This is a genomic window from Streptomyces sp. NPDC096205 (assembly GCF_044763135.1).
Classification (GTDB): domain Bacteria; phylum Actinomycetota; class Actinomycetes; order Streptomycetales; family Streptomycetaceae; genus Streptomyces.
The window spans coordinates 1-224,801 of the sequence record NZ_JBIWFS010000008.1 but is presented as its reverse complement, the minus strand read 5'-3'; the positions used below and the strand labels follow the sequence as shown (position 1 = coordinate 224,801).

General features: G+C 72.0%; 205 protein-coding genes, 1 tRNA gene, 1 rRNA gene and 1 pseudogene (1 of these 208 running past the window's edge). 79 read left to right on the top strand and 129 right to left on the bottom strand.

Annotation, left to right across the window (positions count from 1 at the left end; translation table 11 throughout):
• Positions 1-212, bottom strand: partial view of a hypothetical protein gene (locus ACIQ6Y_RS28340; RefSeq protein WP_404042932.1) — the 5' portion only. It extends 1,168 nt beyond the left edge of the window; 212 of the gene's 1,380 nt are visible here — the first part of the coding sequence; its start codon is at positions 210-212; its stop codon lies beyond the left edge, outside the window.
• A gap of 422 nt (positions 213-634) precedes the next feature.
• Here ACIQ6Y_RS28340 and ACIQ6Y_RS28335 point away from each other — a divergent pair, with 422 nt between their 5' ends.
• A complete protein-coding gene (locus ACIQ6Y_RS28335) occupies positions 635-1,837 on the top strand; it encodes an amino acid deaminase/aldolase (protein ID WP_404042930.1) in 1,203 nt (400 codons plus the stop codon).
• Positions 1,838-1,886: 49 nt separating this feature from the next.
• On the opposite strand, the gene ACIQ6Y_RS28330 is transcribed toward ACIQ6Y_RS28335, so the two are convergent.
• The 4 genes from ACIQ6Y_RS28330 to ACIQ6Y_RS28315 are packed head-to-tail and all read right to left on the bottom strand — an operon-like array spanning position 1,887 to position 6,343.
• Positions 1,887-2,801, bottom strand: coding sequence for a DUF2510 domain-containing protein (locus ACIQ6Y_RS28330; RefSeq protein WP_404043374.1), 915 nt, complete (start codon positions 2,799-2,801; stop codon positions 1,887-1,889).
• Between the two features lie 27 nt (positions 2,802-2,828).
• Positions 2,829-3,611, bottom strand: coding sequence for a 3-oxoacyl-ACP reductase (locus ACIQ6Y_RS28325; RefSeq protein ID WP_404042928.1), 783 nt, complete (start codon positions 3,609-3,611; stop codon positions 2,829-2,831).
• The gene (locus ACIQ6Y_RS28320) at positions 3,608-4,975 is read right to left on the bottom strand and encodes an aldehyde dehydrogenase family protein (RefSeq protein ID WP_404042926.1); all 1,368 of its coding nucleotides are present in this window, start codon (positions 4,973-4,975) and stop codon (positions 3,608-3,610) included. The genes ACIQ6Y_RS28325 and ACIQ6Y_RS28320 overlap by 4 nt, the downstream gene beginning before the upstream one ends.
• 9 nt (positions 4,976-4,984) lie before the next feature.
• A complete protein-coding gene (locus ACIQ6Y_RS28315) occupies positions 4,985-6,343 on the bottom strand; it encodes a glutamine synthetase family protein (protein WP_404042924.1) in 1,359 nt (452 codons plus the stop codon).
• An 86-nt stretch (positions 6,344-6,429) separates the two neighbouring features.
• On the opposite strand from ACIQ6Y_RS28315, the gene ACIQ6Y_RS28310 reads away from it, so the two are divergent.
• Both ACIQ6Y_RS28310 and ACIQ6Y_RS28305 read left to right on the top strand, forming a co-directional pair.
• Positions 6,430-7,161, top strand: coding sequence for a FadR/GntR family transcriptional regulator (locus ACIQ6Y_RS28310; RefSeq protein WP_404042922.1), 732 nt, complete (start codon positions 6,430-6,432; stop codon positions 7,159-7,161).
• Positions 7,162-7,212: 51 nt separating this feature from the next.
• Positions 7,213-7,902: a gamma-glutamyl-gamma-aminobutyrate hydrolase family protein gene (locus ACIQ6Y_RS28305; protein WP_404042920.1), complete on the top strand. Its 690-nt coding sequence runs from the start codon at positions 7,213-7,215 to the stop codon at positions 7,900-7,902.
• Here ACIQ6Y_RS28305 and ACIQ6Y_RS28300 read toward each other — a convergent pair.
• Together ACIQ6Y_RS28300 and ACIQ6Y_RS28295 are read right to left on the bottom strand one after the other, a co-directional pair.
• A complete protein-coding gene (locus ACIQ6Y_RS28300; protein ID WP_404042918.1) occupies positions 7,880-8,839 on the bottom strand; it encodes an aminoglycoside phosphotransferase family protein in 960 nt (319 codons plus the stop codon). The genes ACIQ6Y_RS28305 and ACIQ6Y_RS28300 overlap by 23 nt on opposite strands.
• A 59-nt stretch (positions 8,840-8,898) precedes the next feature.
• Positions 8,899-9,834, bottom strand: a complete 936-nt coding sequence (locus tag ACIQ6Y_RS28295; RefSeq protein WP_404042916.1) for a LysR family transcriptional regulator — start codon at positions 9,832-9,834, stop codon at positions 8,899-8,901.
• A 71-nt stretch (positions 9,835-9,905) separates the two neighbouring features.
• On the opposite strand from ACIQ6Y_RS28295, the gene ACIQ6Y_RS28290 reads away from it, so the two are divergent.
• A complete protein-coding gene (locus tag ACIQ6Y_RS28290) occupies positions 9,906-11,069 on the top strand; it encodes a TDT family transporter (RefSeq protein WP_404042914.1) in 1,164 nt (387 codons plus the stop codon).
• On the opposite strand, the gene ACIQ6Y_RS28285 is transcribed toward ACIQ6Y_RS28290, so the two are convergent.
• From ACIQ6Y_RS28285 to ACIQ6Y_RS28270, 4 genes are all read right to left on the bottom strand, one after another.
• On the bottom strand, positions 10,996-11,715 hold the full coding sequence (locus ACIQ6Y_RS28285; RefSeq protein WP_404042912.1) for a helical backbone metal receptor: 720 nt from the start codon (positions 11,713-11,715) through the stop codon (positions 10,996-10,998). The two genes, ACIQ6Y_RS28290 and ACIQ6Y_RS28285, sit on opposite strands and share 74 nt — an antisense overlap.
• Positions 11,712-12,284, bottom strand: a complete 573-nt coding sequence (locus ACIQ6Y_RS28280; RefSeq protein ID WP_404042910.1) for a helix-turn-helix domain-containing protein — start codon at positions 12,282-12,284, stop codon at positions 11,712-11,714. The genes ACIQ6Y_RS28285 and ACIQ6Y_RS28280 overlap by 4 nt, the downstream gene beginning before the upstream one ends.
• A gap of 470 nt (positions 12,285-12,754) precedes the next feature.
• Positions 12,755-14,563, bottom strand: coding sequence for an ABC transporter permease/substrate binding protein (locus ACIQ6Y_RS28275; protein ID WP_404042908.1), 1,809 nt, complete (start codon positions 14,561-14,563; stop codon positions 12,755-12,757).
• Entirely contained in the window at positions 14,556-15,632 is a 1,077-nt protein-coding gene (locus ACIQ6Y_RS28270) for a glycine betaine/L-proline ABC transporter ATP-binding protein (protein WP_404042906.1), read from the bottom strand. Before ACIQ6Y_RS28270 ends, ACIQ6Y_RS28275 begins: the two co-directional genes overlap by 8 nt.
• A 275-nt stretch (positions 15,633-15,907) precedes the next feature.
• On the opposite strand from ACIQ6Y_RS28270, the gene ACIQ6Y_RS28265 reads away from it, so the two are divergent.
• Both ACIQ6Y_RS28265 and ACIQ6Y_RS28260 read left to right on the top strand, forming a co-directional pair.
• Positions 15,908-16,837 carry a 5'-3' exonuclease H3TH domain-containing protein gene (locus tag ACIQ6Y_RS28265; RefSeq protein ID WP_404043372.1) on the top strand — a complete coding sequence of 310 codons (930 nt, stop codon included), beginning with the start codon at positions 15,908-15,910 and terminating at the stop codon, positions 16,835-16,837.
• A gap of 97 nt (positions 16,838-16,934) precedes the next feature.
• The gene (locus ACIQ6Y_RS28260; protein WP_404042904.1) at positions 16,935-17,783 is read left to right on the top strand and encodes a siderophore-interacting protein; all 849 of its coding nucleotides are present in this window, start codon (positions 16,935-16,937) and stop codon (positions 17,781-17,783) included.
• Between the two features lie 62 nt (positions 17,784-17,845).
• Here ACIQ6Y_RS28260 and ACIQ6Y_RS28255 read toward each other — a convergent pair whose 3' ends face one another.
• Positions 17,846-18,427, bottom strand: a complete 582-nt coding sequence (locus ACIQ6Y_RS28255) for a GNAT family N-acetyltransferase (protein ID WP_404042902.1) — start codon at positions 18,425-18,427, stop codon at positions 17,846-17,848.
• Positions 18,428-18,516: 89 nt separating this feature from the next.
• Between ACIQ6Y_RS28255 and ACIQ6Y_RS28250 the strand changes: the two genes are divergently transcribed.
• Complete coding sequence (locus tag ACIQ6Y_RS28250) at positions 18,517-19,494, top strand: pseudouridine synthase (protein WP_404042900.1); 978 nt, start codon at positions 18,517-18,519, stop codon at positions 19,492-19,494.
• Here ACIQ6Y_RS28250 and ACIQ6Y_RS28245 read toward each other — a convergent pair.
• The 16 genes from ACIQ6Y_RS28245 to ACIQ6Y_RS28170 form a co-directional block, all read right to left on the bottom strand.
• Positions 19,488-20,978, bottom strand: coding sequence for a cytochrome P450 (locus ACIQ6Y_RS28245; protein WP_404042898.1), 1,491 nt, complete (start codon positions 20,976-20,978; stop codon positions 19,488-19,490). The two genes, ACIQ6Y_RS28250 and ACIQ6Y_RS28245, sit on opposite strands and share 7 nt — an antisense overlap.
• A gap of 45 nt (positions 20,979-21,023) precedes the next feature.
• Complete coding sequence (locus ACIQ6Y_RS28240; protein WP_404042896.1) at positions 21,024-21,644, bottom strand: GTP-binding protein; 621 nt, start codon at positions 21,642-21,644, stop codon at positions 21,024-21,026.
• Positions 21,625-22,029 carry a DUF742 domain-containing protein gene (locus ACIQ6Y_RS28235; RefSeq protein WP_404042894.1) on the bottom strand — a complete coding sequence of 135 codons (405 nt, stop codon included), beginning with the start codon at positions 22,027-22,029 and terminating at the stop codon, positions 21,625-21,627. Before ACIQ6Y_RS28235 ends, ACIQ6Y_RS28240 begins: the two co-directional genes overlap by 20 nt.
• Positions 22,026-22,433, bottom strand: a complete 408-nt coding sequence (locus tag ACIQ6Y_RS28230) for a roadblock/LC7 domain-containing protein (RefSeq protein ID WP_402503034.1) — start codon at positions 22,431-22,433, stop codon at positions 22,026-22,028. Before ACIQ6Y_RS28230 ends, ACIQ6Y_RS28235 begins: the two co-directional genes overlap by 4 nt.
• The gene (locus tag ACIQ6Y_RS28225) at positions 22,430-24,067 is read right to left on the bottom strand and encodes a sensor histidine kinase (protein ID WP_404042892.1); all 1,638 of its coding nucleotides are present in this window, start codon (positions 24,065-24,067) and stop codon (positions 22,430-22,432) included. The genes ACIQ6Y_RS28230 and ACIQ6Y_RS28225 overlap by 4 nt, the downstream gene beginning before the upstream one ends.
• A gap of 350 nt (positions 24,068-24,417) precedes the next feature.
• Entirely contained in the window at positions 24,418-27,270 is a 2,853-nt protein-coding gene (locus tag ACIQ6Y_RS28220; RefSeq protein ID WP_404042890.1) for a DEAD/DEAH box helicase, read from the bottom strand.
• 161 nt (positions 27,271-27,431) lie between these two features.
• Positions 27,432-28,379 carry a twin-arginine translocase subunit TatC gene (gene tatC, locus ACIQ6Y_RS28215; RefSeq protein ID WP_404042888.1) on the bottom strand — a complete coding sequence of 316 codons (948 nt, stop codon included), beginning with the start codon at positions 28,377-28,379 and terminating at the stop codon, positions 27,432-27,434.
• Between the two features lie 47 nt (positions 28,380-28,426).
• Positions 28,427-28,717, bottom strand: a complete 291-nt coding sequence (tatA, locus tag ACIQ6Y_RS28210) for a Sec-independent protein translocase subunit TatA (protein WP_404042886.1) — start codon at positions 28,715-28,717, stop codon at positions 28,427-28,429.
• A 260-nt stretch (positions 28,718-28,977) separates the two neighbouring features.
• Entirely contained in the window at positions 28,978-29,172 is a 195-nt protein-coding gene (locus ACIQ6Y_RS28205; protein WP_404042884.1) for a hypothetical protein, read from the bottom strand.
• A 66-nt stretch (positions 29,173-29,238) separates the two neighbouring features.
• Entirely contained in the window at positions 29,239-29,499 is a 261-nt protein-coding gene (locus ACIQ6Y_RS28200) for a hypothetical protein (protein ID WP_404042882.1), read from the bottom strand.
• A 29-nt stretch (positions 29,500-29,528) separates the two neighbouring features.
• Complete coding sequence (locus ACIQ6Y_RS28195; RefSeq protein ID WP_404042880.1) at positions 29,529-30,626, bottom strand: helix-turn-helix transcriptional regulator; 1,098 nt, start codon at positions 30,624-30,626, stop codon at positions 29,529-29,531.
• Positions 30,627-30,644: 18 nt separating this feature from the next.
• A complete protein-coding gene (locus ACIQ6Y_RS28190) occupies positions 30,645-31,646 on the bottom strand; it encodes a helix-turn-helix transcriptional regulator (RefSeq protein ID WP_404042878.1) in 1,002 nt (333 codons plus the stop codon).
• Between the two features lie 160 nt (positions 31,647-31,806).
• Entirely contained in the window at positions 31,807-32,178 is a 372-nt protein-coding gene (locus ACIQ6Y_RS28185; RefSeq protein ID WP_404042876.1) for an FKBP-type peptidyl-prolyl cis-trans isomerase, read from the bottom strand.
• A gap of 89 nt (positions 32,179-32,267) precedes the next feature.
• Entirely contained in the window at positions 32,268-33,272 is a 1,005-nt protein-coding gene (locus ACIQ6Y_RS28180; protein ID WP_404042874.1) for an FKBP-type peptidyl-prolyl cis-trans isomerase, read from the bottom strand.
• Between the two features lie 130 nt (positions 33,273-33,402).
• Positions 33,403-34,764: a Pup--protein ligase gene (pafA, locus tag ACIQ6Y_RS28175; RefSeq protein WP_194048080.1), complete on the bottom strand. Its 1,362-nt coding sequence runs from the start codon at positions 34,762-34,764 to the stop codon at positions 33,403-33,405.
• A gap of 9 nt (positions 34,765-34,773) precedes the next feature.
• A complete protein-coding gene (locus tag ACIQ6Y_RS28170) occupies positions 34,774-36,033 on the bottom strand; it encodes an MFS transporter (RefSeq protein WP_404042872.1) in 1,260 nt (419 codons plus the stop codon).
• 53 nt (positions 36,034-36,086) lie between these two features.
• On the opposite strand from ACIQ6Y_RS28170, the gene ACIQ6Y_RS28165 reads away from it, so the two are divergent.
• Complete coding sequence (locus tag ACIQ6Y_RS28165; protein WP_404042870.1) at positions 36,087-37,145, top strand: LacI family DNA-binding transcriptional regulator; 1,059 nt, start codon at positions 36,087-36,089, stop codon at positions 37,143-37,145.
• A gap of 90 nt (positions 37,146-37,235) precedes the next feature.
• Here ACIQ6Y_RS28165 and prcA read toward each other — a convergent pair whose 3' ends face one another.
• The 6 genes from prcA to arc all read right to left on the bottom strand — a co-directional run bounded on the left by prcA (position 37,236) and on the right by arc (position 43,409).
• Complete coding sequence (gene prcA / locus ACIQ6Y_RS28160; protein WP_404042868.1) at positions 37,236-37,985, bottom strand: proteasome subunit alpha; 750 nt, start codon at positions 37,983-37,985, stop codon at positions 37,236-37,238.
• 59 nt (positions 37,986-38,044) lie between these two features.
• Complete coding sequence (prcB, locus tag ACIQ6Y_RS28155; protein WP_404042866.1) at positions 38,045-38,890, bottom strand: proteasome subunit beta; 846 nt, start codon at positions 38,888-38,890, stop codon at positions 38,045-38,047.
• On the bottom strand, positions 38,842-39,435 hold the full coding sequence (locus ACIQ6Y_RS28150) for an endonuclease VII domain-containing protein (protein ID WP_404042864.1): 594 nt from the start codon (positions 39,433-39,435) through the stop codon (positions 38,842-38,844). Before ACIQ6Y_RS28150 ends, prcB begins: the two co-directional genes overlap by 49 nt.
• 43 nt (positions 39,436-39,478) lie before the next feature.
• On the bottom strand, positions 39,479-39,697 hold the full coding sequence (locus tag ACIQ6Y_RS28145; RefSeq protein WP_062154959.1) for a ubiquitin-like protein Pup: 219 nt from the start codon (positions 39,695-39,697) through the stop codon (positions 39,479-39,481).
• A gap of 187 nt (positions 39,698-39,884) precedes the next feature.
• The gene (gene dop / locus ACIQ6Y_RS28140; protein ID WP_404042862.1) at positions 39,885-41,396 is read right to left on the bottom strand and encodes a depupylase/deamidase Dop; all 1,512 of its coding nucleotides are present in this window, start codon (positions 41,394-41,396) and stop codon (positions 39,885-39,887) included.
• A 246-nt stretch (positions 41,397-41,642) separates the two neighbouring features.
• Positions 41,643-43,409, bottom strand: coding sequence for a proteasome ATPase (gene arc, locus ACIQ6Y_RS28135; protein ID WP_404042860.1), 1,767 nt, complete (start codon positions 43,407-43,409; stop codon positions 41,643-41,645).
• Between the two features lie 246 nt (positions 43,410-43,655).
• Here arc and ACIQ6Y_RS28130 point away from each other — a divergent pair, with 246 nt between their 5' ends.
• Positions 43,656-43,961: a ferredoxin gene (locus tag ACIQ6Y_RS28130; protein WP_404042858.1), complete on the top strand. Its 306-nt coding sequence runs from the start codon at positions 43,656-43,658 to the stop codon at positions 43,959-43,961.
• A gap of 58 nt (positions 43,962-44,019) precedes the next feature.
• On the opposite strand, the gene ACIQ6Y_RS28125 is transcribed toward ACIQ6Y_RS28130, so the two are convergent.
• From ACIQ6Y_RS28125 to ACIQ6Y_RS28115, 3 genes are all read right to left on the bottom strand, one after another.
• Positions 44,020-44,598: a hypothetical protein gene (locus ACIQ6Y_RS28125; RefSeq protein WP_404042856.1), complete on the bottom strand. Its 579-nt coding sequence runs from the start codon at positions 44,596-44,598 to the stop codon at positions 44,020-44,022.
• 229 nt (positions 44,599-44,827) lie between these two features.
• On the bottom strand, positions 44,828-45,730 hold the full coding sequence (locus ACIQ6Y_RS28120; protein WP_404042854.1) for a tRNA (adenine-N1)-methyltransferase: 903 nt from the start codon (positions 45,728-45,730) through the stop codon (positions 44,828-44,830).
• A 228-nt stretch (positions 45,731-45,958) separates the two neighbouring features.
• Positions 45,959-47,701, bottom strand: coding sequence for a site-2 protease family protein (locus tag ACIQ6Y_RS28115; RefSeq protein ID WP_404042852.1), 1,743 nt, complete (start codon positions 47,699-47,701; stop codon positions 45,959-45,961).
• A 142-nt stretch (positions 47,702-47,843) separates the two neighbouring features.
• Here ACIQ6Y_RS28115 and ACIQ6Y_RS28110 point away from each other — a divergent pair, with 142 nt between their 5' ends.
• Both ACIQ6Y_RS28110 and ACIQ6Y_RS28105 read left to right on the top strand, forming a co-directional pair.
• Positions 47,844-48,806, top strand: coding sequence for a RecB family exonuclease (locus ACIQ6Y_RS28110; protein WP_404042850.1), 963 nt, complete (start codon positions 47,844-47,846; stop codon positions 48,804-48,806).
• A gap of 14 nt (positions 48,807-48,820) precedes the next feature.
• Positions 48,821-49,495, top strand: coding sequence for a response regulator transcription factor (locus ACIQ6Y_RS28105; protein WP_356689794.1), 675 nt, complete (start codon positions 48,821-48,823; stop codon positions 49,493-49,495).
• Between the two features lie 84 nt (positions 49,496-49,579).
• Here the strand turns inward: ACIQ6Y_RS28105 and ACIQ6Y_RS28100 are convergent, their stop codons facing one another.
• From ACIQ6Y_RS28100 to metH, 4 genes are all read right to left on the bottom strand, one after another.
• Positions 49,580-51,166, bottom strand: a complete 1,587-nt coding sequence (locus ACIQ6Y_RS28100; RefSeq protein ID WP_404042848.1) for an ABC transporter substrate-binding protein — start codon at positions 51,164-51,166, stop codon at positions 49,580-49,582.
• A gap of 77 nt (positions 51,167-51,243) precedes the next feature.
• Positions 51,244-52,848: an ABC transporter substrate-binding protein gene (locus ACIQ6Y_RS28095; protein WP_404042846.1), complete on the bottom strand. Its 1,605-nt coding sequence runs from the start codon at positions 52,846-52,848 to the stop codon at positions 51,244-51,246.
• Between the two features lie 435 nt (positions 52,849-53,283).
• Positions 53,284-53,985 carry an HAD family hydrolase gene (locus tag ACIQ6Y_RS28090; RefSeq protein ID WP_404042844.1) on the bottom strand — a complete coding sequence of 234 codons (702 nt, stop codon included), beginning with the start codon at positions 53,983-53,985 and terminating at the stop codon, positions 53,284-53,286.
• A gap of 153 nt (positions 53,986-54,138) precedes the next feature.
• Positions 54,139-57,654: a methionine synthase gene (gene metH / locus ACIQ6Y_RS28085; protein ID WP_404042842.1), complete on the bottom strand. Its 3,516-nt coding sequence runs from the start codon at positions 57,652-57,654 to the stop codon at positions 54,139-54,141.
• A 365-nt stretch (positions 57,655-58,019) separates the two neighbouring features.
• Between metH and ACIQ6Y_RS28080 the strand changes: the two genes are divergently transcribed.
• The 4 genes from ACIQ6Y_RS28080 to ACIQ6Y_RS28065 all read left to right on the top strand — a co-directional run bounded on the left by ACIQ6Y_RS28080 (position 58,020) and on the right by ACIQ6Y_RS28065 (position 63,151).
• Positions 58,020-58,784: an IclR family transcriptional regulator gene (locus tag ACIQ6Y_RS28080; protein WP_404042840.1), complete on the top strand. Its 765-nt coding sequence runs from the start codon at positions 58,020-58,022 to the stop codon at positions 58,782-58,784.
• A 348-nt stretch (positions 58,785-59,132) separates the two neighbouring features.
• Positions 59,133-59,927 (top strand): MIP/aquaporin family protein, encoded by a 795-nt coding sequence (locus ACIQ6Y_RS28075; RefSeq protein WP_404042838.1) that lies wholly within the window; start codon positions 59,133-59,135, stop codon positions 59,925-59,927.
• 63 nt (positions 59,928-59,990) lie between these two features.
• Positions 59,991-61,526: a glycerol kinase GlpK gene (gene glpK, locus ACIQ6Y_RS28070; protein ID WP_404042836.1), complete on the top strand. Its 1,536-nt coding sequence runs from the start codon at positions 59,991-59,993 to the stop codon at positions 61,524-61,526.
• A gap of 8 nt (positions 61,527-61,534) precedes the next feature.
• A complete protein-coding gene (locus ACIQ6Y_RS28065) occupies positions 61,535-63,151 on the top strand; it encodes an FAD-dependent oxidoreductase (RefSeq protein WP_404042834.1) in 1,617 nt (538 codons plus the stop codon).
• A gap of 111 nt (positions 63,152-63,262) precedes the next feature.
• Here the strand turns inward: ACIQ6Y_RS28065 and ACIQ6Y_RS28060 are convergent, their stop codons facing one another.
• Positions 63,263-64,147 carry a TIGR03620 family F420-dependent LLM class oxidoreductase gene (locus ACIQ6Y_RS28060; protein ID WP_404042832.1) on the bottom strand — a complete coding sequence of 295 codons (885 nt, stop codon included), beginning with the start codon at positions 64,145-64,147 and terminating at the stop codon, positions 63,263-63,265.
• Between the two features lie 180 nt (positions 64,148-64,327).
• On the opposite strand from ACIQ6Y_RS28060, the gene ACIQ6Y_RS28055 reads away from it, so the two are divergent.
• On the top strand, positions 64,328-65,302 hold the full coding sequence (locus ACIQ6Y_RS28055; RefSeq protein WP_404042830.1) for a PAC2 family protein: 975 nt from the start codon (positions 64,328-64,330) through the stop codon (positions 65,300-65,302).
• A gap of 49 nt (positions 65,303-65,351) precedes the next feature.
• On the opposite strand, the gene ACIQ6Y_RS28050 is transcribed toward ACIQ6Y_RS28055, so the two are convergent.
• The 5 genes from ACIQ6Y_RS28050 to ACIQ6Y_RS28030 all read right to left on the bottom strand — a co-directional run bounded on the left by ACIQ6Y_RS28050 (position 65,352) and on the right by ACIQ6Y_RS28030 (position 69,941).
• Positions 65,352-66,305 (bottom strand): superoxide dismutase, encoded by a 954-nt coding sequence (locus ACIQ6Y_RS28050; protein ID WP_404042828.1) that lies wholly within the window; start codon positions 66,303-66,305, stop codon positions 65,352-65,354.
• Between the two features lie 180 nt (positions 66,306-66,485).
• Complete coding sequence (gene mshC, locus ACIQ6Y_RS28045; protein ID WP_404042826.1) at positions 66,486-67,715, bottom strand: cysteine--1-D-myo-inosityl 2-amino-2-deoxy-alpha-D-glucopyranoside ligase; 1,230 nt, start codon at positions 67,713-67,715, stop codon at positions 66,486-66,488.
• A gap of 92 nt (positions 67,716-67,807) precedes the next feature.
• Positions 67,808-68,626, bottom strand: a complete 819-nt coding sequence (locus tag ACIQ6Y_RS28040) for an SCO1664 family protein (RefSeq protein ID WP_404042824.1) — start codon at positions 68,624-68,626, stop codon at positions 67,808-67,810.
• Positions 68,590-69,180 (bottom strand): DUF3090 domain-containing protein, encoded by a 591-nt coding sequence (locus ACIQ6Y_RS28035; protein WP_404042822.1) that lies wholly within the window; start codon positions 69,178-69,180, stop codon positions 68,590-68,592. Before ACIQ6Y_RS28035 ends, ACIQ6Y_RS28040 begins: the two co-directional genes overlap by 37 nt.
• A gap of 74 nt (positions 69,181-69,254) precedes the next feature.
• Positions 69,255-69,941: a histidine phosphatase family protein gene (locus ACIQ6Y_RS28030; RefSeq protein WP_404042820.1), complete on the bottom strand. Its 687-nt coding sequence runs from the start codon at positions 69,939-69,941 to the stop codon at positions 69,255-69,257.
• Positions 69,942-70,003: 62 nt separating this feature from the next.
• On the opposite strand from ACIQ6Y_RS28030, the gene ACIQ6Y_RS28025 reads away from it, so the two are divergent.
• Complete coding sequence (locus ACIQ6Y_RS28025) at positions 70,004-70,999, top strand: magnesium and cobalt transport protein CorA (RefSeq protein ID WP_404042818.1); 996 nt, start codon at positions 70,004-70,006, stop codon at positions 70,997-70,999.
• 13 nt (positions 71,000-71,012) lie between these two features.
• Here the strand turns inward: ACIQ6Y_RS28025 and ACIQ6Y_RS28020 are convergent, their stop codons facing one another.
• Together ACIQ6Y_RS28020 and ACIQ6Y_RS28015 are read right to left on the bottom strand one after the other, a co-directional pair.
• A complete protein-coding gene (locus tag ACIQ6Y_RS28020) occupies positions 71,013-71,801 on the bottom strand; it encodes a ferritin-like domain-containing protein (RefSeq protein WP_404042816.1) in 789 nt (262 codons plus the stop codon).
• Between the two features lie 242 nt (positions 71,802-72,043).
• Entirely contained in the window at positions 72,044-73,099 is a 1,056-nt protein-coding gene (locus ACIQ6Y_RS28015) for an LLM class F420-dependent oxidoreductase (protein WP_404042814.1), read from the bottom strand.
• A 169-nt stretch (positions 73,100-73,268) separates the two neighbouring features.
• Here ACIQ6Y_RS28015 and ACIQ6Y_RS28010 point away from each other — a divergent pair, with 169 nt between their 5' ends.
• Together ACIQ6Y_RS28010 and ACIQ6Y_RS28005 are read left to right on the top strand one after the other, a co-directional pair.
• A complete protein-coding gene (locus ACIQ6Y_RS28010; protein WP_404042812.1) occupies positions 73,269-74,255 on the top strand; it encodes an aldo/keto reductase in 987 nt (328 codons plus the stop codon).
• Positions 74,252-76,408 (top strand): helix-hairpin-helix domain-containing protein, encoded by a 2,157-nt coding sequence (locus tag ACIQ6Y_RS28005; protein ID WP_404042810.1) that lies wholly within the window; start codon positions 74,252-74,254, stop codon positions 76,406-76,408. The genes ACIQ6Y_RS28010 and ACIQ6Y_RS28005 overlap by 4 nt, the downstream gene beginning before the upstream one ends.
• An 89-nt stretch (positions 76,409-76,497) precedes the next feature.
• Here the strand turns inward: ACIQ6Y_RS28005 and ACIQ6Y_RS28000 are convergent, their stop codons facing one another.
• Positions 76,498-77,286, bottom strand: coding sequence for a hypothetical protein (locus tag ACIQ6Y_RS28000; protein WP_404042808.1), 789 nt, complete (start codon positions 77,284-77,286; stop codon positions 76,498-76,500).
• Between the two features lie 47 nt (positions 77,287-77,333).
• On the opposite strand from ACIQ6Y_RS28000, the gene ACIQ6Y_RS27995 reads away from it, so the two are divergent.
• Entirely contained in the window at positions 77,334-77,522 is a 189-nt protein-coding gene (locus tag ACIQ6Y_RS27995; RefSeq protein ID WP_028422893.1) for a DUF5703 family protein, read from the top strand.
• A gap of 75 nt (positions 77,523-77,597) precedes the next feature.
• Here the strand turns inward: ACIQ6Y_RS27995 and ACIQ6Y_RS27990 are convergent, their stop codons facing one another.
• From ACIQ6Y_RS27990 to ACIQ6Y_RS27980, 3 genes are all read right to left on the bottom strand, one after another.
• The gene (locus ACIQ6Y_RS27990) at positions 77,598-78,404 is read right to left on the bottom strand and encodes a chaplin (protein ID WP_404042805.1); all 807 of its coding nucleotides are present in this window, start codon (positions 78,402-78,404) and stop codon (positions 77,598-77,600) included.
• A gap of 126 nt (positions 78,405-78,530) precedes the next feature.
• Positions 78,531-78,764: a chaplin ChpH gene (gene chpH, locus ACIQ6Y_RS27985; protein WP_404042803.1), complete on the bottom strand. Its 234-nt coding sequence runs from the start codon at positions 78,762-78,764 to the stop codon at positions 78,531-78,533.
• A gap of 155 nt (positions 78,765-78,919) precedes the next feature.
• Positions 78,920-80,245 carry a M20/M25/M40 family metallo-hydrolase gene (locus ACIQ6Y_RS27980; protein WP_404042801.1) on the bottom strand — a complete coding sequence of 442 codons (1,326 nt, stop codon included), beginning with the start codon at positions 80,243-80,245 and terminating at the stop codon, positions 78,920-78,922.
• Between the two features lie 231 nt (positions 80,246-80,476).
• Between ACIQ6Y_RS27980 and ACIQ6Y_RS27975 the strand changes: the two genes are divergently transcribed.
• Together ACIQ6Y_RS27975 and ACIQ6Y_RS27970 are read left to right on the top strand one after the other, a co-directional pair.
• A tRNA-Leu gene (locus ACIQ6Y_RS27975) sits at positions 80,477-80,564 on the top strand.
• 64 nt (positions 80,565-80,628) lie between these two features.
• Positions 80,629-81,003, top strand: a complete 375-nt coding sequence (locus tag ACIQ6Y_RS27970) for a YchJ family protein (protein WP_404042799.1) — start codon at positions 80,629-80,631, stop codon at positions 81,001-81,003.
• A 17-nt stretch (positions 81,004-81,020) separates the two neighbouring features.
• On the opposite strand, the gene ACIQ6Y_RS27965 is transcribed toward ACIQ6Y_RS27970, so the two are convergent.
• Positions 81,021-81,722, bottom strand: coding sequence for a FadR/GntR family transcriptional regulator (locus ACIQ6Y_RS27965; RefSeq protein ID WP_404042797.1), 702 nt, complete (start codon positions 81,720-81,722; stop codon positions 81,021-81,023).
• A 149-nt stretch (positions 81,723-81,871) separates the two neighbouring features.
• Here ACIQ6Y_RS27965 and ACIQ6Y_RS27960 point away from each other — a divergent pair, with 149 nt between their 5' ends.
• On the top strand, positions 81,872-82,390 hold the full coding sequence (locus ACIQ6Y_RS27960; RefSeq protein ID WP_404042795.1) for a gluconokinase: 519 nt from the start codon (positions 81,872-81,874) through the stop codon (positions 82,388-82,390).
• A 48-nt stretch (positions 82,391-82,438) separates the two neighbouring features.
• Positions 82,439-83,836, top strand: coding sequence for a gluconate:H+ symporter (locus tag ACIQ6Y_RS27955; RefSeq protein WP_404042793.1), 1,398 nt, complete (start codon positions 82,439-82,441; stop codon positions 83,834-83,836).
• A 75-nt stretch (positions 83,837-83,911) separates the two neighbouring features.
• On the opposite strand, the gene ACIQ6Y_RS27950 is transcribed toward ACIQ6Y_RS27955, so the two are convergent.
• The 4 genes from ACIQ6Y_RS27950 to ACIQ6Y_RS27935 all read right to left on the bottom strand — a co-directional run bounded on the left by ACIQ6Y_RS27950 (position 83,912) and on the right by ACIQ6Y_RS27935 (position 88,139).
• Entirely contained in the window at positions 83,912-84,580 is a 669-nt protein-coding gene (locus tag ACIQ6Y_RS27950; RefSeq protein WP_404042791.1) for a cytochrome b/b6 domain-containing protein, read from the bottom strand.
• A complete protein-coding gene (locus ACIQ6Y_RS27945; RefSeq protein ID WP_404042789.1) occupies positions 84,564-85,307 on the bottom strand; it encodes a molybdopterin-dependent oxidoreductase in 744 nt (247 codons plus the stop codon). The genes ACIQ6Y_RS27950 and ACIQ6Y_RS27945 overlap by 17 nt, the downstream gene beginning before the upstream one ends.
• 268 nt (positions 85,308-85,575) lie before the next feature.
• Positions 85,576-87,120: an APC family permease gene (locus tag ACIQ6Y_RS27940; protein ID WP_404042787.1), complete on the bottom strand. Its 1,545-nt coding sequence runs from the start codon at positions 87,118-87,120 to the stop codon at positions 85,576-85,578.
• A gap of 68 nt (positions 87,121-87,188) precedes the next feature.
• Positions 87,189-88,139 carry a hypothetical protein gene (locus ACIQ6Y_RS27935; RefSeq protein WP_404042786.1) on the bottom strand — a complete coding sequence of 317 codons (951 nt, stop codon included), beginning with the start codon at positions 88,137-88,139 and terminating at the stop codon, positions 87,189-87,191.
• 366 nt (positions 88,140-88,505) lie between these two features.
• Here ACIQ6Y_RS27935 and ACIQ6Y_RS27930 point away from each other — a divergent pair, with 366 nt between their 5' ends.
• The 6 genes from ACIQ6Y_RS27930 to ACIQ6Y_RS27905 all read left to right on the top strand — a co-directional run bounded on the left by ACIQ6Y_RS27930 (position 88,506) and on the right by ACIQ6Y_RS27905 (position 93,396).
• On the top strand, positions 88,506-89,396 hold the full coding sequence (locus tag ACIQ6Y_RS27930; protein WP_404042785.1) for a DMT family transporter: 891 nt from the start codon (positions 88,506-88,508) through the stop codon (positions 89,394-89,396).
• Positions 89,397-89,477: 81 nt separating this feature from the next.
• Positions 89,478-89,987 (top strand): NUDIX domain-containing protein, encoded by a 510-nt coding sequence (locus tag ACIQ6Y_RS27925; protein ID WP_404042784.1) that lies wholly within the window; start codon positions 89,478-89,480, stop codon positions 89,985-89,987.
• Positions 89,988-89,997: 10 nt separating this feature from the next.
• Positions 89,998-90,390 (top strand): YidH family protein, encoded by a 393-nt coding sequence (locus ACIQ6Y_RS27920; protein WP_404042783.1) that lies wholly within the window; start codon positions 89,998-90,000, stop codon positions 90,388-90,390.
• A complete protein-coding gene (locus tag ACIQ6Y_RS27915) occupies positions 90,387-90,707 on the top strand; it encodes a DUF202 domain-containing protein (protein WP_404042782.1) in 321 nt (106 codons plus the stop codon). The genes ACIQ6Y_RS27920 and ACIQ6Y_RS27915 overlap by 4 nt, the downstream gene beginning before the upstream one ends.
• A 446-nt stretch (positions 90,708-91,153) precedes the next feature.
• On the top strand, positions 91,154-92,176 hold the full coding sequence (locus ACIQ6Y_RS27910; RefSeq protein ID WP_404042781.1) for a phosphotransferase family protein: 1,023 nt from the start codon (positions 91,154-91,156) through the stop codon (positions 92,174-92,176).
• A gap of 5 nt (positions 92,177-92,181) precedes the next feature.
• Positions 92,182-93,396, top strand: coding sequence for an acyl-CoA dehydrogenase family protein (locus ACIQ6Y_RS27905; RefSeq protein ID WP_404042780.1), 1,215 nt, complete (start codon positions 92,182-92,184; stop codon positions 93,394-93,396).
• Positions 93,397-93,445: 49 nt separating this feature from the next.
• Here the strand turns inward: ACIQ6Y_RS27905 and ACIQ6Y_RS27900 are convergent, their stop codons facing one another.
• Both ACIQ6Y_RS27900 and ACIQ6Y_RS27895 read right to left on the bottom strand, forming a co-directional pair.
• Positions 93,446-94,039 (bottom strand): TetR/AcrR family transcriptional regulator, encoded by a 594-nt coding sequence (locus tag ACIQ6Y_RS27900; protein WP_404042779.1) that lies wholly within the window; start codon positions 94,037-94,039, stop codon positions 93,446-93,448.
• An 85-nt stretch (positions 94,040-94,124) separates the two neighbouring features.
• The gene (locus ACIQ6Y_RS27895; protein WP_404042778.1) at positions 94,125-94,889 is read right to left on the bottom strand and encodes an SDR family oxidoreductase; all 765 of its coding nucleotides are present in this window, start codon (positions 94,887-94,889) and stop codon (positions 94,125-94,127) included.
• Between the two features lie 202 nt (positions 94,890-95,091).
• Here ACIQ6Y_RS27895 and ACIQ6Y_RS27890 point away from each other — a divergent pair, with 202 nt between their 5' ends.
• On the top strand, positions 95,092-96,351 hold the full coding sequence (locus ACIQ6Y_RS27890; protein WP_404042777.1) for an exo-beta-N-acetylmuramidase NamZ domain-containing protein: 1,260 nt from the start codon (positions 95,092-95,094) through the stop codon (positions 96,349-96,351).
• Positions 96,352-96,741: 390 nt separating this feature from the next.
• Here ACIQ6Y_RS27890 and ACIQ6Y_RS27885 read toward each other — a convergent pair whose 3' ends face one another.
• Positions 96,742-99,528: a penicillin acylase family protein gene (locus ACIQ6Y_RS27885; RefSeq protein ID WP_404042776.1), complete on the bottom strand. Its 2,787-nt coding sequence runs from the start codon at positions 99,526-99,528 to the stop codon at positions 96,742-96,744.
• A 268-nt stretch (positions 99,529-99,796) separates the two neighbouring features.
• On the opposite strand from ACIQ6Y_RS27885, the gene ACIQ6Y_RS27880 reads away from it, so the two are divergent.
• Positions 99,797-100,399 carry a hypothetical protein gene (locus ACIQ6Y_RS27880; protein ID WP_404042775.1) on the top strand — a complete coding sequence of 201 codons (603 nt, stop codon included), beginning with the start codon at positions 99,797-99,799 and terminating at the stop codon, positions 100,397-100,399.
• A gap of 336 nt (positions 100,400-100,735) precedes the next feature.
• Here ACIQ6Y_RS27880 and ACIQ6Y_RS27875 read toward each other — a convergent pair whose 3' ends face one another.
• Both ACIQ6Y_RS27875 and soxR read right to left on the bottom strand, forming a co-directional pair.
• Positions 100,736-101,470, bottom strand: coding sequence for a hypothetical protein (locus ACIQ6Y_RS27875; protein ID WP_404042774.1), 735 nt, complete (start codon positions 101,468-101,470; stop codon positions 100,736-100,738).
• A 179-nt stretch (positions 101,471-101,649) separates the two neighbouring features.
• Entirely contained in the window at positions 101,650-102,171 is a 522-nt protein-coding gene (soxR, locus tag ACIQ6Y_RS27870) for a redox-sensitive transcriptional activator SoxR (RefSeq protein WP_404042773.1), read from the bottom strand.
• Between the two features lie 131 nt (positions 102,172-102,302).
• Between soxR and ACIQ6Y_RS27865 the strand changes: the two genes are divergently transcribed.
• Positions 102,303-102,764 carry a MaoC family dehydratase gene (locus ACIQ6Y_RS27865; protein ID WP_404042772.1) on the top strand — a complete coding sequence of 154 codons (462 nt, stop codon included), beginning with the start codon at positions 102,303-102,305 and terminating at the stop codon, positions 102,762-102,764.
• A gap of 291 nt (positions 102,765-103,055) precedes the next feature.
• Here the strand turns inward: ACIQ6Y_RS27865 and ACIQ6Y_RS27860 are convergent, their stop codons facing one another.
• From ACIQ6Y_RS27860 to ACIQ6Y_RS27850, 3 genes are all read right to left on the bottom strand, one after another.
• Positions 103,056-103,682 carry a TetR/AcrR family transcriptional regulator gene (locus tag ACIQ6Y_RS27860; protein WP_404042771.1) on the bottom strand — a complete coding sequence of 209 codons (627 nt, stop codon included), beginning with the start codon at positions 103,680-103,682 and terminating at the stop codon, positions 103,056-103,058.
• A 94-nt stretch (positions 103,683-103,776) separates the two neighbouring features.
• Positions 103,777-104,022 (bottom strand): YiaA/YiaB family inner membrane protein, encoded by a 246-nt coding sequence (locus ACIQ6Y_RS27855; protein WP_404042770.1) that lies wholly within the window; start codon positions 104,020-104,022, stop codon positions 103,777-103,779.
• Positions 104,023-104,092: 70 nt separating this feature from the next.
• Complete coding sequence (locus tag ACIQ6Y_RS27850) at positions 104,093-105,244, bottom strand: acyl-CoA dehydrogenase family protein (RefSeq protein ID WP_404043370.1); 1,152 nt, start codon at positions 105,242-105,244, stop codon at positions 104,093-104,095.
• A 90-nt stretch (positions 105,245-105,334) separates the two neighbouring features.
• Here ACIQ6Y_RS27850 and ACIQ6Y_RS27845 point away from each other — a divergent pair, with 90 nt between their 5' ends.
• Genes ACIQ6Y_RS27845 through ACIQ6Y_RS27835 form a run of 3 tightly spaced genes read left to right on the top strand, consistent with a single transcriptional unit; the run spans position 105,335 to position 107,650 of the window.
• On the top strand, positions 105,335-105,976 hold the full coding sequence (locus ACIQ6Y_RS27845; protein WP_404042769.1) for a TetR/AcrR family transcriptional regulator: 642 nt from the start codon (positions 105,335-105,337) through the stop codon (positions 105,974-105,976).
• 43 nt (positions 105,977-106,019) lie between these two features.
• A complete protein-coding gene (locus tag ACIQ6Y_RS27840) occupies positions 106,020-106,730 on the top strand; it encodes an ArsR/SmtB family transcription factor (protein ID WP_404042768.1) in 711 nt (236 codons plus the stop codon).
• Complete coding sequence (locus ACIQ6Y_RS27835) at positions 106,727-107,650, top strand: DMT family transporter (protein ID WP_404042767.1); 924 nt, start codon at positions 106,727-106,729, stop codon at positions 107,648-107,650. The genes ACIQ6Y_RS27840 and ACIQ6Y_RS27835 overlap by 4 nt, the downstream gene beginning before the upstream one ends.
• 90 nt (positions 107,651-107,740) lie before the next feature.
• Here the strand turns inward: ACIQ6Y_RS27835 and ACIQ6Y_RS27830 are convergent, their stop codons facing one another.
• The 4 genes from ACIQ6Y_RS27830 to ACIQ6Y_RS27815 form a co-directional block, all read right to left on the bottom strand.
• The gene (locus tag ACIQ6Y_RS27830) at positions 107,741-108,823 is read right to left on the bottom strand and encodes a Zn-dependent alcohol dehydrogenase (protein ID WP_404042766.1); all 1,083 of its coding nucleotides are present in this window, start codon (positions 108,821-108,823) and stop codon (positions 107,741-107,743) included.
• Positions 108,824-108,837: 14 nt separating this feature from the next.
• The gene (locus ACIQ6Y_RS27825; protein ID WP_404042765.1) at positions 108,838-110,226 is read right to left on the bottom strand and encodes an aldehyde dehydrogenase family protein; all 1,389 of its coding nucleotides are present in this window, start codon (positions 110,224-110,226) and stop codon (positions 108,838-108,840) included.
• A 179-nt stretch (positions 110,227-110,405) separates the two neighbouring features.
• Positions 110,406-111,785: an ABC transporter ATP-binding protein gene (locus ACIQ6Y_RS27820; protein ID WP_404042764.1), complete on the bottom strand. Its 1,380-nt coding sequence runs from the start codon at positions 111,783-111,785 to the stop codon at positions 110,406-110,408.
• Between the two features lie 180 nt (positions 111,786-111,965).
• Positions 111,966-112,469 (bottom strand): class F sortase, encoded by a 504-nt coding sequence (locus tag ACIQ6Y_RS27815; RefSeq protein ID WP_404042763.1) that lies wholly within the window; start codon positions 112,467-112,469, stop codon positions 111,966-111,968.
• A gap of 1,003 nt (positions 112,470-113,472) precedes the next feature.
• On the opposite strand from ACIQ6Y_RS27815, the gene ACIQ6Y_RS27810 reads away from it, so the two are divergent.
• The gene (locus tag ACIQ6Y_RS27810) at positions 113,473-113,601 is read left to right on the top strand and encodes a hypothetical protein (RefSeq protein ID WP_404042762.1); all 129 of its coding nucleotides are present in this window, start codon (positions 113,473-113,475) and stop codon (positions 113,599-113,601) included.
• Between the two features lie 33 nt (positions 113,602-113,634).
• Here the strand turns inward: ACIQ6Y_RS27810 and ACIQ6Y_RS27805 are convergent, their stop codons facing one another.
• The 6 genes from ACIQ6Y_RS27805 to ACIQ6Y_RS27780 all read right to left on the bottom strand — a co-directional run bounded on the left by ACIQ6Y_RS27805 (position 113,635) and on the right by ACIQ6Y_RS27780 (position 120,827).
• A complete protein-coding gene (locus tag ACIQ6Y_RS27805; protein ID WP_404043369.1) occupies positions 113,635-114,258 on the bottom strand; it encodes a hypothetical protein in 624 nt (207 codons plus the stop codon).
• Positions 114,259-114,369: 111 nt separating this feature from the next.
• Complete coding sequence (locus ACIQ6Y_RS27800) at positions 114,370-115,608, bottom strand: MFS transporter (protein WP_404042761.1); 1,239 nt, start codon at positions 115,606-115,608, stop codon at positions 114,370-114,372.
• A gap of 24 nt (positions 115,609-115,632) precedes the next feature.
• Entirely contained in the window at positions 115,633-117,057 is a 1,425-nt protein-coding gene (locus ACIQ6Y_RS27795) for a CitMHS family transporter (protein ID WP_404042760.1), read from the bottom strand.
• Between the two features lie 104 nt (positions 117,058-117,161).
• Complete coding sequence (locus ACIQ6Y_RS27790) at positions 117,162-119,399, bottom strand: molybdopterin oxidoreductase family protein (RefSeq protein WP_404042759.1); 2,238 nt, start codon at positions 119,397-119,399, stop codon at positions 117,162-117,164.
• 178 nt (positions 119,400-119,577) lie between these two features.
• The gene (locus ACIQ6Y_RS27785) at positions 119,578-120,198 is read right to left on the bottom strand and encodes a TetR family transcriptional regulator (protein ID WP_404042758.1); all 621 of its coding nucleotides are present in this window, start codon (positions 120,196-120,198) and stop codon (positions 119,578-119,580) included.
• Positions 120,195-120,827: a hypothetical protein gene (locus ACIQ6Y_RS27780; protein ID WP_404042757.1), complete on the bottom strand. Its 633-nt coding sequence runs from the start codon at positions 120,825-120,827 to the stop codon at positions 120,195-120,197. Before ACIQ6Y_RS27780 ends, ACIQ6Y_RS27785 begins: the two co-directional genes overlap by 4 nt.
• Positions 120,828-121,006: 179 nt before the next feature.
• Between ACIQ6Y_RS27780 and hmgA the strand changes: the two genes are divergently transcribed.
• From hmgA to ACIQ6Y_RS27765, 3 genes are all read left to right on the top strand, one after another.
• Positions 121,007-122,320 (top strand): homogentisate 1,2-dioxygenase, encoded by a 1,314-nt coding sequence (gene hmgA, locus ACIQ6Y_RS27775; RefSeq protein ID WP_404042756.1) that lies wholly within the window; start codon positions 121,007-121,009, stop codon positions 122,318-122,320.
• 86 nt (positions 122,321-122,406) lie between these two features.
• Positions 122,407-123,156: a GntR family transcriptional regulator gene (locus ACIQ6Y_RS27770; protein ID WP_404042755.1), complete on the top strand. Its 750-nt coding sequence runs from the start codon at positions 122,407-122,409 to the stop codon at positions 123,154-123,156.
• 33 nt (positions 123,157-123,189) lie between these two features.
• A complete protein-coding gene (locus ACIQ6Y_RS27765) occupies positions 123,190-124,335 on the top strand; it encodes a type ISP restriction/modification enzyme (RefSeq protein ID WP_404042754.1) in 1,146 nt (381 codons plus the stop codon).
• Positions 124,336-124,398: 63 nt separating this feature from the next.
• Here the strand turns inward: ACIQ6Y_RS27765 and ACIQ6Y_RS27760 are convergent, their stop codons facing one another.
• Positions 124,399-125,115 (bottom strand): TetR/AcrR family transcriptional regulator, encoded by a 717-nt coding sequence (locus ACIQ6Y_RS27760; protein WP_404042753.1) that lies wholly within the window; start codon positions 125,113-125,115, stop codon positions 124,399-124,401.
• A gap of 63 nt (positions 125,116-125,178) precedes the next feature.
• On the opposite strand from ACIQ6Y_RS27760, the gene ACIQ6Y_RS27755 reads away from it, so the two are divergent.
• Genes ACIQ6Y_RS27755 through ACIQ6Y_RS27745 form a run of 3 tightly spaced genes read left to right on the top strand, consistent with a single transcriptional unit; the run spans position 125,179 to position 128,145 of the window.
• Positions 125,179-126,135: an ATP-binding cassette domain-containing protein gene (locus tag ACIQ6Y_RS27755; protein WP_404042752.1), complete on the top strand. Its 957-nt coding sequence runs from the start codon at positions 125,179-125,181 to the stop codon at positions 126,133-126,135.
• Positions 126,132-126,905, top strand: a complete 774-nt coding sequence (locus ACIQ6Y_RS27750; RefSeq protein WP_404042751.1) for an ABC transporter permease — start codon at positions 126,132-126,134, stop codon at positions 126,903-126,905. Before ACIQ6Y_RS27755 ends, ACIQ6Y_RS27750 begins: the two co-directional genes overlap by 4 nt.
• 43 nt (positions 126,906-126,948) lie before the next feature.
• A complete protein-coding gene (locus ACIQ6Y_RS27745; protein WP_404042750.1) occupies positions 126,949-128,145 on the top strand; it encodes a CaiB/BaiF CoA transferase family protein in 1,197 nt (398 codons plus the stop codon).
• A gap of 36 nt (positions 128,146-128,181) precedes the next feature.
• Here ACIQ6Y_RS27745 and ACIQ6Y_RS27740 read toward each other — a convergent pair whose 3' ends face one another.
• From ACIQ6Y_RS27740 to ACIQ6Y_RS27730, 3 genes are all read right to left on the bottom strand, one after another.
• A complete protein-coding gene (locus tag ACIQ6Y_RS27740) occupies positions 128,182-128,448 on the bottom strand; it encodes a hypothetical protein (protein ID WP_404042749.1) in 267 nt (88 codons plus the stop codon).
• A 128-nt stretch (positions 128,449-128,576) separates the two neighbouring features.
• Complete coding sequence (locus ACIQ6Y_RS27735) at positions 128,577-129,419, bottom strand: anti-sigma factor domain-containing protein (protein WP_404042748.1); 843 nt, start codon at positions 129,417-129,419, stop codon at positions 128,577-128,579.
• Positions 129,416-129,958, bottom strand: a complete 543-nt coding sequence (locus ACIQ6Y_RS27730) for a sigma-70 family RNA polymerase sigma factor (RefSeq protein ID WP_404042747.1) — start codon at positions 129,956-129,958, stop codon at positions 129,416-129,418. The genes ACIQ6Y_RS27735 and ACIQ6Y_RS27730 overlap by 4 nt, the downstream gene beginning before the upstream one ends.
• A 227-nt stretch (positions 129,959-130,185) precedes the next feature.
• On the opposite strand from ACIQ6Y_RS27730, the gene ACIQ6Y_RS27725 reads away from it, so the two are divergent.
• From ACIQ6Y_RS27725 to ACIQ6Y_RS27710, 4 genes are all read left to right on the top strand, one after another.
• A complete protein-coding gene (locus ACIQ6Y_RS27725) occupies positions 130,186-131,721 on the top strand; it encodes a DUF4331 domain-containing protein (protein WP_404042746.1) in 1,536 nt (511 codons plus the stop codon).
• A 46-nt stretch (positions 131,722-131,767) separates the two neighbouring features.
• Positions 131,768-133,114: a tetratricopeptide repeat protein gene (locus tag ACIQ6Y_RS27720; protein ID WP_404043367.1), complete on the top strand. Its 1,347-nt coding sequence runs from the start codon at positions 131,768-131,770 to the stop codon at positions 133,112-133,114.
• Entirely contained in the window at positions 133,111-134,721 is a 1,611-nt protein-coding gene (locus tag ACIQ6Y_RS27715) for a nickel transporter (protein ID WP_404042745.1), read from the top strand. The genes ACIQ6Y_RS27720 and ACIQ6Y_RS27715 overlap by 4 nt, the downstream gene beginning before the upstream one ends.
• A gap of 76 nt (positions 134,722-134,797) precedes the next feature.
• Positions 134,798-136,420 carry a serine/threonine-protein kinase gene (locus ACIQ6Y_RS27710; protein ID WP_404042743.1) on the top strand — a complete coding sequence of 541 codons (1,623 nt, stop codon included), beginning with the start codon at positions 134,798-134,800 and terminating at the stop codon, positions 136,418-136,420.
• A gap of 7 nt (positions 136,421-136,427) precedes the next feature.
• Here the strand turns inward: ACIQ6Y_RS27710 and ACIQ6Y_RS27705 are convergent, their stop codons facing one another.
• Complete coding sequence (locus ACIQ6Y_RS27705; protein ID WP_404042742.1) at positions 136,428-137,231, bottom strand: SGNH/GDSL hydrolase family protein; 804 nt, start codon at positions 137,229-137,231, stop codon at positions 136,428-136,430.
• 244 nt (positions 137,232-137,475) lie between these two features.
• Here ACIQ6Y_RS27705 and ACIQ6Y_RS27700 point away from each other — a divergent pair, with 244 nt between their 5' ends.
• From ACIQ6Y_RS27700 to ACIQ6Y_RS27685, 4 genes are all read left to right on the top strand, one after another.
• A complete protein-coding gene (locus ACIQ6Y_RS27700; RefSeq protein ID WP_404042740.1) occupies positions 137,476-138,684 on the top strand; it encodes a S8 family peptidase in 1,209 nt (402 codons plus the stop codon).
• Positions 138,685-138,857: 173 nt separating this feature from the next.
• Positions 138,858-139,307: a hypothetical protein gene (locus ACIQ6Y_RS27695; protein ID WP_404042739.1), complete on the top strand. Its 450-nt coding sequence runs from the start codon at positions 138,858-138,860 to the stop codon at positions 139,305-139,307.
• A gap of 198 nt (positions 139,308-139,505) precedes the next feature.
• Positions 139,506-140,600 carry a DUF5925 domain-containing protein gene (locus tag ACIQ6Y_RS27690; RefSeq protein WP_404042737.1) on the top strand — a complete coding sequence of 365 codons (1,095 nt, stop codon included), beginning with the start codon at positions 139,506-139,508 and terminating at the stop codon, positions 140,598-140,600.
• 16 nt (positions 140,601-140,616) lie between these two features.
• Entirely contained in the window at positions 140,617-141,369 is a 753-nt protein-coding gene (locus ACIQ6Y_RS27685) for a DUF72 domain-containing protein (RefSeq protein WP_404042735.1), read from the top strand.
• Positions 141,370-141,455: 86 nt separating this feature from the next.
• Here ACIQ6Y_RS27685 and ACIQ6Y_RS27680 read toward each other — a convergent pair whose 3' ends face one another.
• Positions 141,456-141,827, bottom strand: coding sequence for a GntR family transcriptional regulator (locus ACIQ6Y_RS27680; RefSeq protein ID WP_404042733.1), 372 nt, complete (start codon positions 141,825-141,827; stop codon positions 141,456-141,458).
• Between the two features lie 107 nt (positions 141,828-141,934).
• Between ACIQ6Y_RS27680 and ACIQ6Y_RS27675 the strand changes: the two genes are divergently transcribed.
• Entirely contained in the window at positions 141,935-142,867 is a 933-nt protein-coding gene (locus ACIQ6Y_RS27675) for a GNAT family N-acetyltransferase (RefSeq protein WP_404042732.1), read from the top strand.
• Positions 142,848-143,351: a DUF402 domain-containing protein gene (locus tag ACIQ6Y_RS27670; RefSeq protein WP_404042731.1), complete on the top strand. Its 504-nt coding sequence runs from the start codon at positions 142,848-142,850 to the stop codon at positions 143,349-143,351. Before ACIQ6Y_RS27675 ends, ACIQ6Y_RS27670 begins: the two co-directional genes overlap by 20 nt.
• A 152-nt stretch (positions 143,352-143,503) precedes the next feature.
• On the opposite strand, the gene ACIQ6Y_RS27665 is transcribed toward ACIQ6Y_RS27670, so the two are convergent.
• The gene (locus ACIQ6Y_RS27665) at positions 143,504-144,118 is read right to left on the bottom strand and encodes a class I SAM-dependent methyltransferase (RefSeq protein ID WP_404042730.1); all 615 of its coding nucleotides are present in this window, start codon (positions 144,116-144,118) and stop codon (positions 143,504-143,506) included.
• A 139-nt stretch (positions 144,119-144,257) separates the two neighbouring features.
• Between ACIQ6Y_RS27665 and ACIQ6Y_RS27660 the strand changes: the two genes are divergently transcribed.
• A complete protein-coding gene (locus tag ACIQ6Y_RS27660) occupies positions 144,258-144,395 on the top strand; it encodes a hypothetical protein (protein WP_404042729.1) in 138 nt (45 codons plus the stop codon).
• A 7-nt stretch (positions 144,396-144,402) separates the two neighbouring features.
• Here the strand turns inward: ACIQ6Y_RS27660 and ACIQ6Y_RS27655 are convergent, their stop codons facing one another.
• On the bottom strand, positions 144,403-144,852 hold the full coding sequence (locus ACIQ6Y_RS27655; RefSeq protein ID WP_404042728.1) for a GNAT family N-acetyltransferase: 450 nt from the start codon (positions 144,850-144,852) through the stop codon (positions 144,403-144,405).
• Positions 144,853-145,072: 220 nt separating this feature from the next.
• On the opposite strand from ACIQ6Y_RS27655, the gene ACIQ6Y_RS27650 reads away from it, so the two are divergent.
• Positions 145,073-146,089 (top strand): lytic polysaccharide monooxygenase, encoded by a 1,017-nt coding sequence (locus ACIQ6Y_RS27650; RefSeq protein WP_404043365.1) that lies wholly within the window; start codon positions 145,073-145,075, stop codon positions 146,087-146,089.
• A 57-nt stretch (positions 146,090-146,146) separates the two neighbouring features.
• On the opposite strand, the gene ACIQ6Y_RS27645 is transcribed toward ACIQ6Y_RS27650, so the two are convergent.
• Positions 146,147-147,013, bottom strand: a complete 867-nt coding sequence (locus tag ACIQ6Y_RS27645; RefSeq protein ID WP_404042727.1) for an esterase/lipase family protein — start codon at positions 147,011-147,013, stop codon at positions 146,147-146,149.
• A 152-nt stretch (positions 147,014-147,165) separates the two neighbouring features.
• Positions 147,166-147,612: a MarR family winged helix-turn-helix transcriptional regulator gene (locus tag ACIQ6Y_RS27640; protein ID WP_404042726.1), complete on the bottom strand. Its 447-nt coding sequence runs from the start codon at positions 147,610-147,612 to the stop codon at positions 147,166-147,168.
• 115 nt (positions 147,613-147,727) lie between these two features.
• On the opposite strand from ACIQ6Y_RS27640, the gene ACIQ6Y_RS27635 reads away from it, so the two are divergent.
• The gene (locus tag ACIQ6Y_RS27635; RefSeq protein ID WP_404042725.1) at positions 147,728-148,102 is read left to right on the top strand and encodes a cupin domain-containing protein; all 375 of its coding nucleotides are present in this window, start codon (positions 147,728-147,730) and stop codon (positions 148,100-148,102) included.
• 92 nt (positions 148,103-148,194) lie between these two features.
• On the opposite strand, the gene ACIQ6Y_RS27630 is transcribed toward ACIQ6Y_RS27635, so the two are convergent.
• Entirely contained in the window at positions 148,195-149,163 is a 969-nt protein-coding gene (locus tag ACIQ6Y_RS27630) for a DNA polymerase thumb domain-containing protein (protein ID WP_404042723.1), read from the bottom strand.
• On the bottom strand, positions 149,160-152,615 hold the full coding sequence (locus tag ACIQ6Y_RS27625; RefSeq protein ID WP_404042721.1) for a DNA polymerase III subunit alpha: 3,456 nt from the start codon (positions 152,613-152,615) through the stop codon (positions 149,160-149,162). Before ACIQ6Y_RS27625 ends, ACIQ6Y_RS27630 begins: the two co-directional genes overlap by 4 nt.
• A gap of 145 nt (positions 152,616-152,760) precedes the next feature.
• Here ACIQ6Y_RS27625 and ACIQ6Y_RS27620 point away from each other — a divergent pair, with 145 nt between their 5' ends.
• Entirely contained in the window at positions 152,761-153,828 is a 1,068-nt protein-coding gene (locus ACIQ6Y_RS27620; RefSeq protein ID WP_404042719.1) for a DUF3533 domain-containing protein, read from the top strand.
• 49 nt (positions 153,829-153,877) lie between these two features.
• Here the strand turns inward: ACIQ6Y_RS27620 and ACIQ6Y_RS27615 are convergent, their stop codons facing one another.
• The gene (locus tag ACIQ6Y_RS27615; RefSeq protein ID WP_404042718.1) at positions 153,878-154,807 is read right to left on the bottom strand and encodes an ABC transporter substrate-binding protein; all 930 of its coding nucleotides are present in this window, start codon (positions 154,805-154,807) and stop codon (positions 153,878-153,880) included.
• A gap of 390 nt (positions 154,808-155,197) precedes the next feature.
• Between ACIQ6Y_RS27615 and ACIQ6Y_RS27610 the strand changes: the two genes are divergently transcribed.
• From ACIQ6Y_RS27610 to ACIQ6Y_RS27575, 8 genes are all read left to right on the top strand, one after another.
• On the top strand, positions 155,198-156,046 hold the full coding sequence (locus ACIQ6Y_RS27610) for an amino acid ABC transporter permease (RefSeq protein ID WP_404042717.1): 849 nt from the start codon (positions 155,198-155,200) through the stop codon (positions 156,044-156,046).
• Positions 156,043-157,821, top strand: a complete 1,779-nt coding sequence (locus ACIQ6Y_RS27605) for an FAD/NAD(P)-binding protein (protein ID WP_404042715.1) — start codon at positions 156,043-156,045, stop codon at positions 157,819-157,821. Before ACIQ6Y_RS27610 ends, ACIQ6Y_RS27605 begins: the two co-directional genes overlap by 4 nt.
• 52 nt (positions 157,822-157,873) lie before the next feature.
• The gene (locus tag ACIQ6Y_RS27600) at positions 157,874-158,635 is read left to right on the top strand and encodes an amino acid ABC transporter ATP-binding protein (protein WP_404042714.1); all 762 of its coding nucleotides are present in this window, start codon (positions 157,874-157,876) and stop codon (positions 158,633-158,635) included.
• A 2-nt stretch (positions 158,636-158,637) separates the two neighbouring features.
• On the top strand, positions 158,638-159,390 hold the full coding sequence (locus ACIQ6Y_RS27595) for an FMNH2-dependent monooxygenase (protein ID WP_404042712.1): 753 nt from the start codon (positions 158,638-158,640) through the stop codon (positions 159,388-159,390).
• The gene (locus ACIQ6Y_RS27590) at positions 159,387-160,172 is read left to right on the top strand and encodes a DUF1684 domain-containing protein (protein ID WP_404042711.1); all 786 of its coding nucleotides are present in this window, start codon (positions 159,387-159,389) and stop codon (positions 160,170-160,172) included. Before ACIQ6Y_RS27595 ends, ACIQ6Y_RS27590 begins: the two co-directional genes overlap by 4 nt.
• Positions 160,173-160,397: 225 nt before the next feature.
• Complete coding sequence (locus ACIQ6Y_RS27585) at positions 160,398-161,234, top strand: S1 family peptidase (RefSeq protein WP_404042710.1); 837 nt, start codon at positions 160,398-160,400, stop codon at positions 161,232-161,234.
• Between the two features lie 337 nt (positions 161,235-161,571).
• Positions 161,572-162,474, top strand: a complete 903-nt coding sequence (locus ACIQ6Y_RS27580) for a S1 family peptidase (protein WP_404042709.1) — start codon at positions 161,572-161,574, stop codon at positions 162,472-162,474.
• Positions 162,475-162,832: 358 nt separating this feature from the next.
• Positions 162,833-163,915, top strand: coding sequence for a S1 family peptidase (locus ACIQ6Y_RS27575; RefSeq protein ID WP_404042708.1), 1,083 nt, complete (start codon positions 162,833-162,835; stop codon positions 163,913-163,915).
• Between the two features lie 91 nt (positions 163,916-164,006).
• On the opposite strand, the gene ACIQ6Y_RS27570 is transcribed toward ACIQ6Y_RS27575, so the two are convergent.
• Positions 164,007-165,197: a DUF5685 family protein gene (locus tag ACIQ6Y_RS27570; RefSeq protein WP_404042707.1), complete on the bottom strand. Its 1,191-nt coding sequence runs from the start codon at positions 165,195-165,197 to the stop codon at positions 164,007-164,009.
• Positions 165,198-165,546: 349 nt separating this feature from the next.
• On the opposite strand from ACIQ6Y_RS27570, the gene ACIQ6Y_RS27565 reads away from it, so the two are divergent.
• Entirely contained in the window at positions 165,547-165,984 is a 438-nt protein-coding gene (locus ACIQ6Y_RS27565; protein WP_404042706.1) for a cell division protein SepF, read from the top strand.
• Between the two features lie 54 nt (positions 165,985-166,038).
• Here the strand turns inward: ACIQ6Y_RS27565 and ACIQ6Y_RS27560 are convergent, their stop codons facing one another.
• Entirely contained in the window at positions 166,039-167,211 is a 1,173-nt protein-coding gene (locus ACIQ6Y_RS27560) for an acyl-CoA dehydrogenase family protein (RefSeq protein ID WP_404043363.1), read from the bottom strand.
• A 335-nt stretch (positions 167,212-167,546) separates the two neighbouring features.
• Positions 167,547-169,154 carry an MFS transporter gene (locus tag ACIQ6Y_RS27555; protein WP_404042705.1) on the bottom strand — a complete coding sequence of 536 codons (1,608 nt, stop codon included), beginning with the start codon at positions 169,152-169,154 and terminating at the stop codon, positions 167,547-167,549.
• 262 nt (positions 169,155-169,416) lie between these two features.
• On the opposite strand from ACIQ6Y_RS27555, the gene ACIQ6Y_RS27550 reads away from it, so the two are divergent.
• Positions 169,417-170,628 (top strand): hypothetical protein, encoded by a 1,212-nt coding sequence (locus ACIQ6Y_RS27550; protein ID WP_404042704.1) that lies wholly within the window; start codon positions 169,417-169,419, stop codon positions 170,626-170,628.
• A 226-nt stretch (positions 170,629-170,854) separates the two neighbouring features.
• Positions 170,855-171,889: a phosphatase PAP2 family protein gene (locus tag ACIQ6Y_RS27545; protein WP_404042703.1), complete on the top strand. Its 1,035-nt coding sequence runs from the start codon at positions 170,855-170,857 to the stop codon at positions 171,887-171,889.
• Between the two features lie 105 nt (positions 171,890-171,994).
• Here the strand turns inward: ACIQ6Y_RS27545 and ACIQ6Y_RS27540 are convergent, their stop codons facing one another.
• On the bottom strand, positions 171,995-172,210 hold the full coding sequence (locus ACIQ6Y_RS27540; RefSeq protein ID WP_404042702.1) for an I78 family peptidase inhibitor: 216 nt from the start codon (positions 172,208-172,210) through the stop codon (positions 171,995-171,997).
• 366 nt (positions 172,211-172,576) lie between these two features.
• Here ACIQ6Y_RS27540 and ctaD point away from each other — a divergent pair.
• Positions 172,577-174,259 (top strand): annotated as a pseudogene (gene ctaD, locus ACIQ6Y_RS27535) (cytochrome c oxidase subunit I); the annotation flags it as partial.
• Here the strand turns inward: ctaD and ACIQ6Y_RS27530 are convergent.
• The 3 genes from ACIQ6Y_RS27530 to ACIQ6Y_RS27520 are packed head-to-tail and all read right to left on the bottom strand — an operon-like array spanning position 174,147 to position 177,048.
• Entirely contained in the window at positions 174,147-175,190 is a 1,044-nt protein-coding gene (locus tag ACIQ6Y_RS27530; RefSeq protein ID WP_404042701.1) for a helix-turn-helix transcriptional regulator, read from the bottom strand. The pseudogene ctaD and the gene ACIQ6Y_RS27530 overlap by 113 nt on opposite strands.
• Positions 175,191-175,205: 15 nt before the next feature.
• Positions 175,206-176,498: an ABC transporter substrate-binding protein gene (locus ACIQ6Y_RS27525; RefSeq protein ID WP_404042700.1), complete on the bottom strand. Its 1,293-nt coding sequence runs from the start codon at positions 176,496-176,498 to the stop codon at positions 175,206-175,208.
• Positions 176,467-177,048: a hypothetical protein gene (locus ACIQ6Y_RS27520; protein ID WP_404042699.1), complete on the bottom strand. Its 582-nt coding sequence runs from the start codon at positions 177,046-177,048 to the stop codon at positions 176,467-176,469. The genes ACIQ6Y_RS27525 and ACIQ6Y_RS27520 overlap by 32 nt, the downstream gene beginning before the upstream one ends.
• Positions 177,049-177,177: 129 nt before the next feature.
• Between ACIQ6Y_RS27520 and ACIQ6Y_RS27515 the strand changes: the two genes are divergently transcribed.
• The 3 genes from ACIQ6Y_RS27515 to ACIQ6Y_RS27505 are packed head-to-tail and all read left to right on the top strand — an operon-like array spanning position 177,178 to position 181,273.
• A complete protein-coding gene (locus tag ACIQ6Y_RS27515; RefSeq protein ID WP_404042697.1) occupies positions 177,178-177,627 on the top strand; it encodes a hypothetical protein in 450 nt (149 codons plus the stop codon).
• A complete protein-coding gene (locus tag ACIQ6Y_RS27510; protein ID WP_404043361.1) occupies positions 177,627-180,566 on the top strand; it encodes an ATP-binding cassette domain-containing protein in 2,940 nt (979 codons plus the stop codon). Before ACIQ6Y_RS27515 ends, ACIQ6Y_RS27510 begins: the two co-directional genes overlap by 1 nt.
• Positions 180,563-181,273 carry an ABC transporter ATP-binding protein gene (locus tag ACIQ6Y_RS27505; RefSeq protein WP_404042695.1) on the top strand — a complete coding sequence of 237 codons (711 nt, stop codon included), beginning with the start codon at positions 180,563-180,565 and terminating at the stop codon, positions 181,271-181,273. The genes ACIQ6Y_RS27510 and ACIQ6Y_RS27505 overlap by 4 nt, the downstream gene beginning before the upstream one ends.
• Here the strand turns inward: ACIQ6Y_RS27505 and ACIQ6Y_RS27500 are convergent.
• Both ACIQ6Y_RS27500 and ACIQ6Y_RS27495 read right to left on the bottom strand, forming a co-directional pair.
• Complete coding sequence (locus ACIQ6Y_RS27500; protein WP_404042693.1) at positions 181,170-181,826, bottom strand: transglycosylase family protein; 657 nt, start codon at positions 181,824-181,826, stop codon at positions 181,170-181,172. The two genes, ACIQ6Y_RS27505 and ACIQ6Y_RS27500, sit on opposite strands and share 104 nt — an antisense overlap.
• 123 nt (positions 181,827-181,949) lie before the next feature.
• Positions 181,950-182,651, bottom strand: a complete 702-nt coding sequence (locus ACIQ6Y_RS27495) for a transglycosylase family protein (RefSeq protein WP_404042692.1) — start codon at positions 182,649-182,651, stop codon at positions 181,950-181,952.
• Positions 182,652-183,158: 507 nt separating this feature from the next.
• Here ACIQ6Y_RS27495 and ACIQ6Y_RS27490 point away from each other — a divergent pair.
• Both ACIQ6Y_RS27490 and ACIQ6Y_RS27485 read left to right on the top strand, forming a co-directional pair.
• A complete protein-coding gene (locus ACIQ6Y_RS27490) occupies positions 183,159-183,941 on the top strand; it encodes a hypothetical protein (protein WP_404042691.1) in 783 nt (260 codons plus the stop codon).
• A gap of 149 nt (positions 183,942-184,090) precedes the next feature.
• Positions 184,091-184,471 carry a hypothetical protein gene (locus tag ACIQ6Y_RS27485; RefSeq protein WP_404043359.1) on the top strand — a complete coding sequence of 127 codons (381 nt, stop codon included), beginning with the start codon at positions 184,091-184,093 and terminating at the stop codon, positions 184,469-184,471.
• Positions 184,472-184,522: 51 nt separating this feature from the next.
• Here ACIQ6Y_RS27485 and der read toward each other — a convergent pair whose 3' ends face one another.
• The 17 genes from der to ACIQ6Y_RS27400 form a co-directional block, all read right to left on the bottom strand.
• Positions 184,523-186,007 carry a ribosome biogenesis GTPase Der gene (gene der, locus ACIQ6Y_RS27480; RefSeq protein ID WP_404042690.1) on the bottom strand — a complete coding sequence of 495 codons (1,485 nt, stop codon included), beginning with the start codon at positions 186,005-186,007 and terminating at the stop codon, positions 184,523-184,525.
• 76 nt (positions 186,008-186,083) lie between these two features.
• Complete coding sequence (locus tag ACIQ6Y_RS27475; RefSeq protein WP_404042689.1) at positions 186,084-186,785, bottom strand: lysophospholipid acyltransferase family protein; 702 nt, start codon at positions 186,783-186,785, stop codon at positions 186,084-186,086.
• Positions 186,743-187,438, bottom strand: a complete 696-nt coding sequence (gene cmk, locus ACIQ6Y_RS27470; protein WP_404042688.1) for a (d)CMP kinase — start codon at positions 187,436-187,438, stop codon at positions 186,743-186,745. The genes ACIQ6Y_RS27475 and cmk overlap by 43 nt, the downstream gene beginning before the upstream one ends.
• A gap of 89 nt (positions 187,439-187,527) precedes the next feature.
• Positions 187,528-188,613, bottom strand: a complete 1,086-nt coding sequence (locus ACIQ6Y_RS27465; protein WP_404042687.1) for a prephenate dehydrogenase — start codon at positions 188,611-188,613, stop codon at positions 187,528-187,530.
• Positions 188,610-188,972: a chorismate mutase gene (gene aroH / locus ACIQ6Y_RS27460; RefSeq protein ID WP_404042686.1), complete on the bottom strand. Its 363-nt coding sequence runs from the start codon at positions 188,970-188,972 to the stop codon at positions 188,610-188,612. Before aroH ends, ACIQ6Y_RS27465 begins: the two co-directional genes overlap by 4 nt.
• A gap of 159 nt (positions 188,973-189,131) precedes the next feature.
• Positions 189,132-189,551 (bottom strand): YidB family protein, encoded by a 420-nt coding sequence (locus tag ACIQ6Y_RS27455; protein WP_404042685.1) that lies wholly within the window; start codon positions 189,549-189,551, stop codon positions 189,132-189,134.
• 67 nt (positions 189,552-189,618) lie between these two features.
• Positions 189,619-190,638 carry an ADP-ribosylglycohydrolase family protein gene (locus ACIQ6Y_RS27450; protein ID WP_404042684.1) on the bottom strand — a complete coding sequence of 340 codons (1,020 nt, stop codon included), beginning with the start codon at positions 190,636-190,638 and terminating at the stop codon, positions 189,619-189,621.
• Entirely contained in the window at positions 190,635-191,363 is a 729-nt protein-coding gene (locus ACIQ6Y_RS27445) for an NUDIX hydrolase (RefSeq protein ID WP_404042683.1), read from the bottom strand. Before ACIQ6Y_RS27445 ends, ACIQ6Y_RS27450 begins: the two co-directional genes overlap by 4 nt.
• 55 nt (positions 191,364-191,418) lie before the next feature.
• Positions 191,419-192,534, bottom strand: a complete 1,116-nt coding sequence (locus tag ACIQ6Y_RS27440) for a pseudouridine synthase (RefSeq protein ID WP_404042681.1) — start codon at positions 192,532-192,534, stop codon at positions 191,419-191,421.
• Positions 192,534-193,187 carry an SMC-Scp complex subunit ScpB gene (gene scpB, locus ACIQ6Y_RS27435; protein ID WP_404042680.1) on the bottom strand — a complete coding sequence of 218 codons (654 nt, stop codon included), beginning with the start codon at positions 193,185-193,187 and terminating at the stop codon, positions 192,534-192,536. Before scpB ends, ACIQ6Y_RS27440 begins: the two co-directional genes overlap by 1 nt.
• Positions 193,184-194,155 carry a segregation and condensation protein A gene (locus ACIQ6Y_RS27430; protein WP_404042679.1) on the bottom strand — a complete coding sequence of 324 codons (972 nt, stop codon included), beginning with the start codon at positions 194,153-194,155 and terminating at the stop codon, positions 193,184-193,186. Before ACIQ6Y_RS27430 ends, scpB begins: the two co-directional genes overlap by 4 nt.
• Positions 194,156-194,173: 18 nt before the next feature.
• Positions 194,174-194,752 carry a hypothetical protein gene (locus tag ACIQ6Y_RS27425; RefSeq protein WP_404042677.1) on the bottom strand — a complete coding sequence of 193 codons (579 nt, stop codon included), beginning with the start codon at positions 194,750-194,752 and terminating at the stop codon, positions 194,174-194,176.
• Positions 194,737-195,873, bottom strand: a complete 1,137-nt coding sequence (locus ACIQ6Y_RS27420) for a ParA family protein (RefSeq protein WP_404042676.1) — start codon at positions 195,871-195,873, stop codon at positions 194,737-194,739. Before ACIQ6Y_RS27420 ends, ACIQ6Y_RS27425 begins: the two co-directional genes overlap by 16 nt.
• Positions 195,874-196,286: 413 nt before the next feature.
• Positions 196,287-197,411 (bottom strand): alanine dehydrogenase, encoded by a 1,125-nt coding sequence (gene ald / locus ACIQ6Y_RS27415; protein WP_404042675.1) that lies wholly within the window; start codon positions 197,409-197,411, stop codon positions 196,287-196,289.
• Between the two features lie 130 nt (positions 197,412-197,541).
• Positions 197,542-199,599, bottom strand: a complete 2,058-nt coding sequence (locus tag ACIQ6Y_RS27410; protein WP_404042674.1) for a tetratricopeptide repeat protein — start codon at positions 199,597-199,599, stop codon at positions 197,542-197,544.
• A gap of 439 nt (positions 199,600-200,038) precedes the next feature.
• On the bottom strand, positions 200,039-200,665 hold the full coding sequence (locus ACIQ6Y_RS27405; protein ID WP_404042673.1) for an NUDIX domain-containing protein: 627 nt from the start codon (positions 200,663-200,665) through the stop codon (positions 200,039-200,041).
• Positions 200,666-200,770: 105 nt separating this feature from the next.
• Positions 200,771-202,417, bottom strand: a complete 1,647-nt coding sequence (locus ACIQ6Y_RS27400) for a CTP synthase (protein WP_404042672.1) — start codon at positions 202,415-202,417, stop codon at positions 200,771-200,773.
• Between the two features lie 519 nt (positions 202,418-202,936).
• Between ACIQ6Y_RS27400 and ACIQ6Y_RS27395 the strand changes: the two genes are divergently transcribed.
• Both ACIQ6Y_RS27395 and ACIQ6Y_RS27390 read left to right on the top strand, forming a co-directional pair.
• Complete coding sequence (locus ACIQ6Y_RS27395) at positions 202,937-204,742, top strand: glycoside hydrolase family 15 protein (RefSeq protein WP_404043357.1); 1,806 nt, start codon at positions 202,937-202,939, stop codon at positions 204,740-204,742.
• Positions 204,743-204,830: 88 nt separating this feature from the next.
• Positions 204,831-206,213 (top strand): FAD-binding protein, encoded by a 1,383-nt coding sequence (locus ACIQ6Y_RS27390; RefSeq protein ID WP_404042670.1) that lies wholly within the window; start codon positions 204,831-204,833, stop codon positions 206,211-206,213.
• Between the two features lie 6 nt (positions 206,214-206,219).
• Here the strand turns inward: ACIQ6Y_RS27390 and ACIQ6Y_RS27385 are convergent, their stop codons facing one another.
• Together ACIQ6Y_RS27385 and ACIQ6Y_RS27380 are read right to left on the bottom strand one after the other, a co-directional pair.
• The gene (locus tag ACIQ6Y_RS27385; protein WP_404042669.1) at positions 206,220-207,812 is read right to left on the bottom strand and encodes a flavin monoamine oxidase family protein; all 1,593 of its coding nucleotides are present in this window, start codon (positions 207,810-207,812) and stop codon (positions 206,220-206,222) included.
• Positions 207,813-207,879: 67 nt separating this feature from the next.
• Complete coding sequence (locus ACIQ6Y_RS27380) at positions 207,880-209,388, bottom strand: APC family permease (RefSeq protein WP_404042668.1); 1,509 nt, start codon at positions 209,386-209,388, stop codon at positions 207,880-207,882.
• Between the two features lie 232 nt (positions 209,389-209,620).
• Here ACIQ6Y_RS27380 and ACIQ6Y_RS27375 point away from each other — a divergent pair, with 232 nt between their 5' ends.
• Positions 209,621-211,264: a PucR family transcriptional regulator gene (locus ACIQ6Y_RS27375; protein ID WP_404042667.1), complete on the top strand. Its 1,644-nt coding sequence runs from the start codon at positions 209,621-209,623 to the stop codon at positions 211,262-211,264.
• Between the two features lie 40 nt (positions 211,265-211,304).
• Here the strand turns inward: ACIQ6Y_RS27375 and ACIQ6Y_RS27370 are convergent, their stop codons facing one another.
• The 5 genes from ACIQ6Y_RS27370 to ACIQ6Y_RS27350 form a co-directional block, all read right to left on the bottom strand.
• On the bottom strand, positions 211,305-212,435 hold the full coding sequence (locus ACIQ6Y_RS27370) for a glycosyltransferase family 4 protein (protein WP_404042666.1): 1,131 nt from the start codon (positions 212,433-212,435) through the stop codon (positions 211,305-211,307).
• 138 nt (positions 212,436-212,573) lie between these two features.
• Positions 212,574-214,295 (bottom strand): DNA repair protein RecN, encoded by a 1,722-nt coding sequence (gene recN, locus ACIQ6Y_RS27365; protein ID WP_404043355.1) that lies wholly within the window; start codon positions 214,293-214,295, stop codon positions 212,574-212,576.
• A 159-nt stretch (positions 214,296-214,454) separates the two neighbouring features.
• On the bottom strand, positions 214,455-215,360 hold the full coding sequence (locus tag ACIQ6Y_RS27360) for an NAD kinase (RefSeq protein WP_404042665.1): 906 nt from the start codon (positions 215,358-215,360) through the stop codon (positions 214,455-214,457).
• Positions 215,357-216,172, bottom strand: a complete 816-nt coding sequence (locus tag ACIQ6Y_RS27355) for a hemolysin (RefSeq protein ID WP_404042664.1) — start codon at positions 216,170-216,172, stop codon at positions 215,357-215,359. Before ACIQ6Y_RS27355 ends, ACIQ6Y_RS27360 begins: the two co-directional genes overlap by 4 nt.
• A gap of 7 nt (positions 216,173-216,179) precedes the next feature.
• Positions 216,180-216,506, bottom strand: coding sequence for a hypothetical protein (locus tag ACIQ6Y_RS27350; protein WP_404042663.1), 327 nt, complete (start codon positions 216,504-216,506; stop codon positions 216,180-216,182).
• A 42-nt stretch (positions 216,507-216,548) separates the two neighbouring features.
• Between ACIQ6Y_RS27350 and ACIQ6Y_RS27345 the strand changes: the two genes are divergently transcribed.
• A complete protein-coding gene (locus ACIQ6Y_RS27345; RefSeq protein WP_404042662.1) occupies positions 216,549-216,896 on the top strand; it encodes an SCP2 sterol-binding domain-containing protein in 348 nt (115 codons plus the stop codon).
• Here ACIQ6Y_RS27345 and ACIQ6Y_RS27340 read toward each other — a convergent pair.
• The 4 genes from ACIQ6Y_RS27340 to ACIQ6Y_RS27325 form a co-directional block, all read right to left on the bottom strand.
• On the bottom strand, positions 216,880-217,779 hold the full coding sequence (locus ACIQ6Y_RS27340) for an ABC transporter ATP-binding protein (protein ID WP_404042661.1): 900 nt from the start codon (positions 217,777-217,779) through the stop codon (positions 216,880-216,882). The genes ACIQ6Y_RS27345 and ACIQ6Y_RS27340 overlap by 17 nt on opposite strands.
• The gene (locus ACIQ6Y_RS27335) at positions 217,776-218,837 is read right to left on the bottom strand and encodes a FecCD family ABC transporter permease (RefSeq protein ID WP_404042660.1); all 1,062 of its coding nucleotides are present in this window, start codon (positions 218,835-218,837) and stop codon (positions 217,776-217,778) included. The genes ACIQ6Y_RS27340 and ACIQ6Y_RS27335 overlap by 4 nt, the downstream gene beginning before the upstream one ends.
• The gene (locus ACIQ6Y_RS27330) at positions 218,834-219,877 is read right to left on the bottom strand and encodes a FecCD family ABC transporter permease (protein ID WP_404042659.1); all 1,044 of its coding nucleotides are present in this window, start codon (positions 219,875-219,877) and stop codon (positions 218,834-218,836) included. Before ACIQ6Y_RS27330 ends, ACIQ6Y_RS27335 begins: the two co-directional genes overlap by 4 nt.
• A gap of 232 nt (positions 219,878-220,109) precedes the next feature.
• Positions 220,110-221,135, bottom strand: coding sequence for an HAD hydrolase-like protein (locus ACIQ6Y_RS27325; protein WP_404042658.1), 1,026 nt, complete (start codon positions 221,133-221,135; stop codon positions 220,110-220,112).
• 82 nt (positions 221,136-221,217) lie between these two features.
• On the opposite strand from ACIQ6Y_RS27325, the gene ACIQ6Y_RS27320 reads away from it, so the two are divergent.
• On the top strand, positions 221,218-222,501 hold the full coding sequence (locus ACIQ6Y_RS27320) for a DUF1015 domain-containing protein (RefSeq protein ID WP_404042657.1): 1,284 nt from the start codon (positions 221,218-221,220) through the stop codon (positions 222,499-222,501).
• A gap of 87 nt (positions 222,502-222,588) precedes the next feature.
• Here ACIQ6Y_RS27320 and ACIQ6Y_RS27315 read toward each other — a convergent pair whose 3' ends face one another.
• The 3 genes from ACIQ6Y_RS27315 to rrf form a co-directional block, all read right to left on the bottom strand.
• Positions 222,589-223,410, bottom strand: coding sequence for a hypothetical protein (locus ACIQ6Y_RS27315; RefSeq protein WP_404043353.1), 822 nt, complete (start codon positions 223,408-223,410; stop codon positions 222,589-222,591).
• Entirely contained in the window at positions 223,302-224,528 is a 1,227-nt protein-coding gene (locus ACIQ6Y_RS27310) for a hypothetical protein (RefSeq protein ID WP_404043351.1), read from the bottom strand. The genes ACIQ6Y_RS27315 and ACIQ6Y_RS27310 overlap by 109 nt, the downstream gene beginning before the upstream one ends.
• 182 nt (positions 224,529-224,710) lie before the next feature.
• Positions 224,711-224,801, bottom strand: a 5S ribosomal RNA gene (rrf, locus tag ACIQ6Y_RS27305); the annotation flags it as partial.

The following is a 224,801-nucleotide window of genomic DNA, read 5'->3' as shown; positions in this document are numbered from 1 at the left end:
CGGCTCTGGCGGTGCCCGGCGGAGGCATCCCCGGCCGGGGCACCCGGCGCCGTCCAGCCGCGGTTCGCGGCGGGGACACCGGATTCCGCGCGGGCGCGGTTCACCGGGGGGCGGCCGGGGGGCGGGGCGCTGCCGCGGTCCGCGACGGAGGATGCGGGGGCCGCCCCGCCCTGGCGGGGGCCGCCGAAGACGCCGTCCCCGGTTCGGTCCATGGGCGGGGCGGGGGGCGTCGCCGTGCTGCGGTCCGCGGCAGAGGGTGCGGGAACCGCCGTGCCCAGCCGGGGGCCGCCGGAGGTGGTGTCCGCGGGCGGGGCCGACGGTGTCGGGTGTGGGTGTTCGCGTTCGCCACGGGTGGGGGGTGTGGGTGGAGCGGGGGGTTCCGGGGGTGGGGGCGGGGTGGTGGGTTTCGGAGGGGCCGTGGGACGTGGGGGAACCGGGGCGCGCTGCGCTTCGGTGCTCATGCACCCCCCGTTCCCTCGTGCCGTGCCGGCGTTTCCTCGTGCGTACCGGTGCCCGTACGTGCGCGTCACTCTACGGCTTGCCGGGGCCCGAGGGGGAACCGGTCCACGAGCCGGAGGCATCTGCCCGGATCGTCCCCCTACCCTGCGGTAATCCTGTCTGGCAGGCTGCGTTCATGACTGCGCGCGCCGCCGACCGGGCCCGTTACGACCGGGCCACCGCCCACCTCGACGCCCCCGTCGCGATCGTGGATCTGGAGGCCTTCGACGCCAACGCGGACGACCTCGTCCGCCGCGCGGCCGGCAAGCCGATCCGGGTCGCCAGCAAGTCCGTGCGCTGCCGGGCCCTCCTGGAACGGGTCCTGGCCAGGGACGGCTTCGCGGGGATCATGTCGTACACGCTCGCCGAGTCGCTGTGGCTGGCCCGCTCCGGGTTCGACGACGTGCTGCTGGCCTACCCGTCGGCCGACCGGGCCGGTTTCGCCGAGCTGGCCGCCGACCCGAAGCTGGCGGCCGCGGTGACCGTCATGGTCGACGATCCGGCGCAGCTCGACCTGATCGACGCGGCGCGCGGCGACGGACGCGAAGTCGTGCGGGTCTGCCTGGAGTTGGACACCTCGCTGCGCCTGCTCGGCGGGCGCGTGCGCGTCGGCGCGCTGCGCTCCCCGTGCCACTCCCCCGCCCAACTCGCCGACCTGGCCCGCGCGGTGACCCGGCGCCCCGGTTTCGAGGTCGTCGGGATCATGGCGTACGAGGGTCATGTCGCGGGCGTCGGCGACGCGGTGGCCGGCCGGCCGCTGAGGTCGCGGGCGATCCGGCTGATGCAGGCCACCGCGCGCCGCGAGCTGGCCGAGCGGCGGGCCGCCGCGGTGCGGGCGGTGCGCGCGGTGGTGCCGGGTCTGGAGTTCGTCAACGGCGGCGGCACCGGCAGTGTGCAGCACACCGCCGCGGAGGAAGCAGTCACCGAGATCGCGGCCGGGTCGGGCCTGTACGTGCCGCGGCTGTTCGACAACTACACGTCCTTCAGCGGGCGTCCGGCCGCCCTGTTCGCCCAGCCGGTCGTGCGCCGGCCGGGGGTGGGGGTCGTGACGGTCCTCGGGGGCGGCTACCCGGCCTCTGGTGCGGCGGGGCCGGACCGGCTCCCCGTGCCGTATCTGCCGGAGGGGCTGCGCTACGACCCTCAGGAGGGGCCGGGCGAGGTGCAGACGCCGCTGCTGGGCTCACCGGCCGACGATCTGCTGATCGGCGACAAGGTGTGGTTCCGGCACGCGAAGGCGGGCGAGCTGTGCGAGCGGTTCGAGACGCTGCACCTGGTGGAGGGCGACCGGGTGACGGCGACCGTGCCGACGTACCGGGGTGAGGGGCGCACCTTCCTCTAGCGCGTCTGAGTCGGTGGGCCGACAGCGCCTCTCAGTCGGATAGCGCGTCTCAGTCGGTGGGGCCCACGCTCGTGCCCACGCCCCCGCCCGTGTCCGCGTCGCCGACGGGCCGGATGCCGTCGGTGATCAGGTCCATGTCGCCGAGGGGCGGGCCGTCGTCGCCGGCGTCGAAGGCGAAGCGGACGACGACCGGGGAGCCGATGCCGACGGTGGAGGGGAAGGCCAGCGACTGCACGTATCCGCCGGGCCCCTCGGCCGTCTGTACGCGCCAGCGGACGTAGTACCCGGCGCGGCCGGCCACCGCGACCGGCCCGGCCGCGATCTGCCGGTGCGAGGTGATGCCGCCGAACGGCCGCTGGTCCAGCCGGTTGCGGCCGTAGACCTCCTCGGCGGCGTCGGCTATGTCGGCCTTGGCGAGGGCCTCGGGGGTCTCGCCGTCCGAGGGGACCGTGCGTGAGCGGACCTGGCCGTGCCAGCACCTGCCCCAGTCGCCGGGGCAGTCGTAGGTGCCGCCGTCCGTCGTCATGACGACCGAGTGGTCGGTGACGTACTCCGGCAGGACCCAGCCCTCGGGCAGCGGGAAGGTGATGCCGTTGAGCTCGTCCACGACGACGGACGGGTCCTCCTCCTCGACCGGGTCGGGCTCCTCGGTCGTCGGAGAGGGCGGAGCGGCCGTGTAGTACGTGGTCGGTGAGGGGTCTGCCGGGGTGGCGTCGCCGTCGCTGCCGCTGCCGCCGCTGAGCACGATCGCGCCGGTGGTGATCGCGGCGACCAGGACCGCCCCGGCCACGGTCAGCGCGACCGCCTTGGCGCGCCCCGAGCCACCGCCGGCGGGCACGGGGACGGACACCGGCGGCCCCGCCGTCTCGGGGGCGCGCCGGTGCTCGGTCCAGGCCGTGCCGTCCCACCAGCGCTCCAGATGCGGGGCGTGCGGGTCGGGGTACCAGCCGGGCGGTGGTGTCATGCTCACAGCGGCACTCTAGGCGCAGACCTAGAGGGGCGTGACGTACGCCCCGGAGATACCGCCGTCGACCAGGAAGTCGGTGGCGTTGACGAAGGAGGAGTCGTCGCTGGCCAGGAAGGCGACCGCGGCGGCGATCTCCTCGGCCTCGGCGAACCGGCCGAGCGGGATGTGCACCAGGCGGCGCGCGGCCCGCTCGGGGTCCTTGGCGAACAGTTCCTGCAGGAGGGGCGTGTTGACCGGGCCGGGGCACAGGGCGTTCACGCGGATGCCTTCGCGGGCGAACTGCACGCCCAGTTCGCGGGACATGGCGAGCACGCCGCCCTTGGAGGCGGTGTAGGAGATCTGCGAGGTGGCCGCGCCCATCCGCGCGACGAAGGACGCCGTGTTGATGATGGAGCCCTTGCCCTGGCGCCGCATATAGGGCAGCGCGGCCTTGCAGCACAGGTAGACGGAGGTGAGGTTGACCTCCTGGACGCGCTTCCAGGCCTCCAGGCCGGTCTCCAGGATGGAGTCGTCGTCGGGCGGGGAGATGCCGGCGTTGTTGAAGGCGATGTCGACGCTGCCGTAGGTGTCGTACGCCGCCTTGAACAGCGCCTCGACCTGCTCGGGGTCGGTGACGTCGACCTTCACGAACAGCCCGCCGACCTCCTCGGCGGCCGCCTTGCCGCGGGCCTCGTCGACGTCGCCGCAGACGACGTGGGCGCCCTCGGAGGCGAGGCGGCGGGCGGTGGCGAGTCCGATGCCGCTGCCGGCTCCGGTGATGACGGCGGTACGGCCGACCAGGCGGCGGCAAACAGGGGTGTCGGTCACTGTGCGGGGCCCTCCGTGCTGATGAAGACGTTCTTGGTCTCGGTGAAGGCGGTCAGGGCGTCCGGGCCCAGCTCGCGTCCGACGCCGGACTGCTTGAAGCCGCCGAACGGGGTCCAGTAGCGGACGCTGGAGTGGGAGTTGACGGACAGGTTGCCGGCCCGGACGGCGCCGGCGACCCGCAGGGCGCGGCCGATGTCCCGGGTCCACAAAGATCCGGAGAGGCCGTACGGGGTGTCGTTGGCGAGGCGGATCGCGTCCTCCTCGTCGGTGAACGGCAGCAGGACGGCGACGGGGCCGAAGATCTCCTCGCGGGCGGCCCGGGAGTCGGGGCGCTCGCCGGTGAGCACGGTCGGCGGGAACCAGAACCCGGGCCCGTCGGGCGCGCTGCCGCGCAGACCGGGAGCGTCGTCGGGCACGAACGACCGTACGCGGTCGAGCTGTTGCCGGGAGATCAGCGGGCCCATCTGCGTCTTCTCGTCGGCCGGATCGCCTACGACGACGGCGGCGAGGGCATCGGCGAGCAGCTCACGCACCTCGTCGTGGACGGACTCCTGGACGAGGATGCGGGTGCGGGCGCAGCAGTCCTGGCCGGAGTTGTCGAGGAAGGAGAAGGGGTCGACGGCGGCCTTCAGGTCGGCGTCGGCGAAGACGATGTTGGGGCTCTTGCCGCCGAGTTCGAGCGTGACGCGCTTGAGCTGGGCCGCGCCCTTCGCCCACACCTGTTTGCCCACGGCCGTCGACCCCGTGAAGACGATCTTCGCGACGCCGGGGTGCTCGACGAGGGCGCTGCCCGCAACGGGTCCGTGGCCGGGCAGCACCTGGAACAGGCCCTCCGGCAGTCCGGCGTCCAGGGCCAGTTCGGCAAGGCGCAGGGCGGTCAGCGGGGTCGTCTCGGCGGGTTTGAGGAGCACCGCGTTGCCGGCCGCCAGGGCGGGGGCGGTCCCCCAGGCGGCGATCGGCATCGGGAAGTTCCAGGGCGCGATGACGCCCACCACGCCGAGCGGTTCGAGGATCGTCACGTCCAGGCCGCCCGCGACCGGGATCTGCCGGCCCGTCAGCCGCTCCACTCCCCCGGCCGCGTACTCCAGCAGGTCACGGACGTTGCCCGCCTCCCAGCGGGCATTGCCGAGGGTGTGCCCGGCCTCCCGGACCTCCAACCGGGCCAGTTCCTCGATGTGTTCGTCGACGACCGCAGCGAACCGGCGCAGCAGCCGGGCCCGGTCGCGGGGGGCGAGCGCGGCCCACGCCGACTGTGCGCGCGTGGCCCGTACGACGGCCCGGTCCACGTCGGCCGCGTCGGCGGCGGGCAGGGTCGCGAGGACCTCTTCGGTGGCCGGGTTCAGTACCTGGAGCTGCTCGGACAAGTCGGTGCCTCACATGCGTTCGAAGGAGCGGCGCAGCTCCCAGTCGGTGACCGCGGCGTCGAAGGCCTCCAGCTCGACGCGCGCCATGTTGCGGTAGTGCGCGACGACCTCGTCGCCGAAGGCGGCCCGGGCGATGGGGCTGTTCTCCCAGAGCTCGGCGGCCTCGCGCAGGGTGGTGGGGACGTGCTCGTAGCCGGCGGTGTAGGCGTTGCCCGCGCAGGGCTCGGGCAGCTCCAGCTTGTGCTCGACTCCGTACAGCCCGGCCGCTACCAGTCCGGCGACGGCGAGGTGGGGGTTGACGTCGCCGCCGGGCAGGCGGTTCTCGAAGCGCAGGGAGCGGCCGTGGCCGACGACCCTGAGCGCGCAGGTGCGGTTGTCATGGCCCCAGGCGACGGCGGTGGGGGCGAAGGAGCCGGGCTGGAAGCGCTTGTAGGAGTTGATGTTGGGCGCGTAGAGGAGGGAGAAGTCTCGCAGGGCCGCGAGCTGTCCGGCGAGGAAGTGGCGCATGACGTCGGACATGCCGTTCTCGTCGGCCATGACGTTGGTGCCGTCGGCGTCCGTGAGCGAGAGGTGGATGTGGCAGGAGTTGCCCTCGCGCTCGTTGTACTTGGCCATGAAGGTGATCGACACGCCCTCCTGCGCGGCGATCTCCTTGGCGCCGGTCTTGTAGAGGGCGTGTTGGTCGCAGGTGACGAGGGCCTCGGCGTAGCGGAAGGCGATCTCGTGCTGGCCGGGGTTGCACTCGCCCTTGGCGGACTCGACGGTGAGGCCGGCGCCCGCCATGTCGTTGCGCAGCCGGCGCAGCAGGGGCTCGATGCGGCCGGTGCCGAGGATGGAGTAGTCGACGTTGTACTGGTTGGCCGGGGTCAGGCCGCGGTAGTTCGCGTCCCAGGCCTGTTCGTAGGTGTCCTTGAAGACGATGAACTCCAGCTCGGTGCCGACCTGGGCGGTCCAGCCGTGCTCGGCGAGCCGCTCCAGCTGGCGGCGCAGGATCTGCCGTGGCGCGGCGGCCACCGGGGTGCCGTCCTCCCAGGCGAGGTCGGCGATCAGCAGGGCCGTGCCGGGGTGCCAGGGGATGCGGCGCAAGGTGGCGAGGTCGGGGCGGAAGGCGAAGTCTCCGTAGCCGCGCTCCCAGGAGGACATGGCGTAGCCGTCGACGGTGTTCATGTCGGTGTCCACGGCGAGGAGGTAGTTGCACCCCTCGGTGCCGTGGTGGAGCACCTCGTCGAGGAAGAAACGCGCGGCGAACCGCTTGCCCTGGAGCCGTCCTTGCATGTCGGGGAAGGCCAGGACGACGGTGTCGATCTCACCGCCGGCGACGAGGGCGTGCAGTTCCTCGATGCCGAGCGGCGGTGTGCGGTCTGCCACGGGAAAGCCTCCTTAAGGCTTCTTCGGTCAGCCGGGAGCCATAAGGTATTGCTGAGAACCATTGCTTGGGAAGGGGGCACGGCGAGATGGCGGAGGAGGCGGCCGACGCGGGTGACCGGCTGACGCCGGTGCTGCGCCCCGTCCGGGCGGGCAACGGCTTCGAGGAGGCCCTGGAGCAGATCCTCCAGGTCGTCCGGCTGGGCCTGGTGCCCGGCGGGGGGCGGCTGCCGGCCGAGCGGGAGCTGGCGGAGCGGCTGGGGATCAGCCGGGTGACGCTGCGGGAGGTCCTCAAGGTGCTTCAGGAGCAGGGGCTGGTGGAGTCGCGTCGGGGGCGCTACGGCGGAACGTTCGTGCTGTCGCGCACGGCGAGCCCGGGCGAGGACGAGCTGCGCAGGCGGGTGGCCGGGGTCGATGTGGAGGACGTGCTGCGTTTCCGGGAGGTGCTGGAGGTGGGCGCGGCCGGGCTGTGCGCGGCGCACGGGCTGACCAAGGAGCAGGGCGGGCGGCTGCGCGAGGCGCTGTCCCGCACACAGGACGCGCCGCTGACGGACTACCGGCGGGCGGACACCCTGCTGCACCTGACCCTGGCCGAGCTGTCCGGTTCCGCCACGCTCACCGCCCAGTACGCGGCTGTACGGGCCACGGTGAACGACCTGCTCGACTGCATCCCGCTGCTGGTGCGCAACCTGGAGCACTCCCAGCATCAGCACACCGCGCTGGTGGAGGCGGTCCTCGACGGGGACGCGGACGGGGCACGGGAGATCATGCGGGAGCACTGCGCGGGCACGGCGGCGCTGCTGCGGGGTTTTCTGACCTGACGGCCCCGGGATAAAGGTATGCGGACGGTCCATTGAGGCGCGGGAGGGCACATGGCGGACAGGCCGCTCATCGGGATCAGCACGTATCTGGAGTCCAGTGCGCGCTGGGGCGTGTGGGATCTGGCGGCGGCGCTGGTCCCGGCCGGGTATCCCCGGATGGTCCAGCAGGCGGGCGGGCTCGCCGCGATGCTGCCCCCGGACGTGCCGGAGCATGCACCCGATGCCGTCGCCCGCCTCGACGGGCTGGTGATCGCGGGCGGGCCGGACGTCGACCCGGCCCGCTACGGGGCCGAGCGCGACCCGCGCACGGGCCCGCCCGCGCACGCCCGTGACACCTGGGAACTCGCCCTGATCGACGCCGCCCTGGCCGCCGGCACTCCCCTGCTGGGCATCTGCCGCGGCATGCAGCTGCTGAACATCGCCGTCGGCGGCACCCTCGTCCAGCACCTCGACGGCCACACCGAGGCCCCCGGGGTCTTCGGCCGGCACCCTGTCAAGCCGGTCCCGGGCACGCGGTACGCCGCGATCGTCGCCGAGGAGACCGCCGTACCGACGTATCACCACCAGGCGCTGGACCGCCTCGGCAGCGGTCTGGTCCCCTGCGCGCATGCCGCCGACGGCACTGTGGAGGCGGTCGAGCTGCCGGGGCCGCACTGGGTGCTCGGGGTGCAGTGGCATCCGGAGATGGGCGAGGACCCGCGGGTGATGCGGGCCCTGGTCACAGCGGCAGCCGCGTCCTGAGCCACTCCAGGGCGGCCTCGCCCTGCGCCCGCTGGAAGGCGCGCAGGGTGGGGATGCCGGGCGGCGCGGGCAGCAGGGAGTGGCGCAGGAAGTAGCCGGCGAGGGCCGCGAGCGCGGCGGTGACGGCGTCCGGGTCGGCGCCCGCGCCCAGCTCGTGCCGGGTGAACACCTCCTGCGGGTCCGGGCCTCCTTGCGCGCGCACGCACGGCAGCATGACCAGCAGGTCGAACCAGGGCGCGGCGCGCACCACGTGCGGCCAGTCGACGAAGACGACCCGGCCGTCCTCGGTCAGCAGCATGTTGTCGGCGCGCAGATCGCCATGGGCGAGCGTGTCACCGGCGACGGCCTGCGCCCAGGGTCCGGCCAGCTCGGCCAGGCGGTCCAGTCGGGCGGCGGTCCAGGCGCCCAGCCGGTCCGCGACCTCACCCTCGGCGCCGTCGCGCAGCTCGCGCCAGCCGTCGAAGTTCCGGGCGAGGGCCTCGGCGGCAGGCGGGGCGGCGGGCGGGGACGGGGTGAGCGCGCGGGCCAGCCGGGCCACGGCGTCCAGCACCCCGCGCAACTCCGCCGCCCGCCAGGGCACGTGCGGCTGCCGCCCGGCCACGTCCTCGAAGACCAGCGCGACCCAGGTCCCGTCGTCGTACGTCCCCAGCAGCCGGGGCGCGGGCACCTGCGGCGGGAGCGCGGCGGCGTTGCGGGCCTCGGCGCGGTGCAGGGCCGGGCTGTGCGGGTTGGACTCGGAGCTGACGGCCTTCACGAAGGCCCGCCGCCCACCGGCCGTCCGCACCCGTGCGGCCACGCCGGGCGAGAATCCGCCGGACTGAGTGACGGCCTCGACGACCGGCCCGCCGGTCATCTCCGCGACGGCGTCCCGCACGACGTCGGGAAGCGCCTGCCACGGGAGCCGGGAGCCGGAGGCGGGTGGGGCGGTGGTGGTCATGGGGGCCATGGTGCCGGGCCCCCGCCCGGGGAAGCCAAGCGTTTTCGCGCGAAGGGGCCCTACCCGCGCGTCAGCGACAGCAGGTCCCGCGCCGGCCCCGTGGGCCGGTGTCCCGTCGGCCACACCGCGCGCAGGGAGCGTTCCAGGGTGACGCCGTCCAGGGGGACGCGGACGAGGCGGCGCATGGCGAGTTCCTCGCCGACGGCGAGCTCGGAGAGGACGGCGGGGCCCGCGCCGCCCACCGCGGCCGCCTTCACGGCGGTGGTGGAGGACAGCTCGATCAGGGGGCGGGCGAGACCGCCGAGGGCGGCGTCGAGGACCTGCCGGGTACCGGAGCCCTCCTCGCGCAGGATCAGGGGTGTGGCGGCGAGTTCGTCCGCCGCGAGGGGGCGTCGGCGGCGGGCCCAGGGGTGACCGGGTGCGGTGACGACGATCAGGTGGTCGTGGGCTATGACGGTGGCGTCCAGGCCCGCGGGGACCGTCAGGCCCTCGACGAAGCCGAGGTCGGCCTCGTCGGCGAGCAGCCGTTCGGCGACCGCGGCGGAGTTGCCCGCGAGCAGGGACACGGCCGTGTCCGGCCGCTGGGCGCGCAGCGCGAGCAGCCAGCCCGGCAGCAGGTACTCGGCGATGGTCATGCTGGCAGCGACCCGCAGCCGGGAGTCGCGCCGGTCCCGCAGCGCCTGCGTGCCCGCGTCGAAGGCCTCCGCCGCCTCCACCACCCGGCGCGCCCAGTCGGTCACCAGCGCGCCCGCGTCCGTGAGCCGGGAGCCGCGCGGTGAACGGTCGACCAGAGCCACGCCCAACTGACGTTCCATGGAGCGGACGCGGCTGCTCGCGGCGGGCTGGGTGATGCCGACCTCGCGGGCGGCCGCACCCAGGCTGCCCAGCCGGGCGACGGCCAGCAGCAGCTCCAGCGCCCCCAGATCCGGCACCCGGTGCGCGAGCGAACCGCCGCCCGGCCGTGTGTCCCCGTCCCGCCCATCCATGCTGCTCATAACCCCACCTTATGTCCTCATAGAGACATAGTCCCTGGTGGTGGCCCCGGGACCGGGAGACCCTGGGGATCATGGTCACCGCCGCCCAGCCGCTCTCCGCCCCGCCCGCCGTCCCCCGCCGGCCCCGCGCCGCCGCCGTCCGCCACCTCGGGCCCAACTGGTACGCCACCGTCATGGGCACCGCCATCGTCGCCACCGCCGGCACCGCGCTGCCGGCCCATGTCCCCGGCCTGCGCCCGCTGTGCGCGGCCGTCTGGGCGCTCTCCCTCGCGATGCTGCTGGTGCTGCTCACGGGGCGTGCCCTGCACTGGCGCCACCACCGCGACCAGGCCCGCGCGCATCTGCTGGACCCGGCGACGGCTCCGTTCTACGGCTGTGTGGCGATGGCCCTGCTGTCGGTCGGTGGCGGCGCGCTGGCGGTCGGGCGGGACTGGATCGGGCCGCGGGCGGCACTCGCGCTGGACGTCGTGCTGTTCACCGCCGGTACGGCCACCGCGCTGGCCGCGGCCGTGACCGTCCCCTACCTGATGGCCGTACGGCATCGGGTGACGCCGGAGCAGGCCACGCCCGTGTGGCTGCTGCCGCTGGTCGCGCCGATGGTGTCCGCGGCGCAGGGGCCGCTGCTGGTGCCGCATCTGCCGCCGGGGCAGGCCCGGGCGACGCTGCTGCTCGGCTGTTTCGCGCTGTTCGGGCTGAGCCTGCTGGCCACGCTGGTGATGCTGCCGCTGGTGTTCACCCGGCTGATCACCCGCGGCCCGCTGCCGCTCGCGCTGACCCCGACGCTGTTCCTGGTGCTCGGCCCGCTGGGCCAGTCGACCACCGCCGCGGGCAACTTCGCCGACGTCGCCCCGGGCGTGCTGCCCGCCCCCTACGCCGACGGGTTCGGCATCCTCGCCGTCCTGCACGGCGTCCCGGTGATGGGCTTCGCGCTGCTGTGGCTGGGGCTCGCCACGGTGCACGTGGTGCGGGCCCGGCGGCACGGCATGGGCTTCGCGATGACCTGGTGGGCGTTCACCTTCCCGGTGGGCACCTGCGTCACCGGCACCGCGTCCCTGGCCCGGCACACGGGACTGCTCGCCTACGACGCCCTGGCGGTCGCCCTGTACGCCGTGCTGCTGACCGCTGTCGCGCTCGCGGCCTTCGGGACCGTACGGGGGCTGGTCAGCGGAGCGCTGCTCGCAGGGCCGCGCCCAGCACCCGCGGCGCCTCGGCCAGCGACGGCCCGTACCAGGTGAGGTGCCGGCCGTCGACGAGCGCGCAGGGCAGCCCGGGGAACGCCTCGGGGCCGTCGTCGGCGGTGAAGCGGTAGGGCTCGTCGGGCAGGACGACGAGGCCGGGCGCGGCGGCCGTCAGCTCCTCCAGCGGGATGCGCGGGTAGCGCTCGGCGTGCCCGGCGTACAGGTGGTCGACGCCGAGGCGGGCCAGCACGTCTCCGGCGAAGGTGTCGCGGCCCAGCACCATCCAGGGCCGCCGCCAGATCGGCACGACGGCGGTCGTACGACGGGACAGGCCGACCGGTGCCGCCCAGGCGGCCTCCGCCTCGTCCAGCCAGCGTGGCCGGGCCGAGGCCCCGCAGGCGTACAGCACCCGCTCCAGCTCGGCGAACGCCTGCGGCACGTCCCGCACCTCGGTGACCAGCACCTCCACGCCCGCCTCGCGCAGGGCGTCCAGGTCGGGCGCGCGGTTCTCCTCCTCGTTGGCGACCACCAGGTCGGGGGCGAGGGCGAGGATCTTGTCGATCTTCGGGTTCTTGGTGCCCCCGACCCGGGCGACCTCCAGGCCCGCCGGACGCACGCACCAGTCGGTCGCGCCGACGAGCGCACCGGGCAGCGACACAGCCACGGCCTCCGTCAGCGACGGCACCAGGGAGACGACCCTCACCTGGGGCCTTGCCGGTCCTCGAAGGCGTCGATGTGCTCAGCGACGGCGACCACGAGGACGCGGGTCTCCGGCACGGTGGCGCGCCAGCGGTGGCGGACCCCGCCGGTCAGGTAGAGGGTGTCGCCGCGGCCCAGGCGGTAGGCGCGGCCCTCCGCCTCGATCTCGACGCCGCCGTCGGCGACGTACATCAACTGGTCGTTGCGGTACTGGAACTCACGGCCCGTCTCATGGCCGCCGGTGAACTCCGAGGCGTGCATCTGATGGTGGCCGCGCACCAGGGAGCGCATCAGCGGCTCGGGCCCCGGATCGGGGTCCTCGGCCCGCACGACGTCGACGCTGCACGCCGGATCGGCGGCGGCGAGCAGCTCGACGGCCGTGGTGCGCAGGGCATCGGCGACCTTCTCCAGGGAGCTGGTGCTGGGCCGCGCCCGGTCGTTCTCGATCTGGCTCAGGAAGGGCACCGACAGGCCGCTGCGCTCGGCCACGACGGCGAGGGTGAGCTCCAGCGCTCGGCGGCGGCGCCGCACGGCCGCGCCCACGCGCAGTGGCTGCTCTTTGTGGTCGCCCATCGCTCCGGCTCCCTCCTTCGCTCGTCGGTCGGGTCAGGGACGCGCTGCTTGCGGTGCATTCTCTTGGGTTCTCTGCACCCTACGCATGTTCGGCAAACCGTTTCAGGCGGCCGTCACATCGACGACACATTGTCTGAGGTCCGACCTCATACTTCGCGCCATCCCACAGGGATCGTTCCGGGTTCAATGCACCGGCGTCTCCGTCTGTTCCCGAGTTCCCGAAGGAGGCCCGTCTCGAACTCCGGGCGGCTCGGGAGCCGTTCACAGGCCCGTGCGTGGCTCTGCGTGGTTGGCCGGATTCTTACGGTGGCCGTCGCGGGGCGAAGAGGAGGGGCGGGCCGCCGTACGAAGGGGAAGTCGTACGGTGGCCCGCCCCTCTGTCCGGCGGCCGGGTCCGTCAGGTCACCCGGCCGCCCGTCCATGGGGGGTCAGGACGCCCTCATCGGGTCGTCGGGACGCCCGTCAGTGCGTCAGCCCGACGCCCGGCCGGCGTCTCCGGCGACCGGTGCCCACTGGTCCACCAGTGCGGGGTTGTCCTGCAGCCAGTCGCGCACGGCCTGCTGCTCCTGGCCCTTGCCGGCCTTCTGGATCTGCGACTCCAGATCCGTGAGCTGCCGCTCGGTCATCGAGAAGTCCTTCAGCCAGCGGCCGACCTCGGGGTTGTCGGCGGCGAAGCCGTCGCGGGCCAGCGTGTGCACGCCGTCGCCCGCGCCCCAGGCGCCCTTGGGGTCCTTCAGCTTCTTCAGGTCGTAGTCGCTGTACGCCCAGTGCGGCGACCACAGCGTGACGACGACCGGCTCCTTCTTGGCGTACGCCCGCTTCAGCTGGGCCAGCATCGCCGGGGTGGAGCCGTCGACGACGTCGTAGGAGCCCTCGAGACCGTACTCCTTGAGCACCTTGTCCTTGAGCAGGCCCATCATTCCGGCGCTCGGCTCGATGCCGACGATCTTGCCGTCGAAGTCGGCGGCGTGCCGCTTCAGGTCGGCGAGCGTGTTGACGTCCTTCATGTACGACGGGACGCTCAGCTCCAGGGAGGTGGGGCCGTACCACTTGCCGAGGTCGTCGAGCTGCTTGCCGTACTTCTTCCAGTACTCGGCGTGGGTGACCGGCAGCCAGGAGTCGGTCTGGAAGTCGATCTGGCCGGTGGCCAGGCCCGTGTACAGCGGCCCGGCGGCGTACTGGGTGGTGGTGACCTCGAAGCCGCGGCGCTCCAGCAGCTCCTTCCACAGGTAGGTGGAGGCGATGCCCTCGTCCCACGGGATGTAGCCGATCTTGACCTCGCGGCCCTTGCCGACGTCCGTGGCGGAGGCCTCGGCGGTGCCGGCGTTCGACCCGAAGACGTTCATGCCGCCCGCCACCAGGGCGAGGACGACGACGCCGATCACCGCGACGGTGGGGCGCAGGCGGTAGGTCAGGGGGGTGCGGCGGACCTTCGCGGCGGCGCGGCGGCCCAGCGGGGACAGCTGCGTGCCCAGCGCGCCGGTGACGCGGTCCAGGTAGATCGCGAGGACGACGATGCCGAGGCCCGCCTCGAAGCCGAGGCCGATGTCGAGCTGGCCGATGGCCTCGTTGACGGCGCCGCCGAGGCCGCCGGTGCCGACCATGCCGGCGATGACGACCATCGACAGGCCCAGCATGATCACCTGGTTGACGCCCGCCATGATGGTCGGCAGGGCGAGCGGCAGCTGGACCCGCAGGAGCGTGTCGCGGGGTGTGGTGCCGAAGGCCTCGGCGGCCTCCACCAGTTCCGCGTCGACCTGGCGGATGCCGAGCTCGGTCATCCGCACGCCCGGCGCGAGCGCGAAGATCAGGGTGGCGACGACACCGGCGGGCACGCCCATGCCGAAGAACAGGATCGCCGGGATCAGCAGCACCATCGACGGCATCGTCTGGAGCAGGTCCAGGACGGGCCGAACGGCCGCGCTGACGGCCTTGGAGCGGGCCGCCCAGATGCCCAGCGGGATGGAGATCACCAGGGCGATCACGGTGGCGACCAGCACCAGGGACAGCGTCGACATCGCCTTGTCCCACAGGTCGAGCGAGTCGATCAGCGCGAACCCCGCGAAGGACAGCACCCCCGCGGCCAGGCCCCGCAGCCACCAGGCGAGCACCGCGAGGATGCCCGCAAGGAGCAGCGGCTGGGGCGCGGTCAGGACGGCGTCGATACCGTCGTACATGCCCTCGACGACCGTCTTGACGGCGTCGAAGAGCCAGGACAGATGCGTGACGAGCCAGTCGACACCGGAGTCGACCCAGTCACCGAGCTGAAGCCTAGGCACGGGCGGCCACCTTCCCGTCCGGGTTGTCACAGGGCGCGGGGTCGGCGCTCTCGTCGCCGAGGAAGGCGAGCAGCCGCTGCCGCGGCACCACGCCGATGACGTGGTTCGCCTCGTCCACCACCGACACGCGGTGCGACAGGCGGGCGCTGATCGCGCAGAGCTCCGCGAACGGCGTCTCGCGGGTGGCGGTCTCACAGCCGCACGCGGGGGCCTCGCCGGTCACCGAGGTGTCCATCACCGCGCCCGCGGTCAGCACGCGGGAGCGGTCGACGTCCTTGATGAAGGAGGCGACGTAGTCGTTCGCCGGGCGCAGCAGGATGTCCTCGGCGGTGCCGTTCTGCACGATGCGGCCGTCGCGCATGACGGCGATACGGTCGCCCAGGCGCATGGCCTCGTTGAGGTCGTGGGTGATGAAGACGATGGTCTTCTTCAGGGTGCGCTGGAGGGTGAGCAGCTGGTCCTGCATGTCACGGCGGATCAGCGGGTCCAGCGCGCTGAAGGATTCGTCCATCAGCAGCAGGTCGGCGTCGGTGGCCAGCGCACGGGCCAGGCCCACCCGCTGCTGCATGCCGCCGGACAGCTCGTCCGGCCAGGACTTCTCCCAGCCGGCGAGGCCGCACAGTTCGAGGGCCTCGGCGGCGCGCTTCTCGCGCTCCGCGCGCGGCACCCCCTGCACGGCGAGGCCGTAGGCGGCGTTGTCCAGGACGCTGCGGTGCGGGAACAGCGCGAAGTGCTGGAAGACCATGCTGATCTTCTTCGAGCGGACCTCGCGCAGCTCGCGTGCGCCGAGCGCGGTCAGGTCCTGTCCGTCGAAGCGGACCTGCCCGGCGGTCGGCTCCAGCAGGCCGTTGAGCATCCGCAGCAGGGTGGACTTGCCGGAGCCGGACAGGCCCATGACGACGAAGATCCGGCCCTCGTCCACCGTGAAGGAGGCGTCGATCACGGCGGCGGTGGTGCCGTCGGCGCGCAGTTCCTCCCGGTCGGCTCCCTTGCGGAGCCGGTCGACCGCCTCGTCCTGTCGTCTGCCGAACACCTTGTAGAGATGATCGGCCTCTAGCCTGGCTGACACGCGAACCTCTTGTCTCGGGGGCAATGGAAACGGAGCGAGCGGCCGCCTGAGGGGGTCGACGGCCGACGTCGCTCCGTGGCGGCGCCTGCCCGCAGCCGCAGACCACAAACGCACAAGTGGGGCAGGTCACGGCACAGGCGCAGGGCGCAACACGTTCCGGCGCGTGGTTGTCAGTGGTGTGCGGCATGACGCGTGGTTGTCAGTGGTGTGCGGTATGACGCGTGGTTGTCAGTGGTGTGCGGTATGACGCGTGGTTGTCAGTGGTGTGCGGCATGATGCGAGGCGTGACCGGACGACTGATGCTCCTCGACACCGCCTCGCTCTACTTCCGCGCCTACTTCGGCGTCCCGGAGTCCGTGAAGGCCCCGGACGGCACGCCGGTGAACGCCGTGCGCGGGCTGCTGGAGTTCATCGACCGCCTGGTGCGCGACCACCGCCCGGACGAGCTGGTGGCCTGCATGGACGCCGACTGGCGGCCGCAGTGGCGGGTCGACCTGATCCCCTCCTACAAGGCGCACCGGGTCGCCGAGGAGCACGCGGTCGGGCCGGACGAGGAGGTGGTGCCGGACACCCTGTCGCCGCAGGTGCCGGTGATCGAGGAGGTCCTGGACGCGATCGGCATCGCCCGGGTGGGTGTCGCGGGCTACGAGGCGGACGACGTGATCGGTACGTTCACCGCGCACGCCAAGGGTCCGGTCGACATCGTCACCGGCGACCGCGACCTCTACCAGCTGGTCGACGACACGCGCGGGGTGCGGGTGCTGTATCCGCTCAAGGGCGTCGGCATGCTCCAGCTCACCGACGAGGCGGTGCTGCGCGAGAAGTACGGCGTCGACGGCCCCGGCTACGCGGACCTGGCCCTGCTGCGCGGCGACCCGAGCGACGGACTGCCCGGGGTGCCCGGCATCGGCGAGAAGACGGCCGCGAAGCTGCTGGCCGAGTTCGGTGACCTGGCCGGGATCATGGCCGCGGTGGACGACCCGAGGGCGAAGCTCACGCCCTCGCAGCGCAAGCGGCTGACCGAGGCGCGGCCGTATGTCGCCGTCGCCCCGAAGGTGGTGAAGGTCGCGCACGACGTGCCGCTGCCGGACGTGGACACGCTCCTGCCGCGCACCCCGCGCGACCCCGCGGCGGTGGCCGAGCTGGGGGCGCGCTGGGGCCTGGGCAACTCCCTGCACCGGCTGCTGCTGACCTTGGGCGCGTAATCGCCTGTGGTGCTCATGTGGGCACTCGTTCCGCGCACATGCTCTGAGGGTAGTGCTAACTTAGGTATGCCTAAGCATGGATCGCAGGGAGGCCGCCATGGCAGAACGTCCGGCCCGCACGGCGCGGAAGCCCCACACCGCGCAGGTCGTCCGCACCGAGCGGCTCACCCCGCACATGCAGCGCGTGGTGCTCGGCGGCGACGGCCTGGCCGACTTCACGGTGGGGGCCCACACCGACCACTACGTCAAGCTGCTGTTCCCGCCGTCCGACGGCGTGAGCTATCCCGAGCCGTTCGACCTGGAGCGCATCCGCGCCGAGTTCCCGCGCGACCAGTGGCCGGTGACCCGGACGTACACCGTGCGCATCTGGGACCCGCAGACGCACGAGCTGACGCTGGACTTCGTGGTCCACGGCGACGAGGGCCTGGCCGGCCCCTGGGCGACCCGTGTCCAGCCGGGCGAGACCGTCCGTTTCATGGGCCCCGGCGGCGCCTACGCCCCCGACCCGCAGGCCGACTGGCATCTGCTCGCCGGTGACGAGAGCGCCCTGCCCGCGATCGCGGCCGCCCTGGAGGCGCTGCCCGACGACGCCGACGTGCGCTGCTTCGTCGAGGTCTCCGGCCCCGAGGAGGAAGTGAAGATCGACTGCGCCGCGGAGGTCGTCTGGCTGCACCGCGGCGACCGGCGCGTCGGGGAGGCCCTGGTCGAGGCGGTGCGCGCGCTTCAGTGGCCCGAGGGCCGGGTGCACGCCTTCGTGCACGGCGAGGCGAGCTGCGTGAAGGAGCTGCGGCGTCTGCTGCGGGTCGAGCGCGGTATCCCCCGCGAGGACCTGTCGATCTCCGGCTACTGGCGCCTCGGCCACAACGAGGACGGCTGGCAGGCCTCCAAGCGCGAGTGGAACGCCCGCATCGAGCAGGAGCAGGAGGGCAGGGCCCCGGCGGCGTGAGCCTCCCGCCGCAGGTGGCGTGAGCCCCCCGGCGCAGGCGGCTTGAGTCTCCCGCCGCGCCCTCAGTCGCCCTGCACGCGCGCGTGCAGATGCACGTCCTGCCAGCCGTCGGTGTAGAGCACCGCCCCACGCTTGGTGCCCTCCAGCGCGAACCCGCACTTGGCGGCGACCCGGCAGGAAGCCTCGTTCCCCAGGGCGTGGGTGAGCTCCAGGCGGTGGAAGCCGGCCTCCTGCAGCGCCCAGCGGGCGAGGGCCGAGGTCGCCCGGGCGGCGACCCCTTGGCCCCGGGCCGCGGCGACCGTCCAGTAGCCGACCTCGCCCTGACCGTCGACCTGGTCGATGTGGTGCAGCGCCACCCGCCCGAGCAGCCGGTCGTCCCCGGCGTCCACGACGGCCCACTGGGCGCTGCGCTCGGTCGCCCACTCCCCCTGCCACTCCTCGATCCAGCCGCGCACCTCGTCCTCGGAGTCGGCCGCGCGCAGATGCCAGCGGTGCATCAACGGGTCCTGGAAGGCGGCGTACACCGCGGGCGCGTCCGACGCCCGCCAAGGGCGCAGCAGCAGACCGTCGCCGCTGGGGATCACGGGCTGCGGGACGCCCGCGAAGGTGCCGTCGGGCAGGACAGGACCGGTCAGATAGGGCATGGCCCGCATCCTGCCAAGGCGCCTCGGCGGGCCCAACAGGTTTTACGGCGCCGAAGGCCGGTCGCGGCCGCGACGTACCCTTGCCTGCGATGAGACGCCGCACCCCTCCCCCGCCCTCCCCGCTGCCCCAGCGCGACGGGATCGACCCGGTGCGCGTGCGCCTGCCGGGCGAGGGCACCTGGGCCACGGTCGGCGAGCATCTGGTGGAGCGGCTGTCCGGTGCGGGCGCCGGGGTCGTCGAGCGGATGCTGGACGCGGGGCTGATCGTCGGCGCGGACGGACGCCCGGTGGCCGCGGACACGGCGTACGTGCCCGGCCTGTACGTGTGGTTCCACCGCGAGCTGCCGCACGAGGTGCCGGTGCCGTTCCCGGTGGAGGTCGTCTACCGCGACGAGCACATCGTCGTCGCCGACAAGCCGCACTTCCTGGCCACCACCCCGCGCGGCTCCCACATCACCGAGACCGCGCTCGCCCGGCTCCGGCGCGACCTGGGCATCCCCGCGCTGAGCGCCGCACACCGGCTGGACCGGCTCACGGCCGGGCTGGTGCTGTTCACCGTACGGCCCGAGGAGCGCGGCGCCTACCAGACGCTGTTCGGCGAACGCCGGGTGCACAAGGAGTACGAGGCGGTGGCGCCGTACGATCCCGGGCTCGATCTCCCGCGCACCGTGCGCAGCCGGATCGTGAAGGAGCGCGGGGTGCTCGCCGCGTACGAGGTCGAGGGCGAGCCGAACGCCGTCACCCGGATCGAGACACCCGAGCACCGGCCCGACGGGACCGCCCGGTACCGGCTGACTCCCACCACCGGGCAGACCCACCAGCTCCGCGTGCACATGAACGCGCTGGGCCTGCCGATCCTCGGCGACCCCCTCTACCCCGCACCCCTGCCGCCCGTACCGGCCGACGACTTCCGCCGCCCGCTGCAACTCCTCGCCCGCGTCCTGGAGTTCACCGACCCGATCACGGGGACGGCCCACCGCTTCAGAAGCGGGCGGGAGCTTGAGGCGTGGACGTCGTACGACGACTGGGCGGGCGAGTGGACGCCCAGTCGTACGAAGGCTCAGTAGCCCCGCCACCACCGCAGGAACCGCTGCCACGCCCCGGGGCGTCCGGCCGGTGCCGGAACGGGGGCCTCGGCGGGGGCCGGCGGCTGCGGCTCGGGCTGCACGGGCGGGGCCGGCTGCGGAGCCGGCTGCGGGGCCGGGGTGCCGATCTGCCAGGCGGGCCGCTGCTGCGGGACCGGCCGGATCGACGGCTTCTCCTTCACGTCCTGCTGGGCCCGCGGAGCGAACTGCACCGGCAGCGACACCAGATGCCGGGAGGCGATGGACTCGGTCCAGCGCAACTCGTCCTCGTCGCAGTCGAGTTCCACGTCCGGCAGGCGCATCAGCAGCGCGTCGACGCCGACGTCGGCGATGGCACGGCCGATGTCCTGACCCGGGCACTCGTGCGGGCCGCCGCCGAAGGAGAGGTGCGAGCGGTTGCCCTGCATGTTGACCGCCAGGTCGGGCCGGACCCGTGGGTCGACATTGCCGGGGGCCGGTGCGAACAGCAGTCCGTCGCCGCGCCGGATGCGCTGGCCGCCCAACTCGGTGTCCTGCTTGGCGAAGTAGGCGAAGACCGTGCTGAACGGCGGCTCGTCCCACAGCGACTGCTCGACCGCCTCGGGCACCGTCATCTGCCCGCCGTTGAGCTGGGCGCGGAAGCGCGGGTCGAGCAGCACCATGCGCAGCGCGTTGGAGAGCAGGTTGACGGTGGCCTCGTAGGCGGCGTAGAGGACCACACGCAGGTGTTCGCGGACCTCGTCGTCGGTCAGTCGCGCCGGGTGCATGATGAGGTGGCTGGTGAAGTCCTCCTCGGGGTGCGCGCGGCGGCGGGTGGTGAGCCGGCCGAGCGCGTCCATGACGTAGGCGTTGCTGGCGATCGCCGTCTCGGTGCCCTTGAGGGCGTCCCGGGCGGACTGCACGATCCGGTCGTTGTACTCCTCCGGCATGCCGAGGACCTCGCACATCACGGCCATCGGCAGATGCTCGGCGAACTGGCCGACGAGATCGGCGCTGCCCTGCTCGCAGAAGCGGTTGACCAGCCGCTGGGTGTAGCGGTTGATGTGCCGGCGCAGGCCCCGGTGGTCGATGGTCGACATGGCGCCGGTGACCGCGGCGCGCAGCCGCAAGTGCTCGTCGCCCTCGGCGTGGGAGCAGATCGGCTGCCAGGCGATGTGCGGCATCAGCGGGTGGTCGGGCTTGACCCGGCCCTCGATCAGCGGGGTCCAGATGCGGCTGTCACGGGTGAACTGCGAGGGGGTGCGCACCATGTGCAGGTTCTCGGTATGACCGAGGACCACCCAGATCGGCACGTCGTCATGGAGCAGCGCGGGCGCCACGGGCCCGTGCTCGGCCCGCAGCTTCTCGTACAGGTCGCCCAGGTCCACCGCCTCGGGGCCGTACAGCCGGTGCCGGCCTCCGGGGCCGGTGCCGTGCGCGGGGCAGCCGGGGGGCGGGGCGAGGGTCGGGTCGTCCGTTCCGGTCGATGAGAAGGGTTCAGGCGTCACTGTGGAGGCTCCGAGGCTGGTGGATCAGATCCGGTGTGGGGGTTTTCAGGTGAGCGCGCGGCTCAGGGCGATGGAGTGCAGGAAGCGCACCAGGGTCATCAGGGCGTCCCGGCTGGAGGCACGACGCCGTGCGTCGATCTCCATGATCGGGATCTCGTCGGTCAGGTCGAGGGCGGTGCGCAGGTCCTCGAGGGGGTAACGGGGCGCGTCCGGGAAGGAGTTGACGGCCACCACGAAGGGCACGCCGCGCTCCTCCAGCCGCCCCATGACGTCGAAGCTGACCTCCAGCCTGCGGGTGTCGACCAGCACGACCGCGCCCAGCGCCCCTTCGAACAGGCCGTTCCACAGGAACCAGAAGCGCTCCTGGCCCGGGGTGCCGAAGAGGTAGAGGACCAGTTGGTCGGTGATGCTGATCCGGCCGAAGTCCATGGCCACGGTGGTGGCGGTCTTGGTCTCGGAGCCGTAGTTGTCGTCGACGCCGACACCGGCCTGCGTCATGGTCTCCTCGGTGGTCAGCGGTCTGATCTCGCTGACCGAGCCGACCATGGTCGTCTTGCCGACTCCGAAGCCGCCCACGATCACGATCTTCGCCGCGGCCTGGGCCGTGTGCGGCAGATGGTCCTCGGTGCGTGGACCGGGGATGGTGTCAGAGCTTTTGAAGTCCATGCATCACCGCTTCGAGGAGGGAACGGTCGGGGAGCGCCTGACGGGTGATCGGGGCGCGCGCCGTGACCAGTTCGGCCGCCAGCATCTCCGTGAGCAGGACGGTCATCGCGCTGAACGGCAGACTGAGATAGGCCGACAGCTCGGCCACGGACAGCGGGGCGGAACACAGCCGCAGTACCGCCGCCTGTTCCGGGGTCGTCGACGGCGACGGCTCGGTACGCGCCACGATCAGCGTGACGAGGTCCATCTCCGCGCGTGAGCCGTCGACGCCGCCGATGACGAAGAGCCGTTCGGGGTTGGGGCGTTCGCCCTCCTGCCCGGCCGCCTGCGGGGGCGGGCCAGGGGGCTGGACGGGGGTGCGCCTCTGGCGTTGCGGAGGCGTCATACGGTCTGCCCGTTACGCCGGGGCGGACTCGTCAGATGGGCGCCGATGCGGACGACGAGGTCACGCATGCGGGCGCTCATCATGCCGGGTTCGCAGATCATGTCGGCGAGGACGGCGAGGTAGGCGTTGGCGCCGGCGGCCATCATGTAGAAGTAGCCGCGGTCCATCTCGATGAGGACCATGTTCATCTCGCCCTCGCTGGTGGGGATCTCCTGGGCGACCGCGTTCGCCAGGCTCTGCAGTCCCGCGCACGCCGCGGCGACCCGGTCGGCGGTGTCGGGGTCGCCGCCGTGCCGGGCGATGCGCAGTCCGTCGGCGGAGAGCACCACGATCATGGCGATGCCGGGAACGCCGTCGGCGAGCTCCTTGAGCATCCAGTCGAAGTTCGCTCGCTGCTGGATCACTTGAGGTCCCCCTCGTCGTCGGCCTCGCTGCGGGCCGAGTCCTCGATCAGATGGGTGTATGCGGTGGGGTTGCGCGTGAACGCGGTGGGGTGTTCACCGGGCGGGGCGACCTTCTTCAGGCCCTCCCAGAAGGCCTCGAAGGCCAGGCCGGGTGCGGGTTTGTCTTCTCTCTTGGCCGGTGCCTGCCGCTCCAGCTCGGCCTTCAGGTCGGCCCACTGCGGACCGGGGTCGCGCCCTTCGCGGATGGCGGCCTCGGCGGCGTACTGCTCGGCGATCCGCTGGCTGATCGGGACCTTGACCCGGCTGCGGCGCTGCGGCAGACCGCCCGCGGTCCACTCGGTGACCTCCGGGATCTCGTCCTCCATGGAGACCGTGGCCGGGATGCGCGGGCTGGTGGGGCGGCGCTTCTTGGGCGGGCGCTTGGGCCCTTCGAGCGCGTCGACCGTCTGCGGCAGGGCGGTGGCGCCGATGCCGTGGGCGAGTCCGACGCCGGGCTCGGTGGTCATCATGTCGCTGGGCACGATCAGCACGGCCCGGACGCCGCCGTACGCCGAATTGCGCAGCGATACCTGCATGTTGAACTGGGTGCACAGGCGGCCGACGACGGCGAGGCCCAGGCGCGGGCTGTCACCGAGCTCCTGGAGGTCGACACCGGCCTTGGCGCGCTCCAGCATGCCCTCGGCGCGGGCGCGGGCCTCCTCGCTGAGGCTGACACCGCCGTCCTCGATCTCGATGGCGACACCGGTCTGCACCTCGAAGGCGGTGACGTGGACCTTGGTCTGCGGCGGTGAGTAGCGGGTGGCGTTGTCGAGCAGCTCGGCGCAGGCGTGGATGACCGGCTCGACGGCGGTGCCCCTGATGTTGACCTTGGCGATGTTGTCCAGGGAGATCCGCCGGTACTCCAGGATCCGGGACATGGCGCCGCGCAGCACGCTGTAGAGGGCGACGGGCTTGGGCCACTGACGGCTCGGGCGGCCGCCGCCGAGGACGCCGATGGAGTCGGCGAGCCGGCCGATCAGGGCGTTGCCGTGGTCGATGCGCAGCAGGTCGTCGAAGACCTCGGGGTTGCGGCCGTGGTCCTCCTCCATCTCCCGCAGTTCCGCGGCCTGTTGGTGGATGATCGCCTGGACGCGGCGGGCGATGCTCACGAAGGACCGCTGGGCGGAGTCGCGCAGGGCTTCCTCGTGGTCGACGATCCGCAGGAGGTAGTGGACCAGCTGGCGCTCGGCCTCGGCCAGGTCCCGGTAGGAGGGATCGATGAGGCCCAGGTCGCGCATCACCTCTCCGGGCGAGTGGCCGGTGCTCATCCGGCTCAGCGCGGCGGGCACGACCTCCTGGCCGAGGCGGATCATCCGCTCGTCGTGGGCGGCGATCCGCCGCTCCAGATACGCGGTGTGACGGGCGTGCTCGGCGCGCAGGTCGCGCAGCACACGGCCGCGGCGCGCGGCCTCGGCGCCGGTGAGGATCACCAGCAGGGTGGCGACGCCACCGCACACGGCCACCGCGTTCTGCGCCGGCTGCGCGACGAGTGCCACAGCGGCGCCGGTCGCCGCGGCCATGACTATCGCGGGGAGCAACAGCACGCGAGTGAAGGGGAGTTCGCGGCGTACGGGAGGGGATTGGACACTCACCATGTGGGCCCTCGTCAGGGAACTGTCGGGATCTAAGGCATATAGGGGAACAAGCGCGCGATTCATCTCAACTCGGCGCGCTGCGGGCGAGCTTAGTCCGACCGGATCATCGCCGTGTCATATTCGGCAAGCACCTGAAATGCCTCCCGCAACAGGAGTACGCTCGGCCCCATTTACACGCTGAGACCACGCTCGCACACGGAGAGTAGCGGAGGATAGGCATGCGAAAGTGACTCACCGTAACGAGTGAACTAGGTCGCCGATGAGGAACCCAAGGGCGCGGGGCTGTATCGATATGCGGCTCCGCCGCGCGGGCGCGAGGAGCACAGATCCCCGCACCCGCCGACGAAAGATCAGCCCACGGACGAGTAGGCGACAACCCCCCGCAACAACGCGTCAACAGCCTTACGAGCAGCCCTGGGCACGGTGGACCCCTCGGGAGAGGCGGCCGCCTGGATCTGCCCCAGCACATCGATGACCTGCTTGCACCACCGCACAAAGTCACCGGCCGGCATCTCCGCCTCGCGCAGCACCTCGTCGAGCCCCTTGTCGGAGGCCCACATGTACGCGGCCCAGGCAAAGCCGAGGTCCGGCTCCCGCTGTCCGACCCCCTCGGTCTGCGTGATGCGGAAGTCCTCCTCCAGCGCGTCCAGGCGCCCCCAGATGCGCACCATCTCCCCCAGCGCGGCCTTGGCCTTGCCGGACGGCAGCTTGGGCGCGAGCGCGTCGTCACTGACCCGGGCCTCGTACACCAGCGCCGACACACAGGCCGCCAGCTCCGCGGGGCTCAGGCCCTCCCAGACGCCGGCCCGCAGGCATTCGCTGGCCAGCAGGTCGAGTTCGCCGTACAGCCGGGCGAGCCGCCGCCCGTGCTCGGTGACCTCGTCGTCGCGCAGGTAGTCCAGCTCGGTCAGCAGCGCCACGATCCGGTCGAAAGTTCGGGCGATGGTGTTCGTACGGCCCTCGATGCGCCGCTCCAGCTGCGAGGTGTCCCGCAGCAGCCGGTGGTAGCGCTCGGCCCAACGCGCGTGGTCCTCACGGTCGTTGCAGCCATGGCAGGGGTGGGCGCGCAGCGCGGCGCGCAGCCGGGCGATCTCGCGGTCGTCGGCCGCCTGCGAACGCCCTCTGCGGTGCCGGTCCGGCACGATGTGCCCGGCCTTGCTGCGCAGCGCGCTAGCCAGGTCCCGGCGCGACTGCGGGGAGCGCGGGTTGAAGGACTTGGGGATCCGCATCCGCTCCAGCGCCTCCACCGGCACCGGGAAGTCGATCGACGCCAGCCGCTTGACCTGCCGCTCGGCGGTCAGCACCAGCGGGCGCGGGCCGTCATGGTGGTCGAAGCCGCGATGGCCGTTGGACCGCCCGGCCGGCAGCCCCGGGTCGAGGACCAGCGCAAGCCCCGCGTACTTGCCGGTCGGCACATGGATCACGTCACCCGGCTTGAGCCGCTCCAGCGCCACGGCCGCCTCCGCGCGCCGCTGCGAGGCGCCCTGCCGGGCCAGCTCGGTCTCGCGGTCCTTCAGCTCACGCCTGAGGCGCGCGTACTCCTCGAAGTCGCCGAGGTGGCAGGTCATGGAGGCCTTGTAGCCCTCCAGGCCCTCTTCGTTGCGCTGCACCTGCCGGGAGATCCCGACGACCGACTTGTCGGCCTGGAACTGCGCGAAGGACGTCTCCAGCAGCTCACGCGAGCGGTGCCGCCCGAACTGCTCGACGAGGTTGACCGCCATGTTGTACGACGGCTTGAAGCTGGAGCGCAGCGGATAGGTGCGGGTGCCCGCGAGTCCCGCGAGCTGCTCCGGGTTCATGCCGCGCTGCCACAGCACCACCGCATGGCCCTCGACGTCGATGCCGCGCCGGCCCGCCCGGCCGGTGAGCTGGGTGTACTCGCCGGGGGTGATGTCGGCGTGCTGCTCGCCGTTCCACTTGACGAGCTTCTCCAGGACCACGGACCGCGCGGGCATGTTGATGCCCAGCGCGAGGGTCTCGGTGGCGAAGACGGCCTTGACCAGGCCGCGCACGAACAGTTCCTCGACGACCTCCTTGAAGGTCGGCAGCATGCCCGCGTGATGGGCGGCGATACCGCGCTCCAGGCCCTCCAGCCACTCGTAGTAGCCGAGGACGTGCAGGTCCTCGGTCGGGATGGAGGCGGTGCGCTCCTCGACCAGGGCCCGCACCTTGACCCGCGCCTCGTCGTCGTTCAGCCGCAGCCCGGCGTACAGGCACTGCTGTACGGCGGCCTCGCACGCGGCGCGGCTGAAGATGAAGGTGATCGCGGGCAGCAGTCCCTCGGCGTCGAGGCGCTCGATGACCTCGGGGCGGCTCGGCGTCCAGATCCGGGACCGCTGGCGCCGCTCGCGCTCCCGGTCGGCCTCGCGCATGGCGCGGCCGCGCCGGCGGTCCGGGTAGGAGGGCCGGCTGGCCTCCATCCTGGCCATGCGGGTGAGGTCGGGGTTGACGGCTCTGCGCTGGCCCTCGCCCTCCTCGAACAGGTCGTACATCCGGCGCCCGGCGAGCACGTGCTGGAACAGTGGCACGGGCCGGTGCTCGGAGACGATCACCTCGGTGTCGCCGCGGACGGTGTCGAGCCAGTCGCCGAACTCCTCGGCGTTGGACACGGTCGCGGACAGTGACACCAGGGTCACGGACTCGGGCAGGTGGATGATCACCTCTTCCCAGACGGCTCCGCGGAAGCGGTCGGAGAGGTAGTGCACCTCGTCCATGACCACGTAGCCGAGGCCGAGGAGGGTCTGCGAGCCGGCGTACAGCATGTTCCGCAGGACCTCGGTGGTCATGACGACCACCGGGGCGTCGGAGTTCACGCTGTTGTCGCCGGTGAGCAGGCCGACCTTGTCGGTGCCGTAGCGGCGGCACAGGTCGGAGTACTTCTGGTTCGACAGCGCCTTGATGGGTGTCGTGTAGAAGCACTTCTTGCCCTGGAGCAGGGCGAGGTGGACGGCGAACTCGCCCACGATCGTCTTGCCCGAGCCGGTCGGCGCGGCCACCAGGACACCCTTGCCCGCTTCGAGTGCCTGGCAGGCCTCTATCTGGAAGGGATCGAGGCCGAAGTCGTACATCTCGCGGAAGGACGCGAGCGCGGTGGCCTGCTCGGCAGCGCGCTTGCGGGCTGCCGCGTACCGCTGGGCCGGTGAGAGGTCCTCTGTCATCGTGCTTTCGAGCGTACCGTTCCGCACTGACAACAGGACGATCATTATCCCGATCTGCTTCCCGCAGGCCCGGGATCCGTGCAGCTCACGGCCGTAGGGCCGGTGAAGGCCCGCAACGGCGAGCGGCCGGCGGCGCCGGGTGGGCGCCCCGGCCGCGGCCCGCGGTGGGGTGAGGCGGAGGAGGCGCTCAGGCGGCCCCTGGGTCGTCAGGTCACGTCGTCGTAGCCGTTGACCCGGTCCGTGCTCGTCTGCTCGGGCAGGGCCCGGCTCGCGGTGACGGGCTCGATGTCGCCGATGTCATCGGGCGTGAGGTCCAGCTCGGAGGCCTCGTCGTCGGCGGGGCCGAGAGCCTCGCGGCGGAGCCGGCGCCGGTCGTTGACGAGCGCGACGATCACAGCGGCGAAGTAGAGCACCCAGATCGGCCCGGCGAGCGCCAGCATGGACAGCGGGTCGGTGCTCGGCGTGGCGATGGCCGCGAAGACCGTGATGCCGAGGATCATGCCGCGCCACCAGCCGAGCATGCGCTTGCCGGTGATCGCCCCGGTGAAGTTCAGCATGACCAGCAGCAGCGGCAGCTCGAAGGACAGACCGAAGACGATCACCATGCGGGTGACGAGGTCGAGCAGGTCGTCCAGCGGCAGCAGGTTGTCCACGCCGAACGGCGTGAACTCGATCAGGACGTTCGCGGTGGTGGGCAGCACCGAGTAGGCGAAGTAGGCGCCGGCGAAGAACAGCGGGACGCCGGTGGCGACGAACGCGTACGCGTACTTCTTCTCGTGCCGGTGCAGACCGGGCGCGACGAAAGCCCACAGCTGGTAGAGCCACACCGGCGAGGCGAGGACCACGCCGGCCATGAGCGACACCTTCAGCGCGAGGGTGAAGGGCGCGAGCAGGCCGTTGATCGTGATCTGGGCGCAGGGGCTGTCGCCCTTCTGCTTCGCCAGCTCCGAGAACGAGTCCGGGCAGCCGACGGAGTCCAGGACCGGCTTGGTGAAGAAGTCGATGATGTCGTTGTAGAAGAAGGCGGCCACGACGGTGACGACAATGATGGCCAGCACGGCCTTCGCGAGCCGGTTGCGGAGCTCACGCAGGTGTTCCGCGAGGGGCATCCGCCCCTCGGGATCCTTCTCCTTGTTGCGGGCAGGCTTCAGCAACCCACGTTCCCATCTCCTACGGCGGGCCGGAGGTCACCGGCCCTGCGTCAGCGCTTGGTGGTGTCCGTCGGCTCGTTGACCGGCCGGGAGCTGGTCACATCGCCGGGAGAAGCCTGGATGACGCGCTGAGCGGGGGCCTGGTCGTCGCCCGGGTTCGGCGGGTCGGCCGGGGCGGCGGCCTTGCCGTCCTCCTTCATCGCCTTCGCCTCACTCTTGAGGATGCGCGCGGACTTGCCGAGCGAGCGAGCCATGTCCGGCAGCTTCTTGGCGCCGAACAGCAGCAGGATGATGACGAGGATCAGGGTGATCTCGAGCGGGCCGATCTTTCCGCCGAACATATGTTTTACCTTCTCACCGAGGCGAATTGATGGGACACTGTCCGACCGGTCGGACGGGTGTCCGAACGATCGTGCCGCCAGCGATCGTAACGCCCGGGGGTGAACCTCAGGCAATCCCCGTGCGTACTCCCGGTTCGCGGTCCGGGCCTCGTTCAGCGGGCCGCGATCAGCAGCGTACCTGTCGCTCCCGGCAAGTTGACAGGGCGATACCGCCCGAAACACGCCGAGAGCGCACAGTCAGCGGCGCTGTCCGGCGCCTCTCACAGCGAGTCCACGGCACGGGCCGTGCTGACCGCCGCGCGCTCCAGATCCTCGGCCGCTCTGTTGATGCGCCGGGCGGCCTCCGCGACCTGCCTGCCGAGGCGCTGCGCCTCCAGGAACACCCGCACGGCGAACACGCCGAGGACGGCGAGACCCAGAAAACCCACGGCAACCGCGAACATCGGCCAGAACATGACGCCGAGCCTAGACGGTCCCGCGGCCAGGAAGGCAGCCGACCTACACCGTGGCTTGCAGCCGACCTACACCGTGGAATGCAGCCGCAGGGTCCGTACGCCGCCGCCGGTGAGCAGCTCCACGATCCGCTCCCCCGCGGGCTTGCGCACCGACGCGCCGCAGTCGGGGCAGGTGAAGGAGTAGAAGGTGGTGCGGCTGGAGGCGCCGATGGCCAGGCGCAGGGCACCGGCGGCGAGCTCGAAGCGGCCCCGGCAGTCCGGGCAGCCCGCCCGGAACACCACGGGCGCCACCCCTCTCATCCCCGCGAATGCGGAGGCCACCGACATGCCCCGTCCCCCGGACGGCATCGACTCGCTCAAAGCCCCTGCTCCTGCCTGTCGCCCTGCCCACCGCAGCCCTCGACGCACGCACCGACCGGTCCGCCCGGGGCCGCGCCCCGGCCCGCACCGGGCACACCGGTCCCCTGCGCCTCCAGGCCGTCGTACGCCGCGAGCGCGTCACGGGCCGCCCGGCGGGCGGTGTCGGCCAGGTCGCTCGGGGCGACGATGCGGCCGTCGGCGCCCAGCCGCAGCGCCAGGCGCTTGAGGGAGGCCGGTTCGGGCGTGCGCAGGGTGATGCGCAGGCCGCCGTCGGGCAGTTCCTCGGCGCTGTCGTGCGGGTAGTACTCGGCGACCCAGCGCCCGCCGGGCCCCACCTCGATCACGACCTCCGGGTCCTCGGCGGCGGGCTGCACCAGCGCCTCGGACAAGTCGCGCAGCTCGATCTCCGGCGGCGCGGACGGCTCGTCGAGAATCCTGATCTCGGCGACCCGGTCGAGCCGGAAGGTGCGGCGCGCCTCGGAGCGGCGGCACCACGCCTCGACATAGGTGTGGCCGACGCTGACCAGCCGGATGGGGTCGATCTCCCGCTCGGTGACCTCGTCGCGCGCCGGGGAGTAGTAGCGGATCCACAGCCGACGCCGCTCGGAGATGGCCCGGTCGACGTCCGCGAAGACACCGCCCTCGGACTCGAAGGTGACCGAGAGGCGCGAGCTCGCCCCGGCGGCCTCCCCCGCGGCCGTCTCCACCTTGGCGGTGGCCCGCAGCAGCGCCTGCCGGTCGCTCTCCCGCAGCCCCGGCAGCGTCGCCACGGCCCGCGCGGCCACCAGCAGCGCGGTCGCCTCGTCCGCGGCCAGCCGCAGCGGCTCGGCCGCCTCGGCGCCGAGCGCGGCCGGGTTGTGCCACCAGATGCGCTCGCCGTCGGTGTCGATGTCGAGCAGATCGCCGCCGCGGAAGCTGGTCCCGCACATCGGCAGCACGTCGAGGTCGGAGACCAGCTCGTCCTCGGTGATGCCGAAGGCACGGGCGACGTCTTCCACGCGCGCGCCGGGGCGCTCGCGCAGATAGGTCACCAGCGACAGCATCCGCCGGGTCTGATCGATGGCGTTCGTGGGCCTGACCGGTTTGCCTGCCACGTTGTTGCCCGCTCCCCCTCAGCCCTTGGCCACGGCACGCAGCCGGTCCACGACATCGGCCCGCAGTTCGGCGGGCTCCAGCACCACCACGTCCGGCCCGAACTCCACCAGCCAGGCATCCAGCCCATGGCCGTACGGAATCTCCAACTCGTCCCAGCCGTCGCCGAGTTCCCGCACCGCGGTGGCCTTCGCCCGAAGGGGGTAACCGGCACCGGCCCGCAACCGGATCCGCGCGCTGCGGTCGGCGGTCTCGCCCGCCCAGCTCGCGACGGTCTCCCGGACCGTGACGACGTCCGGTACGGGCGCGGTGAAGGCGCCGCTGCGGCTGCGCACCTTGCCGGTGATCCGCGACAGCCGGAACACGCGCTCGGCGCCCCGGTCGCGGTCGAAGCCGGCGAGGTACCAGTGCCCGCGCCAGCACTCCAGCGCCCACGGCTCGACCTGCCGGGTCTCGGGATGCGCGGCGGTCGCCTTGCGGTAGTCGAAGACGACCGGCCGGCGGTCGCGGCACGCCAGCATCAGCGGCTCGAAGGCGGCCTCGTGCACCGGGATACGCGGCTCCAGCGCGCCATGCGCCTCGTACGGGTCGACGTCCTCGGGCAGCCCCGCGGCCCGCAGCTTCTGCAGGGCCCCGCTGGCCGCACCGGCCAGCCGCGCCTGCTGCCACACCTTGGCGGCGAGCCCCAGAGCCGCGGCCTCCTCGGCGTCCAGGGTGATCGGCGGCAGCCGGTTGGAGTCACGGCGGGCCATGTACCCGACCTCGCCGTCCAGGTTCTCGACCGTCTCGATGACCAGGCCCAGCTCGCGCAGATCGTCCTTGTCCCGCTCGAACATGCGGTTGAAGGAGTCGTCGCTCCCCGCCGCTGCGCTCTCGGGCCGGAAGGCCGCACCCTGGCCGGGCCCGAAGGCCTCGACGTAGGCCTCGATGGATTCCCTCAGCTCACGCTTGCTGAGCGGCCGCCGCGTCCCGAGCAGACACAACGCCAGGTTCATCAGCCGCTCGGCCTTGGCAATGGCCATCGATGCCCTTCGCCTTCCCTATGGTGCTTCCGACCGATGACCGTACCGCTCCGCGGTCCCCTGGCAAAAGCCGAGGGCCCATGCCCGGACAGGCATGGACCCCAGGTGATCGGGTCCGGTCGTACGACGATCGGACCCCAAGTGATCAGACCCTGTGCGATCAGACCCCGAGAAGGTCGACCACGAAGATCAGCGTCTCACCGGGCTTGATGGCCGGAGTCGGGCTCTGGTCGCCGTAGGCGAGGTGGGCCGGAATCGTCAGCTGACGACGCCCGCCGACCTTCATGCCCTGCACGCCCAGGTCCCAGCCCTTGATGACACGACCGCCACCCAGCGGGAAGCGGAACGGCGCACCGCGGTTCCAGCTGGCGTCGAACTCCTCGCCCGTGCTGAAAGAGACACCGACGTAGTGCACGGTGACGGTCTGACCCGCCTTCGCGACCTCGCCGTCACCCTCCCAGATGTCCTTGATCTCGAGGTCCGCCGGCGGCTCGCCCTCAGGGAAGTCGATCTCGGGCTTGTCGATGTTCACGTCACTAGCTCCTGCATGTGTACGAAAAGGCAACGCGCACAGTCTTTCATCCCCAGGGACGCGCCGCCCGCGACCCGGGCGGCAAGGCGTCACATCTTGGCGAGGAGATCCACCGTGAACACCAGCGTGGCACCCTTCTCGATACCGCTGCCCTGCGGCGGATTGTCGCCGTACCCCAGCTCCGGCGGGATCACGACGAGCACCCGGCTGCCGACCTTCTTGCCCGTCAGCCCCTGCGACCAGCCCTTGACGACCTGCTGGAGCGAGAACGACGTCAGCGACTTGCGGCTGTACGTCGAGTCGAACTCCTTGCCGCCGTTCCACTGCACGCCCTTGTACTGCACCAGCACCGTGCTGTCCGCGGCGACCTCCTCGCCGTCCCCCTCGATGACGTAGTTCGCCACGAGCTTCTTCGGCGGGTCGGCCTTGGGGATCTCGATGGACGGCGCCTTGCCGTCGGTGTTCGTCCCCACCTTCGGCAGGTCCTTGTTCTCCTGCGCGACCTCGGTGCCCTTGGCGGAGCTCGTGCCGTTGAACGTCGCCTTCAGGTCGACCACGAACACCAGCGTGTCCGTGCCCTTGATACCTGCCTGCGCGTTGCCCTGCGAGCCGTAGCCCTGGGCCGGAGGCACTGCCATCTCGACGCGGCTGCCGACCTTCTTGCCGGCCAGGCCGTAACGCCAGCCGTCGATGATGCTGCCCTGCGCCAGCTGGATGATCAGCGGCGTCTTGCGGTCGTAGGAGTTGTCGAACACCTTCGCGGTGTCCCAGACCTGGCCGAGGTAGTGGGCCTGCACATAGTCGTTCTCCGCGACCGTACGGCCGCCGCCCGCGATGAGCGTCTTCACCGCCAGGTCCTTCGACGGCTGCCCACTGCCCTTGGCGACCGTCGGCTTCTCGCCGAACTTCACACCCGCCGTGATCGCCGGCAGCGGACCCTCCACGATCTTCGGCGACGGCGTGGAGTACTGGCTCTTGTCCGTCGGCGACGCACTGTCGCTGGCCTTGCCGGAGTCTGCCTTGTCGTCGCCGCAGCCGGCGAGCGTGACCAGTCCAGCGGGAACTGCGGCAAGGATGAGGGAGCGTCGGCGCACGGTGGGGGCCTCGTAATCGGTCGATCTTGGTCGGATGGACGTGCGCGCAACTCTACGGCGTGAGAAGGGCGCCGTACGAGGAACGTACGGCGCCCGTGTTGCGTTCCGGCACAGACCCGGAACACCTCGCTCACATTCCGGCGATCAGCTTCTCCACCCGGTCGTCCACCGAACGGAACGGGTCCTTGCACAACACCGTGCGCTGCGCCTGGTCGTTCAGCTTCAAGTGCACCCAGTCGACCGTGAAATCACGGCGCTGCTCCTGCGCCCGGCGGATGAAGTCGCCGCGCAGCCGCGCCCGAGTGGTCTGCGGCGGAACCGACTTGCCCTCGAAGATCTTCAAGTCGTTGCAGATCCGGGCCGCTTGACCCTTCTTCTCCAGCAGGTAGTACAGGCCACGACGGCGGTGGATGTCGTGGTAGGCGAGGTCTATCTGCGCCACGCGCGGATGCGACATCGTCATGTTGTGCTTGGCCCGGTAGCGCTCGATGAGCTTGTACTTCATCACCCAGTCGATCTCGGTGCCGATCCGGTCGAGGTCCTCGGTCTCGATCGCGTCCAGGGTGCGGCCCCACAGCTCCAGCACCTGCTCCACCGTGCCGGTACGGATGCCGCGCCGCTCACAGAAGTCCACGGCCTTCTCGTAGTACTCGCGCTGCACCTCCAGCGCGGACGCCTCCCGGCCACTGGCCAGGCGCACCTTGCGCCGCCCGGTGATGTCATGGCTGACCTCGCGGATCGCCCGGATCGGGTTCTCCAGGGTCAGATCCCGCATCACCGTGCCCGCCTCGATCATGCGCAGCACCAGGTCGGTCGCGCCGACCTTCAGCAGCATGGTCGTCTCGGACATGTTCGAGTCGCCGACGATGACATGCAGCCGGCGATAGCGCTCCGCGTCCGCGTGCGGCTCGTCACGCGTGTTGATGATCGGCCTCGAACGGGTCGTCGCCGAGGACACACCCTCCCAGATGTGCTCCGCGCGCTGGCTGACGCAGTACACCGCACCGCGCGGCGTCTGCAGCACCTTGCCCGCACCGCACAGCAACTGCCTCGTCACCAGGAACGGGATGAGAATGTCCGCGAGCCGGGAGAACTCCCCGTGCCGGGCCACCAGATAGTTCTCATGGCACCCGTAGGAGTTACCGGCCGAGTCGGTGTTGTTCTTGAACAGGTAGACGTCGCCTGCGATTCCCTCCTCGTGCAGGCGTCGTTCCGCGTCCACCAGGAGTCCCTCGAGAATGCGCTCGCCGGCCTTGTCGTGCGTGACCAGCTCGGTCACGTTGTCACATTCGGGTGTCGCGTATTCCGGATGTGACCCGACATCGAGATAGAGGCGGGCGCCGTTCCGCAGAAAGACATTGCTGCTGCGGCCCCATGACACGACACGGCGGAAGAGGTACCGCGCCACCTCGTCAGGCGACAGACGGCGCTGTCCCCTGAACGTGCACGTGACGCCGTACTCGTTCTCCAGCCCGAAAATGCGGCGGTCCATGACTGAACATTACGCCCGATCCCCCGAGCTGAAACGGGGTTCGACGGCACGATTTGGATCATTTTCCGATGAAGCCGCAACGACCGCCCCCCGGACGGGAGCTGCGAGGACCCGCCCGGTGGCCGCCAGCACCAGCCACGACACCGCACCCGCCGCACCCGGCACCACGAAACCCCACAGCGCCCCACCCGCCTCGACGACCGGCCCGGCCAGGCCCGTTCCCACCGACGCGCCGACCGTGAACGTCGTCACCAGCCAGGAGAACGCCTCCGTCACCGTGCCGCTCGGCGCATGCCGGTCGACGATGACGAAGGCACACGCGATGGCCGGCGCCAGGAACACACCCGCCAGCGCGGTCAGCGCCACCATCGCGACGGCACCGGGCATCAGCATCAGCGGCAGATAACACACCGCCAGAAACGCCACCAGCACCCGCAGTCGCCGCTCGGGCGCGCCCGCCCACTGCCGCGCCCCGTACACCGTGCCGCCCACCAGCGCGCCCAGCCCCAGCGCCGCCATCATCCAGCCGTACACCGCATCCCCGCCGTGATCGTCGGCGTACGGCACCGCGGCCACCGTGATCGACCCCAGCGCCATCCCGATGAACAGGAACGCCGCGAGCAGCGCCACCAGGCCCGGCGAGCGCAGGGCGCCCAGCCAGTGCGCCTCCCGCGGGGCCGAGCGCCACGCGCGCGAGGGCGCCGACACCACCACCGACAGCGCGCCGAGCACCCCGAGGACACTCAGCACCACCACCGCGGCCTGCGCCGACCACAACGACACACACAGGGTCACCAGCAGCGGGCCGACGGTGAACATCACCTCCTGCGCCACCGCGTCCATCGCGTACGCCGTGTGCACCTGCTCCTCGCGCCGCAGCACCGACGGCCACAGGGCCCGCAACCCGCCCTCCAGCGGCGGCGTGAACAGGCCCGCGAGGGCCACAGCGGCGTACGACAGGCCCAGCAGGCCCGTGCCGGTGAACGCGAACGCGGTCATCGCGAGCGCCGACGCCAGCGCCGCGGGCAGCTGCACACGCGGCTGCCCGTGCAGGTCGACCAGGCGGCCGAGCACCGGCTGGCCCACGGCGTTCGCCACGCCGTAGACCGCCGCCAGCGCGCCCGCGAGGCTGTAGGTGCCGCCCTCGGCACGCACGAACAGCACGATCGCGATCGCCGCCGTGGCGTTGGGCAGCCGGCCCACCAGCGTGCCCACCAGCAGCCGGGTGGCGTGCCTCGCCCTGAGGATCTCCAGGTATCCCGCGGCCATGATCCGCCCTTCCGGCTGGGGTTTTACGTATAACGTCGTCTGTCATACGTACCATGTGCGCTGTTCACGAGTCCAGACGAAAGAGAAGGCTCACGGTGGCACACGGCCGTACACGCCCCACCAGCCGGGACGTCGCCCAGGCCGCCGGCGTCTCCCAGGCGGCCGTCTCACTCGTCCTCGGCGACAAATGGCGCGGCCGCGTCTCCGAAACCACCGCCGCACGCGTACGCCAAGCCGCCCAGGAACTCGGCTACCGGCCCAACCTCGCCGCCCGCAACCTCCGCCTCGGTCACACCCGCACCGTCCTGCTCGTCGTCCCCGCCCTCACCACCGAATTCTTCGCCGGCGTCTACACCGGCGCCGCGCGCGTGGCCGCCGAGAACGGCTTCGGCGTCGTCCTCTACCCCTCCCCCGAAGGCATCGGCCCCGCCCGCGACCCCTTCGCCTCCGCCCAGGCCGCCCTCGACGGCGTCATCGCCTCCTCCATGGCCGCCGACGCCCTCACCCCCATCCGCGGCGACCAGCTCCCCCTCGTCATGCTCGACAGCGACCCCGAAGGCAGCCACGGCGCCGCGACCGTCAACCTCGACATCGCCGACGGCATCCGCCAGGCCACCGACCACCTCCTCGACCTCGGCCACCACCACTTCCTGCACCTCGCCGCCGACGTCCCCTCCTGGACCTTCGAGATCCGAGCCCAGGAACTCGCCGCACACCTCGTCGACCGGCCCGGAACGACCGTACGGACCGCCCGCGCCCCCCTCGCCATCGACAGCGCCGTCACCGCCGCCGAGACCGCCCTCACCGGACCCGCCCCCCGCCCCACCGCCGTCCTGTGCGACGACGACCTCCTCGCCGCCGGCACCTACAAAGCCGCCCGCCGCCTCGGCCTGCGCATCCCCGACGACCTCTCCGTCACCGGCATCGACGACCTCGGCCTCGCCACCGCCATCGACCCCGAACTCACCACCGTCCGCCTCGACGCCGAGCTCTTCGGCGAACGCGGCATGCAGGCCCTCCTGGCCGTCCTGGAAGGCCGCACACCGGACGCGGGCGACATCCCCGTCCAACTCGTCGTACGGGGCTCCACAGCGCCTCCACCGGCCTCCTGAAACGCCGCCCAGACGCTACTCAAGACGCCGAAAGCCCCGCGCCGGGAACGAGGCGCGGGGCTTCCACAGAGCATTTCGGCGGGGCCGGGCTCAGTCCTCCTCGGACGAACCCTCCTCGGCCGCGTCCGCCGCCGCGCCCTCCTGCTGGGCCAGCAGACGCTCCAGCTGACGGCCCTGGATCCGCCTGAACTTCCGCTTCTGCGGCCGCGTACGGTCCAGCACCGCCACCTCCAGCCGCTCCGCCGGGATCTCCCGCTGCGTGCCGTTCGACTCCCGCGACAGAGCCTGCACCGCCAGCCTCAGGGCCTCCGCGAGGGTCATGCCATCACGATGGCGCTGATCCAGGTAGTTGCTGATCAGCTCGGCATTGCCGCCCACCGCCACCGAGCCGTGCTCGTCCACGATCGAACCGTCGTGCGGCAGCCGGTAGATCTGGTCCGACTCCGGCGTCTCGCCGACCTCGGCCACCACCAGCTCCACCTCGTACGGCTTCTCCCCCACACTGGAGAAGATCGTGCCCAGCGTCTGCGCGTACACATTGGCCAGGCCACGCGCGGTCACGTCACCCCGGTCATAGGTGTAACCCCGCAGATCCGCGTACCGCACACCGCCGATGCGCAGGTTCTCGTACTCGTTGTACTTACCGGCGGCCGCAAAGCCGATCCGGTCATAGATCTCGCTGAACTTGTGCAGCGCACGGGACGGGTTCTCGCCGACGAACACGATGCCGTCGGCAAACTGCAGCACGACCAGGCTGCGGCCCCGCGCGATGCCCTTGCGGGCGTACTCCGCCCGGTCGGCCATGGCCTGCTGAGGTGAGACATAGAACGGCGTCGACACCGGTTATCCGTCCCTTTCTGTCGAAATCACTGGATCACCTTGCAACAAGCAGCGGCCCGCTACAGCAACGCGGCCCGCGGACCGTCCGGCTGCTCCAGCCGGCGCTCCAGCACGGCGCGTGCGATCTGCGAGGCCTCGTCCTCGGTGAGCCGGCGGAAGCCGTCCTCGGTGATCACGGTGATGATCGGGTAGATCCGGCGCGCGACATCGGGACCACCGGTCGCCGAGTCGTCGTCAGCCGCGTCGTACAGCGCCTGCACGACCAGCGTGGTCGCCTGCTCCTCACTCAGGTCGTCCCGGAAGAGCTTCTTCATCGCACCACGCGCGAAGATCGAGCCCGAACCGGTGGCGGCGTAGCCCTGCTCCTCGGAACGGCCGCCGGTCACGTCGTAGGAGAAGATCCGACCCTTGGCACGGTCCAGGTCGTACCCCGCGAAGAGCGGCACGACCGCCAGCCCCTGCATCGCCATGCCCAGGTTCGACCTGATCATCGTCGACAGCCGGTTCGCCTTGCCCTCCAGCGACAGCTGAGCGCCCTCGACCTTCTCGAAGTGCTCCAGCTCCAGCTGGAACAGCTTCACCATCTCCACGGCGAGACCGGCCGTGCCGGCGATACCGACGGCCGAGTACTCGTCCGCCGGGAACACCTTCTCGATGTCCCGCTGAGCGATCACATTCCCCATGGTCGCTCGCCGGTCACCGGCCAGCACGACGCCTCCGGGGAAGGCCACGGCGACGATCGTCGTCCCGTGCGGCGCCTCGATCACGCCCTGCGTCGGCGGCAGTTGCCGCTTCCCCGGCAGCAGCTCCGGCTGGTGCTCGGAGAGGAAGTCCATGAATGAGGAGGATCCTGGCGTCAGGAAGGCAGCTGGTAGACGCCCGGTGCTACGAGTGTTGGCTTCCACGCGATTCCTTCCAGATAGGCAGCGGCTCGACGGACTGCGTCGGGATCGTCTCCCAACTTGCCGATGGCCGAATTGCAGTTGAAGCACAGTACGCCACGGACCTTACCCGTCTTGTGGCAGTGATCCACATGTCCGGCCGGGACCTTCAGGCAGATCACGCAAAGACCCATCTGGGAGGCGATCATCTCGTCCCGCTCGGCTTCGGTGAGGCCGTAGTGGCGCTTCAGGTGGCCTGCGCGCGCCTTGACCGCACGGCAAGACTTGCAACTCGTCGACAACCCATCGGACGCCGTGGCATGGCGGTGCCACTCGCTGTGCGGCTTGATCGTCCCGCAGCTGCGGCAGCACTTGTGCCCCTCTGGCACCTCTACCCGCGGCCGAACGTTCTTCCCTTTCGCTAGCTGCCGGGCCTGGTGGTAAGCGGCCCAGCACTCCTGGCAGTAGGCCTGCAACCCGTCACGAGCCGCCCTATTGCCTGCGAAGGCTGCTCGCGGCTTGTACTGCTTGCACCGCGAGCAGCGCTTCGCATCCTCGCTCTCGAACACTCCCACCCCTGTCGCTCACCTTCGATTCGAAGGAAAAAGCGTCTTACTGCCCACCCTTCTGAACGAAGGAGCGCACGAAGTCCTCTGCATTCTCCTCGAGGACATCATCGATTTCGTCCAGAACCGAGTCCACGTCGTCGCTCAGCTTCTCGTGGCGCTCCTTGAGGTCCTCCGAAGCCTGGGCTTCCGCCGCCTGCTCCTCGACTTCCTCGGTGGAGCGCGTGGCCTTCTGCTGGCCGCCGCCGGTGTCCTTGGTTGCCATAACCTTCACCCCGCTCAGTTGCCCGACATGGTCGACAGGTCGGCTTTCCTGCCGATCGGTGATGATCAGACCCTACTAGCCGGGTCTGACATCGGCCCTGTAGTTCGAAGAACGTACGAGGGCCACCTCGATGATTCCCGGACGGCGGGTTTTCCACCCTCGCGCCCGGGACGGTCCGAGTACCCGTTCAGCCGCCCGAGAGCACCCTGACCAGGTCTTCCGCGGTGCGGCAGCGGTCCAGGAGCTCCTTGACGTGATTTCGCGTTCCGCGTAGCGGTTCCAGGGTTGGGACGCGCTGCAGGGAGTCGCGGCCGGGGAGGTCGAAGATGACCGAGTCCCAGGAGGCGGCGGCGACGTCGTCGGCGTACTGCTCGAGGCAGCGGCCGCGGAAGTAGGCGCGGGTGTCCTCGGGGGGCGTGGACTTGGCCCGCTCGACGTCCTGCTCGTCCAGGAGCCGCTTCATGCGGCCGCGGGCGACGAGGCGGTTGTAGAGGCCCTTCTCGGCGCGTACGTCGGCGTACTGGAGGTCGACGAGGTGCAGGCGGGCGGCGTCCCAGTCGAGGTTGTCGCGGCGCCGGTAGCCCTCCATGACCTCGCGCTTGGCGACCCAGTCGAGTTCGCCGGCGAGGCTCATGGGGTCGTTCTCCAGGCGGGTGAGGGTGTCCTCCCAGCGGGCCAGGACGTCCTTGGTCTGCTCGTCGGCGTCGGCGCCGTAGCGTTCCTCGATGTATTTGCGCGCGAGCTCGTAGTACTCCATCTGAAGTTGTACGGCGGTCAGGGTGCGGCCGCTGCGCAGGGTGACGAGCCGCTTCAGGGAGGGGTCGTGGCTGACCTGGTGGAGGGTGCGTACGGGCTGGTCGACGGCGAGGTCGACGGCGATGAAGCCGTCTTCGATCATGGACAGGACGAGGGCGGTCGTGCCCAGTTTGAGGTAGGTCGAGATCTCGGAGAGGTTGGCGTCGCCGATGATCACGTGGAGGCGGCGGTATTTCTCGGCGTCGGCGTGGGGTTCGTCGCGGGTGTTGATGATGGGGCGCTTGAGGGTCGTCTCCAGGCCGACTTCGACTTCGAAGTAGTCGGCGCGCTGGCTGAGCTGGAAGCCGTGTTCGTGGCCGTCCTGGCCGATGCCGACGCGGCCGGCTCCGGCGAAGACCTGGCGGGAGACGAAGAAGGGGGTGAGGTGGCGCACGATGTCCGAGAAGGGGGTTTCCCGCTTCATCAGGTAGTTCTCGTGCGTGCCGTAGGAGGCGCCTTTGTTGTCGGTGTTGTTCTTGTAGAGGTGGATGGGCTGGGCGCCGGGGAGCTGGGCTGCGCGTTCGGCGGCTTCGGCCATGATGCGTTCGCCGGCTTTGTCCCACAGGACGGCGTCGCGGGGGTTGGTTACTTCGGGGGCGCTGTATTCGGGGTGGGCGTGGTCGACGTAGAGCCGTGCGCCGTTGGTGAGGATGACGTTGGCCAGGCCGATGTCCTCGTCGGTGAGCTGGCTGGAGTCGGCGGCCTCGCGGGCGAGGTCGAAGCCCCGCGCGTCGCGGAGCGGGTTCTCCTCCTCGAAGTCCCAGCGGGCCCGGCGGGCCCGGTGCATCGCCGCCGCGTAGGCGTTGACGATCTGGGACGAGGTGAGCATGGCATTGGCGTTGGGGTGGCCGGGGACGGAGATGCCGTACTCCGTCTCGATGCCCATTACTCGCCGTACGGTCATGCGGCCCTCCTTGCCCGGCGGCGTCCTCGGTCGTGGGCGCCGCTCAGATACCGCTGGCGCTGGGTTGCGTGTGCGGTGCCCGTCCCCGCACTGCGCGACTCGGCGGTACCGAAGAGCCTAGAACGGCTCTGCGCTGGTGTGGAGATCATTTGCGTCATTGCCTTGGTCCGGCCGTGCCCAAAATTCAGCCCGGAAAACAGTCGGCTGCGGGTACCCGGTGGAGGGCACCCGCAGCCGCCCTGCTTTTTACAGGTACTGTCCGGTGTTGGCCACCGTGTCGATGGACCGTCCGGTGTCGGCGCCCTGCTTTCCGGTGATGAGGGTGCGGATGTAGACGATCCGCTCGCCCTTCTTTCCGGAGATGCGGGCCCAGTCGTCGGGGTTGGTGGTGTTGGGCAGGTCCTCGTTCTCCTTGAACTCGTCCACGCAGGCCTGGAGGAGGTGGGAGACGCGGAGGCCCTTCTGGTTGTTGTCGAGGAATTCCTTGATCGCCATCTTCTTGGCGCGGCCCACGATGTTCTCGATCATGGCGCCGGAGTTGAAGTCCTTGAAGTAGAGGACTTCCTTGTCGCCGTTGGCGTAGGTGACCTCGAGGAAGCGGTTTTCCTCGGATTCGGCGTACATGTGTTCCACTGCCGTCTGGATCATGCTCTGGACGGTCGTGGTCTTGTCGCCGCCGTGTTCGCCGAGGTCGTCGGCGTGCAGCGGGAGGCGCTCGGTGAGGTACTTGCCGAAGATGTCCTTGGCGGCTTCGGCGTCGGGGCGCTCGATCTTGATCTTCACGTCGAGTCGGCCGGGCCGCAGGATGGCGGGGTCGATCATGTCCTCGCGGTTGGAGGCACCGATGACGACCACGTTCTGCAGGCCTTCCACGCCGTCGATCTCGGCGAGGAGCTGCGGGACGATGGTGTTCTCCACGTCCGAGCTGACGCCGGAGCCGCGGGTGCGGAAGAGGGACTCCATCTCGTCGAAGAAGACGATGACGGGGGTGCCTTCGGATGCCTTCTCGCGGGCTCGCTGGAAGACGAGCCGGATCTGGCGCTCGGTTTCTCCGACGTACTTGTTGAGGAGCTCGGGGCCCTTGATGTTGAGGAAGAAGCTCTTGCCGGCGGCCTGGCCGGTGACCTCGGCGACCTTTTTGGCCAGCGAGTTGGCGACGGCCTTGGCGATGAGCGTCTTTCCGCATCCGGGGGGCCCGTACAGCAGGACGCCCTTGGGCGGCCGCAGTTCGTGCTCCTTGAAGAGGTCGGGGTAGAGGTAGGGCAGTTCGACCGCGTCGCGGATGGCCTCGATCTGGTTGCCGAGGCCGCCGATCTGCTCGTAGCCGATGTCGGGGACTTCTTCGAGGACGAGTTCTTCGACCTCGCTCTTGGGGACGATCTCGTAGACGTAGCCGGAGCGGGGTTCGAGCAGCAGGGCGTCGCCGGGGCGGATGGTGACGTCCAGCAGCGGCTCGGCGAGCCGTACCACCCGTTCCTCGTCGGTGTGCCCGAGCACCAGGGCGCGTTCGCCGTCCTCGAGGATCTCCTTGAGGGTGACGATGTCCCCGACGCGCTCGAACTCCATGGCTTCGACCACGTTGAGTGCTTCGTTGAGCATGACTTCCTGGCCGCGCCGGAGGTCGTCGAGTTCGACGCTCGGGCTGACGTTGACCCGGAGTTTGCGGCCGCCGGTGAAGATGTCGGCGGTGCCGTCCTCGTTGGCCTCCAGGAAGACTCCGAAGCCGGCCGGCGGCTGGGCGAGCCGGTCGACTTCTTCCTTGAGGGCCACGATCTGGTCGCGGGCCTCGCGCAGGGTGTTCGCGAGTCGCTCGTTCTGGGCGGACACGCCGGCCAGGTTGGTCTGCAGCTCGACGATCCGCTCTTCGAGAATCCTCGTGTGTCGCGGAGAGTCGGCGAGCTTGCGTCGCAGGACGGCGATCTCCTGCTCAAGGTAGGCGATCTGCCCGGCCGGGTCTTCGGACCCTCGTCCCGGGCGGATGCCGCGGTTCATGTCGTCGTCGTGGGCTGCCACGGTCCTCACCTCCTCCAAGGGGAGCTGGACGCTTCCAGACCCTACCTGGGCGGGTGTCGATTGAAACCCCTAGATCACAAAGACTGTCGGGGTGTGTCCGATCTTCACCCTTGCGCTCTCCCTCACGCCAGGGGGATACCCACGGAAGCGGGTGGGGAAGCGGGCGGAGGTAGGGTCAAGGTGTTCAACACCCGTCAGGGCCTGGAAGGTTCCCGAAAGGTCCGGCGAATGAGAATGGCAGGAGAGATGACCGTGCAGCAGGACGCCGCAGTCGCCGGCGAGGCGCTGGAGGTCTGGATCGACCAGGACCTGTGCACCGGCGACGGCATCTGTGTGCAGTACGCGCCCGAGGTGTTCGAGCTGGACATCGACGGTCTGGCGTATGTGAAGAGCGCGCAGGACGAGCTGTTGCAGGAGCAGGGGGCGACCACGCCGGTGCCGTTGCCGCTGCTGGCGGACGTGGTGGACTCGGCGAAGGAGTGTCCGGGCGAGTGCATCCATGTGCGGCGCGTTTCGGACAGGGTCGAGGTGTTCGGTCCGGACGCGGGGTGACCGCGCCTTCACGGCTTGTTACTAATGTCTGATTTCTCACATCTGCCGGTGGCCGGTGTCAGACGCTGCGTGCCTCGGAGGGTGTCGAGCGGACGAACGCTCCGTTCTTCCACTGCCACTTCGCGTTGTCGGTGACGTCGGGGCAGCAGGTGGGCACGTCGGGCGTGGAGTAGCCGAGCAGGCTCGCGCGGACCGTGCCGGAGCGTACGGCGAGGTCGGTGACCTTTGTGCGGTCCTTGGGGTCGACGAGTGTGGCGACCACGCGCGCGTGGGGGGCGCCGACGCCCTGGGTGAGGACGTAGACGCCGTCGGGCGGGGTGCTCATGCCGGCGTCGCAGTGGACGACGGCGACCGTCTCGGGCCGGCCGTCCCCGTCGAGGTCTCCGGTCGCCTTCTTGGCGACGACGAGCTTCACCGGGCCGCAGTCCAGGGGGAAGTCGACGCCGGTGGTGGCGGGGGGCGCGGCGGCGGCCGGGGCGGACTGCGGTGCGGTGCCGGGTGCCTGGGCGGCGGTCGCCGACTCGGGCTGGAGCACGGAGGAGAGGGCCACGACTCCGGCGACGGCGGTCGCGGTGGCGAGCCAGTGGATCGGGTGGGTGTGCGTGTGTGCCAGTTCCGGGACGGCGGATTGCTGCACTAGGAGTGTCTCCCGTGAGGGCTGTGCCGGTGGGGGGGGTGGCCTGCATGGTGCCACACGTCACAGCGAGGGGGAACGGCGGGGGTGCCGGTTGTCACGCGGGATCGGTGGGGGCCCCTGGCGCGGTGTCAATGCCCGGTGTCAACGACGAAGCGCCGTGGTGGAGTTCTCGCTGGTGTGCGGGAACTCCACCACGGCGCGGCGGCGTTGGACGGTGTGGCGGGCCGCGTCAGCGGCCGATGCCTCCGTCGGCGTTGGGGCCGGAGTAGTCCTCGCCGTAGGCGCCCTTGGCGGGGCGGCGCCGGCGCATGGGCGGCTCGACGCCGTCGGCGAGGCGGCGGGCGGTGAGGAGGAAGCCGGTGTGGCCGATCATCCGGTGGTCCGGGCGGACGGCGAGGCCCTCGATGTGCCAGTTGCGGATCATCGTCTCCCAGGCGGTCGGCTCGTTGAAGCAGCCGATCTCGCGGATGGACTCGACGGTCCGGGCGAGCTGGGTGGTGGTCGCGACGTAGCAGCACAGGATGCCGCCGGGGACGAGCGCCTTGGAGACGGCCTCCAGGCACTCCCAGGGGGCGAGCATGTCGAGGATGACGCGGTCGACGTCGGTGTCGGACAGGTTGTCCTGGAGGTCGCCGACGGTGAGCTGCCAGGCGGGGTGCGGGCCGCCGAAGTAGCGCTCGACGTTCTGCTTGGCGATCTCGGCGAAGTCCTCGCGGCGCTCGTAGGAGTGCAGCATGCCCTCGTCGCCGATGGCGCGCAGCAGGAAGCTGCTGAGCGAGCCGGAGCCGACGCCGGCCTCGACGACGCGCGCGCCGGTGAAGATGTCGGCGAAGGCGAGGATCTGCCCCGCGTCCTTCGGGTAGACGACGGCTGCCCCGCGGGGCATGGACAGGACGTAGTCGGGGAGCAGGGGGCGCAGCGCGAGGTAGGCGACGTTTCCGGTGGTGCGGACAACGCTGCCCTCGGGAGCGCCGATCAGTTCGTCGTGCGGGAAGCTGCCCTTGTGGGTGTGGAAGTTCTTCCCGGCTTCGAGCGTGAACGTGTAGTGGCGGCCCTTGGGGTCGGTCAGCTGTACCTGGTCCCCGACCTTGAAGGGCCCGCGCCTGCGGGCGGCACCGGTCGGTTCGGACATGTGACCAGCGTACCGGGGTTTGTGGGGGTCGCCGACCACTAGGGCTTGTCTTCCGGATCAGGCCGGCTGCGGGGCGCTTACGCCTCCTGGCCGGGTCGAGCGGGGTCTGGTGCGTGCAGCTGCAAGGCGGAGGAGGGCGGCGACGCGATGGGGGTCCCCCACGCCTTTAAGGCAGTGGGGGAGTGCGTGCCAGACGCCGCGACGCCGGCATGATCCGGAAGACAGGCCCTAGGAGGGGCGGGCCATGGCCTTGACGAAGGCGCGCTCGACGTCGGCGGCGGACAGGACGCCGTAGATCTCGCCGGTGTCCTCGACGACGAGGTACTCGGTGGCGGGGGTGGCCCGCAGCACCTCCAGGAGTTCCTCCCCCGCGAGCTCGGCGGAGACGCGCATGCCGTCGGTGAGGTCCTGGGCGAGTCCGCTGACCGGGACCCAGGGGCGGCGGTGTTCGGGTACGCCGACGATGGCGGCCTCGCGGACGAGGGAGAGGGGGTGGCCGTCGGCGTCGACGACGACCAGGGCGCGGGCGCCGGCGGCGTTGGCCTGGCGCAGCGCCTCGGACAGGGGGGTGTCGGTCTGCACGGGTACGGCGCGCCGGGTGAGGGTACGGGCGCGCAGTTCGGGCAGGTGCTCGCGCAGGCGGGCGACACGCAGGCTGTTGCCGGCGCCGGTCCAGATGATCGCGGCGAGGATGGCGGCGAGCAGGGCGTCCATGACGGTGTCCATGCCGACGTTGTCGACGGCGTCGGAGCCGAGGGCGCCGGACTGGGTGAGCAGCGGCAGGCCGATCAGTACGGCGACGGCGAGGGCGCGGCCGAACCAGGCGGCGGCGATGGTGCCGCTCATGGGTTTGCCGGTGAGCTTCCAGACGACGGCGCGCAGCATGCGGCCGCCGTCGAGGGGGAGGCCGGGCAGGAGGTTGAACGCGGCCACGATGAGGTTGGAGATCATCAGGCCTGCGAGCAGGACGCCGGGGACGGTACCGGGTTCGACGGTCTGCATGGCGGCGTAGAAGAGGCCGGCCAGGACGAGGGAGAGCAGCGGGCCGACGAACGCGAGGACGAACTCCCGTCCGGGGGTCTCGGCCTCCTTCTCGATCTCGGAGACGCCGCCGAAGAACTGGAGCTGGATGCGGCGGACCGGGAGCTTGAAGCGGATCGCGGCGACGGTGTGGGCGAGTTCGTGGACGAGGACGGAGGCGTAGAAGGCGACCGCGAAGAAGAGGGACACCAGGTAGCGGGCGGCCCCGAGTTCGGGCAGGACCCGGTCGAGCTGGCCGCCGAACACCCAGGTGATCAGCGCGGCGACGAGGAACCAGCTGGGCGCGACGTACACGGGCACGCCGAAGGGCCGGCCCATGAGGATGCCCCCACCGGGCTCCCGCTGCGCGGGGCGCCCCTTGCCGGGGGCGGGGTCGTGGTGGCTGTGTGCCTCCGTGCGGGGGCCGTGGCCGGGGGTAGGGGATGCAGCGCCGTTGCCGGAGGCGCCGGACGCGGTCTCGTCGCCGGGCGTGGAAGGCGCGGCGGGCGCAGTGCCGTCACCGGAGGCGGGAGGCGCGGTGCTGTTGCCGGAGGCGCCGGACGCGGTCTCGCCACCGGGCGCGGAGGGGGGAGCGGGCTCGGTGTCACCGCCAGGCGCAGCGGGTGCGGCGTTGCCGCCGCGCGCTGACGGGACAGCGGACGCAGTGCCGTCGCCGGGGGCGGAAGGCTCGGTCTCGCCATCAGTGGCGGCAGGTGCGGTGTGCTCGCCGGGGCCCGCCCCGTTCTGTGGGTCGGCCGTCGGCGGGGGCGCGTTCTTCGAGGTGTCGGGTTCGCCCGGGGTGCGGGGGGCGTCGGGGCTGGGCGTGCCGGTCGCCGCCGGGGGCTCTTCGGGGGCTGGGTCGGCCGAGGGCGGGGTCCTGTGGGCTGGCTGGTGCTCGGCCGGGTCCTTGTCGTCCGGCCGCGGCTGGCCGCTCCCGCCGCTCTGGTCCACGGTGTCCCCTCGTTCGAAGCGTCCTCCGCGCCTGCCGGGCGGAAGGGTCTCGGGTCGATGGTATGCGGCCTGCCCGTCGCGTTCCGCCCCGGCACCCCTGCGGCTGGGTGACTGTCAGTGGTGGGCCGTAAGGTCTTGGGGCATGGAGACCAGCACCGAGAGCGCAGCGCAGGCCGTGACCACACCGTCCGGGGAGTCCGTGGACTCCGTCCCGGCCGGGACGGCCATAGCGCCGGTCTCGCTGTCGCCCTCGCGGGCCAGTGACTTCATGCAGTGCCCGCTGCTGTACCGGTTCCGGGTGATCGACCGGCTGCCGGAGAAGCCGAGCGAGGCGGCGACCAGGGGGACCTTGGTGCATGCGGTGCTGGAGCGGCTGTTCGACGCCCCGGCGGGTGAGCGGACACCGCCGCGCGCCAAGTCGTTGATCCCCGGGCAGTGGGACCGGCTGCGGGAGTCGCGTCCGGAGGTCGTGGAGCTGTTCGCGGACGACCCGGAGGGCGAGCGGCTCGCGCGCTGGCTTGGTGAGGCGGAGCGGCTCGTGGAGCGGTGGTTCACGCTGGAGGACCCGACGCGGCTGGAGCCCGCCGAGCGTGAGCTGTTCGTCGAGGCCGAGCTGGAGTCGGGGCTGCGGTTGCGCGGGATCATCGACCGGGTGGACGTGGCGCCGACGGGCGAGGTGCGGATCGTCGACTACAAGACGGGCAAGGCGCCCCGGCCGGAGTACGCCGAGGGTGCGCTGTTCCAGATGAAGTTCTACGCGCTGGTCGTCTGGCGGCTGAAGCAGGTGGTCCCGCGCCGGCTGCAGCTGGTGTATCTCGGCAGCGGTGACGTGCTGACGTACGACCCGGTGCCGGCGGATCTGGAGCGCGTCGAGCGCAAGCTGCTGGCGCTGTGGGAGGCGATCCGGCAGGCGACGGAGACGGGTGACTGGCGGCCGCGGCCCACGAAGCTGTGCGGTTGGTGCGACCACCAGGCGCACTGTCCGGAGTTCGGCGGCACTCCCCCGCCCTATCCGCTGGCGGTGGCGGTGACAGTTCCGGTCGAACCGCCGGTGAGGGCGCCCGAGTCGGCGGTGGGCGAGCAGGGCAGAATGGGGCCGGACTAGCGAAGGAGACTCACGTGGCCATCCGCGTCCTACTGGTCGACGACCAGCCCCTGCTGCGTACGGGCTTCCGGATGATCCTGGAGGCGGAGCAGGACATCGCGGTCGTCGGTGAGGCCGGTGACGGTCTGCAGGCGCTCGATCAGGTGCGGGCCCTGCAGCCCGATGTGGTTCTGATGGACATCCGCATGCCGCGGATGGACGGGGTGGAGGCGACGCGGCAGATCACCGGTCCCGGGCGGGACGGCCCGGCGAAGGTGCTGGTGCTGACGACGTTCGATCTCGACGAGTACGTGGTGGAGGCGCTGCGGGCGGGCGCCAGCGGGTTCCTGCTGAAGGACGCCCCGGCCAATGAGCTGGTGCAGGCCATTCGCGTGGTGGCGGCCGGTGAGGCGATGCTCGCGCCGAGCATCACGCGCCGGCTGCTCGACAAGTACGCCACGCATCTGCCCTCGGGCGACGAGCCGGTTCCGGACACGCTGCACACGCTGACCGAGCGTGAGGTGGAGGTGCTGAAGCTGGTGGCGCGCGGGCTGTCGAACGCGGAGATCGCCGCGGATCTGTTCGTGAGCGAGACGACGGTCAAGACGCATGTGGGTCATGTGCTGACCAAGCTGGGGCTGCGCGACCGGGTGCAGGCGGCTGTGTACGCGTACGAGAGCGGGCTGGTGCGCCCCGGCGCGCAGCAGTAGCACCCGCCGCCGAACGGCACATGCGCGAAGGGCGCCTTCCCCGCGGGGAGGGCGCCCTTCGCGCGTGCCTAGACGGTGCGCCGGTCAGTCCTTGCTCTTGCTGATCTCCCAGAAGCGGAAGACGGTCGAGGCGTCGAGGCAGTACTCCAGGCCGTAGACGCCGTCGGCGACGACGGCGTACTGCTTGGCCTGCCAGACGGGCAGGACGGGGATCTCGTCGGCGACGATCTGCTGGAGTGCGTCGAAGTCGTTGTCGGTGGCGGCGCGGTTGCTCTCCCCCGCGGTGCGCGGGATGAGCGTGCCGGTGATGGTCTTGTTGGTGTAGTTGTTGCCGAGGACGTTGCCCTTGCCGAAGAACGGGGCGGTGAAGTTGTCGGCGTCGGGGTAGTCGGGAACCCAGCCCTTGACGTAGACGCCGTACTTGCCGGCGGCGATGTCCTTCTCGTACTGCTCGAACGGCACGGACTTGACGTCGGCGTCGAACAGGCCGCTGTCGTTGAGCTGTCCGGCGATCGCCTTGAGTTCCTGGTCGGTGGCGGGGCCGTAGCGGGACGGCGTGGACCAGAGGGTGAGCTGCACCTTGTCGGTGATGCCGGCCTCGCGCAGGACGGACTTGGCCTGTTCCTCGGAGGGGCGGCCGCCGTAGGTGTCGAAGAAGGCGGTGTTGTGGCCGTCGATGCCCGCCGGGATGATCGAGTAGAGCGGGGTGGCGGTGCCCTCGTAGACGTTGCTGATGAGGGCGTCGCGGTCGAGGAGGTGGGCGATGGCCTTGCGGACGGGGAGCTGTCCGGCGACGGGGTCGTCCATGTTGAAGACGAGGTGCTGGACCTCGGCGCTGCTGCCCTCGACGACCTCGGTGCCGGTGCCGTCGGACTTGGCCTCGATGTCGGCGATGTCGGCGGCGCTCAGGCCTCGGTAGGCGATGTCGACGTCGCCCTTCTGCAGGGCCTGCTTGAGGGCGGTCTGGTCGCCGTGGAAGAACTTGAGGGTGACGCCGGAGTTCTGGATCTCGGCGGTGCCCTTGTAGTTCTCGTTGACGGAGAAGACGGCCTCGTCGTCGCTGAAGGAGTCCAGCTGGTAGGGGCCGGAGCCGCTCGCCTCGCCGTCCTCGCGCAGGCCGTCGGCGTCGTAGTCGCGGTGGTTGACGATGGAGCCGGCGCCGGAGGCGATCTTGCTGGGGAAGGTGGCGTCGGGGACCTTCAGCTTGAAGACGACGGTCTTGTCGTCCGGGGTCTCGACCTTGTCCAGCATGGGGAACATGATCGCGGGGCCGGCGTCGTCGTTGATCTTCAGCATGCGGTCGAAGGAGAACTTGACGTCCTCCGACGTGAGCGGGTCGCCGTTGCTGAACTTCAGGCCGTCCTTGAGGGTGCACTCGTAGACCGTGGCCTGGGTGTCGGAGAAGCCGCACTGTTCGGCGGCCTCCGGCTCGGGCACGGTGCCGCCCTTGGGGAAGCTGAGCAGGGACTGGAAGACGTTGTTGAACAGCAGCCACGAGCCGGGGTCGTAGCCCGATGCCGGGTCGGTGGCGAGGACGTCGTCGGACATCCCCATGACCACGCTGGAGCCGGTTCCGCCGGAGTCGCCGGTCTCCGTGCCGCAGCCGGTCAGCAGGCCGGAGGCCAGTCCCGCCACGATGGGCAGGACCGGCCACTGGTTGCGCATGTTCACGTGCGTGTGCCTTGTCGTCGTTCTCGAGAAGAAGCCCGGGGTGCGCCGTCCCGGGCCCCCCGGAGGACGCGGAAGCGTCAGCCGCTCACACCGCGGCCGAGTTCCCAGAGCTGAAGAGTGGAGGAGGAGTTGAGGACGTACGCGGTGCCGGTGATGTCGTCACGGGCGGCGACGTACTGCTTGCCCTGCCACAGCGGCAGGACGGGGACGTCCTCGGCGACGATGTCCTGGATCTCGGTCAGGCTCGTCGCGGCCGAGCCCCGGTCGGGCTCGCGGCGGGATGCGGGGATGAGGGTGTTGCGGATGACGCTGTTGGCGTACGGCGACTTGAGGAAGTTGTCGTCGTCGAGGAACGGCGCGAGGTAGTTGTCGGCGTCGGGGAAGTCGGGGAACCAGCCCATGCCCCAGACCTCGTAGGAGCCCTTGCGCTGGGCGGGGACGAAGCTGTCCCAGGGGGTGCCCTTGATGGTGACGTCGAACAGGCCGCTGGCGTTGAGCTGCTTCTGCAGTACCTCGAACTCCTGCTTGGTGGCGGCACCGTAGTGGTCGGTGGTGTAGTGCAGCGTCAGCTTCACCGGGGTGGTGACGTCCGCCTTGGCCAGCAGGGACTCGGCCTTGTCGGTGCTGGGATCGCCGTACTCGTTGAAGAACGAGTTGGAGTGGCCGGTGATGGTGGCCGGGACCAGCGAGTAGAGGGGCTCGGCCTGGGAGCCGTAGACCTTGGAGACCAGTTCGCTGCGGTTGACGACCTGGGCCATGGCCTGGCGTACGGCCTTGTCCTTGACGCCGGGGGCGTCGGTGTTGAAGGCGAGGTAGCGGATCTCCAGTCCGGGCATGTCGATGAGTTCGACGTTCTCGCCCGGGTCGATGGAGAGCTTCTTGATCTGCTCGGGCGTCAGGGTGCGGCTCATGACGTCGATGTCGCCGTTCTGCAGGGCGGCATCCATGGCGTCGGCGTCCTTGAAGGAGCGGATCTCGGCCTTGTCGTTGTTCACCGTCAGAGCGCCCTTGTAGTCGGCGTTCTTGGTGAACACGGCGGAGACCATCTCGTCGTTCTCGACCTTGGCCTCGAGCTTGTACGGGCCGGAGCCGCTGACCTCGAAGCCGTCGCGCAGCTTGCCCTTGTCGTAGTCGGCGGGGTTGACGATGCCCGCGACGGGGGTCGACAGCTTGTAGGGGAAGGTGGCGTCGGCGGTCTTCAGGTGGAAGACGACCTCGCGCTCGCCCTGCGCCTCGACGGTGTCGATGGTGGACAGCAGGGCGGAGACGCCGGAGTCGGCCTTGATGGCCAGGGCGCGGTCGATGGAGTACTTGACGTCCTTGGCGGTGACCGGGTTGCCGTCGGCGAACTTCAGGCCCTCGCGCAGCTTGCAGACGTAGCGCTCGTTGCCGGTGTCCGTGAAGGTGCAGCTCTCGGCGGCCTCGGGGACGGGCTCGCCCTCGCCGCGGGGCTGGATCATCAGGGTCTGCACGGTCTGGCGCAGGATGTTCCAGCTGCCGACGTCGTAGGCGTAGGCCGGGTCCAGGGGTGCGGGGGCGTCCGCGGTGGCGATGAACCGGTCCGTGGTGCCGACGGCGATCGCGCCGCCGCCGTCGCTCCCGCCGTCGGTCCCGCCGCAGGCGGCGAGTACCGGCGCGAGCAGGCCGATGACGGCCGGCAGCACCAAAGTCTTGCGGTTCATGCTCGGGTTTCTCCACTGCTGTCAGGTCCGTGTATCACGCAAGCAGGGGTGGCGCCGCGAGACCACGGGGAGGGGGGTGATGTTCTCGCGACGAGATTAATGGGCGCCCGCTGCGGGGTTCACAGCCACCGGAGTTGAGGTTCCATCACGCTCTGAAACCGGGCGTGGACACACCGAAAACCCGACAGTGGAAGGTTTGGGTACAGCGTCCCCCCAATCCGGACACAAGGGCACGCCCATGCTTCGGAAAAAGGGGCAGATGGCACACGTCGTCGCTCGTGTCGAGGCCCTGCGGCGTGGGGAACCTCACATCGCCAACCTCGTTCACACCCGGCGGAATTCGACCCCGCCCGGCCCGTCTCCGGTTTAATCCGCGCTCGCGTGCGACTGGGAAAGAAAACGCGTGCGAATGCTCCCCGCACGTCTGGTGAACGCTCAGATCATTTGTGTCATCAGGCCGCGCAGAAATGCCAGGTCGACCTCTTCGAGAGAGGTCACGACGGTCCGTCGGGCGGCCGGGGCGATGGGCGCCACGGAGGGCACGGCCACCACCTGGCAGCCGGCTGCCTCGGCGGCGGCGACACCGGTCGCGGTGTCCTCGACGACGGCGCATCTGGCCGGATCGACGCCGAGTCCGGCGGCCGCGAACAGATACGGGTCGGGGTGCGGCTTGGTGCGCGGCACCTCGTCGCCGGCGACGGTGAGCCGGAAGTGCTGGGGGCCGAGCGAGGTGAGCACACGGTCGATGATGCGCCGGTGGGAGGCGGAGACCAGGGCCGTCGGGACCTCGTGCGCGGCCAGTTCGGCCAGCAGCCGGGCGGCGCCGGGCATCAGCGGCAGGGCGCGCTCGATGCGGTCCTCGAAGCCCTCGTTGAGCAGGACGGTCAGTTCGGCGAGGGTGATGTTCGCGCCGGTGGCCTCGATGAGGAACCCCGCGCTGCGGCTCATGGGGCCGCCGACCACGACATGCCGCCAGGAGTCGTCGAGGGTGTGGCCGAGAGCGGCGAACACCTCCACCTCGACGTCCCACCAGAAACCCTCGGTGTCCACGAGAGTGCCGTCCATGTCGAGGAGTACCGCCTGCAGGGCGGAGCCCTCGGCCGTACGGGTGCCGAGTGCGGGGACCGTGGTGGTCATCCGGCGTACCTCCTTCAGGGCCCAGCAGGCCGGTTCCCGTGCGGGGAACCGGCCTGCAGTGGACCGACCAGTGTACGTCGCCTGCGGCGCGAGCGCCTCGTTTAAAAGACGTGCGCCAGGGCATGCGGCCCGGCGACGTGCGCCGCAGCCGCCTCAGCGGGCGTTGAAGTACTTCGCCTCCGGGTGGTGGATCACGATCGCGTCCGTGGACTGCTCCGGGTGCAGCTGGAACTCCTCGGACAGCTGCACACCGATGCGCTCGGGCTCCAGCAGGCCGGCGATCTTCGCGCGGTCCTCCAGGTCCGGGCAGGCTCCGTAGCCGAGGGAGAAGCGGGCGCCGCGGTACTTCAGCTCGAACATGCCCTCGATCTCGGCGGGGTCCTCCCCCGCGAAGCCGAGCTCGGAACGCACGCGCGCGTGCCAGTACTCGGCGAGTGCCTCGGCCAACTGCACGGACAGGCCGTGCAGTTCGAGGTAGTCGCGGTAGGAGTTGGACTCGAAGAGGCGGGCGGTCTCCTCGCCGATGCGGGAGCCGACGGTGACGACCTGGAGCCCGACGACGTCCGTCTCGCCGGACTCCTCCGGGCGGAAGAAGTCGGCCAGACACAGACGCCGGCCGCGCCGCTGGCGGGGGAAGGTGAAGCGGGTGCGCTCGTTGCCCTGCTCGTCCAGGATGATCAGGTCGTCGTCCTTGGACACGCACGGGAAGTAGCCGTAGACGACGGCCGCTTCGAGGAGGTTCTCGGTCTGCAGCCGGTCCAGCAGGCCGCGCAGCCGCGGACGTCCCTCGGTCTCGACGAGCTCCTCGTACGTCGGTCCCTCGCCGGTGCGGGCCTGCTTCAGGCCCCACTGGCCCTTGAACAGGGCGCCCTCGTCGAGCCAGGAGGCGTACTCCTTGAGCTGGATGCCCTTGACGACGCGGGTGCCGAAGAACGGCGGGGTCGGGACCGGGTTGTCGGTGGCCACGTCGGAGCGGACGTGCCCCTCCTCCGGGCGCTCCTCGACCACGGCGCCGGCCGCCGCCCGCACCCGGCGCTGCTTGAGCTCGGGCAGCTTGGCGCCGGGCACGCCCCGCTTGACGCCGATCAGGGCGTCCATCAGGCGCAGGCCCTCGAACGCGTCGCGGGCGTAGCGGACTTCGCCCTCGTAGATCTCGTGCAGGTCCTGCTCGACGTAGGCGCGGGTCAGCGCGGCGCCGCCGAGGATGACGGGGTAGTTCGCCGCGAGGCCGCGGGCGTTGAGCTCCTGCAGGTTCTCCTTCATGATCACGGTGGACTTCACCAGGAGACCGGACATGCCGATGACGTCGGCCCGGTGCTCCTCGGCGGCGTCCAGGATCGCGGAGACCGGCTGCTTGATGCCGAGGTTGACGACGTTGTAGCCGTTGTTGGACAGGATGATGTCGACGAGGTTCTTGCCGATGTCGTGCACGTCGCCGCGGACGGTGGCGAGGACGATGGTGCCCTTGCCGGCCTCGTCGGTCTTCTCCATGTGCGGTTCGAGGTGGGCGACGGCCGTCTTCATCACCTCGGCGGACTGGAGCACGAACGGCAGCTGCATCTGGCCGGAGCCGAACAGCTCGCCGACGACCTTCATGCCGTCGAGGAGGGTCTCGTTGACGATGTCCAGGGCCGGGCGGGTTTCGAGGGCGGCGTCGAGGTCGGCCTCCAGGCCGTTCTTCTCGCCGTCGATGATGCGCCGCTTGAGGCGCTCGTCCAGCGGCAGCGCGGCCAGTTCCTCTGCCTTGCCGGCCTTCAGGGACTTGGCGGTGGCGCCCTCGAAGAGCTGCATCAGCTTCTGCAGCGGGTCGTAGCCCTCGCTGCGGCGGTCGTAGATGAGGTCGAGGGCGGTTTGCACCTGCTCCTCGTCGAAGCGGGCGATGGGCAGGATCTTGGAGGCGTGCACGATCGCCGAGTCCAGGCCCGCCTTGACGCACTCGTCGAGGAAGACGGAGTTCAGCAGGATGCGGGCGGCAGGGTTGAGGCCGAAGGAGATGTTGGACAGGCCGAGGGTGGTCTGCACGTCCGGGTGGCGACGCTTGAGCTCGCGGATGCCCTCGATGGTGGCGATGCCGTCGCGCCGGGACTCCTCCTGGCCGGTGCAGATGGTGAAGGTGAGGCAGTCGACGAGGATGTCCTCCTCGCGGATGCCCCAGTTGCCGGTCAGGTCGTCGATGAGCCGCTCGGCGATCTCGACCTTCTTCTCGGCGGTGCGGGCCTGGCCCTCCTCGTCGATGGTCAGCGCGATCAGTGCGGCGCCGTGCTCCTGGGCGAGGCGGGTGACGCGGGCGAAGCGGGACTCGGGGCCGTCGCCGTCCTCGTAGTTCACCGAGTTGATCACCGCGCGGCCGCCGAGCTTCTGCAGGCCCGCCTCGATGACGTCGACCTCGGTGGAGTCCAGCACGATCGGCAGGGTGGAGGCGGTGGCGAAGCGGCCGGCCAGCTCTTCCATGTCGGCGACGCCGTCGCGGCCGACGTAGTCCACGCACAGGTCGAGCATGTGCGCGCCCTCGCGGATCTGCTCGCGCGCCATCTCCACGCAGTCGTCCCAGCGGGCCTCGAGCATGGCGTCGCGGAACTTCTTGGAGCCGTTGGCGTTGGTGCGCTCGCCGATGGCCAGGTAGGAGGTGTCCTGGCGGAAGGGCACGGTCTGGTACAGCGAGGCGGCGCCGGGCTCGGGGCGGGGGCTGCGCTCGGCGGGGGCCAGCTCGCGGACCCGCTCCACCACCTGGCGCAGATGCTCGGGCGTGGTGCCGCAGCAGCCGCCGATCAGGGACAGGCCGTAGTCGCGGACGAAGTTCTCCTGCGCGTCGGCGAGCTCCGGCGCGGTCAGCGGGTAGTGGGCGCCGTCGGCGGTGAGCACGGGCAGGCCGGCGTTGGGCATGCAGGACAGCGGGATGCGGGCGGTCCGGGCGAGGTAGCGCAGGTGCTCGCTCATCTCGGCGGGGCCGGTGGCGCAGTTCAGGCCGATCATGTCGATGCCGAGCGGCTCCAGGGCCGTCAGGGCGGCGCCGATCTCGGAGCCGAGCAGCATGGTGCCGGTGGTCTCGACGGTGACGGAGACGATGAGCGGCACGTCGTAGCCGGCCGTCTCCATCGCGCGGCGGGCGGCGATGACGGAGGCCTTGGTCTGGAGCAGGTCCTGGGTGGTCTCCACCAGCAGGGCGTCGGCGCCGCCGGCGAGGAGTCCCTCGGCGTTGCGCTGGTAGGAGTCGCGGATGGCGGTGAAGGTGGTGTGGCCCAGGGTGGGCAGCTTGGTGCCCGGGCCCATGGAGCCCAGCACCCAGCGCTGCCGGCCGTCGCGGGCGGCGTAGGCGTCGGCGGTCTCGCGGGCGATGCGGGCGCCGGCCTCGGACAGCTCGGCGTCCCGGTCGGCGATGTCGTACTCGCCGAGGGCGGTGAGGTTGGCGCCGAAGGTGTTGGTCTCCACGCAGTCCACGCCGGCGTCGAAGTACGCCTCGTGCACGGACGCCACGATGTCGGGCCGGGTGACGTTGAGGACCTCGTTGCAGCCTTCCAGCTGCTGGAAGTCCTCCATGGACGGGTCCTGGGCCTGGAGCATCGTGCCCATGGCTCCGTCGGCCACCACCACACGGGTGGCGAGCGCCTGGCGGAGCGCGGACGCGCGGGTCCGGCTGTCGGCGGAAGGGGTCGGCGGCACAGAGGCCATGAAGGGCTCCCTCGGATGCGACGGCTGTCGGCTTTGCGCCCCTAGGACCAGGCCTTGCAGGTCTTAGCGGTGAAGCCCGTGGGGGCTTCCCCGAGAGGGCGCACGCCGTCAGGGTAGCCGGGACCCCCGGCCTGTGGTCAGGGGCGTCCACCACCCGGACGAGCAGGCGGCGGGGTCCGTGCCGGTGGGCACGTGACCCATGATGTGGCGAACGAGCGGTGACCGAAAGGCGACCGCCATCGGACGACCATTAGCGCGGGGTCGGCATGGACCGGTAGTGTTCGACATTGCCGAACAGTGGATCGTGTCGAACAGCGGCATGGTGCCACGGCTCGACGGTCGAAGGGGACGGAGGCAGGACGGCGATGGCACGGAACATCCAGTCGCTGGAGCGGGCGGCGGCGATGCTGCGCCTGCTCGGGGGCGGCGAGCGACGGCTGGGCCTGTCGGACATCGCCTCCTCGCTGGGTCTCGCCAAGGGCACCGCGCACGGCATCCTGCGCACCCTGCAGCAGGAGGGGTTCGTCGAGCAGGACGAGGCCTCGGGCCGCTATCAGCTGGGCGCGGAGCTGCTGCGCCTGGGCACCACCTACCTGGATGTGCACGAGCTGCGCGCGCGGGCCCTCGTGTGGACGGACGACCTGGCCCGCTCCAGCGGCGAGAGCGTGTATCTGGGCGTGCTGCACCAGCAGGGCGTGCTGATCGTGCACCACGTCTTCCGTCCGGACGACAGCCGTCAAGTGCTGGAGATCGGGGCCATGCAGCCCTTGCACTCCACGGCGCTGGGCAAGGTGCTGTCGGCGTACGACCCGGTCGCGCACAGCGAGGCGATGGAGGCGGACCGCAAGGCCTTCACGGACCGCACGGTGTGCGACCTGGAGGCCTTCGAGCACATCCTCGACATCACACGCGCGCGTGGCTACGCGGCGGACGTGGAGGAGACCTGGGAGGGCGTGGCGTCCGTCGCCGCGCCGATCCACGACCGCCGGCGCATGCCGGTGGGCGCGGTGGGCATCACGGGTGCCGTGGAGCGGCTGGGCCGCGACGGCGAGGTGCGCCCCGAGCTGATCGCGGCCGTGCGCGACTGTGCCCGTGCTGTGTCGCGGGATCTGGGCGCCGGACGCTTCTGAGCAACTGCCTCACCCGGCCGGGACGCCACGACGGCGTTCCGGCCTTCGGCCTACCCTGAAACCCGGTGCAAGGTGGGCATAAAGCCCGAAGCTGTACAGGCACGGACGCACCGGCGACAAGCCGAGTCGATCAATAACGATCGTGCTTTCGATAACAGAACTCTTGACGTGCGCGTTACGCCGAAGCAAGACTCCCGTCCATCGGTCGGCATTGTCGAACACCTACCGGCAATACGCGCTAGAGTGTGACAACGCCAAGGGACCGGCAAGCTCTCACCCCCGAGGGCGCAGCACCCCCGAAGGGACTCGGGGTCTGCTTCCCCTGGACGAAGGACAAAGGAGTCGCGGGTGTCCAGCTCCGACATCTTCATCGGCGAGACCATCGGTACCGCCATACTCATCCTGCTCGGCGGTGGCGTCTGCGCCGCCGTGACGCTGAAGGCCTCCAAGGCCCGCAACGCCGGCTGGCTCGCCATCACCTTCGGGTGGGGTTTCGCCGTGCTGACGGCGGTCTACACCTCGGCGCCGCTGTCCGGCGCACACCTCAATCCGGCGGTCACGCTCGCACTCGCGATCAAGGACAACGACTGGAGCAACGTCGCCACCTACTGGGGCGGCCAGGTGCTCGGTGCCATGATCGGCGCGGCTCTGGTCTGGGTCGCGTACTACGGCCAGTTCCAGGCGCACCTGACCGACAAGGAGATCGTCGGCGGTCCGGGTGCGCAGGAAACCGCCACCAAGGCCGTCGAGGCCCAGGAGACGGGCGCCGGCCCGGTCCTGGGTGTCTTCTCCACCGGTCCGGAGATCCGGAACGCGGTGCAGAACCTCGCCACCGAGATCATCGGCACGATCGTGCTGGTGCTCGCCGTCCTCACGCAGGGCCTGAACGACAACGGCAACGGCCTGGGCATCCTGGGCGCACTGATCACCGCCCTGGTGGTCGTCTCCATCGGTCTGTCGCTCGGCGGTCCGACCGGCTACGCGATCAACCCGGCCCGTGACCTCGGCCCGCGTATCGTGCACGCCCTTCTGCCCCTGCCCAACAAGGGCGGCTCCGACTGGGGCTACGCCTGGATCCCCGTCGTCGGTCCGCTGATCGGCGCGGCGATCGCCGCGGGTATCTACAAGGTCGCTTTCGTTTAACCAGACCTAGGCATACGCGCCGTACGTACAGCCCCGTAACCCAAGGACCTCCAGGAGCACACAGTGACCGACGCCCACGCCGGCCCCTTCATCGCCGCCATCGACCAGGGCACGACCTCCAGCCGCTGCATCGTCTTCGACCGGGACGGCCGTATCGTCTCCGTCGACCAGAAGGAGCACGAGCAGATCTTCCCGAAGCCGGGCTGGGTCGAGCACGACGCCAACGAGATCTGGACCAACGTCCAGGAGGTCGTCGCCGGAGCCGTCCAGAAGGCCGGCATCACCCGCGACGACATCAAGGCCATCGGCATCACCAACCAGCGCGAGACCACCGTGCTGTGGGACAAGAACACCGGTGAGCCCGTCCACAACGCCATCGTGTGGCAGGACACCCGCACCGACGCCCTGTGCAGGGAGCTCGGCCGCAACGTCGGCCAGGACCGCTTCCGCCGCGAGACCGGTCTGCCGCTGGCGTCGTACTTCGCCGGCCCCAAGGCCCGCTGGCTGCTGGACAACGTCGAGGGCCTGCGCGAGCGCGCCGAAGCCGGGGACATCCTCTTCGGCACCATGGACACCTGGGTCATCTGGAACCTGACCGGCGGTGTCAACGGCGGCAAGCACTACACCGACGTCACCAACGCCTCCCGCACCATGCTGATGAACCTCCACACGCTGGAGTGGGACGACAAGATCGCCGAGTCCATCGGCGTGCCGCTGGCGATGCTGCCCGAGATCCGCTCCTCCGCCGAGGTCTACGGCGAGGTCACCGGCGGCAAGCTCGGCGACCTGCTCGGCGGCATCCCGGTCGCCTCCGCGCTCGGCGACCAGCAGGCGGCCCTGTTCGGCCAGACCTGCTTCTCCGAGGGCGAGGCGAAGTCCACGTACGGCACCGGCACGTTCATGCTGATGAACACCGGCGAGAAGATCATCAACTCCTACTCGGGCCTGCTGACCACGGTCGGCTACCGGATCGGCGACCAGCAGCCGGTCTACGCCCTGGAGGGCTCGATCGCCGTCACCGGTTCGCTGGTGCAGTGGATGCGCGACCAGATGGGCCTGATCTCCACCGCGGCCGAGATCGAGACGCTCGCGCTCACGGTCGAGGACAACGGCGGCGCCTACTTCGTGCCGGCCTTCTCCGGCCTGTTCGCTCCGCACTGGCGCTCCGACGCCCGCGGTGTCATCGCCGGCCTGACCCGGTACGTCACCAAGGCGCACCTCGCGCGTGCCGTCCTGGAGGCCACGGCCTGGCAGACCCGTGAGATCACCGACGCCATGACGAAGGACTCCGGCGTCGAGCTGTCGGCCCTGAAGGTCGACGGCGGCATGACCTCCAACAACCTGCTGATGCAGACGCTCTCGGACTTCCTGGACGCCCCCGTGGTGCGCCCGATGGTCGCCGAGACCACCTGCCTCGGCGCCGCCTACGCCGCCGGTCTGGCCGTCGGCTTCTGGACCAGCACCGACGACCTGCGCGCCAACTGGCGCCGGGCCGCCGAGTGGACCCCCCGCATGGACGCGGAGACCCGCGACCGTGAGTACAAGACCTGGCTCAAGGCCGTCGAGCGGACCATGGGCTGGATCGAGGACGAGGAGTAAGAAACCCCATGACCACGCAGTCCACCCTGCAGTCCGTACCTGCCCTGGGCACGCACCCGGCGTCCGGCTCGAACCCGAGCCGCGCCGAGACCCGGGAGCAGCTCTCCAAGGCGTCGTACGACCTTCTCGTCATCGGCGGCGGCATCCTGGGCATCTCCACGGCCTGGCACGCCGCGCAGTCCGGTCTCAGGGTGGCTCTGGTCGACGCCGGCGACTGGGCCGGCGCCACCTCCTCCGCCTCCTCCAAGCTGCTCCACGGGGGCTTGCGCTACCTGCAGACCGGCGCAGTGAAGCTGGTGGCGGAGAACCACTTCGAGCGCCGTGCGGTCTCCCGTCAGGTGGCCCCCCACCTGGCGAACCCGCTCACGTTCTACCTCCCCGTGTACAAGGGCGGGCCGCACGGCGCGGCGAAGCTCGGGGCGGGCGTCTTCGCCTACTCCGCGCTCTCCGCGTTCGGTGACGGCGTGGGCCACCTGCTGTCGCCGGCGAAGGCGGCGCAGGACGTGCCCGAGCTGCGCACCGACAACCTCAAGGCCGTGGCCGTGTACGGCGACGACCAGATGAACGACGCGCGCATGGCGCTGATGACGGTCCGCGCGGCCGTCGAGGCGGGCGCGGTCGTCCTCAACCACGCCGAGGTCACCGGCCTGCGCTTCACCAAGGGCCGGGTCACCGGTGCCGAGCTGCGCGACCGGCTGTCCGGTGACGAGTTCGGCGTCAGCGCCCGGCTGGTGCTCAACGCGACCGGCCCCTGGGTGGACCACCTGCGCAAGATGGAGGACCCGAACGCGGCGCCCTCCATCCGCCTGTCCAAGGGCGCGCATCTGGTCCTGAAGCGCACCTCCCCGTGGAAGGCCGCGCTGGCCACCCCGATCGACAAGTACCGCATCACCTTCGCCCTCCCCTGGGAGGACATGCTGCTGCTCGGCACGACCGACGAGGAGTACGAGGGCGACCCGGCGGACGTCGCGGTCACCGAGAAGGACACGGCCCAGATACTCGACGAGGCCGCGTTCTCCATCCGCGACCAGCAGCTCGACCGTGACCTGATCACGTACGCGTTCGCCGGTCTGCGGGTGCTGCCGGGCGGCCCCGGCGACACCGCGAAGGCCAAGCGCGAGACCGTGGTGACCGAGGGCAAGGGCGGCATGCTGTCCGTCGCGGGCGGCAAGTGGACGACCTTCCGCCACATCGGCCGTACGGTGATGCAGAAGCTCGAGGCGCTGCCGGGTCACCCGCTGGGCGAGGACTTCGAGCCGATCTCCTCGCTGCCGAAGAAGCTGCCGCTGCCGGGTGTCGCCAACCCGCGCGCGGTCGCCCACCGCCTGCTGACCGACGGCCCCGCGCCCGGCCCGCGCATGGCGGCGGACACCGCCCGGCACCTGGCGACGCACTACGGCTCGCTGGCCTTCGACATCGCCCGGCTGGCCAACGACAACCCCGAGCTGGCCGAGCGCGTCCACCCGGACGCGCCGGAGATCTGGGCGCAGGTCGCCTGGGCCCGTGACAACGAGTGGGCCGAGACCCCGGACGACGTGCTGCGCCGCCGCACCACCCTGACGATCCGCGGCCTGGCCACGGACGAGGTGCGGGCGAAGGTCCAGGACCTGCTCGACAAGAAGTAGGTCGGGGCTCGCTCGGCGAGAAGTAGGGCCGACAGGAACGACGGCCGGACGGTCCTACGCCCGTGAGAGGGGCGGCTCCCCGCACAGGAGCCGCCCCTTTCGCGTGCCGCCTCAACCGTCGAGCAGGACCTCGCCGAGCCGCCTCCAGGACGGCATCGAGGACTCGCCGGGCGCGGTGCCGACGACCTGGACGGCGACATGGTCGGCGCCCGCCTCCAAGTGGCCGCGCAGCCGGGCGGCGACGCTCTCCGGCTCGCCCCACAGGACGAGGTCGTCGACGAGTCGGTCGCTTCCGCCGTGGGCGAGTTCCTCCTCGGTGTAGCCGAGGCGGCGGAACTTGGCGAGGTTGTACGGGGTGTTGAGGTACGGCACCAGGTGCTCGCGGGCGATCGCGCGGGCCCGGCCGGCGTCGGTCTCCAGCAGCACGGCGTGCTCGACGCCGAGGAAGGCGTCGGGGCCGAGGATCTCGCGGGCCTCGGCGGTGTGGGCCACGTTGACGTGGTAGGTGTGGGCGCCTGCCGTGCGGTCGCGGGCGAGGCCGAGCATCTTGGGGCCGTACGCGGCCAGCAGCCGGCGTACCGGGGACTTCAGGGGCGCGGTGGCGGGCGGCTGGAGGGCGTCCATGTCGTCGAGGTAGGCGCCCATCGCGGCCAGCGGCCTGACGCCGGCGTGGGGCGTGCCGCCGAAGCCGAGACCGAGGACGTGCCGGTCCGGGAAGGCGTCGGCCAGCAGCAGCGCCCCGCCCTGGGCGGTGCGGGCGTCGCGGGCCCAGATCTGCGCGATGCCGTTGATCACGGTCAGGCGCTCGGTGGCGGCGAGGAGCCGGTCGGCGAGGGAGAGCGCCTCACGGCCGCCCACTTCGGGGAACCACAGGGCGCGCCAGCCCAGTTGCTCCAGTTCCCGCGCCGACTCGCCGATGCGCGCGGCCGGTTGGTGTTCGAAGTCGAAGGTGTAGATGCCGAAGGTGCCGGGGTTCAGTCCGTCGATCGTCGCCATGCGTCCAAATATCGCAGGACCGTGCCGGCGTACCGGCCCCCTGTGATCGTTCGGGGTGTTCCGGGGTGGCGAACGGGGCAGTGATCCGTTCACTCCCCCGCGCAAGGGGGCTGCGGGCGCCCCCGCCGAACGCCGTAAGGTTGGGACGTCAAGCGAGGGCACGTCGGAAGGAGGCACTGGGTGATCGAGCTCGAGGGGGTTCCCGAGCTGATCGACCCGGTCATGGTGGCCGCGTTCGAGGGCTGGAACGATGCCGGCGACGCCGCCTCCACCGCGGTCGCGCATCTGGAGAGGGAGTGGAAGGGTGAGGTGTTCGCGGCGCTGGACGCCGAGGACTACTACGACTTCCAGGTGAACCGCCCCACGGTGTTCATGGACAACGGCGTACGCAAGATCACCTGGCCCACGACGAGACTGTCGGTCGTCCGGGTCGGCGGGGACAAGCCGCGCGATCTGGTGCTGGTGCGTGGCATCGAACCGTCGATGCGCTGGCGGTCGTTCTGCAACGAACTGCTCGGGTTCGCGCACGAGCTGGGTGTGGAGCTGGTGGTCGTCCTGGGCGCCCTGCTCGGCGACACCCCGCACACCCGCCCGGTCCCGATCAGCGGGACCACGTCCGACCCTGACCTGGCCCGCCGGATGAACCTGGAGGAGACCAAGTACGAGGGCCCGACGGGCATCGTCGGCGTCCTTCAGGAGGCGTGCACGCACGCGGGCGTCCCGGCGGTGTCGCTGTGGGCGGCCGTACCGCACTATGTGTCGCAGCCGCCGAACCCGAAGGCGACACTGGCGCTGCTCAACCGCCTGGAGGACCTGATCGACGTGCGTATCCCGCTGGGCGAGCTGCCCGAGGACGCGCGCGCCTGGCAGGTCGGCGTGGACCAGCTGGCCGCCGAGGACACCGAGGTCGCGGAGTACGTGCAGACGCTGGAGGAGGCGCGGGACACCGCGGAGCTGCCGGAGGCGTCGGGCGAGGCCATCGCCCGGGAGTTCGAGCGCTATCTGCGGCGCAGGGACGGCGGCGGCACGGCGGGCGGGCACGCCACGGACGGCGAGGGCTCGCCGTACCGGCGGGACAGCTCCGGCGGGGACCGCAACCGGCCGCCGAAGCCGCCCAAGCCGGGCGCGGACGACGGGGACGGTTCCGAGGACTGAGGGCATGACCGAAGAGGGGCGGTGCGCCACGCACCGCCCCTCTTTCGTGTCACACCCGGTCCACCGCCACGACGTCGTAGTCGGTGTCGGGGGTGGGCTCCTCGACGTCGAAGCGGGCGTTGGGCAGGTAGATGCGGTCGCCCCAGGCCGCGGCCGTCGTCGGGATGCGGAAGCGGGCCGGGTCCTGGATGCGGGTGATCAGCGAGCCCCGGGTACCGGCGGAGTTCAGGCGGAAGACGTCGATGGCGTTCTGCCACTGCTGGACGACGTAGAGGGTGCGGCCGAGCAGCAGCAGGCCGTCGCCGTTGGGCAGGAGCGCGCCGCCGAGGTCGACCGCGCGGGCCACTCCGGTGCGCGGGTCGACGCGCATCAGGGTGCCGCCGCCGGCGAAGGCGTTCACCACGAGCAGGGCGCTGCCGTCGGGAGTGCGCTCGATGCCGTTGGCGGTGAAGTCGTCGCCCTGTACCCAGTCCCCGCCGAGCCGTACGGTACGGGCCTCGCCGGGCTCGTTGCGTGCGCCCAGTTCGAGCCGGTACAGCACGTCGGTGAAGGAGTCGGTGAACCAGGCGGCGCCCGGGGTGAGGATGACGTCGTTGACGAAGGTGCCGCCCACCGGGACGATCCGCTCCACCTCGCCGGTGCGGGCGTCGACCGTGCGCAGTTCGCCGCTGGGGCCGCCCGCCAGGAAGAGCCGGCCGTAGCGGTCGGACTTGAGTCCGACGGTGGGGTGCGTCTCGTCGAGGCCGGTGCGCACGCGGGTGCCGCGGCCGGTGGGGAGATGGACCCGGTAGAGGTCGGCGTGCCCGAGGGAGCCGAAGCAGGCGTACGGGCCGGGGCCGATGGCGATGCCTTCGGGCTGCCAGCCGTTGGGCAGCGGGAACTGCTCGGGCCAGGGGTGCCGGGGTGCCGCGGCCGCGTGGGCGGTGCCGCCGGCGAGGGCGGTGGCCGAGAGGGCCGCGGTGGCGGTGAGTAAGTGTCTGCGGGAGGGGTGCGCAAAGGCCACTGCGCGTCCTTGTGCCGGGGGCCGGTCGGGGACCGGCCGCGTGATCGTCTGGGGTTGTCACCCCATCACAGGACCGCCGTCCGCACAGCCCTGTGGGCCATGACCGTTCGTCAGCGCAGCTATGACGAAGGGCGCTTGCTCCCCTGACCTGCGGGAGGAAGCGCCCTTCGGGACACCGAACTACAGGGCCACGCCCAGCAGCGCGTCCACCGCGCGCGAGGCGACACCGGGCGCGCCGATGTCGGTGCCGCCCTCGGACTCCTGGCGGGCGACCCAGCGGTCGACGGCGGCGAGCGCGGCCGGGGCGTCGAGGTCGTTCGCGAGGGCCTCGCGGATCTCGTCGACGAGCGCCTCGGCGGCCGGGCCGTCGGGCCGGGAGACGGCGGCGCGCCAGCGGCCGAGCCGGTCCAGGGCGTCCCTGAGGACCTGGTCGGTCCACTCCCAGTCGGCGCGGTAGTGGTGGGCGAGCAGGGCGAGGCGGATGGCGGCGGGGTCGACGCCCTCGCGGCGCAGCGCCGAGACGAAGACCAGGTTGCCCTTGGACTTCGACATCTTCTCGCCGTGCAGGGCGACCATGCCGGCGTGGACGTACGCCTTGGCCATGGGGAACTCGCCGGTGAGCACCTGGGCGTGCGAGGCGCCCATCTCGTGGTGCGGGAAGGCGAGGTCGGAGCCGCCGCCCTGGACGTCGAAGCCCATGCCGAAGTGGTCGAGGGCGATGGCGACGCACTCGATGTGCCAGCCGGGCCGGCCGGGGCCGAGGGTGGCGCCGTCCCAGCTGGGCTCGCCCTCGCGGGCGGCCATCCACAGCATCGGGTCGAGCGGGTTCTTCTTGCCGGGCCGGTCCGGGTCGCCGCCCCGCTCGGCGGAGAGCAGCCGCATGGCGGCGGCGTCGAGGTTCGAGACCTGCCCGAAGTGGGGGTCGGCCTCGACGGAGAAGTAGATGTCGCCTTCGAGCTCGTAGGCGGCGCCCATGTCCCGCAGCCGCTCGACGAGCGGCACGATGCCGGGTATGGCCTCGACGGCGCCTATGTAGTGCTGCGGCGGGAGCATCCGCAGCGCGGTCATGTCCTCGCGGAAGAGGGCGGTCTCCTTCTCCGCCAGGGCGACCCAGTCGATGTCGTCACGCTTGGCCCGCTCCAGGAGCGGGTCGTCGACGTCGGTCACGTTCTGGACGTAGTGAACCTGCCGCTTGGTGTCCAGCCAGACGCGCTGGACGAGGTCGAACGCGTTGTAGGTCGCCGCGTGCCCCATGTGGGTGGCGTCGTACGGCGTGATGCCGCAGACGTAGAGGCGGGCGACGGGACCGGGCTCGAGGGTGACGAGCCCACCGGTCGCGGTGTCGTGGATCCTCAGGTCGCGGCCCTGACCAGGCAGGGCGGGGACCTCGGAAGCGGGCCAGGCATGCATGTGTCGAGCCTAACCGGACTGGAGTTCCGGATACGAACCGGAGGACGCCGGTTGGCCGGGAAGGCACTCTTGTGTTCTGCCGCCCGGTGTGCTCACACGGGTGGCCAGGGGATCGCGGGCCACTCCCCACTGGGTTCGGGGTGTTTTCCGGAGGCCAGCAGCGCCTCGACCCGCGCGCGTGTGGCGTCGGTCTCGGCGGGGGTGATCAGCGGGGCGAGACGCTCGGCGAGGGGCCCGCCGGGCAGCAGGGACTCCTTGAGGCCCTTCAGGACGGCGACCGCCTCCTCGGGCAGCGGCTCGCCCGCCCAGCCCCACAGCAGGGTGCGCAGCTTGTTCTCGGCGTGGAAGGAGACGCCGTGGTCGATGCCGTAGAGGCGGCCGTCGGCTGCGGGCAGCAGATGGCCGCCCTTGCGGTCGGCGTTGTTGATCACCGCGTCGAGTACGGCGAGCCGCCGCAGCCGCTCGTCGTCGGCGTGCACGAGCAGCGCGGTCTGCCCCTCCCCCACCTCGGCGAACCCGATGGCCTTCCAGCCGGGCTCGGGCTCCTCGCCGTCGACCAGGGCGAGCAGCTCGGCGTCGGCCGTCGCCTCGATCCACAGCTGGACCATGCCCTCGCCGTAGGGGCCGTCGCGCAGCACGGTGGGCGGGACCAGCTGCCAGCCGGTCGCCTCGGAGACCTCGTAGGCGGCCAGCTCGCGCTGGGCGAGGGTGCCGTCGGGGAAGTCCCACAGGGGGCGTTCCCCGGCGACGGGTTTGTAGATGCAGGTGATTTCCTGACCTTCGTGGGCCAAGGTGCAGTACAGCGCCGCGTTGGAGGCCTCGCGCAGGCGTCCGCGTACGGTCAGCTCGCCCTCGGCGAGCAGGTCCGCCGGTGTCATGCTCCGCGGCGGTATCCGTTCTGGCGCGGACATACGTGTCCCTCCGGGTCGAGCGGCAGGCTGCACAGCGGGCAGGGCGGCCGGCCGGCGTTGACGACGTCCAGGGCGCGCTTGGCGAAGGCGCGGGCCTGCGCCCCGGTGAGGCGGACCCGCAGCATCGGGGGTCCGTTCTCCTCGTCCTGCAGAAGTCTCTCCTCCGCCTCGGCGAGGTCCTCCTCGGAGTCGGCGTCGAGCTCCACGAGGGCCTGTGCCTCGACGATCATGCGCTGTTCCTCGCCGTCCCAGGCGAGGGCCATGGTGCCGACCCGGAACTCCTCCTCGACGGGGGTGTCCAGGGGGGCGGTGTCGGAGATCTCGGTGGGGGCGACGGCGGGGACGGCCGCGCTGCCTCCGGTGCGGCGTACGACCTCGTCCAGCAGCTCGTCCATCCGTTCGGCGAGCGCGGCGACCTGGGTCTTCTCCAGGGCCACGCTGGTCACCCGGGAGCCGGCGGTGGCCTGGAGGAAGAACGTACGGCGCCCGGGCAGTCCGACCGTACCGGCCACGAAGCGGTCCGGGGGGTCGTAGAGGAACACCTGACGGGACACGTCCAGCTCCAAGAATCGTGAAGAGGGGCAATCGCGGCGCAGTTGCGGTGGATTCACCCTACTGCGGCCGACGATCACGGTGCGCCCGCACCGCCCCCGACGGTCGCCTGGTCGTTCGGGGGCTCCTCGCGCGGCACCAGGGAGGCGAAGTCGCCGGTGTCCCCGAGGCGGACGAGAAACGGCCGCAGCCGGGTGTAGCGGATCGCGGTGATGGAACACGGTTCGACGGAGATCCGCTGGAAGAGGTCGAGATGAAGTCCGAGTGCTTCCGCCACGAGCGACTTGATGATGTCGCCGTGCGAACACATGAGATAGACGGCGTCGTCGCCGTGGTCGCGCTCCACGCGCGCGTTCCATTCCCGTACGGCTTCGGCGGCGCGGGTCTGCATGGCGCGCATGGACTCGCCGCCGGGGAAGGCGGCGGCGGAGGGGTGGGCCTGGACGACCTGCATGAGGGGGTCGTCCATGAGTTCGGCGAGCTTACGGCCCGACCAGTCGCCGTAGTGGGCCTCGCCGATGCGCTCGTCCTCGTGGACGGTGAGGTCGGGGCGGGCGTCGAGCAGCGGCTGGATCGTCTCCCGGCAGCGTTGCAGGGGGCTGGTGACGATCTCGCGGATCGGGAGGTCGGCGAGCCGTCCGGGCAGCGCGGCGGCCTGTGCGAGGCCGCGCTCGTCGAGGGCGACGCCGGGCGTCCAGCCGGCGAGCAGTCCCGCGGTGTTGGCGGTGGAGCGTCCGTGCCGGACCAGAAGCAGCGTGGGCATGCGGACCAGGGTAGGCATATGAACGGGTGCGGTGGCGGCCGTCCGAGGGGAGAATTCGCTCCGTGATCGTCGACTGCGCCGTCTATCACGACGGGAGGCGGACCGAGGGACCGTCGGACCTGTCCGACGCGCTGGATACGGCGCGCGCGGCCGGCGGGTTCGTGTGGATCGGTCTGCACGAGCCGTCACCGGACGAGTTCGACCTGGTCAGCGAGGAGTTCGCGCTGCATCCGCTGGCGGTCGAGGACGCTTTGAAGGCTCACCAGCGGCCGAAACTGGAGGTGTACGAGGACTCGCTGTTCATGGTGCTGAAACCGGTCGTCTACGAGCCGGAGGGCGACACCGTCTCCTCGGGCGAGGTGATGATCTTCCTCGGTGACTCCTTCGTGGTCACGGTCCGTCATGGCGAGGGCGCCCCGCTTGCGGCGGTTCGACGACGTCTCGAGAACGAGCCGGAGATGCTGGCCAAGGGTCCCACGGCGGTGCTGTACGCGATCACCGACGCGACCGTCGACCACTATCTGGAGGTCGCGGACGAGCTGCAGACCGACCTGGAGGAGCTGGAGGCGGAGGTGTTCTCGCCGGAGCGCGGCGGGTCGCGGCACACGGCGTCGCGGATCTACACCTTCAAGCGGCAGGTGCTGGAGTTCCGCCGGGCGACGGGCCCGCTGACGCTGCCGGTGGCCAGGCTCGCGGGCACCGGCGCCTTCGGGATGGCGGTGCCGTTCGTGGACGCCAAGGCGCGGCCGTACTTCCAGGACGTGAGCGACCATCTGACGCGCGTGAACGAGTCGGTGGAGGGCCTGGACCGGCTCGTGTCGGACATTCTGTCGGCGCATCTGGCGCAGACGAGCGTCCGGCAGAACGACGACATGCGGAAGATCTCGGCGTGGGCTGCCATGGCCGCGGTCCCGACGATGCTGGCGGGGATCTACGGCATGAACTTCGACCACATGCCCGAGCTGCACTGGGTGGGGTCGTATCCGACGCTGATCGTGCTCATGGCCGCCTTGGAGGTGCTGCTGTACCGGCTGTTCAAGAGCCGGGACTGGCTCTGACTCGCGCGCACTCTCACGCGAACTCGGGCGCGGGGGTGGCCGGTCCGCCGAGCGCGTCGCGGCGTTCGGGGGTCTTCAGACAGACCATGCGGCGCCAGCCCGCGAACCGCTCCCAGGCGTACAGGGCGTGGATACCGGCCGCGAGGACGGCCGACCTGGCCCGGGACCAGCCGAGGAGGCGGCCCATGTGGGCCATGACGGCGAGGCTGACGTCGCGGTAGATGCGGATCTCGGCGAGCGCGCTCTCGCGCAGGGTGCGCTGGATGGCGCGGCCGTGGCCGGCGCGGGCGAAGCGCAGGAGTTCCTCGTGGCAGTAGGCGAGGTGGTTGTCCTCGTCGCCCGAGATCATCTTCACCGCGCGGCCGATGTCGGGGTGGTCGGCGAAGTGTCTGCGCAGCAGTTCCATCTGCTCGGAGGCGCGCTGCTCGGTGACCCGGCTGTGGGCGAGGTAGGTGACGATGTCCTGCACGGTGAGCGGTTCGTCGCCCTTGAGCTTGTCGTGGGCGAGGCCGATGCCGTGCCGCTCCAGGAGCATCGTGTAGTCCGTCTCGGGCGGCACGGGGACGGGTTCGAGGCCGCGCTTCTTCAGCAGGGCGTTGAAGATCCGGCCGTGTTTGTCCTCGTCGGCGCCGTGCCGGGTGATCTTGGGGGCGAGGCCGCGTTCGCTCGCGGGGACCAGCGCGGCGATCCGGGCGTTCTCCCAGCCTCCTTGCGACTCCCCGCTCGCGGCGATGGAGCAGAACAGCCGGAAGGACTCGTCGTTGTCGAGGATCTCCTGGAAAAGACTCTTGGCCGAAAGCATCTGAGGCACCTCTCGCTCTCCGCGGGATGCGCGGGTTCCGCAGGGTCCGCGAAGAACGAGTCAAGTGCCGTGCCGCAGGGGCCGCAACAGTTGTGTCGGGCGACTCCGCCAAAAGGAGGACGTGCCCGGGGCGTAACCCGCGCCCGGTCCGGCGCGTTGTGCTGGACGACGGCCGTGGCGGGGAAGACCCCCGAGCCCCCACCACGGCCGCTGAAACTCCCCTTCCCGCCGATGCCGGTGACTCACGCCAGCCCGGCGCGCTCCATGGCCTCGACGCCGGCGCGCAGTGCGGCCAGGCGGTCGTCCAGGGTGAAGCCCGCGGGGGTCACGGTGAGGGTGGTGACACCGGCGGCGGCGTAGGCCTTCATCCGGTCGGCGATGCGGTCGACGGAGCCCAGCAGGGTGGTGCGGTCGATCAGTTCGTGCGGTACGGCGGCCGCGGCGCCCTGCTTGTCGCCGGCGAGGTACTTGTCCTGGATCTCGGTGGCGGCCTGCTCGTAGCCCATGCGCCGGGCGAGCTGGTTGTAGAAGTTCTGCTTGCGGCTGCCCATGCCGCCGACGTAGAGCGCGGTGTAGGGGCGGAAGAAGTCGGCCAGCAGCGGGACGTCCTTGTCCTCGCCGAGGGCGAGGGGCAGGGTCGGGCAGATGTCGAAGCCGTCGAGGGTCTTGCCGGCCTCCTCGCGGCCCGCGCGCAGGTGCTTGATCGCGGTCTCCTCCAGGTGCTCGGCGGAGGGGAAGATCAGCAGGGCGCCGTCGGCGATCTCGCCGGTCTGCTCCAGGTTCTTCGGGCCGATCGCGGCGATGTACAGCGGGATGTGCTCGCGCTGCGGGTGCACGGTCAGCTTGATCGGCTTGCCGGGGCCGTCGGGCAGCGGCAGGGTCCAGTGCTCGCCCTCGTAGGACAGGCGCTCGCGGGTCATGGCCTTGCGGACGATCTCGACGTACTCACGCGTGCGTGCCAGCGGCTTGTCGAACTTGACGCCGTACCAGCCCTCGGAGACCTGCGGTCCGGAGACGCCGAGGCCGAGGCGGAAGCGGCCGCCGGAGAGCGAGTCGAGGGTGGCGGCGGTCATCGCGGTCATCGCGGGCTGGCGGGCCGGGATCTGGAAGATGGCCGAGCCGACGTCGATGCGCTCGGTCTGGGCGGCGACCCAGGTGAGCACGGTCGCGGCGTCCGAGCCGTAGGCCTCGGCGGCCCAGCAGACGGCGTAGCCGAGCCGGTCTGCCTCCTTGGCGACGGCGAGGTTGTCGGAGTCCATTCCGGCACCCCAGTAGCCGAGGTTGATCCCGAGCTGCATGCCAGATCCCCTTACTGATCAGTAACGTCTCTGTTCCGCAGACAGTAGCCCACGGGACGCGGCGCGGGGCAGGGGTGTCGCGGGCCCTTCGAAGGCAGTGTTGCGATCATCGGAAACGGTTGTCCACAGGCCCCCACACGGCGGGTTCCGGCCAGTACTCTCGGCGTCCATGGAGCAGAGGCATCTCGGCCGCACCGGCCTGCGTGTGTCCCGTATCGGTCTCGGCACCCTGACCTGGGGCCGGGACACCGACGAGCATGACGCGGCGGACCTCTTGAAGACGTTCTGGGAGGCGGGCGGGACCCTCGTCGACACCGCGGACGTCTACGGCGACGGAGAGGCCGAATACGTCCTCGGGCGGCTCATAGAAGGGCTGATCCCGCGGCGGGATCTGGTCATCTCCACCAAGGCCGGCAGCGTGCCGGACCCCGACCGGCGCTTCGACGGCTCACGCGGCCATCTGCTCGCCGCGCTGGACGCCTCGCTGACCCGGCTCGGCACCGACCACGTCGACATCTGGCACGTGCACGCCTTCGACCCCTCGACCCCGCTGGAGGAGACCCTCCAGGCGCTCGACCTGGCGGTCAGCAGCGGTCGGGCGCGGTACGCGGGCGTGTCCAACTTCTGCGGCTGGCAGCTCGCCAAGGCGGCGACCTGGCAGCTGGCGGCGCCGGGGGTGCGGACCCGGCTGGCCAGTACGCAGATGGAGTACTCCCTGCTCCAGCGCGGCGTGGAGCGCGAGGTGCTGCCGGCCGCGCTGGACCTCGGCATCGGGCTGCTGCCCTCCTCGCCGCTGGGGCGCGGGGTGCTGACCGGGAAGTACCGGGGCGAGGCGATGCCGCCGGACTCCCGGGGCGCCTCGGAGCACTTCGCGCCCTTTGTGGAGCCGTACCTCGACGACACCGCGAGCCGGATCGTGGACGCGGTGAGCACGGCCGCGGACGGCCTCGCGGTGACCCCGCTCCAGGTGGCCCTCGCGTGGGTGCGCGACCGGCCCGGGGTGGCCGCGCCGATCGTCGGCGCGCGCAACGCGCAGCAGCTCACGGCGGCATTGTCAGTGGAGGCGCTTAGTCTTCCTGACGAGATCTGCCGGGCGCTCGACGATGTGTCGGCGCCCGTGCACCGCTATCCCGATCACGACTGGAGCACGCTGTGAGCACGGAGCCGGAGACCACCGAGAACGCCGGGCCGCAGACACCGCCCGCCGCGGTGGAGGGGGCCGACGGGGCCACGGAGGCCCCGGACGCCACGGAGGCTGCCGAGGACGGCTCCAAAGAGGCCGCCGAGGGCGCCGGTGAGCTGTCCGAGGCCGAGGCCGAGTTGGTCGCGCAGCGGCTGGAGCGGGAGCGGATCGAGCGGCGCAAGGCCGAGAAGCAGGGTCCCGTCGACAGCGGGGCGAAGCTGAGCGGGAAGGCCGCCGAACTGCTCGCCGCCGTGCGCGCGGTGGAGGGCGGGGCCAAGCCCCCGGCGACCGTGTTCGGCACGCCCGAGCCCCCGCGCCGCCCGGCGACTCCCGACCCGGTACGACGTCCCCAGCCAATGCCGGCCGTACCCGAGCCCGGCTCCGCGGCCCCCGCCCCGGAGGCCGTCGCGGCCGTGCAGGGCGTGCTGCGCGAGGGCGGTGCGCCGGAGGCCCTCGCCGCGCAGGTGGCGGCCGCGCTGGGCGAGGGCGCGGAGGAGCGGCTGCGCGAGGACCCCTGGCAGCTGCTGCGGGTCGCCGGGGTGCGCCCCGAGCAGGCCGACGGGTTCGCGCGCGCACTGCTGGGCGCGGAGTGCGGGCCGGACGACGAGCGGCGCGGCCGGGCCCTGACGGGCTGGCTGCTGGAGCAGGCCGCGCTCGCCGGGCACACCGCCCTGGAGCTGCCCACGCTCGTCGCGGCCCTGGAGCAGCGGGGCGTGCCCGACCCGGACGCGGCCGTGCAGGGCGCTCTCGCGGAGGGCGAGGCGCTGGTCTTCCAGGACGCCCTGGACGAGCCGGGCACGGCTGCGGCCGCGGACGAGGAGGAGGCCGGGGAGAGCCGCCCGGTGCGGGTCCTGGTCGGTCTCGAGCGGTACGCGCTCGCGGAGGAGAGCCTCGCCGACGGCCTGGCCCGGCTGATCAACTCGACGCCCGAGCAGGGCGGTTCGGCCGAGGGCTGGGAGAGCGCCGCCGTCTCCGCACAAGGGTCCGCAGCCGAGCTGATCCGCGCGGTCGCGGCGCACGGCCTGGTCCTGCACACCGGCGCCGACGCCTCCCTCGCCGAACCGGCGGCCCTGCTGCACACCGCGCACACCCTGGGCCTGCGCGCCTGGGCGGCCACCCACAGCCCCGTCGGCCGGGCCCGCTTCGCCGCTCTGCTGGACGCCCCGGAGGGGCCGGGCACCGCCACCGTCGCCGGGCTGCTGTCCGGCGTCGAGGGGCCGGGCCGGGACTCCGACGGGGCGCTGGACCTGGACCTGCTGGTCGTGCTCGACGCGCCGCAGCTGGACGTGGAGACGGCGGCGCTGCTCGTCGAGTCGCTGCCGGACGGGGCCCGGCTGGTGCTGGCCGGGGACCCGGCCGTGCTGTGGTCCGCGGGGCCGGGCCGGGTGTTCGCCGATCTGCTCGCCGCCCGTATCTGCCCGCAGGTCGCCTCGCGCCGGCCCGACCCGGGCCCGCTGGGCGAGCTGGTCTCCGGCATCGGCATCGGCGAGCTGGGGCAGGTGGACGCGCCCGGCAAGGAGATCGTCATCGTGCCCGTGCGGGACGCGGGCGAGGCCGTGCACCGGACCGTGCAGCTCGTCGCGGACTCGGTGCCCCGGGCGATCGGTGTGCCCGCCGAGCAGACCGTGGTGATCACGCCGGGCCACGGCGGTGCCGCGGGCACGCGCGTGCTCAACGCCGCGCTCAAGGAGCGGCTCAACCCCGGGCCCGGCCGGTTCGGCGGCTTCGACCCCGGCGACCGGGTCGCCTACTCCCCCGCCCCGGGCCGGACGCTGCCCGGCCAGGTGGTCAAGGCCGACGCCGACGGGCTGCACCTGTCGTGCGCGGGTGAGGCCGTCGTCGTACCGAAGGAGCGGGTGGAGCAGACCGTACGGCACGGATGGGCGCTGACCGCGCACCAGGCGGTCGGCGGCCGCTGGCCCGCGGCGGTCGTGGTGCTGCCCGGGGACGCGGCGCAGGCGCTGAACCGGCCGTGGGTGTACACGGCGTTCGGCCGGGCCGAGCGGCATCTGTCCGTGGTCCACGGGGTGGAGCAGGCACTGCCGCGGGCGGTCGCGGAGGTGCCGGCGAAGCCGCGCACGACCCGGCTGCCGGTGCTGCTGACTCCGCAGACGGCGCAGGACTGAGCCCGCGCGGACCGAGCACGACAGCGGCGGCGGCCGCGGGGGATGTCCCCGCGACCGCCGCCGCCCTTGTCTCGTCTGTCCGAGCTGTCTCAGCGGTCCGCTTCCAGCCGCTCCAGCTCGTCGTCGGGCTCGGAGTCGTACCCGTAGTCGTCGGCCTCGTCCACGTCTTCGTCGGAGTCGACGTCGACGTCGGAGTCGGCCTCGTCGATGTCCTCGTCGTCGGCCTCCTCCGGCTCGTCGACCTCGTCCACGACCTCCAGGTCGTCGTCCAGGTCGTCGTCGGTCTCGTCGTCGAAGACCGCGCTGACGTCGAAGCGGCAGACCACCCGCTGGGGGTCGACGTGGTCGAACGGCGTCTCCAGCCACTCGCCGGGCTCGGCCGGTTCGTCGGCGGCGATCACCCACAGCGTGGAGTCGCCCTCCTCCAGGCCGAACTCCTTGTGCCGGCTGGCGATCTCGTCCGGCTCGTACTCGCCGAACAGGATGCCCAGCGCGCCGTGCACCGTACCGGCCGCGTCCGCGTCGTCGTACTCGGCCGCCTCGACCCGCTCGGCCTGGGCCAGCAACCGCTGCGGCTCCACCACGGCGTAGTCGCGGCGGATCAGCACGCTGAGCGCGTTCGGCTCCTCCGGGCCCGTGTAGGGCGGGGTGGAGTCGGCGCCGGGGATCTCGAAGGGCGTGACCTCGTCGTAGCGGTCGTAGAGCAGTTCGTCGTACGCCTCTGCGGCCGCGGCAAGCTGGTTGAACGCCTCGTAGACGGCCGGGTCCTCGTCCCCCGACCGGCGTTCGACCGCGGCCAGGTGGCGGTCGAGCGCGGTCTTGACCGCCTCGGCGGCGGCGCGTACCTCGGCAGCGGTGGGCTGCGCAGCATCAGACATAGTGCAGACGCTATCCGTACCGGGCCCCAGCCCGCACAATAGATGCGATGCCGGAATACGAATTTGTCGACGTGTACGTACCGCGCGGGGTCTCCCGCAAGGAGGCGACACGTCTGCTGACGGACCATGCCGAGTACGGACACTGGGAGTTGTACCGCCTGAGCCTGATGCGGGACGGCAGCCGCAGGGTGCGGTTGCGGCGCAGGATCATCCGCCAGGTGCGCGCCACCTGGTGAGCGCCGGAAGACGGCGGAAACGGAGCGGGCCCCGCAGCTGCGGGGCCCGCTCCGTCGTGAGGGATGTGACGTGCGTTACGCCGACCTGCGCGCCCTGCGGTACAGGACGGCGCCGCCGAGCACGGCCCCGGCCCCGAGCGCTCCGGCCGCACCGACGGGCAGGTCGATGCCGGTGGAGGCGAGTTCCGTGCCGCCGGTGTGCGCCGCCGGGTGCGACACGGACCGGTCGGCGCCCGGTGCCCGGTGGCCGTGGACGGACGAGTCGTCGTGGGGGGCGGCCGGCGGGCGGTGGTCCGGCGACGGCGGGGCCGGCGGGATGTTCCGGTCCTCCGGGACGCCGGGCTTGCCGGGTCCCGGCGGCGTTCCGTAGCCGTCGTCGTCGTCCGGCGGGCCGGGCCGCGATCCGTGGTCGGAGCCGCAGTCGTTGCCCATGGCCGGGTTGAGGGCGCCGACGACGTCGACGGTGTTGCCGCAGACGTTCACCGGGGCCTCGACGGGCGCCTGGACGTGGTTGCCGGACGCGACGCCCGGGGAGTCGCTGGTGCTGCCGGTGGCTCCCGTGTCACCGGAGCCACTCGAGTCGCCGTAGCCGCCGGAGTCACCCGAGTCGCCATAGCCACCGGAGTCGCCGGACGTACCGCTGTTGTTGGTGCACGAGTTGCCCATGGCCGGGTTGAGCGCGCCGACGACGTCGACGGTGTTGCCGCAGACGTTCACCGGCGCGGACACCGGCGCCTGCACCGAGTTGCCGGAGAGCACGCCGGGCGAGTTGGAGGCGGAGCCGCTCGCGCCGGAGGCGGCGTGCGCGGCGCCGCCCGCGGCGGCGATCACGCCGGTGGCCGCCGCCATGGTCAGGAGGCCTTTACGGGTGGCCTGTCGCATGTATTGATCCCTGCCTTTCGTGAAAGACGCTTTCGTGAAAAAACGCGGCAAAGACCGGTCGGCCCCGGAGCGCATGGCGCGCGCTCCGGGGCCGACGGGGTGGGGACGCCCCTCAGTTGGTGGACGTCAGTCGTTGACGCAGGTGTTGCCGAAGGCGGGGTTCAGCAGACCGATCACCGAGACCGTGTTGCCGCAGACGTTCACGGGGATGTGCACCGGAACCTGGATGACGTTGCCGGACGCGACACCCGGGGAGTGCACCGCGGCACCCTGGGCACCCGAGTCGGCGACGGCCAGGCCCGCACCCGCGAGAACCAGCCCACCAGTGGCAGCCGCAGCAGCGACGACCTTCTTGATCATTATTCCTCCTTGTTGGCAAAGCGACCCAAGCCGCGGATCGCAACACCAGTAACGAGGAGCGCCGATTAGGGCTACGACCTGATGAGCGCATTCACTCTTCTCGGTCAACTCCGCACGTGCGTACGAGGGTTGAAGTGTCGTTTCAGTGGGCGATTTCAGGAGGCGTCGAGGAACCGGTCGAGCACCCGTACGCCGAACTTCAGGCCCTCCACCGGCACCCGCTCGTCCACGCCGTGGAACATGCCGGCGAAGTCCAGCTCCGGGGGCAGCTGGAGCGGCGCGAAGCCGAAGCAGCGGATGCCGAGGTCGTCGAAGGACTTGGCGTCGGTGCCGCCGGAGAGCATGTAGGGCACGGCCCGGGCGATCGGGTCCTCGGCGCCGAGGGCGGTCTGCATGGCGTCGACGAGCTTGCCGTCGAAGTCGGTCTCCAGCGCCTTGTCGCCGTGCACGTCCTCGCGCTTGACCCGGGGGCCGAGGATGCGGTCCAGGTCGGCGAGGAACTCCTCCTCGTAGCCGGGCAGGAAGCGGCCGTCGACGTGCGCGGTGGCCTGGCCGGGGATGACGTTGACCTTGTAGCCGGCGCCGAGCATGGTCGGGGCGGCCGAGTTCCTGAGCGTGGCGCCGACCATCTTGGCGATGCCGCCGAGCTTGGCGAGGGTCTCGTCCATGTTCTCGGGGTCGAGCTCGGTGCCGAGCGCGTCGGAGAGCTCGTCGAGGAAGGACCGTACGGTCTTGGTGACCCGCACCGGCCAGGTGTGCCGGCCGAGCCGGCCGACGGCCTCGCACAGCTCGGTGATGGCGTTGTCGTCGTTGGTCATCGAGCCGTGTCCGGCGGTGCCGTCCACGGTGAGCCGCATCCAGTGCATGCCCTTCTGGGCGGTCTCGACGAGGTAGAGGCGAAGCTTCTCGTTGACAGTGAAGGAGAAGCCGCCGACCTCGCCGATCGCCTCGGTGACGCCTTCGAACAGGCCGGGGTGCTTGTCGACGAGGTAGCGGGCGCCGTAGGTGCCGCCCGCCTCTTCGTCGGCGAGGAAGGCGAGGACGATGTCGCGCGGGGGCTTGCGGCCGCTGCGCAGCCGGTCGCGGACGACCGCGAGGGTCATCGCGTCCATGTCCTTCATGTCGACGGCACCGCGGCCCCACACGCAGCCGTCGGCGACCTCGCCGGAGAAGGGGTGGTGGGTCCAGTCGTCGGCGTTGGCCGGGACGACGTCGGTGTGGCCGTGGATGAGCAGGGCCGGCCGGGACGGGTCCTCGCCCTCGATCCGGGCGACCGTGGAGGCGCGCCCCTTGTGGGACTCGATGATCTGCGGTTCGAGGCCCACCTCCGCGAGCTTCTCGGCGACGTACTCGGCCGCCTTGCGCTCGCCGGGGCCGGAGTGGTCGCCGTAGTTGCTGGTGTCGATCCGGATCAGCTCGCGGCAGAGGTCGACGACCTCGTCCTGGCCGGTGACGCCGCCGGCCGTGCCCGTCTGGCTCACGCTGGTTCCTCCCGCTGTCACTGCTCGTGGTCCACTGCTGGTGGTCTCCCTCATCCTCCACCCCGCCGGGCCGCGTCCCAAGACCGGTCCCGGCCCGACACACGCCGTTCACGCGGCACGGGCCGGCGCGGGCCGTGAGGGCGCTCACGGCCGGCTGTGATCGGACACCCTCGAAAGCCTGGTAATGTTTACGACGTCGCCGCGGGGGAAACCCCGCACGACAGACACCTTGTCCGGGTGGCGGAATGGCAGACGCGCTAGCTTGAGGTGCTAGTGCCCTTTATCGGGCGTGGGGGTTCAAGTCCCCCCTCGGACACCAGCTGAGACCCCTGTTGACCAGGGGTCTTCTGCTTTTGCGGATGCTTTTGCGGAGGACTTCGGCGATGACCACGCGTGCGTGCCCGTGCGGGCTGCCCGAGTCGTACGACGCCTGCTGCGGGCGTTTCCACTCGGGTGCGGCGGCCGCGCCGACCGCCGAGGCCCTGATGCGGTCGCGCTACAGCGCCTTCGTGCGGCAGGACGCGGGCTATCTGCTGCGGACCTGGCATCCGCGCACGCGCCCGGCGCGCCTCGACCTCGACCCGGCCATGCGGTGGACCGGGCTGGAGATCCTGGAGGCATCCGCGGGCTCGGCCTTCCACACCACCGGCACGGTCACCTTCCGGGCGTCGTACCGGGGCGGCTCGCTGCATGAGCGCAGCCGGTTCGAGCGGGTCGACGGGGCGTGGGTGTACGTCGACGGGGACTTCCTGGAGTAGCCCGCGGACGTGCGGTCCTACGGCGCCAGGATGTCCAGTTCCTGGAGGGCGCCGACCGTGATCTGGCGGGTGAGTTCCTCGGCGCGGGCCGCGTCGCGGGCGCGGACGGCCTCGGCGACCCGGACGTGCAGGGTGACGGCCGCGGGGTCGGGGTCCTCGAACATCACGTCGTGATGGGTGCGGCCGGCCAGGACCTCGGCGACGACATCGCCGAGCCGGGCGAACATCTCGTTGCCGGAGGCCGTGAGGATCGCGCGGTGGAAGGCGATGTCGTGGAACAGATAGCCCTCCAGCTTGTGGCCGCGTGAGTGGGCGACCATGCCGAGGGCGCACTCGGTGAGCTCGGCGCACTGTTGTGCGGTGGCGTGGCGGGCGGCCAGCCCGGCGGCCACGGGTTCCACGGCGGAGCGCAGGACCGTGAGCGAGCGCAGTTGGCGCGGGCGGTCGGCGCCGGCCAGGCGCCAGCGGATGACCTGCGGGTCGTAGACGTTCCACTCGCACTCGGGGAGCACGGTCACGCCCACCCTTCGGCGGGACTCCACCAGGTGCATCGACTCCAGGACGCGCACCGCCTCGCGCATCACCGAGCGGGAGACGTCGAAGCGCTGGGCCAGTTCGTCGGTGCGCAGCACGCTGCCCGGCGGGTAGTCGCCCGCGGTGATCTCGGGGCCGAGGGTGTCCAGTACACGGCCGTGCAGCCCGCGGCCCGGTGTGGTCATGCACTCAGGGTACGGGGGCCGCTACGGACATAAAAAGTCAGACTTATTCATCACAGCTTCTTGAATTCGTCGTACCTAATAGGTTTCAGTAGGGCGACGTCAGACGTCGGAGGTCGACGTCGCATGTCGAAGAAGACAGCGAGGCAGTGATGCGTACCCCCCACGTCGTCGTGGTGATGGGCGTCGCCGGAACGGGCAAGACCACGATCGGTCCTCTGCTCGCCGCCCGGCTCGGCGTCCCCTATGCCGAGGGCGACGACTTCCATCCGCAGGCCAACATCGCCAAGATGTCGGCCGGTGTCCCGCTGGACGACGACGACAGGTGGCCGTGGCTCGACGCCATCGGCACCTGGGCGCACGGCCGGGCCGGGCTCGGCGGTGTCGTCAGCAGCTCCGCGCTGAAGCGGTCGTACCGCGACCGGCTGCGGGCGGCCGCCCCGGACATCGTGTTCGTCCACCTCACGGGCGACCGCGCGCTGATCCTGGACCGCATGTCGCACCGGCAGGGGCACTTCATGCCGACCGCGCTGCTCGACTCGCAGTTCGCCACGCTCCAGCCGCTCGAGGCGGACGAGGCCGGCGTGGCCGTCGACGTCTCCGGATCCCCGGAGGAGATCACCGAGCGTGCCGTGCACGCGCTGAGCGCCCTCCCCGATCCGGCGCTGTAACTCCCGCACCACCCCTCCCCCGTCCCCCGTACCTGCAAGGGAATCCCCGTGACCAGACTCAGCGTCGAGATGCTGGCAGCGGACACCGTCGAGCCCATCACCTCGGCCGGGCACGCCCAGCTGGGCGTCGCCGTGCTGGCGGGCATCGCCGTCATCGTCCTGCTCATCACCAAGTTCAAGCTTCATGCCTTCCTGGCGCTGACCGTCGGGTCGCTGGCGCTGGGCGCGTTCGCCGGGGCGCCGCTCGACAAGGCGATCGCCAGCTTCACCACCGGGCTCGGCTCCACCGTGGCCGGTGTGGGCGTGCTGATCGCGCTGGGCGCGATCCTCGGCAAGCTGCTCGCCGATTCCGGCGGCGCCGACCAGATCGTCGACACGATCCTCGCCAAGGCGGGGGGCCGGTCGATGCCGTGGGCGATGGTGCTGATCGCCTCCGTGATCGGTCTGCCGTTGTTCTTCGAGGTCGGCGTCGTGCTGCTGATCCCGGTCGTGCTGATGGTCGCCAAGCGCGGCAACTACTCGCTGATGCGGATCGGCATCCCGGCGCTGGCCGGTCTGTCGGTGATGCACGGTCTGGTGCCGCCGCACCCCGGTCCGCTGGTCGCGATCGACGCCGTGCAGGCCAACCTCGGCGTGACGCTGGCGCTCGGTGTGCTCGTGGCGATCCCGACCGTGATCATCGCCGGTCCGCTGTTCTCCAAGGTCGCCGCGCGCTGGGTGGACGTGCCCGCGCCGGACCGGATGATCCCCCAGCGTGCCTCGGAGGAGCTGGAGCGGCGTCCGGGCTTCGGTGCCACGCTGGCGACGATCCTGCTGCCGGTCGTGCTGATGCTGTCCAAGGCGCTGGTCGACATCGTGGTGGACGACCCGGACAAGACCGTGCAGCGCGTCTTCGACGTGATCGGCTCGCCGCTGATCGCGCTGCTGGCGGCGGTGCTGCTCGGGTTCTTCACGCTGGGCCGGCCCGCCGGGTTCACCAAGGAGCGCCTGTCGGGGACCGTCGAGAAGGGCCTCGCGCCGATCGCGGGCATCCTGCTGATCGTCGGCGCGGGCGGTGGCTTCAAGCAGACGCTGATCGACTCCGGTGTCGGGCAGATGGTCCTGGAGATCTCCGAGGACTGGTCGATCCCGGCCCTGCTGCTGGCCTGGCTGATCGCCGTGGCGATCCGGCTCGCGACCGGCTCGGCGACCGTGGCGACCGTCTCTGCGGCCGGTCTGGTGGCCCCGCTCGCGGCCGACATGTCGACGACGCACACGGCCCTGCTGGTCCTGGCCATCGGCGCCGGCTCGCTCTTCTTCAGCCATGTCAACGACGCCGGCTTCTGGCTGGTGAAGGAGTACTTCGGCCTGAAGGTCGGGCAGACCATCAAGACCTGGTCGCTGATGGAGACGATCATCTCCGTGGTCGCCGGTGGTGTGGTGCTGCTGCTGTCGCTGGTCATATAGCCGGCTCGGGCCGTACGACCGTACGAAGGCCGCCGGACTCCTCGATCGGGGTCCGGCGGCCTCCGTGTGTTCTGGTCAGGGGCGCCACAGCGGGTGTTCGCGGTCCGCCCACTCCCGGCTCACCCGGCCCGTGCGCAGGCCGCGGCGGGCCTCCGGGTCGGCGAGGGCCATGCCGATGTGGCCGGCGAGGACGACGCCGACCGTCAGGGCGAGCCAGTCGTGGACGAAGGTGGCGCTGGTGCGCCAGCGCAGCGGGGTGAGGTGGGTGAACCACATCAGCAGGCCGGTGCCCAGCATCACCAGGGTGGCTCCGGCGATCCAGGCGGCGTAGACCTTCTGGCCGGCGTTGAACTTGCCCGCGGGGCGGGACACGGGCCGCTTGTCGCGGCGCAGGGCGGCACGCAGCCAGACGCGGTCGTGCGGGCCGAAGCGGTTGAGGAAGCGCAGGTCGGCGCGGAAGGCCCGGGAGGCGAGACCGGCCAGGACGGGCAGGGGCAGGGCGAGGCCGGCCCACTCGTGGATCCGGACCACCAGTTCGCGGCGGCCCACGAGCTGGGCGAGCTCCGGGATGTAGAGACAGGCCGCCGTGAGCACGCAGATGCCCATCAGCGCGGCCGTGGTGCGGTGGACCCAGCGTTCGGCCGGGGTGAAGCGCCGCAGCCGGGTGTCCGGGGTGCGTGTGCCGGGGCTCAGGGGGTCCGGTCGAAGGGGGTCCGGTCGGAGGGGGTCAGGTCGTCGGGTCATCGTCGCGTCCGTTCGAGCGGCCGACCCATGCGTCGACGTCGTAGCCGCGTTCCTCCCAGTAGCCGGGGCGGACGCGGTCGGTGAGCGTAATACCCGAGAGCCACTTGGCGGACTTGTAGAAGTACATGGGCGCCACATAGAGGCGGACGGGGCCGCCGTGCGCGTGGCCGAGGTCCTCGTCCTGCATGCGCAGGGCGAGCAGGACGTCGGAGCGGCGGGCCTGGTCGAGGGTGAGGCTCTCGGAGTACGCCCCGTCGAAGCAGGTGAAGCGCACGGCCCGGGCCTGATCGCGTACCCCGACCGCGTCCAGCAGCCGCGACAGGCGGACCCCTTCGAACGGCGTACCCGGGACCCGCCAGCCGGTGACGCACTGTACGTCCCGTACGAGGCGGGTCTGGGGCATGGCTCTGAGGTCGGACAGGGTGTAGGTGGCGGGGCGGTCGACCAGGCCGTCGACCTTGAGTCGGTAGTCCCCGGGGGACTTGCGGGGGACGGAGGAGACGACCGAGTAGTAGCGGAAGCCGCCGCCGTTGGGCAGCAGGCGGCTCAGGCCGGTCGGGTCCTTGTCGGCCGCGCTGCCGAGGAAGGACTCCAGGCCGCGCTGGAGCGGAGGCGCGGCGACGACGCCGAGGGCCCCCAGGCCGAGCGTGCCGAGCAGGACACGACGCCCGATGGGCCTGCCGACCGGCTCCTCGGGTTCGGGGCGTTCTGGGCGTTCTGGGTTCACACCCTCATTCGAGCACCCGCGCTGTGGCGGGACCAGGGGGTTGGGGCGCCCGTCAGGGTTCCGTAATCAGCCGGCCGGGGGCGGGTGGGGCTGAGGTGCCGGCGCTGCGGGCTCCGGCGGAAGCGGGGCCGGCCCGAGCGGGTGCCGGCGAGCCCCGGGCTCAGGGTCCCGCCCCGGGGAGGCCCGCCTCCCGGCCGGAGCCCCCTGCGCCCCGTAGAAGAAGGAGCGCGAGGGCGTTCCGGCCAGGCAGGCCCGTGTGCACGGCGGGTCAGTCGGTGGAGCCGGCTGCCTTCTCCAGTTGGAAGGCCTCGTTGCCCAGGCCGATGCGGGCGTGGGCCTCGGGGGCGCGGGAGCGCAGGAGGAGGCCGTGGGTGAGGCCGGCGAGGAGGGCGAGGACGATGATGCCGGGCAGGATCCAGCTCAGGGAGGAGCTGGGGCCGGCGCCGATCAGGACGTCGATGTCCTTGACGGTGTAGACGGCGATCACCAGCAGGGCCAGGCCGGCCACGGTCGAGGCGGCCAGGCGCCAGGCCTGGGCGGCCGCGGCGCCGCGGCGGACGAAGAAGGCGACGACGGAGAAGGAGGCCGTCGCCATCAGCAGGATCACGCCGAGCGCGCCCATGTTGCCGCCCCAGGTGAACAGGTGCAGGACGGGCGCGGTCGGGTCGCCGACCGGAGCGTCGTCGGCGAGCGCGAAGCCGGCCACGACCAGCAGGGAGATCACCGTCTGGAGCAGGGAGCCGGTGCCGGGCGCGCCGCTGCTGCCGGTGGTGCGGCCGAAGGCGGCCGGAAGCAGGCCTTCGCGGCCCATGGCGAAGGCGTAGCGGGCGACGACGTTGTGGAAGCTGAGCAGCGCGGCGAACATGCCGGTCACGAACAGCACGTGCATGACGTCGGTGAAGGTGCCGCCGAGCCGGGACTCGCTGAGGAAGAACAGCAGTCCGGCGCTCTGCTTCTGAGCCGTGGGGACGATCTGCGACGGGCCGGCGGCGACCGTCAGCGCCCAGGAGCTGAGGGCGAAGAAGACGGCGACGAAGCCGACGGCGAGGAACATCACCCGCGGCACGAGGACGTGCGGGCGGCTGGTCTCCTCGGCGTAGACGGGCGCCTGCTCGAAGCCGGTGAACGCGGCGATGCAGAAGCAGAGCGCGGTGCCCACGCCCGCCCCGGTGAGGGTGTCGGGGTTGAAGGCGTGCAGGGACAGGCCCTCGGCGCCCGGGTCACCGACCGCGGCGATGTCGAAGATGACCACGAGGGCCAGCTCGATCAGCAGCAGGACACCGAGCAGGCGGGCGTTGACGTCGATCTTCAGCCAGCCGAGCGCGCCGACGACCGCGACCGCGAGCAGCGCCGGTATCCACCAGGCCACCTCGACCTCGGCGTAGGTGGCGAGCAGGCCGGAGACCTCGAAGCCGAAGATGCCGTAGATGCCGACCTGGAGGGCGCTGTAGGAGACGAGGGCGACGAAGGAGGCGCCCGCGCCGGCGGTGCCGCCGAGGCCGCGGGAGATGTAGGCGTAGAAGGCGCCGGCGTTGTGGACGTGCCGGCTCATCTCGGCGTAGCCGACGCTGAACAGCACCAGCGTCACGCCGAGGACGACGAAGAGCAGCGGCTGGCCGACGATGCCCATCACCGCGAATGCCGTGGGCATGACACCCGCGACGACCATGAGGGGCGCGGTCGCGGCGAGGACGGACAGCAGCAGTCCGCCCGTGCCGAGGCGGTCGGCGCGCAGGGCGCGTTCCTGCCCCTTGAAGGTGTTGATGCCGTCGGCGCTGCCGGGGGCGGTGGTTCTCGAACTGCCCGTTGTCATCGGGGACGTCCTTTCGGGGACCATGGGGACTGTTCGGGGGACCGGTCCGTGGGGGTGTCCGGGGTGGTTCAGCCCGTGCCGAGCGTGCTGGCGCGCGCGGCGCGGAAGGCGGCGTACGGGTCGCGATCCGGGTAGGACCACGGCTGCGGGGTGATGTGCTCGCCGATGCGGTGGAACAGCGCGGCCGCCTCGGCGCCCCGGCCCTCGCAGGACTTGGCGTGGGCCAGGAAGTTGAGGTCGATCAGCCGGCGCGGGTGGTCCTCGTGCTCCCACTCCAGCCACCAGTCGAAGGCGGCCTTCATCACCTGCCGGGCACGCCGGCCGACCCAGTGGCCGGAGGCGACCGGGTCGGCGCTCTCGTGGCCGGCGGCGGCGAGCACGCGGTAGCGCTCGGCGTGCGCGACGACCGGGAGCATGGCGAGCGGGGAGTCGGCGGGTGCCTGTTCGGCGGCCCAGTTGGCGAAGTCGTAGACCTCGTGCAGCGGGTCCGGGCCGTCCTCCGCGCGGACCTCGGCGAGCAGGGCGACCATCAGGTGATGGGCGTGGTGGTGCTCGGGGTGCCGGTGGCGGACCTCGTCGAAGACGCGCCCCGCCTCCTGGTCGCCGCCCTGGTCGCGCTCCAGCATCAGCAGCCCGAGCCAGGGGGTCGGGTCGGCCGGCACGAGCCCGGCGGCGGCCCGGCAGGCCTCGCGGGCGCGGTCGGGCTTCTCCTTGTCGTGCAGCACGCGGTGCACCAGGGACAGGGCGAGCAGGACGGAGGCGTCCGCGGACTCGGGTTCGGCGAGCCGCCACTCGCGCGCCCAGGCGGCGCTGTACTTCTCCATCGCCAGCACGGTGACGCGGTGGCCCCGGCGGTCCCAGTCGTCGCCCGTGTGGGTGAGCAGCGAGCGCGCGGCCTGCCAGCGGCCCTGGGCGAGCGCGGCCCGCGCGGCCACGAGGTCGGTGTCGTCGAGTGCCGCGTCGAAGGTCTGTGCCGAGCGCTTGCGACCGCGGCCCAGAGGAGGCGGGGGTGGTGACACCGAGGGGGAACTTCCTGAAGACGGTGGTGCGACGACAATGCGGAATGTCCGACTATGTGGAATGTCGGACATTGGTGCGATATGTCGATTTATGGAGCACTACGTCAGTGCCGTCATCGACCGATCACGCACAGCCAACCTGGAGCCAATACTCATCGTCAAGTGGCGCCAGCAGGGTGACACCTGTCAACTCCTGAAACGGAAGGGACAGTTGTGGCATGTGGGGCCACACAGTAGGTCGAATCCCGACGGATTCCATCGAAGCCCGCCGTGTGACGTACGCCATAGCGCACCTGGGTTCGGCGACGGACCATGGGCTGTCCGGGAGCACACCGTCTCCCGGGTTTTCTACCGAGGTACGGCAGCGTGTCGGTTCTGGTTCTGCTTCTCGCCGTCGGTGCCGCCTGCTGTCTGGGCTTCGGGTTCGTCCTCCAGCAGCAGGCCGCCCAGCGGGCGCCGCTCGGCGACTTCCTCTCCCCCAGGCTCCTGCTCGACCTGATGCGGATGCCGCGCTGGCTGGGCGGGATCGGGCTGATGGTCGTCGGCATGGCGCTCGGCGCGGTCGCCCTCGGCCAGGGCGAGATCTCCTTCGTGGAGCCGCTGCTGGCGACCAACCTGCTCTTCGCCCTCGCCCTGTCCCGGCGCAGCTCCCGGCAGCCGCTCGGGCGCCAGGGGTGGGCGGGCCTCGCGCTGCTCGCGGGCGGGGTGACCGCGTTCATCGTGGCCGGCGAACCCCGCGGCGGCACCGCCGTCGCCGACCCGATGCGGCCCTGGCTGATCATCGGCGCGATGGTCGGCCTCGCCCTGCTGCTCACGGCGTACGCCAGGCGCACCCGGCTGTGTTCCACGCCGATGCTGCTGGCCCTGGCGGCCGGACTGCTCTACGGCGTCCAGGACGCCCTCACCCGGGTCAGCGGGGAGCGCTTCTCGGCCGGCGGCTTCGCCGAGCTGCTGACCGGCTGGCAGCCGTACGCCGTCCTGCTGCTCGGCGTCACCGGGCTGCTGCTGGTCCAGAGCGCCTTCGAGACGGCCTCGCTGCGCGCCTCCCTGCCCGCCCTGACCGCCGCCCAGCCCCTGGCCGGCATCATCTGCGGCGTCGGCTTCCTCGGCGACCGCCTGCGCACCGACACGGGCGCCCTGGCCTGGGAGGCCGCGGGCCTCGCCGCCGTGGTCACGGGCATCGTCCTGCTGGGGATGCATCCGGCGATGCCGAAGGGTGCCGCCGTGCCGCGTGAGGCCGCGCTGCAGCGGGCCTGACAGCGGGCAGCGCCGCCGTGCCGGTCCGCCTGCAGCGGGCCTGACAGCGGGACCGGGCCGCTGTCCTGATTGGATGCCGCCATGAGCGCAGACGAAATCCTCGACGTGGTGGACGAGCACGACCAGGTCATCGGGCAGCTCCCCCGCGGCGAGGTCTACACCCGAGGCCTTCGGCACCGCTGCGTGTTCATCCAGGCCACAGACGCCGAGGGCCGGATCTTCGTCCACCGGCGGACGGCGACGAAGCTGGTCTTCCCCTCGCTGTACGACATGTTCGTCGGCGGAGTCGTGGGCGCGGGCGAGACCTACGACGCCGCGGCCCTGCGTGAGGCGGAGGAGGAGCTGGGCGTGAGCGGACTGCCGAAGCCCGACTTCCTCTTCAAGTTCCTCTACGACGACGGCGCCGGAAACAGCTGGTGGTCGGCCGTCTACGAGGTCCGCTGCGCGCTCCCGGTGCAGCCGCAGGCCGAGGAGGTCGCCTGGCACGCGTTCGTCACGGAGGACGAGCTGCGGACCCGGCTGCCCGAGTGGGAGTGGGTCCCGGACGGCCTGGTGGCGTACGAGCGGCTCGTGGCGCACCGCGCCGGATAGGGTCACTCACGTGAGTGAACTCGTACGGAACGTCCGGATATGGTTCGCGCCCGACCGCATCCGGGCGGAGGGCGACACCCCCGACTACCGCTTCTCACTGGCCAACGAGCGCACCTTCCTGGCGTGGCTGCGCACCGCGCTCGCGCTGATCGGCGGCGGCTTCGCGGTGGACCAGTTCCTGCCGGACCTCAGATGGGGCTGGCGCGTCGGCCTCGCACTCGCGTTGCTCGCGGCGGGCGTGCTGTCCTCCCTGCGGGCGGTGAACCACTGGGTGCGCTGTGAGCGGGCCATGCGGCGGGGCGAGGACCTGCCCACGTCCCGCTTCCCGGCGCTGCTGAGCCTGGTCGTCGCGGTGGTGGCCCTCGCGATGGGGGTCGTGGTGTTCATCGGGTGGGAGGGGTGAGCGGACCGGCCGACGAACGCGATCCGGGACTCCAGCCCGAACGCACCCGACTGGCCTGGCGGCGCACGACGCTGGCCTGCACGGTCGCCGCCGTGCTCGCCGTACGCAGCACCCTTCGCGGCGGCCTCTCCACCGAATCGGCCCTCACCTGCGCCCTGTGCTGCCTGCTGTGGCTGGGCTTCCTCCTGGTCGCCCACCACCGCATCCGCGCCCTGAGCACCCCCGGCCGCCCCCACACCCTCACCGCCGGCCAGGCCACGGCGGCGACACTGTGCACCATGGCGCTGGCGGTGTGCGCGACGACGCTGGTGTTCTGAGAAGCGGCCGTGGCGGGGGCGCCCGCGGGGTGCGGCGGCAGTGGCGGGCGTGGCCGGCGCGGCGGAGCGCGGCGGCAGTGGCGGGTGCGTCGGCAGTGGCCGGCGCGTCGGATGCGCCGGAGCGCGGCGGCCATGGCGGAGCGCGGCGGGCCGTGGCGGCCGTGGCGGAGCGCGCAGGCCGTGGCGGCCATGGTGGGGGCGACGGTCGTGGCGGGTGCGCCGGAGCACGGCGGCCATGGCGGCCATGGCAGGCGCGTCGGAGCGCGGCGGCCGTGGCAGGCGCGTCGGAGCGCGGCGTGAAACACCCCCTCAAGGCCCGCCGCACTACTCCCCCGCCGTCCCTCGGCCTATCGTGGCTCCGATCACGTTGGCCCGCCCCACTGGACGACATACCGACCGGTCGGCATCATGAGTCGCATCCTGTTCACACGCACGTAGGAGCGACGATGGCATCCGACCACCCGCCAGGGCTCGACCTCGACCGGCTGCGCGGACTGCTCGACCGCGAGCGGCCCGGGCTCGTGCAGGGGCCGCTGACCGGCCGGCTGATCGAGGGCGGGCGGTCGAACCTGACGTACGAGGTGTCCGACGGCTCGGCGAAGTGGGTCGTACGCCGGCCCCCGCTCGGGCATGTGCTGGCCACCGCGCACGACATGAAGCGCGAGCACCGGGTGATCAGCGCCCTGCACCCGACGAACGTGCCGGTGCCTGCGCCGGTGCTGCTGTGCGAGGACGACGAGGTGCTGGGGGCCTCGTTCTACGTCATGGAGTTCGTGGCCGGGACCCCGTACCGCACGGCCGACCAGCTCGCGCCGCTGGGCCCCGAGCGGACCCGGGGCGCGGTGCTGTCGCTGGTGGACACGCTGGTCGAGCTGCACGCCGTCGACCCGGAGGCGGTGGGGCTCGGCGACTTCGGGCGGCCCGAGGGGTTCCTGGACCGGCAGCTGCGCCGCTGGGGCAAGCAGCTGGACGCCTCCCGCAACCGCGACCTCGCCGGCATCGACGAGCTGCACGCCGCGCTCGGCCGGGAGCTGCCGGGCTCCCCCGCGCCGACCGTGGTGCATGGCGACTACCGGCTGGACAACGTCCTGATCGGCGAGGACGACTCGATCAAGGCGATCCTCGACTGGGAGATGTCGACCCTGGGCGATCCGCTGACCGACCTCGGGCTGCTGGTGATGTACAGCGAGCCGCTGAACCTTCCCGACTCGCCCGTGAGCACCACCGCCGCGGCCGCGGGGCATCCCTCCCCCGCCGAGCTGATCGAGCGGTACGCCGCCCGCTCGGGCCGGGACGTCTCGGCCGTCGCCTGGTACACGGCGTTCGCCTGGTTCAAGCTCGCCGTAATCCTGGAGGGCATCCACTACCGCTACACCCTGGGCCAGACGGTCGGCCGCGGCTTCGACCGCATCGGCGATCTGGTGCCGGTCTTCATCGAGCACGGTCTGACCACTCTTCAGGAAGGCTGACGGACATGGACTTCGCGTTCGACGCGCGCACGGAGGAGCTGCGCGCCAGGCTGCTGGCCTTCATGGACGAGTACGTCTACCCGGCCGAGGCGGTCGCCGAGGAGCAGCGCGCCGCGCTCGCCTCGCCGTGGGACACCCCGGCCGTGGTGGAGGAGCTGAAGGCCGAGGCGCGCAGGCAGGGGCTGTGGAACCTGTTCCTGCCGGACACCGAGTACGGGGCCGGGCTGACGAACCTGCAGTACGCGCCGCTGGCCGAGATCACGGGGCGCTCCCCGCAGCTCGCGCCGGTCGCGCTGAACTGCTCCGCCCCGGACACCGGCAACATGGAGGTGCTCCACCAGTTCGGTGACGACCGGCAGAAGAAGCAGTGGCTGGAGCCGCTGCTGGCCGGTGAGATCCGCTCGGCGTTCGCGATGACCGAGCCGGAGGTGGCCTCCTCGGACGCCACCAACATCACCACCCACATCGAGCGGGACGGCGACGAGTACGTCATCACCGGCCGTAAGTGGTACATCTCCGGGGCGATGGACCCGAACTGCAAGATCTTCATCGTGATGGGCAAGACGGACCCGGACAGCGAGGACATCCGCCGCCAGCAGTCCATGGTGCTCGTCCCGCGCGACACCCCCGGTGTCACCGTCAAGCGGGCCATGCAGGTCTTCGGCTACGAGGACCACTCCCACGGCGGTCACGCCGAGCTGATCTTCGACCACGCGCGTGTGCCGGTGTCGAACCTGATCGGCGAGGAGGGCGGCGGCTTCGCCATCGCGCAGGCCCGCCTCGGTCCGGGCCGCATCCACCACTGCATGCGGCTGATCGGCATGGCGGAGCGCGCGATCGAGCTGATGTGCCGCCGCGCCGTGTCGCGTACGGCGTTCGGCAAGGCGCTGGCGCAGCAGGGCGTGGTGCACAACTGGATCGCCGACGCGCGCGTGACGGTCGAGCAGCTGCGGCTGCTGGTGCTGAAGACGGCCTGGCTGATGGACACGGTCGGCAACCGGGGCGCCCACACCGAGATCCAGTCCATCAAGATCGCCACCCCGCGCGCGGTGGTGGACATCCTCGACCGGGCGATCCAGCTGCACGGCGCGGGCGGCGTGAGCCAGGACTTCCCGCTGGCCGAGCTGTACGCGGCCGCGCGGACGCTGATGATCGCCGACGGCCCTGACGAGGTGCACCAGCGGTCGCTGGCGCGGCGGGAGCTGAAGAAGTACCTGTAAAGGGATACGCGTAAGGGGCGGCCACCCATGGTGGCCGCCCCTTACGGATTCACGGGCGCAGTGCGCGCAGCAGCAGGTCGGCCAGGTGGTCGGCGACCTCCTGCGGGGTCATCGGGCCGTCCGGGCGGTACCACGTGGACAGGTGGTGGACGGAGCCGAAGTGGTAGTCGACCACCAGGTCGGCCGGGGTGGCCTTGGAGAAGACGCCCGCCTGCTGGCCCTCCTCGATCAGGGCGCGGAAGCGTTCGTGGTAGCGCCGGCGCTCGGAGCGCACCTGCTTGTTCTTCTCCGGGCTGAGGTGGTGCATCGACCGGAAGAAGATCGACGCGTCGTCGAGGTTCTCGATCGTCGTGACGACGACGTCGGCCGCCGCGCCCCGCAGGCGCTTGTCGACCGGCTCGTCGGCGTTGGCGAAGAAGTCGAGGCGTTCCTGCTGGAGGCGCAGCACGCGCGCGTACACCTCGTGCAGGAGGTCGTCCTTGGAGCCGAAGTAGTGGTAGAGCGCGCCCTTGGTGACGCCGGCCGCCTCCACGATCTCCTGCACGGAGGTGCGGTCGTACCCCTGCTCGGCGAAGAGGCGGGTGGCGGCGGCCAGGAGCCGCTGCGGCACAGGCGTGCCGTCCCCGTCCGTCGTCCTGGCCACTGCGCCACCTGCCCTTCCGTTCGTTGCTTCCCGGTCTGCGTGGGGCGGGAAGCGGTTCCTGACGGGAGATCTTCCCACGGACCGCTCAGGAGCCGGACTCCCATGCGCGCTGGACCTTGTTCATCCCGCCCAGCCAGCGGTCCGGGTCAGCGGCCCGGGCCTGGTAGTAACCCGCCGCCTCGGGGTGCGGCAGGATCAGGAAGCGGTTGTCCGCCATGCCCTTGAACAGGGCCTCGGCCACGTCGTCCGGTTCGATCGCGGTCGGCACGAGCACCAGGTCGCCGGCGCTGCCGGTGGCGTCGAGCATGTCGGTGCGCACGCCCTGGGGGCAGATGGCGTGGACCTTCAGACCTCGGTGGCGGTAGGTCAGCGAGAGCCACTCGGCGAAGGCGTAGGCGCCGTGCTTGGTGACGCTGTAGGGGGCGGCGCCGATCATGGTGAGGAGGCCCGCGGCGGAGACGGTGGAGACGAAACGGCCCTCGCCGCGCTCGAGCCAGTCCGGGAGCAGGGCGCGGGCCGCGCGGACGTGGGCCATGACGTTGACGTCCCAGGCGAGCGCCCAGACGTCCTCGCCGGCGGCCTCGGAACCGCCCGAGCCGACTCCGGCGTTGGCGCAGTAGACGTCGACGGTGCCGCCGAGCGCGTCGCGGGCGTCCTCGACGATCGCGGAGGCGTCGCCGGGCACCGCGATGCCGCCGATCTCCGCGGCGACGGCCCCGGCCTTGGCGGCGTCGAGGTCGTTGACGACGACCCGGGCACCCTCGGCGGCGAAGCGGCGGGCGAGCGCGGCACCGATGCCTCCTCCCGCCCCGGTGACGACCACTCGGGCATCCTGTACGGCTTCCACCATCGGTCTCCTTATGCACACGGCGTCGACATGGCGACCCCCGACTGCGGCACGCGGCTCTGCGCAGCGACAGACTAACCAGTCGGTATGTCGTGGCGAAAGGGTGGCTTCCGAGGGACGCCTGCGGTCGGCCTCGTTCCCCGCGGCCCGGGCCCGCGCTAGCGTGCGTGGGCATGACACCCGCTGGGATCACGGAGGTCGCCGCATGAAGCCGTCCCGACGAAGCCTGCTCGCCACGACGGCCGCCCTCGCGGCGACGACCACCCCGGCTGCGGCGACGACCACCCCCGCCGCGACGGCTCCGCCCGGCGGCGGACGGCGGCTGCGGACCGGGTTCGAGCGGCTGGCCGCGGACGGCTACGCCCTGCTGGACGGGCAGAAGGTCGGCGTCGTCACCAACCCGACCGGGATCACCCGAGACGCCCGCCACATCGTCGACGTCATGCACGCCGACACGCGCGTGAACGTCACGGCCGTCTTCGGCCCCGAGCACGGCTTCCGCGGCACCGCCCAGGCCGGCGGCTCCGAGGGCCGCTACGACGACCCCGCGACCGGGCTGCCGGTCTACGACACCTACCTCAAGAGCGGACAGCCGCTGGCCGACGTCTTCACCGCCTCCGGCGTGGACACGGTCGTCTTCGACATCCAGGACGTGGGCGCGCGCTTCTACACGTACATCTGGACGCTCTACGACTGCATGGACGCGGCCCGGCTCGCGGGGAAACGGTTCGTCGTGCTGGACCGGCCCAATCCGGTGAGCGGGCGGTCCGCCGAAGGGCCCGTGCTGCACAAGGAGTTCGCGACGTTCGTCGGACGGCAGCCGATCTCGCAGGCGCACGGGATGACGGTGGCGGAGCTGGCGCTGCTGTTCAACGGCGAGTTCCTGACCGCCCCCGTGCCGCTGGAGACGGTGCGGACGACCGGCTGGCGGCGCACGGAGTTCCACGACGACTCCGGGCTGCCCTGGGTGCCGCCGAGCCCCAACATGCCGACGCCCGACACCGCGCTGGTGTACTCGGGGACGTGCCTGTTCGAGGGCACCAACCTCTCCGAGGGGCGCGGCACGACCCGGCCGTTCGAACTGCTCGGCGCGGAGGGCCTGGACGGGCGCTGGGCCGCCGCCGCGAACGAACTCGCCCTGCCGGGCGTGCGGTTCCGGGAGGCGTACTTCGCGCCCACCTTCTCCAAGTTCCAGGGCAGGACCGTCGGCGGCGTGCAGATCCACGTCCACGACCGGGCGGCCTACGACCCCGTCCGCACCGGGATCGCGCTGCTGGTGACCGCCAAGCGGGCCTGGAGCGGCTTCGCCTGGCGCGCCGACAACTGGATCGACAAGCTCACCGGGTCCACCTGGGTGCGCACCGCGATCGACTCGGGCGCGGGCGTCGACGACGTCGTGGCGGGCTGGCAGGAGGAACTCGCGGCGTTCCGGCGGGTGCGGCAGGAGTATCTGCTGTACCGCTGACGTGACGTATGGCCATGCGGCCCCGTTGGCAGGACGATGCGCGACACCGCGCGCGTCGGCCTGGACGACGGGGGGTGTCGTGGATGCTGTGGCGCGCCACGCCTGATCACTCACGCGGCACGCGGCCAGGCGCGGGCTGCACCCGATGACCCGGGCGGGACGTGACGGGGCCGGCGGGCCTCACCCCGATCACCCGCGCAGCACGTGGCCAGGCGCGTCGCATCCGATGACCCGCGCGGGCGTGGCCGGGGAGCGGGCCGCATCCGGCAACCCATGCAGCACGTGGCCGGCCGGCAGGCCACACCTGATCACCCACCCGGCACGCCGCCAAGCGGCGGGCCGCGGCCGGTGGCGGCCCGCCGTCGTGCGTTCAGGGGTGTTCGGGCGGGGTCAGCGATGGGACGTGAACTCGACGACCTGCTGGTACGTCGGGCGGTTCTGCCAGCCGGTCTTGCCGTGCCTGATGCCGCCGAGCGTGCGGTGGACGATTGCGTCGGCGCACCACTGGTCGCCGGCAGCGCACTGGTCGTCGCCGGGGTAGACCTGGGCCGCCGTACGGCCCGCCGCTTCCTTGAGGGTGGTCAGGAGCGCGTCCCGGCAGGCGCCGAGGCTGCCGCCGCCGCAGTACTCGTGTGCCAGGGGTCCCTTGACCGGCTTGTCCAGGACCGCGCGGATGTCCTTGTCGACATAGCTCCACCAGCCGTACTGGAAGGAGCTTCCCGCGTGGGCGCCGGTGGGCCCATGGGCGGCGGAGGGTGACTCGTCGACGGGCAGGTTGGCGGTCATGGCGGTGTACAGCTCGGCGCCCAGGCCGGGTGCGAACTCGGCCTTCACCAGCAGCGGCCACCAGGCGTCGAGGATGCGGATCGCGTCGGCGTGCGCGTACGTCTTCGAGCCCGCCGAGGTCTCCGTGCGCCGGCCGCCCGCCGACAGCCACGCCTGGAGCTTGGTGACGGCCGCGGCGGCCGCCGGGTCGGACACCGGCGTGCTCGTGATCACTTCGAGCAGACCGGGCAGGACGTCCTCGGCGCGCAGGTCGGTGAGTGCGGCCTCGGCCATCGCCTTCACCAGTGCGGTACGGGTCACCCCGCCCGCGGCGACCAGCCGCCGGACCCGGTCGTCGAGGAGGTCGCCGCGGTGCACGGAGCCCTCGCCCCAGGGCGCGGCCGCGTAGTCCTCGGCCTGCTTGTTGTTCCAGGAAATGTAGTAGTCCTGGTCGACCGAGTGGGGGTGGGCGGAGGCCGGGGTGTAGGTGGCGGTGTTGGCCGTCGGGTCCCAGCCCTGCCACTCGTAGGCCTGCCGCGCCCAGACGGGGAACTCGGCGTCCACGTCCGTGGCCCGCAGGGGGTTGTCGCCGCTGTTGTAGTACGCGGTGTGCTCGGAGTCGGCGTAGAACCAGTTGAACGTGTAGTTGATGTGCTGCACCGCGCTTTGGAACGAGGCGGGATCTTTCACGCGGTCCGGATCGTTCAGCATCTGGAAGCCGATGATGGAGTCGGCCTCGTGCAGGAAGGAGGTGCGCAGGGTGGTGTAGGCGACTTTCTTGCCGCCCACGGTCGCGCGGTACTCGACAGGGCCGTACTTCGTGCGCCAGACCCGCATGGTGTACGAACCGGCCGGGGTGCTGTCGGCGGTGGTGGGCTGCCAGGCGTTCTTGCGCTCGACCTTCTCCATCGGGGTGCAGGTACCGCGGTAGAGGTAGTGGTGGTCGTCCTGGCACAGCTCGACGGCGTAGGTGTCGATGATGTCCTGGCCCGAGGTGGTGGCGCTCCAGGCGTAGTCCTGGCCGCGGCCCAGTTCGACGTACATGCTCAGGCCCGCGAAGGAGGCGCCGCGGGCGCTCAGGCCCGGGCCCTGGATCTCCTGGAGCATCAGCAGCTGGGGTGCGAAGTAGCCGGTCTGGGGGCCGAACACGGCGATGGGGTGGCCGCTCGCGGTGTGCTCGCCGCTGACGACAAGGGCGTTGGACATGCCGCGCCGGGCCGAGCTGACGGCCTCCCGTGCGGCGGCCGTGGAGGCGTTCGCGGCGCTGCTGCCTGACGCGCTGCCGGTGCGGTCGTACACGAGCGGCTCGCGGACCACGGAGCCGGCGTCGGGCAGTGCGCGGCCCTGCGGGGTGGCGGGCCGGCCGGCGTAGGGGAAGCTGCCGTCGTGGACGGTGAGCACGGCCTCGGGGTCGTTGCGCATCCGGAACGACTCCCACACCTCGGTGCCCTCGGCGACGCCGTAGCGCTGCTGGGCGGCGAGCAGGGACAGGGCGTTGTTCACCTCGCCGCCGCCCCCCGAGCCGAACAGGGCGCCGATGACGGAGGCCAGGGCGACCATGTCGGTGGGCTTGAAGTGCTCGATGGTGCCGGCGTTGGTGACCGAGTCCTTGTGGCCGGTCAGGACGTACTCGCCGGGGAAGTAGCGGCCGCTGTCGGAGGCGTCGATATAGGCGTTGACGCCGTCGATGTAGGCGGTCACATCGGCCATGGCCTGCCGGCCGCGCTCGCCGTTGCGGGCGACGGCGTTGTCGATCTGGGCCTGGAGTTCGGCCTCGGTGTAGGGCGCATTGCGCCAGAACTCCTGCTCCAGGCCCTGGTTGGCGGGGGCGCCGCCGGCGAAGGAGGTCAACTGGCCGCGTCCGACGTGCCGGAAGACGTCCATCAGCCAAAGCCGGTCCTCGGCGGCCGCGTACCCGGCGCCGAACTCGGTGCCGTAGCGGGTGGTGCCGGTGATGTGCGGGACGCCGGTCTTCTTGTCGCGGACGATCGTGACGTCGGTGCGTCCGGCGGGGCGGACGGTGGAGGCGACCTGGTCGGCGGGGACGCCGAAGGAGGCGTCGTTGAAGAAGGTGCTGAGGGTCGCCTCGGTGAGGGCGGGGTAGCCGGTGGCGAGCTTCGCGTAGGGGCCGAGCTGGTCGGAGGCGTGCGCGGGCATGCTGCCGAAGGCCTGGTTGAGCAGGATCTGGGCGAGGGTGGCGTTGCCGTTCTGGCCGGGCGGCAGGATGTCCGAGCAGTGTCCGCCGCAGTGGTCGGCGACGGCGGCCTGAGCCGTGGGGGCGGCGGCCGCCGGGGCGAGCGGAGACAAAAGACCGGCAATGAGCGTGCATACGGATGCCGTCTTCAGGAACCCGGGGAGGGCGCCGGGAGTTCTCATTCTGTCGAGCAGGTTGCGTGGGGTGAGCCGTGGCATGGCTGCTCCTACCGACGGGACGGGGGCCGGACGTTACCGGCGGTATCCCCGGGTTCGAAGATGAACATGCGTCAGATTTACGAGCCGGGTGGAGCCGGACGGGGGTCGTGATTGCGACAAGGCGGAGTCGGAGCGGGTTTCGAAGGGAGCCGAACGGGGTGTGCACACGTCTATTCGGAGACGTTCGTACGACGGCCCGTACGGCGGCCCGTACGACGACGCCGAAGTGACCGAAGTACAGGTGCAGGTGTGACGGAGGTGCAGGGCGATGGCCGGATTCCGGAGTCTCGCGAGACAGGTGCGCGATCCGCGGTGCGATCTGGCGCTACGGCGCTACTCGCTGCGTAAGTGCCTTGAGCGGTTCGCACCCTACGGACACAGGGCGACCTGGAACCATCTGTGCCTCCGGGCCGGTTTCGGTCCGGAGGACAGGTCCCCCGACCCGGCGCGGCTCGTGGCCGCGCTGGAAGAGCTGGAGGAGGCGCGGTCGGTGTGGCTGGCCTATGAGGTCGACTTCGCCGAGCGCCGTAAGAAGGAGAAGCACGACGGGCTGCGCCGGCCGGGCAGCGTGGACGACTGGCACCGGCTGACCTGGGGCGGTTTCGGTGTCGCCTGGTGCGACGCCCCGCGCGTCCACCCGCGCGAGCCGCTCGCCGAGGTGCTCCGGCGGCTGATCGCCGCGCTGGAGCGCGAGCCGGGGGTCTCGTGCCCGGTGTGCGACGGCGAGCGACTGGTGTGGAAGGACGGCCTGTCCCACGAGCCGTCCTCGGGTCCGGTCTGCGTGGAGTGCGGCATCCTCGTCCCTCGCCCCGTGCTGACGCCGGAGGCGCTGGCCGGCGCGATGCGGGGACGCCTGCTGGTGTCGGCCTGACCCAGCCGGGCCGACCGAGGCCGGGCACGGCTACGGGGGCAACGGGGGCGGGCCCGCGTGGCGCGACCGGGGGTCGAGAGCACGGTCACCGCGACCACGGGGTGGCGACGGGGGAGCTGAGGGTGCGGCCAAGGGCCTACGGGGGGTGCCCGGGCTCAGGCGGTTGCTCCTTCGACTGAGGGGTGCTGGCGCGGTCACGTCGCGGGGACTTGGGCACGGTCGCCGCGGCTACGGGGGCGATGGATGAGCTGAGGGTGCGGCCAAAGGCCCACGGGGGGCGCCCGCGCTCAGACCGTCGCTCGGGCGGTCGCTCAACCGGCCGAGGGGCGTTCGTGCTCAGTCCGGGACCGGGGCGGTCTCCCAGTACGGGTGGGCCCAGCGCTCGTCGTACGGCAGGACGAGTAGTTCGGCGCGGATGGCGAGGTCGGGCTCGCTCTGGGCGCGCAGGCGGGCGGCGCCGGGGCCGGACAGCCAGGCACGCAGATCGGTGAGACCGCGCTCGGCGGTGTCGTCGTACCACCAGGAGAAGGGGGAGCAGTCGGAGAGGAGTTCGTAGAGCCAGAGGGCGGCGCAGCGCGCCAAGTGCGCGTCGGGGACCGGGCCGTGGGGCCAGGGGTCCAGGAAGGGCGTGACGGTGCGGGCGATCGTGACGCAGGTGTCGAAGACGTCCTCGATGCCGTACGGCGGTTCGGGCGTGGTCACGGAGTCCTGCCACCAGGCGTGCAGGAACGCGTCCACGGCGGCCACCTGCTCGGCCGGCCAGAAGCGCCACCGCACGCGGGTCATTCCGTGAGCACCCAGGGCGAGGACGGAGAGACTGCCCTCGGCCATCGCCCGTGCGCCCTGCGGAAGAAGTCTGCGCATCGCCGTCGCGTGGTCGTCGAAGTGGTCGGGCACCTCGAAGAGGAACATGCCCAGCGAGTCCAGGGGCAGCGGCACGGAGGGCGTGCGCAGGTACGCGATCTCGGTCTCGCCGTGGCAGTAGCCGCAGCCGCTCTCCTGGGGGTTGGCGAAGCCGTGGAAGACCGCATCGATGTCGGCGAGGGCCCTGGCGAGGGCGGCTGAGGTCATCGGGGTTCGTCCCGTCAGGACTCCGTGCGCGACCCGGGGCCGGCCGAAGATCGCGACGCTACCAGCCGGTCGGGTGCGTCGCCAGCGGTGGGGCCTCCGGGGCTCAGCCCATGGCTACCCGAGAGGCGCGCCCCGCCGCGGTCGATGCCGGGCGGGGCGATTCCGGGCGAGCCGGGCTCCTAGCAGCACTGGTCCTGCTGTGCGGTCGTGCGCGCCGGCTCGGAGCGGCGGGGGCGGGGGCCGCCGGGGCGTTCGGTCATCAGGCGGGAGCCGGTGAGGCGGTCGCCGAAGGCGTCGTCGGGGTTGGACAGGGCGCAGGTGTCCAGGGAGAGACAGCCGCAGCCGATGCAGTCGGTGAGGTGGTCGCGCAGCCGGTTGAGCTGCGTGATCCGCTCGTCCAGCTCGGAGCGCCAGGCCTCGGACAGCCGCGCCCAGTCCTCGCGGGTGGGGGTGCGTTCCTCGGGGAGTTCGGCGAGGGCGTCCCTGATCGTGGCCAGCGGGATGCCGACCCGCTGGGCGGCCCGGACGAAGGCGACGCGGCGCAGCGCGTCACGGGTGTAACGGCGTTGGTTGCCCGCGGTGCGGCGGCTGCTGATCAGGCCCTTGGACTCGTAGAAGTGCAGGGCGGAGACGGCGGCGCCGCTGCGCGCGGCGAGCTGGCCGACCGTGAGCTCGTGGATCTTCTCGGGAATCTGGGGCACCCCTCGAACCCTATCGAACCCTACAGAGCCCAGGACGCGGACAGTCCGTTGACAGGGGGCCTCGGCGCTAGCATGCTAAGCAGTTGCTTAGACATGGTGACCGTGTGATGCACAGGGAAGGCCGGGACGACATGGCAGAGCCGAGGATCTTCACGTCCGTCGAGGAGCTCAAGGCGGCGGTGGGCGAACAGCTCGGGTACACCGACTGGGTCGAGATCGACCAGAAGCGGATCGATCAGTTCGCCGAGGCCACCGGTGACCACCAGTGGATCCACGTCGATCCGGAGAAGGCCGCCGCGGGCCCGTTCGGCACGACCATCGCGCACGGCTACCTCACGCTGTCGCTGCTGCCGCTGTTCGGGCCGCAGCTGATCGGCGTCGAGGGCGTGAAGATGGGCGTCAACTACGGCACCAACAAGGTCCGTTTCCCCGCGCCCGTGCCCGTGGGCTCCCGGCTGCGCGCCACCGCGACGATCAGCGGTGTCGAGGACGTCGCGGGCGGCGTGCAGGTGACCACCGCCTTCGTCGTGGAGCGCGAGGGCGGCGACAAGCCGGTGTGCGTGGCCGAGTCGGTGGCCCGCTACTACCTCTGAGCCGAGGGGGCCGGGCGGACTGCCCTGGGCCCGACCGGGCGGACCACCTCCGACCCGGTCGAGCCGAGCGGACCACCTCCGGCCCCCGCCGCTACCTCCGAGCCGAGAGGGCCGGGCGGACTGCTTTCGGCCCGACCGGGCCGAGCGGACCACCTCCGGCCCCCCGCTACTACCTCCGAGCCGAGGGGGCCAGGCGGACTGCTTTCGGCTCGGCCGGGCGGACCACCTCCGACCCGGGCACGGCCGGACCCAACCGGGCGGACCACCTCCCGCCCCACCGAGCCAGGCGGCTCACTTGCCCGCGCCCACCATCCGCAGCACGAGGTCGGCATACAGCGCGCCGACCTCGTCCGGGGTGCGCGGGCCGTCCACGTTGAACCAGCGGGCCACGTCGATGCAGAGGGAGAGCACGGCGAGGGTGGTGCCGTGGACGTCGAGCACGTCGAACTCGCCGGACTCCACACCGTCCTGGATGATGCCGCGCACCTCGCCGTCGACCTGGCGGCGCAGGGCGAGGATCTCGGCGCGGGCGTCGGGGCCGAGCGAGTCCAGTTCGTACTGCACGACCCGGGCGGTCGTACGGCCGCCCGCGTGCCAGCGGACGAAGGAGCTGACGGCGTCGGCGAGCCGCTCGGTGGCGCTGCCCTCACGGGCGGACGCCGTACGCAGGATCTCCAGGGCCTTCTCGTGGCCGATCCGGCTGATCCGGTGGAGCAGCTCTTCCTTGGTCTTGTAGTGGATGTAGAGCGCGGCCGGGCTCATGCCCGCGCGGCCGGCGATGTCGCGGGTGGTCGTGGCGTGATAACCGCGCTCGGCGAAGGCCTCCACCGCGGCCACGAGCAGTCGCCGGGCCGCGTCGGGCGTGACCTCGTCCCACGCCTGCGGCTCGCCGCCGGTCGTCTCCTCCGCCGTACTCATCGCTGGTTCGCCCCTCTCGCTGACAGGGACACCACCATACCCCTGTGGGTGAGCGGGCGCTTAGAGCAGCCGGTCGACGCTGCGCCGAACGGATTCAGAGCCGCTCGAGCGGATGGTAGGAGCGTCGCTCGGCATCCTGCCGGTCCCGGATCACCTTGGCCAGGGTGAAGGCGGAGGTGACGAGGTACAGCACGGCGATCGCCAGGAAGGCCCGCACCCAGGCGTCGGCCTCCAGCTTGAAGATGCCGACGGCGGTGGCGGCCATGGCGACGGCGAAGGAGGCGACGGCCTGGCCGTAGAAGGCGGCTGTGTTCTGCGGCTTGTCCGCTGTGTCACTCATGGGCACGAGCATCGGCCACCCTGACCCGCGCCACATCCGCTCAGCTACTCAGCCCGGTACTCAGAACGCCTCAGAACGCCGAAACCCCCGTCAGCGCACGGCCGATGAGCAGCTTCTGGATCTGGCTGGTGCCTTCGTAGAGGGTCATCACCCGTGCGTCGCGCAGGAGTTTGCCGGCCGGGTACTCGTCGATGTAGCCGTAGCCGCCGAAGACCTGCAGGGCGTTGTTGGCCGCGCGCACGGCGGCCTCGGAGGCGAACAGCTTGGCCTTGGAGGACTCCACGGCGAAGGGCTGCCCCCGGTCGATCAGGTCGGCGACCCGCCAGGTCAGCAGCCGGGCCGCGTCGACATCGAGGGCGATGTCGCTGATCAGCTCCTGCACCAGCTGATGCCGGGCGATGGGCTTGCCGAACTGCTCGCGCTCCTGGGCGTAGCGCACGGCCGCGTCCAGGGCGGCCTGGGCGATGCCGACGCAGCCGGCCGCCACCGACATCCGGCCCTTGGCGAGCGCCGACATGGCGACGGAGAAGCCCTTGCCCTCCTCGCCGAGCATCGCGGAGGCGGGCACGCGGACGTCCTCAAGGACGATTTCGGCGGTGGCCTGGCCGCGCAGACCGAGCTTGCCGTGGATCGTACGGCGGGTCAGGCCGGGGGTGTCGGTGGGGACGAGGAAGGCGGTCACGCCCTTGTGGCCGGGGGCGTCGGTGGAGCGGGCGAACAGCACGACGACGTCGGCCCAGGTGCCGTTGGTGATGAACATCTTGGTGCCGTTGATGACGTAGTCGTCGCCGTCGCGGACCGCGCGGGTGGTGAGGTTGCCGGCGTCGGAGCCGGTGCCCGGTTCGGTGAGGCCGAAGCAGCCGACGTACTCGCCGGAGGTCAGCCCGGGCAGCCAGTGACGTTTCTGCTCCTCGGTCCCCCACGCGGCGATCGTCTTGGCAGCCAGGCCCAGGGAGACGGAGACGATGCCGCGCACGGAGGAGTCGCCGCGGCCCAGCTCCTCGGTGACCAGGCAGTACGCGAGGTGGTCGCCGCCGGAGCCGCCGTACTCCTCGTCGATGGTCAGGCCCAGGAAGCCGACCTCGCCGAGCTTCTTCACGATGCCGCGGTCGACCTCCTCGGCGCGGTCCCAGGCGACCACGTGCGGGGCGATCTCGCGCTCCACGAAGTCCCGGGCCAGCTGCCTGACGGCGGTCTGCTCCTCGCTGAGCGCCAGGTTCACCACGCGATCACCCCACAGAGAAAGGACCTTGAAAGCTGCACATTTAAATTAGCACCGCTAGTTTCCTGGTGCAGCCCTACTATGTGCGCCATGGCCCGACCGCGCAAGCCCCTGCTGAGCACCGACCGCATCGTCGACGCGGCGCGGGAACTCGTCGACACGGAGGGCCTGGCGGCCGTCTCCACGCGTCGGCTGGCCGGGGAGCTGGGGGTGAGCGGGCCCTCGCTCTACAACCACTTCAGGACCAAGGACGAGATCCTGGAGGCCGTCGCCGACTCGGTGAGCGCCCAGGTCGACCTGTCGATGTTCGACGACGGCCGGAACTGGCGGACCGCGCTGCACGACTGGGCCGTCTCCTACCGGGCCGCCCTGCGCGACCATCCCAACATCGTCCCGGTCCTCGCCCGCGGCCCCGGCCGCCGCCCGGCCGCGCTGCGGCTCGCCGACGCGGTCTACGGCGCGATGGTCGAGGCGGGCTGGCCGCCGCCGCAGGCCACCTCCATCGGGGCGCTGATGCGGTACTTCATCATGGGCTCCGCGCTCGGCTCCTTCGCGGGCGGCTTCGTGGACGACGAGAGCGCCTACGACCCCGCCGACTACCCCCACCTCGGGCAGGCCCATCTGCTCTCCGAGCTCCAGGAGAAGATCGACGAGCGGGCTTTCGAGACGGGACTGACCGCGCTGCTCGACGGGCTGGAGCGGCAGTACGAGCAGGTGGCGGGGGCCGTCTGATATTTCGGTGGGGGCCGAAGCGTTCCTGTCGCATGCTGGGCCCATGAGCATGAAAGATCCGCAGGCGGCCGGGCTCGCCGCGTTCGCCGCGCTGATCGCCGACGAGACCCGGGCCGCGTGTCTGCTGGCGCTGCTGGACGGGCGGGCCTGGACGGCGGGCGAGCTGGCTCGGCATGCGGGCGTCGCCGCGTCCACGGTGAGTGAGCATCTGGGCAAGCTGGTCGCCGGCGGGCTGCTGACGGAGGAGCGGCAGGGGCGGCATCGGTATGTACGGCTGGCCTCGACCGAGGTCGCGCAGCTGGTGGAGGATCTCGCCGCTCGGGTGGGCGCCGGGGCGCAGGCACGGCCCCGTGGTCTGCGGGAGGCCGGCGCAGGCTCGGCCATGGCGCGCGGCCGTACCTGCTACGACCACTTCGCCGGGCGGCTCGGCATCGCGCTCACCGACGCGTTCACCTCCCGTGGACTGCTGCGCCAGGACGCCGGGTTCGCGCTCACCGACGCCGGGCTCGCGTGGTTCGACGCGGCCGGCATCGCCCTGGACCGGGGCGGGCGGCGGCCGCTGGCGCGGGGGTGCCTCGACTGGACCGAGCGCCGGCCCCACCTCGCCGGGGTGGCCGGGGCGGCACTGTGCCGGCACGCGCTGGCGGCGGGGTGGTGCGTGCGGATCGGGTCCGCGCGCGCCGTGAAAGTGACCGACGAGGGTGAGCGGGCGTTCTGCGACCTGCTCGGAGTGGAAAGCGGGATTCTTCGGTGAAGCGACTGCGTCGCAGCGAACTTCTGGCGGCCGCGGCCGCGTGTGTCACCGTCGTGCTGTGGGCGTCGGCCTTCGTGTCCATCCGCAGTGCGGGGGCGGCCTACTCCCCCGGCGCGCTCGCGCTGGGGCGGCTGCTCTCCGGGGTGCTCGTCCTCGGCGTCCTGTGGGCCGTACGGCGGGAGGGGCTGCCGCCCCGGAGTGCCTGGCGGGGCATCGCCCTGTCCGGGGTGCTGTGGTTCGGGTTCTACATGGTCGCCCTCAACTGGGCCGAGCAGCAGGTGGACGCCGGGACGGCCGCGCTGGTGGTGAACATCGGGCCGATCCTCATCGCCCTGCTGGCCTCCAGGGTGCTCGGGGACGCGATGCCGCCGCGGCTGGTGGCGGGGATGGCGGTGTCGTTCGCCGGGGCGGTGGCCGTCGGTCTTTCGATGTCGGGGAGCGGTGGGTCCTCGGTCCTCGGGGTGGTGCTGTGTCTGCTCGCCGCGGTCGGGTACGCGGCCGGCGTGGTCGCGCAGAAGCCGGCGCTGGGGCGGGCGAGCGCGCTGCAGGTGACGACGTTCGGGTGTGCCGTCGGGGCGGTGATGTGCCTGCCGTTCGCGGGGCAGCTGGTGCGGGAGGCGGGCGAGGCGCCGCTGCGGGCCACCCTCAACATGGTCTATCTGGGCGTGTTCCCGACCGCGCTCGCCTTCACCACCTGGGCCTACGCCCTCGCCCGGACGAGCGCCGGACGGATGGGGGCGACCACGTACGCGGTGCCCGCGCTGGTCGTCGTGATGTCGTGGGCGGCGCTCGGCGAGGTGCCGGGGACGCTCACGCTTGCGGGCGGTGCACTGTGTCTGGCGGGCGTGGCGGTGTCGCGCTCCCGGCCCCGGGCCGCGGCGCCGGAGCCTCGGCCCCAGGGCGCCGACGCCTCGGTGTGACCAAGGGTCCCGGGTGCCCGGTGTGACGGGTCCCGGGATACGCCCGACACCCCGGCGTCGTTACGAGGCCGGGGTGCGGGGCGTCGGGGATCAGAAGACGACCAGGGCGCGGCCGCCCTTGCCCGCGAGCATGTTGTCGAAGGCCGCCGGGATGCCGTCGAGGGTGATCCGCTCGGTCACCAGCGACGACAGGTCCAGGCGCCCCTCGCGGACGTGCTCGGCGAGGACCGGGAGGTCGCGGGCCGGGTCGGTGTTGCCGTAGACGCAGCCGGAGAGGGTGCGGCCCCAGTGGAAGATCTCCAGGGCGTTGAAGGTGACCTGCTGGTCCTTGCCGCCGATGCCGACGACGGTGGTGCGGCCGCCGCGGCGGGTGGACTCCCAGGCGGCGCGGATGGTGACCGCGCGGCCGACGCACTCGACGGCCACGTCCACGCCCTGCTTGGCGGTGAGGGCGCGGACGGCGCGGGGGGTGTCCTCGGAGGCGACGACGTAGTCGGTGGCGCCCGCGGCGCGGGCCAGTTCCTCCTTGGCCGGGGACACGTCGACCGCGATGATCTTCGACGCGCCTGCGATCCGGGCGGCCTGGAGGGCGGCCAGGCCCACTCCCCCGACGCCGAAGACCGCGACCGTCTCGCCCTCGCGCACCTGGGCGGAGTGGCGGACCGCGCCGTAGCCGGTGAGGACCGCGCAGCCGAGGAGGGCCGCGTCGGTGAGCGGGATGCCGGCGGGTGCGGGCAGGGCGCAGGCGGCGCGGACGACGGTCTCCTCGGCGAACGCGGCGACGTTCAGGCCGGGGTGCAGGTCGGTGCCGTCGGCGGTGCGGGCGTAGACGTCGGCGACGCCGCCCAGGGCGTTGGCGCACAGCCAGACCTCGCCGAGCGTGCAGGCGTGGCAGGCGCCGCAGGACGGGGCCCAGTTGAGGACGACGCCGTCGCCGGGGGCGACATGGGTGACGCCCTCGCCGACGGCGACGACCGTGCCGGCACCCTCGTGGCCGAGGACGGCCGGGACGGGGACGCGCATGGTGCCGTTGGTCAGGGACAGGTCGGAGTGACAGACACCGGCGGCGGCGAGGCGGACACGGACCTGGCCGGGACCGGGGTCCGGGAGGTCGATGTCGGTGATCTCCAGCGGAGCACCGACGGCGGGCAGTACGGCGGCACGGACGGCCATGACGGGCAACTCTCCTAGAACTGCAGTGACTTGGTCTGGAGGTACTCGGCGAGGCCATGTGCGCCGAGCTCACGGCCGACGCCGGACTGCTTGTAGCCGCCGAAGGGGGCGAGCGGGTTGAAGCGGCCGCCGTTGATGTCGACCTGGCCGGTGTCCATGCGGCGGGCGAAGGCGACCGCCTCGGCCTCGTCACCGGCCCAGACGGCGCCGGCCAGGCCGTAGATCGTGCCGTTGGCGATGCGCAGGGCGTCCGCCTCGTCCTCGTAGCGGATGATCGACAGGACCGGGCCGAAGATCTCCTCCTGGGCGATGGTCATGTCCTCGGTGACGTCCGCGAAGACGGTCGGGCTGACGAAGAAGCCCTGCTCGCGCGGGGGTTCGGAGCCGCCCGCGACCAGGCGCGCGCCCTCGGCGACGCCCTTGTCGATGTAACCGCGCACCCGCTCCTGCTGCTTGGCGTTGACGAGCGGGCCGATGCGGTCGCCGTACTTGGCGGCGGCGGCCGCGGCCAGCTCGACGGCCTCCTCGTAGCGGGAGGTGTGGACGAGCATGCGGGTCCAGGCGCTGCACGTCTGGCCGGAGTTGGCCATGACGTTGGCGACGCCGACGCTGACGGCCTTGGCGAGGTCGGCGCTGGGCAGGATCACGTTGGCGGACTTGCCGCCCAGCTCCAGGGCGACCCGCTTCACGGCGCCGCCCGCGAGGGCGCCGATGCGCCGGCCGACGGCCGTGGAGCCGGTGAAGGAGACCAGGTCGACGTCCGGGTGCTCGGCGAGGGCCTGGCCGGCGACCGGGCCGAGGCCGGTGACGAGGTTGAACACGCCCGCGGGGACGCCTGCTTCATGGACGGCCTCGGCGAAGAGCTGGGCGGTCAGCGGGGTGTCCTCGGCGGGCTTGAGGACGACCGTGCAGCCGGCCGCGAGGGCGGGGGCGACCTTGGCGACGATCTGGTGCAGCGGGTAGTTCCAGGGCGTGATCGCGGCGACCACACCGACCGGCTCCTGGAAGACGGTGGAGTTGCCGACCTTCTCCTCGAAGGCGTACGTCGCCGCCAGTTCGGCGTAGGAGCTGGCGACGGCGATCGGGGCGCCGACGTGGACGTTCTGCGAGAAGGCGAGCGGCGAGCCCAGTTCGGCGGTGATGGTCTCGGCGATCTCGTCCTTGCGGGCGATCAGTATGTCCCGCAGCGCGGCGAGCCGTTCGGCGCGGGCGGCCGGGGGCGTGGCCGCCCAGCCGCGCAGGGCCGCGCGGGCCGCCCGTACGGCGGCGTCCACGTCCTCGGCGTCTCCCGCGGGAACCCGGGCGACGACCTGCTCGTCCGCCGGGTTCACCACGTCGATCACGCCCTGGCCCGCGGCGGGGCGCCAGGCGCCGTCGATGTACATGCCGTCCTGGGCCTTCATCGGCCTACCTCCCGAGATCGCGGCGACATCCGGGAAGCCAAACTAGCGGCGATAGTTTTCCCGCGCCAGAGGCATCCGGCGGTGAGGCCACGCCCGCGCCGGAGGCATCCCGGCGAGAGGCTACGCCACCTGGGGCGCCGCGCCGATGTGAGATGGGCCCGGTCGGCCGCGAGTCCGCCTCACTCCTCCAGGCCCGCCAGACGGGCCGGGGCCGGGCAGATGCGCTCGCCGTCCTGGTCGAAGACGAACAGGTGGGCCAGGTCGACCAGGAGCGGCACCTGCATGCCGTACCGCAGGTGAAGGTCGGGGGTGGTGCGGACGATGAGGTCGCCGGGGATGCGGCCCTGGGGAGCCGCGAAGGGCTCGCCGGACTCGGGCCGCCGGTGCGCGGGCTCGTCCAGCACCACGACCGGGCCCGCCCGCAGCGCGCCCGCCCGCTCCCGGAGCCGGTCCACGACCGTGCCGCCCTCGCGGCGCAGCCGGTCCACCACCGTGGCGCCCTCGCGGCGGCGCCGGGTACGGCGGACCGGGCGCGGGGCCTCCAGGTCCGGTACGACGGCGGGGCTGGAGCCGGTGTTGACGTGCACGAGCACCTCGTGGCCCTGGAACTCCACATGCTCGACCAGGCCGACCAGCGGCACCTCGCCGGGCCGGGCGGCCGAGGCCTCGGCGAAGCGGAGGGCCTCCGAGCGCAGGCCCACGATGACCTCGCGGCCCTGCTGCACGCGCAGCATCTGGTGGTCCAGGGACAGGGGTTCGGGCAGCCGCAGGTACTGCTTGCCGAGGCTGATGGTCATCGCCCCGCCGATCGGGGCCCGCACCAGGCCGCGCAGGAGGTTGATGCGGGGCGTGCCGATGAAGGCGGCGACGAACACGTTGCGGGGCAGGGCGTAGACCTCGCGGGGCGTCCCCACCTGCTGCAGGACGCCGCCGCGCATCACGGCGACCCGGTCGCCGAGCGACATGGCCTCGGCCTGGTCGTGGGTGACGTAGATGGTGGTGGCGCCCAGCTCCCGGGTGAGCCGGGCGATCTCCGCGCGCAGGTGGTTGCGGAGCTTGGCGTCCAGGTTGGACAGCGGCTCGTCCATCAGGAAGGCGGAGGGGTGACGGGCGACCGCGCGGCCCATGGCGACCCGTTGCCGTTCGCCGCCCGAGAGCTGGCGGGGGAAGCGGTCGAGGAGGTCCTCGATGCCCAGCATGCGGGCGGTGGCGTCCACGCGCGGGCGGTGGTCCGCGCCGGGGGACTCGATACGCAGCGGGAAGCCGATGTTGTCGCGGCTGGTCATGTTCGGGTACAGCGCGAAGTTCTGGAAGACCATCGCCATGTCCCGGCCGGCCGGCGGCAGATCGTTGGCCTGCTCGCCGTCCAGCAGCAGGCGCCCCTCGTCGATCTCCTCCAGACCGGCGATCATGCGCAGGACCGTCGACTTGCCGCAGCCGGAGGGGCCGAGCAGGACGAGGAACTCGCCGGAGGCGATGTCCAGTGTCAGCCGGTCCACCACACGGGTGCCCTTGGTGTAGCTCTTGCTGACGTCGTGCAGGGAGATGGCGCGTGTCATGAGGGGTGCCCCCGGGGGCTCATTCGGGCGCTGGTGCTCCGCGGTCGGACGCCCCGTGCGGGTCGTACGGGGCCTGTGGGTCCCGGAAGTTAACGGAACCGGCGCGGCCGGGGGAAGAGATCGGGCAGGATCGGACGCGATGGTCCACCAGGTGAGAAAGCGGACGTCCGAATTCAGCATTCAGCGCCGGGCGGCGGCGGCGCGCGGCCCGCGGGTCTCGACGAGGTGGGCGAAGACGACGACATTGCCCGAGTAGCCGTTCCTGCGGTCGTAGTTGCCGCCGCAGGTGATCAGCCGCAGTTCGGGGCGGCCCCGGGCGCCGTACACCTCCCGGTTGGGGAACCGGTCCTTCTCGTACGACCGGATGGCGTCGACCGAGTAGACGGCGGTACGGCCGTCGGCGCGCTTCACCTCGATCAGGCGGCCGCGCTTCAGTTCGGTGAGGCCGGCGAAGACCGCGGGGCCGGTGTCGGTGTCGAGGTGGCCGACGGCCACGGCGGTGCCCTGCTCCCCGGGGGACGGGCCGTCCGCGTACCAGCCGACCAGGTTGGCCTCGTCCTCGGGCGGCGCGGGCAGCTGCCGCCGGCTGTCCAGGTGGAGGCTCATGACCGGGGCGTCCACGCCGATGTAGTCGATGGTGAGGCGGGTCGCGCGGGAGCGCGGCAGGGGGCGCAGCGTGGGCACGGCAGGCGAGGCCTTCCGCGGCCGCGAGGGGCGCGGGGACGGCTTCGGGTCCTGCTGCGCCGAGCGGTGCGGGTTGGGGTTGCGGGCGTCGCGCGTGTGCGGGTTTCCGGTGGTGCGCGTGTGCGGGTTTTCCGTGTCGCGCGTGTGCGGGTTTCCGGTGGTGCGGGCATGCGGGTTTCCGGCACCATGCGTATTCGGCTTACCGGCACCACGCGCATCCGGCTTTCCGACACCACACGGATCGGGCTTCCGGGGGTCATGCGTGTCCGACGTCAGGGCGCCACGCGGGTCCGACTTCCGGGCGGCACGCGGGTCCAGCTTCCCGGCGCCACGCGCATCGGCCTTGCGGGCACCGCGCGTGTCCGACGTCAGGGCGCCACGCGGGTCCGGCTTCCCGGCACCACGCACATCGGCCTTCCGGCCGGCACGCGCATCAGCCTTCCGGGCGGCACGCGGGTCCGACATCCCGGCACCACGCACATCGGCCTTCCGGCCGGCACGCGCATCAGCCTTCCGGGCGGCACGCGGGTCCGGCTTCCCGGCACCACGCACATCGGCCTTCCCGACACCACGCGCATCAGCCTTCCGGGCACCACGCGCGTCCGACGCCAGGGCGCCACGCGCAGCCGACTTCCCGACACCACGCGCATCGGCCTTCCGGGCACCACGTGCATCCGGCGCCAGGGCGCCACGCGCATCAGCCTTCCCTGCGCCACGCGCGTCCGACTTCCCGACGCAACGCGCATCCAGCCTCCGTGCGCCGCGCGCATCGCGCTTCCCGGTGCCCCGTGCGTCGCGGGTTCCGGCGCCACGCGCATCCCGCTTTCCGGCGCCCGGTGCACCTCGTGCACCCCGCTCCCCGGCCCCCCTCTCCCGCTCACCCCCGCGGTGCGGGTCCCGCTTCCCGGCCTCGCGTGCGTGCGGGGTCCGGCGGTCCCGGGCCTGGTCCTCGGGGTCCCGGGCGCCGTCGCGCGGTGCCCCGCGTGCGTCGGTGCGGTCGCCGGTGGCGGACAGGGCCGGGGAGCCCGGCTGGGCGGTGTCGACCGCCCCGCCGGGCTCCTCGCCCTGGGCCCACCAGACGCCGCCCGCCACCAGCGAGACGGTCATCACGACCGTCCTCGTCAGGCGGTAGGCGCGCGTCCGGTACCAGGGCCTGCGGATGCGCCTACGCGCCATGCGGGCGACGACGGAGCCGGAACCACATCACCCCGCCGACCGCGGCGAGGCCCACGGTGGCGGCACCGGCGACCGGAGCGAAGGCGGCGTCACGGGCGAGCCCGCCACCGCCAGCGGGCGGACCGCCGTGCGGCGGGACGCCGGGGCCGGTCGGGGGCGCGGTGGGCTTGGACACCGGGCACGAGACCTTGAACACCTTGAACTTGCCCGCTCCATTGCCCTCGCTGGTCGTCCAGGTGAGCTTGTACTGCCCGTTGGGCAGGCCGAGCGGGATGCTCTGGGCCATGCCGCTCGCGTCGATGGTGATCGTGTTGTCGGGGTAGACCGCGTTGGGCAGCTCCGCACCGCCCGGGATCGGAGGCTGGGTCTTGATGGTCCAGGTGACCCTCTCGCCCGGGTCGAAGTTGAAGGCCGCGAGGTAGAAGTCGCAGACCTTCGGCTCGTTGCGCTGGTCGACGAAGGGCGTGCCCACCGCGTGGATCTTGACGTCCCCGTTGTCGCCGGGCTGGGCGAAGGCGGGGATCGCTCCGGCGAGGCCGCTCCCGGCGAGGGTCAGGGCCGCGAGGGCGGCGGTGCGCGCTCGGGCGCGGCGTGGCAGACACGTGGTGGGCAGGGTGGGCATGCGAAATCCTCCGAGTCAGACTGATTGTCGTACGAATCACTCGTGTTCTGACTCTTTGTCACATATCCGCCGCGAAGAGCGGGACCCGCGCCCTACGCCCCGTCAGTTGTCGCTCTTCCGGCCCAAGGACGCCCCGGTCCGACGGGGTTCGGCGAACTCGCCGGAGGCCTCCTCGGCGGGCTTGGCCGGTGCGCGCAGGGCGACGCCCGAGGAGAGCAGCAGCAACACGCCGAGCATCACGAACGGCGCGGCCACCCCCGCGACCCCGGCGATCAGGCCCGCCGCGGCGGGCGCGGCGACCTGGCCGAGGCGGTTGCCGGTCAGGCGCAGGGCGAGGGCGGTGGAGCGGGCGCCGTCCGGAGCGGCCTGCACGACCGTCGTCATGGACAGCGGCTGGCCGACGCCGAGGCAGAAGCCCAGCGCGGCCAGCATCACGGCCAGCGCCCACACCGGCACCGGAAGGGCCACGCCCGCGCACAGCGCCGCCGCCAGCAGGCACGTCACCATCAGCAGCGCGCGACGGCCCAGCAGCCGCAGCAGGGGCGTCAGCACCAGCCGGCAGGCGATCGTGGCGGCCGCGCGCAGGCTGAGCAGCAGGCCGATCACCGAGGGGGCGATGCCCCGGTGCTCGCCGACCACCGGAAGGTAGGCGGTGAGGATGTCGGTCGCGGACAGCACGGAGAGGCTGATGAGGATGCCGGCCGGCACCCCCCTGGCGCGCAGGATGCGGTGCACGGGGACGCCTTGCCCGGCACCGGACTTGGGCGTCGTACGGCGGTGCTCGATGCGCCACAGCGAGGTGAACGCGGCGGCGCCGCCCGCACCCGCGACCAACAGCGCGAGCGCGCTGCTGCCCGCCATGTCGGGGCCGCCGATCAGCGCGCCGGCCGCGACCGGGCCGATCAGCTGGCCGAGGGAGGCGCCGATGGTGAAGTGGCCGAAGTTGCGGTCCTGTTCGTGCGGGGCGGACTGGCGGGCGACCAGCGACTGGGCGCCGATGACGAACGAGAGATGGCCGAGGCCCATCACCCCGCTCCACACCGCCATCGTCCACAGCGATCCGGCCAGGCCGCTGAGCGCGCAGCCGCCGGAGATCAGCACCACGCCGACCGGCAGCAGGGGCGCGCAGCGGCCGTGGTCGGTGCGGCGGCCCAGCGGGACGGCGGCGAACAGCGGCAGCAGGGCGTAGACGCCCGCGATCACACCGACCGCGGTCTCGTCCGCGCCCAGCGCCAGGGCCCGGTAGGACACGGCGGGCCGGGCCATCGACACCGCCCCCTGGGCGAAGCCGAAGGCGATGACGAGGCGGAGCAGCCAGCCGCGGTCCTTCCCGGGCCTCATGGTCGGATCCCTCCCCAGGATGTGTCAGACGATGCCGAAGAGCAGACCGGCGGCGAGGATCACCAGGCAGGTCACGGCCGCCCACTTGACCACGAACCGGGTGTGGTCGCCGAACTCGACCTTCGCCATGCCGACCAGGACGTACACGGCCGGGACGAGCGGGCTGGACATGTGCAGCGGCTGGCCGACCAGCGAGGCGCGGGCCATCTCCAGCGGGGTCACGCCGTGCGCCGCGCCCGCCTCGGCGAGGACCGGCAGGACACCGAAGTAGAAGCCGTCGTTGGACATGAAGTACGTCAGCGGCAGGCTCAGGAAGCCGGTGACAAGGGCCATGTGCGGGCCCATGCCGGCCGGGATGATGTCGACCAGCCACTTGGCCATGTGGTCGACCATGCCGGTGCCCTGCAGGACGCCGGTGAAGACGGCGGCGGCGAAGACCATGCCGGAGACGTTGAGGACGTTGTCGGCGTGGGCGGCCAGCCGGGCCTTCTGCTCGGGGATGCGCGGGAAGTTGACGGTGAGCGCGAGCGCGGCGCCGAGCAGGAACAGCACCGGGATCGGCAGCCACTCCATGATCATGGCGGTGAGCAGGGTGACCGTCAGCAGCGCGTTGAACCACAGCAGCTTGGGGCGCAGGGTGGGGCGGTTGGGGTCCAGGCCCTTGAAGTCGTCGTCATCGTCGGAGGCGTCGGCACCAAGGACGCCGGAGCCCGCGCCGCCGGTGCGTGCCTTGTCGGCAGCGCCCGAGCCCGCGCCCACCAGCACTGTCTCCTCCTCCAGCACCTCGTCCAGCGTCAGCACGCCGAGCCGCTTGCGCTCGCGCAGGCCGAGGACGTACGAGAGGACGATCACGAAGAGCAGGCCGACGGCGAGCGCCGGGATCATGGGCACGAAGATGTCGCTGGCGTCGACCTTCAGGGCGGTGGCCGCGCGGGCGGTGGGGCCGCCCCAGGGCAGGGTGTTCATCACGCCGTTGGCCATCGCGGCGACACCGGTCATCACGACCAGGCTCATCTTCAGGCGCTTGTACAGCGGGTACATCGCCGAGACGGTGATCATGAAGGTGGTGGAGCCGTCGCCGTCGAGCGAGACGATCGCCGCGAGCAGGGCCGTACCGACGACGATGCGCATCGGGTCGGCCTTCGCGAACTTGAGGATGGCCCGCACGATCGGGTCGAAGAGGCCGACGTCGATCATCACACCGAAGTAGACGATCGCGAACATGAGCATCGCGGCGGTGGGCGCGAGGCTGGAGACGCCGTCGATGACGTAGTCGCCCAGCTCGGCGCCCTTGCCGACGAACACGCAGAAGAGCGCTGGGATCAGCACGAGCGCCGCGATGGGCGACATCTTCTTCAGCATGATCAGGACCAGGAAGGTCGCGATCATGGCGAAGCCGAGGATGGTCAGCATGAGTGGATACCTAACGTTCGCCCTTGAACATCCCACCAGGGCCGGCGGTGCGAGCGACGTTAGGTGCCGTCGAGTGGCGTTAACAAGACGTTGACGTGCGAGCAATAAGCGCAAAACTGCTGGTCACAGCTTTGCGCTGCTCACAGGGACGCCGAGGCCGACACCTGAACCGGCACTCCGTTGAGGACGGCGTTGCCCGACAGCGGGTCCAGCAGGCGGCCGTCGAGGAGCTGGTTGACGTTGACGCCGGGGTCCTTCGCGGCGTGGCCGAGGCGGGTGCCGGGGCGGTCGTGGCCCCAGCCGTGCGGAAGGCTCACCACGCCCCGGCGCACGGCGTCGGTGACCTCGACGGGCACGGTCACCTCGCCCCCGGCGCCCTTGACGCGTACGGCCGTGCCGTCGCGGACGCCGAGCCGTTCGGCGTCCTCGGGGTGCAGGTGGAGGGTGCAGCGGTTGGTGCCTCCGGTGAGGGCGGGGACGTTGTGCATCCAGCTGTTGTTGGAGCGCAGATGGCGGCGGCCGACCAGGAGCAGGCCCGCGGGGCGTTCGGCCATGGCCTGCTTCAGACGGGGCAGGTCGGCGGCGATCGGGCCGGGCAGCAGCTCGACCTTGCCGCTGACGGTCTTCAGCGGCTGCGGCAGGCGCGGCCGGAGCGGGCCGAGGTCGATGCCGTGCGGGTGGTCGAGCAGCCTGGCCAGGGTCAGACCGTCCGGTCGTACGCCGAAGCCGTCGCCGTAGGGGCCGAGGCGGAGCATCAGGTCGAGCCGGCGCTCGGGGCCGGTGTCGCCGGTGAGCTGGGCGGCCAGCTCCTGCGGGTCACGGCCGTGGACGGGCGAGTGGGGCTCGCGGACCGCCTTGGCGAGGGTCTGGTCGATGACCATGGCGTCCACGGCGGCCGGGTCGGCGCCGTGCATGCCGGTCGCGGCGAGGGTCAGCCGGGCGAGGATCTCGGTCTCGGCCATGCGGCCGTCCTCCAGCGGGACGGCGGGGCGGGTGTAGCGGACCTGGTTGCGCACGGCGAGGGTGTTGAAGGCGAAGTCGTGGTGCGGGCTCTGGGCGGGCGGGGGCGGCGGCAGGACGACGTGGGCGTGCCGGGACGTCTCGTTGAGGTAGGGGTCGACGCTGACCATGAAGTCCAGGGAGTCCAGGGCCTTGTCGAGGCGGTCGCCGTCGGGCGCGGACAGCACCGGGTTGGCGGCGACGGCGATCAGGGCGCGGACCGGCTCGCCGTCCTCGGTCGCGGTGTCGATCTCCTCGGCGAGCGCGGACAGCGGCAACTCGCCCTTCGCCTCGGGGTGTCCGCTCACGCGGGAGTGCCAGCGGCCGAGCGCGAAGCCGCGGCCCGGTCCGGCGGGCCGGGGCGTCCTGTCCGTCGCGGCCTGCGGGAAGAGGGCGCCGCCGGGGCGGTCGAGGTTGCCGGTGAGGATGTTGAGGACGTCGACGAGCCAGCTGGCCAGGGTGCCGTGGGCGACGGTGCAGCTGCCGATGCGGGCGTAGACGGCGGCAGTGGGCGCGGCGGCGAGTTCGCGGGCGAGGGTGCGGATGACCGGGGCCTCGATGTCACAGGCCTCGGCGACCGCCTCGGGGGTGAAGTCGCGTACGGCGTCCCGGAGTTCGCCGAGGCCCTGCACATGCTGTTCGAGTGCGCCCAGGTCGGTGAGGTCTTCCTCGAAGAGGACGTAGGTCATCGCCGCGAGCAGCAGCGCGTCCGTGCCGGGCCGGATCGCGAGGTGCCGGTCGGCCAGCCTGGCCGTGCGGGTGGTGCGCGGGTCGACGACGGTGAAAGTGCCGCCGCGCGCCTTGAGGGCCTTGAGCTTGCCGGGGAAGTCGGGGGCGGTGCACAGACTGCCGTTGGACTCCAGGGGGTTGGCGCCGATCAGCAGGAGGTGGTCGGTGTGGTCCAGGTCGGGGACGGGGATGGCGTTCGCGTCGCCGAAGAGCAGGCCGCTGGAGACGTGCTTGGGCATCTGGTCGACCGTGGAGGCGGTGAACAGACTGCGGGTGCCGAGGGCGGCGAGCAGGACGGGCGGGTAGAGGGCGCCGGCCATGGTGTGGACGTTGGGGTTGCCGAGCACGACGCCGACCGCGTGCGGGCCGTGGCGTTCGACGACCGGGCGCAGTCCGGCGGCGACGGCGTCGAAGGCCTCCTCCCAGGTGGCCTCGACGAGTTCGCCGTCCTGGCGCACGAGCGGGCCGCGCAGCCGGTCGGGGTCGCCGTCCACGGCGCCGAAGGAGGCGCCCTTGGGGCAGATGAAGCCACGGCTGAAGACGTCCTCGCGGTCGCCCCGGGCCCCGGTGACCCGGGTTCCGTCGATCGTGAGGGTCAGCCCGCAGGTGGCCTCGCACAGGGGGCAGATTCGCAGGGCGGTGCGGGACACGGGTCCTCCCGGAAGGGTCGCGGCAGCGGTGGCGCACAGGCAGGACGCCGAGCATACCGACCGGTAGGCATGGAGGGGAGGGGTGTGGCGGCGGGGCTCGGTCCGGCCGGGTCGGTCCAGCAGCGGGGCCGGGAGCCGCGCAGGTCGGTCCAGCAGCGGGGCCAGGTACCCGCGCAAGTCAGTCCAGCAGCCGGGCCAGATAGCCGCGCAGCAGCTGCCGCATCTCCGCGATGATCCGCTCGTCGCCCTCGGAGTCCACCCGGAAGGCCAGGTGGACGAGGGTGTCGGCGGTCTCCACGGCGATCAGGAAGCTGCGCCGCATGTCCTCGTCGGGCTCCCGGGACAGGAAGACGGCGAGCAGCTCTGTGAGCCGCTCGGCGACCCGGTGGTTGGGTTCGGCGTCACGGGAGCCGACCGGGATCTGGTTGCCGAAGTCGACGAGCGAGAAGCCGGGCGCGGAGCGCTTCATGGCCAGGTACTCGTCGAGCACGGCGTCCACGGCCGCGCGCCAGTCGCCGCCGCCCGCGATGCCCTGAAGGCGCTCGCGGACGCGTTCGGTGAACCGCTCCAGGTTGCGCTGGGCGAGGGCGTCGGCCATCGCCCGCTTGTTGCCGAAGAAGCGGTAGACCGAGCCGATGGGGACGCCCGCGCGCAGCGCCACCGCGCGGGTGCTCAGGGCGTCGTAGCCGACCTCGTCGAGGAGGTCGGCGCAGGCGTCCAGGATCCGGGTCAGCCGTTCGGCACTGCGCCGCTGCACGGGGGCACGGCGGAGCGAGGTCGCGTGGGACACGGACTTCATGATGCCCTTCCGCCGGGGTCGGATGAACCACGCCCCTTCATACGGAGGGAGACCTGGGGTGTACTCACGCCGGGGGACGGCGTCGCCCGCGAGGGGGTGCCCCACGGGGAGGACGCCGCCGGTGCCGACTCCTGCCCCGACGCCGTGATGTCCGCCGTGCACTCCACCGGCTGCCCGTCCACGGCCCACACCGTGCCGTCGTCGGCGTAGAGGCGTGCGGTGACCTGGTGGGTGCCGCGCGTCACCAGGCGGGCGGCGAGGCGGTGGTCGGGGTCGCGCAGCTCGGCGAGGGGCCGGCCGTCCAGGTAGAGGCGGACGTAACCGCGGCCGGCGGCCGCCTGCTCGGGGGCTCCGGGCGGCGAGAAGCGGAAGTTGCTCAGGGCCAGGCGGACGTCCCAGCTGCCGCCGCTGTCCGGCTGCACCTCGATGCCGACGTCGGGGGCGTCCTCCTCGTCCACCTGGCGATAGGGGCGCCCCTGCTCGTCCTGGCTCTCGAGCACCTGGCCCACCGGCGGGGGCGAGTCACCGTTCTTGCCCTCCTCGGCGTCACTGGTGCCACAGCCCGCGGATCCGGTCAGCAGCAGGACACAGACCGCGAGCGCGGCAAAGGGTCTGCGCGTCCACGACATGGCCGTGAGCGTAGAACACCGGTCCGACACCTCGAATCCCCCTCAAGTCTGGTTCTCGTCGTCCCCACAGAGGAGGACCCGACGAGATCACGCGGCCCTCTTGCGCCCACCCGGAGCGAATCCTACGGTGAACCATAGGAATGAGTACCCACGCATACGGACGGCAGGGAGAAGCGAGCATGAGCGCGGACGCGCGGAAGACCGCCGAGGGGCTGTCGTATCTCTCGGGTTTCGGCAACGAGCACAGCTCCGAGGCCGTCCCGGGCGCACTGCCACAGGGGCGCAATTCACCGCAGCGGGCACCGCTCGGCCTCTACGCGGAGCAGCTCAGCGGGACGGCGTTCACCGAGCCGCGGGCGCACAACCGCCGCTCGTGGCTGTACCGGATCCACCCGTCGGCCGCGCACCCGGCCTTCACCCGCACCGGCAACGGCACCCTGCGCACCGGCCCGTTCACCCAGACCGTCCCGGACCCCAACCGGCTGCGCTGGAACCCGCTGCCGGAGCCCCCGCAGGGCACCGACTTCCTGGCGGGCCTGTGGACGCTCGGCGGCAACGGCGATGTGACGCAGCGCGCCGGCATGGCCGTGCACCTGTACCACGCCAACGCCTCGATGGACCGGGTGTTCAGCGACGCCGACGGCGAGCTGCTGATCGTCCCCGAGCACGGCGGGCTGCTGCTGCGCACGGAGTTCGGCCTGCTGCACGCCGAGCCGGGCCATGTCGCCCTGATCCCGCGCGGCGTCCGCTTCCGCGTGGAACTGCTCGACGAGTCGGCCCGCGGCTATGTCTGCGAGAACTACGGCGCCGCCTTCCGGCTGCCCGACCTCGGCCCGATCGGCGCCAACGGCCTGGCGAACGCCCGGGACTTCCACGCGCCCGTCGCCGCCTACGAGGACGTCGAGGGCCCGGTGGAGGTGGTGAACAAGTTCTGCGGCAACCTCTGGAAGGCGACCTACGACCACTCGCCGCTGGACGTCGTCGCCTGGCACGGCACCTACGTGCCGTACGTCTACGACCTGCGCCGCTTCAACGTCATCGGCACGATCTCCTACGACCACCCGGACCCGTCGATCTTCACGGTGCTGACCTCGCCGTCGGACACCCCGGGCCTCGCGGGCGTCGACTTCGTGGTGTTCGCGCCGCGCTGGCTGGTGGGCGAGGACACGTTCCGGCCGCCGTACTTCCACCGCAATGTGATGAGCGAGTACATGGGCCTGATCGAGGGCGCGTACGACGCCAAGGCGGAAGGTTTCGTGCCGGGCGGCGGCTCGCTGCACAACATGATGTCGGCGCACGGACCGGACCGGGAGACGTTCGACAAGGCGAGTGCGGCGGAGCTGAGGCCGCAGAAGATCGACGACGGTCTGGCGTTCATGTTCGAGACCCGCTGGCCGGTCATCCTCACCCCGCACGCGGCCCGCGCCGAGCACCTCCAGGAGCGCTACGACGACGTGTGGCAGGGCCTGGAGCGGCACTTCCGTCCGCTCTGAGCACTCCGCCGGCGCCGAGCACTTCCCGGCGCTCCGAGCGGTCAACCGGTTGCACGGAAGATTCCCGAAAGGGTACGGATGGCCCCGTGACCTCCTTCGCCCCGGACTCCATCGTCCTGAACCGCAAGCTGCCGCTGTGGTACCAGGTGTCGCAGTCGCTGCGCGCCTCGATACTCGGCCGCTCGCCGCAGGACCCGCTGCGGCTGCCCACCGAGGAGCAGTTGGCCGGGCACTACGGCGTGAGCGTGCTGACCATGCGGCAGGCGCTGAAGGAGCTGGAGGACGAGGGCCTGATCAGCCGGCACCGCCGCCGGGGCACGTTCATCGAGCCGGGCGTCAAGCGGGGCGCCCCGGTGCGGCTGCTGGGCTCGGTCGACGCGATCGTGGCCCAGCAGTCCGGCATGGCCGCCGAGCTGCTGGACCACGGCCGCGCGGCCCCGCCGGCCGAACTCGCCGAGCACTTCCCGGATCTGGCCGAGGTGGCGACGTACCACCGGCTGCGCAGCGACGAGAAGACCGGTGAGCCGACCAACCACGCCCGCAACTACGTCCGTCCCGAGCTGGCGGACCGTATCGATCCGGCCGATCTGGCGCGCTGGCCGATGACCAAGGTGCTGCGGGACGTGGTCAAGGCGGACATCAGCCGGATCACCGACACGGTGGAGGCCCGCCTCGCGGACCCGGAGACGGCCCGGCTGCTCAACGTCCCGCTGCTCAGCCCGATCCTGCACTACACGGGCATCACCTACGACACCGCGGGCCGGGTGCTGGACGTGGCGGTGATCCACTACCGAGGCGACCGCTTCTCCTTCACGGTCACGCTGGAAGCGCACTGAGTCACACATGAGGCGCACCGAGCGCGTCGTACCATGCCGGGCGTGACGCACGACGACGCTCCGCCGCTCGCGGACCTCATGCCGTGGTCCGTCGCACCGCCGCGGCCGGGCCGCACCTGGCCGGTGGCGCCGGACCCGGCCGCGCTGAGGTGCCGCTGGGCGACGCTGCTCAAGGCCGAGGGCCCGGACCGCGAGGCCCTGTTCGCCCCGACCCGCTCCCGCTCGCTGCACACGGCCGTCGGGCAGCTGCCGGGCCGGCGCGGCGGCACGGAGAAGCTGGCGCGCGCGTCCGGGCCCTGCCCCGAGCCGGTCCGTGTCCTGCACGCCCCCTTCGACGAGCAGTGGCTGATCCCCGACCACCGGCTGCTCGACGCGGCCCGCCCGGAGCTGTGGCGGGTCGCGGACGAACGCCAGATCTTCGTCGTGGAGACAGCCGACACCCCCGGCCTGCCCCTGCTGGCCACCTCCCTGCTGCCCTTCACGCGCCGCGGCCGCATCCGCCCGCTGTACCGCCGCCCCGGCGCCGAGGAACCGAACCTCGCCCCGGGCCTGACGGCTCATCTGGCGGCCCGCCTGGGGGTGCCGGTCCCGCCGGAGGACATGCTCGCCTGGATCATGGCCGCGGCCCGCCCCGACCTCACCGTCCCCCTGCCGGACGACCCCGACACCTGGGAGCGGGGCGTGCGCACGGGCCGCCGCCTGCTCTGGCTGATGCGCCGCGACGGGGAACGCCCCAAACTGCCGGGCGGCCGCCGCCCGTACGTCCGCGCGCCGCTGCCGTCCCGCCCGCTGTCCCTCGCCTACGACCGTGACGACGAGGCCCTGGCTCTCGACGAGGGCCGCATCTCGCCGGTGCCGCCCGAGGCGTGGGACTTCGAGGCGGAGGGGGTGCGCGTCCTGGAGTCCTGGTTCGCGTCCCGGACCGCGGAGCCGACGCCCGCCACCCTGGACGCCGTCCGCCCCTCCACCTGGCCCCAGTCCTGGACATCGGAACTCCTGGAGCTGATCACCGTACTGGCGCTGCTGGCGGAGATTCAGCGCCCCGAGCCCAAGTCCGCGCTCACCACGAAGGACCTGCGAGAGGCAGGCGTACTCCCGCCCCCGCCCGCAGCCCGCATACCGGCCTCGGTCCTGGACCACGAGGAGGAGGGTCCGGGGGGTCAGTTCACCTTGGTGTAGGCAACCCAGGGGCGCGGGGAACGGCGCGAGCAACCACCCACTACGGCAAGCCGCGACCGAACCTCACCCCCGCGGCGCGTAGGCGTCCAACACCCTCCCCACCACCCGCTCGAAGACAGCCTCCAGATCCACGTCCCCCGCGCCGCCCTCAGCAACGGCCGCCGCCAGCCGAGGAAACTCCCCACTCGCAAGCTGCCCGCCGACATAAGCGGAGCGCACCGCGTTCTCCTGCTCCTCCGACCAGGGCAGTGTCCGCGCCCGCTCGGCGACGGCCAGCTCGTTGGCGACCGACGTCGCCACGACCCCGTTCACCATGGCGATCAGCTCGACCTTGGTGCCGTAGGGCGCGTCCAGCGGGTCCAGGCAGGTCAGGCACCACTCCAGAAAGCGCAGCGAGTTCGGCGAGAACCCGTAGACGCCCGAGATCAGCCGCACCATCCACGGATGCCGGTGCACCAACGCGCGCCCCTGCCGCGCCATGCGCAGCATGTCAGCCCGCCAGTCCCCCGTCGGCTCCAGCAGCGCGTGCTCACCCGCCGCCGTGTCCATCATCAGCTCGAACAGGTCTTCCTTGCGCGGCACGTAGTTGTACAGCGACATCGTCCCGCAGCCCAGCTCGGCGGCGACCCGTCGCATGGACACCGCGTCGAGCCCCTCGGCGTCGGCGATCCGCACCGCCGCCGCGGCGATGTCGGCGCGGGTGTACGCGGGCTTCGGCCCCCGGCCCGTGCGTTCGGGCCGGGTCCAGATCACATGCGGTTCGGCCGCTCGGCCCGCCATCGGTCATCACCTCGCCCACCATCGTAGTTACGTACGCCGTACGTAGTGCGCTATGGTGCGGGCATGACTTCTACGTACGCTGTACTTAGTGAAGGTCTGGAGAAGCGCTTCGGCGCGGTCCACGCCCTGCGCGGGCTCGATCTGGCCGTCGCGCAGGGCACGGTCTGCGGGGTCCTCGGCCCCAACGGCGCGGGCAAGACGACGGCCGTACGGCTGCTGACGACGCTGCTGCGCCCGGACGCCGGCTCGGCCCGGGTCGCCGGGCACGACCTGGTGCGGGAGGCGGCCGAGGTACGGGCCCGCATCGGCGTCACCGGGCAGTACGCCTCGGTCGACGGCGATCTCACCGGCCGCGAGAACCTCCGTCTGTTCGCCCGGCTGCACCGGGTGCGCGGCCCGAACGCGGTGGCCGACGAGCTGCTGGAGCGGTTCGGCCTGGCCGAGGCCGCCGACCGGGCGGCGAGCACGTACTCGGGCGGCATGCGCCGCAGGCTCGACCTCGCGGCGAGTCTCGTACGGCGTCCCGAGGTGCTGTTCCTCGACGAGCCGACGACCGGCCTCGACCCGGCGAGCCGCGGCCGGATCTGGGAGGAGGTGCGCGAGCTGGCGGCCCAGGGCACGACCGTGCTGCTGACCACGCAGTACCTGGAGGAGGCCGACCGGCTCGCCGACGACATCGTGCTGATCGAGCGGGGGCGGGTCGCGCACACCGGGTCGCCCGAGGAGCTGAAGTCCATGGTCGGGGCGTACGCCGAGGCCGTGGTGACCGGCCCTGAGGCGATGGCGGAGGCCGCCGCGGTGCTGGACCGGCTCACCGGCGGCGAGCCGACGCTGGACCACGACCGGCGGGCCGTCGGCGCGGTCACCCGCGACACCACCCTCACGCTGCCGCGTCTGGTGCGTGAACTCGACGCGGCGGGCGTGCCGTTGCTGGACGCGAGCATCCGGCCGCCCACCCTCGACGACGTCTTCCTCCGGCTGACGGGCGACCCTGTGGACCTCAAGGAGCGTGCGGCATGAGCGCGTTGGCGTACGACGGCACGGCGATGCTGGGCAGGCAGCTGCGGCGGATCCGCAACAACCCGGGCCTGGTGGTGCTCACCCAGACCGCCCCGATCACGATGCTGCTGTTCTTCGGGTACGTCTTCGGCAGCGCGGTCGCGATGCCCGGCGAGGCCTACCGCTCCTTCCTGGTGCCGGGCCTGCTGGTCGCGACGGCCGCGGGCGGCATCACCACCGGCATGCTCCAGGCGGCGCAGGACACGCACCGGGGCGTGATGGACCGCTTCCGCACCATGCCGGTGAGCCGGGCGGCGGTGCCGCTGGGGCAGGCGGTGGCCGACCTGGTGGTCACCGCGGCCGGCACGGTGCCGCTGCTGCTTGTCGGGCTCGCGGTGGGCTGGCGGATCGAGGGCTCGGCCGTGGAGGCGGCCGGGGCACTGGGGCTGCTGCTGCTCTTCCGGTTCGCCTCCACCTGGGTGGGCATCCTGCTGGGCATGCTGACCCGGGACGAGGAGACCGGCGGGCAGCTGGCCAGCATGACCTTCGTGCTGCCGCTGCTGTCCAGCGCGTACATCCCCGTCGACGGCATGCCGGGCTGGCTGCGCACCGTCGCCGAGTGGAACCCGATCAGCGCGGTGACCACCGCCCTGCGCGACCTGTTCGGCAACGCGGCCGTGCCCGAGGGGGCGGCCTGGCCGGTGGCGCACCCGGTCGCCGGGTCGCTGGCCTGGTGCGCGGTGCTGATCGCGGTGTGCGCGCCGCTCGCGGTGCGCCGGTTCTCACACTGACCGGTGCTGACAGGGCCGTCCGTCGCGGGTGATGATCCACACCATGGACCGACTCCCCCTCCCCCTGGACGGCATCACCGTCGTCGCCGTCGAACAGGCCGTCGCGGCCCCCTTCGCCACCCGTCAGCTCGCCGACCTCGGCGCCCGGGTGATCAAGGTGGAGCGGGTCGACGGCGGCGACTTCGCCCGCGGCTACGACACCGCGGCGCGGGGCCTCGCCTCGCACTTCGTGTGGTGCAACCGGGGCAAGGAGTCGGTCGCGCTGGACCTGAAGGACCCGCGCGGCCTGGACGTCGTACGGCGACTGGTCGCGGACGCGGACGTGTTCGTGCAGAACCTCGCGCAGGGCGCGGCGGCCCGGCTGGGTCTGGACGCGGCCACGCTGTGCGCCGCGCACCCGCGGCTGATCGCCGTGGACATCTCCGGTTACGGGCCGTCGGGGCCGTACGCCGAGAAGCGGGCGTACGACATGCTCGTGCAGTGCGAGGCGGGGCTGGTGTCGGTGACCGGGACGCCGGAGCAGCCGGTGAAGGCGGGCATCCCGGCGGCCGACATCGCGGCGGCCATGTACGCCTTCTCCGGGGTGCTCGCGGCGCTGGTGCGGCGTGGCACGACCGGACGGGGCGGGCCGGTGGAGGTGTCCATGCTGGACGCGCTGGCGGAGTGGATGGGCCATCCGCTGCACCATGCGATGCACGACGGCACTCCCCCGGCGCGCACCGGCCTCGCGCACGCCGTCATCGCCCCGTACGACGCCTACGCGACGGCCGACGGCGGGCGGGTGCTGCTGTCGGTGCAGAACGACCGGGAGTGGCAGCGGCTGGCCGAACAGGTTCTCGGGCGGCCGGAGTTGGGCACGGACCCGGACTTCGCGACCAACGCGGCGCGGGTGGCCCACCGGGAGCGCACCGACGCGGCCGTGGCGGAGGCGCTGGGGGCGCTGTCCGGCGACGAGGCGATGGCCCGCCTGGAGGCGGCGGGCATCGCCTGCGCGCGATTGAGGGATGTCTCCGAGGTCGCGGAGCATCCGCAGCTGGCGGCGCGGGGGCGGTGGCGTCAGGTGGGTTCGCCGGTGGGCCCGCTGCGGGCGTTGCTGCCGCCGATCACGCTGCCGGGTGGAGGCGAGGCGCGCATGGGGGACGTACCCGCGCTCGGGCAGCACACCGGGGCAGTGCTGCGCGCCGTGGGGATGACGGACGACGAGATCGCAGCGCTGCGCCGGGACGGTGTCGCGGCCTGAGCGTGAGCCCCGGGGATCACCCCGGGGTGGGACGGCTCAGTGACCGCCGAACAGCGTGCGGCGCAGTCGGCGCAGCGGCGCGAACAGCGAGACGCGGCTCACCCGCGACAGGCGGCTGCTGCGGTGGCGGTCGGGCTCACGGGCGGTCAGCTCGCGCATCAGCAGGGTCGCCTCGGCCGTCTTCTGCTGCGGTACGGCAGGGCCGCCCAGCACCGAGAGATGGCGGTCGAGACGCGAGCTGGTCGCGCTGCTCCCGCAGGTGATCGCAGGGACCCTCGCCCTGCGCACAGTTATCTGTTCCATGTCACTCCCCACCCGTACGAGTCCACCCGGCCCACGGGCAGGGTAACCCTATCGCCCTCACGGGGCATGCGTGTATCGCGGTCACAGGATTCACCTTCCCCGTAAGGGGGTTGACGACGCCTCGGCGGTCACTCTCCGAATCCAACCGATTCCAGGGCGAGTTGGACAACCGGCTGTCCAGTGGGCTGTGGTGAGCCTCCGTCCGGTTCGACGGTTACAGCGAGTGAGGTCGAGGAGCGCTGGAGGCCGTCCGCGACCAAGGGCGTGTCGCGCTCGAACAGGCCCAGGGAGCGGGGCCGCGCACCGGGGCGCATGAGCCAGAGCTGGTGCACGCGGTCGCCCGGCGGCTCGCCGTATCCGCTCAGCGTCACCACCGCACGCCCCTCGGATGCGGAAGCGATCACTCCGATACTGCGGCCGCCGGCGTCCCTCGTGACGGCCGTCCGCACGTCGGGAGCGGCCAGAACGTGGGCGATCTCACGTGCCCGGTCGCGCTCGGCGGCCAGCCGGTCCTGACTGCGGCCGGCCTGGACGCCGAACAGCGCGGCCACGACGAGCGCGGCGGCGGCCGTCACGGTGGCGAACGGCACCAGCAGCGGGCGCGTCCGGGGCGCACGGGAGCGTCGCGGCAGCGGCTGAGTGCCCCAGACATGAGCGGGCAGCCGCCCGTTCCGCCGCGCCGGGGACTTCCCCGCCGACCGCCCACGCTCCGGACTCCCGCCGTACCCCGCCGCCTCCTGCGCGGTCGTCCGTACGGCGGCCAGGACCCGGTCGCGCAGCGCGGCGGGCGGCGCGGCAGCGGTGGACCAGGCGAGCCGGACCGCGTCCTCGGTGAGGTCCCGCACCTCGGCCGTGCAGCGGTCGCAGCCCGCCAGATGCCTCTCGAACCGCCGCCGCTCCTCGGCATCGAGGGCGTCGAGCGCGTAGGGGGCCGCGAGCGAGTGCGGGTCCTCACGACGGAACAGGCTCATGCCGCGCCTCCCAGGCAGTCGCGCAGGCGGGTCAGGCCGTCACGCATGCGCGTCTTGACCGTACCGAGGGGCAGTCCGAGGCGCTCGGCGACCTCGCGGTAGGTGTAGCCGTCGTAGTAGGCGAGGGTCACGGACTGGCGTTGCAGCGCGGTCAGCCGGTCCAGGCAGCGGCGCACCCACTCGCGCTCCAGGCCCGCCTCCACCTCCTCGGCGACCTGGTCGAATGCGGGCCCGCCGGAGCGCAGGGCCTCGCGCTGCTCGCGCTCACCGGCCGCGCGGGCGCTGCGCACCCGGTCCACGGCGCGGCGGTGGGCGAGGGTGAGCACCCACGCCAGGGCGCTGCCCCGCCCGGGGTCGAACCGGGCTGCGGAGCGCCAGAGTTCGAGCAGCACCTCCTGCGCCACCTCCTCCGACTGCGCCGGGTCCCGCACCACCCGCCGGACCAGCCCGAACACCGGCCCGGCCACCACCGCGTACAACTCCTCGAAGGCCCGCTGATCGCCTCTCGCGACGCTCAGCAGCAGTTCCTCCGCCCGCATCCGGTCCCCCTCTCGCCGCCGGCACCCGCCCCGACCCGCCACACCAGGCATCCGCACCGCACACACCTCCGGAGGGGATACGGATCACGGCGGCGAAAACGCGGGTCGCGCGGCCCCCGAAAGAAGTTGGCACGGTCCCGGAAGAAGTTCTCGGGATCCACCAATCCGCCCCGCACACCGCTCCGAATCCCCCGGCGTCAGAGAAGTCGGCACGGAGGACGGACGGCATGACAGCTATCTCCAGGAACGGGTCCGGGCGCAAGGGCCTGACGACCCTCATATGTGGCGCGCTGGCCGCCGGGGGGCTCGCGGCCGCCGGTGCGACCGCGCTGGAACCTCGGGCGGCCTCCGCCTCCAGCCACCGCGAGGCTCCGCTGATCTCGGGGCAGCCGCAGTACGACAACACGGACGTGTACGCGTTCGTCAGCCCGGACAAACCGGACACGACCACCATCATCGCCAACTGGATCCCGTTCGAGGAGCCCGCCGGCGGACCGAACTTCTTCCCCTTCGCCGACGACGCCCAGTACGACATCCACATCGACAACGACGGCGACGCCCAGGGCGATCTGCTCTACCGCTTCACCTTCGCCACCCATGTGAAGAACAAGCGGACCTTCCTCTACAACACCGGCCCCGTGGACAGCCTCCACGACCCGGACCTCAACATCACGCAGACCTACGACATCGAGCTGCTGCGGCTGAAGAACCAGCACGCGATGTCCCGCACGAAGATCGCCGACGACGTGCCCGTCGCCCCGTCGAACGTCGGTAAGGCGTCCATGCCCGACTACGCCAAGCTGCGCACCCAGGCCGTGCACCAACTCGCGGGCGGCTCCACGTCGTTCGCCGGGCAGGCCGACGACCCGTTCTTCCTGGACCTGCGCGTCTTCGACCTGCTCTACGGCGGGAACCTCTCCGAGGTCGGCAACGACACCCTCAAGGGCTACAACGTCAACTCCATCGCCCTTCAGGTGCCGAACCACATGATCCGGCAGTCCGCGCACCAGCCGGTCGTCGGCATCTGGTCCACGACCCAGCGCAAGAACGCCCAGGGCCACTTCATGCAGGTCTCCCGGCTGGGCAACCCGCTCGTCAACGAGGTCGTCAATCCCGTCGGGGACAAGGACACGTTCAACGCGAGCGCGCCCTGGGACGACGCGCGGTTCCTGAAGAACGTCACCAACCCCGAACTCCCCAAGCTCATCGAGGCGATCTACAAGATCAAGGCCCCTGCCGAGCCGCGCAACGACCTCGTCGACGTCTTCCTCAAGGGAGTCGACGGGCTCAACCAGCCGCCGTACGTGCGGCCCGCCGAGGAGCTGCGCCTCAACACGTCGATCCCGCCCGCCCACAGCCCCAAGCGGCTGGGCGTCCTCGACGGCGACAAGGCCGGGTTCCCCAACGGGCGCCGGCTCACCGACGACGTGATCGACGCCTCGCTGCAGGTCGTCGAGGGTGAACTGCTCGGGCAGAAGAACGACTTGGGGGACGCGGTCGACAAGAACGACAAGGCGTTCGAGAAGGAGTTCCCGTATGTGGCGCTGCCGACCGAGGGGTCTCGGGGGCCGCTGGCCAAGGGGGTGTCGGGCGGGGCCGATGTCCGGAACCAGATCGGTGATGCGCTTCAGCCCGCGGGTGCCTCCGGCGGCTCGGCCGACACCACCCTCATCGCCGCGTCCGCCGGTGCCGGGGCTGTGGGGATTCTGCTGATCGGGGGCGGGCTCATGTGGTGGCGGCGGGTGAGGGGGCGGGCGTACTGAGCGCCGTGGGGCTTGTGGTCGTACTTCCGCTGCGGGCCGTGGGGGGCTGGTCGCGCAGTTCCCCGCGCCCCTGAGATACCTCGACCCATCTCACAGAGGAGAGGCGTTGTCCTCGAACACCAACAAGGTTCAGCTCGGGCTCTCTGCCGTTCTGCTGGCCATCGGCCTCACCGCCGGGTCCGTCGCTCTCGGCTCCGTGCGGGAGTCGCCGGAAGTCGATGTCGCCGTGGCACCACGGGCGGCGGGGGTCGGCGCGCTGCAGGCTCATCTGCGGTCGCAGCCACGGGACTTCGGCGGCTGGGCCACCCTCGGCCTGACCTACGTCGAGCAGGCCAGGGTCGGGGGCGACCCGTCGCTCTACCCGAAGGCCGGGGACGCGCTGGAGCGGTCGCTGAAGCTGGCGCCCGGCAACGACCAGGCCCTCGCCGGGCGGGCCGCGCTCGCCGCCGCGCGGCACGACTTCACGGGGGCGCTCGCCGACGCGGACCGGGCGCTGAAGCGGAACCCGTACAGCGAGCGGGCCCTGTGCACGCGTATCGACGCGCTCGTCGAGCTCGGCCGGTACGCCGAGGCCGCCCGGGCCGCCGACACGGCCGATGAACGGCGGCCCGGAATCCCGGTGTTCACGCGGTACGCCTATGTGCGGGAGCTGCGCGGCGATGTGCGCACGGCGCGCCGGGTGCTGGAGCAGGCCCTGCGCGGGGCGACCTCGCCGGGGGACGTCGCGTACGTCGCCACGCAGTTGGGACAACTTGCGTGGAACCAGGGGCAGTACGACAGCGCCCTACGGCATTACGGGCGGGCCCTGGCCGCCGACGACGGCTACCTCCCGGCGCTGGAGGGGCGGGCCCGTGCCCAGGCCGCGAAGGGCGAGGGGGCTGCCGCGGTGCGGGGGCTGGAGCAGGTCGTCGCCAGGGCCCCGCTGCCGGGTCCGCTCGTCGCGCTGGGCGAGCTGTACGAGGCGCGGGGCGACCGGGCCCGGGCGCGGGAGCAGTACGCCCTGGTGGATGTCTGGACGGCCCTCGCGCGGGCGGGCGGGGTCGACGTCGACCTCGACACCGCCCTCGCCGAGGCCGACCACGGGGACCGGGCCGCCGCCCTGCGCGCGGCCCGCGCCGAGTGGGCCCGCCGCCACACCGTGCACACGGCGGACGCCCTCGCCTGGGCGCTGCACGTCAACGGCCGCGACACCGAGGCCCTGCCGTACACCCGCCGCGCCACGGCCACCGGCTACCGCAACGCCGCCTTCCTCCACCACCGGGGCGTGATCGAACTGGCCACGGGTCATGCGCGGGAGGGCCGCGCCCACCTGACAGCGGCCCTGAAGCTGAACCCCGCCTTCTCACCGCTCGCCGCCCGCGAGGCCCGCGAGGCACTGGAGGCGTCCCGATGACCATCCGCCGCTTTCCCCACGACCACCACCCCTGCTTCAGCCCGGGCACGGAAGCCACCCCGGAAGCCTCCCGCCGCAGGACCAGCCCACTCCCCCGCGCCCTCGCCACCGCCGTCGCCATCCTCACCGCGGCCTGCGGGCTGGCGCTGGGGCCCACCGGCACGGCGAGCGCGCATCCGCTCGGGAACTTCACCGTGAACCGCTACGACGGACTCGTGGCGGCCCCCGGCGAGCTGCGGGTCGGCCATGTCGAGGATCTGGCGGAGATTCCGGCGACCCAGGCCCGGCCGGAGATGGCGAGGGCGGGCGGTCTGGCGGGGTGGGCCCGGGCCCGGTGTGCGCGGGCCGCGCGGGACAGTGAGGTCGAGGTGGACGGCCGTAGGGTCGCCCTGGCCGTGGCGGGGAGTGACGCGCGGGTGCTGCCCGGGCAGGCGGGGCTGAACACGCTTCGGGTGGAGTGCCGGCTCAGGGCGCCGCTGCCGGAGGGCACGAGCGTCGCGGTCGGCTTCCGGGCGGCGGGGGCCTCGTCCGGGCCGGGGTGGCGGGAGGTGACCGCGCGGGGCGACCGGATGACCCTCACGGCCTCGGACGTACCGCGTGAGTCGGTCTCCGGCGAACTGGCCGATTATCCCGATGAGTTGCTGTCCTCCCCCGCCGACACCTCCACCGCCTCCCTGTCCGTCCGGCCGGGCGGTCCGGCCCTGACGCAGGAGGGGCCGCCTCCGGCCGCCTCCGTGCTGCCGCGCGGCGCCGACCGGTTCACCCGTGCGCTGGACTCCCTGGTCGCGCGGCAGGACCTCACGTTCGGCTTCGGGGTGCTCGCCCTGTTCGTCGCCGTCGGTCTCGGCGCGCTGCACGCGCTCGCGCCGGGCCACGGCAAGACGCTGATGGCCGCGTCGGCGGCGGCCCGGGGCGGCGGGGCCCGGCTGCGGGACGTCCTGCCCCTCGCCGCGTCCGTGACCGTCACCCACACCCTCGGCGTGATCGCCCTCGGCCTCCTCGTCACGGCCGGCTCCGCGGCCACGCCGTCGGTGATCACCTGGCTGGGCCTGGCGAGCGGCGCACTGGTGACAGGGGCGGGACTGAGCCTCGTACGCAAGGCGTGGCGGGCCCGGCGGCCCCTGCGTCAGGCTCAGGCAGCGCCCGAGCGCGTCCCGGTTCTGGTGGGTGCCCACGAGCATCAGCACGACCATCGGCATCATCATCACCACGGCCATCAGCACCATCACCATCACCACGGACACGACCACACCCACACCGCCCCCACCCTCCGCGGCACCCTCCTCCTCGGCTTCGCGGGCGGGCTCGTGCCCAGTCCGTCGGCGGTCGTCGTGCTGGTCGGCGCGGCCGCGCTCGGGCACGCGTGGTTCGGGCTGCTGCTGGTCGTCGCCTACGGGGCGGGGCTCGCGCTGACGCTCACGGCGGCCGGGTTCGCCGTCGTACGGCTCGGCGGGCGGGCCGTACGGGCGCTGGAGCGGCGGCCGCGATGGACCGCGCGGCCGCTCGTGGTGGCGGCCCGCGGGGCGCTGCCGCTGGTGTCGGCCGGGGTGGTGGTGCTGCTCGGGGCCGGATTGCTGCTCAAGGGGGCGGCATCCGCATTCGGCTGAGCTACTTTTGGGGAGAAACCAGACGGGACCGGATCGGACGGGGCATGGCGCCCGCGGCTGCGACGAGGAGGTGCCCGTGTCTGGATCACCGGGCGGTGAGCGCGTGATCGCGGGTCGCTACCGGCTGCTGTCCCCGCTCGGCGAGGGCGGGATGGGGACGGTGTGGCGGGCCCTCGACGAGGTGCTGCGCCGGGAGGTCGCGGTCAAGGAGGTGCGCGCGCCCGCCGGACTGCCGGCCGCCGACGTGGAGCGGCTGTACGCGCGGCTGGAGCGTGAGGCGTGGGCGGCGGCCAGGGTGGCCAACCGCAATGTGGTGACGGTGTACGACGTGGTGACGCAGGAGGGCCGCCCCTGGATCGTGATGGAGCTGATCCGGGGCATCACCCTCGGCGAACTCCTCGACGCCGAGGGCCCGTTGCCGCCGCAGCGGGCGGCACGGATCGGGGCGGAGGTGCTGTCCGCGCTGCACGCCGCGCACGAGGTGGGGGTGCTGCACCGGGACGTGAAGCCGGGCAACGTGCTGCTGGCGAACGACGGCCGGGCGGTGCTGACCGACTTCGGGATCGCCATGGTCGAGGGCAGTTCCGCGCTGACCATGACCGGTGAGGTCGTCGGGTCGCCGGAGTTCCTGGCACCGGAGCGGGCGCTGGGCCGCACGCCGGGCCCGGCGTCCGATCTGTGGTCGCTGGGGGTGCTGCTGTACGCGGCGGTCGAGGGGCACTCTCCGTTCCGTCAGGACACGCCGCTGAGCACGCTGCGCGCGATCGTGGACGACGAACTGCCACCGCCGCACCGAGCCGGGGCACTCGCACCGGTGATCGCGGGGCTGCTGCGCAAGGACCCGGCTCAGCGGCTGTCGGCCGAGGATGCGGAGCGGGAGCTGCGGCTCGTGGGCGCCGGGGGTGCCCCGCGCGCGGGCGTCGTAGGGGCGGATCCCTTCGCCCCTACCGTCGTGGGGCATCCGCAGGACGAGCGGCCGACGCCGGTGTACCCCGTCGCGGCGGGTACGGCGACGACGGCCGTGCGGGAGGAGGAGTCCCGGCGCGGCAACCGGCGGGCCGTCCTGGCGCTGGTCGCGGGCCTGGTCGTGCTGGCGCTGGCGCTCGCGGGGCTGACGTACGCCCTGCTGAACCGGGAGGACGACGGCGGCGGGACCGCCGGGGGCGGTACGCGGAGCCGGACGGCCGCCACCCCGACCCCGACCCCGACCCCGACCCCGACGCCGACGCCGAGCGAGACGCGCGAGCCGTCGCACACCGACGAGCCGTCGCCCACGCCGAGCACGAGCAGCGCGAGCCCGTCGAGCACGCCGCCGCCGCAGTCGGTGCAGGTGAACGTGGTGGGCACCCGGACGGACTACTCGGGCACCTGCCCGCCCGCGCAGGCGGAGGCGCCCTCGTTCACGGCGACGTTCACGGTGGGGCGGCTGCCGGCGCAGGTGGACTACCGCTGGGTGACGGTGAAGGGGGAGGTCCTGGGCGACGGCTGGAAGACGCTGTCGCTGCCCGAGGGCGGCCCGCGCTCCGGGCGGGACACGGTGGTCCTGACGACGTACGCGGAGGAGGGCACGTACCGTGACGCGCTCGGTGTCGAGGTGCGCGGGCCGGTGGAGGCCTCGTCCAACTCCGTGCCGTTCTCGGTGACCTGTGTGCGGGAGACCCCGACGGGCGGGGCCTCCCCTACTGCGACACCTTCCTGATGACGGATCAGTCGTTGCTGTTCAGGACCGGCAGGTAGCCGCCCGACTGGCCGCTCACCGTCGGGTGGTAGGACTCGCCGATGTTCAGCCAGTTGACGCTGTTCAGCCAGGCGCTGCCGGAGCAGAGCTCATGGCCGGTGAAGGTGGTGCGGACGTCGCCGAAGACGAAGCCGTGTGCGGCGGCGCGGGTGGCGATGGCGCTGTTCAGATGGTCGGAGGCGGCGTTGATGGCGGAACGCTTGGTCTCCGACAGGCCGAGGCAGGTGGTGCCCAGCTTGTAGAAGCGCGGGTAGCCGAGCACGACGACCCGTGCAGAGGGGGCACGGGTGCGGATCGCCGAGTACACGCCGTCGAGCTTGCCGGGCAGCGTGGAGTCGACGTACGCCCTCGCGGTGTTGATGCGGTCGAGACAGGTGCTGTCGGACGAGAGCACACACGTCGTCATCACGTCGGCGAATCCGGCGTCGTTGCCGCCGACGCTGATCGAGACCAGGCCGGTGCCGGTGTTCAGCGAGCCGAGCTGGCCGGAGAGGACGTCGTCCGTGCGAGCGCCCGAGCAGGCGTTGAAGCTGAAGGACGAGGGCGAGTTGGCGGCGGCCCACAGGTACGGGTACGCCTTGGTGCTGCGCTTGCAGTCGCCACTGGAGCTGATGTAGCTGCCGGTGCCGACGCCGGAGGAGTAGGAGTCGCCGAGCGCCACGTACGAGGTGGCGGCGGTCTCGGCCGCCTGCGCCGCGGCGGCCCCGGTGAGGGCGGTGCCGACGGCGAGGAGTACCGAGCTGACGAAGACGACAATTCGGGAACGTCTCATGCAACCTCCCTTTAGCAGGATCTCTGCCATGACTGTCGTAGCAACTACGCGTGTTGACGGGAAGTGTCCATGCCAAGAAAGGTGATGACTTTTCAGTAGTTCGAGGAGACTTCGTCACCTGTTCGATTGCGTGCTCATGTCAGATTCGTTGACATGCCGTCAACTCCCTTGTCCACACTGGGTTGTTGGCCGACGCTTCTGAGTGAGCGACAACACGCCCCCCACGCAGGAGGACTCCCTCGTCATGGCACGACTGCGGAGCAACAAGGTCCGGCTCGCCGCCCTCACCGGTCTGGCGACAGCCGCGCTCGTCGGCGCGTCGACCGCCCTCCCCGCCCAGGCCGCCCCGGCCGAGGGCAGAGTCCTGGCGGCCGGCTCGCCCGACGCCGTCAAGGACAGCTACATCGTCACGCTCAAGAAGGACGCCGGCTTCACGGCGTCCTCGGCCTCCGGCAAGGGCCTGATCAAGAAGTACGGCGGCACGGTGAAGCGGACGTACCGCGCCGCGCTCGACGGCTACGCCGCCACCCTCTCCGCCGCCGAGGCACGGCGGCTCGCGGCCGACCCGTCGGTGGCCTCGGTGGAGCAGGACCGGGTCGTGCGCGCCGCCGACACCACGCAGACCGGCGCCCCCTGGGGCCTGGACCGGATCGACCAGACGTCCCTGCCGCTGTCCGGCACCTACACCTACCCGGACTCCGCCGGCAGCGGCGTGACGGCGTACGTCATCGACACCGGCGTGCGCATCACCCACGCCCAGATCAGCGGCCGGGCCTCCTACGGCTACGACGCCGTCGACGGCGACACCACCGCCTCCGACGGCAACGGCCACGGCACGCACGTGGCCACCACCATCGCGGGGTCGACGTACGGCGTCGCCAAACGGGCGCGGATCGTGGCGGTCCGGGTGCTGAACAACAGCGGCTCGGGCACCACCGCGGGCGTCGTCGCCGGCATCGACTGGGTGACCGCGAACCACAGCGGCCCCTCCGTCGCCAACCTGTCGCTGGGCGGCGGCGTGTCCACCGCGCTCGACACGGCCGTACGCAACTCCATAGCCGGCGGCGTGACCTACGCGGTCGCGGCGGGCAACAGCAACTCCAACGCCTCCTCCTTCTCCCCGGCCCGGGTCACGGAGGCCCTCACCGTCGGCGCCACCACCAACACCGACGCCCGCGCGAGCTACTCCAACTACGGCTCGGTGCTGGACGTGTTCGCGCCCGGCTCCTCCATCACGGCCGGCTGGAACACCTCCGACACCGCCACGAACACCATCTCCGGCACCTCGATGGCGACCCCGCACGTCGCGGGCGCGGCGGCCGTGTACCTCGCGAACCACACCTCGGCCACCCCGGCCCAGGTCGCCACGGCGCTGGTGAACGGCGCCACCACCGGCAAGGTCACCAGCCCCGGGAGCGGTTCGCCCAACCGGCTGCTGAAGATCGTCCCGTGACACCCGCGAGACGGCTGTGACCTGCGTGTTCCCCGGGGCCCCCACTGCCTTCGGGGAACACGCGCAGGTCCGGGAGCGCAACCGGGCCGACGGGACCCGCGCGTCTTGACGCCCGGCTCCGGGCTGCGCGACATTGAAGCCCGGCATCCGACGCTTCGGGGGGAACGTCGCCCATGCAGCCCCTTTCTGACAAGCAGAACCGCACGTGGTCGTCGTCGTCCGACGCCGAGCGGTCGGGACCAGGGCCAGGACCAGGACCGGGGAGCGATCTGCTCGTGCTGCTCGTGGGCGCCGCCACGGCCGCCGCGGGGACCGGGACGCTGCTCGCGCTCGCCGACTCCACCTCGCCGCTGCGCGGCCCCTTCACCCTGTTCTTCCTGCTCGCCGCACCGGCCCTGGCCCTCGCCCGGCTGCTGCGCGCGCTCGACCCGCTGGGCCGTGCGATCGCCGCCCTCGGCGGTGCGATCGTCCTCGACGTGCTGGTGGCCCAGACGTTGCTGGCCCTGCACCAGTGGTCGGTGCGCGGCGGGATCGTGGCCGTCGCCGCGATCAGCGCCCTGCTGCTCCTGCCGGTCCCGCTGTGGCGGCTGCGCGGGCGCGGCGCGCGCCGACGGGGCATATGACGTGGTCACCCGCCGTGCAGGCGGAGTTCCGGTAGTCGAAGGCATCCCGTACGTGCCGTACGTCCGTGCGGCACGGTGCGGCGCCCTCGCCACGCCCCGCATTCCGCCCCGTGTCACCCCGTCGAGGGTTAGGCCGACAGCGCACCCACCAGGTGGAAACCGGGTGCACACCGGGCAGTTGTGGCAGATCATGGCGGCATGTCAGCTCACCCGCAGGACGCCCTGCCGATCCGGCTCAACGTCGACGACTCCGACTCCCCGTCCGACGTCGTCGACGCGCTGTTCCTCGGCCGTTTCGCGACGGGCGAGCAGCCGTTCGCGCATGCCGCGAACATCGACCGCGTACGGTCCGGCGCGACCCTGCTGCCCGCCGGCGCCCGGGTGCTGCGCGTGGCCCGCGACGACGACCGCAGCGCGACCCTCGCCGAGGGCGACGGCTGGACGCTGCTGATCTCCCGCTGGAACCGCGGCGCCGACGTCACCGTCACCGCGACCAGCGCCGAACTGGCCGCCGAGATCCTGGACAAGGCCACCGACGGCGCGGAGGACGAGCCCGAACCGCAGCCGGAGAACGTGACGATGGGGTTCTGGTACGTCTCCCCCCGGCGCGGTCCGCACCGCACCACCCGGCAGATCTCCGCGGGCACCTGGGACGAGGTCCGCCCCAACTACACCGCGCCGGTGGCGGACGCGATGGACCGGCTGATGAAGACGACCCCGGAGGACATCGCGGGCCGGCTCCTGCTGCTGCACGGCCCGCCCGGCACCGGCAAGACCTCCGCGCTGCGCACCCTCGCCCGGTCCTGGCGCGACTGGTGCCAGGTCGACTGCGTCCTCGACCCCGAGCGGCTGTTCTCCGACGTCGGCTACCTCATGGACATCGCGATCGGCGAGGACGACTCCACCGGCAAGGGCCGCTGGCGGCTGCTGCTCCTGGAGGACTGCGACGAACTGATCCGCGGCGAGGCCAAGCACACCGCGGGCCAGGCCCTGTCCCGGCTGCTGAACCTCACCGACGGGCTGCTCGGCCAGGGCCGCAACGTCCTGGTCGGCGTCACCACCAACGAGGACCTGGAGCGACTGCACCCCGCCGTCGTCCGGCCCGGCCGCTGTCTGGCCCGCATCGAGGTCGGCCGGCTCACCCGCGAGGAGGCGGTGACCTGGCTGGGCACCGAGGAGGGCGTCGGCCGCGAGGGGGCGACCCTGGCCGAGCTGTACGCGCTGCGCCGGGGCACGTCGCCGACCTCACTGCCGGAGCCGCGGGAGGGCGCGGACGCGGGCCTGTACCTGTGAGTGCTTTCATGGAGACATGACCTGGTACGTCGGCACATCGGGCTGGCAGTACAAGGACTGGCGCGGCCTCCTGTACCCGGCCGACGTGCCCGTGCGGCGGTGGCTGGAGGAGTACACGGCCCATTTCGCCACCGTCGAGATCAACAACGCCTTCTACCGGCTGCCGTCCCGGGAGACCTTCGAGGCCTGGCACGACCGCGTCCCACCGGACTTCGTCGTCGCGGTGAAGGCCAGCCGCTATCTCACCCACATCAAGCGGCTGAAGGAGCCCGCGGAGCCGGTCGACCGGCTGCTGACCCACGCGGCCGGACTGGGCGACCGGCTGGGCCCCGTCCTGCTGCAACTGCCGCCGACCCTGAAGGCCGACCCCGCCCTGCTCGACGCCTGCCTGGCCTGCTTCCCGGCCTCGGTCCGCGTCGCGGTCGAACCCCGCCACGACTCCTGGTGGACGCCCGAGGTGCGCGAGATCCTCCAGGACCGGTGCGCCGCCCTGTGCTGGGCCGACGTCCGCGCCCGTCCGGTCGCCCCGCTGTGGCGCACGGCGGACTGGGGGTACATGCGCTTCCATCAGGGGCGCGCGAAGGACTGGCCGCGCTACGGCAGACAGTCGCTGCAGACCTGGGCCGACCGGATCGCGCACACCTGGCCGGACGCCGAGGACGTGTACGTGTACTTCAACAACGACCCCAACGGGGCCGCGGTGGAGGACGCGAAGGTGTTCGCGAGGACGGCGAGACGACTGGACCGCACGGTGACCCGCACCCCATGACCGCCGGGCTCTACCCCCCGCCGCGCCGGGCTCTACTTCCCGTAGGCCACCGCCAGGCTCTACTCCCCGTAGGCCACCGCCAGGCTCTACTCCCCGTAGGCCGCCCGCAGAGCGTCGCGTACCGCGGACAGCGCCTCCTCCTCCGGTACGCCGAGCCGCCGTGCCCTCTCCGCGTACGCCCGGCCCTCCGAGGCCAGTTCCCTGGACGCGGCCGACTCCGCCGCGGCGACGAACGTGCCGTTGCGCCCCCGCGTCTCGATCACCCCGTCGCCCTCCAGCACCCGGTACGCCTTGGCGACGGTGTTCGCGGCGAGGCCCAGCGACTCGGCGAGCCCCCGCACGGTCGGCAGCCGGTACCCCACCGGCAGCACCCCGGACCGCGCCTGCTCGGAGATCTGCGCCCGCACCTGCTCGTACGGCGGTACGGCGCTGTCATCGATGTGGATCTTCAAGGTCACAGGCCGATTGTCCCGCACGGGGCGGCCCTCCCGCACCGGCCGGACAGCGCTCGCGGCCCGGAAAATGAGCGGCACACAGGCGCGCCGCGCACGTAACGTGCGGCCCCATGACAGTCATCGTGCGCGAGATCCGGCCCGGCGTCCGTGCCGACCTGGAGGGCTTCGCGGCCGTCCGGTACCACGCCCTGCCGTTCCACCTCATCACCGCGGACTCCCTCGCCTACGACCTGGCCCACTTCCATCCGGACGCCCGCTACCGGCCGCTCGTCGCCGAGGACACCGACGGCGAGATCATCGGCTCGGCGCAGGTCGGGCTCATCCACGAGGCCCCCGAGCCGGGCCAGGCCTTCGTCAACGTCTACGTGCACCCGGAGCACACCCACCGCGGCGCGGGCACGCTGCTGGTCCGCGCCGCCGAGGAGTACCTGGCGGCGCAGGGCGCGACCCGGCTGCTGTCCTGGGTCCTGGACGCGCCCGGCAACCGCGCCTTCGCCGAGGCGCACGGCTACCGCGCGAGCCGCTCCGCGCACTTCCAGCGCCTGGACCTCGCGCACGGCACCCTGCCGCCGCTGCAGGACCCGCCGCCCGGCGTCGAGCTGCGCACGGGCGCCGACTTCGCGGCCGACCCGCGCCCCCTGTTCGCGCTGGACGCGGAGACGACCGCGGACGAACCGAGCGACGCGGGAGCGGAGTTGACGGACTACGAGGCCTGGCTCGAGGAGACGTGGCGGCACCCGCTCACCGACCTGGAGCTGACCGTCGTGGCGCTCGTCGACGGCCGTCCGGCGGCGTTCACCGCGGCCCGCACGGACGGCTCCCGCCACTACGGCAGCGGCATGACGGGCACGGCCCGCGCCCACCGCGGCCGGGGCCTGGCCAAGCTCGCCAAGAACCACTCCCTGCATCGCGCCCGCGCCGCCGGGTACACGGAGGCGTTCACCGGCAACGACACCGGCAACGGGCCGATGCTGGCGATCAACAAGTGGTTCGGGTACGAGGTCTGTGCGACGGAGGTGCGCTATGTCCGTGAACTCGGCTGAACCGGCACGCGAGGTGGACGTGGTCCTCCTCAAGGCCGGCCGCACGAAGATCCGCTACGCGGCGACGCTGCTGTCCGACGACGGCACCCGTGTCTCCGTCAGCGCGGCCTGGGCGGGTGGGGGCGTGCGCGACTTCGGCTTCGTACGCTTCGAGCCCGGCGATGTGTTCACCGAGCACTACTGGCGCGACCGCTGGTACTCGGTCAAGGAGGTCCGTGACGCGCAGGGCGCCCTGAAGGGCTGGTACTGCGACATCACCCGCCCGGCCACGCTGTCCGGCGACGAGTTGGTCGTCGAGGACCTCGACCTGGACCTGTGGCGCTCGGCCGACGGCACGGACGTACGCCGCCTGGACGAGGACGAGTTCGCCGAGAGCGGTCTGGCCGAGCGGGACCCGGAGGCTGCGGCCGCGGCGGTGGCCGCCCTCGACGAGCTGGAGGCGTTCGCCACCGTCGAGGGCGGACTGGAGTCGCTGCTGGCCTGAGCAGCTCAGGGCGTCGCTGCCGACCTGAAGCCGCTCAGGCCGTCGCTGATGCCCTGAAACCGCTCAGGCCGTCGCTGCTGCCCCTGAGGCCGCTCAGGCCGTCGCTGCCGGTCTGAGGCCGTCTCGGACCGTCGCTGCCGGCCTGAGGCCGCTCAGGCCGTCGCCACCACCGCGTACCGCTCGTCCGTCACCGCCCTCCCCCACAGCACCGCGTCCTGCGACAGCCGCTCCACACGGACCTGTGCGGCGAGCGGCGCGAGGAGGGCGGTAAGGGTGTCGGCGGATATGCCGACCGGCGTGAGGGTCCCCCACACGCCCTCGACCAGCACCAGCCGGCCTCCCGGCCGCAGCAGCCCCTGCCAGTGGCGCAGCGCGCGGTCGGGGTCGGGCAGGGCCCACAGCACATGCCGTACGAGCACGACGTCGTAGCGCCGCTCCCCGACCGGTGGTGCGGCAGCGTCACCGACCAGGAACACCGCGTCACGTCCGGCGAGTTTTGCGCGGGCGCGGCCGACCATGGCCGGGGAGCTGTCGACGCCGGTCACCCGGTGTCCCTGCTCGGCGGCGAGCAGCGACAGGCTGCCGGTGCCGCAGCCGAGGTCGAGCAGCTCGCCGGGCTCCTCGGGCAGCCAGCCGCGCAGCCGGCCCGCCCAGGCCCGGCGCACCTCCGGGTCCCGCAGGCCGTGGTCGGGTTCGTCGTCGAAGGACGCGGCCTCGGCGTCCCAGTCCACACGCGGCGCGTTCGCGCGGTCACAGTCGTCGTTCATGGCCCCAGGATGTCAGCCGCCACTGACAGTCCGGATGGTGACGGGCGCCACTGACAGACCGGCCGCGATGAGGAACTCTCACCGAAAGCGTCTACCTCCGTGAGAACGCGGAACACGGTAGGCACTCAAGGAGGCAGCCATGCGCCGAGCGACCGTGCAGAAGCCCCTCAAGAAGCCGAACTCCCGCCGGATCCGCGAGGAGGCCGAGAGCCTGCCCGCGGAGCGGCCCGAGGTCCGAAAAGACATCGCACGCATCTGGTGGCCGGAGGCGTCATGAGACCCGGTCAGTCCAGACGCCTGCGGTAGTGGATCCGGTCGTAGGGGCCGTCCACCCGCCGCTCGACGACTTCGTACCCGTACTTCGGGTAGATCTTCTGGTTCTCCCACATCATCGCGTTCGTGTAGAGCCTGATCTCGGGCAGACCCAGCGCACGCGCGCGTGCGTCGACGAACCGCAGCAGCCGTCCCCCCACGCCCTGTCCGGCGGCGTCGGGGTGGACGGCGATGCTGTCGAGGAACAGATGGTCGTCGTACGCGTCCAGCACGACGAGCCCGACGACCGGCTCGCCGGTGACGAACACCCGCCCCGCGGCCACGTCCGCCGCGTGGTCCGCCTCCATGGGCTGCGGCACCACGCCGATGCGTGCGATGTAGTGGTGGTAGGCGGCGTCGGTGACGGCCTTCACGGCCGCGGCGTCGGCGGCCGCGGCGGGCCGGATCTCGTCGTGCGTCATGGCGCGAACGCTACCGACCTGATCGCAGCCTGAGCACTCCCTTAAAGGCACCATAAGGATCTCCAAGAGCGCCCCTCAGCAGGCGATTTCGGGGTGCGGTGGGGCTAGCTTCGGATCGCCGCCCCCACCTTGGAGGAGATCCGCGATGCCCGTATCCGCGAAGCCCGTGTCCGCGAAGCCCGTATCCGCGAAGCTCGTGTCCGCGAAGCCCGTGTCCGCGATGCCCGCACGCCTGAAGGCCAAGGCCGCAGCCACCGTCACCGCCCTCGGTGTCGCCCCGCTCGCCCTGACCGCGCTGGCCGCCGTGCCCGCGGTCGCGCACGGCTCGATGGGCGACCCGGTCAGCCGGGTGTCGCAGTGTTACGCGGAGGGGCCGGAGAGCCCGAGGTCCGCGGCGTGCAAGGCGGCTGTCGCCGCGGGCGGCACCCAGGCGCTGTACGACTGGAACGGCATCCGCATCGGCGACGCGGCCGGCCGGCACCAGGAGCTGATACCCGACGGCAAGCTGTGCAGCGCGAACAGCGAGGAGTTCAAGGGCCTGGACCTGCCCCGCGCGGACTGGCCGGCGACAAGCGTCGGCAAGGGGTCGTACACGTTCAAGTACCGGGTGACGGCCCCGCACCGGGGCACCTTCAAGGTGTATCTGACGAAGGCGGGTCACGACCCGGCGAAGCCGCTGGCCTGGGGCGACCTGGACCTGGCGAACCCGGTGGCGACGGCCACGAACCCGGCCGCGCAGGGCGGCTTCTACACCTTCTCCGGCACGCTGCCGGAGCGTTCGGGCCGCCATGTGCTGTACGCGGTGTGGCAGCGCTCGGACAGCCCGGAGGCGTTCTACTCCTGCTCGGACGTCGACTTCGGCGGCACCACACAGGAAACCCCGGCAGACCCGAACGACTCGGCCACCCCCACCGCCCCCGCGCCGAGCGCCTCCGCCCCCTCCGAGGAGCAGATCGAGGACGGCGCCGGGAAGTCGACGGTGGAGAACCACGGCCACGGCGACGCGGACGCGCACACCTCGGCCGAGCCCGCCGCCGCGGAGAACCCCGCCACCGAGAACTCCGGCGCCAACCGGCCCAAGGCCGCCGCGGCCGGACAGAACCTCGCCGAGACCGGCGGCGACGCCCGCACGGCCTACCTCGCGATGGGCGGCGCGGCCACCCTCGCCCTCGGCTCGGCGGTGCTGTTCGCCACGGCCCGCCGGCGCTCGGCGAGCGGCACACGGCACGGTCGCTGACGCAACCCTCTTCCGGGGCCCCACCGGCGGCTCAGGCCGGTCGGGCCCCGGCGCACGTCAACTGAACACGGACGCGCAGGTGGACGGGGTGGCGTGGCCCGGGTCAAGCGCGTTGGCCACCTCGTGGAAGGTGATGCGGTCGAACAGCCCGATGGCCAGGTGCTCGGACAGGTCCAGCGGGCACAGGTCCTGCAGCAGCACATTGCGTACGTTCGGGCCTTCCAGCCGGCCGCTGGTGTACGGCGTGACCACCTCGTCGTACTTGGTGGCGATGACGGTGTAGCGGACGCCGGGCACGGTGTCGCCGCCCTGGTTGAGCTTGGTCAGGAAGGCGGAGCCCGCGACCTGGTCGGCGAGGCCGGGGGTGGCCATGGACAACAGGTCCTCGGCGCCCGGGAAGTAGGGCAGCAGCTTGGTCAGGCCGTTCAGGGTGGTGCCGTGGTTGTCGGGCGCGATGCCGACCAGGGCGTTCACCTCGGCGGCCCCGCCGAGGAACTTGAGGTAGTAGCGGGGCATCATGCCGCCCTGCGAGTGCCCGACGAGGTCGGCCTCGGCGGCGCCGGTGGTGTCGAGCACCCGGTCGACGAACGCGTCGAGCTGCGCGGCGGACTTGTCGATCGGGCCGAGCCCGTGGAAGAGCGGGACGCCGGGCAACTGGCCGTAGTCGAGGGAGAAGACGCAGTAGCCGCGCGCGGTCAGATAGGGCGCGAGGCCGAGCCAGTTGTCGACGGAGTTGCCGAACGTGCCGTGGACCAGCACGACGGGGCGGGGGTGGGCGGCGGACGGCTTGCAGGTCCAGTCGTTCCAGCCGCTGCTGGTGGTGGCGCTCTCGGCATGAGCGGCGGTCGCGGCGGGAACGGTGGCGACGGCTGCGGTCAGCAGCACGGCTGAGAGGGATCTGAGCAGGCGTTTGAAGGGCAGCATCGGGTGATCTCCTCGCGGCTCAAGGGAATGGCGACTGCCTTACGCCCTGTGATCCGGATCACGGGATGCTGTTCACTCGTCAAGTTACGGACGAGTAGTCAAAGATGGAAGTTACGCGTCAGTAAAAACTTCCAGCGCTAACCGACCCGCCGTCACCAGGCGGGCCGAATGGGCCCATGAGGCGCGATTCGCGCCAGCCGGCCGTACAGCCCTCGCAGTTCCTCCTCGCCGAGCACCCCGGCCCAGGCCCGCACCACCTCGGCGGCGGACTCCTCGGCGGCGCGCGTGCACGCCCACCCCCGCTCGGTGAGCACGACGAGGCGCGCCCGCGCATCCCCGGGATGCGGCCGCCGCTCGGCGTACCCCTTGCGCACGATCTCGTCGACCAGCTGGCTCGCGGCCTGCTTGGTCACCCCGAGATGAGCGGCGAGGTCGGTGACCGTCGCCCCGTCGGGCGCGAGCCGGGCGAACGCGAACCCGTGCGCGGGCCGCATCCCCTCGAAGCCGCGCGCCACGACCCCGTCGTTGATGCGCTGGGTCAGCTCACCGGCGACGGCGAGCAGGGCGACGGACAGGGCCATGGCGTCGGAGTTCTGCACGTCGTCATTGAAACACCCTTGACGAATTGGTCAACCTCCTTGACCATCATCCATATGGTCAAGCTGCTTGACCATCCTTGCGCCATCCTTGCCGCATCCGACCGGAGGTTTCCCCTTGCCCGTCATCCGTTCGTCCGACGCCGTCACCCACGAGATCCACGGCGCCCGTTTCGTCTCGTACGCCACCCCGCTCAGCGGCAGCAAGGAGCTGTGCGCCTGGCGCGGCGAGATCCCCGCGGGGACGAAGGCCCCCGCCCACACCGTCAACCGCGAGGAGATCTTCCATCTGCTGATCGGCGACCTGCTGATCACCCTCGACGGCGTCACCGAGCGCGTCACCGCGGGCGACACCGTGATCATCAACCCGGGGGCGACGCTGGCCGTGGAGAACCCGACGGCCCACACGGCGATCACCTGGGTCACGACGTCCATCGGCCTGGAGGCGACGATGACCGACGGCACGGTCATCACGCCCCCTTGGGCCAACTAGGCTTTTTCGGGGGCGCGGGGAACTGCGCGAGAAACCACGACGGCGCGGCACCCGCAGGACAACAGGAGCCACCCACGGCGAACGGCGAAGCGCTACGCCGCCAGCGACCCCGGCATCACGGCCCGCGGCCCGAACTTCGCCCGCGCCCGGTCCGCGACCTCCTCGATCCGCCGGACCTTCTCGTCCACGGGATCGAAGGTGAGCTGATGCGAGGCCTGTTCGGCGGGCGCGAGCCCCTCCGCGCGCAGCACGACCGCCCGCACCCGGGCCCGCTGCAGCCCGAGCGCCTCGTACATGCCGTACGCCGCCTTCACCAGGGCCGCCGAATGCGCGGTCGGCTCCTTCAGGGTGCGGCTGCGCGTGGTGGCCGACCGGTCGGCGTACCGCACGGTGAGGGTCAGCGTGCGGCACACCTTGCCGACGGCCCGCAGCCGGGCGCCCAGCTCCTCCGCGGCCGCCAGCAGTGCACGCCGATGCCGGTCGGGGTCCAACTCGTCGCGGGAGAAGGGGCGTTCGGCGGCGAGGGAACGTGAGACGGCGTTCGGGACGACCCGCCCACGGTCGACCCCGTTCGCCTTCTCGTGCAGCTCACGCCCCACCCGGGCACCGACCAGGCGCTGCAGCGTGGACAGCGGCGCGCCGGCGACCCGGCCGAGGGTGTCGAGGCCGTACTCGTCCAGGGTGCGGGCGGTGGCCGGGCCCACGCCGGGCAGCGCGGCGACCGGCTGGTCGGCGAGGAACTCCCGCACCTGGTCCTCGGTCACCGCGCACGTCACCCCGGGCCGGGCCGCGCGCAGCGCCATCCGGGCGAGCATCGGGCTCGGCCCGGCGCCGATCACACAGTCGACGCCGTGCAGCGCGAGCGCCCGCACCCGGATCACCGAGGCCAGTTCGACGGCGCTGCGCCCGAAGTAGCGCTCGGCGCCGCCCAGATCGGCCAGTGCCCCGTCCGGTGGGAGCGCCTCGACGACCGGTGTGAACTCCTCCAGCAGTCCGAGCAGCCCCGGCAGGGCCGCCTCGTACATCGGCGGCAGCCGGAAACGTACGCAGAGGATGGTCATCCCGCACTCCCAGGGCTCTGGTGCCACAACTTCCTTGCCGCAGCAGGCCCTTGTGAGGCCTCCTGCCCCGCGGGCCGCAGATCGGCCCATGGATGCATCTCGTAACCGGTCGGCAGATGGATACGCCGCCCACCGGTCGGGTCCCCCTCCCTCGTCTCGGCACCCGCCTCGGGCACCGGCTCGGCCAGCCGGGCCGCGACCTCGTCGAGGCCGCCCTCGGCGCGCAGTTCGACCAGCTCGGCGAGGTTCCAGGCGGCGGAGCCCACCACGCTGAGGCTGCGCGGCCCGCGCCGCTGCACCACCCCCCGCACCAGCAACAGCCACGAGTGGAAGACGGTGTGGGCGCAGGCGTCGTGGGAGTCGTCGAAGAAGGCCAGGTCGACCAGGCCCGTGCCGTCGTCCAGGGTGGAGAAGATGACCCGCTTGCCGGACCGGATCGGCGGCGTCTGGGTGGCCGCCTTGGCGCCCGCGACCAGCACGGTCTCGCCGTGCCGGGCCTCGCGCAGCCGGCGTGCGGAGACCACGCCCAGCTCGTCGAGGAAGGCGCGGTGGTCGTCCATGAGGTTGCGCGAGGCGTCCATGGAGAGCACACCGAGCTCGGCGCTGAGCTTCTCGGCGTCGGACAGGTCGGGCAGCCCGGCGGGCGCGGTCCTGCGGCCCCCGGCCAGCGGGAGTTGGCCCCCGCCGCCGCCCGTCCCCCGGGCACCCCGGTGCAGCTCGGTCAAGTGCAGTTGCAGATCACGCCGGTTGGCACCGAAGGCGTCCAGCGCGCCGACCTGGGCGAGCCGTCCGGCCACCGGTCGGCTCGGGCGGGCCCGCTCCCAGAAGTCCAGCAGGGAGGCGTAGGGCTGCCCGTCGGCGATCCGGGCCGCCTCGGCCTCGCTGATGCCGTGCACATCGGACAGGGCGAGCCGCAGACCCCAGCCATCGGACACCAGTTCGATACGGTGGGCGACGCCCGACTTGTTCACATCCAGCGGCAGCACCGGCACCCCGCGCCGCCGCGCGTCCGCCAGCAGCAGCCGCTTGGGGTACATCCCGGGGTCGTGGGTGAGCAGCCCGGCGTAGAAGGCGGCCGGGTGATGGGCCTTCAGCCAGGCCGACTGATAGGTCGGCACGGCGAAGGCGACCGCGTGCGCCTTGCAGAAGCCGTAGGAGCCGAAGGCCTCGATGATCTCCCAGGTCCGCTGAATCGTTTCCGCGTCATAGCCGCGCGCCGCCGCGTGCTGGGCGAACCACACCTTGATCCGCCCCTGCGACTCCGGGTCCGACAGCCCGCGCCGCACCCGGTCGGCCTCGCCGCGCCCGCAGCCGGTCATGATCGCCACGATGTCGATGATCTGCTCGTGGAAGACCACGACCCCGTAGGTGTCGCGCAGCGGCTCCTCGAGATCCGGGTGCGGACAGCGCACCGGCGCCCGTCCGTGCCGGGCCGCGATGAACGGCCGCACCATGTCGGCGGCGACCGGGCCGGGACGGAAGAGCGAGATATCGACCACAAGGTCATGGAAAGTCGAAGGCTGCAGGCGCCCCACCAGATCGCGCTGGCCCGGCGACTCGATCTGGAAGCAGCCCAGCGTCTCGGTGGACCGGATCAGCCGGTACGTCGCCGGATCGCCCGGCGGCACCGCGTCCAGGTCGACCCTGCTGCCCGTGGCCCGCTCCACCTCGGCGACCGCGTGCGCCATCGCCGACTGCATCCGCACGCCCAGCACATCCAGTTTGAGCAGCCCGAGGTCCTCCACGTCGTCCTTGTCGAACTGGGACATGGGGAAGCCCTCGCCGCTGGTCGGCATGACCGGCGTACGGGTCAGCAGGGAGGCGTCGGACAGCAGCACCCCGCACGGGTGCATGGCGACCCCACGCGGCAGGGCGTCGAGCGCCTCGACCAGCTCCCACAGCCTGCCGTACTTCTCCCGCTCCCCCGCCAGTTGCTTCAGCTCGGGCAGTTCGTCGAGGGCCGCGCGGGCGTCGCGGGCGCGGATGTGCGGGAAGGACTTGGCGATCCGGTCGATCTCGGCGGGATCCATGGACAGGGCCGCGCCGACGTCCCGTACGGCGTGCCGCACCCGGTAGGTCTCGGGCATGGCGACGGTGGCGACCCGCTCGGTGCCGAAACGGCCGATGATCGCCCGGTAGACCTCCAGGCGGCGCGCGGACTCCACGTCGATGTCGATGTCGGGCAGCACCAGCCGCTCCTTGGACAGGAAGCGCTCCATGAGCAGCCCGTGCTCGACGGGGTCGGCGTGCGCGATGCCGAGGAGGTGGTTGACGAGGGACCCGGCGCCGGAGCCGCGCGCGGCGACCCGGATGCCCATGTCCCTTACGTCGTCCACGACCTGAGCCACCGTCAAAAAATAAGAAGCGAAGCCGTGGTGGGCGATGATGTCCAGCTCGTGGTGCATCCGCTCCCAGTACTCCCGGCGGCCGGAGTAGCCGCGCAGCACCATGCCGGCCGCCGCCCGGGAGGCGAGCGCCCGCTGGGCGGTGCGGCGGCCCGCGCCGACGAGGTGCGGCTCGGGGAAGTGGACGCTGCCCATGCCGAGGTGGTCCTCGGGGTCGACGAGGCACTCGGCGGCCGTGGCCGCGGTCTGCTCCAGCAGCCGGTGGGCCGTGTCCCGGCGGAAGCCCGCGGCCTCCACGATCCGCTCGGCCGCGTGCAGCATGGCCCCGGCGTCCTTCAGCCAGGCCTCGCCGGAGTCCAGCTCCTTGGCCGGGTCGATGGGCACCAGCCGGCGGGCGGCGTCCAGCACATCGGCGACCGGGCCCAGGCCGGGGTCGGCGTACCGCACGGCGTTGCTGAGGACCGGCCGCACCCCCTGCTCGGCGGCGAGGCCCACGGTACGCGCGGCCAGCCGCAGGGAGCCGGGCCCGGTGCCCTCGCGGCCGTGCCAGACGGCCTCCAGGCGCAGGGCGTCGCCGTACACCTCGCGCCAGGGGCCGAGCAGCACGGCCGCGCGGTCGGGGCGGCCCGCGGCGAGGGCGCGGCCGACGTCGGAGTCGGGGCCGAGCAGCACGGTCAGGCCGTCGGCGTGGTTGTCGGCCCAGGTCAGCAGGGGTGTGTCCGGGGCGGTGTGGGCGGCGCTGACGAGCCGGCACAGGTCGGCCCAGCCGCGGGCGCCGTCTCGGGCGAGGAAGGTGACGCGCGGGGCGGACTCGTCGACGAAGGCGCCGCCGCGCACGGGGGTGCGCCGCCGCTCCCGTCGTACGGAGTCGTCGTGCGCGGCCGTCTCGGGCCGGGCGACCGCCAGGTCGGCCCCGAACAGGGGGCGGATGCCGGCCCTGGCGCAGGCCTTGGCGAACCGGACCGTACCGGCGAGGGTGTCGCGGTCGGTGAGGGCGAGGGCGTCCATGCCCCGCTCGGAGGCACGCTCGGCCAGCCGCTCCGGGTGGGAGGCGCCGTAGCGCAGGGAGAACCCGGAGACGGTGTGCAGATGCGTGAACCCCGGCATCCGCACCTCCCGCTGTCGACCACTGTCGAACATTCGTTCCCAACCTGCTCACCCCCACCATAGACCAAAACCCGAACGTATGTACGACAGCCGTTCGGGCGCCTCCCACCTGCGCAAACGGCCGTCACCCGGGAGCGTTGGGGACATGACACAGAGCACCCTGTCCGAGGTGAGGGACGCCGTCACGCCGCGGGCCACGCTGCTGGTGATCGGCGTGATCGCCCTCCAGCTGCTGTTCATCGCCTCCTATGTGGGGGCGCTGCACGATCCGAAGCCCAAGGACGTGCCCTTCGGGGTGGTGGCGCCACGGGCGGCGGCCGGTCAGGCGGTGGCCCGGCTGGAGCAGCTGCCCGGCTCGCCGCTGGACCCGCGTGCGGTGGCGGACGAGGCGACGGCGCGGAAGCAGATCATGCACCGGGACATCGACGGCGCCCTGGTGGTGAACCCGGCCGGCATCACCGACACCCTCCTGGTCGCCTCGGGCGGTGGCACGGTGCTCGCCACCGCGCTGGAGAACCTCACCACCGCCCTGGAGAAGTCCCAGAGCCGCGCGGTCCGCACGATCGACGTGGCCCCGGCCTCACCGCAGGACTTCGACGGCCTGTCCTCCTTCTATCTGGTGGTCGGCTGGTGCGTGGGCGGCTATCTCTGTGCCTCGATCCTGGCCATCAGCACCGGCGCCCGCCCGGCCAACCCCACCAGAGCGGCGATCAGGCTCGGGGTGATGGCCCTGGTCTCGATCGTGGGCGGCCTCGGCGGCGCGGTCGTCGTCGGGCCGATCCTCGACGCCCTGCCCGGCAGCGTGGTCGCCCTGTGGTGGCTCGGCGCCCTGATCACCTTCGCCGTCGGCGCCGCCACCCTCGCCCTCCAGGGCGTCTTCGGCGTCGTCGGCATCGGTCTGGCGATCCTCCTCGTGGTCGTCGCGGGCAACCCGAGCGCGGGCGGCGCCTTCCCGCTGCCGATGCTCCCGCCCTTCTGGAACGCCATCGGCCCGGCCCTGCCCCCGGGCGCGGGCACCTGGGCCGCCCGCTCGATCGCCTACTTCCGCGGCAACGACACCACCACGTCCCTGCTGGTCCTGGGCGCCTGGGCGCTCGGCGGCATCGTCGTCACGATGCTCGCGGCCACCCTCCGCCGACGCCGCCCGACCGAACCGGGCCCCGCGGGGGCGGACCCGGACGACACGATGGCCCGCGCGAACGGGCCGGCGTGACGGGCCCTGCAGCGCCCTGCAGCCGGGTGGGCCAACCGCCTTGTGCGGATCAGTCCTTGAGCTCCGGCGGAGAGATCCGTGACTTGGTGATGGCCGAGCCCGTCGTGCCCCACTTCTTCAGGATCCTGGCGTAGGTGCCGTCCTCGATCAGCTTGTTCACCGCCGCTTGGAAGGCGGGCGCCAGCTTCGAGCCCTTCTTGAAGGCGAAGCCGACGTCCAGGCGGTGGAACTCGTTGAGGAACTTCAGGCCCTCCTGGTGGGCCACGGCGTAGCGCAGGCCGTTGATGGTGGACATCACCACGTCGCTGCGCCCCTGCTGGAGGGAGGACCAGATGGCGCCGGCCTCGTTGTAGGTCTGGATCTTGTACGGCTTCTCGCCGGCGTCCGTGCAGAGGTGTCTGTTCTCCTCCAGCGTGGCCTCGAAGGTGGTGCCGGCGCCGGTGGCCACGTTCAGGCCGCACAGCTGCTCGAGACCGGTGACCTTCGACAGGTCGCTGTCCTCACGCGTGGCGAAGCCCTGGCCGTCGTTGATGTAGGTGACGAAGTCGATGGTCTTGCGCCGCTCGTCGGTCACCCCGAAGTTGCTGGCGCCGAAGTCGTACTTGCCGCTGTCCAGGGCGGGCAGGATCGCCTCGAAGCCGGCCTGTTCGGTCTTCAGTTCGATGCCGAGAACACGGGCGACGGCCTTGGTGAAGTCGACGTCCTGGCCGGTGAGGGTCTTTCCGTCGTCCAGGTAGGTGGTGCCGGGCGGGGTGCCGCCGACGCTGACGGCCACCGTGAGGCTCTTGACGTCCGGTGGGAGGAGTTTCGCGGCGGCCGGGTCCACCGCGAGGTCCGAGACGACGTCCCCGGCGGGAACGTGCTCCTGGCCCTGGTCCGGGGTGTCCGCACCGCATGCGGTGAGCAGCAGGGCGGCCGAGGTGATCAGGGCGAAGGGGGCGAAATGGCGTGCGCGGGCGCGCACGGACGTACGACGCATGGTGTGCGGTCTCCTACAGGAGCAGAAAAGGCGGAAGAAGCGCAGGGTGAGGGGAGGGTGCGCGTGTGAAGGCGGGGATGCGGGGCCCTGGTTCAGGCAGGGCGGGCAGGGGGTCGGCTCAACAAGAACAGGACCACACGCGACCGAAGTCGATGTGGGAGCGCGTGACCAGCCACTGCTGCGAATGCATGGGCCAAGTGGAACAGGTCGCCGATGCCGCGTCAACCAGGGTGAGACGTACCGCTCACACTCTGGACACCCTTGACAGGAAAGGGAATCGGGACCGTAATCTCGACGAACGGCCCTGCTGAGGGGCTCGGCCGTGCGGCGCGGGGCTGACCCGCGCCCGCCGTGTGAAGGCATCCATCCATCGCGCCATGGAGCCTTCCCATGTCTTCCGACACCCTCGCCAAAGCCCCTGACATACCCCGGGACACCGACCTACCGCGGATCGTGCCGCAGCGCCGGTACGGGCAGTGGGCCGCGGCCGTCGTCGTCCTCGCCCTGCTGGGGCTCGCCGTCAACTCCGTTCTGCGCAACGACGCGTTCCACTGGGACGTCGTCGCCCGCTACTTCACCTCCGCCTCGGTGCTGCGCGGACTGTGGCTCACCCTCTGGCTGACCGCGGTCGTCATGATGCTGGGCTTCGCCCTCGGCACCCTGCTCGCCGCGTTCCGGCTGTCCGCCAACCCCGTGCTGAGAGCGGTGAGTTGGGGTTACGTCTGGCTGTTCCGGTCGATCCCGATCCTGGTGCAGCTGCTGCTGTGGTTCAACATCGGGGCGCTGTATCCGCAAGTCCTCGGCGTGCGGACCGTCGACCTGCTCGGCCCGGTCACCGTCGCGGTCGTCGGACTGACCCTGCACGAGGCCGCGTACGCCGCCGAGGTGGTGCGCGGCGGCATCCTCTCCGTCGACCGCGGCCAGATCGAGGCCGCCCAGGCACTGGGGCTGAGCCGGTGGCGGCGGTGGCGGCGGATCGTACTGCCGCAGGCGATGCGCTCCATCGTCCCGCCGGCCGGGAACATGCTGATCGGCACCCTGAAGGGCACCTCCATCGTCAGCGTCATCGCGGTCAGCGACCTGCTGTTCTCGGTGCAGCTGATCTACCACCGCACCTACCAGGTCATCCCGCTGCTGATGGTCGCCACCCTCTGGTACACGGTCGTCACCTCGGTGCTGACCATCGGCCAGTACTACGTCGAGAAGCACTACGCGCGCGGCTCGGAGACCTCCCGATGAGGCCGTCGCTGGTGATCGTCGGGGCCGGTCCGCGGGGGACCGGTCTGCTGGAGCGCATCGCCGCCAACGCCCCCGAGCTGTACGCCGCCCAGGATCTGGACATCCATCTCGTCGATCCGCATCCGCCGGGTGCCGGGCGCATCTGGCGCGAGGCCCAGTCGCCGCTGCTGTGGATGAACTCGCACGCCGAGGACGTCACCCTGTTCACCGACGACACGGTGCCCATGGCCGGGCCCGTGCACGAGGGGCCCACCCTGCACGAGTGGGCCGGCGTCGAGGGCCACACCTTCACCGGCCGGCGGCTCCAGGGAGCCTATCTGCGCTGGGTGTACGACCGTACGGTGGAGCGACTGCCCCCGCGGATACGGGTCCATCACCATCCGCGGCGCGCCCTGCGGGTGACCGGCTCGCACGCGGGACGCCAGCAGGTGTGGCTGGAGGGCCGTCCACGGCCTCTCCCGGCCGACCTCGTCGTCCTGACGCTCGGCCACCTGGACGCCGAACTCGACGACGAGCAGCGCGAGTTGGCCGCGTACGCGCAGGCCCATGGGCTGGTGCACCTTCCGCCCGACTTCACCGCCGACAGCGACCTGTCCGCGCTGAAAGCCGGTGAGCCCGTCCTGGTGCGCGGCTTCGGGCTGGCCTTCGTCGACCTGATGGTGCTGCTCACCGAGGGCCGCGGCGGACGCCACGAGGGCGACACCTATGTGCCGTCGGGGCAGGAGCCCGTCCTGTACGTCGGGTCGCGGCGCGGAGTGCCGTACCACGCGAAGATCGGCTACGACTGGACGGGCGAACGCCCGCCGCTGCCGCGTTTCCTGGGCCCGGCCGAGATCGACGGACTGCTCGCCCGGCCGGGTGGGTTCGCCCGCGGCGAAGCCGCTGTCAGATACGGCCGGCGGGACGTGTGGCCGCTGGTGGAGAAGGAGCTGGGCTTCGCGCACTACCACCGGCTGTTCACCGCCCACCCCGATCGCACCGCCCTGCCCTGGCCCGACTTCGAGGCGAAGTACGCGGTCGCCGACCCGGCCGAGCGGGCGGCGCTGGTGGCGTCCGCCGTGCCGGACCCGGCCGACCGGCTGGACCTGGCGGCCCTCGACCGGCCGCTGGACGGGGTGCGGTACGCCTCGCAGGAGGCGCTCCAGGAGGGGGTGCGGGACCACATCGAGCGGGACCTGACCAGACGTCACGACCCGCAGCACAGCCCCGACTTAGCCGTCTTCCTCGCCCTGCTCTCCGTCTACGGGCAGCTCGTGCGGCTCGGTGACATCGGCGGCTGGTGGCACGGGTTCTTCAGCTACCTCGCCTCCGGGCCGCCCGGGCCCCGGCTGCGGCAGATGCTCGCGCTGTCGCGGGCCGGGGTGCTGCGGTTCGTCGGCGCGGACATGGCCGTGGCCGCCGAGGACGGGGTGTTCCGCGCGTCCAGCCCGACCGCGCCCGGGGTGCGGACCGATGCCCGTGCGCTGGTCGAGGCGCGGCTGCCGCAGCCGACCGTGGAGCGGGCCCGGGACCCGCTGCTGCGGCAGCTGTACGCCGACGGGGCCGCCGCCACCCCGGACGGGCTGTTGGCCGTCGACCCCGCCGACGGGCGGGTCCTGGACCGCGCCGGGCGCCCGCACCCGCGCCGGTTCGCGCTCGGGCCGCACACCGACGCCCGCGGCTCGGGCGCCTTCACCCGGCCGCGCACCGGCGGCCCCGCCTTCCGGCAGAACGACGCCACCGCGCGAGCGGCGTTGGCCTTCCTCGCGGACCTCGCGGGCCGGGCCGCCGCGTAGCCGGCTCACCTTCCCCTCACGTCCCCCTCACGCCGATCAAGGGATGCATGCGATGACCGTCATGGTCGACATCAGATCCGTCCACAAGAGCTTCGGCTCCCTGGAGGTCCTCAAGGGCATCGACCTCGCGGTGGGCGCCGGGCAGGTCACGGTGATCCTCGGCCCCTCCGGCTCGGGCAAGTCCACGCTGCTGCGCACGATCAACCACCTGGAGAAGGTGGACCGGGGCGCGATCAGCGTCGACGGGGCGCTGATCGGCTACCGCCGCGCGGGGAACCGGCTGCACGAACTGCCCGAGCGCGAGGTGCTGAGGCAGCGCACCCGGATCGGGTTCGTCTTCCAGAACTTCCATCTCTTCCCGCACCTCACCGCGCTGGAGAACGTCGTCGAGGCGCCGGTGTCGGTGCTGAAGCGGTCCCGCAAGGACGCCGCCCTGGCCGGGCGCGGGCTGCTGGAGCGGGTGGGCCTCGCCGACAAGGCCGACGTCTATCCGCGGCAGTTGTCCGGCGGACAGCAGCAGCGGGTGGCCATCGCCCGGGCGCTCGCCCTTGAGCCGAAGCTGCTGCTGTTCGACGAGCCGACCTCGGCGCTCGACCCCGAGCTCGTCGGTGAGGTCCTCGACGTCATCAAGGAGCTGGCCCGGCAGGGCACCACCATGATCGTCGTCACGCACGAGATCGGGTTCGCCCGGGAGGTCGCCGACACGGTGGTGTTCATGGACGCCGGGCGGATCGTCGAACAGGGTCCGCCCGGTGAGGTGCTCGACGCGCCGCGGCACGAACGCACCCGGGCCTTCCTGTCGAAGGTGCTGTGACCATGGGGCTGTTGCATCTGGCCGCCGGTCTCGACGGCGACCCCGGCCCGGACGCCGTCCTGCTCGCCGAACGCGGCGGGCTCGACTTCGTGACGCTCACCGGCGACGACCCGCTCGGCCTGCTCGCGCTCACCACCCGGATCGGGCTGGTCAGCGACGCCGCCCCGGGGCCGGCGCACGGCCGGGCGGGCGTACGGATCGAGGAACCGGGCCTGTCCGGCCGTACGGCGGACGCGGCCGTGCGGGTCACCGAAGTCGCCTTCGACCAGGGGGACTTACAGCTCGCCGCCCGGTACGCCGACGTGGTGCTGGTGCGGGCCGCCGGGCGGGCGCAGGCAGGGGCCGTACGCGAGGAGCTGCGCCGGGAGGCGGCCGCGGCCGGGCGTGACCCCGACGCCCTGCGCGTGCTGGCGAGCCTGCGGATCGACCTGGGCGGCGGCGAGCACGCGGCCGAGCCCGGCCACGGCGGGGGCGGCCCCCGGCACACCGCGCACGGGCCCCTCTACCGCGGCGGCCCCGTCGACCTGGCCGAGCTGATCGCACGCTGGCACGCCGAGGGCGTCACCGACGGCTTCCATGTCACCCCGGTCGAACCGCGCCGCGATCTGGAGCGGTTCGTCAACGGCACGGTCGCCCTGCTCCAGCACCGCGGCCTGTTCCGCACCTTCTACCCGGGCGGCACGCTCCGCGAGCACCTGGGGCTGCCGTACCCCGCGCCCACCGTGTCGCACTTCATGGAAAGGTTGATCACATGACGACGACGGACGCATTCGACGAGTGGAAGCAGTGGCACGAGCGCCGCGTGGAGACGGTGTCGGCGCCTTACGGGCCGCTCGCCCTGACCGGCACGCACTGGCTGGAGGACTATCCGGACGGTCGACTTCCGGCCATTCCCGGGCTCTGGCACGTCGACGGGGACGCGGTGGTCCTGACCGCCGCCGCCGAGGACGGGCTGACCCTGGACGGGGCGCCCTTCACCGGCGAGGCGCACCTCACGGCCGACTCCGGCCCGGCGGCCGCGTCCCGGGTGGCCCTCGGCGAGCGGCGCCTGGTGGTGCTGGTGCGCGAAGGCGTCTGGGGCATACGGGACTTCGACCCTGGCTCCGAGGCGCGGCGCGCCTTCCAGGGCATCGAGGCCACGCCGTACGACCCGCGCTGGACGGTGCCCGGGCGTTTCACGCCGTACGGCGCCGACCGGACGGTGCGGGTGGCGAACGCGGACGGGCGCGAGCGCGGGCTCGGGCTCGGCGGTGAGCTGTCGTTCGCCCTGGACGGGCGGGAGTTCAGGCTCCAGGTGAGCGTCGAGGCGGACGGCTCGCTGTGGGCGGTGTTCGCCGACGCCACCAGCGGGGTGAGCAGCTACCGCTTCCGGTTCCTGCGGCCCGCCGCGCCGGACGCCGAGGGCCGTACGACGGTCGACCTCAACCGCGCGCTGCTGCCGCCGTGCGCCTTCGCCGACCACTTCATCTGCCCCTTCCCGCCCCCGGGCAACACCCTGGACGTGGCCGTGGAGGCGGGGGAGCGCAACCTGGCCTGAGCTCCGCTTCTCGCACGACACGCGCGCCGGCGGCCGTACCGTCGGCGCGCGTCGCGTGTGTACGGCGAACGGGTTCGTCTGCCGCACACCTCCGCGGGTGGTCTTGTGCGCGAGCCGGTCGGCGGGCATTCTCCCCTGCGGCGCATGTCAGGAGCCACGCCACCCCCACAGCGTCTCACGGGCCCCCGACCCTGCCGGGGCCTTCCGCTCCCACGAGGAGGACCAGTGAGAACCCAGCGCATCCGACTGCTCGCCGTCGCCGCAGGACTCGTCGCCGCCACCCTGGCCGGACTGCCCAGCGCGGGCGCGTCCGCTCCGGCCGACGACGCGGCCGAACTCGCCCGGGCCGCGAGCGCCGTGGCCGCGGCCGCACCGGGCGGCACCGCCTGGTACACCGACCGGGCGTCCGGACAGGTCGTCGTCACCGCGGACAGCACGGTCTCCGCGGCCGAGATCGCCCGTATCGAGAAGGCCGCCGACGCGGTCGAGGTCAGGCGCACCCCCGGTGTCATCCGCCCGCTGCTGTCCGCCGGAGACGCCATCTACGGCGGCGGCTACCGCTGTTCGCTCGGCTTCAACGTGGTCAGCGGCAGCACGTACTACTTCCTCACCGCAGGTCACTGCGGCAAGTCGGTCAAGACCTGGTACACCGACTCCGCCCACCGCACCCTGATCGGCCCGACCGTCGGCGCCGACTTCCCCGGCAACGACTACGCCCTGGTCCGCTACGACAACACCGGCCTCAGCCACTCCGGCGGGTACAGCGCCGCCAACGCGTACGTCGGCGAGAGCGTCAAGCGCACCGGCTCCACCACCGGCACCCACGGCGGGACCGTCACCGCCCTCAATGTGACCGTGCGCTACCAGGGCGGCGGCACCGTGCACGGCATGATCCAGACCACGGTCTGCGCCGAGCCCGGCGACTCCGGCGGTCCGCTCTACGACGGCACCAAGGCGCTCGGCATCACCTCCGGCGGCAGCGGCGACTGCCGGACCGGCGGCACGACCTTCTACCAGCCGGTGCCGGAGGCACTGAGCGCGTACGGCGTCAGCATCTACTGACCCCGCCCCGGGGCGTTCTGATCGACCTGAGTCCCGGTCGACCGCACTCCCGCTCCACCGCACTCCCGCTCCACCGCACTCCCGCTCCACGGCAATCCCGCTCCACCGAACGTCCGGTTCGTCCGCGTCGAAGCTGATGGACGCGCGTGGATCGGCGGACAGTTGAAAGCCGCACGGCCGAAAGGCGCCCTTGCGCCGCTCGGTCGTGCGGCCGAATACTCCCCCACAGCGCTTGTCAGGAGCACGGCATACCCGGGATCCGGGACCTGCCCCCGACTGCGCCTCACGGGCCCCGACCCCACGCGGGCCCCCGACTTCCTTTGTGGAGGAACGAAAAGTGAGGATCAAGCGCACCACCCCCCGCAGCGGTATCTCGAGACGGACCCGGCTGACCGCCGTGACGACCGGTCTCGTGGCCGCGGCCGCGATCGCGATCCCCAGCGCGAACGCCTCCGACGTCACCACGTACAGCGCCGCACAGCTCAACCAGGCGGGCAACGCCGTGCTCAAGGCCGATGTGCCGGGCACCGCGTGGGCCGTCGACGCCAAGAACCACAAGCTGCTGCTGACCGTCGACAGCACGGTCTCCCAGGCCGAGCTCGCGAAGATCAAGCGGCAGGCCGGTGCCAACGCCGGCGCGATCAGCGTCAAGCGCACGCCCGGCACGTTCAACAAGCTGATCTCCGGCGGCGACGCCATCTACGCGAGCAGCTGGCGCTGCTCCCTGGGCTTCAACGTCCGCAGCGGCAGCACCTACTACTTCCTGACCGCGGGCCACTGCACCGACGGCGCGGGCACCTGGTACTCCAACTCCTCGCGCACCACGGTGCTCGGCTCCACGGCCGGCTCCAGCTTCCCGACCAACGACTACGGGCTCGTGCGCTACACGAACACGTCCGTGACCAAGTCGGGCACGGTCGGCAGCGTGGACATCACCAGCGCCGCGACGCCGAGCGTGGGCACCACGGTCTACCGCCGCGGCTCCACCACGGGCACGCACAGCGGCCGGGTCACCGCCCTCAACGCGACCGTCAACTACGGCGGCGGCGACATCGTCTACGGCATGATCCAGACCACGGTCTGCGCCGAGCCGGGCGACTCCGGCGGCCCGCTGTACTCCAACAGCGGCATCGCCTACGGCCTGACCTCCGGCGGCAGCGGTGACTGCAGCTCCGGCGGCACGACGTTCTTCCAGCCGGTCACGGAGGCGCTGAGCGCGTACGGCGTGAGCGTCTTCTAAGGCGAACACCCGCACCCGCACCTCTTCCTGTGAGCCCCCGCACGCAACCCGCGTGCGGGGGCTCGCTCTTGTCCGCTTCCGACTGCTCGCGACTGCGGGGGGCGTCGAATTCCAGCCACGGCCGGATGTCACGCTCCGCCTAGCAGTTACTCGCTCGTAGTATTTGCAGTGCGAATTCCCAAGGGTGCGAGCGAACGGTTGTGTGCGCGGGAGCGTTCGACACCGCTGTACGCGCGTCCTGAAGTCGACCTTGTGTGCTCCCTGTGAGGTTCGGAAGAGTAGGCGCCCGTCAACCAAGCCTTCCGGTCCGTCAGGTCCCCACAACCTGCGGAACCGACCCCCCACAGGAGGACACGAGTTGAAGCACCGACGCATACCCAGGCGGCGGGCCGCCGCGGCAGGTGCGGGTATCGCCGCACTGGTGGCCGCGGGCGTCACTTTCCAGAGTGCGAACGCGAGCGAAACCCCCGACACCGCCCAGCCGAAGACCCTCTCGGCGCCCGCGGCCGGAAAGCTCGCCTCACTGCTCGGCCAGGACCTCGGCGCCGACGCGGCAGGCACGTACTACGACGCACAGGCGAAGAACCTGGTCGTGAACGTCCTCGACGCGGCCGCCGCCCAGACGGTCGAGGAGGCCGGGGCCAAGGCGCGGATCGTCGAGAACTCCCTCGCCGAGCTGAGAAGCGCCCGCACCACGCTCACGCAGGACGCCACGATCCCGGGCACGGCCTGGGTCACCGACCCGACCACCAACAAGATCGTCGTCACCGCCGACCGCACCGTCTCCGACGCCGAGTGGGCGAAGCTCACCGAGGTCGTGAAGGGGCTCGGGCAGACGGCCGAACTCCAGCGTTCGAAGGGTGAGTTCAAGCCCTTCGTCGCCGGCGGCGACGCCATCACCGGAGGCAGCGGCCGCTGCTCGCTCGGCTTCAACGTGGTCAAGGGCGGCGAGCCGTACTTCCTGACCGCGGGGCACTGCACCGAGTCCATCACCACCTGGTCGGACTCGTCCGGCAACGAGATCGGCACGAACGAGACGTCCAAGTTCCCGGGCGACGACTACGGCCTGGTCAAGTACACCGCCGAGGTGGACCACCCGAGCGAGGTGAACCTCTACAACGGCTCCGCGCAGGCGATCACCGGCGCCGCCGAGGCCACCGTCGGCATGGAGGTCACCCGCAGCGGCTCGACCACCCAGGTCCACTCCGGCAAGGTCACCGGCCTGGACGCCACCGTCAACTACGGCAACGGCGACATCGTCAACGGCCTCATCCAGACCGACGTGTGCGCCGAGCCCGGCGACAGCGGCGGTTCGCTCTTCTCCGGCGACAAGGCCGTCGGCCTCACCTCCGGCGGCAGCGGTGACTGCACCTCCGGCGGGGAGACCTTCTTCCAGCCGGTGACCGAGGCCCTCTCGGCGACCGGCACCGAGATCGGCTGACCCTCCCGCACGACCCGAGTCCGAGGTCCCGCCCCGCGCGCGAGGGGCGGAACTTCGGCGTTCCACGGCCCGCGCACCGGCACGCCGGTCCTCAGCAGCCGCAGTCGCACCCGCAGTCGCAGCCGTCGCAGCAGCCGCCGTCCTCGCCGCAGCAGCTGCAGCAGTTGCAGCAGTCCCCGCACCCGGAGCAGTCGCAGTTGCTGCACAGCGCCTCGCGCCGCTCCCGCGACCAGGGGTCCTCGTACGTCCCGCAGCACATCTGGCACGTGCAGGCGAGCCCCATCCACACCGCGCACCCGGCGAGCAGCCCGCGCCGGTCACGGTGAGGCGGCTGGGGCGGCAGCGGCGCACCGGGGCCGCCGGGCGGCCCGTACGGCCCCGACGGCGGCGGGCCGTACAGCGAGGGGCCGTGGGCGCAGGAGGCCGTACCGAAGGCGCGGTCGACGGAGGCGGGCAGCTCGTGCACCAGCAGCCGGTGCGCCAGCTTGCCGTCGGTGAACTCCACCTCGCGCAGGGCCAGACGTATGCCGTGCACGGCGTCGTCGGCGAGGCGCCGGGCCTCGGCCGGCGGGGTCCCGGTCGCGGTGAGCGGGTTCCAGGCCCCCGACTGCGCGTCGGCGGCCTGGTCCTCCACGGCGTCCAGCAGATGCGCGAGCCGTCCGAAGAGCCGGCCCGCCTCGGCGAGCGGCACGGCGTTGCCGGGCCGGCCGGCGAGGACGGCGGTGTGGGCGAAGGCGGCCGCGGTGGCGGTCTCGGTGGGCTCGGTGACGGTGAGGATCGGTGTGCCGGGCCCGGCGAGGGCCTCCAGGCCGAGCTGCCGGTCCACGGCCTCGACCAGGACGCCGGTGTCGAAGCCGACGGCGGAACCGCTGCGCGCTCCGGCGCGGCCCCAGCTGTCGGCGACCCGGCGTGCGGCGACGGCGACCGGGGCGCGGGCGAGCAGTCCGTCCCCGTCGGCCATGTGGTCACGGACCTTGGCTGAGGCGAGCACCAGCGAGACGGCGGCCGCGAGCCGGGCGCCCTCGCCCCGGGCCACCGACGCCGTGCGCATACCGCGCAACGGGCAGGGTCCGGCCGTACGGCGCCAGCCCTCGGCCTGCTCGCGCGGCGCCTGAGCCTCCGTCAGGACAGAGATGAGCAAACCGTCATAATTGGTGACGATCCGGGCGAACTGCCCATGGTCCCGGCGCAGTGCCAGGCAGAGGCCGCACAAGTGGGCCATCCACTGGGTCTTCAGCCGCTCACCGAGACGATGGCGGCACGGCCTGACGATTCCGAACACGACGATCCCCCGTGATGCGTGCGACCTTTGACGCGGCGTCGACAACGAGCCGAGTGGCTCGATCGTATCGGCCGATCGTCATGTCGTAGGCCCCTCCCCCGGGGCGGTCGTTTTCACCCGTACGCACCGTCTGTCACTCGTGTGCCGTGAAGAATCATATTTCACTCACAGTCAGCAGCCATACGCGTCACGACCCTTGGGACACCAGGGCTCTCGACGGATCGGCTGTGCACCAGTACCGTCACAAACCCCCCGCGCGGCGTCTATCCACTTGGCGCGCTGTCCGCATCATGGATGACCATAGGGATGGCAGGACAGAAGAAGAAGACCGCTGTGAGAGGAGGCGTCCATGGGATCGGTGCGCAAGGCGAGTGCGTGGCTCGGCCTCGTCGACGACAACGATGACGAGCGCTATTACGACGACGACACCTACGAGGGGAACGACTCCGCAGACGCCTGGGTCACGGACCCGCGGGTGAAGGTGGCCACGGACACGGCCGAGGAGAAGGGCCGCCGGATCGGCACGGTCACCCCGGACAGCTTCCGGGACGCCCGCGCCATCGGCGAGCTGTTCCGGGACGGCGTCCCGGTGATCATGAACCTCACGGCCATGGAGCCGGCCGACGCCAAGCGCGTCGTCGACTTCGCGGCCGGCCTGATCTTCGGGCTGCGCGGCTCCATCGAGCGCGTGTCCACCCGGGTGTTCCTGCTGACCCCCGCGAACACGGAGATCATCAACGGCGAGCCGGCGGCGCACCGCACCGACGGCTTCTTCAACCAGAGCTGAGGCAGGGCCGCTCCACCGGCCCTGCCCCCGCTCGGGGTTCAGCGCGTCACCGGCTCACCGGAAGGCGTCCAGCCCGGTGAGCGCCTTGCCCAGCACGAGCTGGTGCATCTCGACGGTGCCCTCGTAGGTGAGCACCGACTCGAGGTTGGTCGCGTGCCGCATGACGGGGTATTCGAGGGAGATCCCGTTGGCACCGAGAATCGTCCGTGCCGTACGGCAGATATCGATCGCTTCTCGTACGTTGTTGAGCTTGCCGAAGCTGACCTGCTCGGGACGCAGGCGGCCGGCGTCCATGCGTCGCCCCAGGTGGTGGGCGAGCAGAATCCCCTTGTGCAGTTCGACCGCCATGTCGGCGAGCTTGGCCTGGGTGAGCTGGAACCCGCCGATGGGCCGACCGAACTGCTCACGTGACTTCGCGTAGTCGACCGCGGTCTCGAAGCAGGACCGCGCGGCTCCCATCGCGCCCCAGACGATGCCGTAGCGCGCGTGGGACAGGCAGCTCAGCGGCCCGCGCAGGCCGGTGACCTCCGGAAGCACGGCGTCGGCGGGCAGCCGCACCTCGTCCATGACCAGTTCGCTGGTCACGGACGCCCGTAGCGACCACTTGTGCTTGATCTCGGGCGCGGAGAAGCCGGGGGTGTCGGTGGGCACGACGAACCCGCGGATCCCGTCCTCGGTCTGCGCCCACACCACCGCGACCCCGGCGACGGAGCCGTTGGTGATCCACATCTTGCGCCCGGTGAGCACCCAGTCGCCGCCGTCGCGCTTGGCGTACGTGCGCATGGCGGCGGGGTCGGAGCCGATGTCGGGCTCGGTGAGCCCGAAGCAGCCGATCACCTCACCGACGGCCATGCGCGGCAGCCAGGCCTGCTTCTGTTCCTCGCTGCCGAACCGGTGGATGGCGTACATGGCGAGGGAGCCCTGCACCGACACCAGCGACCGGATGCCGGAGTCGGCGGCCTCCAGCTCCAGACAGGCCAGCCCGTACTGCACGGCCGAGGCCCCGGCACAGCCGTAGCCCTCCAGCGACATCCCGAGCGCCCCGATGCCGCCCAGCTCCCGGGCGAGCTCCCGGATCTGCGGCAGCTCCCCCTTCTCGTACCACTCGGCGACATACGGCAGCACCCGCTCCCCCGCCCACCGCCGCACGGTCTCCCGCACCGCGACGTCCTCGGGCTCCAGCAGATCGTCGATCCCCAGCGGATCGGCGGGGTCAAAGGGGGGCAACTTCGCAGACACGGTTCACCTTCCGACACAGGAAACTAGCACCGCTAACAAACTCGACGCCCAGACGCTACGACGCCCCACAGACGACGTCCACCCTGCCCGGACGGCGAAAAGAACCACAGCACCACGACGGAACGGCCAGGGGCCGGACACCGAAAGGACCAAGGGAGGGAGAGGTCAGCCCCACAGGCGGCAAGGCCCGGGGCGGGGACCGACGGCGGCAGAACCCGCGGGAGGCAGCCCACGGCGCGGCAGCCGCCGACGGTGGGTGCGCCCCACGGGGGGGTCCGGCCTCCTGGCCGACTGGTGACGGGCGGTGCGTGGGTGGGTGAAGGTCAGGCAGACACCCTGGACTCCGCGACGCCGCGAGGTGCGGGCAACTCCACGTCCACGTCCACGGACTCGCACTGCATGACGCGCGGCAAGCGCAGCGCCATCGCGGCGCCCATCAGCAGCAGAGCCGCGCTGACCAGCAGGGTCACATGCAGCCCGTGCACGAAGGAGTCCCGGGCCACCCGGCGCAGAGCGACACCCGCTTCCCCGCCCAGCCGCCCCGCCACCGCGTACGCCTCCCCCAGCGAATGCCCCGCCGACACCGACGCCGACGCCGGCACACCGGGAACGGAGGCCACTCCAGGAGCGTAGGCGGCGTTCATCACGGTCCCGAGCAGGGCGATCCCGATGCCCGCCCCGAGCTGGTACGAGGTCTCCCCGATGGCCGCGGCCCCGCCGGCCTGCTCCACCGGCGCCTCGCTCAGCATCGACTCGTACGCCCCGAACAGGGTCGTCTCCAGCCCGAACCCGAGCAGCACGAACCCGGCGAGCAGCAGCCCGGTGTCGTCCTGGCTCCCCATCGCCGTCAGCAGCACCACGGCCGCCGCGGTCAGACAGAACCCGGCACACACCATCCGCCGCGGCCCGAACCTGCGCAGCATCCGCGCCCCGAAGAGCCCCGCCGCCATCGCCGCGATGGTCAGCGGCAGCAGCCGCAGCCCGGTCTCCAGCGGCGAGAGCCCCAGCACCAGCTGGAGGTACTGCGCCGCGATCAGTTCCAGACCGACCAGCGCGAGCATCGCAAGCACGATGCACCCCACGGACGTACTGAACGCCGGCCGCGCGAACATCCGCAGGTCCACCAGAGGGTGCGCCCGCCGCCGCTGCCGCCGTACGAAGAGCACCAGCAGCCCCGCGCCCACCACCAGCGGCACGAGGGTGAACACGCTGCCCGCGGACTCGCCGCCGCCGAGCCGCTTCACGCCGAGCACCGTGCCGAACAGGCCGGCGGCCGCCATCAGCGCGCCCACGACGTCCCAGGGCCCCTTCCCGTCGCCCGTCGACTCGGGCAGCAGCATCCGCCCGACCGGCAGGCTGACCAGCATCAGGGGGATGTTCACCAGGAACACCGAACCCCACCAGAAGTGCTCCAGCAGGAAGCCGCCGAGCAGCGGTCCGACCGCCGCGCCGACCGCGGCCACGGCGCTCCAGATGCCGATGGCCAGCGCCCGCTCGCGCCGGTCGGGGAAGACCTGCCGCAGGATGGACAGCGTGGCCGGCATGATCATCGCGCCGCCGACCCCGAGCAGCGCCCGCGCGAAGATCAGCACCTGCGGCCCCTGTGCGAAGGCGGCGAGCGCGGAGGCGACGCCGAAGAGGGCGTAGCCGAGAAGAAGGATGCGTCTGCGGCCGACGCGGTCACCGAGCGTGCCGAAGAGGATCAGCAGCGAGGCGCAGACGAGCGGGTAGGTGTCGACGATCCAGAGCAGTTCTATCGCGCCGGGCTGAAGGTCCTCGGTGACGGCGGGCACCGCCACGTGCAGCACGGTCGCGTCGACGGCGACGAGCAGCAGGCTGACGCAGAGGACCACCAGGACGACCCAGCGGTTGGCACCGGCCCCGGCCACCCGACGGCGCGCGCGTTGGGCAGCCGTGGTCGTCCCGGACATGTACGTACCTCCCAGATGTCCCCTCGCGTTCGGCGGGCTCTCAGGGTGGGGACTCCCCGTGCCGACGGCCGGAGCTTGAGCGGCGGCTCCGGCCCGCGCAACGGATACGCGAGTGAGCCGTCAGCGTACGCGAGTTCGCGCGTCGGTCGCGTGGCGGAACTCTCACCGTGTCCCGGAACCCCTGTGGCGTACGCCACTCCGCACGCCCCGTTCCACGTCAGCGCGGTCGGGACAGTCGCGGACACACCGGATAATCGAGCCCGTGACCGATCTTGAGACGCGTGTGGCACCGGCCTCCTCGGCCCTCGGCCGCGCCTCCTCGGCCCTGCGCCGGGCGGCCCCGGCCCTCCTCGGGTACGCCGCCGTGCGTGCCCTGGGCCTGGTCGCGCTGGTCCTGTGGAGCGCCGCGCGCGACAAGAGCGCGCACACCCTGCTGACCGCCCGCTGGGACTCGCTCTGGTACACCCGCGTGGCCGAGCTGGGCTACGGCTACGAGGTGCGGCTGCCGAACGGCGACGTCCACTCCAACCTGGCGTTCTTCCCGCTGCTGCCCTGGCTGGAGCGGGGCCTGCACGCGGTGAGCCCGCTGTCGTACGCCGACGCGGGGCTGGTGGTGTCCCTGCTCGGCTCGCTCGCCGCGGCCTGGGGGATCTTCGCGGTCGCCGACCGGGTGTACGGCCGCCGGGCCGGGGTGTGCGCGGTGCTGGTGTGGGCGGTGCTGCCGGTCGGGATCGTGCAGTCGATGGCGTACAGCGAGTCGCTGTTCACCGCGCTGGCCGCCTGGTCGCTGTACGCGGTGCTGACCGGCCGCTGGGTGACGGCGGGCACGCTGGCCGGTCTGGCCGGTCTGACCCGTCCGGTCGGCCTCGCGGTGGTCGCGGCGGTGTGGGCGGCCGGCATCGCGGGCTTCGTACGAGAGCGCCGTGGCTCCTCTTTCGAGGGCACCGGAAGCGGGAGTGCGACGCCCCGCGCTCATGCCGGGCGGCGCGCCCTCGGTCTGCTCCTCGCGCCCCTGGGCGCCGCCGGTTACGTGCTGTGGGTCGGCCGTCACACCGGCAAGGGCGTGTTCGGTTATCTCGACGTCCAGGCGGGCTGGCGCAACGGCTTCGACGGCGGCTACGCCTTCGCCCGTTTCGTCGCCGACAAGTTCACGTCGGTTCCGGGTGCCCTCGCGGGCCTCGCCCTGATCGCCGGGGTGGGCCTGGTGCTCTGGCTGTACGCCGTCTGCGTACGGCAGGGCCAGCCGCTGCCGCTGCTGGTGTACGCCGGGGTGGTCACGGCCCTCGCACTGTGCGCGTCGAGTTACTTCGGCTCGAAACCGCGCCTGCTGATGCCCGCGTTCCCGCTGCTGCTGCCGCTCGCCCTGGCCCTCGCACGGGCGCGCCCGCGCAGGTCGGCGGCGGTGCTGATGGCGGTCGCGGCGGCCTCGGCGGTGTACGGGGCGTTCTGGCTGAACGGCTCCGGTCCACCCTGACGGCCCCGCACTCCCGGTGAATTCCGCGCCATGCCCCGGTGAACGAATTCGGACGCACCGCAAAACCGGTTACCGGAATGATCAAAGGAATTGAAGGGAAGCGGCCCACGCGATTAGGGAATCCGTGGAAATAAACCGCCTCCTGAGAGGAATCCCACATCACATCGTCATTACGAAGCCTGCGCTTCCGCGAGATGAGTCCCTCACTCGCTGTAACGTCGATTGAGTGCGTACCGAACCAAAGCCGACCCGGCTCGACCGGATCTTCGCCAGACTGGACCGCGAGCCCGAACGGCCCGTCCTCGACGTGCCGCGGATGACGCGGCACCGTGTGGTGCTCTTCGGCGCGACCCTGGCCTTCTACGCAGCGATCGTGCTCGCCGTCGCGGCCACGACCTGGCTGGTCCGGATCGACTGGCAGGCCATGCTCTTCCGGCCGTACCAGCAGTGGCCGGAGATCCACGCGTTCCTGGACTACTGGGTGGTCCTCGGCCAGCGCGGCCCGACGGCCGTGATGGTCTCGGCCTGGCTCGGCTGGCGCTCCTGGCGGCAGCGCACCCTGCGCCCGCTGCTCGCCTTCGGCATGGCCGTACTGCTGCTGAACATCACGGTGGGCGCCGTGAAGTACGGCCTCGGCCGCTCGGGTCCGCACTACGCGACCGAGGTCGGCTCCAACGAGATGTGGCACTGGCTCGAAGCCGGAAGCGACATATTTCCCTCGGGTCACACCGCGAACGCGGTCGTCACCTGGGGCATCCTCGCCTATCTGGCCTCCACGCCCTGGACCCGGCGCTGGCTGTCGGCGCTGTCGGCCGTGCTGTCCCTCAGCGTCGGCCTGACCACCGTCTACCTCGGTACGCACTGGCTCAGCGACGTCCTGCTGGGCTGGGCCGCGGGTCTGCTGGTCCTGCTGGCCCTGCCGTGGTTCGAGCCGCTGATCTCGCGCGCCGAGTCGTTCCTGCTGGACCTGCGCGACCGCTGGACCGCCCGCCGGGCCGGCCCGGTCCCCGTCCCCACGCCCGCCCCGGTGCTCGCCTCGGTCCGGTCCGGCGAGGACGACGGCGACGCGACGCCGGTGCGCGAGACGATCCCGTCGGCGACCGCCCACACCCCGCGCAACCCCGTGTACCTGGCCCCCGGCCCGCACACGGTCCGCTCGGAGCGCACGCCGGTCACCCCGACCGGCAGCCGCCGCCCGCCGCACTCCGACCGCGTCCCGCGCGGCGCCGGCTCTCCGGCCCGCCCGCTGACCGGCGGCTGACGGCCCCAGGACTGCGGGGCGCACGGTACGCACACCGCGCCCCGCATCGCGAAGGCCCCGGTTGTCCCTGACGGGAACCGGGGCCTTCGGCGTTCTCCGTGCCGGTCAGCCCTTCCAGGCGCGGGCCACCCGGCCGCCGCGGACCTCGAAGTTGAGCCGCCCCTGGCGGTACTCCATCGTGATGATCGCCCCCGGCGGCAGCGAGCGGACGGTCGACCAGCCCCGCTCGCGCGCGAGGCGCTCCGCACCGGCGGCGTCGAGGCCGACGTAGGCGTCCGGGTCGTCGTGAGGTTCGGCGGCGGGTTTCGGTATCGGTGCCATGCCGCCACGCTAGGCGCAAAGCCCCGGCCACGAAAGGCGGAAGCGGACACGCCGGGTAGCCGGTCCCTCCTCGGTCACGCTTCTGTCACAAGATCACTACAAGGGTTTGGTTCGAACTCCGTCACACGGACGGGGGGTTCCGTACGCCTTCCGCAGGTATTCGAACGCAATTCCCGCGTGTCTTCGCACCCCTCGGAATTACCCGGCGGAAAGTGCCCCAAGTGCCCGGAGGACCGTCCCGCGGGCGGGCCCCATTCCATTCCGTTTTCGGCAGGGAGTACGTACGCCCCCTGTCGGAGCCCGCACCGGAGCGAGCATCATGACGGGCGGGCCCGGGGCGCGACGAGGCGAAGGGGCGAGCGAGTCATGGGGACGCAGACCGTGCAGGCGACGGCGGAATCCGTACGGCGCAGGCGGCGCGGTCGGCTGATCGTCGACTGGCTGACCACGACCGACCACAAGAAGATCGGCCATCTGTATCTGATCACGTCGTTCCTGTTCTTCCTGGCCGGCGGGGTGATGGCGCTGCTGATGCGCGCCGAACTGGCCCGGCCGGGTCTTCAGCTGATGACGAACCAGGAGTTCAACCAGCTGTTCACCCTGCACGGCACGATCATGCTGCTGCTGTTCGCGACGCCGAGCTTCGCCGGGTTCGCCAACGAGCTGATGCCGCTGCAGATCGGCGCCCCGGACGTGGCGTTCCCGCGGCTGAACATGTTCTCGTACTGGCTGTTCCTGTTCGGCGGCCTGATCGTGCTCGGGTCGCTGCTGACGCCCGACGGCCCGGCGGCGTTCGGCTGGTTCGCCTACGCGCCGCTCAACAGCTGGGAGCGCTCGCCGGGTGTCGGCCCCGACCTGTGGATCATGGGCCTCGCGCTGGCCGGCTTCGGCACGATCCTCGGCGCGGTGAACTTCCTCGCCACCATCATCGGGATGCGCGCGCCCGGCATGACGATGTTCCGGATGCCGATCTTCACCTGGAACACGCTGTTCACGTCGATCCTGATCCTGATGGCGTTCCCGGTGCTGGCGGCCGCGCTGCTGTGTCTGGAGGCCGACCGGCGGTTCGGCAGCCATGTCTTCGACGCCGCCAACGGCGGATCGCTGCTGTGGCAGCACCTGTTCTGGTTCTTCGGGCATCCCGAGGTCTACATCATCGCGCTGCCGTTCTTCGGCATCATCACCGAGATCATCCCGGTCTTCAGCCGCAAGCCGATCTTCGGCTACACGGCCCTGGTCGGCGCGACGATGACGATCACCGGTCTCTCGGTGGTGGTGTGGGCCCACCACATGTTCGCCACGGGCGCGGTGCTGCTGCCGTTCTTCTCCTTCATGAGCTTCCTGATCGCCGTGCCGACGGGCGTGAAGTTCTTCAACTGGACCGGCACCATGCTGCGCGGCTCGCTGTCCTTCGAGACCCCGATGCTGTGGGCGACCGGCTTCCTGGTGACGTTCCTGTTCGGCGGGCTGACCGGGGTGATCCTGGCGTCGCCGCCGATGGACTTCCATGTCACCGACTCGTACTTCGTGGTCGCGCACTTCCACTACGTCGTCTTCGGCACGGTCGTCTTCGCGATCTTCGGCGGCTTCTACTTCTGGTGGCCCAAGTTCACCGGGAAGATGCTCGACGAGCGGCTCGGCAAGATCCAGTTCTGGACGCTGTTCGTGGGCTTCCACACCACGTTCCTGGTGCAGCACTGGCTGGGCGCGGAGGGCATGCCACGCCGCTACCCGGACTATCTCGCCGCGGACGGCTTCACCGCGCTGAACACCGTCTCCACCATCGGCTCGCTGCTGCTGGGCCTGTCGACGCTGCCGTTCCTCTACAACGTATGGAAGACCGCGAAGTACGGCGAGAAGGTCGAGGTCGACGACCCCTGGGGGTACGGCCGTTCCCTGGAGTGGGCGACGTCCTGCCCGCCGCCGCGGCACAACTTCACGACGCTGCCCCGGGTCCGCTCGGACTCGCCGGCGTTCGATCTGCATCACCCGGAGTACGCGGCGCTGGAGCAGCGTCACCCCGTTCAAGAGCACGGCTCAAAAGGTCCCTTCCCCTCCTGATCGCGTCGGTGAGACCGGCCGGCTCCAGCACCTCGAACTCCACGCCCAGCATCATCACGTGGACCACCATCACGTCGAGGCTCCCGGCGCCCGCACGCAGGATGCAGGTGGTCTCCGTCTCCGCCTCCAGCGTCCCGGCCGAGGGCGAGACGTGCTGGGCCGCCTCCTCGAGGGGCACCAGCAGCCGGACCGCCGCCTGCGCGGCGTAGACGCGCGTGGAGACGCCCCGGGAGACGTACGCGGCGAGGTCGTCGGCGGGCGGCTCGCGCGGGGTGAAGCGGGGCCCGTGCGGCGGCCTGGGCGTGATGCGGTCGACGCGGAAGGTGCGCCAGTCCGCCCGGTCCAGGTCCCAGGCGACCAGGTACCAGCGCCGCTCGGAGCACACCAGCCGGTGCGGCTCGACCGTACGGCGGGTGGCGGCGCCCTCGTGGTCCTCGTACGCGAAGCGCAGCCGCTCGGCGTCCCGGCACAGGCCCGCCAGCTCGGTCAGCAGCGCGGGGTCGACGGCGTCGGGGCGGGTGTCCCTGAACATCGGCACGGTGAAGGTGTTCAGGGCGCTCACCCGGCGGCGCAGCCGGTGCGGCAGCACCTGCTCCAGCTTGGCCAGCGCGCGCACCGAGGACTCGCCGATGCCCTCGACGCCCTGCCCGGCGGCGGTGCGCAGGCCGACCGCCACGGCGACGGCCTCGTCGTCGTCCAGGAGCAGCGGCGGCAGTTCGGCGCCCACGCCGAGCTGGTAGCCGCCTCCGGTGCCGGGGCTGGCGTGCACCGGGTAGCCCAGCTCGCGCAGCCGGTCCACGTCCCGGCGCACGGTCCGCGGCGTGACACCGAGCCGTTCGGCCAGCTCGGGCCCGGACCACTCGCGGTGGGCCTGGAGGAGCGAGAGCAGACGCAGCAGTCGGGCGGAGGTCTCCAGCATGGTCAACAGTGTCCATCAGGGCTCGTACGGCAGTTGCGGCACCCGGAAGCAGGTGCGGTCCATGTCCCCTTGGGACACCCAGCCCTCGCCGTCCCGCCAGCGCGCGACCGACAGACAGGTCCGCCGCGTCCTCGGCGGCTCGGTGAGACGCTCGTACGACACGGGCAGGAGCAGCCCGTCGGCCGTGTAGCCGCTGCTGCGCTGCATGAAGCCGTCCACGCACGCGCGCGTGATGCCCTTCTCCGCGCAGGCGCGGGCCGCGTCCGTGAACCACTTGGCGGCGGCCCAGCCCTCCAACTGCCACTGGGAATGCGTGTCGAGGCCTTCCGTGGCCTCGCGGAACTCCCGTACGGCTCGCTGGGAGGTGTCCTCGAAGTTGCGGCTGGCCCCGGTCGCCCACAGGGCGTTGCGGCAGCGGGGCGCGTCCTTGTAGTCCTCGGCGACGGTGGACGTCCAGTTCTGCACGTTGGTGACCTTGGCGGTCACGCGGGCGCCGACGTCGTCGAGGGCCGCGCACAGCCGGGCGTTGCCGTGGCTGTCGATGGCGTCGAAGACGAGGTCGGCACCCTGTTCCTTCAGATCGGCGGCGACGGCGCGGAAGTTGGGCAGCGCGAAGTCGACCTGCTCGGTGACGACCCGGTAGCCCTCGGCCTTCAGGCCCCGCTCGATCAGCCGGGCGTATGCGGCGGAGGATGCCTGGTTGTACGACACGACGGCGGCGGTGCGCGCGCCGTGCTCGCGCTTGAAGTAGCGGTAGACCTCGGTGCCGCCGTACAGCCGCCCGTCCCAGCCCGGGGTGCCGTCGCGGGGCGCGAGGCTGCCGTAGATGCCGTACAGGTGCGGCCAGGTGTCGTAGGCGGCGCCGATGGGCTGGCCGCCGATGTCGGGCACGCGCGCGTGGGAGACGCGGGAGGCGCCCGCGTAGTCGAGGGCGGTGGTGGCGACCAGGGCGACGACGCGGTCCTCGTCGATCAGCCGGTGCACGCATTCGTTGTTGCCGACGCCGCTGCCTCCGTCGTCGCACTCGCGCACCTCGACCCGGCGGCCGTCGATGCCGCCGCGCGCGTTCAGCCGGTCGAAGAAAGCCTTGGCGCCGTCGCGCGGGCCGGTGAAGGCGGTGCCGCCGACGGGGCTGGTGGCGCTGGTGATGATGCCGACCCGGATCGGCGCCGCGGCCGGGGTGGACGTGCCCCGGTCGCGGTGCTCGAAGTCGCTCTCCGGGAGCCTGCTGCCGCAGGCCGCGACAAGGAGCGTCAGCAGCGCCGCGGCGGCGGCCTCAGCAGCCCGGGATCGGCGACTGGGAGGCACTGCCGGTCCGACTCAGCTGCACCAGCGCGCACAGGGTGTTGACGGAGACCTTCCAGGTGCCGTCCTGCTCGACCGCGGTCCCGGAGGCGTTCGGCAGCGCGGTCTGCCCCGACAGGGTGAGGGTGTACGTCACGTTCGCGCCGGTCGGCGACGTGAAGACGACCTTCTCGACCTGCGCGCCGACCTGTCCGCCGCGTTCGTCGCCGTTGAACGCCTGGAGGACCGGGGCCATCTGCTCGCCGTTCTCCAGGACGGCCTGCTTGTCCTTCAGCGGGGTCTTCGGGTCGAAGAACTTCTGCCAGTTGGCCCTGATCTCGGCCTCGGCCGCCTTGGGGTCGGACGGCCGCGGCTGGGCCTCGGGCTCGCTGACCGTGGGGATCACGGTGGGGGTGTCGAGTGTCGGCACGGGGGTCGCGCTCTGGCTGCCGCCGCCCTCGTCGTCGCTGCACGCCGCGAGGGCCGGGCCCAGGAACAGCAGCAGCGCGGCCGCCAGCGCGGTGCCTCGCCGCCGTGGCCTGCCCCACCTGATGAGGTCGCTCCCGAGAACCATCTGGCTCACCACCGGGTGTCGGTCCGGGCGTGCGCGCCCGGTTCTTTCAGGGTCAGCTGACACAAGGCATAGTGCAAGCCATTGGCCGCCTTGGACAGATCGCCGACGCAGGACGTGTGGAGGCCGAGGATGAGGACGTCACGAGCGGGCACCCCGCACCCCGTCCTGTGGGCCGGCTGGGCCGCCCTCGCGGCCGGGGCGGTGCTGTGCGTCATCGGCTGGTACGGCGTCTCCGGCGAGCGGTTCGCCGAACGCCAGCTGCCGTATCTCGCCTCCTGCACGATCCCCGGGGCCGCCCTGATCGTCGCGGCCGCCGTGCTGCTGGCCCACGGCCGGGACGCGATCGCGGCCGCGCGTGTGGAGGAGCTGTACGCGCTGCTGGTGACGGACGAGCCCGCCGAGGAAGAGCCGGTGGCGGAGGCCCGCCCGGTCGCGCCGGAGCTGGTGACGGTCCCGGGCGGCACCCTGCTGCACCGCGCGGACTGCCCGCTGGTGGCGGGCAAGGCAGGGGCCGTGCCGGTGGACGAGCGCGGACGCGGCGAACTGGCCCCGTGCCCGGTGTGCGAGCCGGACACCTGATGTCCTCGCTCACCTACGACCTCACCCTGGCGGGTCTGTCCGTCGGCGGCGCGGCCGCGCTCACCGGCATCGGGCTGGTGGTGACGTACCGCGCGACGGGCGTGCTGAACCTCGCGCACGGCGCCATCGCGATGGTGTGCGCGTACGCGCTGCGGCAGACAGTGGTCGGCTGGCAGTGGCCGCTGTGGCTGGGGGCTCTGGTGACGCTGCTGGTGCTGGCGCCGGGCATCGGGGTGGTCCTTCAGCGGTTCGTGTTCCGGCCGCTGTCGGTCCTCGACAGCGGTCCGGCGCAGACGCTGGTGGCGTCCCTCGGGGTGTTCGTGCTGCTGGTGGGCGGGGCGGCGCTGCTGTGGGGGCAGGGCGCACGGGACGACGCGCCCGAGCTGGTGTCGGCGGACCCGTGGGGGCAGCTCGCGGTGGTGGCCGTGCTCGCGGCCGGGGTGGGGGCGGTGACCCGCTGGACGCGGTTCGGACGGGAGCTGCGCGCGGTCGTGGACGACCGGGGGCTCGCCGTCCTTGCCGGCATCGACGCCGACCGGGTCGCGGCGGCGGGCTGGGCGTTCGGGTCGTTCACCGCGGGCCTGACAGGTGTCCTGCTGGCCCCGTACGTCCGCCTCGACCCGTACGGCCTGCCGCTGCTGGTGATGGAGGTGATGGCGGTCGCGGTCGCCGCGCGCATGCGGAGCCTGCCGGTGGCGGTCGTGGTGGCGCTGGGCATCGGGGTGGCGCAGAGCCAGCTGACCCGGCTGCACCCGTCCGGGTGGGGCGAGCCGCTGCTCCAGGCGGTCGGCGCCAACCTGTTCGTGGTGGCGCTGCTGGTCGCCGCCCTGGTCCTGCCCGGGATCGGCTCGCGGGACGCGCTGCCGCGCACGGCGACGGCCCGGGTCCCGACCCCGCCGGGCGCCTGGCCGGTGGCCGTCGTGCTGTTCCTGCTGCCGCTGGGCTTCGCGGGCTCGGACCTGCACACCTCGGTGCAGGTGCCGGCGCTCGCGGTGGTGCTGCTGTCGCTGGTGGTGGTGACCGGCCGCGGCGGCCAGATCTCCCTGGGCCAGGCGGCGTACGCCGGTCTGGGCGCCCTGTTCACCGCGCTGCTCGCGGCAGGGCGCTTCCCCGGCCTGCCGCGGCTGCCGGAGGCGGCGGCGCTGGCGACGGCCGTGCTCCTGGTCGCGCCGCTGGGCCTGCTCACGGGTTGGCCCGCGATCCGCCGCCACGGCCTCGCGCTCGCGCTGGCCACCTTCGCGGTGGGCGTCGGGGTGAGCCGCTTCGTCTTCGCCCAGCCGTACGCCACGCACGGGCTGTCCCTGGGCCGCCCGGCCGGCTTCGAGGGGGACCGCGCGTACTACGTCCTGGAGCTGCTGCTCCTCGCGGCCGCCCTGCTGTCGGTGCACGCCCTGCGCAGGGGCCGCACCGGGCGCGCCCTCGCGGCCATGCGGGACCACGAGGCGGGGGCCCAGGCCGCGGGCGTGCCCGTCCCGTCCCTGAAGCTGCTCGCCTTCGTCGCGGGCGCCGCCCTGGCCGCCCTGGGCGGCGGCCTGCTCGGCATGGGCCTGCGCGCCTTCGACCCCAGCGCCTACGACCCCGTCCGCGGCCTCCTGTGGTTCGCCGCGGTCGTCGTCCTCGGCGCCGACAGCACCCTCGGCGCCCTCGCCGCCGCGGCCCTCCTCGTCGGCCTCGACGCAGGCGCCCGCGGCGGCGTGGCAGCAGCTGTGATCGGCGTCCTCGCGGTGCTGGTGGGCCGCTTCCCCGGGGGCGTGTTCGAGGCGCTGCGCGCGGCGTCGGAGGGCTTGCGGCTGAGGCACGCACCGAGGCTCACACCGCTGGGGCGGGTGCTGCGCGACAGACTCCGGGGGGCGGCGGGGGCGACGAGAGGCCCTGCACGCGGCGTGCACGGGGAGGCCTCTGCGTCGGCCAGGGCACCCGCACGCCGGAGGCCCGCGGAAGCCGCACCACCCATCGGCCCGGTCCCCGGGGCACCTCCGCCAGCCGCCACACCACCCACGGGCCCCACACCCGGGACACCCCCGACAACCGCCACACCACCCACGGGCCCGACACCCGGGACACCCCCGACAACCGCCACACCACCCACGGGCCCGGCGCCCACCACACCCCGCAGACCCACCGCGCCCACCCGGCTCCACGCCCAAGCCACCCCGCCACGACCACCCACAGCCGCCGAGGGCGCTCCGCCCCCGCAAGGGCCACCCGCACCCGGCCGCGAAAGCCGCACGGGTGGTGCCGGGGGTACGGGTGGGAACACCGCCCTCAGCACCCGCGACCTGCACGCGCACTACGGCCGCTTCACCGCGCTCGACGGCGTCAGCCTGACCGCGGCCGCCGGGCAGGTCACCGCCGTCGTCGGCCCCAATGGCGCAGGCAAGAGCACCCTGTTCGACTGTCTCGCCGGCACGCTGCGGCCCAGCCAGGGCCGTGTCCTGCTGGACGGCCGGGACATCACCGCCCTCCCCTCGCACACACGCACCCGTCTCGGCGTGGCCCGCAGCTTCCAGCAGCTCGCGGTGTTCCCCTCGATGACGGTCCGCGAGAACGTCCAGGTCGGCGCCGAGCAGGGCCGTGCCGGCGCGGGCGCGACCGACCGGGCCCTGTCCCTCTTCGGGCTCAGCCCCCTGGGCGACCTCCCCGCCGCCGACCTGCCCACCGGCACCCTCAGGCGCGTAGAACTCGCCCGTGCCCTCGCGGGCGACCCCCGGGTGCTGCTGCTCGACGAACCCGCCGCCGGCCTCGACTCCGCAGAGGTCGCCTCGTTGAGCCGCATCCTCGCGGCCCTGGCCGCCGACGGCACCGCGCTGCTCGTCGTGGAGCACGACCTCGACCTGGTCGCGGGGCTGGCGGACGTCGTCCATGTGATGGCGGCGGGCCGGATCGTCGCGACGGGCCCGCCGGGAAGCGTCCTGCACGCGCGCGAGGTGGGCGCATGACCCTCGCCCTGCGCCACGCGCGCGTGCGCTACGGCCCGCTGGAGGCTCTGCACGGCGTCACCCTGACCGCCCCCTCCCCCGGCCTGACCGTGCTGCTCGGCCGCAACGGCTCCGGCCGTACGACGGTGCTGCGGGCGCTGGCCGGAACCGTGCCGCTGTCGGGCGGGGCGGTCGTGTGGGACGGCGTCGACGTGACCCGGCTGCCCGCGCACCGGCGGGCACGCAGCGGACTGCGGCTCGTCCCCGAACGGCAGGCGGTGTTCGGCTCGCTGACGGTCCGCGAGAACCTGGAGCTCGCCGCCCGCGCCCACGGACCCGCCCTGGAGGCCTACCCGCAGCTCGCCCCGCTCCTCGACCGGCGCGCGGGCACGCTGTCCGGCGGTGAGCAGCGGATGCTCGCGGTCGCCCGCGCCCTGCTGTCCCGCGCGCGCGTGCTGCTGCTCGACGAGCCCGCGCAGGGCATGGCGCCGCAGGTCGCGGCCCGTACGTACGAGCTGCTGGCGGGGCTCGACGCGTGCGTGGTCGTCGCCGAGCAGCGGCTGCCGTCCGCGTTGCACGCCAGGACGGTGTTCGTGCACGAACTGCGCCGGGGCGCGGTCGTGTTCAGCGGAGAGGCCTCCGAGTGGGAAGCGGGGGAAGCGGCGGCCCGAACACCGCCGGAGCGTGGTCGGCCAGGTCCGGCGTCCGGGTCGAGCCCTTCGGGATGACCAGCAGCATGCCGATGCGCAGCAGGTCCGGACGGCCGCCCAGCGTCTTCTCGTTGGCCGCGTACATGCCTCGCCAGCCGTCCTTGACGCCGTACGTGCGGGCGATCGAGGAGAGCGTGTCGCCGCGTTCCACGGTGTGCATCCGGCCCGCCAGCCCGTAGCGCCGGGAACACACCGGCCAGGCCTCCCAGCCCTGCAGCGCCAGCACCTTGCGGGCCACCGCGATCTGCTCCGCACGGGTGGCGAGATCCGCGCGGGGCGCGTACTTCAGGCCGCCGTAGTCCTCCCAGGTGGGCTGCCAGAACTGCAGTCCGCCGTAGAAGCCGTTGCCGGTGTTGATGTGCCAGCGCCCGCTGCTCTCGCACTCGGCGATGCATCCCCAGGGCCACTCGTCCTGGGCGCAGGCGTACGGCACACGCGTGGTGGCGACCCCGGGCGGGGGCGGCGGGGGCGCGGCGTGCGCGCCCGCGGGAGCGACGGCGGTCAGGAGTGCCGCGGCGAGGGCGGCGAGGGCGGCGAGGGCGGCGAGCGGGACACGGCGTAGGTCGGGCATCGGGCCACGCTAAGGAGCGGGCCCCGCCCCGCCGGGCGGGCCGCGCCGGACACGGGCGGGGCCCCACCCGGTCGGCGGACCGGGCGGGGCCTCGTAGGCGAGAGAAGGCCGGGCGGGCCGGGATCAGACGTCGAGCCGCAGGCCCGGCACGATCAGGTCGGGGTCACCGCCGATGACGGCCTTGTTGGCGGCGTACAGCGCCTGCCAGCTGGTGCCGTTGCGGGTGGCGATGGCGCTGAGCGTGTCGCCCTGGCGGACGGTGTAGTCCCCGCGCGAGGAGTTGCGGTCGGTGTGGCCGGAGGTGCGGGCCGGCGCCTGGGCGGGCGCGGCGGGGGCCGCCTCGGGGGTGCTCGGGCCGCTCCGAGTGCTGGAGCTGCTCTGGCTGCCGGAGCTGCTCTGCGTGTTCGACGTCCCGCCGCTCGCGGGGGCCGCCGGTGCGCCGCCGTACGCGCCGGCGCGGGCCGAACAGGTCGGCCAGGCGCCCCAGCCCTGCGACTGCTGGACCTTGGTGGCCACGGCGATCTGCTGCTCGCGGCTGGCCCCGTCCGCGGTCGCGGCGTAGGCGGTGCCGCCGTACGCGCGCCAGGTGCCGGCGGAGAACTGGAGCCCGCCGTAGTAGCCGTTCCCGGTGTTGATGTGCCAGTTTCCGCCGCTCTCGCACTGGGCGATGCGGTCCCACACGCCACCGTCCGCCGCATGGGCGTCGCCGGTCGCGGCCAGCAGGCCGAGCGGGGCGAGCAGGGCCGCCCCGGCGAGAGCCGCCGTCGTACGCGCCTTACGGGAGGAGGAGGTGGCGTGCGTGGTGGTATCGGCACATTCGGACATGAGCATCCCTCTCTACGGACCCGGGGTCCCCCAGAGCGGGGCACGCTCCCGCGCATCGGCGCGTTCCGCGTGCTCCGCCCCGTCCGCCGAGGGGTCGTACGCAAAAGCTGGTCCTGTGCGGTCGGCGGACGTACCCGAGCGGTGCTCGTTGCACACGGCCGATGAATGTACGGAGCGTGGCGAGTTCACATCAACCAACTGCCCGTCGGTCCAGGCCAGTTCAGGGTTACCGCCGGTATCAACTTCTTGGCATGACCGGCTTGATTCGCGGATATCCCGATTTGTCGACCGACCGCACCTGACCGTCTGTGACCCACCTCACCCGATCAAGTTCCTTTGACTTCCGATTACTTGACATTGAGTGGCCGATTCCGTGCGGCAGGTGACCCTGCGCGTCGGACGGTGCGATTCCGTTCGTGGAGCAGCGTGACTCCCGCCACAGCTGGCCCGTTGTGTCCTTCATGAGGCCGCCCGGCCTCACCACACCGCATCTCTAGGGAGCCACCCGTGCCGCGCATGCTCGACCTCAGCGACGAGGTACGCGCCGAGATCGGCGACGAAGAAGCAGACCGGCTGCTCGCCGGAGACAACGCCCCCGGCAGTTACGACTGCACGTCCTGCCGCACCCCGGGCGACTCCGAGCACGAGCGCACCAGCACCGTCCTGTTCGTCGGGGACGAGACCGCCGTCCTCGCCTTCGCCCACGCCAGCTGCCTGCCCTCGCAGGTCGTCCAGGTCACCGAGGAGCAACTGCGCGGTGCCGTGCGGTCGATCAGCGGTGACACCGTCGACCTGGACCCGGAGAAGGTCGTGCCCGAGCAGGCCGTGCTCGGGGTGACCAGCGGACTCGTGCTGATCGCCGGGGAGTTGCACCCCGCGCTGGTCGTCGAGCCGACCGGTCCGATCGTACGGCCCGGCTCGACCGCGGTCGGTGACGACTTCCTGCCGCTGCTCATCGAGCAGGGGTTCATGCCGCTCACCGAGCTGACCACGGCGCCGCCGGTGCAGCACGGCTGGTCGGTGCTGCTGGCGATGGGTCAGCTGCACGCGGTGCTCCAGCCGGGGCCGAACGGCGGGCAGCCGGTGGCCTGGTGGCAGGCGCATCAGCCGTTGCAGGTGACGGAGGGGTGGCGGACCGCGGCCAACAAGCACCAGCAGGTGCTCATGTTCGCCGCGCCGGTGGGGTCCATCGGGCGTCAGCCCCGTGAGGACCTGCTGCGGGACGCGCTGGACAAGGCCGCGGCGAACGGGAAGCTGGTCGCTGCCGCGTTGCCCCTGGCCGGGACGTGAGGCTCGCCTACTGAGGTGATGCTTCCTGTTGTTCGGCGGCTGCGGGTTGCCTGTGGCTGATCGCGCCCACGCGGCGGAGCCGCATATCGACACAGTCCCGCGCCCCCCATGAGGCGCATCCCTTCAGGGTGTCCAGTCGTTGGACCTACGTGCACTCATACGACGTCCCCCGCCGCCAGGTCCCCCCGCCCATCCCTTCTGCACGAGCGAACCATGAGCCGCAGGGTGGCCCCTCGGCCACGCCGATCTACGACAAGCTGTACGCCGAGTACGTCAAGACGTTCCGCTCGCTGCCGGGTGACCGCAGCGGGGAGGAGGAGCTGGGGTTCACGGCGTTCGGCACGCGGCACCCGGGGGCGTACAGCGGGTCGTACGGCAGCTCGTACAGCGCCTACAGCGCGGGGGCGAGCAGCGCACGCGGCGGCACGGGGCAGCAGCAGTCCCAGTGGCAGCGGATCGGGCAGCTGGGGCAGCACGGCACGATGACGCATGTGCCGGCCGGGCTGCCGCCGGGGGCGCGCGGGAACTGACGGAAACGAAAAGGGGCGGCCCCTTCAGGGGCCGCCCCTTTCGTCAGCTGTCTACTTCTTCTTCTGGCCGCGCTTCTCGCGCACCCGCACCGAGATGTGGATCGGGGTGCCCTCGAAGGCGAACTCCTCGCGCAGGCGGCGCTCGATGAAGCGGCGGTAGCCGGCCTCGATGAAGCCGGAGGCGAAGAGGACGAACCGCGGCGGCTTGGTGCCGGCCTGGGTGCCGAAGAGGATGCGCGGCTGCTTGCCGCCCCGGACCGGGTGCGGGTGGGCCGCGACCAGCTCACCGAGGAAGGCGTTCAGCCGACCGGTCGGCACGCGCGTCTCCCAGCCCGCGAGGGCCGTCTCGATCGCCGGGACCAGCTTCTCCATGTGCCGGCCGGTGCGCGCCGAGACGTTCACCCGGGGCGCCCAGGCGATCTGGCCGAGCTCGGTCTCGATCTCCCGCTCCAGGTAGTAGCGGCGCTCCTCGTCGAGGGTGTCCCACTTGTTGAAGGCCAGCACGATCGCGCGCCCGGCCTCCACGGCCATGGTCACGATGCGCTGGTCCTGCACCGAGATGGACTCCGAGGCGTCGATCAGGATGACCGCCACCTCGGCCTTCTCGACGGCGGCCGCGGTGCGCAGCGAGGCGTAGTAGTCGGCGCCCTGCTGGAGGTGGACGCGCTTGCGGATACCGGCCGTGTCGACGAACTTCCAGGTCACGCCGCCGAGTTCGATCAGCTCGTCGACCGGGTCACGGGTGGTGCCCGCGAGTTCGTTGACGACGACGCGCTCCTCGCCCGCCACCTTGTTCAGCAGCGAGGACTTGCCGACGTTCGGGCGGCCGATCAGGGCGATACGGCGCGGGCCGCCGAGCCCGGCGCCGCCGAAGCTCGTCTCGGGCGCCTCGGGCAGCGCCTCCAGGACGGCGTCCAGCATGTCGCCGGTGCCGCGGCCGTGCAGCGCGGAGACGGGGTGCGGCTCGCCGAGGCCCAGGGACCACAGGTAGGAGGCGTCGGCCTCGCCGCTCGGGCCGTCGACCTTGTTGGCGCACAGCACCACGGGCTTGCCGGCCTTGCGCAGCAGCCGTACGACCGCCTCGTCGGTGTCGGTGGCGCCGACCTTGGCGTCGACGACGAAGACGACCGCGTCGGCCGCCTCGATCGCGAACTCGGCCTGCGCGGCCACCGAGGCGTCGATGCCGGCGACGTCCTGCTCCCAGCCGCCGGTGTCGACGACCTTGAAGCGGCGGCCCGCCCACTCGGCCTCGTAGGTGACGCGGTCGCGGGTGACACCGGGCTTGTCCTCGACGACGGCCTCGCGGCGGCCGATGATGCGGTTCACCAGGGTCGACTTGCCGACATTGGGGCGGCCGACGACGGCGAGCACCGGCAGCGGGCCGTGCCCGGCCGCCTCGATGGCACCCTCGACGTCCTCGAGGTCGAAGCCCTCTTCCACGGCGAGCTCCATGAACTCCGCGTACTCGGCGTCGCCGAGCGCCCCGTGGTCGTGCTCGAAGTGGTCCGAGCCGCCGGGCTGGATCTGGTCGTTCATGAAGTCCGTACCTCGTCGTTCATCGTGGTGATCGGTGGATTGCCCCGCTTCGGGGTGATCCACTACTCAGTGTCGCTCAGCGCCCGGTCAGGCGCCTGGCGTTTTCCAGGTGGAGGGTGAGCTGCTTCTGGATGCGTTCGGTCGCCTCGTCCAGCGCCGTGCGCGTCCGCCGCCCCGAACCGTCGCCCGCCTCGAACGGGTCGCCGAAGACGACGTCGATGCGGCTGCGCAGCGGGGGCAGCCCCTTTATCAACCGTCCGCGCCGCTCGGAGCTTCCCAGGACCGCGACCGGGACGATCGGCGCCCCGCTGCGGACCGCGAAGTAGGCGAGCCCGGCGCGCAGCGAGGCGAAGTCGCCCTCGCCGCGGGTGCCCTCGGGGAAGATCCCGAGGACGCCGCCGCCGTCCAGCACGCCCAGCGCCCGGCTGATCGCCTTGCGGTCGGCGCCCGAGCGGTCCACCTTCAGCTGGCCGATCCCGGTCAGGAACGGGTCCAGCGGGCCGACGAACGCCTCCTTCTTGATCAGGAAGTGCGTCGGCCGGGGCGCCACGCCCATGACCATCGGGCCGTCGACGTTGTGGGAGTGGTTGATCGCGAAGATCACCGGCCCGGTCGCGGGCACCTTCCAGGAGCCCAGCACCCGCGGCCTGAACAGCCCGTACATCAGGCCGACGCCGATCCGGCGCCCGACCTCGGCGCCCCGCTCCGACGGCAGGCCCTCCTGCGAAGGGAGACTCACTCGCCGGCCCGCTTCTCCTCGACGAGGGTGACGACACACTCGATGACCTGCTGCAGGGTGAGGTCGGTGGTGTCCACCTCGACCGCGTCGTCCGCCTTGGCCAGCGGCGAGGTCTTGCGGCTGGAGTCGGCCGCGTCCCGCTTGAGCAGCGCCTCGCGGGTGGAGTGCACGTCGGCGCCCTTCAGCTCACCGCTGCGGCGGGCGGCGCGGGCCTCCGGCGAGGCGGTCAGGAAGATCTTGAGGTCGGCGTCGGGCAGCACGGTCGTGCCGATGTCCCGGCCCTCGACGACGATGCCGTTCTCCGCCGAGGCCGCGATGGAGCGCTGCAGCTCGGTGATCCGGGCGCGCACCTCGGGGACCGCGCTGACCGCGCTGACCTTGGAGGTGACCTCCTGGGTGCGGATCGGCCCGGAGACGTCGTAGCCGTCGACGGTGATCGTCGGCTTGTCGGGGTCCGTGCCGGAGACGATCTCCGCCTTGCCCGCGACCGCGGCGATCGCCGTGGGGTCCTCGATGTCGATCCCGTTGTTCACCATCCACCAGGTGATCGCCCGGTACTGGGCGCCGGTGTCCAGGTAGCTCAGGCCGAGCTGCGCGGCGACGGCCTTCGACGTGCTCGACTTGCCCGTGCCGGAGGGACCGTCGATGGCGACGATCACGGGCGACACAGTCTGGGCGGCGCCGTTTTCCACGGAGGGACACCTTCCTGGTGCGGTGTGGCGAGTGGGGTGCGGGACGCGAGGGCGCCCCGCACAAGGTTACCGGCCCGCAGGAGGGGTCCTTACTGCCGGAGGGACCAGCCCCGCTCGCGCAGCGCCGCGGTGAGCACAGGCGCGGCCTTCGGCTCGACCATGAGCTGCACCAGACCGGCCTGCTGCCCGGTGGCGTGCTCGATGCGCACGTCCTCGATGTTGACCCCGGCCCGCCCTGCGTCGGCGAAGATCCGGGCCAGCTGTCCGGGCTGGTCGTCGATGAGCACGGCGACGGTCTCGTAGACCCGCGGCGCCGAGCCGTGCTTGCCGGGGACCCGGACCTGCCCGGCGTTGCCGCGCCGCAGTACGTCCTCGATGCCGGCGGCTCCCTCGCGCCGCTTGTCCTCGTCGGAGGACTGCAGGGCGCGCAGGGCCTGGACCGTCTCGTCGAGGTCGGCGGAGACGTCCGCGAGCAGGTCGGCGACCGGCCCGGGGTTCGCGGAGAGGATGTCGATCCACATCCGCGGGTCGGAGGCGGCGATCCGCGTCACATCGCGGATGCCCTGCCCGCACAGCCGTACGGCGGCCTCCTCGGCGTTCTCCAGCCGGGCGGCGACCATGCTGGAGACCAGGTGGGGCATGTGGGAGACGAGGGCCACGGCACGGTCGTGGGCGTCGGCGTCCATGACGACCGGGACGGCCCGGCAGTGCGAGACCAGCTCCAGGGCGAGGTTGAGCACCTCGGTGTCGGTGTCCCGGGTCGGGGTGAGCACCCAGGGGCGGCCCTCGAAGAGGTCGCCGGTGGCGGCGAGCGGGCCGGACTTCTCGCGGCCGGACATCGGGTGCGTGCCGATGTACGGCGTGAGGTCCAGGCCGAGCGCCTCCAGCTCCCGGCGCGGGCCGCCCTTGACGCTGGCCACGTCCAGGTAGCCGCGGGCCACGCCCCGCTGGATGGCGTCCGCGAGGACCCCGGCGACATGGGCGGGCGGGGCGGCGACGATCGCGAGGTCGACGGGCCCCTCGGGCTCCTCGTCCGTCCCGGCGCCGAGCGCGGCGGCGGTGCGGGCCTGCTCGGGGTCGTGGTCGGCGAGGTGCACGACGACACCGCGCTGGGCGAGGGCCAGGGCGGCCGAGGTGCCGATCAGCCCGGTTCCGATGACGAGTGCGGTCCTCACTGGGCGATGTCCTTGCGCAGGGCGGCCGCCGCACCGAGGTAGACGTGTGCGATGTCGGCGCGGGGCTGGTCGGATTCGATGTGCGCGAGCACCCGGACGACGCGGGGCATGGCGCCCTCGATGTCGAGCTCCTGGGCGCAGATCAGCGGCACGTCGACGATGCCGAGCTTGCGGGCGGCGACCGCCGGGAAGTCGCTGTGCAGGTCGGGCGTGGCCGTGAACCAGATGCTGATCAGGTCCTCGGCGGTCAGGCCGTTGCGCTCCAGGACGGCCGTGAGCAGGGCCGAGACCTGCTCCTCCATGTGGCCGGCCTCGTCCCGCTCCAACTGCACGGCCCCCCGGACCGCTCGTACCGCCACGGCACTGCTCCTTGCTGCTGTACGGCTGTTGCGCCGCTGCACGGCTTTTCGCCGCGGTACGGCTGTTGCGCCGCTGTACGGCTCTCTCGCCCGACCAGCCTAGTCAGCCCACGGACGCCCGGTGACCGCCGCCCGCCCCCTGAGACGGCTGGGACGGCGTCACAGCGACTGCTGCCGGATCAGCTCCTCCAGCGAGGCCGCCTGCGGCACCCGGCCCTCGGGGGTGAGCCTGTCGACCACCGGGGGCAGCGCCTGGGCCAGGTCGACCGCCGCCTGGTCCCGGGTGACACCGGCCTCACGGGCGACGCTGCCGAGGGTGTCGTCGCCGAGGGCCTGCCGCAGCTGGTCGCCGGTCACGGACAGGTTGTCACCGTTGCCGACCCAGGACCGCGCCTGCTCGCCCAGCCCCGCGTCCTGGAGCTTCTCCAGCAGCCCGCCGAGGGGGTTGCCTCCCTTGCCGCCGAGCGCCGACAGCAGGGCGCCGACCAGCAACCCTCCGCTGCCGGTGCCTCCCCGTCCGCCGAGGATGCCGCCGAGCAGATCACCGACACCGCCGAAGTCGCTGTCCTTGCCGGTCATAGAGCCGCCTTTCCACACAACGTCCCGGCCAGCGTCACCCGTGTACCCGCCCTGCGCCACTGGACGGCTACGCGTCCCACAGCGCGCCCAGCGCCACCAGCTCCCCGTGGTACTCGATCCGGTCCGCCCACGCGTCGGGCCACGCCCCCGCCCCGTGGTACGCCCCCGCGAAGGCGCCCGCCAGGCAGGCGATGGAGTCGGAGTCGCCGGAGGAGCAGGCGGCCCGGCGCAGTGCGGTGAGCGGCTCGTCGACGAAGAGCAGGAAGCACAGCAGCCCGCTCGCCAGTGCCTCCTCGGCGATCCAGCCCTCCCCGGTGGCCAGGCACGGGTCGGTCTCCGGCGAGGGATGACGCAGCGCGTCCTGGAGCCGCTCCAGTACGGCGAGGCAGTCGTCCCAGCCGCGCGCGACGAAGTGCTCGGGGCTCGGGTCCTGGGACCGGGTCCACAGGTCGCCGAGCCAGGTGTGGTGGTACCGGGTGCGGTTGTCCAGCGCGTACGACCGCAGCAGCCCGACCAGCCCGGTCGGCTCGGCGCCCTGCGCGAGGAGTCGTACGGCGTGCGCGGTGAGGTCGGACGCGGCGAGCGCGGTGGGATGCCCGTGGGTGAGGGCCGCCTGGAGCTGGGCGGCGCCCGCGCGCTGCTCGTCGCTCAGGCCGGGGGCGAGCCCGATCGGCGCGACGCGCATGTTGGCGCCGCAGCCCTTGGAGTGGATCTGGCTGGCGTCCTGCCAGAGCCGGCCCTCGGCCTTGAGCAGGTCGCAGGCGACCAGGCAGGTGTTGCCGGGCGCCCGGTTGTTCTCGGGCGACTGGTACCAGTCCACGAACTCCTCGCGCACCGGCCGCTCCAGCCGCTTGGGCGCGAGGTACCCGCGGTCCATGGCGGTGCGCAGCCCGCGGCCGAGGGCGAGGGTCATCTGGGTGTCGTCGGTGACGAGCGCGTTCTGCGGCAGCTCCAGCTCCCGCCACGGCCCGAACCGGAAGAGGATCGACTCGACCGTGCTGAACTCCGTCGGGCGCCCGAGCGCGTCCCCGAGCGCGAGCCCCAGCAGGGCCCCCGTGGCGGCGTGCTTCCTCTCGTACGTGGTCATGCGGGACGTCCTTCCCGGGACGGTCGGAGCAGAGGCGGATGCAGCGCGGTCGCGGCGCCCGCGCGGTAGAGGGCAGCCGGCTTCCCCCGCCCTCCGGTCAGCCGGGCCGCGCCCGGTACCGGCTCGACGAAGCCGGGGGCGGCGAGCACCTTGCGGCGGAAGTTGGGCCGGTCCAGCGGGGTGCCCCAGACGGTCTCGTAGACCTGCTGGAGCTCGCCGAGGGTGAACTCGGGCGGGCAGAACGCGGTCGCGACGGACCCGTGCTCCAGCTGGGCGCCGACCCGGTCGTGGGCGTCGGCCAGGATGCGGTCGTGGTCGAAGGCGAGCGGCCCGGCCGTGCCGTACGGCACCCAGCGGGCTCGCGCCGCGTCCCCGCCGCCGCGCGGCTCGGGCGCGTCGGGCAGCAGCGCGGTGAAAGCGACCGACACGACCCGCATACGGGGATCACGGCCGGGTTCGCTGTAGGTGCGCAGTTGCTCCAGGTGCAGCCCGGACACGTCCGCGAGCCCGGTCTCCTCGGCCAGCTCCCGCCGGGCCGCGGACTCCGCCGACTCCTCGGGCAGCAGAAAGCCGCCGGGCAGCGCCCAGCGGCCGGCGTACGGCTCCTGGCCGCGCTCGACGAGCAGGACGTGCAGGGCGCCGTCGCGAATCGTCAGGACCGCGAGGTCGACGGTCACGGCGAACGGCTCGAACGCGTACTTGTCGTAGCCCTCCACGACGACCACCCCCTTTAATAGTCATCACGACTATAAAAGGGGGTGGTGGCCGAGGGCAAACGACTTAGAGGTCGACTTCCTTCATCAGCATTCCGACCTCGGTGTTGGACAGCCGCCGCAGCCAGCCCGACTTCTGGTCGCCCAGGGTGATCGGGCCGAAGGAGACCCGCACCAGCTTGTCGACCGGGAAACCGGCCTCGGCGAGCATGCGGCGCACGATGTGCTTGCGGCCCTCGTGCAGGGTCACCTCGACCAGGTAGTTCTTGCCGGTCTGCTCCACGACCCGGAAGTGGTCCGCGCGGGCGTAGCCGTCCTCCAGCTGGATGCCGTCCTTGAGCTGCTTGCCCAGGTCGCGCGGGATCGGGCCGACGATGTGCGCGAGGTAGGTCTTCTTCACGCCGTACTTCGGGTGGGTCAGCCGGTGGGCCAGCTCGCCGTGGTTGGTGAGCAGGATGACGCCCTCGGTCTCGGTGTCCAGCCGGCCGACGTGGAAGAGCCGCGTCTCACGGTTGGTGACGTAGTCACCGAGGCACTGGCGGCCCTCGGGGTCCTCCATCGTGGAGACGACACCGGCGGGCTTGTTCAGCGAGAAGAACTGGTACGACTGCGTCGCGACCGTGAGGCCGTCGACCTTGATCTCGTCCTTCTCCGGGTCGACCCTGAGGCCCTGCTCGGTGACGATCTGCCCGTTGACCTCGACGCGGGCCTCGTCGATCAGCTCCTCACAGGCACGCCGGGAGCCGTAGCCCGCGCGCGCGAGGACCTTCTGCAGCCGCTCGCCCTCCTGCTCGGCGCCGGGGAAGGTCTTGGGCAGCTTGACGTCCTTCTTGCCCGCGTACCGCTCGCGGTTGCGCTCCTCGGCCCGCGTCTCGTACTCGCGGGACGTGGCCGGCACGCTGCGGCCCCGCTGCTGGGGCCGCTTCGGACCGCCCTTGGCGCCACCGCGGGCCGCGGGGCCGCGGCCCGACTTCGGGCCGTCCTGGGTGGCGCCGGGGCCCACGTCGTAGCGCCGCTCCTCCGGGCGCGGCTTCTTCGGACGGCCGCCCTGCTTGTCGTCGCGGTTGCCACCGGCGCCGCGGTAGTTACCGCGGCCACCGCTGCTCCCGCCGCGGCCGCCGCTGTTGCCACCACGGCTCCCGCCGTTGTTTCCGCTGCTGTTCCTGCCGCTGCTGCTTCGCATCAAAGTTCCGTCTTGTCGTCTGCGTCCTCGGAATCCGGGGCGTCCGGATCGAACGACGGGACCCCTTCCAGCGTCTCGGCCTCGATCGCCTCCGCCTCGGGGAGGAAGGGCGCGAGCTCCGGGAGCTCGTCCAGACCACGCAGGCCCATCCGCTCCAGGAAGTAGTTCGTCGTCACGTACAGGATCGCACCTGTTTCGGGTTCCGTGCCCGCCTCCTCGACCAGACCGCGCTGCAGGAGGGTGCGCATCACGCCGTCGCAGTTGACTCCGCGCACCGCGGAGACCCTGCTGCGGCTGACCGGCTGCCGGTACGCCACGACGGCGAGGGTCTCCAGCGCCGCCTGGGTGAGCCGGGCGGTCTGCCCCTCCAGGACCAGCTTCTCCACGGCCGCGGCGTACTCGGGCCGGGTGTAGAACCGCCAGCCGCCCGCCACGTACCGCAGTTCGAAGCCGCGGCCCTGCCGGGCGTACTCGTCGGCCAGCTCACGCAGCGCGTCGGCGATCTGCCGCCGGGGCCGTTCGAGGATCTTCGCGAGGTGCTCCTCGCTCGCGGGCTCGTCCACGACCATCAGGACGGCCTCCAGGGCCGGTCTGAGGTCGAGGCCGGCGACGGTGTGCGGCCCCGTCGAGACCTCCCCGGTCGGCTCGCTCACGGCTTGCTCTCCTCCTTCGGCTCCTCGGGCGGCCGGTCGAACTCGTCGGTCACCCGCGGCGTCTCGTCCCCGTCCCCGCCGGTCCAGCGCACCAGCAGCTCCCCGAGCGCCGCCTCCTGCTCCAGCGCGACGGCCTTCTCCCGGTACAGCTCCAGCAGCGCCAGAAATCGCGCTACGACGGTCAGGGTGTCGTCGGTGTCGTCCACCAGCGCCCGGAAGCTGGCCTCGCCCAGCTCCCTGAGCCGCGCGACGACGATCCCCGCCTGCTCCTGCACGCTCACCAGCGGCGCGTGGATGTGGTCGACGTACACCTGCGGCCTGGGCTTGGGCTGCATCGCCCTCACGGCGAGTTTGGCGAACCCTTCCGCGCCGATGCTGATGACGACCTCGGGCAGCAGGTCGGCGAGCTGCGGCTCCAGGCCGACGGTCCGCGGGTAGCGCCGGGCCTCCTCGGCGTGCCGCTGCTCGAAGATCTGCGCGATCTGTTTGTACGCCCGGTACTGCAACAGCCGCGCGAACAGCAGGTCCCGCGCCTCCAGGAGCGCCAGGTCGGCCTCGTCCTCCACCTCGGCGGCGGGCAGCAGCCGGGCCGCCTTGAGGTCGAGCAGGGTGGCGGCGACGACGAGGAACTCGGTCGTGCGGTCCAGGTCCCAGTCCGGGCCCATCGCCCGGATGTGCGCCATGAACTCGTCGGTGACCTTGGACAGCGCGACCTCGGTGACGTCCAGCTTGTGCCGGGAGATCAGCTGGAGCAGCAGATCGAAGGGCCCCTCGAAGTTGGCGAGCCGCACCTTGAAGACGCCGTCGTCCTCGGACGCGGTGTCCTCGACGGCAGCGGCGGGCTCCTCGACGGCAGCCGCGAGCTCCTCGACGGCAGCGGTGGGCTCCTCCGGTCCGGGCTCGGGCGCCGCGCCCGGCCCGCGCCCCAGCGCACGCCGACGGCCGCGGGGAACGTCGTTCGAGGTCATAGCCCTCGCAGGCTACCCCTACCGTCCCCGCAGCCGGCGTACGAGGATGCTGGCGTCCCCGCGGGTCTCCAGATCGGCGAGCACCACGGCGACGGCCTCGCGGACGATCCGCCCGCGGTCGACGGCCAGCCCGTGCTCACCGCGCAGCACCAGACGCGCGTGCTCCAGATCCATGAGTTCCTCGGCGGACACGTAGACGGTGATCTTCTCGTCGTGCCGCTCGCGGCCGCTGGGCCGCCGGGTGCCCGACCGCCCCCGCTTGCGCGGAGCGGCGGCGTCACCGGCGGCAGCCGCGACAGAACCTTCCTGCGTCGCCTGCCGCCGCGCCGAGCGCTCGGCCCGGCTGCGGGACTCCCCGGCGTCCGCCGGCTCCGCGTCGGCCGCGACATGCTCCGCCCCGTCGCCGTCGCCGCCCTGTACGGGCACCGACTGCGGCGCGTCCTCCGCGGCGGCGGCAGCGGGGTCGCTCTCCCCCGCGGGAGCCGGCACCCGGGCCTCGCCGTTCGCGGGCCGCCGTGGAGTGGACGGCTGGAGCGCCATCCCGCCTGTCGTACGGAAGAGTTCGTCGGCCCCCGGCAGACTCACTCGGCGTGACACCGGGCGAGCACCTCCCTGGCGAGCTGGCGGTAGGCGGCGGCGCCGACGGAGTTGGACGCGTACGTGGTGATCGGCTCACCGGCGACCGTGGTCTCCGGGAAGCGGACCGTGCGCCCGATGACCGTGTGGTAGACGTGGTCGTCGAACGCCTCGACGACCCGCGCGAGCACCTCACGGCTGTGCACGGTGCGCGAGTCGTACATCGTGGCGAGGATCCCGTCGAGCTCCAGCTCCGGGTTGAGCCGCTCCTGGACCTTCTCGATGGTCTCGGTCAGCAGCGCGACACCGCGCAGCGCGAAGAACTCGCACTCCAGCGGGACGATCACCTTGTGGGCGGCCGTCAGCGCGTTGACCGTGAGCAGGCCCAGCGAGGGCTGACAGTCGATCACGATGTAGTCGTAGTCGTCCAGCAGCGGCTTGAGCGCCCGCTGCAGCGTGGACTCGCGCGCGACCTCGGAGACCAGCTGGACCTCGGCGGCCGACAGGTCGATGTTGGAGGGCAGCAGGTCCATGTTGGGGACCGCCGTCTTCAGGAGCACCTCGTCGGCCGACATGCCCCGCTCCATGAGCAGGTTGTAGACCGTGAGGTCGAGCTCCATCGGGTTGACACCGAGACCCACCGACAGCGCGCCCTGCGGGTCGAAGTCCACGAGCAGCACGCGGCGGCCGTACTCCGCGAGCGCGGCACCCAGGTTGATGGTCGACGTGGTCTTGCCGACGCCGCCCTTCTGGTTGCACATCGCGATGATCTTGGCGGGTCCGTGATCGGTCAGCGGGCCCGGGATCGGGAAGTACGGCAGCGGGCGTCCGGTCGGGCCGATGCGCTCCCGGCGCTGACGGGCAGCGTCGGGTGCGAGCGTGGCCGCGTACTCCGGGTCCGGCTCGTATTCGGCGTCGGGGTCGTAGAAGTGCCCCTCGGGCAGTTCGTCGTAGTCGGCGAAGTGGTTGTGGGGCGCGCCACTTCCGTCGCCGGCCATGGCGTTCACGTGATGGCCATCCATGCTCTGGTGTGCTGACAGAGCCGTGTGGGGGCTGGTCTGGCTCTGGTGGGCTGCGAAGGTTCGGACAGCGACGGAGCCGACAGCCTCGAGCCCCGTGGAGCCCTGGCCCCGCGTAGGCATTCCTGGTTGACCACCCCCGGGAGAAAATGTCGACTCATTCACAAGTCGTCTTACCTCCTTGGTGACCAGGAAACTTCTAGACAAGGTCAGCGTGGCACCATGCCGACGGTTGGCGACTCTATGGCGTGTCGGTGGTCCGCAGCAACACAATCCGCCGGACCCGGCAGGATGTGTCGGCAATGAAACATCCCTCTGTCAAGGGCGTACGGCCGTCGCACAGCAGGTTTCACCGGTGTGCGAATCGGTTCAAGGGTTACGTTCGAGGCGAGTTGACCTAGAGTCGCAAAGTGACCATACACACATCCGGCCGGACCTTGTCGGGCAAGGTCCGGCCGGGTGCGTGTGGTTGACGCGTCTTGTTGACGTATCGCCTTTACGAAAAGGTGACTTAGCCGAGCGCGTCGGCCGGCAGGTCAGCCGAGCAGGGTCTCCAGCTCGACGTGCTCCAGGCCGTGCGCCTCGGCGACCTCCTTGTAAACGACCTTGCCGTCATGGGTGTTCAGACCCTTGGCGAGCGCGGCGTCGCGGCGCAGCGCCTCGACCCAGCCGTTGTTGGCCAGCGACACGATGTACGGCAGCGTGGCGTTGGTGAGCGCGTAGGTGGAGGTGTTGGGCACCGCGCCCGGCATGTTGGCGACGCAGTAGAAGACCGAGTTGTGGACCTGGAAGGTCGGCTCGGCGTGGGTCGTCGGACGCGAGTCCTCGAAGCAGCCGCCCTGGTCGATCGCGATGTCGACAAGGACACTTCCCGGCTTCATGCGGGACACGAGCTCGTTGGTGACGAGCTTCGGGGCCTTGGCGCCCGGGATGAGGACGGCACCGATGACGAGGTCGGCGTCCAGGACGGCCTTCTCCAGCTCGAAGGCGTTGGACATGACGGCCTTGACCTTCGTGCCGAAGATCTTGTCGGCCTCGCGCAGCTTGTTGATGTCGCGGTCGAGCAGGGTCACGTCGAAGCCCATGCCGATGGCGATCTGCGCGGCGTTCCAGCCGGAGACGCCACCGCCGATGACAACGGCCTTGGCCGGGACGACACCCGGGACACCGCCGGGCAGCACGCCGCGGCCGCCGGCCGAGCGCATCAGGTGGTAGGCGCCGACCTGCGGGGCGAGGCGGCCCGCGACCTCGGACATCGGGGCCAGCAGCGGCAGCGCGCGGCTGGGCAGCTCGACCGTCTCGTAGGCGATGGCCGTGGTGCCGGACTCCAGCAGGGCGTCCGTGCACTCCTTGGAGGCGGCCAGGTGCAGGTAGGTGAAGAGCGTCTGGTCCTTGCGGAGGCGGTGGTACTCCTCCGCAATGGGCTCCTTGACCTTCAGCAGCAGGTCGGCGGTGGCCCACACCTCGTCGGCGGTGTCCAGGATCCCGGCGCCGGCGGCGATGTACTCGCTGTCCGGGATCGAGGAGCCGAGGCCGGCGCCCCGCTCGATGACGACCTGGTGACCGTTGCGCACCAGCTCGTGCACACCGGCGGGGGTGATGGCCACCCGGAACTCGTTGTTCTTGACCTCGCGGGGGATGCCGACCTTCACGTCGATCACGGTCCTTGGCTCAGAGGGGGTATTAACACGACATACCGGCTACCCACGGGCACACCGGGAGACACCGCAGGAGAACGTGCGGCAGAGCCAGTCTAATGAAGGTGTTCCCGCTGTCTAGCCTTTCATTGCATCAATCTTCAGCGGATGCACTGCGGATTTCGCAGGCGTTAGCGTCTTGTTCCGAAAGGATCTCTGGGGTATCGCCCTCCTGGAGCTCCTCCCCCAGCATGCGCTCGGCCGTACTGCGGTGCAGTGCGGCGGCCACCGGGTCCCCGAGGTGCTCCAGGGTGTCGGCCGTCCGCAGATGCAGCGCGGCCTGCAGCCGTACGTCCTCCGCGCGCCGCGCCCACTCCACCGCCTCCTGGCAGGTGCGCAGGCTCTCCTCGGGCCGCCCGGCGTACTCCTGCACCCGGGCCAGCTCGCTCAACGCCCGTGCCTGGGCGGCGACATCGCCCTCCTTGCGGTACCCGGCGATCGCCGCCCGCCAGCTCCTGAGCGCCTCGCCGTAGCGGCCCGCGTAGGTGTGCGCCGTGGCGATACGGCCGTACAGCCGGGCCGCGTCCGCGCGCTCCTCGCGAGCCAGCCGCTGGGCCAGCGCCCGCCCGAACCAGTCGGCTGCCCGGTCGTAGTCCCCCAGCTCCAGGTGGGCACCACCTACGGATTCCATTGCGCGAGCGGTGGCGTACGGGTCATTTGCTCTGCGTCCGGCATCCAAAGCTGTCCGATATCGCACCAGAGCCTCGGTTGTCCGCCCGGTCCGCGCGTCCAGGTCGGCCAGGTTCAGCAGCGCGGCGGCCCGCTCGCGGTGCAGCCCGCGCCGCTCGGCCACGTCCAGCACCAGGCCGTGGACGCCGTACAGGTCGGCGGCCGCCGCCTGGGTGCCCCAGTGCGCGACCATGGCCCGCACCAGCTGGGACAGCAGCCGGCGGGCGAGGGTGTCCAGCTCTCCGTCGGCGACCACGAGGCGCGCCGAGGCCAGCAGGGCGGGCCTGCGCAGGCGCAGCCACTCGGCGGCCGCCCGGGGGCTGGGGAAGCGCAGCGAGCGGGGCATGCCGAGCAGCTTCTCGCGGGCCTGCGGGCTGTCGGTCTCGGTGATCGCCCGGCAGGACTGCAGCAGCCGTACGGTCCGCTCCAGCATCCGGGCGCGGGCCAGCTGGATCTCGGCGGGGCGGTCCTGCGACTCGGCGAGCGCCTTCAGCATCGGATGCAGACAGGCCGGCACCTCGTACTGCGGCAGCGGCGAGTCCACGGCGTGCAGCAGACCGAGCGCGACGAAGTCGTCCAGCGTGGTCCGGGCGCCGCTGACCGAGCAGCCGGCCAGCGCGGAGGCGGTGTGCGGGTCGACCAGTCCGGCCGGGGCGAGGGAGAGCAGTCGCAGTATCCGGGCGGCCGGGGCGGGCAGCGAGGTGTAGGCGAGCCGGAACACCCGGGCGAGCGGGGTGGCGGCGTCATCGCCCTCGGCGTGCAGATGCTTGGCGAGATCCGCGACAGCGGCCTTCGGCCGGGCGGCGAGCCAGCCTCCGGCCAGCCGCAGCGCGGCCGGCTGCGCCTGACACTCCTCGACCAGCCCCTCGGCGGCCCGCGGATCGACGGTGATCCGCACCGAGCCGGTGTACCGGGACAGCAGCTCCACGGCCGACTTGGTGTCCAGCCCGCCCAGCGTGCAGGGCCGCACGTCCGAGATGCCGGTCAGCGGCCCCCCGGACACCGCGACGACCAGACACTGCGGGGCCTCCGGCAGCAGCGCGTCGACCTGCCCGGCATCGGCGGCGTCGTCGAGCAGCATCAGCATCCTGCGGTCGGCGAGGGCCTCCCGCAGGACCTGGGCCACCTCGTCCACGTCGGCCCCCGGCGGCACCGGCACCTCGAGGGTGGTGAGCAGGTCCCGCGCCACCCTCTCGACCGGAACGGGCGTGCCGTCGGGCTCGCTCAGCCGGGCCCGCAGCACCCCGTCCTCGTAACGGTCCGCGACCTGCCGCACCAGTTCCTCGGCGAGAGCGGTCCGCCCCGACCCGGGCCGCCCGGCGATCAACAGCACCCGCGCGCGGGGGGCCTTGCGCCCCGAGAGCGTGTCCAGACCGGCCCGCCCGATGTCGGCGCACAGGTCCTTCAACTCCCGGGTGCGTCCGAGGAACCGGCCCTCCTCGACGAGGACAGACGCGTCCGTGTCCACCACCTGATCCGTCACGGGCCACACTCCCGTCCCACCACGCGCCCAGGCCCGCCGGGACTCCGGTCAGGGCGTTTCCAGAGCCTAGTTCACGCTCTGCAACATCCCGGGCAGGAGTGGCCTGGTGCCGGACAGGACTGCCCGATCGGATCAACGGACCTTAGGACAGTTTTCTCAGGGGCGCGGGGCTGTATCGATATGCGGCTCCGCCGCGTGGGCGCGACAAGCCACGATGGCGGGTCAGCCGCAAGACGACAGGCGAAGGCAGACGCTAGGACCTGTCGTTTGGATCATGCCGGCGTCGCGGGGCCTGGCACGCACATCTGCCGCGTTGTCGTCGGTTGCCGACGCTCCGCGTCGACGCCCTCCTCCGCCTTGCAGCTGCACGCACCAGACCCCGCTCGACCCGGCCAAGAAGCGAAAGCCCTCATAGCCGGCCTGATCCAAACGACAGGCCCTAGGCCTCGAACGGCCGAGCAGGCCAAGGCGCATCCGCAGGACGCAGCGCATCCAAGCCCTCACCCTGCCGAGCAGCGACCAGCGACAGCACCCCCACCACCAGGCAGTTGTTGTGCAGCTCCCCCGCCAGCACCCCCCTCACCAGCTCGGCCAAGGGCACCCGATCCAGCTCCAGGTCGATCTCCTCGTGCTCCGCCTCGAACCGCTCCCCCTCGGCCTCGGAAAGATCACGCGCGAGGAAGATTCGGACAGCCTCGTCACACCCCCCGGGCGTGGTGTACACATCGGCCAGCACCCGCCAGGTCTCCGCCTTGACGTGCGCCTCCTCGTACAGCTCACGCTGAGCCGCGTGCAGCGGGTTCTCCCCGGGCACGTCCAGCAGCCCGGCCGGGATCTCCCACAGCTTCTGCCGTACGGGATGCCGGTACTGACGCAGCACGACCACCCGGTCCTGCTCGTCGAGCGCGAGCACGGCCACGGACCCCGGATGCACCTGGTAGTCCCGCCGCACCACGGTCCCGTCGGGCATGACCACCTCATCCGTGCGCACGGAGGTCTTGTTGCCCCGGAAGGGCGTCTCCGAGCCCCGGATCTCCCACTCCGCGGGGGTGTCCTTGATCGTCATGCCAGACCTTTCAACTGCGGAAACGAAACCGGGGTGCGTCCCGTTGAAGGAACGCACCCCGGCAACCGTACAACCGGTGTGTCACTCGGCGGTCTTGCGCACGTCCTACGCTCGCTGGCGCTCGACGGCTGCCTTCACCAGCCCGGCGAACAGCGGGTGCGGCCGCGTCGGACGCGAGCGCAGCTCCGGGTGCGCCTGCGTGGCGACCAGGTAGGGGTGGACCTCACGCGGGTACTCGACGTACTCGACCAGCTTGCCGTCCGGGGAGGTGCCCGAGAACTGGATGCCCGCCTTCTTCTCCAGCTCCGCGCGGTAGGCGTTGTTGACCTCGTAGCGGTGGCGGTGCCGTTCCTCGACGTACTCCTTGCCGTCGTAGACCTCGCGCACGATCGAGCCCTCGGCCAGCTTGGCCGGGTACATGCCGAGCCGCATGGTGCCGCCCATGTCGCCCTCACCGGCGACGATGTCCATCTGCTCGGCCATGGTGGAGATGACCGGGTGGGCGGTGGCCGGGTCGAACTCGGTGGAGTTGGCGTCCGGGATGTCGGCCAGGTGACGCGCGGCCTCGATCACGATGCACTGCAGGCCGAGGCAGAGGCCGAGCAGCGGGATCTTGTTCTCGCGGGCGTAGCGGATCGCGCCGACCTTGCCCTGCACACCGCGGTCGCCGAAGCCGCCGGGGATGCAGATGCCGTCGACGTCGGAGAGCTGCGCCTGGGCGCCGGCCGGGGTCTTGCAGTCGTCGGAGGTGACCCACTTGATCTTGACGCGGGTGCGGTTGGCGAAGCCGCCGGCACGCAGCGCCTCGGTCACCGACAGATAGGCGTCGGGCAGGTCGATGTACTTGCCGACCAGGGCGAGGGTGACCTCGTGGTCGGGGTTGTGGACGCGGTCGAGCAGGTCGTCCCAGGTCGTCCAGTCCACGTCACGGAACGGCAGGTCCAGCTTGCGGACGGCGTAGGCGTCCAGGCCCTCGCCGTGGACCGTCTTCGGGATGTCGTAGATGGAGCGCGCGTCGGGGCAGGCCACCACGGCGTCCTCGTCGACGTCGCACATCAGCGAGATCTTCCGCTTGATCGCGGTCGGCACCTCGCGGTCGCAGCGCAGCACGATCGCGTCGGGCTGGATGCCGATGTTGCGCAGGGCGGCGACCGAGTGCTGGGTCGGCTTGGTCTTCAGCTCGCCGGAGGGGCCGATGTAGGGCAGCAGCGAGATGTGCACCACGAAGACGTTGTCGCGGCCGACCTCGTGGCGGACCTGGCGGACGGTCTCCAGGAACGGCAGCGACTCGATGTCGCCGACGGTGCCGCCGACCTCGGTGATGACGACGTCGACCTCGTCGGTCGCCATGCGGCGGATGCGGTGCTTGATCTCGTTGGTGATGTGCGGGATGACCTGGACGGTGTCGCCCAGGTACTCGCCGCGCCGCTCCTTGGCGATCACCGTGTTGTAGACCTGACCGGTGGTGACGTTGGCGGAACCGTCCAGGTCGCGGTCGAGGAAGCGCTCGTAGTGGCCGATGTCCAGGTCGGTCTCGGCGCCGTCGTTGGTGACGAAGACCTCACCGTGCTGGAACGGGTTCATCGTGCCCGGGTCGACGTTCAGGTACGGGTCGAGCTTCTGCATCACGACGCGCAGGCCCCGGGCCTTGAGCAGCATGCCCAGGCTGGAGGCCGTCAGACCCTTGCCGAGAGAGGAGGCGACACCCCCGGTGACGAAGATGTGCTTGGTCGTCGTGGATTTGGGCGTCATGGCCAAGAGGGGGCTCCCGTGGTCGCTGTCTGGAGGTGCGGTGCGGCTGCCGGGCCGGAGGTCTCCGGGGGCGCCGTCGCTGCGGTTCGGGGGTGCGTTGTCCTGGGAAAGGACGCCCACCGGTCCACGGGCTACCAGCGTATCAGCGCCTCGACCCAATGGCTTCCGGCCACGCTCCGCGCACGTCCGGACACCCGTCCGGACTGGGACGACGCCGCTCGCGCGGGGCTCACTCGTTCGGCCCAGTCCGGTTGCCCGGAGGCGCACGCAGATCATCCGGGCGCGTCGTATCCTGCTCGGACATTGGCTGTCGAGCCGGCCGGAAAAACGGCACCACCCCCGCCCGTACCCCCCGGAACAACAAGAGCTCGTCAGTTCGTTGAGCAGAGAATCGTCGGCCGTTTCCCTGGCGGGTAGACGGTCCTGCCTCACGGCTCAACGACGCATTACAACGACCCCTTGACCGCACCAGCGACCGCCCCTACATGGGGTGACGTGGCCGTTCGACTGGAGTTGCACGTGGCCGGGCGCATCGAAGACTACGCACTCATCGGAGACATGCAGACCGCCGCCCTGGTCTGCCGGGACGGCACAGTGGACTGGCTGTGCCTGCCCCGCTTCGACTCGCACGCCATCTTCGCCGGTCTGCTGGGCACCGAGGAGCACGGCTTCTGGCGCATCGGACCGGCGCACGCCCCCGACACCGCGCCACCCGTCGCGGACCGGCGCACCTATCGCGGTGACTCGCTCATCCTGGAGTCGGAGTGGGACACCGTGCGCGGCACCGTCCGGGTGACCGATTTCATGCCCCCGCGTGACGGCGCCCCGCAGCTGATCCGGATCGTCGAGGGCGTCTCCGGCCGGGTGCCGATGCAGTCGGCCCTGCGGATGCGCTTCAGCTACGGCCGGGTGGTGCCCTGGGTGCACAAGCACGACGACGAGCGCACGGTCGCCGTCGCGGGCCCGGACTCCGTGTGGTTCGACACAGAGGCCGAGACCTACGGCCACTCGCTGACCACGTACTCCGACTTCACGGTGGCGCCCGGTGACCGGATCGCGTTCACGATCTCCTGGCAGCCCTCGCACAAGGAGGCGCCGCCGCTGCCGGAGCCGGAGCAGTCGCTGACGGCGACCGAGGACTTCTGGCGCGACTGGGTCGAGCACTGTACGTACCACGGCCCCTACCGCGAGCCCGTGGTGCGCTCCCTGATCACGCTGAAGGCGCTGACGTACGCCCCCACCGGCGGCATCGTCGCCGCGCCGACGACCTCCCTGCCGGAGGACATCGGCGGCGTGCGCAACTGGGACTACCGCTACACCTGGCTCAGGGACGCGGCGATCACCCTGTCCTCGCTGCTGCGCACCGGCTACCGCGACGAGGCCCGCGCCTGGCGCGAGTGGCTGCTGCGCGCGGTGGCCGGCGACCCGGAGAACCTGCAGATCATGTACGGCATCGCCGGTGAGCGCGAGCTGGGCGAGGCCGAGCTGGACTGGCTGCCGGGCTACGAGAACTCCGCCCCGGTCCGCGTCGGCAACGGCGCCGCGCACCAGCTCCAGCTGGATGTGTACGGCGAGGTCACCGAGGCCCTGCACCTGGCCCACATGACGGGCCTGGCGCGCAACGACTACGCCTCGCTGCTCCAGCTGAAGCTGATCAGCTACCTGGAGAAGCACTGGCAGGAGCCGGACGAGGGCATCTGGGAGGTGCGCGGTCCGCGCCGGCACTTCGTGCACTCCAAGGTGATGGCGTGGGTCGCCGTCGACCGCACGATCAAGCTGATCGAGTCCGGTGACGCCGACGGCCCGCTGGAGCGCTGGAAGGAACTGCGCGACGACATCCACCGCGAGGTGTGCGAGAAGGGCTACGACAAGGAGCGCAACACCTTCACGCAGTCCTACGGCTCCAAGGAGCTGGACGCGAGTCTGCTGCTGATCCCGCAGATGGGCTTCCTGCCCCCGGACGACAAGCGCGTCATCGGCACGATCGAGGCGATCCAGCGCGAGCTGTCCACCCCGGACGGCTTCATCCTGCGCTACCCCACCGAGGGCGAGTCCGAGGGCGTCGACGGCCTGCCCGGCGACGAGGGCGCGTTCCTCGCGTGCTCGTTCTGGATGGCGGACGACCTGGCGATGATCGGCCGGGTCGACGAGGCCCGCCAGCTGTTCGAGAAGCTGCTGGAGCTGCGCAACGACCTCGGTCTGCTGGCCGAGGAGTGGGACCCGCGCCTGCAGCGCCAGGTCGGCAACTTCCCGCAGGCCTTCAGCCATGTCCCGCTGATCGACACCGCGCTGCGGCTGACCGCCTCGGGCGCGTACGGCGGCTGAACAAACCCCCCTCACCGGCCGCGCCCGGCAGGCCGCGCACGCCTAGGCTGGAAAAGCATCAATCCCCCTTCCTGGAAAGGGGGCGGCCATGGCTTCCCTCTCGAAGGCGGGCGCGGCCCTGACCGCGCTGCGCGAGGATCTGTCGGGCGATGTGTTCGCCCCCGGCGACGCGGGCTACGACGAGGCCCGGGTCGTGTTCAACTCGATGGTCGACAAACGGCCGGCCGTGATCGCGCAGTGCGTGGACGAGGACGACGTCGTGCGGGCCGTCCGCTTCGGTCGGGAGCTGGACCTGAACATCGCCGTGCGCGGCGGCGGCCACAGCGTGGCGGGCTCGGCGCTCAACGACAACGGCCTGGTGGTGGACCTGCGCCATATGCGGGCGGTCACCGTCCATCCCGGCGCGGAGGCGGTACGGGTCGCGGGCGGGGCCACGATGAGCGACCTGGACCGCGCCACCGAGCCCTACCACCTGGCCACCACCGGCGGCAGGGCCTCCACCACCGGAGTCGGCGGGTTCGTGCTGGGCGGCGGCAGCGGCTGGCTGGACCGCTGGTGCGGGCTCGCGGTCGACAACCTGCTGGGCGTGGAGCTGGTCACCGCCGACGGCGAGCGGGTCCGGGCGAGCGCCGACGAGAACCCGGAGCTGTTCTGGGGCCTGCACGGTGGCGGCGGCAACTTCGGCGTGGCCACCGCCCTCACGCTGAGGCTGCACGAACTGCCCGACTTCTCCATCGCCCTGCTGCTGTACCTGCCGGAGAACGGCCCCGAGGCGGCACGCACCTACCGCGATGTGATCGCCGCCGGCCCGAACGAGGCGAGCGGCGCCCTGATCTACTTCACCGGCCCGCCCGAGGAGTTCGTCCCCCCGCACCTGGTCGGCACGCTGCTCTGCGGTGTCCTGCTGACGTACGCCGGGCCCGAGGCCGAGATGCGCAAGATCGCCGAGCCGCTGCTGGCGCTGCCGCACGAGTCGGAGATCGTCGGGGCGATGCCGTACGCCGATGTCCAGTGCATGATCGACGACCCGCCGGGGTTCCGTAACTACTGGTCGGCGGAGTACCTGACCGGCGCTCCGGACGCCTACCTGGACCTCTACTGCGCCCGGGCCGCCTCCATGCCCGTGCCGACCGGCAGCATGCACGCGCTGTTCCCGCTGGGCGGCGCGATCGCCGAGGGGCCGCACGAGTATCCGGTGCCCTACCGGGACGCGCCCTGGGGCGTGCATCCCTTCGGGCTGTGGGAGGACCCGGCGGACGACGAACGGGCCGTGCAGTGGGTGCACGACGTACGCGCCGACGCCCGCCCCTGGAGCACCGGGGCGGTGTATCTCAACTTCATCGGCGACGAGGGCGCCGACCGGGTGGTGGCCGGGGTCGGCGCCGACAACGCCCGGCGGCTGGGCGAGCTGAAGCGGAAGTACGACCCGGACAACGTCTTCCGCTTCAACCACAACATCAAGCCGGCGTAGAGCCCGTCAGACGGCGGCGATCACCTCCCGCGCGGCACGCTCGCCCTCGGTGGCGCCGCCTTCCATGAAGCCCTGGAAGTCGTAGGAGCAGTGCTCGCCGCCGATGTGGATGTTGCCCTGCGGGGTGCCCTCGTAGCCGGCGTAGCGGTGGAGGTAGCCCACCGGCCAGTAGGAGTAGGCGCCCTGGGCGTACGGGTTGAGGTGCCAGGCCGACAGCTGGGCGCGGCCGGTGAAGGCGGCCGAGGTGCCGGGGAAGAAGGCGTCGATGTCCTTGGTGTAGGCCGACGCCAGCTTCGCCACGTAGGGATCGCTCTCGAAGCTGAACGGCCCTGCCGGGGCGAGGGACTTGGCGAGGGTGCCGCCGTGGTACTGGATGAGGATGCCGCCGGTGCCGGGCTGGACCTTGGTGGTGTCCCAGGTCTGCTGGACGCGGCGGTCGGTGAAGCAGTCGCCCGCCGAGACGCCCGGCCAGGTACCGGTGCCGCGCCAGGGTCGGCTGGAGAACTGCATGTTGAGCTTGGTGCAGTACCCCATCCGGGCGTCGCGGATCAGGTTGGTCATCCGGGGGTCGAACCCGGCCCGGCTCAGGTCGAGTTGCTTCAGGATCGGCAGCGGCACGCACAGGATCGTGTGATCGGCGGTCACCGTACGGGTGACGCCCGATTCGGTGAAGGTGAGCGTCTGGGTGCCGTCGCTGTTGGCCCGCACCGCGTTCAGCGACCAGCCGTGGCGGACGGTGCCGTCGGGCAGGAAGTCGGCGATGGCGTGCGGGAGCCGGTCGTTGCCGCCGACGACGTGGTAGCGCTCGTTGGACAGACCCCAGATGTTGAAGTTGCCGGGATTGGTCTGGTAGCCCATCAGCAGCACCAGGGCCAGCGAGGACTGGTCGGTGGTGTCGGCGCCGTACTCGACGTTGTAGGCGACGTCGAACCACCGGCCGAGCGGCGAGGCGTGGCCGCCCGGCACGCGTGACTCGATCCAGTCGTACAGGGACATGTTGTCGAGTGCGGTGCCGGTGGGTGTGGTCCGGTTCCACTTGACCTCGCCGGCCTCCTGCAGGTCGCGGTGCAGGGCCTGGTAGACGGCGTTGAAGTCCTCGTCGGCCTGCTCGCGCGGGTAGTACGAGCCGTTGAACCACAGGACTTCCTCGGCCCCGTTGGGCCCGCCGCCGAGGAAGTCCTCGACGGGCAGGGAGAAGCGGCGGCACAGTTCCAGCATCTTCTTGTGGCTGGTGTCGATCAGCTCGCCGCCGATCTCGGAGGTCTGGCCCCAGGCCCAGTGGTCACGCTGGCTGTACATACGGCCGCCGACCCGGTCGGGGTGGGCCTCGTACAGGGTGCAGGCGTAACCGGCGTCGTGCAGGGTCAGGGCGGCGGTCAGTCCGGCGATGCCGGCGCCGACGACCGCGATACGGGGTGCGCCCGCGGCGGCGGCGCGCGGGGCGGCGCTCACCGTGGCGGTGGCGGCCAGTGCGGCGGCGCCCTTCAGGACCGACCGGCGGCGCATACGGGCCTCGGCGACGGGCACGCCGAGCCGGTGGGCGGCCGCGTGGTCGGCGGCGAGGGAACGCAGGAGGTGCATGGAGTGCGTACGGGACACAGGACTGCTCCTCGGACGTCGGGCGTGGGCTTCCTCTGGGGATTCCTCTCGGGATTCCTCGACGGCGTCACGCGTTGGCGTGGGCTTCGGTGACGTCGTCGTCCGTGCGTTCGGCCGCGTCCTCCAGGACGATCCGGCCGATGATCTCGTAGCGCTCCGGCCGCCGGGCCCGCAGATACAGGCCGAGGCCGAGGCCGCCGAAGAAGACAAGGCCGACGATCCAGGGGATGGCCTTGAAGAAGAAGGAGTCGGCCGCCGCACCGGCCGCGGTGTCCATGTTGATCACCAGCAGCACCACCACCGCGGTCATGCCGATCCCGCCGAGCAGCGGGGCGGTGAAGGTGCGGAACCAGTGCCGGTCCTCGGGGTGGTTGCGGCGGAAGTAGCCGATGACGGCGAAGGAGCACAGGGTCTGCACGATGAGGATCGCCATCGTGCCGAGGATCGCCAGCAGCGTGTACAGGTGGATGTAGGGGTCCTGGCCGCTCAGCCAGAAGCCCACGACGAGCGCGACCGCGATGCACGACTGCACGAAGGAGGCGATGTACGGCGACCCGTGCTTGGGGTGGGTGCGGCCGAGGGCGGGGTGCAGGAAGCCCTCGCGGCCGATGGCGTACAGATAGCGGGCCGCGCACTGGTGGAAGGCCATCCCGCAGGCGAACGAGCCGGTGATCAGCAGCCACTGGAAGGCGTCGACGGCCCAGGCGCCGATGAAGGTGTGCGCCGGGTCGAAGAACAGGTCGAGGGGGCTCGTGCCCGAGGAGACCTTGACCGCGCCGTCGAGGCCGTTGCCGGCGATGGTCATCCAGGAGACGTAGATGTAGAAGAGGCCGACGCCGACCACCGAGATGAGAGTGGCGCGCGGGATGACCCGCTTGGGGTCGCGGGACTCCTCGCCGTACATCGCGGTCGACTCGAAGCCGACCCACGACCAGAAGGCGAAGAACAGCCCGAGTCCGGCGGAGGCGCCGGTGAAGGCGTTCTTGGGGTTGATCGGCTCGACGGGGATGCCGTCGGGGCCGCCTCCTTGCAGCAGTACGGCGGTGGCGACGGCGAAGAGCACGGCGATCTCGGCGATCAGCATCACGCCGAGGGCCTTGGCGGTGAGGTTGATGTCGAAGAACGCCAGCACCGCGGTGACCAGCAGCATCGCGGCCGCGTAGAGCACCCAGGGCAGGTCGACGCCGAGCTGGTCGTGCACCGTGGTCTTGGTGAAGTAGGCGAAGACGCCCACGATGGACGCCTCGAACACGATGTACGCCAGCACGGCGAGCATCCCCGACGCCATGCCGGCGATGCGGCCGAGGCCGTGCGAGATGTAGCCGTAGAAGGCGCCCGCGGCGGTGATGCGGCGGGCCATGGCGACATAGCCGACGGAGAACACCGTCAGCACGAGCGTGGCGAAGAGATAGCCGGCCGGGGCGCCCGTGCCGTTGCCGAAGCCGACCGCGATGGGCAGGTTGCCGGTCATGGCGGTGATCGGCGCGGCGGTCGCCACCGCCATGAAGACGACACCCACCAGGCCCACGGAATTCGCCTTGAGCCGATGGACCTCTCGCGTGGGAGTTTCTGCCATTCCCGCCCCTCTCCTCATTTTCGGAGTGCAGTCACAACGAAATCCGAAGATCACACAGGGATCCCCCTGCGGATGCGACAGTGTTTCGCCCTAGTGACGCACGCCACAACAGACACGCGGTCGTGCAATTGGGCGCCGGGGGCGACGCATTGCCGACCGGCGGGGCGCGGTGATCGTCGCCGTAACCGCGCGGAGATGTCGCCGGAACCTGCGCGCGGGTAGCGTCCGCTGCATGGAAAGCCGCACGGACCACCGATTCGACACCCAGGGCGCGGGCATCACCGTCCAGCGGGCGCTGGAGCTGCCCGGGCTGCGCAGCGGTCTGCCCGAGGTCCTCGCGGGCGCCGACCGGCTGCAGCGGACCGTGCGGTGGGTACACGCGGGCGAGGTGCCGAACATCGCCTCCCTCCTCAAGGGCGGCGAACTGCTGCTGACCACCGGCTACGGCCTCGGCACCCGCCCCGCCGAACAGCGCGCGTTCGTGCGGACGCTGGCCGAGCGGGGCATCGCCGCGCTCGTCGTCGAACTCGGGCCGCGTTTCAGCCGATTGCCCGCCGCCCTGATCGAGACGGCCCGCGCGGCAGGGCTTCCGCTGGTCCAACTGCACCGCGAGGTGCCCTTCGTGACCGTCACGGAGGAGGTCCACACCGAGATCGTCAACGGCCACTACGCCCTGCTGCAACGCGCCGAGGAGGTGCACCGCCGCTGCACCCAGGCCCTCCTCGGCGGCGGCGGAGTGCCTCAAGTCCTCGGCATCCTGGCCGACTTCGGCGACAACCCGGTCTTCCTGGAGACCTACGACGGCCGTCTGCTGTACGCCGCCGGGGCCGGGCCCGAGGGCACCGATCCGCTCCAGGTGTGGGAGGGGCTGCGCGGCCAGCGGGGGGACGTGCCCCCGCCCGCCGGTTCGGTGCTGGTGGACGTGCCCGGCGGCGGCCCCGGCACCGGGTCCGTACGCGCCCGGCTGGTCCTGCTGCCGGTGCGCGCCCCGCTCGCGCCGGTGCACCGGATCGCCGCCGAACGGGCCGCCGGAATACTGGCCGTGGTGCTGATGCAGGCCCGCCAGGAGGAGGAGCTGGCCGCGCGCGGACGCGGCGACTTCCTCACCGACCTCGCCGAGGGGCGGATCGCCGCCGACGACGCCCCCGCGCAGGCCCGCGTCCTCGGCTTCAAGCCCGGCACCGGACCGCTGCTCCCCGTGGTGATGCGGCTCGGCGACACCCTCTCCCCCGGCGGCGGCTGGGCCGTACTGGCCCGCGCGGTCGCCGAGGAGCTGGCCTCGGTGGGGGTGCCGGTGCTGCTGGGCGTGCGTCCGGTGGAGGGCCGGGTGCCGCTGCTGCTGGGGCTGCGCACCGAGTCGGAGCGGGCCGCGGTCGCCGACCGGGTGGCGGCCGCGCTGCGGGCGGGCGCGGAGCGGGCCGGGATGCAACGCCCCGGTGCCCGGCCTCCGGTGGTCGTCGTCGGAGTCGCCGGCGGCTGGGCAGCGGCCTCCGCGGGGCTGCGGCACGCGGCGGAGACCGCCGCCGCCGCGCAGGGCCTCGCCGACCGGCCCTGGTACGACGCCCGCCGCCTCGACATCGACCTGCTGCTGTGGCGGCTGCGCGACCATCCCGACCTGGCCGCCTTCGTGGAGCGGGCCATCGGCCCCCTCCACGACCACGACCGCCGCTCCAAGCCTCCGCTGCTGCCCACCCTGGAGACCTACCTCGCCCACGCGGGCCGCAAGGCGGAGACGGCCCGCGAGCTGCACCTCAACCGGCAGACCCTCTACAACCGCCTCGCCCGCATCGGCGAGCTGCTGGGCACCGACCTCGACGACCCGCAGACGGTGCTGGCGCTGAGCCTGGCGCTGAGGGCAAGGCGGCATGTGGGCTAGGGCCTGTCCTCCGACACCGGCATGATCCGGAGGACAGGCCCTAGATCAGAGGCCGGGCCTGCGTCAACTCGTCGTACACGCTGAGCACTTGCGCCACCGTCTCGTCCTCCGTCGGCCAGGTCGCCGCCTGCCGTACGCCCCGCTCCCGCAGCTCCTCGCGGCGCTCGGGGTCGGCGAGGAGGCCGGTGACGGCCCGGGCGAGTGCGTCCGCGTCGCCGTAGGGCACGAGTTCGGCCGCGTCACCGACGAGGTCGGGGACGCCGCCGACGTCGGTGGCGACGAGCGGCACACGCGCGTGCAGGGCCTCCTCGGCGAACACCGAGCGCGACTCCCAACTGCTCGGCAGCAGCGCCACATCGGCGGCCGCGAGCAGTTCGGGCACGTCGTCGCGGCGGCCCAGCAGCCGCACCGCGAGCCCCTCGCCCTCGATCCGCCCCTGCAGCAGCGGCCGCAGCGGGCCCTCGCCGGCGATCACCACCAGCGGCACCGGGTCCAGCGTGCGCCAGGCGCGGGCCGCGTCCAGCAGCACCTCGTAACCGCGGTGCCGGTCCAGGGAGCCGACCGCGAGCAGCAACGGCCGCCCGGTTGCGCCGAGTTCGGCCCGCAGCTTGGGCCGGTGCGACTCGTCACGGTCGACCACCGTACGCCGCCCGGCCAGCGCGACCGCGGCCAGGCGTGCGTCCCGGGCGCCGGTCGAACGGGCCCGGTCCACCAGGTCGGAGGTCGTGCCGAGCACCACCGAGGCGGTCTTCACCACCCGCCGCTCCAGCAGACGCAGGAAGTGAGCGCGCGCCCCCTCGGCCTGCGCCCGCCCGTGCCAGGTCACCACCAGCGGGGTGCGCCGCCCGCTGAGCGCGAGCACCGCCCGGAACGAGGCGTGCAGCCCGTGCGCGTGCACCAGGTCGGCATCCGCGCAGGCCGCCCGCAGCGCGGCCACGGACGCCGGGTCGCTGCTGCGCGGGATGTGCACATGGTCGGCGCCGGCCCCGGCGAAGTCGTAGGTGTGAGCGGCCTCGAAGGGGGCGCACACCGTGACACGCACGCCCCTCGCGACGAGCCCGGACGCCAGGGACCGCACATGCGCGCTGCTGCGGGCGTTGCCGCCACCGAGCACCTGCACGGTGCGAAGCGGCGACTGTCCGGGCGCTGACTGGCTGCTCACGTGGCTCACGTGGCCGGGGCTCCTGATTCGGGGACGGACAGACACGGCCAAGGATGCCAGGACGTACGGGTGTTCCGGGGACGGCGACGTCAGGAACCCAGGCCGAGACCCCCCGGAACCTCACCCACACGGGTGAACGACCGGGGTCTACCCGGCATCCGCCCGAGCCGTGGCCAGAAGCTCCTCGGCATGCGCCCGGGCCGTCTCCGAGTCCTCCTGCCCGGCCAGCATCCGCGACAGCTCCCGGACCCGGTCCTCGCCCTCCAGCACCTTCACACCGGACCGGGTCACCGACCCGTCGTTGGTCTTCTCGACCAGCAGCTGCCGGTCGGCGAACGCGGCCACCTGCGGCAGATGGGTGACGACCACGACCTGCGCGGTCCGGGCCAGCTTCGCCAGCCGCCGCCCGATCTCCACGGCCGCCTTGCCGCCGACACCGGCGTCCACTTCGTCGAAAAGATACGTCGGCACCGGGTCCGTCCCCGCGAACACGACCTCCACGGCCAGCATCACGCGCGACAGCTCACCGCCCGACGCGCCCTTGGCGATGGGCCGCGCCGGCGCCCCCGGGTGCGGGGCCAGCAGCAGCTCGACCTCGTCGGCACCGGCCGGCCCGTAGGCGACGGTACGCCCGCCGACCTCCACCCCGTCCGGGTCCTCGGTCTGCCGGATGTCGAAGGACACCCGCGCGTGCGGCATGGCCAGCGAGGCCAGCTCCGCCGTCACCGCGGCCGCGAACCGCTCCGCGGCCTCCGTGCGCGCGTCCGTCAACGCCTGCGCAAGCCCGCCCAGTTCGGCGCGCAGCGCGTCCCGCTCGGCGGTCAGCTCCCCGATCCGCTCGTCGTCGCCGTCCAGCTCGGTCAGCCGCGCGGCACTCTGCTCGGCCCACGCCAGCACGGCAGTGATGTCCTCGCCGTACTTCCGGGTCAGCCCGGTCAGCGCGGCCCGCCGCTCCTCCACCGCGGCCAGCCGCAGCGGATCGGCGTCCAGATCGTCGGCATACCCGGCCAGCTCCCCGGCCACATCGCCCAGCAGAATGCCGATCTCCCCGATCCGCTCGGCGAGCGCCGCCAGCGCCGGGTCGTGCGACCGTACGGCCTCCAGCGCCCGGTACGCGCCCGCCACCAGCGTGCCGGCGTCGACGCCCTCCGGGTCCTCCGGGTTGCCCGCCAGCGCGGCGTGCGCGGCCGTAGCTGCGGACGCCAGGGCCTCTGCGTGCCCCAGCCGCTCCGCCTCCTCGGCCAGCTCCGTGTCCTCACCGGCCCGCGGCTCCACGCCCGCGATCTCGTCGAGGCCGTAGCGCAGCAGGTCGGCCTCCTGGGCCCGCTCACGCGCGCGCGTGACGATCTCCTCCAGCTCGGCGGAGACGGCCCGCAGCCTGCGGTAGGCCTCGGCGTACTTGGCGAGCGGCACAGCGACCGCGTCCCCCGCGTACCGGTCGAGCGCCTGCCGCTGCCGGGACAGCTTCAGCAGCCCCTGCTGATCGGTCTGCCCGTGCACGGCCACCAGCTCGTCGGCCAGCTCGGCCAGCAGGCCCACAGGCACGCTGCGCCCGCCCAGATGCGCCCGCGAGCGCCCCTCGGCCGAAACGGTACGGCTGATCAGCAGCGCCCCGTCGTCGAGCTCGGCCCCGGCCTCCTCGGCCCGCACGGCCACGGCGGCGTCCGCGTCCAGCGCGATCCGCCCCTCCACGACCGCCTTCTCGGCCCCGATCCGCACCAGCGCCGGATCCGCCCGCCCGCCCAGCAACAGCCCCAGGCTCGTGACCACCATGGTCTTGCCCGCACCCGTCTCACCGGTGACGGCAGTGAACCCGGGCGACAGCTCGACAACCGCGTCGTCGATGACGCCGAGCGACCGTATCCGCATCTCTTCCAGCACGGTGAAGACCTTACGAGGTAAGCGGCACGGAGTGCGAGGCGCCCTTGTCACCCGCCGGAGTGTATGCCCCAGGGGCGCGGGGAACTGCGCGAGCAACCACGACGAATCCGCAGCCGCCGACGAGAGAGCGACCACCCCCACAGACGGCTAGTGCGGCGCCCCCCGCCACCCGGAGACGGGCAGCGCGAACTTGGCCACCAGCCGGTCCGTGAACGAAGCGTGGTGCAGCCGAGCCAGCCGCACCGGCACGGCCCCCCGCCGCACCTCCACCCGAGCGCCGGGCGGCAGCTCCACGGTCCGCCGCCCGTCACACCACAGAACCCCCGGCGGGATGTGCGGCAGAACCTCCACAGCAAGCACAGAATCCGGCGAGGTCACCAACGGCTTCGCGAACAGCGCGTGCGCGGAGATCGGCACCATCAGCAGCGCCTCCACCTCGGGCCACACCACAGGCCCCCCGGCGGAGAAGGCATAAGCGGTCGACCCGGTCGGCGTGGACAGCACAATCCCGTCGCACCCGAACCCCGTCACCGGCCGCCCGTCGATCTCCAGCACGACCTCGAGCAGCTTCTCCGCGCCCGCCTTCTGCACGGCCGCCTCGTTCAGCGCCCAGTCGGTGTGCACGATGTCGCCGTTGCTGTGCACGACGACATCGACGGTCATCCGCTCCTCGACCTCGTACGACCGCGACACCACCCGGTCGACGACCTTGTCGAGGTCGTCCCGCTCGGCCTCCGCCAGGAAGCCGACCCGCCCGAGGTTGACGCCCAGCATCGGCACGCCGGACGCCCGCGCGAACTCCGCCCCGCGCAGCAGGGTGCCGTCACCGCCGAGGACGATCAGCAGCTCGCACCCATCGAGGCACTGCGGTGTCGCCTCCTTGACCAGCTGCACCTCGTCCGGCAGCGGCAGATCGCGCGCCTCGTACTCCAGTACCCGTACGCCGATCCCGGACCGCAGCAGCCCCTTGACCACGAGCTCGGCGCTGCGGATGGCAGCCGGCCGCCCGGTGTGGGCCAGCAGGAAAACAGTACGAGCTCGATTCGGTGTCAACGCGGCCCCTCCGCCACTGCACGGTCAACATCGGCCGGGTCCAGTTCGGGGGCACCGGCCCGCAGCCACAGAAAGTACTCGACGTTCCCCGAAGGCCCGGGCAGCGGACTGGCGGTCACGCCCTTCACCCCGAGCCCCAGCTCCCACGCCTTCTCGGCCACGCCCCGCACGGCCTCCGCCCGCAGCTGCGGACTCCGTACGACACCCCCGCTGCCCAGCCGCTCCTTCCCCACCTCGAACTGCGGCTTGACCATCATCACCAGATCGGCGTCCGCCCGCACGCACTTCACGAGGGCGGGCAGCACCAGTCCGAGCGGAATGAAGGACAGGTCTCCCACGACAAGGTCCACCGGCTCTCCGTCGATCGCCTCGAGCGTCAACTCGCGTACGTTCGTACGGTCCTTGACGGTGACGCGTTCATCGCTCTGCAGAGACCAGGCGAGCTGCCCGTAGCCGACGTCGACAGCGACGACGTGCGCGGCACCGGCGCGCAGCAGCACATCGGTGAAGCCGCCGGTGGAGGCGCCCGCGTCCAGGGCCCGGCGGCCCTCGACGACCAGGCCCTGCGGCACGAAGGCCGCCAGCGCCCCGGCGAGCTTGTGCCCACCCCGGGACACGTACTCGGGATCGCTGTCGTCGCTCTGCACGACGATCGCCGCCGCCGTCTCCACCTGGGTGGCCGGCTTGGTCGCGACGGTCTTGCCGACGGTCACCCGCCCCGCGGCGATCAGCTGGCTGGCGTGCTCGCGCGAGCGCGCCAGCTTCCGGCGGACCAGCTCGGCGTCGAGACGGCGGCGTGCGACTCCTGCCACGTTCGGTTCAGCTCCTGTTGTTCCCGTGCAGCGATGGGGGCGCCGGAGGTCCCGGGCGGGCGTCGAGCGCGGTGAGCGCGTCACGCAGCCCCCGGTGTACATCCTCGTACACCTCCAGATGTCCGTCCGTGGCGAGGTGGTCGGCGTCGGCCAGCCGCTGGAGCTGGGCGTCGACCTCGGCGTGGCCGGTGGGGGTGCGCGGGACGTCGAGGGGGGCCGGGGCGGAGGGGTCCTCGTCGGGGAGGTCCGGCTCCGCCAGGGGGAGATCCGGCTCCGCCCGGGGAAGGTCCGGCTCCGTCTTGGGGAGGTCCGGCTCCGGAACAGCGTCGCTCATGCCCCGACGCTACCCCGAATCGCTGCGGTACCGTCGGTGACGATGGCGACGATCGAGGAGTGCCGTGCCGCACTCGAGAAGCTCTCGGAGCACATGGGCAGCGCCGAGGGCGACGTCCGTGCGGCCGCCGCGCTGGACCGCTCGGTGAGCTGCCACATCACCGACCTGGACACCACCTTCGTGGGACGGATGTCGGAGGGCCGTATCCATGTCCGGGACACCCTCCAGGGCCCGCCCGCGGACAAGGCCCAGATCCGGCTGGCCATGACCGGCGACGACCTGGTCGCCCTGGTCGACGGCGAGCTGCACTTCGCCAAGGCCTGGGGCTCCGGCCGGGTGAAGCTGCACGCGGGCCTGCGCGACCTGATGGTCCTCAGGAAGCTTCTTTAGCCGCTGTCCCCGCCGCTGTGGCCGCCGTTGTCGCCGCCACGCGTGCGCGTGCCTTGCGCGCGGCCGGCACCACCAGCGGTGTGCCCGTCTCCGGGTCGTCGATGACCTGGCAGCGCAGGGAGAAGACCTCCTCGACCAGCTCGGCGGTGACGACGTCGTTCGGGGCGCCCTGCGCGATGACCTCGCCGCCCTTCAGGGCGATCAGATGCGTGGCGTACCGGGCCGCGTGGTTGAGGTCGTGCAGTACGGCGACCAGGGTGCGGCCCTGTGTCTCGTGCAGCTCGGCGCACAGGTCGAGGACGTCGATCTGGTGCTGGATGTCGAGGTAGGTCGTCGGCTCGTCGAGCAGCAGCAGCGGCGTCTGCTGGGCGAGCGCCATGGCGATCCACACGCGCTGTCGCTGGCCGCCGGACAGCTCGTCGACGTACCGGTCGGCCAGCTCGGCGACCCCGGTGTGCGCCATGGACTCCTGGACGATCCGCTCGTCCTCGGCCGACCACTGCCGCAGGATGCCCTGGTGCGGGTAGCGGCCCCGGCCCACCAGGTCGGCGACCGTGATGCCGTCGGGCGCCACGGACGACTGGGGCAGCAGGCCGAGGGTGCGCGCGACCTTCTTCGCCGGCATCGACTGGATGACCTGCCCGTCCAGCAGCACCCGGCCCTGGCTCGGCTTGAGCATCCGCGACAGCGCCCGCAGCAGCGTCGACTTGCCACACGCGTTCGGGCCGACGATCACCGTGAAGGAGTTGTCGGGGATCTCCACCGACAGCTGCTCGGCGATGACGCGCTGGTCGTAGGCGAGGGTGACGTTCTCGGCGGACAGGCGGTTCACAGTGCTCCTCGAAGTGTTCTCGTACGCGGCCTTGCGCATGCCCGGCGTCATATCCGCCCCGCCCGGCGCTCGGTGACCAGCAGCCACAGCAGGTACACGCCGCCGAGCACACCGGTGACCACGCCCACCGGCAGCTGGTCGGCGCCGAACAGCCGCTGCGAGCCCCAGTCGGCGGTGACCAGCAGGGCGGCTCCCATGCACAGGGACGCCAGCAGGTTCGGGCCCGGGGAGCGGGTCAGGCGCCGGGCGAGCTGCGGCGCGGTCAGCGCGACGAAGCTGACCGGTCCGGCCGCGGCGGTGGCGGACGCGCTGAGCAGCACGGCGGCCACCATCAGCAGCATCCGCACCCGCTCGACACGCACCCCGAGCGCGTTGGACACGTCGTCGCCCATCTCCATCATCCTGAGCCCGCGCGCATTGGCGAGAACGAGCGGGACGAGTACGGCGCACAGCCACAGCAGCGGCTTCACCTGCTCCCAGTCGCGGCCGCTGAGCGATCCGGTCATCCAGAAGATCGCCCGGGAGGCGTCGACGAGGTCGGCCTTGGTGAGCAGATAGCCGTTGACGGCGGTGGCGATGGCCGAGACGCCGATGCCGACCAGGACCAGCCGGTAGCCGTGCACGCCCCGCTTCCAGGCGAGCAGATAGATGGCGAGGCCCGTGACCAGGCCGCCGACGAGCGCGCCGGCCGCGACCTGTCCGGCGCTGCCGGACATCAGGACGATCACCACGAGCGCGCCGGCCGTCGCGCCCTGGCCGAGCCCGAGCACGTCCGGGCTGCCCAGCGGGTTGCGGGACACGGCCTGGAACAGCGCCCCGCCGAGCCCGAGCGAGGCGCCGACCAGCAGGCCGACCAGGACCCGCGGCAGCCTCAGCTGGTTGACGATGAACTCCTGGCCCGCGTTGCCGTTCCCGGCCAGCGTCTTGACGACGTCCCCGGCGGAGATGGGGAAGTCGCCCGTGCCGATCAGCAGGACGCTCGCGGTCAGCGCGGCCACCAGCAGCAGTGCCACGACGACGAACGCGCGCACATCGAGGCGGACGGACAGCCCGCCGGGGGTGCGCAGGGCCCGGGTGGTGCCGCGCGGGTTCTTCACTGCGGTGCTCACAGCTGGGCCGTCCTCCGCCGTCGTACGAGAAAGATGAAGACCGGGCCGCCGACGATCGCGGTGACGATGCCGACCTGGAGCTCGGCGGGACGGGCCACGAGACGGCCGACGACATCGGCGCCGAGCAGCAGCACGGGCGACAGGACAGCCGCGTACGGCAGGATCCAGCGCAGGTCGGGGCCGGTGAAGGAGCGCACGACGTGCGGCACCATCAGGCCGACGAACACGATCGGCCCGCAGGCGGCCGTCGCGGCCCCGCACAGCACGGTCGCGGCGAGCATCGACAGCGCCCGGGTGCGGCCCAGGTGGGCACCGAGGGCCTTGGCGGTGTCGTCGCCCATGGCCATGGCGTTCAGCGGGCGGGCCAGCCCGAGGGCGAGCAGCACGCCGGCGGCGATGAAAGGCAGCACCTGGGTGATGGTCTCGTCGGTCGCCGAGCTCAGCGAACCGACCGTCCAGAAGCGCATCTTGCCCAGCGCCGCCTCGTCGACGATCATCACGGCCTGCAGATAGCCGTACAGGGCGGCGCTGAGCGCGGTGCCGGCGAGCGCGAGCCGCACGGGAGTGGCGCCCCGGCTGCCGCCGAGGAACCAGACCAGCGCCCCGACCGCCGCCGCCCCGAAGAACGCGAACCACACATAGCCCTGCAGGCTCGTCACCCCGAGGAAGGTGATCGCGGTGACCACCGCCGCGGACGCACCGGCGTTGATGCCGAGCAGTCCGGGGTCGGCCAGCGGATTGCGGGTGAGCGCCTGCAGCACGGCCCCGGCCAGTCCCAGCGCGGCCCCGGCGAGCAGCCCGAGCAGCGTCCGCGCCAGCCTCTCGTCGACAACGACGTCACCGTAGGTCCCGGACGCCTGGAACAGGCCGTGCCAGACCTGACCCAGGGACAGCTCCTTGGCCCCGATCGCGAGGCTCGCCACCGCGACGCACGCCAGGATCAGGACGGAGACGAGAAGCCCGGCGGCGCGTATCGCACGGCGGTCGGGAGGCGCGGAGGCGGTTTCCGCGCGCGGTTCTGGAGGACTGTCGACCAACACGGAGGTTAGGTTAGCCTACCCTCCCATCCTGGACGATGCCCGTCCGCACCCACGGGCGCACCGACGGACGCTCGGCACACGTCCTCCGACCGCATCGAAGACCGCCCGGCACACGTCCTCCGACCGCATCGAAGACCGCCCGGCACACGTCCTCCGACCGCATCGAAGACCGCCCGGCACACGTCCTCCGACCGCACCGATGACCACTCGGCACACGTCCTCTGACCGCTCCTCAGAGCCCCAGCCGCGCCAGCGCCTTGCCCCCGTCCAGCTCGCAGGAGCCATCCCCGGCCGCCGTCCACGCCGCCGCGCACAACGCCCGCAGCCCGTCCAACGCCTCCCCGTCACCCTCCAGCTCCAGCGCGGCACCCGCCGTCGCGGTCCACCCCCCGCACCGGAAGCCGCCGCCCGCCTCGACGACCTCCGGCTGCCCGGTCAGCAGCCCGCGCAAGTCGGCGTCGACGTACGTCGGCCGGTGCTGCGGCGGCGCCGCCAGCAGCTGGGCCCCGTCCGTCACGCCGGTCAGCACCAGCAGCGAGTCCACCTCGCCGTTGAACGCGCCCTCGATGTCGGTGTCCAGCCGGTCCCCGACGACCAGCGGCCGCTCGGCACCCGTACGCAGAATGGTCTCCCGGTGCATCGGAGGCAGCGGCTTGCCCGCCACCTGCGGCTCGGCCCCGGTCGCTATCCGCACGACCTCCACCGCCGCCCCGTTGCCCGGCGCGATCCCCCGCCCGCTGGGAATCGTCAGGTCGGTGTTCGACGCGAACCACGGCACCCCGCGCGCCACCGCGTACGACGCCTCCGCGAACCGCCCCCACGGCAGGTCCGGCCCGCCGTACCCCTGCACCACGGCCGCCGGATCGTCGTCGGCGCTCTCCACGGGCACCAGCCCCCGCTCCCGCAGCGCGACCCGCAGCCCCTCGCCGCCGATCACCAGCACACGCGCCCCCGCCGGCACCTGCTCACTGATCAGCCGCGCGACCGCCTGCGCCGAGGTGATGACGTCCTCCGCGCCGGTCGGTATCCCCAGCTCGGTCAGGTGCCCGGCCACGGTGTCCGGCGTCCGCAGCGCGTTGTTGGTGACGTACGCCAGACGCATCCCGCCCTCCCGGGCGACCGCCAGCGACTCCACGGCGTGCACGATCGCGCTCCCGCCCGCGTACACCACCCCGTCCAGGTCGAGCAGCGCCGTGTCGTACGCCTCGCTCAGGGTCTGCCCACTGCCCTCGGGCCTCGTCCTGACACTCCGGCTCATTCCGCATCGCTCCTCGTCCGCTCGCCTTTCCCCCGATCATCCCCCATGCCACTGACACCCGTCCGACACGTACGATGCCCTGATGAACACTGCAGGTCACTCGGAAGCAACGGCGCCCCGAGGCCTGGAACTCACCCCGTTCCGAGGCCTGCGCTACGACCCCGACCGGGTCGGCAGTCTGGCCGCCGTCACGTCCCCGCCGTACGACGTCGTCGTACGCCCCGACGGAGTGCACCACCTCCAGGACGCGGACCCGTACAACATCGTCCGGCTGATCCTCCCGCAGGCCGGCACCGTCGGCGCCCGTACCGAGCAGGCCGCCGACACCCTGCGCCGCTGGCTCGCCGAGGGCGTCCTGACCGCCGATCCCGACCCCGCCCTGTACGTGTACGAGCAGCGCCACGCCGACGGCATGCTCCAGCGCGGCCTGATCGGCAACCTGCGCGTCTCCGACCCGTCCGAGGGCATCGTGCTGCCCCACGAGGACGTCATGCCGCACGTCGTCGCCGACCGCGCCGCGCTGATGCGCGCCACCTGGGCCAACCTCGAACCCCTGCTGCTGACTTACCGCGGCAACGGTTCGGCGGCCGAGGTCATCGAGCGCACCGCCGAGCAGCCCCCACTGCTGTCGACCACCACCGAGGACGGCTACTGCCACCGCCTGTGGTCGGTCACCGATCCGGCCGACCTGGCCCTCGTCCAGCACGACCTGGCCCACCACCAGGCCCTCATCGCCGACGGCCACCACCGCTGGGCCACCTACCGCCGGCTGCGCGCCGAGCACCCCTCCCCCAGCCCCTGGGACCTCGGCCTGGTCCTCCTGGTCGACACCGCCCGCTACCCCCTACGGGTCCGCGCCATCCACCGCCTCCTGCACGGCCTGCCGGTGTCCGACGCCCTGACCGCGCTCGACGGCCATTTCCGCGTACGCCGCCTCGACCTGCCCCTGCCCGGGGCCCTGGAGACCCTGGCGGACGCGGCCTGCGAGGGCAACGCCTTCCTGCTCGCCGGCGACGGCGCCTTCCACCTGATCGACCGCCCGGACCCGGCGCTGCTGGACCGCACGGTCCCCGCCGACCGCCCCGCCGCCTGGCGCACGCTCGACGCGACGGTCCTGCACTCCACGCTCCTCGCCCACCTCTGGCACATCCCCGAGGACGACCCGGCCCGCATCGCCTACATTCACGACACTGCCGCCACGGTCGCCAAGGCCGAACGCGCCGGCAGCACGGCCGTCCTCATGCACCCCGTCCGCGAGGACGTCGTCCGCGCCCTGGCCCGCCAGGGCGTCACGATGCCCCGCAAGTCGACGTCCTTCGGCCCGAAGCCCGCCTCGGGCCTGGTCCTGCGGGCACTCGACATCTGACGTCGTACGAAGCACACAGAGGGCAAAAGAAAAGGGCGGGACCCCGATCTCGGGACCCCGCCCTTCGTGTACGACGCTCAGCCGAGGTCAGTCCTCGTCGCGGGCCTCGTCGCGGGCCTCGTCGCCGATCTCGTCATCGCCCTCGACGACGGGCTTGTTCTCCTCGGCCTCGGCCGGCTTCTCCTCGGCCTCGGGGGCGGCGCTGCTCAGGGCCTCGTCCGCACCACTCTCGTCGAGCGCGTCGACGAACTCGACACCGTCCAGCTCCGCCAGCCGGTCCGACGCGTCCGTGCTGCCGTCGCGGTCGGCCTCCACAGCCTTCGCGAACCACTCCCGTGCCTCGCCCTCACGACCGGCCGCGAGCAGCGCGTCGGCGTAGGCGTACCGCAGCCGCGCGGTCCAGGGCTGGACGGAGTTGGAGGCCAGCTCCGGGCTCTGCAGCGTCACGATCGCCGCGTCGATCTGGTCCATGTCCCGCCGTGCACCGGCCGCGACGAGGCGCATCTCCACCTGGCCGGCCTTGTCGAGCTTGTTCACCTCGGGGGCACCGGCCATGTCCAGCGCCTTCTCCGGCCGGCCGAGCCCGCGCTCGCAGTCGGCCATGACCGGCCACAGCTCCACGGTGCCGGTCATCCGCCGCGCGGCCCGGAACTCGCCGAGGGCCTCGCTGTACTTCTGGTTGGCGTACGCCGCGAAGCCGGCGGCCTCACGCACGGCCGCGACCCTCGACGCCAGCCGCAGCGCCACACGGGAGTACCCGTACGCGCCCTCGGGGTCCTCGTCGATGAGCCGCGCCACCATCACCAGGTTCCTGGCGACGTCATCCGCGAGCGTCTTGGGCAGGCTCTGGAGCTCCTGCTTGACGTCCTTGTCGATCTCCTCGCCGGTGACGTCCTCGGGGATCGGCAGCCGCTTGATCGGCTCACGGTCGCGATCGCGGTCCCGCTCGTCGCGGAAGCGGCCCCCGCCACGCCGGTCGTCGCCACCGCGTCGGTCGTCGCCGCCACGCCCGCGGAAGCCACCGCGGTCACCGCCGGGCCGCCCACCACGGTCGTCCCGACCCCGGAAGCCACCACGGCCCCCACGGTCGTCTCCACCGCGGCCACGGAACCCACCACGGTCGCCGTCGCGACGGTCGTCACGGCGCTCGTCCCGACGGTCGTCACGCCCACGGAACCCACCACGGTCGCCATCACGCCGATCGTCGCGGCGGTCATCGCGGCGGTCGTCGCGGCGGTCATCGCGGCGGAAGGGGGGACGCTCGTCGCGGCGGTCGTCCCGACGGAAGGCGGGACGGTCCCCGCGATCGTCACGGCGGAAGGGAGGACGCTCATCGCGCCGCTCGTCCCGACGGTCGTCGCGCCGGTCGTCACGGCGGAAAGCGGGACGCTCACCACGGTCGTCACGCCGCTGGAAACCACCACGGTCACGGTCGTCACGACGGCCGTAGCCGCCGCCACGGTTGTCACCACGGCTGTCGTCCCGACGGAACCCACCGCGGTCGCCACGGTCGTCACGACGGCCGTAACCACCGCCACCGCGGTTGTCACCACGGCTGTCGTCCCGACGGTCGTCACGGCGGTCGTCGCGCCGGTCATCACGACGGAAGCCAGGACGCTCGTCGCGGCGGTCGTCCCGACGGAAAGCGGGGCGGTCCCCGCGGTCGTCACGCCGCTGGAAGCCACCACGGTCCCGGTCGCGATCGTCACGACGCGGCCCACGGTCCCGGTCCCGGTCGTCACGCTGGTACGACGGGCGGAACCCACCCCGGTCCCCGTCTCGACGGTCGTCCCGGCGGTCGTCGCGCCGGCCGTAGCCCCCGCCACGGTTGTCCCCGCGGTTGTCCCCGCGGTTGTCGTCCCGACGGAAGCCACCACGGTCGCCACGGTCGTCACGACGGCCGTACCCGCCGCCACGGTTGTCTCCGCGATTGTCACCACGGCTGTCACCACGGCTGTCGTCGCGCCGGAACCCACCACGGTCGCCACGGTCGTCACGGCGGAACCCGCCGCGGTCACCACGGTCACCGCGGTAGCCCCCGCGGTCACCTCGATCCGCACCCTCCCGGCGCCGCTGGTCGCGCTCCGGTCGGTCGTCGGGAGAGTTGGTGGACATGGTGACTCCTGTCTTAGGTACTGCAAGCATTGTAAAAACAAAAGGACCCCTGGTCCCAGCTGAACGCTGGTGACCAGGGGTCCTTCCAAAGATTGTTCGGCGGCGTCCTACTCTCCCACAGGGTCCCCCCTGCAGTACCATCGGCGCTGTAAGGCTTAGCTTCCGGGTTCGAAATGTAACCGGGC

What these genes read in the sequence shown, in the direction of transcription:
- ACIQ6Y_RS28335 (WP_404042930.1), top strand. Translation starts at nt 635, where the DNA reads ATGACTGCGCGCGCCGCCGACCGGGCCCGTTACGACCGGGCCACCGCC.
- ACIQ6Y_RS28330 (WP_404043374.1), bottom strand. Translation starts at nt 2,801, where the DNA reads ATGACACCACCGCCCGGCTGGTACCCCGACCCGCACGCCCCGCATCTG.
- ACIQ6Y_RS28310 (WP_404042922.1), top strand. Translation starts at nt 6,430, where the DNA reads ATGGCGGAGGAGGCGGCCGACGCGGGTGACCGGCTGACGCCGGTGCTG.
- ACIQ6Y_RS28305 (WP_404042920.1), top strand. Translation starts at nt 7,213, where the DNA reads ATGGCGGACAGGCCGCTCATCGGGATCAGCACGTATCTGGAGTCCAGT.
- ACIQ6Y_RS28300 (WP_404042918.1), bottom strand. Translation starts at nt 8,839, where the DNA reads ATGACCACCACCGCCCCACCCGCCTCCGGCTCCCGGCTCCCGTGGCAG.
- ACIQ6Y_RS28295 (WP_404042916.1), bottom strand. Translation starts at nt 9,834, where the DNA reads ATGAGCAGCATGGATGGGCGGGACGGGGACACACGGCCGGGCGGCGGT.
- ACIQ6Y_RS28290 (WP_404042914.1), top strand. Translation starts at nt 9,906, where the DNA reads ATGGTCACCGCCGCCCAGCCGCTCTCCGCCCCGCCCGCCGTCCCCCGC.
- ACIQ6Y_RS28280 (WP_404042910.1), bottom strand. Translation starts at nt 12,284, where the DNA reads ATGGGCGACCACAAAGAGCAGCCACTGCGCGTGGGCGCGGCCGTGCGG.
- ACIQ6Y_RS28265 (WP_404043372.1), top strand. Translation starts at nt 15,908, where the DNA reads ATGCGAGGCGTGACCGGACGACTGATGCTCCTCGACACCGCCTCGCTC.
- ACIQ6Y_RS28260 (WP_404042904.1), top strand. Translation starts at nt 16,935, where the DNA reads ATGGCAGAACGTCCGGCCCGCACGGCGCGGAAGCCCCACACCGCGCAG.
- ACIQ6Y_RS28255 (WP_404042902.1), bottom strand. Translation starts at nt 18,427, where the DNA reads ATGCCCTATCTGACCGGTCCTGTCCTGCCCGACGGCACCTTCGCGGGC.
- ACIQ6Y_RS28250 (WP_404042900.1), top strand. Translation starts at nt 18,517, where the DNA reads ATGAGACGCCGCACCCCTCCCCCGCCCTCCCCGCTGCCCCAGCGCGAC.
- ACIQ6Y_RS28240 (WP_404042896.1), bottom strand. Translation starts at nt 21,644, where the DNA reads ATGGACTTCAAAAGCTCTGACACCATCCCCGGTCCACGCACCGAGGAC.
- ACIQ6Y_RS28235 (WP_404042894.1), bottom strand. Translation starts at nt 22,029, where the DNA reads ATGACGCCTCCGCAACGCCAGAGGCGCACCCCCGTCCAGCCCCCTGGC.
- ACIQ6Y_RS28225 (WP_404042892.1), bottom strand. Translation starts at nt 24,067, where the DNA reads ATGGTGAGTGTCCAATCCCCTCCCGTACGCCGCGAACTCCCCTTCACT.
- ACIQ6Y_RS28220 (WP_404042890.1), bottom strand. Translation starts at nt 27,270, where the DNA reads ATGATCGTCCTGTTGTCAGTGCGGAACGGTACGCTCGAAAGCACGATG.
- tatA (WP_404042886.1), bottom strand. Translation starts at nt 28,717, where the DNA reads ATGTTCGGCGGAAAGATCGGCCCGCTCGAGATCACCCTGATCCTCGTC.
- ACIQ6Y_RS28205 (WP_404042884.1), bottom strand. Translation starts at nt 29,172, where the DNA reads ATGTTCTGGCCGATGTTCGCGGTTGCCGTGGGTTTTCTGGGTCTCGCC.
- ACIQ6Y_RS28200 (WP_404042882.1), bottom strand. Translation starts at nt 29,499, where the DNA reads ATGTCGGTGGCCTCCGCATTCGCGGGGATGAGAGGGGTGGCGCCCGTG.
- ACIQ6Y_RS28190 (WP_404042878.1), bottom strand. Translation starts at nt 31,646, where the DNA reads ATGGCCATTGCCAAGGCCGAGCGGCTGATGAACCTGGCGTTGTGTCTG.
- pafA (WP_194048080.1), bottom strand. Translation starts at nt 34,764, where the DNA reads ATGGACCGCCGCATTTTCGGGCTGGAGAACGAGTACGGCGTCACGTGC.
- ACIQ6Y_RS28170 (WP_404042872.1), bottom strand. Translation starts at nt 36,033, where the DNA reads ATGGCCGCGGGATACCTGGAGATCCTCAGGGCGAGGCACGCCACCCGG.
- ACIQ6Y_RS28165 (WP_404042870.1), top strand. Translation starts at nt 36,087, where the DNA reads ATGTGCGCTGTTCACGAGTCCAGACGAAAGAGAAGGCTCACGGTGGCA.
- ACIQ6Y_RS28145 (WP_062154959.1), bottom strand. Translation starts at nt 39,697, where the DNA reads ATGGCAACCAAGGACACCGGCGGCGGCCAGCAGAAGGCCACGCGCTCC.
- dop (WP_404042862.1), bottom strand. Translation starts at nt 41,396, where the DNA reads ATGACCGTACGGCGAGTAATGGGCATCGAGACGGAGTACGGCATCTCC.
- ACIQ6Y_RS28130 (WP_404042858.1), top strand. Translation starts at nt 43,656, where the DNA reads ATGACCGTGCAGCAGGACGCCGCAGTCGCCGGCGAGGCGCTGGAGGTC.
- ACIQ6Y_RS28120 (WP_404042854.1), bottom strand. Translation starts at nt 45,730, where the DNA reads ATGTCCGAACCGACCGGTGCCGCCCGCAGGCGCGGGCCCTTCAAGGTC.
- ACIQ6Y_RS28110 (WP_404042850.1), top strand. Translation starts at nt 47,844, where the DNA reads ATGGAGACCAGCACCGAGAGCGCAGCGCAGGCCGTGACCACACCGTCC.
- ACIQ6Y_RS28095 (WP_404042846.1), bottom strand. Translation starts at nt 52,848, where the DNA reads ATGAACCGCAAGACTTTGGTGCTGCCGGCCGTCATCGGCCTGCTCGCG.
- ACIQ6Y_RS28090 (WP_404042844.1), bottom strand. Translation starts at nt 53,985, where the DNA reads ATGACCACCACGGTCCCCGCACTCGGCACCCGTACGGCCGAGGGCTCC.
- metH (WP_404042842.1), bottom strand. Translation starts at nt 57,654, where the DNA reads ATGGCCTCTGTGCCGCCGACCCCTTCCGCCGACAGCCGGACCCGCGCG.
- ACIQ6Y_RS28080 (WP_404042840.1), top strand. Translation starts at nt 58,020, where the DNA reads ATGGCACGGAACATCCAGTCGCTGGAGCGGGCGGCGGCGATGCTGCGC.
- ACIQ6Y_RS28065 (WP_404042834.1), top strand. Translation starts at nt 61,535, where the DNA reads ATGACCACGCAGTCCACCCTGCAGTCCGTACCTGCCCTGGGCACGCAC.
- ACIQ6Y_RS28060 (WP_404042832.1), bottom strand. Translation starts at nt 64,147, where the DNA reads ATGGCGACGATCGACGGACTGAACCCCGGCACCTTCGGCATCTACACC.
- mshC (WP_404042826.1), bottom strand. Translation starts at nt 67,715, where the DNA reads ATGCATGCCTGGCCCGCTTCCGAGGTCCCCGCCCTGCCTGGTCAGGGC.
- ACIQ6Y_RS28040 (WP_404042824.1), bottom strand. Translation starts at nt 68,626, where the DNA reads ATGTCCGCGCCAGAACGGATACCGCCGCGGAGCATGACACCGGCGGAC.
- ACIQ6Y_RS28030 (WP_404042820.1), bottom strand. Translation starts at nt 69,941, where the DNA reads ATGCCCACGCTGCTTCTGGTCCGGCACGGACGCTCCACCGCCAACACC.
- ACIQ6Y_RS28020 (WP_404042816.1), bottom strand. Translation starts at nt 71,801, where the DNA reads ATGCTTTCGGCCAAGAGTCTTTTCCAGGAGATCCTCGACAACGACGAG.
- ACIQ6Y_RS28015 (WP_404042814.1), bottom strand. Translation starts at nt 73,099, where the DNA reads ATGCAGCTCGGGATCAACCTCGGCTACTGGGGTGCCGGAATGGACTCC.
- ACIQ6Y_RS28010 (WP_404042812.1), top strand. Translation starts at nt 73,269, where the DNA reads ATGGAGCAGAGGCATCTCGGCCGCACCGGCCTGCGTGTGTCCCGTATC.
- ACIQ6Y_RS28000 (WP_404042808.1), bottom strand. Translation starts at nt 77,286, where the DNA reads ATGTCTGATGCTGCGCAGCCCACCGCTGCCGAGGTACGCGCCGCCGCC.
- ACIQ6Y_RS27995 (WP_028422893.1), top strand. Translation starts at nt 77,334, where the DNA reads ATGCCGGAATACGAATTTGTCGACGTGTACGTACCGCGCGGGGTCTCC.
- ACIQ6Y_RS27990 (WP_404042805.1), bottom strand. Translation starts at nt 78,404, where the DNA reads ATGCGACAGGCCACCCGTAAAGGCCTCCTGACCATGGCGGCGGCCACC.
- chpH (WP_404042803.1), bottom strand. Translation starts at nt 78,764, where the DNA reads ATGATCAAGAAGGTCGTCGCTGCTGCGGCTGCCACTGGTGGGCTGGTT.
- ACIQ6Y_RS27970 (WP_404042799.1), top strand. Translation starts at nt 80,629, where the DNA reads ATGACCACGCGTGCGTGCCCGTGCGGGCTGCCCGAGTCGTACGACGCC.
- ACIQ6Y_RS27965 (WP_404042797.1), bottom strand. Translation starts at nt 81,722, where the DNA reads ATGACCACACCGGGCCGCGGGCTGCACGGCCGTGTACTGGACACCCTC.
- ACIQ6Y_RS27960 (WP_404042795.1), top strand. Translation starts at nt 81,872, where the DNA reads ATGCGTACCCCCCACGTCGTCGTGGTGATGGGCGTCGCCGGAACGGGC.
- ACIQ6Y_RS27950 (WP_404042791.1), bottom strand. Translation starts at nt 84,580, where the DNA reads ATGACCCGACGACCTGACCCCCTCCGACCGGACCCCCTTCGACCGGAC.
- ACIQ6Y_RS27940 (WP_404042787.1), bottom strand. Translation starts at nt 87,120, where the DNA reads ATGACAACGGGCAGTTCGAGAACCACCGCCCCCGGCAGCGCCGACGGC.
- ACIQ6Y_RS27925 (WP_404042784.1), top strand. Translation starts at nt 89,478, where the DNA reads ATGAGCGCAGACGAAATCCTCGACGTGGTGGACGAGCACGACCAGGTC.
- ACIQ6Y_RS27910 (WP_404042781.1), top strand. Translation starts at nt 91,154, where the DNA reads ATGGCATCCGACCACCCGCCAGGGCTCGACCTCGACCGGCTGCGCGGA.
- ACIQ6Y_RS27905 (WP_404042780.1), top strand. Translation starts at nt 92,182, where the DNA reads ATGGACTTCGCGTTCGACGCGCGCACGGAGGAGCTGCGCGCCAGGCTG.
- ACIQ6Y_RS27895 (WP_404042778.1), bottom strand. Translation starts at nt 94,889, where the DNA reads ATGGTGGAAGCCGTACAGGATGCCCGAGTGGTCGTCACCGGGGCGGGA.
- ACIQ6Y_RS27890 (WP_404042777.1), top strand. Translation starts at nt 95,092, where the DNA reads ATGAAGCCGTCCCGACGAAGCCTGCTCGCCACGACGGCCGCCCTCGCG.
- ACIQ6Y_RS27885 (WP_404042776.1), bottom strand. Translation starts at nt 99,528, where the DNA reads ATGCCACGGCTCACCCCACGCAACCTGCTCGACAGAATGAGAACTCCC.
- ACIQ6Y_RS27880 (WP_404042775.1), top strand. Translation starts at nt 99,797, where the DNA reads ATGGCCGGATTCCGGAGTCTCGCGAGACAGGTGCGCGATCCGCGGTGC.
- ACIQ6Y_RS27875 (WP_404042774.1), bottom strand. Translation starts at nt 101,470, where the DNA reads ATGACCTCAGCCGCCCTCGCCAGGGCCCTCGCCGACATCGATGCGGTC.
- ACIQ6Y_RS27865 (WP_404042772.1), top strand. Translation starts at nt 102,303, where the DNA reads ATGGCAGAGCCGAGGATCTTCACGTCCGTCGAGGAGCTCAAGGCGGCG.
- ACIQ6Y_RS27860 (WP_404042771.1), bottom strand. Translation starts at nt 103,682, where the DNA reads ATGAGTACGGCGGAGGAGACGACCGGCGGCGAGCCGCAGGCGTGGGAC.
- ACIQ6Y_RS27855 (WP_404042770.1), bottom strand. Translation starts at nt 104,022, where the DNA reads ATGAGTGACACAGCGGACAAGCCGCAGAACACAGCCGCCTTCTACGGC.
- ACIQ6Y_RS27845 (WP_404042769.1), top strand. Translation starts at nt 105,335, where the DNA reads ATGGCCCGACCGCGCAAGCCCCTGCTGAGCACCGACCGCATCGTCGAC.
- ACIQ6Y_RS27840 (WP_404042768.1), top strand. Translation starts at nt 106,020, where the DNA reads ATGAGCATGAAAGATCCGCAGGCGGCCGGGCTCGCCGCGTTCGCCGCG.
- ACIQ6Y_RS27830 (WP_404042766.1), bottom strand. Translation starts at nt 108,823, where the DNA reads ATGGCCGTCCGTGCCGCCGTACTGCCCGCCGTCGGTGCTCCGCTGGAG.
- ACIQ6Y_RS27825 (WP_404042765.1), bottom strand. Translation starts at nt 110,226, where the DNA reads ATGAAGGCCCAGGACGGCATGTACATCGACGGCGCCTGGCGCCCCGCC.
- ACIQ6Y_RS27820 (WP_404042764.1), bottom strand. Translation starts at nt 111,785, where the DNA reads ATGACACGCGCCATCTCCCTGCACGACGTCAGCAAGAGCTACACCAAG.
- ACIQ6Y_RS27800 (WP_404042761.1), bottom strand. Translation starts at nt 115,608, where the DNA reads ATGAGGCCCGGGAAGGACCGCGGCTGGCTGCTCCGCCTCGTCATCGCC.
- ACIQ6Y_RS27785 (WP_404042758.1), bottom strand. Translation starts at nt 120,198, where the DNA reads ATGAAGTCCGTGTCCCACGCGACCTCGCTCCGCCGTGCCCCCGTGCAG.
- ACIQ6Y_RS27780 (WP_404042757.1), bottom strand. Translation starts at nt 120,827, where the DNA reads ATGTCGTGGACGCGCAGACCCTTTGCCGCGCTCGCGGTCTGTGTCCTG.
- hmgA (WP_404042756.1), top strand. Translation starts at nt 121,007, where the DNA reads ATGAGCGCGGACGCGCGGAAGACCGCCGAGGGGCTGTCGTATCTCTCG.
- ACIQ6Y_RS27765 (WP_404042754.1), top strand. Translation starts at nt 123,190, where the DNA reads ATGCCGGGCGTGACGCACGACGACGCTCCGCCGCTCGCGGACCTCATG.
- ACIQ6Y_RS27760 (WP_404042753.1), bottom strand. Translation starts at nt 125,115, where the DNA reads ATGGCGGGCCGAGCGGCCGAACCGCATGTGATCTGGACCCGGCCCGAA.
- ACIQ6Y_RS27755 (WP_404042752.1), top strand. Translation starts at nt 125,179, where the DNA reads ATGACTTCTACGTACGCTGTACTTAGTGAAGGTCTGGAGAAGCGCTTC.
- ACIQ6Y_RS27750 (WP_404042751.1), top strand. Translation starts at nt 126,132, where the DNA reads ATGAGCGCGTTGGCGTACGACGGCACGGCGATGCTGGGCAGGCAGCTG.
- ACIQ6Y_RS27745 (WP_404042750.1), top strand. Translation starts at nt 126,949, where the DNA reads ATGGACCGACTCCCCCTCCCCCTGGACGGCATCACCGTCGTCGCCGTC.
- ACIQ6Y_RS27740 (WP_404042749.1), bottom strand. Translation starts at nt 128,448, where the DNA reads ATGGAACAGATAACTGTGCGCAGGGCGAGGGTCCCTGCGATCACCTGC.
- ACIQ6Y_RS27735 (WP_404042748.1), bottom strand. Translation starts at nt 129,419, where the DNA reads ATGAGCCTGTTCCGTCGTGAGGACCCGCACTCGCTCGCGGCCCCCTAC.
- ACIQ6Y_RS27730 (WP_404042747.1), bottom strand. Translation starts at nt 129,958, where the DNA reads ATGCGGGCGGAGGAACTGCTGCTGAGCGTCGCGAGAGGCGATCAGCGG.
- ACIQ6Y_RS27725 (WP_404042746.1), top strand. Translation starts at nt 130,186, where the DNA reads ATGACAGCTATCTCCAGGAACGGGTCCGGGCGCAAGGGCCTGACGACC.
- ACIQ6Y_RS27715 (WP_404042745.1), top strand. Translation starts at nt 133,111, where the DNA reads ATGACCATCCGCCGCTTTCCCCACGACCACCACCCCTGCTTCAGCCCG.
- ACIQ6Y_RS27705 (WP_404042742.1), bottom strand. Translation starts at nt 137,231, where the DNA reads ATGAGACGTTCCCGAATTGTCGTCTTCGTCAGCTCGGTACTCCTCGCC.
- ACIQ6Y_RS27700 (WP_404042740.1), top strand. Translation starts at nt 137,476, where the DNA reads ATGGCACGACTGCGGAGCAACAAGGTCCGGCTCGCCGCCCTCACCGGT.
- ACIQ6Y_RS27695 (WP_404042739.1), top strand. Translation starts at nt 138,858, where the DNA reads ATGCAGCCCCTTTCTGACAAGCAGAACCGCACGTGGTCGTCGTCGTCC.
- ACIQ6Y_RS27690 (WP_404042737.1), top strand. Translation starts at nt 139,506, where the DNA reads ATGTCAGCTCACCCGCAGGACGCCCTGCCGATCCGGCTCAACGTCGAC.
- ACIQ6Y_RS27685 (WP_404042735.1), top strand. Translation starts at nt 140,617, where the DNA reads ATGACCTGGTACGTCGGCACATCGGGCTGGCAGTACAAGGACTGGCGC.
- ACIQ6Y_RS27675 (WP_404042732.1), top strand. Translation starts at nt 141,935, where the DNA reads ATGACAGTCATCGTGCGCGAGATCCGGCCCGGCGTCCGTGCCGACCTG.
- ACIQ6Y_RS27670 (WP_404042731.1), top strand. Translation starts at nt 142,848, where the DNA reads ATGTCCGTGAACTCGGCTGAACCGGCACGCGAGGTGGACGTGGTCCTC.
- ACIQ6Y_RS27665 (WP_404042730.1), bottom strand. Translation starts at nt 144,118, where the DNA reads ATGAACGACGACTGTGACCGCGCGAACGCGCCGCGTGTGGACTGGGAC.
- ACIQ6Y_RS27660 (WP_404042729.1), top strand. Translation starts at nt 144,258, where the DNA reads ATGCGCCGAGCGACCGTGCAGAAGCCCCTCAAGAAGCCGAACTCCCGC.
- ACIQ6Y_RS27655 (WP_404042728.1), bottom strand. Translation starts at nt 144,852, where the DNA reads ATGACGCACGACGAGATCCGGCCCGCCGCGGCCGCCGACGCCGCGGCC.
- ACIQ6Y_RS27650 (WP_404043365.1), top strand. Translation starts at nt 145,073, where the DNA reads ATGCCCGCACGCCTGAAGGCCAAGGCCGCAGCCACCGTCACCGCCCTC.
- ACIQ6Y_RS27645 (WP_404042727.1), bottom strand. Translation starts at nt 147,013, where the DNA reads ATGCTGCCCTTCAAACGCCTGCTCAGATCCCTCTCAGCCGTGCTGCTG.
- ACIQ6Y_RS27630 (WP_404042723.1), bottom strand. Translation starts at nt 149,163, where the DNA reads ATGACCATCCTCTGCGTACGTTTCCGGCTGCCGCCGATGTACGAGGCG.
- ACIQ6Y_RS27625 (WP_404042721.1), bottom strand. Translation starts at nt 152,615, where the DNA reads ATGCCGGGGTTCACGCATCTGCACACCGTCTCCGGGTTCTCCCTGCGC.
- ACIQ6Y_RS27620 (WP_404042719.1), top strand. Translation starts at nt 152,761, where the DNA reads ATGACACAGAGCACCCTGTCCGAGGTGAGGGACGCCGTCACGCCGCGG.
- ACIQ6Y_RS27615 (WP_404042718.1), bottom strand. Translation starts at nt 154,807, where the DNA reads ATGCGTCGTACGTCCGTGCGCGCCCGCGCACGCCATTTCGCCCCCTTC.
- ACIQ6Y_RS27610 (WP_404042717.1), top strand. Translation starts at nt 155,198, where the DNA reads ATGTCTTCCGACACCCTCGCCAAAGCCCCTGACATACCCCGGGACACC.
- ACIQ6Y_RS27605 (WP_404042715.1), top strand. Translation starts at nt 156,043, where the DNA reads ATGAGGCCGTCGCTGGTGATCGTCGGGGCCGGTCCGCGGGGGACCGGT.
- ACIQ6Y_RS27600 (WP_404042714.1), top strand. Translation starts at nt 157,874, where the DNA reads ATGACCGTCATGGTCGACATCAGATCCGTCCACAAGAGCTTCGGCTCC.
- ACIQ6Y_RS27595 (WP_404042712.1), top strand. Translation starts at nt 158,638, where the DNA reads ATGGGGCTGTTGCATCTGGCCGCCGGTCTCGACGGCGACCCCGGCCCG.
- ACIQ6Y_RS27590 (WP_404042711.1), top strand. Translation starts at nt 159,387, where the DNA reads ATGACGACGACGGACGCATTCGACGAGTGGAAGCAGTGGCACGAGCGC.
- ACIQ6Y_RS27565 (WP_404042706.1), top strand. Translation starts at nt 165,547, where the DNA reads ATGGGATCGGTGCGCAAGGCGAGTGCGTGGCTCGGCCTCGTCGACGAC.
- ACIQ6Y_RS27555 (WP_404042705.1), bottom strand. Translation starts at nt 169,154, where the DNA reads ATGTCCGGGACGACCACGGCTGCCCAACGCGCGCGCCGTCGGGTGGCC.
- ACIQ6Y_RS27540 (WP_404042702.1), bottom strand. Translation starts at nt 172,210, where the DNA reads ATGGCACCGATACCGAAACCCGCCGCCGAACCTCACGACGACCCGGAC.
- ACIQ6Y_RS27530 (WP_404042701.1), bottom strand. Translation starts at nt 175,190, where the DNA reads ATGCTGGAGACCTCCGCCCGACTGCTGCGTCTGCTCTCGCTCCTCCAG.
- ACIQ6Y_RS27520 (WP_404042699.1), bottom strand. Translation starts at nt 177,048, where the DNA reads ATGGTTCTCGGGAGCGACCTCATCAGGTGGGGCAGGCCACGGCGGCGA.
- ACIQ6Y_RS27515 (WP_404042697.1), top strand. Translation starts at nt 177,178, where the DNA reads ATGAGGACGTCACGAGCGGGCACCCCGCACCCCGTCCTGTGGGCCGGC.
- ACIQ6Y_RS27510 (WP_404043361.1), top strand. Translation starts at nt 177,627, where the DNA reads ATGTCCTCGCTCACCTACGACCTCACCCTGGCGGGTCTGTCCGTCGGC.
- ACIQ6Y_RS27505 (WP_404042695.1), top strand. Translation starts at nt 180,563, where the DNA reads ATGACCCTCGCCCTGCGCCACGCGCGCGTGCGCTACGGCCCGCTGGAG.
- ACIQ6Y_RS27500 (WP_404042693.1), bottom strand. Translation starts at nt 181,826, where the DNA reads ATGCCCGACCTACGCCGTGTCCCGCTCGCCGCCCTCGCCGCCCTCGCC.
- ACIQ6Y_RS27495 (WP_404042692.1), bottom strand. Translation starts at nt 182,651, where the DNA reads ATGTCCGAATGTGCCGATACCACCACGCACGCCACCTCCTCCTCCCGT.
- der (WP_404042690.1), bottom strand. Translation starts at nt 186,007, where the DNA reads ATGAACGACCAGATCCAGCCCGGCGGCTCGGACCACTTCGAGCACGAC.
- ACIQ6Y_RS27455 (WP_404042685.1), bottom strand. Translation starts at nt 189,551, where the DNA reads ATGACCGGCAAGGACAGCGACTTCGGCGGTGTCGGTGATCTGCTCGGC.
- ACIQ6Y_RS27450 (WP_404042684.1), bottom strand. Translation starts at nt 190,638, where the DNA reads ATGACCACGTACGAGAGGAAGCACGCCGCCACGGGGGCCCTGCTGGGG.
- ACIQ6Y_RS27440 (WP_404042681.1), bottom strand. Translation starts at nt 192,534, where the DNA reads ATGCGAAGCAGCAGCGGCAGGAACAGCAGCGGAAACAACGGCGGGAGC.
- ACIQ6Y_RS27430 (WP_404042679.1), bottom strand. Translation starts at nt 194,155, where the DNA reads ATGACCTCGAACGACGTTCCCCGCGGCCGTCGGCGTGCGCTGGGGCGC.
- ACIQ6Y_RS27420 (WP_404042676.1), bottom strand. Translation starts at nt 195,873, where the DNA reads ATGCCTACGCGGGGCCAGGGCTCCACGGGGCTCGAGGCTGTCGGCTCC.
- ACIQ6Y_RS27405 (WP_404042673.1), bottom strand. Translation starts at nt 200,665, where the DNA reads ATGACGATCAAGGACACCCCCGCGGAGTGGGAGATCCGGGGCTCGGAG.
- ACIQ6Y_RS27400 (WP_404042672.1), bottom strand. Translation starts at nt 202,417, where the DNA reads ATGACGCCCAAATCCACGACGACCAAGCACATCTTCGTCACCGGGGGT.
- ACIQ6Y_RS27390 (WP_404042670.1), top strand. Translation starts at nt 204,831, where the DNA reads ATGGCTTCCCTCTCGAAGGCGGGCGCGGCCCTGACCGCGCTGCGCGAG.
- ACIQ6Y_RS27380 (WP_404042668.1), bottom strand. Translation starts at nt 209,388, where the DNA reads ATGGCAGAAACTCCCACGCGAGAGGTCCATCGGCTCAAGGCGAATTCC.
- ACIQ6Y_RS27375 (WP_404042667.1), top strand. Translation starts at nt 209,621, where the DNA reads ATGGAAAGCCGCACGGACCACCGATTCGACACCCAGGGCGCGGGCATC.
- recN (WP_404043355.1), bottom strand. Translation starts at nt 214,295, where the DNA reads ATGCGGATACGGTCGCTCGGCGTCATCGACGACGCGGTTGTCGAGCTG.
- ACIQ6Y_RS27350 (WP_404042663.1), bottom strand. Translation starts at nt 216,506, where the DNA reads ATGAGCGACGCTGTTCCGGAGCCGGACCTCCCCAAGACGGAGCCGGAC.
- ACIQ6Y_RS27345 (WP_404042662.1), top strand. Translation starts at nt 216,549, where the DNA reads ATGGCGACGATCGAGGAGTGCCGTGCCGCACTCGAGAAGCTCTCGGAG.
- ACIQ6Y_RS27340 (WP_404042661.1), bottom strand. Translation starts at nt 217,779, where the DNA reads ATGACGCCGGGCATGCGCAAGGCCGCGTACGAGAACACTTCGAGGAGC.
- ACIQ6Y_RS27325 (WP_404042658.1), bottom strand. Translation starts at nt 221,135, where the DNA reads ATGAGCCGGAGTGTCAGGACGAGGCCCGAGGGCAGTGGGCAGACCCTG.
- ACIQ6Y_RS27320 (WP_404042657.1), top strand. Translation starts at nt 221,218, where the DNA reads ATGAACACTGCAGGTCACTCGGAAGCAACGGCGCCCCGAGGCCTGGAA.